At 51.6% G+C, this 230,686-nt stretch carries 176 protein-coding genes, 2 tRNA genes and 6 rRNA genes (2 of these 184 cut by a window edge); 29 read left to right on the forward strand and 155 right to left on the reverse strand.

The features are described from left to right. Together RAC89_RS26955 and RAC89_RS26960 are read right to left on the reverse strand one after the other, a co-directional pair. On the reverse strand, positions 1-322 hold the 5' portion of the coding sequence (locus RAC89_RS26955) for a winged helix-turn-helix transcriptional regulator (RefSeq protein WP_306616816.1). Its footprint begins 74 nt before the window's first position; the window shows 322 of its 396 coding nt (coding positions 1-322); its start codon is at positions 320-322; the stop codon falls past the left edge of the window. 45 nt (positions 323-367) lie between these two features. Then, positions 368-739 (reverse strand): winged helix-turn-helix transcriptional regulator, encoded by a 372-nt coding sequence (locus RAC89_RS26960; RefSeq protein ID WP_306616817.1) that lies wholly within the window; start codon positions 737-739, stop codon positions 368-370. Between the two features lie 255 nt (positions 740-994). Here RAC89_RS26960 and RAC89_RS26965 point away from each other — a divergent pair, with 255 nt between their 5' ends. After that, the gene (locus RAC89_RS26965; RefSeq protein WP_306616818.1) at positions 995-1,534 is read left to right on the forward strand and encodes an NAD(P)H-dependent oxidoreductase; all 540 of its coding nucleotides are present in this window, start codon (positions 995-997) and stop codon (positions 1,532-1,534) included. A gap of 88 nt (positions 1,535-1,622) precedes the next feature. Here the strand turns inward: RAC89_RS26965 and RAC89_RS26970 are convergent, their stop codons facing one another. Genes RAC89_RS26970 through RAC89_RS26980 form a run of 3 tightly spaced genes read right to left on the reverse strand, consistent with a single transcriptional unit; the run spans position 1,623 to position 4,707 of the window. Beyond that, a complete protein-coding gene (locus tag RAC89_RS26970; RefSeq protein ID WP_306616819.1) occupies positions 1,623-2,480 on the reverse strand; it encodes an endonuclease/exonuclease/phosphatase family protein in 858 nt (285 codons plus the stop codon). A gap of 22 nt (positions 2,481-2,502) precedes the next feature. Then, positions 2,503-3,303 carry an endonuclease/exonuclease/phosphatase family protein gene (locus RAC89_RS26975; protein WP_306616820.1) on the reverse strand — a complete coding sequence of 267 codons (801 nt, stop codon included), beginning with the start codon at positions 3,301-3,303 and terminating at the stop codon, positions 2,503-2,505. Between the two features lie 36 nt (positions 3,304-3,339). After that, the gene (locus RAC89_RS26980; RefSeq protein WP_306616821.1) at positions 3,340-4,707 is read right to left on the reverse strand and encodes an ABC transporter substrate-binding protein; all 1,368 of its coding nucleotides are present in this window, start codon (positions 4,705-4,707) and stop codon (positions 3,340-3,342) included. 232 nt (positions 4,708-4,939) lie between these two features. Here RAC89_RS26980 and RAC89_RS26985 point away from each other — a divergent pair, with 232 nt between their 5' ends. Beyond that, on the forward strand, positions 4,940-5,776 hold the full coding sequence (locus tag RAC89_RS26985; RefSeq protein ID WP_306616822.1) for an AraC family transcriptional regulator: 837 nt from the start codon (positions 4,940-4,942) through the stop codon (positions 5,774-5,776). Here RAC89_RS26985 and RAC89_RS26990 read toward each other — a convergent pair. The 11 genes from RAC89_RS26990 to RAC89_RS27040 form a co-directional block, all read right to left on the reverse strand. Further along, a complete protein-coding gene (locus tag RAC89_RS26990; protein ID WP_306616823.1) occupies positions 5,760-7,049 on the reverse strand; it encodes an endonuclease/exonuclease/phosphatase family protein in 1,290 nt (429 codons plus the stop codon). The genes RAC89_RS26985 and RAC89_RS26990 overlap by 17 nt on opposite strands. A gap of 243 nt (positions 7,050-7,292) precedes the next feature. Continuing rightward, positions 7,293-8,369, reverse strand: coding sequence for a GerAB/ArcD/ProY family transporter (locus RAC89_RS26995; RefSeq protein ID WP_306616824.1), 1,077 nt, complete (start codon positions 8,367-8,369; stop codon positions 7,293-7,295). Positions 8,370-8,422: 53 nt separating this feature from the next. Continuing rightward, a complete protein-coding gene (locus tag RAC89_RS27000; RefSeq protein WP_306616825.1) occupies positions 8,423-9,565 on the reverse strand; it encodes a Ger(x)C family spore germination protein in 1,143 nt (380 codons plus the stop codon). Positions 9,566-9,572: 7 nt separating this feature from the next. Further along, complete coding sequence (locus RAC89_RS27005) at positions 9,573-11,012, reverse strand: spore germination protein (RefSeq protein WP_306616826.1); 1,440 nt, start codon at positions 11,010-11,012, stop codon at positions 9,573-9,575. Positions 11,013-11,174: 162 nt separating this feature from the next. Further along, a complete protein-coding gene (locus RAC89_RS27010; protein WP_306616827.1) occupies positions 11,175-11,459 on the reverse strand; it encodes a VOC family protein in 285 nt (94 codons plus the stop codon). Between the two features lie 177 nt (positions 11,460-11,636). Beyond that, complete coding sequence (locus RAC89_RS27015; RefSeq protein WP_306616828.1) at positions 11,637-11,969, reverse strand: YxeA family protein; 333 nt, start codon at positions 11,967-11,969, stop codon at positions 11,637-11,639. Positions 11,970-12,011: 42 nt separating this feature from the next. Beyond that, positions 12,012-13,910 (reverse strand): ABC transporter permease, encoded by a 1,899-nt coding sequence (locus RAC89_RS27020; RefSeq protein WP_306616829.1) that lies wholly within the window; start codon positions 13,908-13,910, stop codon positions 12,012-12,014. 16 nt (positions 13,911-13,926) lie between these two features. After that, positions 13,927-14,712, reverse strand: coding sequence for an ABC transporter ATP-binding protein (locus RAC89_RS27025; protein ID WP_306616830.1), 786 nt, complete (start codon positions 14,710-14,712; stop codon positions 13,927-13,929). Positions 14,713-14,893: 181 nt separating this feature from the next. Continuing rightward, positions 14,894-15,781, reverse strand: coding sequence for a sensor histidine kinase (locus RAC89_RS27030; RefSeq protein ID WP_306616831.1), 888 nt, complete (start codon positions 15,779-15,781; stop codon positions 14,894-14,896). Positions 15,782-15,932: 151 nt separating this feature from the next. Next, positions 15,933-16,616 carry a response regulator transcription factor gene (locus RAC89_RS27035; protein WP_306616832.1) on the reverse strand — a complete coding sequence of 228 codons (684 nt, stop codon included), beginning with the start codon at positions 16,614-16,616 and terminating at the stop codon, positions 15,933-15,935. Between the two features lie 245 nt (positions 16,617-16,861). After that, a complete protein-coding gene (locus RAC89_RS27040) occupies positions 16,862-17,584 on the reverse strand; it encodes a hypothetical protein (protein WP_306616833.1) in 723 nt (240 codons plus the stop codon). A 189-nt stretch (positions 17,585-17,773) separates the two neighbouring features. On the opposite strand from RAC89_RS27040, the gene RAC89_RS27045 reads away from it, so the two are divergent. Beyond that, complete coding sequence (locus RAC89_RS27045) at positions 17,774-18,856, forward strand: stalk domain-containing protein (protein ID WP_306616834.1); 1,083 nt, start codon at positions 17,774-17,776, stop codon at positions 18,854-18,856. A 66-nt stretch (positions 18,857-18,922) separates the two neighbouring features. Here the strand turns inward: RAC89_RS27045 and paiA are convergent, their stop codons facing one another. The 10 genes from paiA to RAC89_RS27095 all read right to left on the reverse strand — a co-directional run bounded on the left by paiA (position 18,923) and on the right by RAC89_RS27095 (position 27,175). Next, on the reverse strand, positions 18,923-19,450 hold the full coding sequence (gene paiA / locus RAC89_RS27050) for a spermidine/spermine N(1)-acetyltransferase (RefSeq protein WP_306616835.1): 528 nt from the start codon (positions 19,448-19,450) through the stop codon (positions 18,923-18,925). Between the two features lie 24 nt (positions 19,451-19,474). After that, positions 19,475-19,927, reverse strand: coding sequence for a MarR family winged helix-turn-helix transcriptional regulator (locus RAC89_RS27055; RefSeq protein ID WP_306616836.1), 453 nt, complete (start codon positions 19,925-19,927; stop codon positions 19,475-19,477). A gap of 106 nt (positions 19,928-20,033) precedes the next feature. Then, the gene (locus RAC89_RS27060; RefSeq protein ID WP_306616837.1) at positions 20,034-20,579 is read right to left on the reverse strand and encodes a GrpB family protein; all 546 of its coding nucleotides are present in this window, start codon (positions 20,577-20,579) and stop codon (positions 20,034-20,036) included. 219 nt (positions 20,580-20,798) lie between these two features. After that, positions 20,799-21,098, reverse strand: a complete 300-nt coding sequence (locus RAC89_RS27065; RefSeq protein ID WP_306616838.1) for a YciI family protein — start codon at positions 21,096-21,098, stop codon at positions 20,799-20,801. Between the two features lie 98 nt (positions 21,099-21,196). Beyond that, positions 21,197-22,177 (reverse strand): ABC transporter permease, encoded by a 981-nt coding sequence (locus tag RAC89_RS27070; RefSeq protein WP_306616839.1) that lies wholly within the window; start codon positions 22,175-22,177, stop codon positions 21,197-21,199. Beyond that, entirely contained in the window at positions 22,170-23,081 is a 912-nt protein-coding gene (locus tag RAC89_RS27075; RefSeq protein WP_306616840.1) for an ABC transporter ATP-binding protein, read from the reverse strand. The genes RAC89_RS27070 and RAC89_RS27075 overlap by 8 nt, the downstream gene beginning before the upstream one ends. A gap of 1 nt (position 23,082) precedes the next feature. Continuing rightward, complete coding sequence (locus tag RAC89_RS27080) at positions 23,083-23,877, reverse strand: GDSL-type esterase/lipase family protein (RefSeq protein WP_306616841.1); 795 nt, start codon at positions 23,875-23,877, stop codon at positions 23,083-23,085. Positions 23,878-24,058: 181 nt separating this feature from the next. Further along, a complete protein-coding gene (locus tag RAC89_RS27085) occupies positions 24,059-24,913 on the reverse strand; it encodes an SDR family oxidoreductase (RefSeq protein ID WP_306616842.1) in 855 nt (284 codons plus the stop codon). Positions 24,914-24,922: 9 nt separating this feature from the next. Beyond that, entirely contained in the window at positions 24,923-25,999 is a 1,077-nt protein-coding gene (gene uxuA, locus RAC89_RS27090; protein WP_306617814.1) for a mannonate dehydratase, read from the reverse strand. A gap of 18 nt (positions 26,000-26,017) precedes the next feature. Next, entirely contained in the window at positions 26,018-27,175 is a 1,158-nt protein-coding gene (locus tag RAC89_RS27095; RefSeq protein ID WP_306616843.1) for a Gfo/Idh/MocA family protein, read from the reverse strand. Between the two features lie 144 nt (positions 27,176-27,319). On the opposite strand from RAC89_RS27095, the gene RAC89_RS27100 reads away from it, so the two are divergent. Next, positions 27,320-28,174: an AraC family transcriptional regulator gene (locus RAC89_RS27100; RefSeq protein WP_306616844.1), complete on the forward strand. Its 855-nt coding sequence runs from the start codon at positions 27,320-27,322 to the stop codon at positions 28,172-28,174. A 228-nt stretch (positions 28,175-28,402) separates the two neighbouring features. On the opposite strand, the gene RAC89_RS27105 is transcribed toward RAC89_RS27100, so the two are convergent. The 41 genes from RAC89_RS27105 to RAC89_RS27305 form a co-directional block, all read right to left on the reverse strand. Continuing rightward, the gene (locus RAC89_RS27105) at positions 28,403-28,771 is read right to left on the reverse strand and encodes a VOC family protein (protein ID WP_306616845.1); all 369 of its coding nucleotides are present in this window, start codon (positions 28,769-28,771) and stop codon (positions 28,403-28,405) included. Between the two features lie 3 nt (positions 28,772-28,774). Beyond that, positions 28,775-29,095, reverse strand: a complete 321-nt coding sequence (locus RAC89_RS27110) for a luciferase domain-containing protein (protein ID WP_306616846.1) — start codon at positions 29,093-29,095, stop codon at positions 28,775-28,777. A gap of 1 nt (position 29,096) precedes the next feature. Next, on the reverse strand, positions 29,097-29,606 hold the full coding sequence (locus RAC89_RS27115; protein ID WP_306616847.1) for a MarR family winged helix-turn-helix transcriptional regulator: 510 nt from the start codon (positions 29,604-29,606) through the stop codon (positions 29,097-29,099). Positions 29,607-29,712: 106 nt separating this feature from the next. Beyond that, on the reverse strand, positions 29,713-30,138 hold the full coding sequence (locus RAC89_RS27120; RefSeq protein ID WP_306617815.1) for an NUDIX hydrolase: 426 nt from the start codon (positions 30,136-30,138) through the stop codon (positions 29,713-29,715). Positions 30,139-30,278: 140 nt separating this feature from the next. Continuing rightward, positions 30,279-30,349, reverse strand: a tRNA-Gly gene (locus tag RAC89_RS27125). Between the two features lie 4 nt (positions 30,350-30,353). Next, a tRNA-Pro gene (locus RAC89_RS27130) sits at positions 30,354-30,430 on the reverse strand. 60 nt (positions 30,431-30,490) lie between these two features. Next, a 5S ribosomal RNA gene (rrf, locus tag RAC89_RS27135) occupies positions 30,491-30,607 on the reverse strand. Positions 30,608-30,703: 96 nt separating this feature from the next. After that, positions 30,704-33,653: ribosomal RNA gene (locus tag RAC89_RS27140) — 23S ribosomal RNA — on the reverse strand. 276 nt (positions 33,654-33,929) lie between these two features. Further along, positions 33,930-35,477 (reverse strand): 16S ribosomal RNA (locus RAC89_RS27145). A 329-nt stretch (positions 35,478-35,806) separates the two neighbouring features. Then, positions 35,807-35,923: ribosomal RNA gene (rrf, locus tag RAC89_RS27150) — 5S ribosomal RNA — on the reverse strand. Between the two features lie 83 nt (positions 35,924-36,006). After that, a 23S ribosomal RNA gene (locus tag RAC89_RS27155) occupies positions 36,007-38,957 on the reverse strand. Between the two features lie 639 nt (positions 38,958-39,596). Beyond that, a 16S ribosomal RNA gene (locus RAC89_RS27160) occupies positions 39,597-41,144 on the reverse strand. The 16S, 23S and 5S rRNA genes sit together here with 2 tRNA genes alongside, the layout of an rRNA operon. A gap of 439 nt (positions 41,145-41,583) precedes the next feature. Continuing rightward, entirely contained in the window at positions 41,584-43,038 is a 1,455-nt protein-coding gene (locus RAC89_RS27165; protein ID WP_306616848.1) for a carboxylesterase/lipase family protein, read from the reverse strand. A gap of 124 nt (positions 43,039-43,162) precedes the next feature. Continuing rightward, the gene (locus RAC89_RS27170) at positions 43,163-43,906 is read right to left on the reverse strand and encodes an amino acid ABC transporter ATP-binding protein (RefSeq protein ID WP_306616849.1); all 744 of its coding nucleotides are present in this window, start codon (positions 43,904-43,906) and stop codon (positions 43,163-43,165) included. Between the two features lie 14 nt (positions 43,907-43,920). Beyond that, positions 43,921-44,580: an amino acid ABC transporter permease gene (locus RAC89_RS27175; protein ID WP_306616850.1), complete on the reverse strand. Its 660-nt coding sequence runs from the start codon at positions 44,578-44,580 to the stop codon at positions 43,921-43,923. After that, a complete protein-coding gene (locus RAC89_RS27180) occupies positions 44,581-45,366 on the reverse strand; it encodes an amino acid ABC transporter substrate-binding protein (protein WP_306616851.1) in 786 nt (261 codons plus the stop codon). 115 nt (positions 45,367-45,481) lie between these two features. Continuing rightward, positions 45,482-46,570, reverse strand: a complete 1,089-nt coding sequence (gene bglB / locus RAC89_RS27185; RefSeq protein ID WP_306616852.1) for a beta-galactosidase BglB — start codon at positions 46,568-46,570, stop codon at positions 45,482-45,484. After that, complete coding sequence (locus RAC89_RS27190) at positions 46,567-49,119, reverse strand: hypothetical protein (RefSeq protein WP_306616853.1); 2,553 nt, start codon at positions 49,117-49,119, stop codon at positions 46,567-46,569. The genes bglB and RAC89_RS27190 overlap by 4 nt, the downstream gene beginning before the upstream one ends. A gap of 38 nt (positions 49,120-49,157) precedes the next feature. After that, complete coding sequence (locus RAC89_RS27195; protein ID WP_306616854.1) at positions 49,158-50,024, reverse strand: helix-turn-helix transcriptional regulator; 867 nt, start codon at positions 50,022-50,024, stop codon at positions 49,158-49,160. 202 nt (positions 50,025-50,226) lie between these two features. Then, positions 50,227-51,537 carry an ABC transporter substrate-binding protein gene (locus RAC89_RS27200; protein WP_306616855.1) on the reverse strand — a complete coding sequence of 437 codons (1,311 nt, stop codon included), beginning with the start codon at positions 51,535-51,537 and terminating at the stop codon, positions 50,227-50,229. Positions 51,538-51,726: 189 nt separating this feature from the next. Next, entirely contained in the window at positions 51,727-53,385 is a 1,659-nt protein-coding gene (locus tag RAC89_RS27205) for a glycerol-3-phosphate dehydrogenase/oxidase (protein ID WP_306616856.1), read from the reverse strand. Between the two features lie 27 nt (positions 53,386-53,412). Then, a complete protein-coding gene (locus RAC89_RS27210; RefSeq protein ID WP_306616857.1) occupies positions 53,413-55,899 on the reverse strand; it encodes a glycoside hydrolase family 31 protein in 2,487 nt (828 codons plus the stop codon). A 26-nt stretch (positions 55,900-55,925) separates the two neighbouring features. Continuing rightward, positions 55,926-57,413 carry a glycerol kinase GlpK gene (gene glpK, locus RAC89_RS27215; protein ID WP_306616858.1) on the reverse strand — a complete coding sequence of 496 codons (1,488 nt, stop codon included), beginning with the start codon at positions 57,411-57,413 and terminating at the stop codon, positions 55,926-55,928. Positions 57,414-57,488: 75 nt separating this feature from the next. Next, on the reverse strand, positions 57,489-58,310 hold the full coding sequence (locus tag RAC89_RS27220) for a carbohydrate ABC transporter permease (RefSeq protein WP_306616859.1): 822 nt from the start codon (positions 58,308-58,310) through the stop codon (positions 57,489-57,491). 1 nt (position 58,311) lies between these two features. Further along, on the reverse strand, positions 58,312-59,208 hold the full coding sequence (locus RAC89_RS27225) for a carbohydrate ABC transporter permease (RefSeq protein WP_373430113.1): 897 nt from the start codon (positions 59,206-59,208) through the stop codon (positions 58,312-58,314). Between the two features lie 91 nt (positions 59,209-59,299). Then, positions 59,300-60,595: an ABC transporter substrate-binding protein gene (locus RAC89_RS27230; protein WP_306616861.1), complete on the reverse strand. Its 1,296-nt coding sequence runs from the start codon at positions 60,593-60,595 to the stop codon at positions 59,300-59,302. A gap of 57 nt (positions 60,596-60,652) precedes the next feature. Beyond that, positions 60,653-61,516, reverse strand: a complete 864-nt coding sequence (locus RAC89_RS27235) for an AraC family transcriptional regulator (protein ID WP_306616862.1) — start codon at positions 61,514-61,516, stop codon at positions 60,653-60,655. Positions 61,517-61,921: 405 nt separating this feature from the next. Next, complete coding sequence (locus tag RAC89_RS27240; protein WP_306616863.1) at positions 61,922-63,247, reverse strand: FAD-binding oxidoreductase; 1,326 nt, start codon at positions 63,245-63,247, stop codon at positions 61,922-61,924. A 244-nt stretch (positions 63,248-63,491) separates the two neighbouring features. Further along, positions 63,492-65,180, reverse strand: coding sequence for a ribulokinase (locus RAC89_RS27245; RefSeq protein ID WP_306616864.1), 1,689 nt, complete (start codon positions 65,178-65,180; stop codon positions 63,492-63,494). Between the two features lie 12 nt (positions 65,181-65,192). Further along, a complete protein-coding gene (locus RAC89_RS27250) occupies positions 65,193-66,986 on the reverse strand; it encodes an L-fucose isomerase (protein ID WP_306616865.1) in 1,794 nt (597 codons plus the stop codon). A gap of 54 nt (positions 66,987-67,040) precedes the next feature. Next, positions 67,041-68,030 (reverse strand): LacI family DNA-binding transcriptional regulator, encoded by a 990-nt coding sequence (locus RAC89_RS27255; RefSeq protein WP_306616866.1) that lies wholly within the window; start codon positions 68,028-68,030, stop codon positions 67,041-67,043. A 164-nt stretch (positions 68,031-68,194) separates the two neighbouring features. After that, entirely contained in the window at positions 68,195-69,163 is a 969-nt protein-coding gene (locus RAC89_RS27260; protein WP_306616867.1) for an acetylxylan esterase, read from the reverse strand. A 23-nt stretch (positions 69,164-69,186) separates the two neighbouring features. Then, the gene (locus tag RAC89_RS27265) at positions 69,187-74,175 is read right to left on the reverse strand and encodes an Ig-like domain-containing protein (RefSeq protein WP_306616868.1); all 4,989 of its coding nucleotides are present in this window, start codon (positions 74,173-74,175) and stop codon (positions 69,187-69,189) included. A gap of 79 nt (positions 74,176-74,254) precedes the next feature. Continuing rightward, positions 74,255-75,526: an alpha-L-fucosidase gene (locus RAC89_RS27270; RefSeq protein ID WP_306616869.1), complete on the reverse strand. Its 1,272-nt coding sequence runs from the start codon at positions 75,524-75,526 to the stop codon at positions 74,255-74,257. Between the two features lie 63 nt (positions 75,527-75,589). Then, positions 75,590-77,227 carry an extracellular solute-binding protein gene (locus RAC89_RS27275; RefSeq protein WP_306616870.1) on the reverse strand — a complete coding sequence of 546 codons (1,638 nt, stop codon included), beginning with the start codon at positions 77,225-77,227 and terminating at the stop codon, positions 75,590-75,592. An 84-nt stretch (positions 77,228-77,311) separates the two neighbouring features. Beyond that, positions 77,312-78,187 carry a carbohydrate ABC transporter permease gene (locus RAC89_RS27280; RefSeq protein WP_284646055.1) on the reverse strand — a complete coding sequence of 292 codons (876 nt, stop codon included), beginning with the start codon at positions 78,185-78,187 and terminating at the stop codon, positions 77,312-77,314. Positions 78,188-78,206: 19 nt separating this feature from the next. Then, positions 78,207-79,169 carry an ABC transporter permease gene (locus RAC89_RS27285; RefSeq protein ID WP_306616871.1) on the reverse strand — a complete coding sequence of 321 codons (963 nt, stop codon included), beginning with the start codon at positions 79,167-79,169 and terminating at the stop codon, positions 78,207-78,209. Between the two features lie 180 nt (positions 79,170-79,349). After that, positions 79,350-81,608 (reverse strand): helix-turn-helix domain-containing protein, encoded by a 2,259-nt coding sequence (locus RAC89_RS27290; RefSeq protein WP_306616872.1) that lies wholly within the window; start codon positions 81,606-81,608, stop codon positions 79,350-79,352. Positions 81,609-81,671: 63 nt separating this feature from the next. Then, the gene (locus tag RAC89_RS27295; RefSeq protein ID WP_306616873.1) at positions 81,672-82,697 is read right to left on the reverse strand and encodes an SGNH/GDSL hydrolase family protein; all 1,026 of its coding nucleotides are present in this window, start codon (positions 82,695-82,697) and stop codon (positions 81,672-81,674) included. Between the two features lie 2 nt (positions 82,698-82,699). Further along, positions 82,700-83,782 carry a Gfo/Idh/MocA family protein gene (locus RAC89_RS27300; protein ID WP_306616874.1) on the reverse strand — a complete coding sequence of 361 codons (1,083 nt, stop codon included), beginning with the start codon at positions 83,780-83,782 and terminating at the stop codon, positions 82,700-82,702. 167 nt (positions 83,783-83,949) lie between these two features. Beyond that, positions 83,950-85,686 carry an ABC transporter ATP-binding protein gene (locus RAC89_RS27305; RefSeq protein ID WP_306616875.1) on the reverse strand — a complete coding sequence of 579 codons (1,737 nt, stop codon included), beginning with the start codon at positions 85,684-85,686 and terminating at the stop codon, positions 83,950-83,952. Positions 85,687-85,948: 262 nt separating this feature from the next. Here RAC89_RS27305 and RAC89_RS27310 point away from each other — a divergent pair, with 262 nt between their 5' ends. The 8 genes from RAC89_RS27310 (at position 85,949) to RAC89_RS27345 (ending at position 95,941) form a co-directional block, all read left to right on the forward strand. Further along, a complete protein-coding gene (locus RAC89_RS27310) occupies positions 85,949-87,313 on the forward strand; it encodes an ABC transporter permease (RefSeq protein WP_306617817.1) in 1,365 nt (454 codons plus the stop codon). 6 nt (positions 87,314-87,319) lie between these two features. Beyond that, a complete protein-coding gene (locus tag RAC89_RS27315; protein WP_306617819.1) occupies positions 87,320-88,840 on the forward strand; it encodes an ABC transporter permease in 1,521 nt (506 codons plus the stop codon). Positions 88,841-88,957: 117 nt separating this feature from the next. Then, complete coding sequence (locus RAC89_RS27320; protein ID WP_306616876.1) at positions 88,958-90,778, forward strand: ABC transporter substrate-binding protein; 1,821 nt, start codon at positions 88,958-88,960, stop codon at positions 90,776-90,778. Between the two features lie 79 nt (positions 90,779-90,857). Continuing rightward, on the forward strand, positions 90,858-91,313 hold the full coding sequence (locus tag RAC89_RS27325) for a hypothetical protein (protein ID WP_306616877.1): 456 nt from the start codon (positions 90,858-90,860) through the stop codon (positions 91,311-91,313). 249 nt (positions 91,314-91,562) lie between these two features. Further along, the gene (locus RAC89_RS27330; RefSeq protein ID WP_373430068.1) at positions 91,563-92,384 is read left to right on the forward strand and encodes a DUF6492 family protein; all 822 of its coding nucleotides are present in this window, start codon (positions 91,563-91,565) and stop codon (positions 92,382-92,384) included. Between the two features lie 13 nt (positions 92,385-92,397). Beyond that, positions 92,398-93,768: a sugar phosphate nucleotidyltransferase gene (locus tag RAC89_RS27335; RefSeq protein WP_306616879.1), complete on the forward strand. Its 1,371-nt coding sequence runs from the start codon at positions 92,398-92,400 to the stop codon at positions 93,766-93,768. A gap of 34 nt (positions 93,769-93,802) precedes the next feature. Then, positions 93,803-94,585 (forward strand): YheC/YheD family protein, encoded by a 783-nt coding sequence (locus tag RAC89_RS27340; RefSeq protein WP_306616880.1) that lies wholly within the window; start codon positions 93,803-93,805, stop codon positions 94,583-94,585. A gap of 207 nt (positions 94,586-94,792) precedes the next feature. Next, positions 94,793-95,941, forward strand: a complete 1,149-nt coding sequence (locus tag RAC89_RS27345; protein ID WP_306616881.1) for an asparaginase — start codon at positions 94,793-94,795, stop codon at positions 95,939-95,941. A gap of 96 nt (positions 95,942-96,037) precedes the next feature. On the opposite strand, the gene RAC89_RS27350 is transcribed toward RAC89_RS27345, so the two are convergent. Together RAC89_RS27350 and RAC89_RS27355 are read right to left on the reverse strand one after the other, a co-directional pair. Beyond that, positions 96,038-97,372 (reverse strand): ABC transporter substrate-binding protein, encoded by a 1,335-nt coding sequence (locus tag RAC89_RS27350; protein WP_306616882.1) that lies wholly within the window; start codon positions 97,370-97,372, stop codon positions 96,038-96,040. A gap of 23 nt (positions 97,373-97,395) precedes the next feature. Continuing rightward, entirely contained in the window at positions 97,396-99,801 is a 2,406-nt protein-coding gene (locus tag RAC89_RS27355; RefSeq protein WP_306616883.1) for a glycosyl hydrolase family 95 catalytic domain-containing protein, read from the reverse strand. 149 nt (positions 99,802-99,950) lie between these two features. On the opposite strand from RAC89_RS27355, the gene RAC89_RS27360 reads away from it, so the two are divergent. From RAC89_RS27360 to RAC89_RS27375, 4 genes are all read left to right on the forward strand, one after another. Further along, the gene (locus tag RAC89_RS27360; RefSeq protein ID WP_306616884.1) at positions 99,951-100,853 is read left to right on the forward strand and encodes an AraC family transcriptional regulator; all 903 of its coding nucleotides are present in this window, start codon (positions 99,951-99,953) and stop codon (positions 100,851-100,853) included. Between the two features lie 87 nt (positions 100,854-100,940). Beyond that, positions 100,941-101,804 (forward strand): sugar phosphate isomerase/epimerase family protein, encoded by an 864-nt coding sequence (locus RAC89_RS27365; protein WP_306616885.1) that lies wholly within the window; start codon positions 100,941-100,943, stop codon positions 101,802-101,804. A 24-nt stretch (positions 101,805-101,828) separates the two neighbouring features. Continuing rightward, positions 101,829-102,647, forward strand: coding sequence for an AraC family transcriptional regulator (locus tag RAC89_RS27370; RefSeq protein ID WP_306616886.1), 819 nt, complete (start codon positions 101,829-101,831; stop codon positions 102,645-102,647). A 130-nt stretch (positions 102,648-102,777) separates the two neighbouring features. Further along, positions 102,778-103,647 (forward strand): phytanoyl-CoA dioxygenase family protein, encoded by an 870-nt coding sequence (locus RAC89_RS27375; RefSeq protein ID WP_306616887.1) that lies wholly within the window; start codon positions 102,778-102,780, stop codon positions 103,645-103,647. 12 nt (positions 103,648-103,659) lie between these two features. On the opposite strand, the gene RAC89_RS27380 is transcribed toward RAC89_RS27375, so the two are convergent. Next, positions 103,660-103,899: a VOC family protein gene (locus RAC89_RS27380; protein ID WP_306616888.1), complete on the reverse strand. Its 240-nt coding sequence runs from the start codon at positions 103,897-103,899 to the stop codon at positions 103,660-103,662. Positions 103,900-104,520: 621 nt separating this feature from the next. Between RAC89_RS27380 and RAC89_RS27385 the strand changes: the two genes are divergently transcribed. Beyond that, entirely contained in the window at positions 104,521-105,366 is an 846-nt protein-coding gene (locus RAC89_RS27385) for a polysaccharide deacetylase family protein (protein WP_306616889.1), read from the forward strand. 150 nt (positions 105,367-105,516) lie between these two features. Here the strand turns inward: RAC89_RS27385 and RAC89_RS27390 are convergent, their stop codons facing one another. The 9 genes from RAC89_RS27390 to RAC89_RS27430 all read right to left on the reverse strand — a co-directional run bounded on the left by RAC89_RS27390 (position 105,517) and on the right by RAC89_RS27430 (position 117,952). After that, positions 105,517-107,802: a glycoside hydrolase family 2 protein gene (locus RAC89_RS27390; RefSeq protein WP_306616890.1), complete on the reverse strand. Its 2,286-nt coding sequence runs from the start codon at positions 107,800-107,802 to the stop codon at positions 105,517-105,519. Positions 107,803-107,831: 29 nt separating this feature from the next. Next, positions 107,832-109,097: a glycoside hydrolase family 1 protein gene (locus tag RAC89_RS27395; protein WP_306616891.1), complete on the reverse strand. Its 1,266-nt coding sequence runs from the start codon at positions 109,095-109,097 to the stop codon at positions 107,832-107,834. 86 nt (positions 109,098-109,183) lie between these two features. Then, on the reverse strand, positions 109,184-110,683 hold the full coding sequence (locus RAC89_RS27400) for an ABC transporter substrate-binding protein (protein ID WP_306616892.1): 1,500 nt from the start codon (positions 110,681-110,683) through the stop codon (positions 109,184-109,186). Between the two features lie 107 nt (positions 110,684-110,790). Further along, on the reverse strand, positions 110,791-112,365 hold the full coding sequence (locus tag RAC89_RS27405; RefSeq protein ID WP_306616893.1) for a response regulator transcription factor: 1,575 nt from the start codon (positions 112,363-112,365) through the stop codon (positions 110,791-110,793). A 19-nt stretch (positions 112,366-112,384) separates the two neighbouring features. Next, positions 112,385-114,097 carry a sensor histidine kinase gene (locus RAC89_RS27410; RefSeq protein WP_306616894.1) on the reverse strand — a complete coding sequence of 571 codons (1,713 nt, stop codon included), beginning with the start codon at positions 114,095-114,097 and terminating at the stop codon, positions 112,385-112,387. Between the two features lie 111 nt (positions 114,098-114,208). Beyond that, the gene (locus RAC89_RS27415) at positions 114,209-114,388 is read right to left on the reverse strand and encodes a hypothetical protein (protein WP_306616895.1); all 180 of its coding nucleotides are present in this window, start codon (positions 114,386-114,388) and stop codon (positions 114,209-114,211) included. Between the two features lie 29 nt (positions 114,389-114,417). Continuing rightward, a complete protein-coding gene (locus tag RAC89_RS27420; protein WP_306616896.1) occupies positions 114,418-115,302 on the reverse strand; it encodes a carbohydrate ABC transporter permease in 885 nt (294 codons plus the stop codon). 16 nt (positions 115,303-115,318) lie between these two features. Next, positions 115,319-116,284 carry an ABC transporter permease gene (locus tag RAC89_RS27425; RefSeq protein WP_373430069.1) on the reverse strand — a complete coding sequence of 322 codons (966 nt, stop codon included), beginning with the start codon at positions 116,282-116,284 and terminating at the stop codon, positions 115,319-115,321. A 348-nt stretch (positions 116,285-116,632) separates the two neighbouring features. Continuing rightward, entirely contained in the window at positions 116,633-117,952 is a 1,320-nt protein-coding gene (locus RAC89_RS27430; protein ID WP_306616897.1) for a purine/pyrimidine permease, read from the reverse strand. Between the two features lie 149 nt (positions 117,953-118,101). Here RAC89_RS27430 and RAC89_RS27435 point away from each other — a divergent pair, with 149 nt between their 5' ends. Together RAC89_RS27435 and RAC89_RS27440 are read left to right on the forward strand one after the other, a co-directional pair. Continuing rightward, on the forward strand, positions 118,102-119,103 hold the full coding sequence (locus RAC89_RS27435; protein ID WP_306616898.1) for an RCC1 domain-containing protein: 1,002 nt from the start codon (positions 118,102-118,104) through the stop codon (positions 119,101-119,103). A 13-nt stretch (positions 119,104-119,116) separates the two neighbouring features. Next, positions 119,117-119,707, forward strand: coding sequence for a hypothetical protein (locus RAC89_RS27440; RefSeq protein WP_306616899.1), 591 nt, complete (start codon positions 119,117-119,119; stop codon positions 119,705-119,707). Positions 119,708-119,929: 222 nt separating this feature from the next. Here the strand turns inward: RAC89_RS27440 and RAC89_RS27445 are convergent, their stop codons facing one another. The 12 genes from RAC89_RS27445 to RAC89_RS27500 all read right to left on the reverse strand — a co-directional run bounded on the left by RAC89_RS27445 (position 119,930) and on the right by RAC89_RS27500 (position 135,154). After that, the gene (locus RAC89_RS27445; RefSeq protein WP_306616900.1) at positions 119,930-120,586 is read right to left on the reverse strand and encodes a DNA-3-methyladenine glycosylase family protein; all 657 of its coding nucleotides are present in this window, start codon (positions 120,584-120,586) and stop codon (positions 119,930-119,932) included. A 79-nt stretch (positions 120,587-120,665) separates the two neighbouring features. Beyond that, the gene (locus RAC89_RS27450; protein ID WP_306616901.1) at positions 120,666-121,439 is read right to left on the reverse strand and encodes an alpha/beta fold hydrolase; all 774 of its coding nucleotides are present in this window, start codon (positions 121,437-121,439) and stop codon (positions 120,666-120,668) included. 55 nt (positions 121,440-121,494) lie between these two features. Continuing rightward, on the reverse strand, positions 121,495-123,810 hold the full coding sequence (locus RAC89_RS27455) for a helix-turn-helix domain-containing protein (protein ID WP_306616902.1): 2,316 nt from the start codon (positions 123,808-123,810) through the stop codon (positions 121,495-121,497). 86 nt (positions 123,811-123,896) lie between these two features. Then, positions 123,897-124,775, reverse strand: coding sequence for a carbohydrate ABC transporter permease (locus RAC89_RS27460; protein WP_284646077.1), 879 nt, complete (start codon positions 124,773-124,775; stop codon positions 123,897-123,899). Between the two features lie 15 nt (positions 124,776-124,790). Then, positions 124,791-125,741 (reverse strand): ABC transporter permease, encoded by a 951-nt coding sequence (locus RAC89_RS27465; protein ID WP_306617821.1) that lies wholly within the window; start codon positions 125,739-125,741, stop codon positions 124,791-124,793. Between the two features lie 96 nt (positions 125,742-125,837). Beyond that, positions 125,838-127,448, reverse strand: a complete 1,611-nt coding sequence (locus tag RAC89_RS27470) for an extracellular solute-binding protein (RefSeq protein WP_306616903.1) — start codon at positions 127,446-127,448, stop codon at positions 125,838-125,840. Between the two features lie 597 nt (positions 127,449-128,045). Then, positions 128,046-128,834: a sugar phosphate isomerase/epimerase family protein gene (locus RAC89_RS27475; protein ID WP_306616904.1), complete on the reverse strand. Its 789-nt coding sequence runs from the start codon at positions 128,832-128,834 to the stop codon at positions 128,046-128,048. Between the two features lie 36 nt (positions 128,835-128,870). Further along, complete coding sequence (locus RAC89_RS27480; RefSeq protein WP_306616905.1) at positions 128,871-129,749, reverse strand: carbohydrate ABC transporter permease; 879 nt, start codon at positions 129,747-129,749, stop codon at positions 128,871-128,873. Between the two features lie 13 nt (positions 129,750-129,762). After that, positions 129,763-130,662 (reverse strand): ABC transporter permease, encoded by a 900-nt coding sequence (locus RAC89_RS27485; RefSeq protein ID WP_306616906.1) that lies wholly within the window; start codon positions 130,660-130,662, stop codon positions 129,763-129,765. Between the two features lie 78 nt (positions 130,663-130,740). Next, positions 130,741-132,339 carry an extracellular solute-binding protein gene (locus tag RAC89_RS27490; RefSeq protein WP_306616907.1) on the reverse strand — a complete coding sequence of 533 codons (1,599 nt, stop codon included), beginning with the start codon at positions 132,337-132,339 and terminating at the stop codon, positions 130,741-130,743. 111 nt (positions 132,340-132,450) lie between these two features. Beyond that, positions 132,451-133,533 (reverse strand): response regulator transcription factor, encoded by a 1,083-nt coding sequence (locus tag RAC89_RS27495; RefSeq protein ID WP_306616908.1) that lies wholly within the window; start codon positions 133,531-133,533, stop codon positions 132,451-132,453. Continuing rightward, on the reverse strand, positions 133,508-135,154 hold the full coding sequence (locus RAC89_RS27500; protein WP_306616909.1) for a sensor histidine kinase: 1,647 nt from the start codon (positions 135,152-135,154) through the stop codon (positions 133,508-133,510). Before RAC89_RS27500 ends, RAC89_RS27495 begins: the two co-directional genes overlap by 26 nt. A 325-nt stretch (positions 135,155-135,479) precedes the next feature. Between RAC89_RS27500 and RAC89_RS27505 the strand changes: the two genes are divergently transcribed. Then, positions 135,480-137,309, forward strand: a complete 1,830-nt coding sequence (locus RAC89_RS27505) for a right-handed parallel beta-helix repeat-containing protein (protein WP_306616910.1) — start codon at positions 135,480-135,482, stop codon at positions 137,307-137,309. On the opposite strand, the gene RAC89_RS27510 is transcribed toward RAC89_RS27505, so the two are convergent. Next, on the reverse strand, positions 137,306-137,860 hold the full coding sequence (locus RAC89_RS27510) for a sugar O-acetyltransferase (protein WP_306616911.1): 555 nt from the start codon (positions 137,858-137,860) through the stop codon (positions 137,306-137,308). The two genes, RAC89_RS27505 and RAC89_RS27510, sit on opposite strands and share 4 nt — an antisense overlap. Before the next feature lie 103 nt (positions 137,861-137,963). Between RAC89_RS27510 and RAC89_RS27515 the strand changes: the two genes are divergently transcribed. Further along, a complete protein-coding gene (locus tag RAC89_RS27515; protein WP_306616912.1) occupies positions 137,964-138,437 on the forward strand; it encodes a CBO0543 family protein in 474 nt (157 codons plus the stop codon). A 48-nt stretch (positions 138,438-138,485) separates the two neighbouring features. Here RAC89_RS27515 and RAC89_RS27520 read toward each other — a convergent pair whose 3' ends face one another. From RAC89_RS27520 to RAC89_RS27530, 3 genes are read right to left on the reverse strand one after another with little or no spacing between them, the layout of a single operon-like run. Continuing rightward, a complete protein-coding gene (locus RAC89_RS27520) occupies positions 138,486-140,210 on the reverse strand; it encodes a hypothetical protein (protein WP_306616913.1) in 1,725 nt (574 codons plus the stop codon). Between the two features lie 29 nt (positions 140,211-140,239). Then, positions 140,240-141,487: an efflux RND transporter periplasmic adaptor subunit gene (locus RAC89_RS27525; RefSeq protein WP_306616914.1), complete on the reverse strand. Its 1,248-nt coding sequence runs from the start codon at positions 141,485-141,487 to the stop codon at positions 140,240-140,242. A gap of 18 nt (positions 141,488-141,505) precedes the next feature. Further along, the gene (locus RAC89_RS27530; protein WP_306616915.1) at positions 141,506-144,628 is read right to left on the reverse strand and encodes an efflux RND transporter permease subunit; all 3,123 of its coding nucleotides are present in this window, start codon (positions 144,626-144,628) and stop codon (positions 141,506-141,508) included. 270 nt (positions 144,629-144,898) lie between these two features. Between RAC89_RS27530 and RAC89_RS27535 the strand changes: the two genes are divergently transcribed. The 3 genes from RAC89_RS27535 (at position 144,899) to RAC89_RS27545 (ending at position 148,206) form a co-directional block, all read left to right on the forward strand. After that, entirely contained in the window at positions 144,899-145,765 is an 867-nt protein-coding gene (locus RAC89_RS27535) for a TetR/AcrR family transcriptional regulator (protein WP_306616916.1), read from the forward strand. Between the two features lie 217 nt (positions 145,766-145,982). Then, entirely contained in the window at positions 145,983-146,774 is a 792-nt protein-coding gene (locus RAC89_RS27540) for a helix-turn-helix transcriptional regulator (protein ID WP_306616917.1), read from the forward strand. Positions 146,775-147,078: 304 nt separating this feature from the next. Then, entirely contained in the window at positions 147,079-148,206 is a 1,128-nt protein-coding gene (locus tag RAC89_RS27545; protein WP_306612462.1) for an IS110 family RNA-guided transposase, read from the forward strand. Positions 148,207-149,034: 828 nt separating this feature from the next. On the opposite strand, the gene RAC89_RS27550 is transcribed toward RAC89_RS27545, so the two are convergent. Next, positions 149,035-150,495: a HEAT repeat domain-containing protein gene (locus RAC89_RS27550; RefSeq protein ID WP_306616918.1), complete on the reverse strand. Its 1,461-nt coding sequence runs from the start codon at positions 150,493-150,495 to the stop codon at positions 149,035-149,037. 136 nt (positions 150,496-150,631) lie between these two features. Continuing rightward, the gene (locus RAC89_RS27555) at positions 150,632-151,810 is read right to left on the reverse strand and encodes an MFS transporter (protein ID WP_306616919.1); all 1,179 of its coding nucleotides are present in this window, start codon (positions 151,808-151,810) and stop codon (positions 150,632-150,634) included. A 143-nt stretch (positions 151,811-151,953) separates the two neighbouring features. On the opposite strand from RAC89_RS27555, the gene RAC89_RS27560 reads away from it, so the two are divergent. Next, on the forward strand, positions 151,954-152,280 hold the full coding sequence (locus tag RAC89_RS27560; RefSeq protein ID WP_284646095.1) for a winged helix-turn-helix transcriptional regulator: 327 nt from the start codon (positions 151,954-151,956) through the stop codon (positions 152,278-152,280). A 128-nt stretch (positions 152,281-152,408) separates the two neighbouring features. Here RAC89_RS27560 and RAC89_RS27565 read toward each other — a convergent pair whose 3' ends face one another. From RAC89_RS27565 to RAC89_RS27695, 27 genes are all read right to left on the reverse strand, one after another. Beyond that, positions 152,409-153,206, reverse strand: a complete 798-nt coding sequence (locus RAC89_RS27565; RefSeq protein WP_306616920.1) for a polysaccharide deacetylase family protein — start codon at positions 153,204-153,206, stop codon at positions 152,409-152,411. A 116-nt stretch (positions 153,207-153,322) separates the two neighbouring features. Continuing rightward, a complete protein-coding gene (locus RAC89_RS27570; RefSeq protein WP_306616921.1) occupies positions 153,323-154,171 on the reverse strand; it encodes a sugar phosphate isomerase/epimerase family protein in 849 nt (282 codons plus the stop codon). After that, positions 154,164-155,144, reverse strand: a complete 981-nt coding sequence (locus tag RAC89_RS27575) for a DUF6005 family protein (protein WP_306616922.1) — start codon at positions 155,142-155,144, stop codon at positions 154,164-154,166. The genes RAC89_RS27570 and RAC89_RS27575 overlap by 8 nt, the downstream gene beginning before the upstream one ends. A gap of 12 nt (positions 155,145-155,156) precedes the next feature. After that, complete coding sequence (locus tag RAC89_RS27580) at positions 155,157-155,390, reverse strand: phosphopantetheine-binding protein (protein ID WP_373430114.1); 234 nt, start codon at positions 155,388-155,390, stop codon at positions 155,157-155,159. A gap of 35 nt (positions 155,391-155,425) precedes the next feature. Beyond that, positions 155,426-156,691: an AMP-binding protein gene (locus tag RAC89_RS27585; RefSeq protein WP_306616924.1), complete on the reverse strand. Its 1,266-nt coding sequence runs from the start codon at positions 156,689-156,691 to the stop codon at positions 155,426-155,428. Continuing rightward, positions 156,675-158,534 carry an IucA/IucC family protein gene (locus tag RAC89_RS27590; protein WP_306616925.1) on the reverse strand — a complete coding sequence of 620 codons (1,860 nt, stop codon included), beginning with the start codon at positions 158,532-158,534 and terminating at the stop codon, positions 156,675-156,677. The genes RAC89_RS27585 and RAC89_RS27590 overlap by 17 nt, the downstream gene beginning before the upstream one ends. Further along, a complete protein-coding gene (locus RAC89_RS27595; RefSeq protein ID WP_306616926.1) occupies positions 158,507-159,733 on the reverse strand; it encodes an MFS transporter in 1,227 nt (408 codons plus the stop codon). Before RAC89_RS27595 ends, RAC89_RS27590 begins: the two co-directional genes overlap by 28 nt. Further along, entirely contained in the window at positions 159,730-161,025 is a 1,296-nt protein-coding gene (locus tag RAC89_RS27600) for a lysine N(6)-hydroxylase/L-ornithine N(5)-oxygenase family protein (RefSeq protein ID WP_306617822.1), read from the reverse strand. The genes RAC89_RS27595 and RAC89_RS27600 overlap by 4 nt, the downstream gene beginning before the upstream one ends. Positions 161,026-161,056: 31 nt before the next feature. Further along, the gene (locus tag RAC89_RS27605) at positions 161,057-161,668 is read right to left on the reverse strand and encodes a GNAT family N-acetyltransferase (RefSeq protein WP_306616927.1); all 612 of its coding nucleotides are present in this window, start codon (positions 161,666-161,668) and stop codon (positions 161,057-161,059) included. Then, positions 161,661-163,475 (reverse strand): IucA/IucC family protein, encoded by a 1,815-nt coding sequence (locus RAC89_RS27610; RefSeq protein ID WP_306616928.1) that lies wholly within the window; start codon positions 163,473-163,475, stop codon positions 161,661-161,663. Before RAC89_RS27610 ends, RAC89_RS27605 begins: the two co-directional genes overlap by 8 nt. A 6-nt stretch (positions 163,476-163,481) precedes the next feature. Then, entirely contained in the window at positions 163,482-164,996 is a 1,515-nt protein-coding gene (locus tag RAC89_RS27615; RefSeq protein ID WP_306616929.1) for a pyridoxal phosphate-dependent decarboxylase family protein, read from the reverse strand. After that, positions 164,993-166,351: a diaminobutyrate--2-oxoglutarate transaminase gene (locus tag RAC89_RS27620; RefSeq protein ID WP_306616930.1), complete on the reverse strand. Its 1,359-nt coding sequence runs from the start codon at positions 166,349-166,351 to the stop codon at positions 164,993-164,995. The genes RAC89_RS27615 and RAC89_RS27620 overlap by 4 nt, the downstream gene beginning before the upstream one ends. 283 nt (positions 166,352-166,634) lie before the next feature. Then, entirely contained in the window at positions 166,635-168,005 is a 1,371-nt protein-coding gene (locus tag RAC89_RS27625; protein WP_306616931.1) for a sensor histidine kinase, read from the reverse strand. Continuing rightward, positions 167,978-168,682 (reverse strand): response regulator transcription factor, encoded by a 705-nt coding sequence (locus tag RAC89_RS27630; protein WP_306616932.1) that lies wholly within the window; start codon positions 168,680-168,682, stop codon positions 167,978-167,980. Before RAC89_RS27630 ends, RAC89_RS27625 begins: the two co-directional genes overlap by 28 nt. Before the next feature lie 109 nt (positions 168,683-168,791). Beyond that, positions 168,792-170,975, reverse strand: coding sequence for a hypothetical protein (locus tag RAC89_RS27635; protein WP_306616933.1), 2,184 nt, complete (start codon positions 170,973-170,975; stop codon positions 168,792-168,794). A gap of 10 nt (positions 170,976-170,985) precedes the next feature. Further along, the gene (locus RAC89_RS27640; RefSeq protein ID WP_306616934.1) at positions 170,986-172,407 is read right to left on the reverse strand and encodes an ABC transporter substrate-binding protein; all 1,422 of its coding nucleotides are present in this window, start codon (positions 172,405-172,407) and stop codon (positions 170,986-170,988) included. Next, a complete protein-coding gene (locus RAC89_RS27645; RefSeq protein WP_306616935.1) occupies positions 172,388-173,785 on the reverse strand; it encodes an ABC transporter permease in 1,398 nt (465 codons plus the stop codon). The genes RAC89_RS27640 and RAC89_RS27645 overlap by 20 nt, the downstream gene beginning before the upstream one ends. A gap of 25 nt (positions 173,786-173,810) precedes the next feature. Then, on the reverse strand, positions 173,811-174,944 hold the full coding sequence (locus tag RAC89_RS27650) for an efflux RND transporter periplasmic adaptor subunit (protein WP_306616936.1): 1,134 nt from the start codon (positions 174,942-174,944) through the stop codon (positions 173,811-173,813). A 25-nt stretch (positions 174,945-174,969) separates the two neighbouring features. After that, complete coding sequence (locus RAC89_RS27655) at positions 174,970-175,851, reverse strand: carbohydrate ABC transporter permease (RefSeq protein WP_306616937.1); 882 nt, start codon at positions 175,849-175,851, stop codon at positions 174,970-174,972. A gap of 27 nt (positions 175,852-175,878) precedes the next feature. Further along, positions 175,879-176,718 carry a carbohydrate ABC transporter permease gene (locus RAC89_RS27660; protein WP_306617824.1) on the reverse strand — a complete coding sequence of 280 codons (840 nt, stop codon included), beginning with the start codon at positions 176,716-176,718 and terminating at the stop codon, positions 175,879-175,881. A gap of 301 nt (positions 176,719-177,019) precedes the next feature. After that, the gene (locus RAC89_RS27665; RefSeq protein ID WP_306616938.1) at positions 177,020-178,033 is read right to left on the reverse strand and encodes a zinc-binding alcohol dehydrogenase family protein; all 1,014 of its coding nucleotides are present in this window, start codon (positions 178,031-178,033) and stop codon (positions 177,020-177,022) included. Positions 178,034-178,046: 13 nt separating this feature from the next. Then, on the reverse strand, positions 178,047-178,988 hold the full coding sequence (locus RAC89_RS27670; RefSeq protein WP_306616939.1) for an aldo/keto reductase: 942 nt from the start codon (positions 178,986-178,988) through the stop codon (positions 178,047-178,049). A gap of 172 nt (positions 178,989-179,160) precedes the next feature. Further along, the gene (locus RAC89_RS27675) at positions 179,161-180,051 is read right to left on the reverse strand and encodes a DUF6999 family protein (protein WP_306616940.1); all 891 of its coding nucleotides are present in this window, start codon (positions 180,049-180,051) and stop codon (positions 179,161-179,163) included. Then, complete coding sequence (locus RAC89_RS27680) at positions 180,048-181,916, reverse strand: 3-oxoacyl-[acyl-carrier-protein] synthase III C-terminal domain-containing protein (RefSeq protein ID WP_306616941.1); 1,869 nt, start codon at positions 181,914-181,916, stop codon at positions 180,048-180,050. The genes RAC89_RS27675 and RAC89_RS27680 overlap by 4 nt, the downstream gene beginning before the upstream one ends. Before the next feature lie 202 nt (positions 181,917-182,118). Then, positions 182,119-183,705, reverse strand: a complete 1,587-nt coding sequence (locus tag RAC89_RS27685; protein ID WP_306616942.1) for a hypothetical protein — start codon at positions 183,703-183,705, stop codon at positions 182,119-182,121. 43 nt (positions 183,706-183,748) lie between these two features. Next, complete coding sequence (locus tag RAC89_RS27690; RefSeq protein ID WP_306616943.1) at positions 183,749-185,590, reverse strand: cache domain-containing sensor histidine kinase; 1,842 nt, start codon at positions 185,588-185,590, stop codon at positions 183,749-183,751. Positions 185,591-185,616: 26 nt separating this feature from the next. Continuing rightward, entirely contained in the window at positions 185,617-187,137 is a 1,521-nt protein-coding gene (locus RAC89_RS27695; protein ID WP_306616944.1) for an extracellular solute-binding protein, read from the reverse strand. 221 nt (positions 187,138-187,358) lie between these two features. Here RAC89_RS27695 and RAC89_RS27700 point away from each other — a divergent pair, with 221 nt between their 5' ends. From RAC89_RS27700 to RAC89_RS27710, 3 genes are read left to right on the forward strand one after another with little or no spacing between them, the layout of a single operon-like run. Beyond that, positions 187,359-188,957, forward strand: a complete 1,599-nt coding sequence (locus RAC89_RS27700) for an FAD-dependent oxidoreductase (protein ID WP_306616945.1) — start codon at positions 187,359-187,361, stop codon at positions 188,955-188,957. Positions 188,958-188,985: 28 nt separating this feature from the next. Further along, positions 188,986-190,044: a Gfo/Idh/MocA family protein gene (locus tag RAC89_RS27705; protein WP_306616946.1), complete on the forward strand. Its 1,059-nt coding sequence runs from the start codon at positions 188,986-188,988 to the stop codon at positions 190,042-190,044. 13 nt (positions 190,045-190,057) lie between these two features. Further along, the gene (locus RAC89_RS27710) at positions 190,058-193,231 is read left to right on the forward strand and encodes a family 10 glycosylhydrolase (protein ID WP_306616947.1); all 3,174 of its coding nucleotides are present in this window, start codon (positions 190,058-190,060) and stop codon (positions 193,229-193,231) included. Positions 193,232-193,932: 701 nt separating this feature from the next. Here the strand turns inward: RAC89_RS27710 and RAC89_RS27715 are convergent. The 18 genes from RAC89_RS27715 to RAC89_RS27800 form a co-directional block, all read right to left on the reverse strand. Beyond that, entirely contained in the window at positions 193,933-194,778 is an 846-nt protein-coding gene (locus RAC89_RS27715; protein ID WP_306616948.1) for a Gfo/Idh/MocA family oxidoreductase, read from the reverse strand. A gap of 59 nt (positions 194,779-194,837) precedes the next feature. After that, positions 194,838-196,367, reverse strand: coding sequence for a type 2 periplasmic-binding domain-containing protein (locus RAC89_RS27720; RefSeq protein WP_306616949.1), 1,530 nt, complete (start codon positions 196,365-196,367; stop codon positions 194,838-194,840). A 106-nt stretch (positions 196,368-196,473) separates the two neighbouring features. Continuing rightward, a complete protein-coding gene (locus RAC89_RS27725; RefSeq protein ID WP_306616950.1) occupies positions 196,474-197,394 on the reverse strand; it encodes a carbohydrate ABC transporter permease in 921 nt (306 codons plus the stop codon). Between the two features lie 25 nt (positions 197,395-197,419). Beyond that, positions 197,420-198,343, reverse strand: coding sequence for an ABC transporter permease (locus RAC89_RS27730; RefSeq protein WP_306616951.1), 924 nt, complete (start codon positions 198,341-198,343; stop codon positions 197,420-197,422). A gap of 176 nt (positions 198,344-198,519) precedes the next feature. After that, positions 198,520-200,118, reverse strand: a complete 1,599-nt coding sequence (locus RAC89_RS27735) for a response regulator (protein ID WP_306616952.1) — start codon at positions 200,116-200,118, stop codon at positions 198,520-198,522. A 129-nt stretch (positions 200,119-200,247) separates the two neighbouring features. Further along, positions 200,248-201,060 (reverse strand): MBL fold metallo-hydrolase, encoded by an 813-nt coding sequence (locus tag RAC89_RS27740; protein WP_306616953.1) that lies wholly within the window; start codon positions 201,058-201,060, stop codon positions 200,248-200,250. Then, positions 201,057-201,788 (reverse strand): ThuA domain-containing protein, encoded by a 732-nt coding sequence (locus RAC89_RS27745; protein ID WP_306616954.1) that lies wholly within the window; start codon positions 201,786-201,788, stop codon positions 201,057-201,059. Before RAC89_RS27745 ends, RAC89_RS27740 begins: the two co-directional genes overlap by 4 nt. A 20-nt stretch (positions 201,789-201,808) precedes the next feature. Further along, positions 201,809-202,867: a Gfo/Idh/MocA family protein gene (locus tag RAC89_RS27750; protein WP_306616955.1), complete on the reverse strand. Its 1,059-nt coding sequence runs from the start codon at positions 202,865-202,867 to the stop codon at positions 201,809-201,811. Then, positions 202,857-203,420 carry an HAD family hydrolase gene (locus RAC89_RS27755; RefSeq protein WP_306616956.1) on the reverse strand — a complete coding sequence of 188 codons (564 nt, stop codon included), beginning with the start codon at positions 203,418-203,420 and terminating at the stop codon, positions 202,857-202,859. Before RAC89_RS27755 ends, RAC89_RS27750 begins: the two co-directional genes overlap by 11 nt. A 3-nt stretch (positions 203,421-203,423) precedes the next feature. Beyond that, on the reverse strand, positions 203,424-204,452 hold the full coding sequence (locus RAC89_RS27760; protein WP_306616957.1) for an ABC transporter ATP-binding protein: 1,029 nt from the start codon (positions 204,450-204,452) through the stop codon (positions 203,424-203,426). Next, on the reverse strand, positions 204,427-205,488 hold the full coding sequence (locus tag RAC89_RS27765; protein WP_306616958.1) for an ABC transporter ATP-binding protein: 1,062 nt from the start codon (positions 205,486-205,488) through the stop codon (positions 204,427-204,429). The genes RAC89_RS27760 and RAC89_RS27765 overlap by 26 nt, the downstream gene beginning before the upstream one ends. Before the next feature lie 20 nt (positions 205,489-205,508). Further along, positions 205,509-206,654 (reverse strand): ABC transporter permease, encoded by a 1,146-nt coding sequence (locus tag RAC89_RS27770; protein WP_306616959.1) that lies wholly within the window; start codon positions 206,652-206,654, stop codon positions 205,509-205,511. A 3-nt stretch (positions 206,655-206,657) separates the two neighbouring features. Continuing rightward, positions 206,658-207,656, reverse strand: a complete 999-nt coding sequence (locus RAC89_RS27775) for an ABC transporter permease (RefSeq protein ID WP_306616960.1) — start codon at positions 207,654-207,656, stop codon at positions 206,658-206,660. Positions 207,657-207,714: 58 nt separating this feature from the next. Next, the gene (locus RAC89_RS27780; protein WP_306616961.1) at positions 207,715-209,703 is read right to left on the reverse strand and encodes an ABC transporter substrate-binding protein; all 1,989 of its coding nucleotides are present in this window, start codon (positions 209,701-209,703) and stop codon (positions 207,715-207,717) included. A gap of 306 nt (positions 209,704-210,009) precedes the next feature. After that, the gene (locus RAC89_RS27785; protein ID WP_306616962.1) at positions 210,010-210,774 is read right to left on the reverse strand and encodes a glycerophosphodiester phosphodiesterase; all 765 of its coding nucleotides are present in this window, start codon (positions 210,772-210,774) and stop codon (positions 210,010-210,012) included. A gap of 94 nt (positions 210,775-210,868) precedes the next feature. Then, positions 210,869-211,264: a MerR family transcriptional regulator gene (locus RAC89_RS27790; protein ID WP_306616963.1), complete on the reverse strand. Its 396-nt coding sequence runs from the start codon at positions 211,262-211,264 to the stop codon at positions 210,869-210,871. 16 nt (positions 211,265-211,280) lie between these two features. Then, positions 211,281-212,291, reverse strand: a complete 1,011-nt coding sequence (locus RAC89_RS27795; protein ID WP_306616964.1) for a medium chain dehydrogenase/reductase family protein — start codon at positions 212,289-212,291, stop codon at positions 211,281-211,283. Between the two features lie 93 nt (positions 212,292-212,384). Beyond that, positions 212,385-213,419 carry a dienelactone hydrolase family protein gene (locus tag RAC89_RS27800; RefSeq protein ID WP_306616965.1) on the reverse strand — a complete coding sequence of 345 codons (1,035 nt, stop codon included), beginning with the start codon at positions 213,417-213,419 and terminating at the stop codon, positions 212,385-212,387. Between the two features lie 407 nt (positions 213,420-213,826). Between RAC89_RS27800 and RAC89_RS27805 the strand changes: the two genes are divergently transcribed. Continuing rightward, positions 213,827-214,819, forward strand: a complete 993-nt coding sequence (locus tag RAC89_RS27805) for a phage baseplate protein (protein WP_306616966.1) — start codon at positions 213,827-213,829, stop codon at positions 214,817-214,819. A 141-nt stretch (positions 214,820-214,960) separates the two neighbouring features. On the opposite strand, the gene RAC89_RS27810 is transcribed toward RAC89_RS27805, so the two are convergent. From RAC89_RS27810 to RAC89_RS27870, 13 genes are all read right to left on the reverse strand, one after another. After that, the gene (locus RAC89_RS27810) at positions 214,961-216,973 is read right to left on the reverse strand and encodes an ABC transporter ATP-binding protein (protein ID WP_306616967.1); all 2,013 of its coding nucleotides are present in this window, start codon (positions 216,971-216,973) and stop codon (positions 214,961-214,963) included. 21 nt (positions 216,974-216,994) lie between these two features. Then, positions 216,995-218,746: an ABC transporter ATP-binding protein gene (locus RAC89_RS27815; RefSeq protein WP_306616968.1), complete on the reverse strand. Its 1,752-nt coding sequence runs from the start codon at positions 218,744-218,746 to the stop codon at positions 216,995-216,997. Between the two features lie 480 nt (positions 218,747-219,226). Continuing rightward, on the reverse strand, positions 219,227-219,604 hold the full coding sequence (locus RAC89_RS27820; RefSeq protein ID WP_306616969.1) for a cbb3-type cytochrome c oxidase subunit I: 378 nt from the start codon (positions 219,602-219,604) through the stop codon (positions 219,227-219,229). A 28-nt stretch (positions 219,605-219,632) separates the two neighbouring features. Beyond that, positions 219,633-219,770, reverse strand: a complete 138-nt coding sequence (locus RAC89_RS27825) for a hypothetical protein (RefSeq protein ID WP_306616970.1) — start codon at positions 219,768-219,770, stop codon at positions 219,633-219,635. A 274-nt stretch (positions 219,771-220,044) separates the two neighbouring features. Continuing rightward, positions 220,045-221,982, reverse strand: a complete 1,938-nt coding sequence (locus RAC89_RS27830) for a YjhG/YagF family D-xylonate dehydratase (RefSeq protein WP_306617826.1) — start codon at positions 221,980-221,982, stop codon at positions 220,045-220,047. Positions 221,983-222,022: 40 nt separating this feature from the next. Continuing rightward, entirely contained in the window at positions 222,023-223,489 is a 1,467-nt protein-coding gene (gucD, locus tag RAC89_RS27835) for an alpha-ketoglutaric semialdehyde dehydrogenase GucD (RefSeq protein WP_306616971.1), read from the reverse strand. A 24-nt stretch (positions 223,490-223,513) separates the two neighbouring features. Beyond that, a complete protein-coding gene (locus RAC89_RS27840) occupies positions 223,514-224,680 on the reverse strand; it encodes a UxaA family hydrolase (RefSeq protein WP_306616972.1) in 1,167 nt (388 codons plus the stop codon). Continuing rightward, positions 224,677-224,973 carry a UxaA family hydrolase gene (locus RAC89_RS27845; protein WP_306616973.1) on the reverse strand — a complete coding sequence of 99 codons (297 nt, stop codon included), beginning with the start codon at positions 224,971-224,973 and terminating at the stop codon, positions 224,677-224,679. The genes RAC89_RS27840 and RAC89_RS27845 overlap by 4 nt, the downstream gene beginning before the upstream one ends. A 12-nt stretch (positions 224,974-224,985) precedes the next feature. Continuing rightward, on the reverse strand, positions 224,986-225,864 hold the full coding sequence (locus RAC89_RS27850; RefSeq protein ID WP_306616974.1) for a fumarylacetoacetate hydrolase family protein: 879 nt from the start codon (positions 225,862-225,864) through the stop codon (positions 224,986-224,988). Between the two features lie 94 nt (positions 225,865-225,958). Further along, positions 225,959-226,729: an IclR family transcriptional regulator gene (locus tag RAC89_RS27855; RefSeq protein ID WP_306617827.1), complete on the reverse strand. Its 771-nt coding sequence runs from the start codon at positions 226,727-226,729 to the stop codon at positions 225,959-225,961. Between the two features lie 339 nt (positions 226,730-227,068). Then, positions 227,069-227,617 (reverse strand): P-loop nucleotide/nucleoside kinase family protein, encoded by a 549-nt coding sequence (locus tag RAC89_RS27860; RefSeq protein WP_306616975.1) that lies wholly within the window; start codon positions 227,615-227,617, stop codon positions 227,069-227,071. A gap of 100 nt (positions 227,618-227,717) precedes the next feature. Next, positions 227,718-229,072 (reverse strand): IS3 family transposase gene (locus tag RAC89_RS27865; RefSeq protein WP_306615740.1). Its coding sequence is split into 2 segments (ribosomal slippage): positions 227,718-228,676 and positions 228,676-229,072, totalling 1,356 coding nucleotides; the frame shifts between segments, so codons are not numbered across the junction. A 1,571-nt stretch (positions 229,073-230,643) separates the two neighbouring features. After that, positions 230,644-230,686 carry the 3' end of an alkaline phosphatase family protein gene (locus tag RAC89_RS27870; protein WP_306616976.1) on the reverse strand. 518 nt of this gene lie beyond the right edge of the window, so 43 of the gene's 561 nt are visible here — the last part of the coding sequence; the start codon falls outside the window, past its right edge — the gene reads right to left on this strand; its stop codon occupies positions 230,644-230,646.

Here is a 230,686-nt window from a genome sequence, read left to right on the forward strand (position 1 = left end):
ACGCCCGTTCAACATACAAGTCTCCCCACCTGCACATTAGATGGAGAATATCTTTAAGACTCCATCCAAATTCCGTCAGCTCATATTCCACTTTCGGTGGGATTTCATTATAAACGGTACGTTTTATTATACCATCGTCTTCCAACTCCCGCAGCTGCTGTGTCAACACTTTTTGTGTTATGGCAGGCAATAACCTAAGAAATTCTCCATTTCGTTTTTTGCCAAACGTTAGATGAAATAAAATAACCGGCTTCCACTTTCCGCCGATTATCTCGAGTGTCACTTCCACTGCCGTATTAAATGTTTTCTCCGGTTTGAGCATTGGGAACCGTTTCGCCTCCTTGTCGTTGGGACATGATCATGTTTTCTAGTGCCGATCGTTTTCCGATTCGGCCTTCGATTGTTTCGTAAATTCGATATGCTTGAAGCCCCATCCGCACATATCGGTCAGCACCGAGCTTAGCGTCTTTCCGTGATCGGATAACGAGTATTCGACCTTCGGCGGGATTTCCTGATAAATCCGGCGCTCGATAAGTCCGTCCTTTTCCATCTCTCGGAGCTGGCTCGTAAGCATTCCTTGGGTAATGTTCGGGAGCAGCCGGCGCAATTCCCCGAATCTCTTAGTCCCATCGTGCAGCAAAATAAACAGGATCAGCGGCTTCCACTTTCCTCCGATCGCGTGCAGCGTCGCTATAATTCCTTGTGTACGATGATTCGGTTCGCGTATTCCGTCGTGCATGTTCCCGCCTCCACGTTACTGATTATGACTCTTCTAATGCCACTTTACCAGAGTATCCGGAAATCGAACAGTACGATCATTTCCCGTACATGGTACGGTTTTACGTACTATATGGCATATATCCCCACGGGATCCACTGTATGTTCGACAGAACCTAGTACGAAAAAAGAGCGTACTTTGCAAGATGCTCTTTCTCCCCAATAATAGGGAGTGCAGATCGCGATGCTGCTAAAATGCGAATAAAGGATGATCGTTTTGAACATTATGGTTATCGCCGCACACCCCGCATTACATCAGTCCCGAGCCAATAAGGCCTTGATCCAGGAGCTTAATAAACACGCTGATATTCATATTCGTGATCTATATCTGGAATACCCCACATGGCAGATCAACGTTGAAAAAGAGCAGCGGATGCTGCTTCAATGCGATCGGATTGTATTCCAGTTCCCATTCTATTGGTACAGCTGTCCCCCTTTGCTTAAGAAATGGTTTGACGATGTACTGACGTTTGGCTGGGCTTTTGGTCCCGGGGGAGAGAATCTGCTCGGCAAAGAGTTCATGATCGCCACTACGACCGGAGGCACGGAACCATGCTACAGGTCGGGGGGTGAAAACATGTATACAATTAGCGAGCTCCTGCGTCCAATCGAAAGAACACTGACAAAATGCAACGGTACCTTCCTTCCGGCATTCGTTGCCTACAGCGTAACGCAAGCTACGGACGCTGAATTGGCGCATGTAGCAGAAAAGTACGCGGAAATAATAAAGGCTCCCAGGGAATCACTCATCCATTGATTCCAAACCAAAGGGACAGCCTCGCAGAACTTTGAAATCTGCGGGACTGTCCCCCTATCGTGGTTACATCTGCGGCTGACGACCGTCGTCAAATTGCAATATCAACCATAACGGGATAATGATCGCTCGGGTACTGACCGTTAAGCTGGAAGGTAACCTTCTCGCTTCTTTTCACCTCGAGGTTACCCCGGTATAAAATCCAATCAATGTTCGTCCGTCCTCCGCCCCCCGCAAAATTGTGAAATGTAGCGATACCAAAGTTCACTTTATCCTTTGCTTCTTGGACCGCATCCTTCAGGCCGCCTGTCGTGACCAGATACTTGTAAGGCGGACTCCCGACGATCGCATTGAAATCTCCCGTAACGATAACCGGGATATCCGGATCCAGCTTGCCGATTTCCTGCGCCAGCTTCTCGGCGCTATGCTGACGTGCGTTCTCCGAAACGTTATCGAAATGCGTATTCAGCACATAGAGCCGGCCGCCGTTCTTCAAATCCTCAAACAGCACCCGCGTCACCATGCGGGGATATGCGCTCCCCCAACCCTTGGAGCCCGGAACATCGGGCGTTTCGGACAACCAGAAGGAATCATCTTTCACCGGCTTCAGCCGCTCCGTATGATAGAAGATGGCGGCGAATTCGCCTTGGTTTCCCTTCTCCCGGCCGACCCCGACCCACTTGTAGCCCGGAATGCCGAAGGCAAGCTCATCCAGCTGGCTGCGGATCCCCTCCTGCGTGCCGATGAGATCAGGCTTCTCCTTCAGGATCAGCTCTTTCGCTACCACCCAGCGCTTGTCCCAAGGATGATTATCCTTGGCGGCGGCCGTACGTAAATTGAACGTCATCACCCTCAGCGGAGACGGTTCCATCTGCACAGAGGAGACCGGCCCCTCCGAAGAACAGCCGGTGATCGTCAAGCCCATAAGGGACACTAGCAAACAGGTCATCCATAGGAGCCGCATAGCCGGATTAATCCTTCTTCCAAGCGATGTCGACGGTTACGGGATAATGGTCGCTCGGGTAGCAGCCGTCCAGCTGGAAGGTGATTTTCTCGCTTCGGCTCACGTCCACACCGCCTCTGTACAAAATCCAATCGATGCTGCTGCCCTGCTCGGTTCCCGAATAATTATGAAACGTGCAGCGTTCGTAGCCGATTCTCTCCTTCGCATCCTGTACCGCATCCTTGAATCGGCCATTCTCGATCAAAGTGAGGTATGGCTCGCTTCCAATATCGCAATTGAAATCACCGGTAACGAATACCGGAACATCCGAATCGAAGCCCGCCGTCTCGCGAACGAGAGCTTCGGAGCTTAAACGGCGTGCTTCCGCAACCTGATGGTCGTAATGCGTATTCACGACATAGAATGTGCGGGATGTAACCGTATCTTCAAAAAGAGCCCAGGTCACCATTCGGGTATATTGGTTTCCCCAAGTCCGGGAGCCATGCTCGTGCGGAGTATCGGACAGCCAAAAGTGCTGATGACGGAGCGGCTTGAATCTCAGCTTATTGTAGAAAATCGCCATGTGTTCGCCCAATCCGCCCGCATCCCGCCCCACACCTATCCATTCATAGTCGGGCAAACCTTTCCGAATATCTTCCAACTGGTGGAGATGGCCCTCCTGCGTGCCGATCATGTCAGGCCGTTCTTCCTCCAGAAGACGGACGACGGCAGGAAGCCTGCTCTCCCACGTATACGAATCTTTGGCGGTCGATGTCCGCAAATTAAAGGTCATGATTCTAAGTCCATTAGACTGTACGTTGTTGTTCATCCATTTCCCCTCATTCCCTATATTCCTTGCTTTTCGTTACTTTTTGGCCGCCTCTTCGGCAATGATCTTGTTCGCTTCCTCCTGCGCCGTTCGCAGCGCGGTGTTGACATCCGTTTTGTTGTTCGCGACATCGTATCCCGCCTTGTTCACAACGCCGGATATCGGTGCGTCAAAATCGGACGGCTTTACTCCTGCCGATTTGAACTTCAAAGCAGCCGCCAGGTTTTTCCCTTCCATGATTTTGAAGGCTTGAGCGTATTGCTTCTTGATCTCCTCATTGTTAAGTGCAGTCATTCTGGCATTCTTGGTCATATCCAGCTGAATCGTTTCGTTGGTCATGTATCTCATAATATCAAAAACCAGATCTTTATGCTTGCTCGTGGCCGACATCATCATCAGATGAAAGTCGACTCTTCTTCCGATGCCTTTCGCATCGCTAAAGCTCGGATAGGTCGTCATATCCCAGTTCATCGGCGTTCCATTATCGTTCAGCTTCGTCAGGTTGGCCAGCGCTGTGTCCGCCCAATTGGTGTACATGGCAGTGGACTGTTCCTCGAAAAAGGTTTTGTTATCCGTCGGAAGCTTGTCTCCCTCGATCATACCCGGAATCTCGTAAAACTGTTTATACAGACTGATTGCCTTTTTCCACTGGTCCGTCTCCAGCGTTGCCTTCTTTGTCGAGTTATCGGCATAAGACAATGCCATCTGATCGCCGAACTGCTTCGCAACAGGCGGAACGATTCCCCGGTACTGAACGCCCCCGTCATTCTTTACCAGCTTCTTATGCAGGGCAAGGATTTCGTCCCATGTAGACTGCTCCTTCGGATACTCCACCCCAAACCTGTCAAAAATATCTTTATTGTAAAAAAGAGCTGCCAGGTTATTGGAGAACGGGATCGCATAGATGCCGTCATCGTTGTATTTCTTCAGAGATTCCACAATGGCAGGATCAAAGCGGTTCAAGTCGAACTTCGTCTTCTCGAGGTAGCTGTTCAGGTTTTGATTCAACTTTAAGTTTTTGAAAATCGAGAACGAGTAATTGCTCGTAAAGATCAGGTCGGGCTCCACGCCCGCCAGGAGTATATTTTCCGGAGAGAGAGGTCCGGTTAACCCGCTGTTTACAAGCGTAAGCGTCACATTCGGATATTTCTTCTTCAGCGGCTGTACGAAGTATTGATCGAATTCTTTATCCGTCAGCCCGACATAAAACTTATAGAACGTAAGATTGATCGGATCCGTCATCACCGGCGTATCCGTAAGAGCCTCGTCTTTCAGCGGAGCCGGCGCTGGAGCCGTTCCTGCTCCCTTATCCGCCTCTTTCGTACCGCTCATGCACCCCGCCAGAAGTGAACCGAGTAGAGCCAAGGTTAATACCGATGCCCCTATTTTTTGTATCTTGTTCAAGCAAATCCCCTCCAAAAATGTATGGTGTGTGTATAGGTTTCATTGTAAGCCACCTCCCCGAAACCGGGAATAATCAATGCGGCATATAGATAAACTATTCTGCTATATTTTTTCGAAAATCCGGGCTGGCAGCTCCGATTAGGCGACTACATAGAAGACACATTTGCTTATGGAAGCGTTTACGGTTAGAATATTCATATTCACTTTTCTGCTATATAAAGTAGGTGATCCTTTGGAACAAGAAGATGACGTGCTGCTTTGCGGCTATTCGTATCATAAAGACCGGTATTATCAGGGAAGCCGAGAGGAACAGCTGACCAGCTATCTGATTCGGCTTCAAACCGAGGGAACTTGCGTGGCCATCGTTGATGGAAACCCGTATCGCATAGGCGCCGGCGATTTGCTTCTCGTAAGACCGGGAACCCCTTACGAACTTAGGGTCGAGGAGACGGATCCCGTCAATCCGGAGAAGGAAGCGAAAATATCGAGCGGAGATTACTTTTTATTTTGCCGGGGAAAGTGGATGGACGAATGGTGGTTTCGCACCTCCCGGCCCTTGCTGGTCCGGATCGAAGGGGACGAGACGCTTCTATCTATCTGGGAGCAGCTCATTACCGAGAAGTGCCGGTACAGAGATTATAACGCAGAAATCATATCTTACCTGCTTCGCCTGCTCTGTTTGCACCTGGACCGTTCTCTTTCGGACACTTCGAGTAAATACAGCAGTCCCTATACAGCATCCCGCATGAAGCGTTACATCGAAAGGCACGCGTACGAGACGTTCAAGGTGGAGGATGTAGCCAAATATGTCGGGCTCAGCGTATCGCGTACCGCTCATTTCTTCAAAGAGTGCTATGGGAAGTCCATGATTCAATACGCACTCGAGATTCGTCTAGGCGGTGCCGTCGAACGAATGAAATATACCTCCATGTCCCTCGAGCAAATTTCGGACAGCTGTGGCTTTAGGAGCTATACGTTCTTCCACCGGGCGTTTAAGGAGAAGTACGGTATGACTCCAGCCCTGTATAGAAGCCAGCTTACGAGTCTGACGTCTAGTTCCCCCAGGTAAACCTCTCCCATGAAGAGATGGAGTCAATCCTCGTCTCCAGAGGAGCGTCAGTCTCATTGGTACGTGCAGATACGTGTTTATTGTTGGCGATCGCCCGGAATGAAACGGTACCGTCTCCGTTCCCGATCCATATGAATTTTTCCCACGAGCCTATAGAAGCCGACTTGGCATGAAGAGGGATATCCGTTGTCGTGATTCTCGCGCTTACGTACAGATTGTTCGCTTTGGCAATTAAGGAAACGAAGCCGTTGCCGGCGTCCGCAACTTCATACTTCTCCCACGTATTGGCCGAGGATGCATAGGCCCAAAGCGGACTATCCGCCGTATTCGCCCTTGCGCTTACATAGTTGCCGTTCGCCGCCTTGAGCCAAATGGTTTGACCGATCGGGCGGGCGGCCGTATCCGTCGTTAATGGTATGGTCACACTCGCGTTAACCGGATAATGGTCGGAGGGGTAAAAACCGCCTTCATTGTAGCGGTTGATCTCTATCGAATTAACGGAGGTAACGTTTTTCCCGAATATCCAGTCGATGTGCGCTCTGTCAATATCACCCGTAAAAGCATAATAGGTCCCGTCATTCGCAAACGATTTACCTGCAGTACGCCACAGATCGTCAAAGGCGGAATTCTGAAGTATGGCGTATACCGGAGAAACCTCCGTTCTGTTCAGGTCCCCTCCAATAAACACGGGAGCATCGGATGCCTTGACATACTCCGCTACTTTGCTCAGCATGATATTGGCAGCCTGCTCTGCGGCTTCAAGCTCTAGTGAGAAGTGTGTATTGAAGTAGTAAAAGACAGCATTGGCATTGTCCTTCGCCTGCAGCTTTACCCAGGTGCTCATTCTTGGGTATTCTGTGTCCAAGGAGCTTTTGGAGCCCGGCACGTCCGGAGTTTCGCTAAGCCAGAACTCCCCCCAGTTGAGCAAGTTGAACTTATCCGACTTGTACATGATATTGCTAAATTCGCCGGTCGTCGTCGAGCCTTCGCGGGATGTTCCAATCGACTGGTAAGTTCCGCTGCTGTTTGCTATAAAGTAATCGATTTGAGCTTTATCCGCCTCCTGCAAGCCCATAACGTCAGGACCGAAGCTGTCAATTGCATGGACAGCTATGTTTTTCCGGTTGCTCCAGGAGTTCGAGGTACCGTCGTCCGCTGTCATTTTCCTTACGTTAAAGGTCATGAGCTTCAAACTGTAGCTGCCTGGCAGTACCGCCGCGCTTACACTCGTCGTCGCCGGCACACGAAAATGGAACATAATAGTCGCAACCATCAAGAAAAGAACGGAACACTTTTTCAACATCATTCATCCCACCCATCATCAAAATTGAACCGCTTACAACAAGCTCATTCTAGCATGATAGGAAGATATGAAACATAAACGATCCCCGTTTTCTTTTACACCATTCTGCAATTATATTAAGAAATATCAAACAGGATCCGGTTTCTTTCAACAGATGTCCCCGATTTTATCCGAGTTTTAAATCATCCAACTATGCTTCGCGATTCGCTCCAGTTATTGAACGGTTTTCTTTTGTACCGCTGTGATGATCCACAATAAAAGGGGGATTCCCACGCCGCAAAGGGGAATAACAAGGATTCTCCAGAGTTCATGCAAAAATTCAATGGTCGACTCGTTTGGAATGAAACAGGAAATGATAAAAATCATCGGTGCACCTACCCAAATGACCTTACGCCAATCTTTCACATGGATGCAATTTGCCAGTTCCGAGCTGGTAATACACAAGTAAAACGAGAGCTTGGCATAAACACCAAAAACCCAAATAAAAATGACGAAGATATCCAGGTTTTGTATGAAATTCAAAATATCAATCGATCTTACCAGCATAAAAAAAGGAAATCGGAGCTTAGCCGCTACATTGGGCCCGAAAACTAACAGTACCATGAAAGTGGCCGCAATAACCATGAATATGACAGCACCCATACTGTACATCGATCTTGAAAGGGCGTGTTTGGGATTTTGCATGTAAGAAACGATCACCAACAACATAAAGGATTCTGCGAAAAAGGAAGCGGGGGCATAGGATCCTTGTAAAATTTGACTCCAACCGGAATCGAAATAGATGGGAAATATTTGTTTCCATTCTACATTGCGTACATTTAATATGAAACTGATAACCAACGTTAATATAATAATTGGGCCTACGATTTCGCAAAATCGTGCAATTCCCTGAATTCCGCAGTAGTATGTTATATACGTCATTAAAATGGTCATGAGCAGCATAATCATCCATACCGGTGTTTTATCCAATAAAATCAAATGAACAAAGTCGCCAAACGTGCGCAGAACATTAGCGGCCAATAGATACCAAGCGGCAACATACGGTAAGACGATCAGCCTGCCTAACCATTTCCCGAGTAATTTTTGGCTGAAGATTGCTAAGCTTTGGCCTGGATGAAGCATGCTAACGCGAACGGCAAGAAAGGTTACACCTATACCCATGAAACCGCCGACAAGCATGGACAGCCATGCATCTTGTTTTGAAGTTGTAATCGCCGGCGCAATTCTTAACCAAACGGCCATTACAACTTCAATGGTAACAACGATCCAGAATATTTGTACTCCCGTCAACTTTAGCCTCACCCGTTTTATCTCTCCTAGCCGATGAAATCACGTAAATACCGTTATAGTATCGGTACATTCGTTTGACCCGGGTCCTTGATTTTCAGTTCAACTTTGACTGTAACTTGCAGGTCGGGAAAAACACGATTCCAGTTTCCCTGCATCGTTTTCCATTCCATAGGGTATTGCCGATGGATTTCTTCACCTAATTCCAAAATATCCGCTTTGTATCGCTTTTGCACCTTTTCAATGACTTGCTTTACCGATTGCTGCGTCGATTGGCTTAGCTGATCCTGTATGAGTTGAAGCTCGTTTTGCTTGGAGGGATCCATACTCGAATTGTTTTCTACTACCGTTCCGGTTCCTTTGAGATGAATGGCAATTTCCATGTTCTCGTTTTTTTTCGTTGCAAGGATATGGTTGTCCAGCTTCTGCAGTCGTAAACTAACGTTTCCATCTCCTTGATTGAGGTTAGAAGTGATGGTGAAGTCCGTTTGTCTTCCCACAATCCAATTAGCAAGAGAGGACTCTTCTGCGTTCAGATACCCCACCAATTTCAGCCCATCGTCTTTCCTGAGAATAGCGGAACCTGCATAAACATATTTTTTTGAGGGAGTAAGGCTAATCGCCGGGATCATCAGCTGAGACTCTGGGCTTAGAGCATCAATTAACAATTGTCTGTAATAATAGGGTTTGATCCCTACCACGCTTTGTCCCTGGACAAACGTTGTGCTGATAAAGGGGTCAAAATTAGGTTCTATGGAGAGTGCTTCTTTCGCTTGACCGTCCTTGACTACAATAATCGTTGAGCGTATTTCGGATTTGGGATTACGTACAAACATATCGACAAGATTGCCTATACCGTGCTCGGCCATTTGATGTCCTATGAGGATGGTTTGGCGATGACCGTAAAATAAGCTGCGCGAAAGCTGTACTTGCAATTTTTGTCCTGCGTCCATTATGTTCTTCCCCCTAGCGCTCACGACTAAAAATCTTTTTTTATCGTTACCGCTAGCGCCTTGCTCGCCGCCGATACTTGCGGGTATCGCTATTTGAGAACTGATTTCAAATTGACCGTCTTTCGTGTAATCCATCCCCGCTCCCATAATGTAAGCGAGTTGATCCGGCTCGCGAAGATTCCAACAGCCCGTGGTACCCAGGACGAAGAATAGTAGCACAAAACAGGTTACGGCTGTTTTCTTCATTGATCGTTCACTCGCCTTCCAACTCGTTATGTACAGCAAGCTTTCGCGGCCATCGAAAAAACACATTCCGAATTCTTCGAGTCATTCGCGGTGCAGCCGGAGCAAGATAAGGTTTACCGAATGGGTTAAGATGAATCAGGTGAATGAGAATCGCGATGATGCCCATCGCAATGCCGTAGAGCCCAAATAACCCTGACAGAATCAACACGGGAAATCGTAACATTCTCATCGGAATGCTGAATCGATACCGAGGAATGACAAAGGATGAAATACCGGCAGCCGATACGACAATGACTATAGGAGAGGAAATGATTCCGGCACGGACAGCAGCCTCACCAATGACAACGGCCCCAACAATACTCACGAGAGGTCCTATCTGTTTAGGCAAGCGAATTCCTGCTTCCCGCAAGCCCTCAAACATGACCTCCATCATTAATACTTCAATCACGGTAGGAAATGGTGACTTTTCCCGAAGCCCGGCAATGCTTAACATCAGTTTAGGGGGGACCATCTCCGGATGAAAATTGGTAAGGGCTACATATAACGATGGAAATAGGACAGAAAATGCGGCAAATATATATCGAATCCACCGATTCATGGAGATATACATGGCTCTCTCATAATAATCGTCAGGCGCTTGCAACCCATCCCAAAATGTCATTGGAATGATTAGTACATTGGGCGTGCCGCTGGTTAACACAGCCACTTTTCCTTCCAATAAGGCGGCGGAAACAACGTCAGGTCGCTCACTGCCCAGCATTTGCGGAAAAGGGGACAAATGAGTATCCTCAATTGATTCTTCGATGTATCCGGATTCAAGAATGCCATCGAGTTGAATCTTATGAATTCTTTCGCGAACTTGGGTAAGCACGGATGTAGAAACAATTCCATCGATATATGCGATGATTACATCGGTATTGGTCAATTTTCCGATTTGAAGCGACTCCATTTTGAGTTTTGGTGTAGTTAAGATCCTCCGCAGCATGGACGTATTCGTTCGCAAATGCTCAGTAAAGCTTTCTCGGGTACCCCGTAGGGTAGCCTCATTGGTAGACTCTTCTATGCCCCTCGTTTCAAACTTCGGACAATTTAAAAGAAGAGCTAATCTTTCCTCCTCAGCAAAAAGTGCCACGCTTCCCTTTAAAATGTTCTCGGCTATCTCATCAGAATTGGAGAGCTTCTTGTTTTGCAAAACGGAAACGAGTTCTTGCTCACACATCTGAGCAATACTGTCAATGGTCCCTAGACCTTGCGGCAATCCATTGTACAGCAACGGTTTTAGAACATTGTTCGTAATCATCTCGGTATTAATCATGCCGTCAACATAAATCAATAGGATTCTGGTTTTGCCGTGGATCGTAATTTCACGAAACACAATATCCGAGCAATTCTCGAATATGTTTTCAAACATATGGAGATTATCAGTGATTTTTTTACAAACCTCCATGGTTCTCCTCTCCCTTCAATGAGACACCTACTGGAATATGTTTCCCCAAGTTCTACAAATTACTCTCGTGTAAACAATCATTCACTAATAAAATGCCTTGCGCGGCACAATGTTAAAAAGGCTAAGCCATTGTATGGCCTAGCCTTATAACCGTGTTGTTTATTACTGAGGGTACGCGCCCATGTCCATGTAGGCGATTTCCCAGAGATGCCCGTCCAGGTCCTCGAAGCTTCTCACGTACATGAACCCATGCTCCTCCGGTTCTTTGGACTGTTTGCCTCCCGCAGACAGCGCCTTGTCCGCGAGCTCGTCCGCATGCGCTCTACTGTTGGCAGAGAGCGCGATAATCCCAATAGCGCCACTGGCAGCATCAACAAGCGGCTTGTTGACGAAAGTCTGAAAGTACGACCCCGCGAGCAACTGAACACATGTGTTGTCATTGATCACCAGGCATGCCGCGTTTTCACCGGAGAACTGGGGATTGAATTCAAAGCCGACACTGCTAAAAAATTACTTTGTCCGGTTCAAGTCTTTCACCGGCAGGTTTATGAACGTGTGAGTTGATTTATATGCCATTTTAGTCACCTCATATTATTTTATAAGAATCCGCTTATCCACAAAGCATCACCATTGGATTCCCTTAGGTACTTCTTCAGGCTTGATCTTTTCCCATTCTTGAGCATAAGACCCTTTTGCCAATACTTTTAGATAGGTTCCGTTTGGCAGCTCGGTGCTTGTTGTAAAATTGACTTTTTTCTCTTTGCTTTCCTCGTTGTATCCTGTAAGCTTGTATCTGAATCTTCCTTGATCGGGTTCCGCTGATTGATTAATTTGGACATAAACATACTCTTTTGTAATGAAAGGGTTGAAGCGATCCAGTACGTCTTTGAAATTCACAATAAATAGAGCTGCCAGAATTACAAGTACCAAGGCTGCAACTGCCCCGCCTTTTTTCATAAATAACCTCTCCTCTACATTTGCTGAAGAACTGATCAAGCCCTACATTGCATTCTTCACTATCTTCTTGTAATAACCAATCGCTAACATTGCAAATACGAAATAAATCAATGCGTACCCACTCATTGCTATCGCCGACGGTACGACAATAGTAGACAGCACCAATACGGAGGCTGCTTTGACGGCAAATATGGAATGTGAAAGCCCGATTAATAGAGGAATAGCGAAAACAAAAAGCTGCTTGCGTACAATGCCTCTCATGATGTCTTTCACCTCGAATCCGAGCTGCCTCAGCGTGACAAAGCTTCTCTTCTCCTGTTCAGCTTCTGTCATTTGCTTGAAATAGAGGATGCTGCCGGTCGAGATCAAAAAGACGAGTCCAAGAAATCCGGATATGAAGATAAACAAACCGAAAGTCTGGAGCGAAGCTTGGTATTGCTTATAAAAATCAGGCATATATTTTTTTTCCGGAATATATTTCGTATATAGGCCCGATGCTTGGGCGAGCTGATTCTTGTCGGGAACCCGATACGTATCAAATCGAATCGCTTCATACTGAGGAGAGGTATGCATCTTCTCCCTAAGCTCCTTTACGGTTGACTCGGATGTCACAAGCTGTAGACCATACACATTAAAATTCATAGCAAATTTATTGACGAGTCCCGCCACCCGAAGCTTATCCGTACCTCCGTTTTTTTCTAGTTCAATTTCCTTTGGAAATTTCATTTGCTCCTCATGGCTCGATCCCTTAAGATTTACCCGACCATCAAAAATAATCGCTTCCTCTTTTCCGGCTCCCTGCAAGTTATCCCCCGCTTCCGGAAGCTGTTCCGCCGGAAGAAAAAGCAGCCTTTGGACATCCCCTTTCGAGGTACTGTTTGCATCTCGGATTGTCCCCATAAACCTCACGGCTTCAACCGGTTTATGAACGAAGCTTATACCTTCCCTATTCAAATCCTCGCTGAACTTCCTTGAATCCGCCTCGTTATTTTCAAAAATAAAATCATAGGGCAGCAAGATACGGGTATCATTTTCAGCGGAGAAATATAACGAGTAGGCCATAGCGACCATCGTCAGGGTCATTGCCGAAAGCACGGTGATTAAGGTTAGCGAGTTGGCATTCGCTTTCATCCTGTGCATAAGGGGTGCGAGCGATAAGCCATTCCTCAATCCGAGGTGTCCATTTGCGCTTTTTCGATACAGAAAGAAAAGCCAGCCAATCGTGACGCGGAACAATAGATACGTACCTGCGACCGTCGACATAAGAACTCCAATCATGTTAAAGAACAGCATGTCGTTAACCATATGCCCTGAAAGCTGATAGCCAAATGAAATGAGGGCGATACCGAGCAGAGCAAGGATCGCTGCCACAATGGTTTTGGGCTTTGTAGGATGCTCGCCTTGTTTCTCAGCGTGAAAAAGCTCGAGCAGTGTATAGCGATAAACCGTTCGCAGCATCTGTATCGAAGTGAGTACGATTAGTGCAGCAAAAACGACGGCAGTTTGCATAATAGCAGGGAAAGAGAACTTCACCGAGATCAATCCCTCAAAACCTAAAAGCTTTATAAGAATGAGAAGAAATAGCCGGGATACAAGCGCGCCGCTGCCAATCCCAAGAAGAAGCGCCCCCGCACCAAGAAGGACATTTTCGATGATCAGAAATCGTGAAACCCCCTTCCTTGTCAAGCCGATCAACTGATATAACCCGATTTCCCTGCTTCGGCGTTTCAGAAAGATGCTGTTCGCATAAATTGTAAACACCGTCACAATCAGGAGCAGCAACATGCCGGCCACTTGAAAGGAAGCGGCGAAGTTAACATCCGAATTCATCATCCCTACAATGGAAGAATCATGCTGTAGGGTGGTAAAAACGAAATAGAGGCTGGTGCTGAAAATAAGTGCGAAAAAGTAGAGATAATAGTGCTTAATATTTTTTCGCATACTACGAATGACTAGCTCAAATAATGTCAACCGTATCACCCCCGAGGATCGCTTGTACATCGATAATATCTTTGAAGAAGGACTGCCTCGTTTTATCGCCGCGGTATAATTCCGAGTAGATCATTCCATCCTTTAAAAAAACAACACGGCTGCAATAGCTTGAGGCGACGGGATCATGAGTCACCATCACAATGGTAACCTTACGTTCTTTGTTGAGAACCGCTATGGTGCCTAACAAGGCAGAAGCCGATTTGGAGTCAAGTGCTCCCGTCGGTTCATCGGCAAAGACCAAGGAAGGTTTATGGATGAGGGCGCGGCCGGCAGAAGTCCGCTGTTTTTGTCCTCCTGATATTTCATGAGGGTATTTGTGCTCCAGCTCTTTTATACCGAGAATGTTCGCGATCGAATTGAATTCGTTTTCCGCTTCAGTTTTATTCATTTTCCCGAGGGACATGGGAAGAAGGATGTTTTCCTTAACTGTCAACGTATCCAGCAAATTATAATCTTGAAAGATAAACCCCAGTTTGCTGCGGCGGAAGGCGGATAGTTCGGCGTCTCTCATTTTGGAAACATCTGCATCCTCAATGAGAATCGTTCCTTCTGTCGGACGGTCAATCGTGGCAAGAACGTTCAGCAGGGTAGTCTTGCCTGACCCCGACGGCCCCATGATGCCTACAAATTCACCCTCCGTTACGCGAAGATCGATCCCTTTTAATACCTTCTGAACGCTGCCCTTGGACCCGTAGGATTTGTGCACATTCTGGGCATGCAGCATGGTTTTATGCGAATATATCGGATTCATATCTGACCTCCAAGTTGGCTATAGCTATATTGTATTATGCCCAGCTAACGGTGTCGCTCGATCTAGATGATATGTGTGAGCGGTAAGGTTACAATATTGTCATGTTGAGAACTTATATAAATAAAAAAAGCAGACAGGGAGAATCCCAAGCTGCTTTCATACGCTTCCTTAAAGCTAATCATCATTTTCGGGTAGCTTCAAAGTCATTCTTTGTTGTAAACATCATCCGTACGACGGTTCCTTTTGTTTGATCGGATTGCGCTTCTAGCGTAATTCCGATTTTGTCAGCAGCGTTCCTGGCAAGATATAGGCCAAGGCCGGTCGCTGCATTGTAAATTCTCCCGTTTCCCCCTGTAAACCCTTTGTCAAAAATGCGAGGCAGGTCATGTGCCTGAATTCCAGGACCCTCATCAGATACGCTCAGGATTACATTGCCGGCGTGATTAACCTCCGTCGAAATACGAATGGTTCCGCCTTCCGGGCTATATTTCACAGCATTCGTTACTAGCTGGCGGATAATAAACCGGCACCACTTGATATCAGTAATCACCTCCGCATCTTCCCCTTCGAATTCGACCGCAATGTTCTTCTCCATGCACCATGAGACCAAATCACGGACTTCTTTCGCTGCAAGCCGCTGAATGACGGTTTCCTCCAATACATAATCCGACTCTAGGGTAGGCAGTCGCGTAATATACAGCAGCCGATCTACCAGCAAATGGATTCGTAACCAATCGGCTTCCACTTTGCGCATAATCGGATCGCTTTGATTCGCATCGATGGTTAGCTTCATAGCAGTAAGGGGCGATTTTATTTCGTGCACCCATGAAGCTATATGGTCGTTCTCCATCCTGTGAGCCAATTTGAAATCCGTTAGCTTTCGTTTACTGAAGCGATCGGCTGCGTACAAAACTTCGCTCACCAGCTCGTCCCGCAAGTGATCAGGCTTTGGTAAGGTTTCAAGCCAATCGTCATTCATTTCTTTGGCGATGGCATCAAGTGCTCTGATGTATTTCATTTCTTTCATGCAGCGCCATACAAAGAAGACAGTAAACATGATTAGAAACATGGTATTCAAATAGACAAGAGAACTGGTTCTTAATGATATCCCTTTATCAAGAAAAATGAGTAAATCTGTGAATCCAAGCAGGATCAAAAACAAAAAAACCCAGCTTTTCATACTACCGGCATACCGTATAAACACTCTCTATTTCGCCTCCTTACAAAGAGGTCGCCATGTAGCCGAGCCCCTTCTTCGTAACGATAGCTTCTTCCAATCGAATGACGGCCAGCTTCTGGCGTAATCGTGTTATATTCGCTGTCAGCGTATTATCATTGACGAAGTGCTCATCCTCCCATAGCCTTCGTATCAGTTCATGACGCGGAATAATTTCGTTCTTCGCCTTGACGAGGATAGCGAGGATAAAAAACTCGTTTTTCGTCAATTCGACTTCTGTTCCATCCTTGCGGAGCGTGCCGCGATTCATATTCAATAATGCACCGTTCCATTCGATAATATCTGCCGGCTCTTCTCCATAGGCATAGGCACGGCGAAGAATGGCTTGAATTTTGGCAAGCAGCACATCCATGTTGAACGGTTTTTGGATATAGTCATCCGCTCCCATGTTCATGGCCATTACCATATCCATCGGGTGGTCTCTTGAAGATAAAAATAAAATGGGAACCTTCGATATGGCACGGATTTCCCGGCACCAGTGAAAGCCGTCATACCTTGGAAGTTGAATATCCATAATAACTAGATGAGGCTGTTCTTTAATAAATTCGCTCATGATGTCCTCAAAATTTTGGGGTCCTGTGACATGGAGAGACCATTTCTCCAGCCTTCCTTTTAGAGAATCAACTATGGAGGAATCGTCCTCGACAATGAAAATGTTCATATCCATTCGATGTGCACTCCATTCTCTCAAACCATGCTAAGCAGCCGACTAAGGACTCATTTTTATTTAGACGCTTCCATCGGTTGAAGAGGCTTCTTATTTAGAATGTTTTCCACTTCTTCATATCCCGTCGGGAAGGCAAAATTGTAACGCGCCGGGAGTGCAAAAACATATTGTGAATTGCGGCCCAGCTCGCTCGGCCCTATTGGAGCCGCTCCTATGTGAAATTTTCCTTGCTGCAGCGAGTTCCATTAGGCGTGCGTAAATATCATAATAGGAATGTCCTGCCTAGCGCTTTCCTTCTTCCATAGAGGATGTCTGATGCTGATGAAAGGCCCCTTTTCAACAACCTTTTCACCACCCGATCCCCCTGGCACTAAGCCGTTCCATTCGTCCGTCACAATCGCAAACCCTTTCCAGCTATCCGGCAATGGGAAATGAAATCCATATTCAGTATTCACATAATCAACGGATTTGTCTTCCTCATTAACGCCAAGCTCGACATTCGTAATGAGCCAGCGATTGTTTATCTTTTTCACCTCGGCAAGTATAGTCCGCTTAGAGGCAATCCCGTTGCTGCTGGTGATTTCAATGATTTGGCCTTTCACTCGATACATATCATTTGAAACCTTTTCATCGCTTTGCACTTCAATACGGTCTGGCCATGGACTGGATACTTGTCTGCCGGGGGCATGCACGGGATCACTCTGCCATTTGGTCAGAAGCTCTTGAGATACCAGATTTCCATAGTTCTCTTGCATATTCTTACTAATGAGTTCATTGGGAGCCGAAAGTGATACCATCTGAAGCTTACTACCGAAACTTTCCACCAAACCAATTATCGTTTCCTCATCCGTCTTTTCGGATTGCGGCAATTCAACAACCTTCACCGGTGGCTGAGCTTCTTCTATCGCACACCCGGACAGAGCAACACTGATCGATAATAGGACAACCTGCCACAAAGTACTTCTCATGGTGTTCTTCACTCCTTTTACTTCCTGACGAAAGAAACACCCGATTTGTTTTCACTGGATTGGCCTAAATTTCAGATCCACTAAATTCAAACATAATTTTGGACAACTGCAACCTATTCGAACTGACTTCCGTCTGGTGGATTGTCACTTGATTGACGCTAAAACTTGGAATCGGAAGGAGCTTATGTTATGAAAAAGAAACTATCTGTATTATTAGCTTTGACTGGGATACTCGGCACGACGGCCGCAGTCGGAGCGGAAGATTTGGTAGAAAAGGTCACAGGTTACTTACAAAAAGATGTAAAAGTGCTTGTTAACGGGCAAGACAGCACGCTTACGCCTGTCTATATCGATGGAAAAGCGTATATTCCGGTGCGCGATGCTGCGGCTAAGCTTGGATATACTGTAAATTACGATGAAGCGAACAAAGAAATCGAGCTCGACGAAGCGGTTGACCTGATGCGTGCATCCGGTGTGATCGTAAACGTGCAGGCTAACGAGGACGGGAAATATCGCATCGAACTACTAGGCAGCACATGGGTTATTTTGACTGTAGACCAATCGACAGATATGAAAAGCCTGGACGGCAAAACGTTAACCCCTGCCGATTTGAAAGCCGGAACACAAATCGATGCCGAGTTCGGACCCGCCATGGCGATGAGCTTCCCTGGCCAAGCGCAGGCTGTAAAAATTCATGTTCACGCAGATCGTGCTGTCAAAGAAGATACCATCAAAGAAGTTAAACGTACGGATGACGGCTGGCGAGTTCAATTAGGCGACGCTTTGGTACTGAACGCAGGTAAGGAAACTCGCGTCATGACATCCCAGGGCGAGTCTTTGAATTGGGAGGATTTGAAAGCCGGCATGAAAGTAAAAGCCTATTACGGTCCATTCGAGACGAGAAGCCTTCCTCCTCAAAGCCCTGTTTTCCTCTTAGTCGTTCAAGCTCAAGCGCCTGTTACAGGAGCGCTGAAAATGTCGCCGGAGACAGCGCAGGAATACCGCAACCTGGCATGGGCTCAAGTGAATGAGCAAGCCTCCCATATTACGACGAAGCAAGACGAGGCAGCCGTTCAGATTGTCTCCTCTAAAGAGGTTGGTGTCATAGCTGCTACAGACGAGCAGAGGAAATTGCTCGCGGATGTTCAAGCTGCAAACGGAAACTTTGTGACGGTAACTTACAACACGGACCAAGACGAGCTGCTTGGACCTTTGACCGTCGTGTTCGATTTCAACACCAAAGCTTTTATCGGCTTCAACGCTAGAAGATAAGCGATTTCCAAGCGTCCATGAAATTCAACCCTGCGTTGGATTTCATGGGCTTTTTATGATTCCCGATTATAGCTCAACCATCAGTGTTTTGGTCATTATCAAATCAATTTGTTCTTCATCACCCATATAAAAAGAATGAGCTCCCGTTCGTACAAAACCCTCCTTTTCATAAAAGTCAATTGCCTTCTCGTTCTTTTCCCAAACTCCCAACCAGATCATCTTTTTGTTTTCCTTTGTGGCTATTTCCCGCGCTTTGTTTATTAAATACTTCCCAAGCCCTTTTCTTTGATAATTGTGTCTTATATAAATCCTCTCAATTTCAAGCGACTCATCACCCATTTGTTCGGATTGGGCATCATTCCAATTTATCTTTAAATATCCAGCGAGTTCTTCCTTGTAATAGATGAAAAAGAATTCTGAAGAGCTATTGGACAATTCCTTTTCCAACTGCTTAGAGTTAAACGCTTTTTCCAAATAAGCTTTCATATTTTCAGGCGAATTCAGGTGCTTAAATGTTTCGTTGAATGTTTCAGTACTTATTTCTTGGAGGATTTGTAAATTTTCGAGGGTACACTTTTCTATGCTTATAGTCATGTAAATTATCGCTCCTTTATGCAATCAATAGTTTCGCTTGTTTCCCCTTTTTACAAATTCCCAGTCTTTTTCTATATTTTTTCTTATTCTTTGAAGAAGATTGAACACAGTGTCTATTTCTTTTTCGGAGAATCCCTCTAATGCAACGATATTGGAATACTCATGTTCTCTTTTTATAAAAGGATAAACATTGCTCCCTTTCTCTGTTGGAAACAGCTTTTTAATCTTTTTGTTATGTGGATCTTCTTTCTTCTCAATAAAGCCGTTAATTTCGAGTTTTTGGATAGCACGAGCTGCCGTTGTTCGGTCTACTTTGATCATCTCAGCTACCTTTTCTTGAATCATACCCGGGTTTTCACATATTCGCACAAGGTACAAATACTGCCCTTTGGTAAGGTCATAATCTTTAAACTCTACATTGCTTATAGAATCCAATGCCCTTGCTATCATTCCAATTTCACGAAGAATTTCCTTCATAACCTCACTCCTCGGCACATCATTTTATTGCAAATGCAACAAAAAAGCATGCATTTAATTTACCCTAATTTTATTGCATTTGCAATAAAAAATAATTTAGCAGCGGCTACATGTCGGTTATCTCTGGCCTCCAACCCACTTCTTGCGACCAACTATGAGCCTTCTGCAGAATATCCCATACAATCGGTCCTTTTCCTTCAACATATTTGGGCCGCTCATTCTTATAAAGTGCCATGAGTCGATGCTTTTCCTGGGCGTATCGAAAGCAGTCGGCAGGATGTGTCCGTAAATAATCTCGGAAAAGTAACGTTACTTGCTCTGAAAAGCTGCCGGCTTGCCGTACATGAATATGAGTTCTTCGGGTTCCCGGTATTTCCCGAAAATACTTTTTACTTTTATCCGGATTTTCTTCCCGTAATACAAAGCCTATTTTTTCAATAAGAGTCTTATAGCTTGATACATCATCGTAACACGAAACAGATACTTGAATATCAATAATTGGCTTTGCATCCAAACCAATAACCGATGTTGAACCAACATGATCTATACGAACCGCTATATCACCCAGCGAGTATCTTAATTTAATAGCTATATCCTCGAATAATATTTTCCATGCCGGATCGTATGGCGACACTCTCCATTGATTATCCATAAATGCCTCCTTCTATTTTTTGAAGAATCATGTGCTTCCCGATGATAAGAAAAGCTTCTATCGAAGCCCTCTCGGGGATGTACATTCGTGAGCAAAAGGAAGCTTTTCTTGAAACATTAGAATCCTTGAGCTCCGCTCAAAAATTATAAATTCTAATGTTATAAGAAAAGGGAGCTAACAATGTTTGCAACATTGGCTCCCTTTTTAACTGATTACCCTCTATACATGCAGAATATGTCCAACCCGGAAGGGGTGCAATTCGGTGTTCACGATTCCTGATTTGACAAGAGGATCATTGGAATACAGCTCAAACGCCGCTTCTTGGGATTCTGCCTGATACACAATAATCCCCATAGCTCCATCCAAGCAGGCTCCATCAAAGACTATTTTACCTTCTGAAAACAATTGATTCGCATAAGCAAAATGCTGAGCCATAATTGTCTTTTCTTCGTCGGTCATTGTTTGAAGCCAGCTTTCACGCTTAGGTTTTGCTGTCGCTAGAAACTGTAGTAGTTCCAAAACAAATGCACTCCTTTTTCATTGCCGTTATTGGTTTATCTACAACTTAACAAATAATTTTCTTCATGTAAAATTTTTCGAGACTTTCCTCTCTTCCCTTACTGCACATCTCTGCGCGTGAAAGAGACGAAGGCTACCAACAACGCGGCGGCTCCCCATGCGGCGAGTACCGACATAGAGAATCCGAGCGTCATGCCTTCTACCGGCGGCGCTGCGTCCACCAGGTAATCAATGAGTTCTAGATTGACCATGAACAAATACTTTGCCGATTCCCACGAGGCGACCATCGGCTGCAGGATCATGCCCGCGATTAAGCAGGCGAGCATTATCCCCATACCCGCGGCCGTACTGCGAATGAGCACAGACAGCATAAACGTAATGGTGGCGACCACCATGGCAACGAACCAGGCCAAACCGAATTCCATGAAGATAAACTGCCCTTGCGGGATCAGCTGCACCCCGGAGGTATCCAGCTTTCCATCCGTGATGCCGAAACCGGTCAGTACCGGAGCAGACCAGCCTTGGAAGCCGAACACAGCTCCGGCAATGACGGTGGACAATAACGCAAACAGCGTGATGATAAAGGAGACGGAGAGCAGCAGCGCTGCATACTTGCTCAGCAAGATCCGCCATCTTCGCTGCGGACGGGTCAGCAGCACCTTTACCGTCCCGCCGCTATGCTCAGAGGAGACTAGATCCGATGCAATGACCATCATCATCAGCGGCAGCAGAAGCTGAATGCTGTTTTCCACAAAGCCGCGAACAAAGGTCGGCGCTCCCGGCTCCGACGGATTGACATTGTGCTCCAAGTAATATCTCTGCTGAGCGATGCGCACCTCCAGCTCCTTGCGCTGCTCTTCACTGGTGCGGGCGCTGTTCAGCCGGTTCTCCCAGCCCGCGATACGCTGCTCCAGCGCAGTCCGCCAATCGATCTGGCCTACGCGCTTACGCAGATCCTCCGCTTGCCGATACTGGGCATAAGTGAATACCGAGATCAAAACGCCCAAGATCACTCCGACGATAAGCAGCCGGCGTTTGCCGAACAGCTTCACCAGCTCGTTGTAGACCAAATTAGTCAATGCTTTCCCCTCCTGTCAGCTCCAGGAACAAATCCTCGAGCGAGGGCATGCTTCGACTCATCTCCATCACGGTCACCCCCGCCTCCACTAGCTGCGCATTCCACCCGCCCACTTCCTCCTCCGCATACGTGGTCATCACGTAATCCCCCGATGCTTCCACCAGCGAAGTCAAGCGTCCTAACACTTCCCGTCCCTTCTCCCTAGGGACCAGCTTCCAACGAAGTCGCTCTTGGTTCCTAAGCAGACTCTCGACGGAGTCCGTCTTGACGATCCGCCCTTTGGAGATGATCGCAACCCTGTCGCACAGGAGCTGGATTTCGCTGAGGAGATGACTGGATACCAGGACGCTAAGACCTTCCTTCTCCGCCAAGTAACGGATGAATTCCCGCATTTCGCGAATCCCGGAAGGGTCCAGTCCGTTCGTCGGCTCATCGAGTATCAGCACCTTCGGTCTGCCCAGCAAAGCCTGAGCAATACCCAGCCGCTGCCGCATGCCTAGGGAGTACGTCTTCACCTTATCGTGAATCCGCGCGGATAAGCCGACCAGCTTCACGACCTCATGAATTCTGGCTTCATCTACATTTTTCAGCATTCTGGCAAAATAAAGCAGGTTATTCCAGCCGCTCAAATAGGAGTAAAGCTCCGGATTCTCTACAATGCAGCCAAGCTGACTCATCGCGTCAGGAAATTGCTTATCAATATCATAGCCGCAAATGTGAATGCTTCCTGCCGTCGGCTTCATGAGCCCGACCAGCATGCGGATGGTGGTTGTTTTCCCCGCACCGTTGGGTCCGAGAAATCCGAACACCTCGCCGCGATGAAGCTCGAAGTCCAATCCGCTGATGATTTCACGCCGACCGATCACTTTTCGCAGTCCGCGCACCGATAACGTAATCTCGCTCATCTTATCCCTCCCATACGACGATGGCGCCCAGCCGCTCACCGATTCTCTTATAGCCTTCCGCATTCGGATGGAACAGGTCCGCCGCCAAGTAATCCTGCACCCTCAATTGAAACAGATCATACGTTGGAACGATCACCGTTTTAGGGACATCCGCTGCCGTTACAGATAACTGATAATTCCAGTCTCTCACAATCCCATTGGTAATTTCGCTGTTCTTCTGTCCGTTAAACGGATTGTATAACCCGATAAGATACACATTCGCCGAAGGGTTGAGCTCTCTGATTTCCGTTAATAAAGACTTGAGCCGCTGATTGTATTCCGTCTCAAGCTCCTTCACCTTCGCAAGGTCCAGCTGAGCCAGTGTCTCTCCGCCGCGGAACAGGTCATTGCCGCCGATGCTGATCAGCAGCACATCGGCTTGTTGAATCGCCGCTTGGACATCGGCCCGCTTGATCTGCTCTGAAAGCTGACTTGAAGTAAAGCCATTGACCCCCAAATTCGTAACGCTTACCTCCCGTTCTCCGGCACGCGCTTTCATAAGCTCGGCAGCTACACCGACATAGCCCTTCCCTGTTGCGTCCCCTGTGCCTCTGGCAAGAGAATCCCCGAGCGATACCACCTGAAGCTTGCCGTCGTCCGCTGCCGCCGTGACAGGCTGCGGTTCGATTAGCGCTATCGCCGGGGATGACGGAGCAGGAGTCCCTCCCTGTACCAGTCCCATGTGATTCGCCATCGTCCAGCCTAGCGCAACCACCCACAGGGCACAGGATACCCCGGATACCCACATAAACCACATGATGCCTTTTCCCCTCACAATGTTCCCCCCTTACTCGTCCTATCTCATCGATCTCAGAACCTATCTTTAAATGTACCTTATGTAGCTGAAAATTTGCTGAAAATGCGCTTTGTAATCACAACAAAGAAGCAACCACCCAGAACTTGCCGCATGGGTAGTTGCTTCCGTTTTTTGTTATAGGTTATACTCCGGCATACGCCATAAATCCGCCGTCCACCGGCACCGTAATCCCGGTCACGAAACCCGAGGTTCGTTCATCCGCCAGCCACAGCAGCGTCCCCAGCAAATCCTCCGGAACGCCGAATCTTCGCATAGGCGTATGACTGATGATCTTGGTCGACCGTTCCGTCAAAGAGCCATCCTCGCGGGTCAGCAGCTTGCGGTTCTGTTCCGTCAGGAAGAAACCCGGTGCGATGGCGTTGACACGAATGCCGACATCCGCCATGTGCACGGCCAGCCATTGGGTGAAATTATCGATCGCAGCCTTAGCCGCACTGTAGGCCGGCACCTTTGTCATAGGAGACGGAGCGCTCATGGACGAGAGATTAATTACAACAGCCCCTGGACGCTGGATCATGCCGCGGCTGAAGATTTGGGTAGGAATCAAACTGCCCAGAAAATTCAAGTTAAATACGTAGCCGAACCCGTCCGGGTCCAAGTCATAGAAGCTTGTTATCTCCGGATTGGCCAGGTCCTCCGGCCGCAGCGTTTCGTTCGTGGTCGTCCCTTTCGGATGATTCCCACCTGCGCCATTGATAAGAATATCGCAGATGCCAAGAGACTCCCGAACGGCGAGCTCCGCCGCCTTCACGCTTTCCTTATCCAGCACGTCGCAGGCCAATGCGATAGCGGTTCCTCCTGCTTCCCTAATCTTCACCGCAACGGCTTCGCCTTTCTCTTGGTTGCGGTTCAGAATAGCGACCTTCACGCCTTGTCTTCCCAGCTCCAAGGCCATGGCAGAGCAAAGCACGCCGCTGCCTCCGGTAATGACGGCTACTCTTCCCCGCAGGTTTTCGTGATTCGGCAGCGTCAGCATTGCTGCAATTCACCCTTTCTTCCCTTTCTTTTCACGCTCGAGCGAGTCCCAAACGCCCCACAAATACATAATGCCAAGCGCTCTATCGTATAGCCCGTAGCCCGGGCGGCACTGCTCATCCCATATGTGTCTTCCGTGATCCGGCCTGACATAGCCCTGGAAGCCGTTCTCATGGTAGGCTTTCACGATATCGCAGATATCCAGACTTCCGTCGCTGGCCCGATGAGACGATTCGATAAAATCGCCGTTCTCGTAATGACGCACATTACGGATGTGGGCAAAAGGAATGCGGTGCGCGAACTCCCGGACCATTGCCGCGATATCATTATCCGGATTAGCGCCGAGGGAACCGCTGCATAAGGTTACCCCGTTAGACGGACTGTCCACCAGCTGTAGCAGCCTGCTGATGCTGTCCCGATTCGTCATAATTCTCGGCAGTCCGAAGATCGGCCAAGGCGGATCATCCGGGTGAAGGGCCATCCGGATCCCATTCGCTTCTGCAACAGGAACAATCCGCTCCAGGAAGTACTCAAGATGCTTCCATAAATCTTCCGTAGTCACCGACTTATAGGCTTCAAAAAGGGGGGCAAGCTGTCTCAGACGCTCCGGCTCCCAGCCCGCCATCGTAAAGTTCGAATTGCCTGCAATGAGCCGGACGAGTTCATCCGGATCCATCGCGTCGACCTTCGCTTTTTCATAAAATAACGCCGTTGCCCCGTCTTCCATCTCCCGGTAAAGATCGGTTCGAATCCAGTCGAACACCGGCATGAAATTATAACAGATGACCTTGACGCCTACCGTTGCCAGCTTCTCGATGGTTCGCTTATAGTTCTCGATGTATACATCTCTGGACGGCAAGCCCAGCTTAATGTCCTCGTGGATATTTACGCTTTCGACGACCTCCAGGTGGAAGCCGTACTCATCAGCCAGCTCTTTATACCGCCTAATCTTATCCAGCGGCCATTCTTCTCCGACGGGAACATCATGGAGTGCCCATACAATACCCTCCACGCCTGGAATTTGTTTGATTTGCCGAAGACTGACCGTGTCATTTCCTTCTCCGTACCAACGAAACACCATTTTCATTGATTGCATTCCCCCGGGTCAGCTCTTCAGATTCGTTCCTAATGTAATAGAGTCGGTATCGAAATTTTCAACAAACGCCTGCTTTTTATAAAAATAAACGGCATGCTCGCGTACACCCTCGCTCGTGTAGAACGGATCGCTTGGCAGCAGAGGAAACGTCACCTTCTCATTAGTACTTGCGGATTTATATATCCCCGTAATGAGTTCAAGCGTATTCTTGCCTGCGTATCCGTCAATTAAGACAGGGGCGCCCGTCTCCAAAGCCGTGAGCACATTATCAATTTGCCCTGCATGACCTTCGTGCTTAAGCTCCGGCAGACGATCGTACAAGTACTGAATCTGCTCCTCCAGCTCGGCATTCGGCTTCGGAAATCCGTTGCTCGTTGAGCTGCTGGCCTTCACCTTCCATGGGGCGGATACTCTTGCCTCTTTGCCTTGAAAAATAAGCTGCTGCTCCTCCCCGTGATGGACAACGGAGCTGGTAATTTGTCCGAGAGCCCCGGAGGAAAACCTCAGCATGGCGATGGAAAGGTCCTCTACCTCCGCGTTGTCGTGAGAGGTGTTGCTCATGAAGGCCTGAAGCTCCGTGGGCGCCCCCATCATCCAGAGCAATGCGTCGATATGATGGACGGCATGATTCAATGTACAGCCTCCGCCCTCTTTCTCCCAAGTCCCGCGCCACCAAAGATCGTAATAGCAGTGTCCGCGCCACCAGAAGGAATCGACCTGAGCGTGTACAATCGGCCCCATGAGACCGCTTTCCAGAACGGATTTCAGCTTCATCATAGGGGGAGTAAACCGGTTCTGGGCTACAATGGAAAGCAGCTTCCCGCTTTCCCTTGCCGCTTCATTCATCGCGTCGCACTCCTGCAAAGAGGAAGCCATCGGCTTCTCGACCAGCACGTTCTTGCCCGCCTTCAGAAAGTCGATCGCGATCGGGGCATGGGTATACGGTGGCGTACAAACCGATACGAGATCAATGTCCATAGTAAGCAGCTCTTTATAGTCCGCCACTACAACCGCCCCATCCAGCTTGTGCTGATCGATGCGGGACCGCGCCTTATCCGGGTATACATCACTAACCGCTACGATACGGCAGCGCTTAGGGAACTTCAGGTAAGCATTGATGTGGGCGCTGCTGATCGCGCCTGCTCCGATGATAGCCACATTGAGCATGGAGTTGTCTCCCCCTTTATTCGTGTTTCTCATTTTGAATTATAAGGGAACGACTGTCTGATTTATGAAGAAAAGTTGTTCAAAAATGTTCTTATCTTGCTATAATGAAACTATTCATCAGTTCGTATAAGAAGGTGACCGACTTTGGCGGAAGGCGCATCCAGCCCGTACTTTTTCGTTTATAGACGTACTTCTGATTTCGAGTTCAGAGAAGTGTTTCATTCCCATCCGGAAATGGAATTTACCTATGTTCATGAGGGATATGGAACCTTATTCGTCGATGGCCAGAGCTACGGGATCGAGCCGAATTCGCTTCTCGTCTTTCGGCCGTTCCAGCTGCATCGCGTACAGATCGATGTGAGCCCGGGACGACCCTTTATCCGGACCAACCTGCAATTCGATCCTGCTCTGCTGAAGCCTTACCTGGCCTTGTTTCCTGCCCTGAGGACGCTTATCCATCAACTGATGGAGGACAAGAAAAGCAGCATTCCCATCTATAAAACGGAGACCCTTCACCGGCTGACCGCTGTAGCCCAGCTCTTTCACCAGGCTAGCCGGCATGTAGCCCCAAGAGAAGCCTTCGAGGAATATATCCTCTTCCTGCTAAATTTCTTAAGAGAATTCAGCAAAATCTGGAGCAGACCGCATGCAGAGTCCCGCATCCAATCCGGACACCACGACCGGGCCGCTCAGATCATGCAGTGGGTCGAAGCCCGCTACCGTGAGCCAATCCGTCTAGAGCTAATGGCCAAGGAGCTCCACATGTCCCATTATTATCTCTCCCATTTGTTCAAAGAGACGACGGGGACCACAATCATGGCTTATATCCAAGCGACTCGGATCCGGCACGCTTGCATGCTCTTGATGCAGACCTCCCTCTCCATTCCGGAGATCGGGGCTCGTGTCGGATTACCCAATCCTTCTCACTTTTGCAAGGTATTCAAGGCTTCCATGAGCGTCAGCCCTCACCAGTTTCGCTTAAGAGCACGGCAGGAATAGGTAGGGGATCATGTATCAGACGCATACCCTGTTTTCACCCCCCTGTTCCGGCCAGCCCTCGGGATTACAGTTATACCTATAAGGCGAATAAAATATGTGCAATTGCTGCATTCGCAGACAAACCCGCATTGGGTTCGTGCGTGCGGGTTATCTGCTCCCATAGGTTCAGAAAAAAACAGCGCCGCTAAAGACACCATCTGTCTTAAACCTACGCTGCTGTTTTCGTTGTTACGTTCGATAATAAGATAGCACCCAGCATACACCATTACGGTCGGTAACAATGGCCAGAAGACCGTTAAATGGAGCTTCATACACTTCCGTATTAACGATACCGCCGACAGCAAATTGTCCGTAGATTCTTCTGAACGCGCTCTCTGTTTCGATTCTCAAGAAGACTCTCACGTAATCACCCTTGAGTGCAGGCTTTGCGGCTTTTGTATCGGCAAACTTCAGGGTTGCCCCCTCAACGTGCAGATCCGCATTAAGCACCTGCTCTCCTTGCCTGCGCAGTATCGCAATCTCGCCGCCAAACACGCTTTGATAATACTTGATCTCGTCTTTACAGTTCTCCACTACGATAAACGGATTCGCGATCATCTTCTATGGCCTCCTGAATAGTATTTGATTATACTTGGAACGCGCGATTTCAATGCCATAAACAACATCATCCTCGGTTTTCAAATAAACGGACAGCCAGCCCGATTCGGGATATATATGATGCGGCTTCGCTTTCCCTTCTTGAATCCACCGGTCCCTTTCAGATTTGGGAAGAAGCAGGTCAAACAAGCTGCTGCCGTGAAGATGCCCGATTTCATTGCCGTCCAGCTGAAATTCTGTGCCTCCGAACCGATGGGGGTGCATCGTAACGCCTCCCCAAGTCAATAGTTCATTTGTCAAAGCCGCCCCTCCGTTGAAGCTCATCCTACCTCTCCTCCTGCTCGATCAGATTGTAAAGCACGATTTTCAGCAGACCTATCAGCATTTCATATTCTTCATCTGAAATACCTTTTCGGGTTTTGTTCTTGACCCTGGCTAACGCTTCCCGCACTTTCGGCACCACCTCACGTCCCGATTCCGTCAAATAGAGCAGCTGATACCGGTTATCGACAGAATCGACTTCCCTTCGTACGTAGCCTTCCGCTTCCAATCTGGTTATCGCCTTGGCAGTCGTCGTCTTGTCAATAAGCAGCTTCTCGCTTAGCGCCTTCTGCGTAATGGGCTGCTGAGATGCAATCGCCATCAGAAAAATGTACTGGCCGCTTCCGATTCGATATGGCGCCAGCTCAGCAGCGATCAATACCTGCATATGGCGATATATAGCTGAGATGTATTGGCCGTGCGATTCCGTTGCGCCAGAATCATTTTGCCTCCATTGCTCATTCAATTTATTCACCTCATCGAAATAGGATGTCATTGCAACTAATTTCATCATATTCAATATAGGATGTTATTGCAACTATTTTTTGCTGTAACGAAAAAAAGAAGCAGTCGCCTTGGCAGCTGCTCCTTACCTGTTTCACTAACGATATCTTTATTTATCAAAATTCAACATAAAACGGATGAAGCTCCTCATTCAAACAAAACTCTATTCTCTGCCTGAAGTTTCTCCAAGTCACCATCTCTAATGCTTCTGCAATTGGAAAAAATCCAACTTCTAACGACTCAGGGGTCGTTGTTAACTCCCCACCTATCGCTCTTCCTAAGAATAAAGTGTTACAAATGCACTCGCTAACATTCTGAAATACACCGCAAAATTTGGTTACCTCAATATCTACACCGCTCTCTTCTTTTGTTTCCCTTACTGCCGCATCCTTCAACGATTCCCCTTCCTCGACCTGCCCGCCCGGCATTTCCCATCCCCGCCTGGGACCTTTAATTAATAATATTTCTTTACGTTCGTTAAGTACAATTGTTGCCGCAGACACAATATGTTTAGGAGCCACGTCATCATCCCCTTCGTTCATCACGATATCTGATGTAAGAGATTATTTCATATTCATGGGATTTAGACCAATGATAAGTGGCTGATAATTAGTGTACTTGAGGCTGCTGAGTATAACTCAAAAAAGCCGCTGGTCCGCGGCTATGTTAGTATGATATGTATTGGAACGGATGATGAAAATCGGACTCACACCAGCTTGGAAGGCTGGAGCTCTACCATTCAACTACATCCGCAAAATGGTCGGGACGACACGATTTGAACATGCGACCCCCTGGTCCCAAACCAGGTGCTCTACCAAGCTGAGCTACGTCCCGAATATAAGCAGCAAAACACCCGCTGTAAAACAAAAAACTCCCACTAACGTGGGAGCTCGTGCTTGGCGACGTTCTACTCTCCCAGGACCCTTCGGTCCAAGTACCATCGACGCTGGAAGGCTTAACGGTCGTGTTCGGTATGGGTACGCGTGGTTCCCTTCCGCCATCATCACCAAACGTGATGCTTCTGCCAAGAAACATCTAGGTTGTTGTTCAAAGCGACTTGCGCCTTGAAAACTGGATTCGAAACTTCAGCAAATGTCATATGCTTTATAGGATAAGCCCTCGACCGATTAGTATTCGTCAGCTCCACACGTTGCCGCGCTTCCACCCCGAACCTATCTACCTCGTCGTCTACAAGGGGTCTTACATACTGGGAAATCTCATCTTGAGGGGGGCTTCACGCTTAGATGCTTTCAGCGCTTATCCCTTCCGTACTTGGCTATCCAGCCGTGCCTCTGGCGAGACAACTGGTACACCAGCGGTACGTCCATCCCGGTCCTCTCGTACTAAGGACAGCTCCTCTCAAATTTCCTACGCCCGCGACAGATAGGGACCGAACTGTCTCACGACGTTCTGAACCCAGCTCGCGTACCGCTTTAATGGGCGAACAGCCCAACCCTTGGGACCTACTTCAGCCCCAGGATGCGATGAGCCGACATCGAGGTGCCAAACCTCCCCGTCGATGTGGACTCTTGGGGGAGATAAGCCTGTTATCCCCAGGGTAGCTTTTATCCGTTGAGCGATGGCCCTTCCATTCGGTACCACCGGATCACTAAGCCCGACTTTCGTCCCTGCTCGACCTGTATGTCTCGCAGTCAAGCTCCCTTATGCCTTTGCACTCTTCGAATGATTTCCAACCATTCTGAGGGAACCTTGGGGCGCCTCCGTTACTCTTTAGGAGGCGACCGCCCCAGTCAAACTGCCTACCTGACACTGTCCCCACACCGGCTAACGGTGCTAGGTTAGAACTCCGATACGATCAGGGTGGTATCCCAACGGCGCCTCCACCGAAGCTGGCGCTCCGGCTTCCTAGGCTCCCACCTATCCTGTACAGATCGTACCAAAGTCCAATATCAAGCTGCAGTAAAGCTCCATGGGGTCTTTCCGTCTTGTCGCGGGTAACCTGCATCTTCACAGGTATTAAAATTTCACCGGATCTCTCGTCGAGACAGCGCCCAAGTCGTTACGCCATTCGTGCGGGTCAGAATTTACCTGACAAGGAATTTCGCTACCTTAGGACCGTTATAGTTACGGCCGCCGTTTACTGGGGCTTCGGTTCACAGCTTCGGATTGCTCCTAACCGCTCCCCTTAACCTTCCAGCACCGGGCAGGCGTCAGCCCGTATACTTCGCCTTGCGGCTTCGCACAGACCTGTGTTTTTGCTAAACAGTCGCTTGGGCCTTTTCACTGCGGCCCCCTCGGGCTATTCACCCTACCGAGGCACCCCTTCTCCCGAAGTTACGGGGTCATTTTGCCGAGTTCCTTAACGAGAGTTCTTCCGAGCGCCTTAGCATGCTCTGCTCGCCTACCTGTGTCGGTTTGCGGTACGGGCACCTTCTCCCTGGCTAGAGGCTTTTCTTGGCAGCTTGAACTCATGACCTTCGCTACTATAATTTCGCTCCCCATCACAGCCCAGCCTTATCGGTTAGCGGATTTGCCTACTAACCAGCCTCGCTGCTTGGACGGACATCCATCAGTCCGCGTCACTATCCTTCTGCGTCACCCCATTGCTCATAACGGTTCACGGTGGTACAGGAATTTCAACCTGTTGTCCTTCGACTACGCCTTTCGGCCTCGCCTTAGGTCCCGACTTACCCTGAGCGGACGAACCTTCCTCAGGAACCCTTAGGCTTACGGCGGACAAGATTCTCACTTGTCTTTTCGTTACTCATACCGGCATTCTCACTTGTAACCGCTCCAGCTGTCCTCACGATCAACCTTCACTGCTGTTACAACGCTCCCCTACTGCCCATCATTGGACTCATAGCTTCGGTGGTGTGTTTAGCCCCGTTACATTTTCGGCGCAGAGTCACTCGACCAGTGAGCTATTACGCACTCTTTCAATGGTGGCTGCTTCTAAGCCAACATCCTGGTTGTCTTTGCAACTCCACATCCTTTCCCACTTAACACACACTTGGGGACCTTAGCTGATGATCTGGGCTGTTTCCCTCTTGACAATGGATCTTAGCACTCACTGTCTGACTCCCGGGTTAAAGTCTGCGGCATTCAGAGTTTGACTGGACTTGGTAACCCTTGGCGGGCCCCGCACCCAATCAGTGCTTTACCTCCGCGACTCATCACCCGAGGCTAGCCCTAAAGCTATTTCGGGGAGAACCAGCTATCTCCGAGTTCGATTGGAATTTCTCCGCTACCCCCACCTCATCCCCGAATTTTTCAACATTCGTGGGTTCGGGCCTCCAGTGCGTGTTACCGCACCTTCACCCTGGACAGGGGTAGATCACACGGTTTCGGGTCTACGTCTACGTACTTCCAAGCAATACGCAGTATTGCTACTTCGTAAGCATTGGCTTCGCCCTATTCAGACTCGCTTTCGCTGCGGCTCCGGCTTCTCACCTTAACCTTGCGCGTAAACGTAACTCGCCGGTTCATTCTACAAAAGGCACGCCATCACTCATTAACGAGCTCTGACTTCTTGTAAGCACACGGTTTCAGGTTCTTTTTCACTCCGCTCCCGCGGTTCTTTTCACCTTTCCCTCACGGTACTGCTTCACTATCGGTCACCAGGGAGTATTTAGCCTTGGCAGATGGTCCTGCCGGATTCCGACGGGGTTTCACGTGTCCCGCCGTACTCAGGATCCGTCTAGAGTCTCGGTTGCTTTCGGTTACGGGGCTGTTACCCACTTTGGCCGGCCTTTCCAGACCTGTTCGCCTACCAACCTGCACTCACATTGACGTCCTACAACCCCAAGGGGCAAGCCCCTTGGTTTGGGCTGTTCCGCTTTCGCTCGCCGCTACTGACGGAATCACTTTTGTTTTCTTTTCCTGAGGGTACTTAGATGTTTCAGTTCCCCTCGTCTGCCTCCTACACAGCTATGTATTCACTGTGTGGTACGTGAGTATTACCTCACGCGGGTTCCCCCATTCGGACATCCCCGGATCAAAGCCTGCTTACGGCTCCCCGAGGCATTTCGTCGTTCGCCACGTCCTTCTTCGGCTCCTGGTGCCTAGGCATCCTCCGTGTGCTCTTATTAGCTTTACCTGTCGCTTCATATGCTATTTCTTCGTTCCGTTGTGCTTCGCACAAAGTCACTCCTAAACAGCATATTTCGCTAGTAGCTATTGCAAGATCGGATGATCTTCGACATTTTGCTTTGTTTCGATATCCAGTTTTCAAGGAACAAAAGTTCTGAAAGGCATTGCACCTTTCAAAACTGAACAACGAGGAGAGTGAGTTCGCTGCAACTGTTACATCGTGGAACGATGTCAGTTGTCAGCTATTATGTCCGATGGCCTGCAGCCATCATGGACTCCATAGAAAGGAGGTGATCCAGCCGCACCTTCCGATACGGCTACCTTGTTACGACTTCACCCCAATCATCTACCCCACCTTCGGCGGCTGGCTCCTTGCGGTTACCCCACCGACTTCGGGTGTTGTAAACTCTCGTGGTGTGACGGGCGGTGTGTACAAGACCCGGGAACGTATTCACCGCGGCATGCTGATCCGCGATTACTAGCAATTCCGACTTCATGCAGGCGAGTTGCAGCCTGCAATCCGAACTGAGACCGGCTTCTAAGGATTCGCTCCGGATCGCTCCTTCGCTGCCCGTTGTACCGGCCATTGTAGTACGTGTGTAGCCCAGGTCATAAGGGGCATGATGATTTGACGTCATCCCCACCTTCCTCCGGTTTGTCACCGGCAGTCACTTCAGAGTGCCCAACTTAATGCTGGCAACTGAAATCAAGGGTTGCGCTCGTTGCGGGACTTAACCCAACATCTCACGACACGAGCTGACGACAACCATGCACCACCTGTCTCCTCTGTCCCGAAGGCCTGCCCTATCTCTAGGACATTCAGAGGGATGTCAAGACCTGGTAAGGTTCTTCGCGTTGCTTCGAATTAAACCACATACTCCACTGCTTGTGCGGGTCCCCGTCAATTCCTTTGAGTTTCACTCTTGCGAGCGTACTCCCCAGGCGGAGTGCTTACTGTGTTTACTTCGGCACCAAGGGTATCGAAACCCCTAACACCTAGCACTCATCGTTTACGGCGTGGACTACCAGGGTATCTAATCCTGTTTGCTCCCCACGCTTTCGCGCCTCAGCGTCAGTTACAGTCCAGAAAGTCGCCTTCGCCACTGGTGTTCCTCCACATCTCTACGCATTTCACCGCTACACGTGGAATTCCACTTTCCTCTCCTGCACTCAAGTCTCCCAGTTTTCAGTGCGAACCAGGGTTGAGCCCTGGGCTTAAACACCAAACTTAAAAGACCGCCTGCGCGCGCTTTACGCCCAATAATTCCGGACAACGCTTGCCCCCTACGTATTACCGCGGCTGCTGGCACGTAGTTAGCCGGGGCTTTCTTCTCAGGTACCGTCATTTCCAGGGCAGTTACTCCCCGGAACGTTCTTCCCTGGCAACAGAGCTTTACGATCCGAAAACCTTCATCACTCACGCGGCGTTGCTCCGTCAGACTTTCGTCCATTGCGGAAGATTCCCTACTGCTGCCTCCCGTAGGAGTCTGGGCCGTGTCTCAGTCCCAGTGTGGCCGATCACCCTCTCAGGTCGGCTACGCATCGTCGCCTTGGTGAGCCGTTACCTCACCAACTAGCTAATGCGCCGCAGGCCCATCTGTAAGCCACAGCCCTCGAATAAATTCGAAACCGTGTTTCCAAGCTCCTCCATGCGGAGAAGCCATCTATCCGGTCTTAGCTACCGTTTCCGGTAGTTATCCCAGTCTTACAGGCAGGTTGCCTACGTGTTACTCACCCGTCCGCCGCTAGGGTCCGAAGACCCTCGCTCGACTTGCATGTATTAGGCACGCCGCCAGCGTTCGTCCTGAGCCAGGATCAAACTCTCCAATAAAGTAGTTTGACTTGCTCATGTTCAAAGCTAGCACGAATCCGAAGATTCGTTTTATTTTCACTCTCTCGTTGTTCAGTTTTCAAAGGGCAATTTCACTGCTTAAGGAATGTAGCATATTTCATTATGTTTTGCAACTTTTTGTTTTTCCATCCAAGAGGTATTCCTGCGAGGTCAGATCCACGATGTTTGTTGCGTTCCGCTGCGCTCTCTCAAGCGGCGGAGTCATAATATATCATGTTGTCATTCTCTTTGCAAGTCCGAATTCTTCCATCCGGAGTCATTCGGGTAAGGCATAATAAAGAGTCCTCCGGTGTCCCAAAGGACTCTTTGCTTGGCGACGTTCTACTCTCCCAGGACCCTTCGGTCCAAGTACCATCGACGCTGGAAGGCTTAACGGTCGTGTTCGGTATGGGTACGCGTGGTTCCCTTCCGCCATCATCACCAAACCGGATTTTTCGTTTGAAAATATCCATCAAGGCTTGCGCCTTGAAAACTGGATTCGAAACTTCAGCAAATGTCATATGCTTTATAGGATAAGCCCTCGACCGATTAGTATTCGTCAGCTCCACACGTTGCCGCGCTTCCACCCCGAACCTATCTACCTCGTCGTCTACAAGGGGTCTTACATACTGGGAAATCTCATCTTGAGGGGGGCTTCACGCTTAGATGCTTTCAGCGCTTATCCCTTCCGTACTTGGCTATCCAGCCGTGCCTCTGGCGAGACAACTGGTACACCAGCGGTACGTCCATCCCGGTCCTCTCGTACTAAGGACAGCTCCTCTCAAATTTCCTACGCCCGCGACAGATAGGGACCGAACTGTCTCACGACGTTCTGAACCCAGCTCGCGTACCGCTTTAATGGGCGAACAGCCCAACCCTTGGGACCTACTTCAGCCCCAGGATGCGATGAGCCGACATCGAGGTGCCAAACCTCCCCGTCGATGTGGACTCTTGGGGGAGATAAGCCTGTTATCCCCAGGGTAGCTTTTATCCGTTGAGCGATGGCCCTTCCATTCGGTACCACCGGATCACTAAGCCCGACTTTCGTCCCTGCTCGACCTGTACGTCTCGCAGTCAAGCTCCCTTATGCCTTTGCACTCTTCGAATGATTTCCAACCATTCTGAGGGAACCTTGGGGCGCCTCCGTTACTCTTTAGGAGGCGACCGCCCCAGTCAAACTGCCTACCTGACACTGTCCCCGCACCCGATCAGGGTGCCAGGTTAGAACTCCGATACGATCAGGGTGGTATCCCAACGGCGCCTCCACCGAAGCTGGCGCTCCGGCTTCCTAGGCTCCCACCTATCCTGTACAGATCGTACCAAAGTCCAATATCAAGCTGCAGTAAAGCTCCATGGGGTCTTTCCGTCTTGTCGCGGGTAACCTGCATCTTCACAGGTATTAAAATTTCACCGGATCTCTCGTCGAGACAGCGCCCAAGTCGTTACGCCATTCGTGCGGGTCAGAATTTACCTGACAAGGAATTTCGCTACCTTAGGACCGTTATAGTTACGGCCGCCGTTTACTGGGGCTTCGGTTCACAGCTTCGGGTTTAACCCCTAACCGCTCCCCTTAACCTTCCAGCACCGGGCAGGCGTCAGCCCGTATACTTCGCCTTGCGGCTTCGCACAGACCTGTGTTTTTGCTAAACAGTCGCTTGGGCCTTTTCACTGCGGCCCCCTCGGGCTATTCACCCTACCGAGGCACCCCTTCTCCCGAAGTTACGGGGTCATTTTGCCGAGTTCCTTAACGAGAGTTCTTCCGAGCGCCTTAGCATGCTCTGCTCGCCTACCTGTGTCGGTTTGCGGTACGGGCACCTTCTCCCTGGCTAGAGGCTTTTCTTGGCAGCTTGAACTCATGACCTTCGCTACTATAATTTCGCTCCCCATCACAGCCCAGCCTTACGGTTAGCGGATTTGCCTACTAACCAGCCTCGCTGCTTGGACGGACATCCATCAGTCCGCGTCACTATCCTTCTGCGTCACCCCATTGCTCATAACGGTTCACGGTGGTACAGGAATTTCAACCTGTTGTCCTTCGACTACGCCTTTCGGCCTCGCCTTAGGTCCCGACTTACCCTGAGCGGACGAACCTTCCTCAGGAACCCTTAGGCTTACGGCGGACAAGATTCTCACTTGTCTTTTCGTTACTCATACCGGCATTCTCACTTGTAACCGCTCCAGCTGTCCTCACGATCAACCTTCACTGCTGTTACAACGCTCCCCTACTGCCCATCATTGGACTCATAGCTTCGGTGGTGTGTTTAGCCCCGTTACATTTTCGGCGCAGAGTCACTCGACCAGTGAGCTATTACGCACTCTTTCAATGGTGGCTGCTTCTAAGCCAACATCCTGGTTGTCTTTGCAACTCCACATCCTTTCCCACTTAACACACACTTGGGGACCTTAGCTGATGATCTGGGCTGTTTCCCTCTTGACAATGGATCTTAGCACTCACTGTCTGACTCCCGGGTTAAAGTCTGCGGCATTCAGAGTTTGACTGGACTTGGTAACCCTTGGCGGGCCCCGCACCCAATCAGTGCTTTACCTCCGCGACTCATCACCCGAGGCTAGCCCTAAAGCTATTTCGGGGAGAACCAGCTATCTCCGAGTTCGATTGGAATTTCTCCGCTACCCCCACCTCATCCCCGAATTTTTCAACATTCGTGGGTTCGGGCCTCCAGTGCGTGTTACCGCACCTTCACCCTGGACAGGGGTAGATCACACGGTTTCGGGTCTACGTCTACGTACTTCCAAGCAATACGCAGTATTGCTACTTCGTAAGCATTGGCTTCGCCCTATTCAGACTCGCTTTCGCTGCGGCTCCGGCTTCTCACCTTAACCTTGCGCGTAAACGTAACTCGCCGGTTCATTCTACAAAAGGCACGCCATCACTCATTAACGAGCTCTGACTTCTTGTAAGCACACGGTTTCAGGTTCTTTTTCACTCCGCTCCCGCGGTTCTTTTCACCTTTCCCTCACGGTACTGCTTCACTATCGGTCACCAGGGAGTATTTAGCCTTGGCAGATGGTCCTGCCGGATTCCGACGGGGTTTCACGTGTCCCGCCGTACTCAGGATCCGTCTAGAGTCTCGGTTGCTTTCGGTTACGGGGCTGTTACCCACTTTGGCCGGCCTTTCCAGACCTGTTCGCCTACCAACCTGCACTCACATTGACGTCCTACAACCCCAAGGGGCAAGCCCCTTGGTTTGGGCTGTTCCGCTTTCGCTCGCCGCTACTGACGGAATCACTTTTGTTTTCTTTTCCTGAGGGTACTTAGATGTTTCAGTTCCCCTCGTCTGCCTCCTACACAGCTATGTATTCACTGTGTGGTACGTGAGTATTACCTCACGCGGGTTCCCCCATTCGGACATCCCCGGATCAAAGCCTGCTTACGGCTCCCCGAGGCATTTCGTCGTTCGCCACGTCCTTCTTCGGCTCCTGGTGCCTAGGCATCCTCCGTGTGCTCTTATTAGCTTAACCAATCGTTCGAATGATCTTGGTTCTCCGTTCCGTTGCGCTACGCACAAAGTCACTCCAAACTCAAGACATTCTCACTAGCAGCTAAAAGATTGATGATCTCGCATGCGCTCAATCATCACATCGTATAGATGTTTCGACATTTTGCTTTGTTTCGATATCCAGTTTTCAAGGAACAAGGATTGTTCTTCGCTGCACGCATTACCGCGGCAGGAAGGTTATCTTAGCACACTCGCAATCTCTGATGCAAGCATCAAGATTTACCAGAGGTGCTCGCATAATAACGGACTTTGGGACCGTTATTTGCGGTTTTGGAATCGGTCAGAGGCAGATAACGGACTTTCGAACCGTTATTTTCTGCTGTAACGCGATTTTGGAGCGGTTTTGCCTTATTTTCGCCGAAATAGCGGTCTGAAAAACCGTTATTCCAGCTTCTCGCTGTTGTTTCATCAAAATAACGCCCTAAAAGTCCGTTATTCCTTCAGCCTTCAGCGAAGCAAAACATCCTATGTACAGAAAGGCATTGCACCTTTCAAAACTGAACAACGAGGAGAGTGAGTTCGCTGCAACTGTTACATCGTGGAACGATGTCAGTTGTCAGCTATTATGTCCGATGGCCTGCAGCCATCATGGACTCCATAGAAAGGAGGTGATCCAGCCGCACCTTCCGATACGGCTACCTTGTTACGACTTCACCCCAATCATCTACCCCACCTTCGGCGGCTGGCTCCTTGCGGTTACCCCACCGACTTCGGGTGTTGTAAACTCTCGTGGTGTGACGGGCGGTGTGTACAAGACCCGGGAACGTATTCACCGCGGCATGCTGATCCGCGATTACTAGCAATTCCGACTTCATGCAGGCGAGTTGCAGCCTGCAATCCGAACTGAGACCGGCTTCTAAGGATTCGCTCCGGATCGCTCCTTCGCTGCCCGTTGTACCGGCCATTGTAGTACGTGTGTAGCCCAGGTCATAAGGGGCATGATGATTTGACGTCATCCCCACCTTCCTCCGGTTTGTCACCGGCAGTCACTTCAGAGTGCCCAACTTAATGCTGGCAACTGAAATCAAGGGTTGCGCTCGTTGCGGGACTTAACCCAACATCTCACGACACGAGCTGACGACAACCATGCACCACCTGTCTCCTCTGTCCCGAAGGCCTGCCCTATCTCTAGGACATTCAGAGGGATGTCAAGACCTGGTAAGGTTCTTCGCGTTGCTTCGAATTAAACCACATACTCCACTGCTTGTGCGGGTCCCCGTCAATTCCTTTGAGTTTCACTCTTGCGAGCGTACTCCCCAGGCGGAGTGCTTACTGTGTTTACTTCGGCACCAAGGGTATCGAAACCCCTAACACCTAGCACTCATCGTTTACGGCGTGGACTACCAGGGTATCTAATCCTGTTTGCTCCCCACGCTTTCGCGCCTCAGCGTCAGTTACAGTCCAGAAAGTCGCCTTCGCCACTGGTGTTCCTCCACATCTCTACGCATTTCACCGCTACACGTGGAATTCCACTTTCCTCTCCTGCACTCAAGTCTCCCAGTTTTCAGTGCGAACCAGGGTTGAGCCCTGGGCTTAAACACCAAACTTAAAAGACCGCCTGCGCGCGCTTTACGCCCAATAATTCCGGACAACGCTTGCCCCCTACGTATTACCGCGGCTGCTGGCACGTAGTTAGCCGGGGCTTTCTTCTCAGGTACCGTCATTTCCAGGGCAGTTACTCCCCGGAACGTTCTTCCCTGGCAACAGAGCTTTACGATCCGAAAACCTTCATCACTCACGCGGCGTTGCTCCGTCAGACTTTCGTCCATTGCGGAAGATTCCCTACTGCTGCCTCCCGTAGGAGTCTGGGCCGTGTCTCAGTCCCAGTGTGGCCGATCACCCTCTCAGGTCGGCTACGCATCGTCGCCTTGGTGAGCCGTTACCTCACCAACTAGCTAATGCGCCGCAGGCCCATCTGTAAGCCACAGCCCTCGAATAAATTCGAAACCGTGTTTCCAAGCTCCTCCATGCGAAGAAGCCATCTATCCGGTCTTAGCTACCGTTTCCGGTAGTTATCCCGGTCTTACAGGCAGGTTGCCTACGTGTTACTCACCCGTCCGCCGCTAGGGTCCGAAGACCCTCGCTCGACTTGCATGTATTAGGCACGCCGCCAGCGTTCGTCCTGAGCCAGGATCAAACTCTCCAATAAAGGGTAAACTTTATATAGATGAGCTGATTGCTCAATTCGTTACTGACTTTTGAATCTCAAATGAGATTCTGCACAATCACTCGTTGTTCAGTTTTCAAAGGACAATGTTGTTAGTATTACCCGCCTGCTCAAGAAGCAGACAAGAAAACACTTTATCATGTTAATCACTTAATTGCAAGTGGTAATCTCTTACTGTTACTTGCAGCCATGTCGCTATCGCAACAGTGGAAGAGTAATATATCATGATTTGTTACATGATGCAAAGATTAAATTTTTCCATCTAAGAGCTTTCCTCTTCCATCTTGCGGCTCCCTCGGTATCGCAACAACGCAACAACGGGATAAGTAATATAGCATGTTTTTATTACCGCGTGCAAGAGTGTTGGTTTTCCATTTTTAGGACCCCCGATGCTGATCCTCCAGAACAGGGGTCCCTAACCTCAGATCGATGATAAAACCTCGCGCTTAACGGTATCCGGATCATCAAGCACCCTGCAGCTTCGGTCGAAGACCATAGTAGCTCGGCGTTCCGGCTCATATCGCGGCCAAGGAAGCTCGGCTCTCTCCGGTGTACCATGCACGGCAAAGGATACCCACGCATCCTGCATCAGCTGCGCCAAACGGATTGTTTCGGAATCAACAGGAAGATTCATATAGGAAAACATAAAAATATTGTTGAAGACGAATGCAATCTCGGCGGCATGAATCGCTTTGCCCAGCAAGGGATGCGACGGGAGTGTCCAATCGAAGCGATACATCCATACAGGTGCATACCGCGTCTGAGCTGTGGCAAGCTGCACCGAGGAGCGCCAGAAAACCAAGTCCGTTATCATCTGAGCCTGAGCCTCCGCGGTAGCCGGGTAGTGCTGCAAAAGCAGCTTGGCTGCCTCCGGCCCTACCATAGCTTGAAGCGCCTGATTGACCGCTTCCTCGCTGACCGGGGCATCCGGGCGAACGAACAGGACTCCCTCGTCGCGGTTGGTGCCGTTCAGCACCGGTATTCCGGCGGCTGCCCCGGCTTCGATCGCACGAATGGGCTCCTGTGGCAAGGTAGCCTCCTCCACAACCGGCTGGAATGTAAGAATCGAGCCGAGCCCCTCCCGCAGCTTGCCGGCGGCTTCCATGATCTCACTCGTCGAAGCGCCTAGCAGTCGGTTGACGGCGTCCTGTTCGGCGCCAAGCTCCTGAAGGAATCGGCGTGTTACTTCTGAGGCCTGTCCATCAGACATCACTTGCGAGGCACCGCTTTCCATGATGGCTTGCTGAAACAGTCCCTTCGCCGCAGGCATTGTCAGCAGAGCAGCGATACTCATGCTTCCGGCGGACTCCCCAAAAACGGTTACCCGATCCGGATCCCCTCCGAAGGCGGCTATATTATCGCGCACCCACTGCAGTGCAGCAACCTGGTCCTGTAGGCCAAGGTTTGACCCGAGGCTTCGGTCGAGTGGAGCTAGATGGAGAAAGCCAAACGGACCGAGCCGATAATTGAAGGTTACTACCATGACATCTCCGCTTCGCGCGAACTGGGTGCCGTCATAGATGGGTACACTTCCGTGTCCCGTCACAAAGGCTCCTCCGTGAATCCACACGAGCACCGGGCAGCCTCCCGGCTTGGGACCAGCAGGCGCCCATATATTAAGGTACAAGCAATCCTCTGACTGCTTCCGGGGAATGTCGATCATCCCAAGAATCGCACCGCCGCCCGGCTGCGGACAGATGGGGCCGAAGGTCGTCGCTTGCTTTATTCCTTCCCAAGCCTCCGCAGCTGCCGGAGGGCGAAAGCGCATGTCCCCCAAGGGAGGCTTGGCGTAAGGAATCCCTCTCCATATTCTCACACTGTTTTCGACGGTTCCTTGAAGCCTGCCGTACCGCGTTTCCACTAAGGTTTCATTCATCTGCGAGCATCCTCTCTAGGCGAACCTTCATCTCTCATAGGTTTACCTATTTATGGATGTGTAATACCCTGCAAACGTTTCAATGGAACGCTAAAGAGCCCCAGATTGCCTGAGGCTCCCACTATTAATAGCTGCGTTGTAAAAAAGCCCGGGTTCGTTCGTGCTGCGGCTGCCCGAACACCTGCTCCGGCGTACCCGTTTCGACGATCCGGCCGTTGTCCATGAACATAACACGGTTCGCCACCTCCCGGGCAAATCCCATCTCATGCGTAACCACAAGCATCGTCATGTGCTCCTCGGCCAGCCGCTTCATGACCTGCAGCACTTCGCCCGTAAGCTCGGGGTCCAAGGCCGACGTCGGTTCATCGAACAGCAAAATATCCGGATTCATCATCAGCGCACGGGCAATCGCCACCCGCTGCTTCTGGCCGCCCGACAGCTTCGCAGGGGAAGCGTCCGCCCGATTGGAAAGGCCCACCTTCTCCAGCAGCTCCAAGCTCCTAAGTCTGACAGCTTCCGACGATTCGCCCTTCACCAGCTTCGGTGCCAGCTCCAGATTCTCCCGGACGGTCAGGTGCGGGAACAAATGAAAATGCTGAAATACCATCCCCATCCGAGCCGTCATCTGCTTGATCTCCTTTGGCTTGGCATAGACTCCGTCGTTAACAAGGCCTGCTCCCGCTATCCGGATGCTTCCCCCGTTGACCTCCTCCAGATGAATCAAGCTGCGCAGCATCGTGCTCTTACCGGAACCCGAAGGACCGATGACCGCAACAACGTCGTTCTTATTCACTTCAAACGTGATCTGCTTCAGCACCTCTAGCGTGCCGTACGATTTGGATACGTTCGATACCTCGATGATAGCCACTCACGACATTCCTTTTAGTCAAATTTGAACCTGATCTCCAGCCACTTGAACAAGCCGGTAAGCGCCAGAGTCATGATCAGATAAATGATACCGGCAACGAAGAAGGGCACGATCGTAAAGTCTCGATTCACGACAGTTTGCGCGTAATGCAGCAGCTCTGGTACAGCTACCGCATACAGCAGGGCCGTATCCTTCACCAGCGTGATGGATTCGTTCGCTACAGCCGGCAGCGCCACACGGAACATTTGCGGCACAATAATGCGCCGCAGAGTCTGCGATCTGCTGAGACCAAGCACTTGAGCCGCCTCGTACTGGCCCTTATCAATCGCCAGCAGGCCGCCACGGAAAATCTCTGCAAAATAAGCGGCATAATTAAGAATAAAGCCGAGGCAGGCTGCCGTGAAACGCTCCAGTACGAGGTACTTGCCGATCACAGGCAGAAGCGGAAGCCCGAAGCAGATAAACAAAAGCTGCAGCAAGAGCGGCGTACCGCGCATCACGTGAATGTAGCCCTGTGCCAGCCAGGCGATCGGCCTTAGGCTGCTCTTGGCTGCCAGAGTAAGCAGGAAGCCAAGAGGAATGGACAAGGCGATGGCGATCAGAAACAGCAATACTGTCATCTGAGCGCCCTCCAGCATCGGCAGCAGCATGTTGCGAAGTTGCTCGGCTGACATTTACTTCAGCACCTTATCTTCGCCGAACCATTTTTGCGAAATTTTTGCCGCCGTTCCGTCCTGATTCAGTTCATCCAGCGCCTTCTGCAGCTTTTGAAGCAGCGCTTCGTTGCCCTTTTTCACGCCGATGCCGTATTCCTCGGGAGCCAGCGAATCGCTGAGCAGCTTGAAGGTGCCTTTCTCTTTGGACATGTAGTACTTAATGACGATTTCATCAATGACTACGGCATCCACCCGGCCGATTTTCAAATCGTTCAAGGCCAGAACATTATCCGCATACTCCGTCACCGACTTCAGCTTGGACTTCACCGGGCTGGCATTCAGGGCATCCGCTGCGGACGACAGGGATTGTAGACCCACCGTTTTGCCGGACAACTCATCCATCTTCACCAAATTCGATTTAGCCAAAGTAACGACCACTTGGGCATTTTTTAAATAAGGCTTGGTAAACAGCACCTTACCTTTACGCTCATCCGTGATCGTATAGCCGTTCCAGATCAGATCGATCCGGCCCGAATTCAATTCCGTTTCCTTTGTTTTCCAATCAATCGGCTGGAATTGAGCCTGCATGCCCATCTTCTCCGCTGCAGCCTTCGCATAATCGATATCGAAGCCAACAATCTCATTCTTCTCGTCACGGAAACCCATAGGCGCGAACTTGTCATCGATTCCGATCACAAGCTTCTTGCCGTCTCCGTTGGTACCGCCGTTTGTCGCGGAGCATGCGGTAACCAAGGCTAGGAAAAAGATCAAAATAAGACCGATTGCCACCTTTTGTTTCATCATCTGTTGTTGAACCACCTTTGCACTGTGTCGTTTGCTTTAGTACGTTACCATAGTAACAAGATCTACATGATAGCACAGATCGGCAAAAGGTGTCTATAATTGAACATTGGACATTTTATGAACGGATAGATGCAGGATGACTCTCGCGCAGGCCCTCCATCAGAATCAAAAGCGTAAGGGCTTGACCATACGTCATCGGTGAAATCGGGATGTCTTTATAAAATTGAGCGTCATTGCCCACCGGTGTACCATAGGAAACCTCTTGTACCACTCCGTTCTCGTCGATGCGGTCAAGCACGGCCTTAAGCGCCTTCTGTCCGACAGGCAAATAACTTTGCTCCAGATACCCTTTACGCACTGCTTTCATAATGCCGTAACCGAAAGCCGCCGTACAAGATGTCTCTTCATAGGAGGAGGGATCGTCCAAGACCGTATGCCACATGCCGTTATCCGTTTGAAGAGCTGCAAGTGCCTGCACCTGGCTGCGCATCGTGTCAAGCAAATATTGCTTGATTCCTTCCTCCAATTGGATCATATCCAGGAAATCTACGATGCCGCACGTATACCAGCCGTTGCCGCGCCCCCAGCGCACAGCTCCGTAGTTATGTCTTCCGTTAAAATCCCAGCCGTGAAAGAACAGCCCGGAATGGCGGTCATACAAATATTTGATATGAATCAAAAACTGCTTTTTCGCCTCCTCGACATAGTCCGGACGCTGAAAATAAACGCCCGCCTTCGTCAAGAAGAGAACGGTCATGAATAACGTGTCGATCAAAATTTGACCGTCATTCGGGTCACCGGTAATCATGTGCTGGAAGGCCTGGTCGCCGGTCCGGATCAAACCGTCCTTGCCGTCCATAATCCAACGGCTCCACTCGTCGCATACCCGAATATACTCCTCGTTGCCCGTCAGCCCGCATAGGGATATGAGCGTCAACAGCGGTGAGCAGGTATTGATATTTTTCTCGGGCAAGCCTTCCTGAATGCGGGCGTCAAACCAATCCAGCAAAAATTGCAAAGTCTCCGCATCTTTGGTTTCCTCGTAGTATTGATAAATTCCATATAGACCGACGCCTTGCGGCCATTCCCACAGATGAATATCGATGAGCCCAATTGGATAAATCTCGTCCATGCCTTCGTTTTTCATGGACTTCATCGCATGGGACACACGCTTGATTGCACTCAGAACCGTCTCTTTGCTCATTGAACAGCAGCCTCCCTTACCTTTCGCGTCAATCGGCCTTCTCCCGCACAGCTGCGGATTTGCACCGTCTCTCCGTTTACTGTGAGCGGTTCCTGCCAGCCAAAGCGCACATCTCCGTATCTTGGATCCTCCAGCCGAACCTGTAATGTCTCTGTCGATATTTCACACGGCATGCTTACCACGCTTTCGATGAACTGCTCGAAGGAACGGAATTCCCGATCATCGGAAGCGATCACAAGCCATACGTTTCGTCGACCTTTCGATGTAAGCTCTCGCCCGCGGTTAATGCCGGACGCAGTAAGCTCCAGTCCGCCCGCGGCATAGACGGCGGCATACGCCCCTTCCCTTTCGCCGAAAAACCACGATCCCCGGGATTCGACACGGGTAAACGCATACGTCGGGAAATAAGCATGCGTATAATCGGCGTCATGGTCCGGGTCAATATCAAACAGCAGCATTCCCAGCCCTTTATGCTGTCCTACCTTCGGCAAGCAGCCGTTCCCTGCCCAGAAGCACGGCCGGCCCGAGCCGTGGGAATAAATTTCCCCCGGATGATTTACCCAGACCTGGGCCACGGGAGAAAATGCAAGATGAAGCACATGCTCCTGATATCCCTTTAAACCGGCACGGAAATCGGAGATGCTTGACATGACAAAGGAATTCGTCCGGTAATGGATAAGCTTCGCATATCCGTCTTTGCCTTGCTCCAGCTCAAACTCCAGCTCCTCCTCCGCACCCAGCTTCGTCAGCTCACCCAGGTCCTGAGGCGGAGTATAGTCTGATAAATAGAACGACACGTTAAAGGACGTACTGTTCACATTGCCCATGCCGTATCCGACCCAAATCAGAGAGGTCGTCCCTGCTGCGTGGTTACCGATCAGCTCTTTCTCGTAGCTTCGACCGAACGTCGAGGTCAAATACCCTTGATGGGCCTCTGCCGTCATATAAACGTACAGAAGATCCATCGCTTTCTTGGCCTGCTCCCTCAGAATCGGCAGCTCCGCCAAGTCATACAGCTGGATCAGACCAAGGAAATCAATAGGGATGTAGGCGCTGGAATTCCATTCCGCCAAGCCTTCCTCCATGAAACGCTCGAACCAGCCGATCAGCTGCTGCTCCGCCTTCGCCCGTCTCTGCGCCCCGGTTTCTCCGCTGTTGGTAAACTTGTCATCAGGGAACAGCTGGCCTGCAAGGAGCTGACAGCTATGGAAGAGCAGCGCATGATTCTCGCTGAAGAACCACATCACATCGTCACCCGGTTCGTCGATCCAATAACGGAAGCCAAGCATCGTTTGCTTGACCTGCCCCCAGAAATCCTCTTCGAACAGCCCGCTATCCCGGTAATCTCGCCAAAAGCGGAATAAGGCGATCAAATAAAAGTCGGCGCAATCACGTCTTTCCTGAATGCCGGTCAGTCCGTTCAGAATCATCTCCCGGGACTGCTCGGGAGCTCCTCCGGTTTTTAGCTTCGCAATAGCCGTATGAATATTAGGGATACCGAGCGCAGCTACGCATTCCAGCGCGACTTGCTTCCGCTGCTCCACGGTCATAGCTAAGCTGTCTTGCGGCTGAAACCTGCTGTTGTGCAGCTCGATGCCGAACAGCTTACGTACGTTTATATTCCCGATGCGGGTACTGAGCTCAAAATATTTATAATCTATGCTGTAATCGGATGTATGCCCCAGGAGCAGCTCCTGCCGTCCGGCTTCTAGCTTCCGCTCCATGCTGTACCTGCCGCTAAAAAAACTGCTGTAGCTCACACCAAACGTGATCTCGCTGCTGAACGGCTGCTCGAACACAATACGGATCTCATCATCCTGCACGCTGTCCTGTGGAAAATACGCCAGCTCCAATGCAGCCTCGACGCCCGATAACGCTTCAACCTCTTCCGATTCCGTAAGTGGCAGTCGGATTTCCAGTAATTCAGCGCCCATATATTCGAGCGTATAATGATAAAGGGTATCGCGCTCCGCCAAATCCTCATGACAGATAAAGAACTCGTTTTCCCCCGCTTGAAGCTCGATCTCCACCTGCGTTTTCTGCTCGATGTTTCTTGTGAAAGGCGTGAAGTCACATACCGGACGACCATTCACCCACAGTGCCACTCCACCGCACGTTTTCAAGGTGAACACCGCTTTATGAGCCGCCGGACTAACAATGACCGTGTAAGCATATCTCAGCATGTGCGTAGGCACATAGTAAAACCCGGATTCCTCCACTCGTGAGTTCCCCCATGGGAAATACATATCCCATTTCGTTTCCGAATCCCAACGTGCCACGACGTCTCCAAGGGAAGGAGGACCGGATAACGGAAGCTCCGGCTTGGTAACCCGTCTCGCCTCTACGAATTCTTTACGGCAAGGGTTTTCATGAATGGAAAAGCCTTTGATCAGCCAATCGTTGATATCCCCTTCCATCGTCATCGGCTCGAATCGGACGGTTTGGGTGAGTATGCCGCTGACAAGCCACCGGTTAATGACCTGATTCTGAAGCTTAAGTGGGGAATACGCTTTATAGCTGCTGCCTGTTGTCATCTTCATTTTCATCATGTTCCCTTCATGTCTGGTGTGGCGCCTTCTTCATCGATTTAAGTCTGATGCAACTTTCGGTAGGTCTGTGGAGCGACGCCCGCGTATTGCTTAAACATACGACTGAAATGTACGGGATTGCTGAAGCCCAGCTGCTCGGACATAAATCCCACCGGTTCATCCGATAATCGCAGCAATTTCTTGGCTTCGTCGATCCGCTTCCTCGTGATATAGTTATTAATGGAAAGCCCGGTGATCTCCTTGAAGGAATGACACATGTAATATTTGTTCAAATGCATTTCCTTGGAAAGAGCCTCAAGTGAGATCGCGTTTCTGTAATGCTGATTCAGATACACTAAAATGCGGCGCACATTCGTTTCTTTCTGCGATTGCGGCGGAGCCGTCAGCAGTGCGTACATTTCTTTCGATTTGCGGTAAATTTTAAGAAGGAGCTGTACGAGCAGGCTTTGGATCATAAATTCATTCCCGATCGCCTCCTTCTCCCTTTCGTGAAACAGGCTTGCATAATGGCTGTCCATGTCGTTCACGCCGTGCTCATCCCATCGGATCAGCAAGCCGTTCGGTTGAAGAAACAGGCCAAGAAGCTTTTCGGCCATATCCGCACCGGCCATTTCCTGAACGTAGTCCGCCGTAAAATTAATATAGCTCCGGATATACGGCGTATCTTTCGCAGGGTTCGGCCTATGAAGCACATCACCGCTAAACAGAAACATATCGCCAGGCTGCAGCATATAAATTTCATTGCCGATAATCAAATGGGCATTGCCATGAAGAAAAAAATAAATTTCATAGCCGTCATGCGTATGAAGCGGCCAGCTGTCCTGCCATTCGGATACTTGATGGCGAATATAGATACGTTCCCGCTTCAATGCCTTATTCGTGGGAAAATGGGCTTGATACGCCATATACCGCTACCCTCCCTAGTACATTGATTGGATGAATCTGGAGTTATATGAAGGAAACGCTTTACTAAAAGCGTACCACACCTGCCGAACGTGAATAACACGGAAATTGTCTTCTACCCAACATATGTTGCTGTTCTTTACCCATGGAATGAGAAGGAGCTACCGTTAGGTAGCCCTTTTCCTTTCCCGTATTGTAACAGGCCTATTTTGCTTGCTCCCCGATGGCCTTATCAATTAATTTCGCCGTTTTGTCGAGCGCATCCTTCGCCGTTACCTTGCCCGAAATCGCCTCAACAATGTTGTTCCTCAGGTCGGTAGAAAACTTCGGAACGATGTCTTGCCGGGACCAATCGTTAGCCGCAAGCGGGGTCGTATTGGCCAATTCGTCCGCAAACACCTCGAACATTTCTTTGCCGAAGGCATAGTCCAGCTTGGCACTGTCCTTTCGCGGGCTGATGAAGAGCGAATCCTTGTTGTATCTTGCATTGACTTCTTTCGAGGATAAATATTTGATAAACTCCGCCGTTTCTTTTTCTACGCCTGTACCTTTAAAGGCCATGACATATTTACCGCCGGGCACGGAGGAGCGTATTTTTTGCTTCGGCATGTACGTGACGCCCCACTCGAAGGTGTTGATGTCCTTGTAATTGCTCAGCATCCAGTTGCCCGCCCAATGCACGGCTACCGTTCCGGAGCGGAACAGGTTGTTCGGGTTCTCGGAGCCTAACCATACGGATTGAGGAATGATGCCGTCCTTATGAAGCTTCACGAAATACTCCAAGGCCTGTACGCCTTCCGGGCTGTTGATGGCTGCCTTTTTCCCATCCGCACTGATCATGCTGCCGCCAAACTGATACAGCATTGTAGACCATCTGTGCGGCGTGAAATCCCACACCAGACCGGATTTGGCTCCGCCCTTATCCATCACTTGCTTCAAGGAGGCGGCAAACTCATCCCATGACCAGATGTTGTCCTTAGAGGTAGGCACCTTGACTCCCGCTTTGTCGAAAAGCGTTTTATTGTAGATGATCCCATTAGCCGTAACGTCCATCGGAGCGGCAATAATTTTGTTGTCTACGACATAATAAGGCTTGATGGAATCGATAAATTGAGAAGTAAAGCTATCCGCGCTGCCGACATACGGCGTTAAATCCAACGCTTGATTGGCGAACTGTCCCGTATCGGTCATGCGAGCAAGTGCAGGCGGTTTTCCCCCCGATATCATCGTCTTCAGCTTTGTTCCCAAGTCTTTAAAGGGGACCTCGATCAGATTGATCTTCACGTGGGGATTTTGCTTCTGATAGTCGGCGGTAATCGCTTTCATTACTTCGCCTTCTATACCGTCGGTAAACCAAAGATAATCGAGGGTTACATCTTTTTTTGCGGCGGACCCGGTAGTACCCGCATCTTTACCGCCGGATTGTGTGCTGCCCCCGTTTGAACATGCAACTGTCCCGAATGTAAGCACCGCCGCAAGAGAAAGCAGCATCGCCGACTTCGCGCTTTTCATCATTTTCCCATTCCCCCATACCTATATTTGATAGCGGTTACATTAAAAATCTTATCACAGATACATCATCCCGTTATATCGATTATTGCTCACAATTTATCATATCTTGCTTGATTCCCCCGCCATCCGCAGGTCAAAAAAAAAGGCCTCCCGGAACTAAGTCCAAGAGGCTCTTTACGAACAAGCTATGATTTAGGAAGCAGGGACAACCGCCTCGTGAATGTATCTCTCCAGCTCTTCCCTATACTGCTGTGTTTGATCTTCGCTCCATTGGAAATACTGTGCCATAAAAGCAATAACAGGAGCCTTATATTGATGAACCCATGCAATATCGAACAGCAGCGCGCCCGTACGCCGGTTAAAGAAGTCGATCGGTCTTACCGCCATCTCTTCTTCCAAGGCATAGGCGATCATGGCCAGCACGTCGTCAGGAAGCCCATGTGAGGATGCATCCTGTTGATGCTTAGCTGCCAGCTCGTAAATTCGATCGATATTGGAGCCGTATTTACGGACAAGCTTCACCGCTTGTTCCCTGCTGAAGCCGCGTTTCACGCCTTCTTCCGCTTTGCGTTCGATAAAGGAAGGGAATTGCTCCGGACCGCCGACGTTACCACCCGAGATCGGCATGTTTTTTGTAATGCACGGAGTAAAGCGATCGATGCCTTGCTTTTCGAACAATTCGGTCAAACGGTCGACAACCATTTCCGCCATTTTGCGGTAACCGGTTAGCTTGCCCCCGGCTATCGTAATTAATCCGGACGGAGACTCCCAGATCTCATCCTTGCGGGAAATTTCCGACGCACTTTTGCCCTCCTCGAAAATCAGCGGCCGAAGCCCGGCCCAGCTGGACTCAACGTCCTCGGGGACGATATTCAATGTAGGGAACATGTAGTTGATGGCATCGATGATATACTTCCGGTCCTCCTCGGTCATCCTCGGATGAGCGGGATCTCCCTTGTAGACGGTATCGGTGGTGCCGACGTACGCTTTACCGTCCCGCGGAATAGCGAAAACCATCCGCCCGTCCGGCGTATCGAAATAAACGGCCTGCTGCAGCGGGAACCGGGATTGGTCGATGACCAAATGAACCCCCTTGGTGAGCTGCAGATGCTTCCTCGTTTTCGATTGATCCTTCTCACGAAGCGAATCCACCCATGGCCCCGTCGCATTCACAATTTTCCGGGCGTAGATATCATACTGCCCGCCTTGAACCGTATCGGTCACCTGAACTCCGACGACTTTGCCGTCGTTATCATAAATAAACCGCTCCACCTTAGCGTAATTGACGGCCTTGGCTCCTTGGGAGACCGCTTCTTTCATGACCTCAATGGTGAGTCGCGCATCATCGGTTCTGTATTCCACATACACGCCGCTGCCCTTCAGTCCTTCGCGTTTAACGAGAGGAGCCCGGCGGATCGTCTCTTGTACATCCAGCATGGTCCTCCATTCACTGCGCTTGACCCCGGCGAGAAAATCGTACAGTCTTAATCCGAGAGAGGTACTGAATTTCCCGAATGTTCCCCCCTGATGGAACGGGAGAAGCATCCATTCCGGCGTGGTGACATGCGGACCGTTCTCGTACACAACCGCGCGCTCTTTGCCGACCTCGGCAACCATTTTCACTTCGAACTGCTTCAAATACCGGAGCCCGCCATGGACCAGCTTGGTCGATCGGCTGGAGGTGCCTGCCGCGAAATCCTGCATTTCCACAAGCACCGTGCTCATCCCCCGGGTCGTTGCATCCAGTGCAATTCCCGCTCCAGTAATACCGCCGCCAATCACAAGCAAATCAAACTTTTGATTGTGTATGCCTTGTAATATTTCCGTTCTTTGGCTGCTTGAAAAGCCCATCTTGCATTCCTCCGTACAAAACGATAGTTATATGGAAATCAGGTCCTTGACATCGAAGTTTACGACCAGCTCATAATCGCCCTCAACGTTGTCGTACTTGATTTTCGCCGCTTTAAGTTCAAGATCGTAATACCAGCCCTCATTCTTCGCTTCCCACTCGGCAGGATCCAGGAACATCGGCAGCTTGCGGCCCTGCAGCGTCACGCGAACCGGAGCTACTGTTCTCGCGATCATGTCGATCACCATACGCTTCACGCTGCTGGAGTGAGCCCCTTCTTTCTTGAAGGAAATCCTCGTTTCCCGCTTGGTTTCGATATCGATCGTCGTTTTCAAATAATCCCCGTTCTTATACTGATTCGTTACCCCGTCGTCTTCGTACAGCACAAAGCTTGAATTCTGCGACGGCTCTACGAGCAAATGCAGCTCTTCCGTCTTTTCCTTATGAATGTTCTGCAAATGCGGCGACATCGGAATAATCGCTCCGCTCCGGATAAACATCGGAATCGAACCCAGCGTTACCCCCAGTTCGACAGTCTGACCGCCGGTATAGCGCTCTCTCGTATCCCAGTGAATCCAATCGCTTCCTTGCGGCAAATAGACCTTCCTCGTTTCCGAGCCCTTTTCCAGTACATTGGCCACCAGGATCGAACGTCCTAGCATGAAATCGAAGCTTTCCTCCCAAGTAGCAGGGTCTTGCTGGAATTCGTACACCATCGGCCGCATCACTGGAGAGCCTAGCTCAGAGGCTTCATGCAGCAAGGAATAAAAGTAAGGAACAAGACGGTAACGAAGCTGGATTGCTTCCCGAATATACGACGTATAGGACGGATACATCCACGGCTCGGTTACAGTATTATCGGTGTTGCAGGAATGAATGGAGAATCTCGGCTGAAAAATCCCGTTCTGCACCCAACGGACGAACAGCTCAGGCTCCGGCGCCGGTCCGAAGAAGCCGCCGATATCGCAGCCCTGATTCGCTACGCCGGACAGCCCCATTCCCAATATCACAGGAATATTAAACTTCAGACTGTGCCAGCTCGTATTGTTATCTCCCGCCCAGGTTTGAGCAAAGCGCTGGATACCGGCAAAGCCCGCCCGATTGACGATATACGGTCTCGTATTCGGGTTCGCCTCAGCGATCGCTTCTTTGGCCATTTGGGCCATCAGGTTGGGCAGGATCGGCCGCAATGCGCTGATTTCCTTTTTGTCTCCCTCAAACTCACAGAGTGCATCCGGATTATTAATTTCATACTCATTATTATCATTCCAAATCGATGTAACACCCAGATTGATAAACGATTCCTTCAGGTGCTTCTTCCACAGCTCTCTGCCCTTCGGGTTCGTGAAATCCACGAAGGAAGCCTGCCCGCCCCAGTAACGGTCGGTTTGGGACTTGTCCCCTTGCTCGTCTTTAATATAAGCACCTGCCTCGTCGAACTCCTTATAGTGCGGGTGGGTCAGCAGCATGCCCGGCTTGATATTGGGGGCAAGCGCAGCTCCCTTGCTATGCATCTGCTCGATGAAGCTTTGCGGATCGGGGAATCGATCATAATTCCAGTTAAACACATACCTTTTCCCGTCATTGCCTGTCGTGTAGCCCGAAGACATGAAGAAGCCATCGCAGGGAATGCCTTCCGACTTACATTTGTCCAGAAAGCCCAATATCGCTTGATCCGAATTCTGATCGAGCTCGGTATAATACATCGTTGAGCCCATGTAACCTAGAGAATATTGGGTCGGCATGATCGTCTTGCCTGTCAGGTCCGTATAATGCCGGACAACATCCTTGACCTCGGGACCGTACATAAAGAAGATGTCGAGCTCCCCGCCGTCCGCGCAAAAATAACTGTATTTGTTCCAGTAGCCGCTTCGTTCACAGCCCATATCAAATGTGGATTCATAGCTGTTATGATAGAACAGTCCCGTTGCAGCCTGCGTCGATCCATTGAATTTAATATAGAAGGGAATATGCTTATACAGCGGATCCGTATGCTCGGAATCGTAACCGATCGTATCCACATTGTGCATCCGCAGCCTTCTCTTCTTTTTGTTCAAATACCCGCTTTTCTCACCAAAGCCGTAGTAATGATCTTCATCCTTCATACACGAATAGTGATACAGGCGTCCTTGTTTATCCTTCACATAGGAGCGCTCCTTCAGATCCTCATGGAGTACGCGCCCTTCCGCATCCGTAATTTCGATGGCAAACGGCTCCCGGTGAATTATAACACGAAGCTGTTTCGTGGTAAGCAGCAGGTGAGTTCCCAAATCCTCATACCGAGCCGGCAGGGCCTCTATTCTCTTGCGGTCCTCCACCATCGCATCCAGCTTGTCGTCCCATGCTGTCATCGTCAGCGCATAAGAGGCTTCTTCGGCAAATTGATCGTCAAAGGTGCAACGAATCCGGACAATGTTATCATTCATTAAATAGATCCGGTACCTTGCTGCATCGGTGACCAGGTCTACATATTGATTGGCCCCGGTGATCTGCAATAGCTTATTGCTTACTCTCATGGTTTTCCCTCCAGCTTTCCTATCCGTTATTTAAAAGCCCTTGCTGCATAAACGGCTTTTTTCCATCCTTCATACAGGTCACGGCGCCTTGCATCGTCCATTTCCGGCACAAAGGTTCTATTTATTTTCCATTGATTCGCAATTTCCGACGGGTCCTTCCAATAACCTATGGCGAGTCCGGCCAAGTAGGCCGCTCCGAGCGCTGTAGTTTCGCCCACCACAGGGCGGTCGACAGACACATTTAGGAGATCGCTTTGGAACTGCATCAGGAAGTTATTCTTAACCGCTCCGCCATCAACACGTAAGGAGTGCAATGAAATGCCTGAGTCTTCCTCCATCACAGAGAGCACGTCCTTCGTCTGATAAGCGAGCGACTCTAGTGTTGCCCGGACAAAATGCTCTTTGGTCGTCCCGCGCGTAAGCCCGAATACGGCTCCCCTGACATCGCTATCCCAGTAAGGGGTACCGAGCCCGACAAGCGCAGGCACGACGTACACGCCTTCAGTTGATTCCACGCTCGCGGCTAATGGCTCGCTTTCCTCCGCGCTTTCTATCATCCTAAGTCCGTCACGCAGCCATTGAATCGCCGACCCCGCCACAAAAATGCTGCCCTCCAGCGCGTAATCCACCCGGCCGCCAATGCCCCAAGCAATGGTCGTCAGCAGCCCGTGCTTGGAGAATACCGCCTTGCTGCCTGTATTCATCAGCATAAAGCAGCCGGTGCCATAGGTGTTTTTGACGGCGCCTTCCTCGAAGCACGCCTGCCCGAATAAAGCTGCCTGCTGGTCTCCGGCTGCCCCAGCAATCGGAATTTCCTCACCGAACAGGCTCATATCCGTCACCCCGTACAGGCTGGAGGAAGGCCTTACCTCAGGAAGCATCGAGTCCGGGATGTTCAGCAGCTCCAGCAGCTGCCGATCCCATTGCAGTTTCCTGATATCGAACATCATGGTGCGGGAGGCGTTGGAATAATCGGTCACATGAGCCTTTCCACCGGTCAGCTTCCAAATCAGCCATGTATCGATGGTGCCGAAGAGCAATTCTCCCCGCTCCGCGCGAGCTCTCGCTCCCGGCACCTCATCGAGAATCCAGGCGGCTTTGGTCCCGGAGAAATAAGCATCGATCAAGAGACCGGTTTTCTCTTGGACTACATCCTGCCAGCCCTCCGTAATCAGCTGCTCACAGAGCGGAACGGTTTGTCTGGACTGCCATACAATCGCGTTATATACCGGCTTGCCGGTTATTTTGTCCCATACAACCGTCGTTTCACGTTGGTTGGCAATCCCGATGGCCGCAATTTGCCCCGGATTGACACCGGCCCCCGACAAGCACGAGGAGATAACGGAGAACATCGATTCCCAAATTTCCTCGGCATCGTGCTCAACCCAACCGGGATGCGGATAAATCTGTGTAAACTCCTGTTGCGAAGTATACAGGATCTCGCTGTCGCGATTGAACAATATCGCTCTGCTGCTGGTCGTTCCTTGATCTAGTGACAATATAAAGCGTTCCATGGTTCAAATCCCCTTAAAAAATCCCTTCACAGGCAGAGACATCCGTCACTGTATGGAAGGGAGTGTACATTTACATTATTTCATTCCCGATGTCACCATACCGCTTACGAACTGGCGTTGGAATATGATGAAAACCACAAGCACCGGAATCATGGTAATGACGGACATGGCCAGCAGACTGCCCCAATCCACATTAAATTCCCCAATAAAGTTAGACAAGGCTAACTGAATCGTATATAAGGACGGATCGCTTATACCGATGAGCGGCCATAAGAAATCGTCCCACCGCCACATGAAGGAGAAAATCGCGAGCACGGCCAAAATGGGCTTACAGAGCGGCAGGATGATTTGCGAATAAATGCGCCACTCGGTTGCTCCGTCCATCCGTGCCGCCTCCAGCAACTCATCCGGTACACTAAGCAAATACTGCCTGATCAGGAACACCCCTGTCGGTGTAGCCGCCGGCGGAATAATAAGCGCAAGCAGCGTGTTGAACATCCCCAGAAAGCTAAGCACCTTGAAGATCGGGATCATAATGACCTCAAGCGGGATCATCAAGGTAGAGATGAAGCCGACAAGCAGGATGGTATCGCCTTTAAACTTGTATTTCGCAAGCGCGAAGCCCGCCATCGAGTTGATCAGCAGCAGCAAAATCGTCGAGCTGATCGTCACGATCGTACTGTTCATGAAATAACGGCCGAAATTCCCTTTCTCAAAGGCAGCCGTAAAATGCTCCATCGTAAACGGCGAAGGCCAAAATTTCGGCGGAAAGCTGTACAAATCATTGTTCGTCTTAAAGGAAGAGATGACAATCCATAGGACAGGAAACAGCCAAAATGCCGCCATAACAAAAAGAGCAATATATAAGGCAGCTTTAGCGGAAGATTTCAATTCCACGTTAATTCGAGCCTCCTTTAGACAATCGGTTCTGCAGCGCCGTAAACACCACAATAAGAAGGAACAATACCACAGACATGGCACTGGCCATACCCAGCTCCTGCTTGGCAAAGCCGGTTTCATAAATGTACTGAACGATAAAGGTCGTTTCCTTACCCGGTCCGCCGCCCGTCAGCGCAAACATTAAAGGATACGCCTTGAACGCCTCGATCATCGAAAGCATGATGACAAGCACGGTAGTAGGCTTAAGCAACGGCAGCGTAATGCTCCAGAACACTCGGGGCTTGGAGGCGCCGTCCAGCTTTGCGGCTTCGTACATATCTGTCGGAATGGCTTGCAGGCCAGCTATGAAAATAACCATATAAAATCCTAGACGCGACCAAACCGTTGCGATAACGACAGATACGTTCGCATAAAACGAATCCGACAAGAAATGAACGGGATCGACTCCGAACAACGTCAGAAAATAATTCAGTACCCCGAAATCGCCGAATATCCATTTCCACGTTAGACCGACTATGATATAGGAAATCATCGTAGGCCAATAAAACACGGAGCGGAACACTCCTTTGAACCGGAGCGGCTGAATCAGCATCATGGCCACGGCCAGGGCCAAGCAATAGATGAGCGGCACTACAATGATCGCATACAAACCGGTTTTCCCTAAGGCTGACCAGAAATCTGCGTTCGTAAATATTTCTTTATAATTATCGAAGCCTACAAATTCCATCGGGTTCAAGCCGTCGTATTCGTGAAACGAATACACGAAACCGATAATGGTAGGGATGACAATAAAGGTAGTAAAGATCAGCAGGTTAGGCAGTACGAATAAATACGGGATCCAGCCCAAGGATTGATATGGACGCCGCGTTTTAACCGATTTTGCCGCTTGGGCCATTGCAGACATCAAGCATACTCCTTTCCATTGAAAAAAGGTCTCAAAACATCGACCGCTGCCGGTATCACCCGGCAGCAGCCCTTTTTAAAATTTATTTCTTTTCATCGCTGATGGCCTTATCAATTAAGCCTGCAACCTTATCCAGACCTGCCTTGGCCGGTGTTTTACCGGCAACAATCTCCGATATCGTCGTTTTCAAATCATTGCTGAATTTCGGTACAATCGTTTGCTTGGACCAGTCTTCCGCTGCAGCTGGAACGGTGTTGCTCAATTCATTCGAGAACAGCTCCATCATTTCTTTACCGAAGGCGTAATCCAGCTTGGCATTATCTTTACGCGGGCTGAGGAACAACGCCTCCTGAGTATATTTCGCATTCACTTCTTTGGTTGTAATATAGTTAATGAAATCTGTGGCTTCCTTTTCCACACCGGACTTTTTGAATGCCATGGCGAATTTACCGCCCGGTACCGACGAACGCACCTTGGCCTTCGGCATGTACGTAACGCCCCACTCAAAGTTCGTGATATCCTTATAGTTGCTGATCATCCAGTTTCCTGCGAAATGCGCTGCAACCGTACCGGTACGGAACAGGTTGTTCGGATTTTCCCCGCCGAACCATACGGATGTTGGAGCTATACCGTCCGTATGCAGCTTTTTGAAGTATTCGGCTGCTTGTACGCCTGCATCATTATTGATCGTTGCTTTCGTTCCATCCGGACTCATCATGCTGCCCCCGAATTGATACAGAAGTGTCGACCAGCGCTGCGGTGTAAAGTCCCAAACCAAGCCGTACTTAGCCCCGCCTTTCTCCATGACCTGTTTCAGAGCAGCGGAGAATTCGTCCCACGTCCATACCTGATCAGGCGATGTCGGCACCTTGACTCCAGCTTTGTCAAACAACGTCTTATTATAAATCAACCCGTTAGCCGTTACGTCCATCGGAGCGGCCACCGCTTTGTTATTCACCACATAGAACGGCTTCAGGGAATCAACAAACTGTGCAGTGTACTTGTCTAAACCGCCGTTGCTCTCGCTCAGCTCCACCGCCTGGTTCGCAAATCCGCCAAGCTCTGTCGTGCTGATTCGGGCTAAAGCGGGCGGCTGTCCGCCGGAGATCATCGTTTTCAATTTCGTAGAAAGGTCTTTATAGGGAACCTCGATCATATTCACTTTTACGTTCGTGTTTTTAGCCTCGTAATCTTTAATAATACCTTTCATAATTTCGCCTTCATTGCCGTCCGAGAACCATACAAAGTCCAGGGTTACATTTTTGCCGCCCCCTGCAGAGGCACCCTTTCCGGATTGGTTGTTGCCGCATGCAACCGCCATCAACGTCACCAGAGCTAAAATCATAGCAATAGACACCGTTTTCAAAACTTTCTGCATTGTTTCTTCTCCCTCTTTCTTATAATGAAACATTTATGTTTACCGGAGTTCAAAGCATTACGTTCCTTCACCTTGTTTGCGGTAATACTGTGGTGAAATTCCAGCAAACTTCTTGAAGGAGCGGCTAAAGTGAACTGCGGTGTTAAACCCCAGTTTTTCCGATATGAGTGCGATCGGCTCATCTGTCGTTCGAAGCATTTTCTTCGCTTCCTCGATCCGTTTACTGATTACATAGTTGTTGATTGTAGAACCTGTAACCTCTTTAAAGCAATGACACATGTAATATTTGTTCAAATGAAGCTCTTTCGACAGCTCCTGCAGCGAGAAATTCTCCGTGTAACGCTGGTTAATGTATTGCAGGATGCGACGGACATTTTCCTGAGTATGCGATTGCTGTCCCGCAGGGACTAATTCATGCAATCGCTTGGCTTTGCGGTAGGCTGCAATTAACAACTGTGTCAAGTGCGTTTTCAATATGATCTCGTAACCGAACGATTCATGTTCGTTTTCCCGGTGAATGGAGCGGAAATACATCGCCACCTCATCCCGTTCCTCCGCCGACCAACGAATCAGCATACCATTGGGCGCTTCGAACAGCGACATCAGCTTTTCGAACATATCCTCCGGCATTTGCTCCTGTAAGAAGGATTCTGTAAAATTGACATAGCTGCGGATATAGGGAACATCCTTCGACGGATTTACTCTGTGAATCGTACTCCCTCGAAATAAAAGCATATCGCCTGGAGATAAATCGTATATATTTTCCCCGATAATGTAATTTGCATTCCCACGTTGAAAATAATAAATCTCTAGCCCTTCATGCGTATGAACAGGCCAGTTATACTGCCAATCATCCGCGTCTGCCCTGACGTAAATGCCTAGTTTCTGGAGAGCAAGATTAGTGGGCGTATGAATTACCAAGATAGCCCTCCCTTCGGAAGTAAGCGATGAATTATGTTACTAGCATTTACAGATAACAATATATCATACGGAAATTGCGCTCATTTAACATATATTGCTCTCTATTTGATGTAGATTGTTGTAAACTGTCGTGAAAATTTGAAAGGAAATATTAGGAGTGTCCATGGAAACACCAGGTCTATGGGGCCATAACCCCTACATGGCGCTATTAACGGCTTTTCCTTATTGGTGTTCTATAAAAAATTTATAGCAATTTCTCATCATTATATGAAAACCTTTTATTTAACATCGCTTCATGTAAGCGTTTCCAATTTTACGGGAAATAAAATGCAGTGATGTCCGGGGGGGACATCAATCTGCACTCTTAGCCCTTTACAAGGTTTGCATATGAGCAGCTAACCGGATTTACAATCGTATGCTTTGTTCATAGGTAAACACATTTTCCGGATCATACAGCCGCTTTACACGCTGCAGCCTCGCCAGATTATCCCCAAAATAGGCCAAAGGCCAATCGGGAATCATAACATCACAATAATCACGATAGGCACCGCGGGTATAAGGCAGCATCAACTGCCGAAACCGCTCTACCCAATTGATATTTGGGGCCGCATCGGCTTCCTGCTCCCAGTAAGCTTGATATTGAAGCACGAATAGTGCTGTCCGATGTACGAAAGCCGTGTCTTGCGGGGCAACACCGGCAATAGCTCCTCCATAAGCATCTAGGGATACCATATTCGTTGAGCCGCCCGGCGCTTTAGTCAGTTGGTCGACGATCGTATCGATCGCAGCATCGGACAAGGGCTCGTAGGCATAAGCGGAGGAGTTTTTGAAGGTGGCCTGCTTCACAGCTCTTCCGGCAAAGTGACGGGCCGCTTCAATCCACGTTGCCGAACGAACGGTGATTGTTTTAGGAGGGACATGTTGAAGTAAAGGCCGAAGGAGATCTCTGAGCTCTGACTGGGTTCCTATATAAAGTCCGGTTGACAAAATGTCTCCTTGCTTAGGTGCGGACAAATTGAGCAGCGGCGTCAGACGAGTATCCGTAAAGGGAGCCCATTGCTGCCAGTAGCGGACGACCTTTGGAAGGTCGGTAAAGTCCCACTGTATCGTATAATAAGCGACCTCCCCGATCGGATGGATTCGGAAGGTGAACGACGTGATCGCGCCAAAGCTGCCGTCGCCGGCTCCCCGGCAAGCCCAGAACAGCTCACGATGCTGCCTATCATTCGCGTAGATCACCATGCCGCGAGAATTCACCATCTCCAGCTCCAGAAGACTGTCACAGGTCATGCCGAAATGTCTGGACAAAAGCCCGAAGCCGCCGCCGAGCGTCAGCCCGGATATACCGACGGTTGGACAGGTCCCGCCTGGGATAGCGACTCGATATTTCCATAAGGCTTCATAGAGAGAAAGTAAGCGATACCCTGCCCCAAGCTTAGCCGTGCCTGCCTTCAGATCCACCTTCAGCTGCAGCATCTCGCTGACATCGATGACTAACCCCTCATCTATGGTTGAAAAGGCCTCATAGCTATGTCCGCCGCATCGCACCCGAAACGGTATTCGATGGTACTTGGCCCAGCGAACGGCATTGGCTACATCCTCCGTAAGCTGACAAAACACGATGAGCTTGGGACGTTTGGAAAAACGCGCATTAAAGCTGTGCCTCGCAGCCTCATAATCGGAGGAACCCTCGGTAACGACACGCCCTGTCAGCCCATAAATCGAAACCATCGTACGTCCCCTTTCCTACTCTGTCCCCTCAACATCGAGCCTACTTCAGTCACGCCCGAATTCGAAAAGTACACACACGAGTTAAGTATATGTCGAGACCATACGCATCCATCCCTATTTATGGAAATGTTTCACCAAACTAGTAGACAAACCGAAAGCTTTTGAGATCAAACTACCTTCCTCACCGTCCCCTAAAAAAGAAGATACACCGCATGAACTCCGGTTACCCTATCCACCGGACAGGTTACCGCGGCAATCCTTCTGACCGCAGCCGCTTCAGATCTTCCATCAGCCCGAAGAGCTTGCCTTGCGGAGTGCCGTAAGCATCCTGCAGCGCGCGATAGTGCCCGTACAATCGGTCGTAAGCTGCCTTCGTCCGTTCGGTCGGCTTGTAGCTATGCTCCTGGAGTCTGCCCATCGCCTGAATCGCCTCGCGAAGGCTGCCATATCCCCCCGCAGCCGCTCCGGCAGCCGCTGCCCCGCAGATGGCTGCACCCAGCGCTACCGGCTGGCTGGACTTGGCAATCTTGATCTCCATTCCGAGCACGTCTGCAAAAATCTGCATCAGCAGCCGGTTTTTCTGCGGAAGACCACCACAGGCATACAAGGCTTCGATATGGACGCCGCCTACACGAAAGCGGTCGACAATGCTTCGGGTTCCGAACGCCGCTGCTTCCAGCAGCGCGCGGTACATTTCCGCTTGCGTTGTGCCGAGCGTTAACCCGACCATCAGGCCGGACAGCCCGGCGTTCATGATCGGGGCACGGCCGCCGTTCCACCAATCGATGGCCAATAGGCCCGATTCTCCAGCCTGCAGCTTGGCGGCTTGTTTTTCCAGCCATTCATGCACACTGCAGCCCGCCTTCTCGGCTTCACTCTTCGTATCGGCGGATACACAAGCGTTCACGAACCAGGCGAACATATCCCCTACGGCAGGCTGTCCTGCCTCATAACCGAAGAGCCCCGGTACGATTCCGTCCTCGACCACACCGCTTACGCCATCTATATGCCGCTCCTCCCCGCTCAGCACCATATGGCAAAGCGAGGTCCCCATCGCCAGCACCATGCTGCCCGGTTCGGTAACTCCGCACCCAAGCACCGCCGCATGGGCGTCGATAATGGCCGTAGCCACCGGCGTTCCGGGAAGCAATCCGAGCTGCTCCGCCTGCTCCTGCCGCAGCGTGCCGGCTCGAACGCCTGCCGGCTGCACCGCACCCGCCAGCTTGGAGGAGTACAACCCCTCCAGCTTCGGATGCAGCTCCTTCAAGAAATCATCGGACACGTATCCTTCCGTTTTATGCCACATTCCTTTATAACCTGCGCAGCAGCTATTACGGGTCAGCTCACCGCATAGCTGCCAGACAACCCAATCGGCTGCTTCTACGAAACGGTCCGCCGCCTCGAACACCGCCGGTGACAGCTCGGCCGTTTCCAGCACCTTCGGCAGCAGCCACTCGGAGGATATGCTGCCGCCATAGCGCGATAGGAAGCTCTCGTCTCTTGTCCGCGCCAGCTCAGTAAGCCGCTTCGCCTGCGGTTCCGCCGCGTGGTGCTTCCAAAGCTTCACCCAAGCATGCGGATCCTCCCGGAATTCCTCAAGGAAGCAAAGAGGCATTCCATGCTCATTCACGGGGAGCACCGTGCAAGCTGTAAAGTCAACGCCTATGCCGATGACCTGCTCCGGCTGAATCCCCGCCTGCTGCATGACGGCCGGAATGGACCGACGGAGTACTTCAAGGTAATCAGCCGGGTGCTGAAGCGCCCAATCCTGCGGCAGCCGGTTCGGCGAGCCGGGCAGCGCTGCATCGATCACTCCATGAGGGTAAGGCGTCACGTGAACGGCGAGTTCCTCGCCATGGAGCACATCCACCAGAATCGCCCGACCGCTTTCGGTCCCGAAATCTACGCCAACGACATAATTCCGCTTTTTCATCCAGTTGGCCTCCTACTTGTACAAGGGGCCGAACTGGGTACACGCTCGGAAATCCGCCGATTCCAAATCTGCTGTGCCGAAAGCTGACCATGCGCTGGGACGGAAGATCCGCTCCTCCGCCACATTATGCATACTGACAGGGATTCGGAGCATGGAGGCCAAGGTAATCAATTGGGATCCGATATGCCCGTAGCTCACCGCGCAATGATTGGAGCCCCAGGCACTCATGACAGAGTACACGTCCCTGAATACGCCTTTCCCCGTAAGCTCGGGTACGAACCAGGTCGTCGGCCAAGTCGAATTCGTCCGCTCATCCAACACGTCATGTATCTCCTGAGGAATGTCAACGGTGTAGCCTTCGGCTAATTGCAGTACCGGACCCAGACCTTGGATTAGATTGAGCCTTGCCATCGTTACAGGCATGCCCCCAGCCGTCTGATAATCCGTCGAGAAGCCGCCGCCTCGGAAGAAATCAACCGCAGGACACCATGCTGTCGCTTCCAGACAAGCCTTGACTTCTTGCTCCGTGATTTCCCAGAACGGCTTCATCGCCGCTTTGCCATCCTTCCTTTGGCGGCCCGTTCCGTCAAGCGCGGCGGGTCCCGAGTTGATCAGATGGATCATCCCGTGCCGTGCTAAGCCGGTAAGCTCATGACCCGTTACGCGCTTCACCGCGTCCGGACTCCAATACGTTCTCACATCCGCGAAAATTTGAGCCGCATCCGTCAGAAGATGCCCGAAGAGCATTGTAACTGCGTTCAAGGTATCATTTTCCGTAGACAGGATGTACGCTTCCCGAATGCCGTTCCAGTCAAAGGAGGAGGTCAGAATCGCTTCCATAAAATCACCGTTAGGATAATAGTCCGTCCACATGCGCTGACCTTGGAAGCCCGCAGCAATTGCATTACGTCCAAGCGCTTCCTCGCCGTAGCCCATTTTTGCCAGCTTCGGATTGCCCACCATGAGATCACGGGCAATCAGCGTCATCCGCACGACCGTCTCCCAATCCGCTTTCTTCTGTTCCTCCGTCCGCTTCAGATGGGCGGGATTCACATCCTTGCCTTCACGGCAATGCTCCTTTGTCCATTGCAGCGCACGCTTATACTCTTCCTGGTCATAAATGCCAAGCTCCATACGCCGCACAAACTCCGTCATATCTACATACTCGTTACGCATGCCCAGATACTGCTGGAAGAAGCCTTCATCCGCTATGCAGCCTGCGATGCCCATCGATACCGAGCCAAGCGACAGGTACGATTTTCCCCTCATTGTCGCTACGGCAATGCCTGCCTTGGCAAAGCTCAGCAGCTTTTCCCGCACATCGGCCGGAATAGTGCCGTCGCCCATGTCCTGCACATCCCGGCCATAAATGCTGAATACCGGCAAGCCCTTCTGGTTATGAGCGGAATTGGCAGCCGCCAAATACACGGCCCCGGGGCGCTCCGTCCCGTTAAAGCCCCAGATTGCCTTCGGCATGTCTCTGTGCGTATCGATGGTCTCCAGAGGGTAACACCAGGAAGGGGTGACTGTTATCGATACGCCGACGCCCTCCTTTTCGAACTTCGATGCCGCCTGCGCCGCTTCGGCCACGCCGCCGATACATGTATCCGCTATCACGCATTCCACCGGCAATCCGTTGGAGTGGCGCAATTGGCTTCCGAGCAGCTCGGCAACCGCCTTGGCCATGTTCATGGTGACATCCTCCAGGGACTCCCGGATCCCGCCCCGGCGTCCGTCGATGGCCGGACGGATTCCAATCTTCGGCATTGCCCCTACAAGTCGATTTCCTGCTACACTGTGATTCATCTTATGATACCCTCCCTTTATGTGTTAACGTTTACACACTGTTTATGAAAAGCGTCAAGAGAATCGCTTCTCAAAACGCGGTGTAAATATTCGTTTCTCCCGTTCCCGGCTTTTCTGTTCTATCCGCTTCAGTGTCAGCTCCGCCACAGCCTCACCAATCCGGTCAGGGCTCTGGTAGATCACGGACAGACGTTGGCTGAACAAGTCCGCCGCGGGCACTTCCCCGAAGGAAACGACTTCGACCGAATCCAGCGCTATGCATCTTTGCCTCAAGCCCTGGTAAAAGCCGAAGGTCATCTCATTGTTCGCCGAGAACACAGCAGCGGGCGGCTTATTCTGACTCATGAAAAAGTCGCTGGCCCTGATGCCGGAAGCTCTCGTATAATCTCCGTTGAACACCAGGATTGAGGCCAGATCAAGCTCCCTGCGCCGTAACGCCTTCTGCACACCTTCCAGCCTTTCCCTCGCTGTACTAATACCGGTCGGGCCCAGTAACAGTCCAATATCCGCGCCGTATTTCTCAAGCAAATAATCCGTTGCCTCCTCGGCGGCAGCCGCATTATCCTCAACGACAAGATCCGTATTCACGCCGTCCACGATGCGGTCCAGCAGCACCACATAGGTGCCGGCCCCGACCAGATGCTGCAGAATGTCCGCATTTTTCCCTGTTCCGGCAATAATCAGCGCTTCAATCCGCATCCCTTGGAGCAGTTGAATCGCCTCCAGCTCCTTCGCCGCATCCTCGCCGGAATCCATATAAATCAGATGATAGCCTTTCTCCAGCAGATGCTGCTGCACGCGTCTTGCGACCGTCATAAAATAAGAGTTCGTCATATCCGGCAAAATAATGCCGACGGTTCTTGTACGCTCCTGCTTTAAACTCCTTGCGAGCACATTCGGCTGATAGTTCATGCTCTTCATAACTTCCTCGACATGCAGCCGTACCTCCTGGCTGACATATCCACTGTTGTTCAGTACACGAGATACGGTCGCCGTCGATACCCCTGCGGCCCGTGCCACGTCTTTAATTGTAATCGAGCTCACTGCAGTACGCCTCTATCCTGGATTTCATAGTATAACGTTTACACATTCAATTTAGCATATCATGACAGCCTTTACAATCCTGATTTTTTATTGAAAAAAAGAAAGGGACGCCATCACAGCTCTGTTAGGCGTCCCATTTACTCGTTACTGCGGTAAGTTGTCTATCAGCTATTGTCCTTGCCTGTATCACACTGGGCCAGTGTGAATTCCAGAATCTTGCGCAAGTGCTTATCTCCGGTGGAATGACCCCGGAACGGGTAGATGTGCAGCTGCTTCTCCGAGGTAATCCGGTTGTAGGCCGCGAATACGGTTTCCGGCATACATACGGTATCCTTCAAGCTGACTGAGACGAGGATCGGGATCCGAATCCGGTGGGCCAGGTTCATGTTATCGAAGTAGCTGAGCGTCTTCGTCACAGCCTCCCACTTGTCGGGGAAACGGGACACATAATCGGCTGCTTCGGTAAGGGAGCCCGTCGAGTTAAAGATCCCCCAATCCATATGACACATATTCGGGATGTCCGCAATGGCAAAAGCAAGCTTGTCGCTAAGCGCGCTCATCAGCATGGCCAGCCCTCCTCCCTGGCTGCCCCCGGCCACGCCGATTCGGGCGGTATCCACCTCCGGCTGCTCGGCAACCCAGTCAATGGCCCGCAAGCAGTCGACGGATATTGCCTTGTAGTAACAAGTGTCTTTATCATCAATACCCTTGGTGATCCAGCCCTTGGCCATACCGGTCTCTTGCGGCAGCAGGTCTCCCGTGCCTCCCGCTTGACCGCGGATATCAATGGCAAAGACGGCGATACCCGCCAGCAGCCAAGGGGCATAATGCTCCGGCAGCAGACTGCTTCCGGTGTAGCCGTGAAGCTGAATAACGCAGGGAAAGCGCTCCTCGTTCCATAACGACGGCACGAGGAAGCTGCCGTTGACCGGCGTATCTGCGTAGCCTTGATACGTTACCTGATACGCCTGGACTCCGCGCATAGGGGTGGAGATGAGCTGCCGCTTGGCGGGCACAGTGACTTGGCCTGCCTGCTCCAGCGTGCGATTCCAGAAGGAATCGAGATCCTCCGGAGCGGTAAGCTCCGGAGTATACTGATATAAATCTTTCACTTTTCGGTCTAGAAAACCCATGTGGAAGGAAACCCTTTCTTAACCTATTTTTTCCCGGAGGACGAATGCGGAACGGTGACAATAGCAGAAGCAGTGGTGTGATTTCCTGCTTCATCCGATGCGAGGTAGGTTACCGTATACATTCTACCTGGACCCTTGCCACTCCTTTCCGCACGAAGCAAAAATTCCAAATCAGCCGTGCCTGCTTCCGCTCCTTGAATATCGCCCGCCGTATCGCCATCACCGAGACCTTCATCCGGCTCATTGCTGACGACCGAAAGAAGAGTTACCTTCACATCGCTTGTGAACCGGTCTTGTGCATAGGTAGAGGCTGTTACGGAAACCATCCGATGATTAGCCGGGAACAGCACCGATTCGGACAGCGTTACCTGCAGCGTCGGGGCCGTTTTGTCAATACGTACGAGTTTGGTATGCACGGTTTCTTGATTGCCTGCCTTGTCAACGCTCCAGTAGCGAAGCGTATGGATGCCCTCCTCGGTCAGCTTCACGGCCGTTCCCGCGACAGGCTGACCGTCATTCACCGTGTAATAGGTAGCCGCCACACCGGATTCCTCATCCGTTGCCTGCAGCTGTACCGTTACATCCGAAGCCGACCAGCTCTCCGGCGCATTGTCCGTAGTTACTGGAGCCTTCCGGTCGGGGGACGGCAGCACCGTTACCGGATACGTGCCTTGAACCGCGCCATAAGAAGCACTAAGGATCGCCGATCCCGGACGCAGTGCCGTTACGACGCCGCCGGGGTCAACGGATAACGTCTCAGGCTGGCTGCTGATCCATACCACATTATGGACCAAGCCACTGAAGCCATTGTCATAAACAGCCTTCGCCACCGACGTACGCACTTCGCCGGCCTTCAATTCACCGCTGAGTCCCTCTATTGCGATTCCTACGACAGGTGCCGGACCTTGAACACTAGGTCCAAGCGTCATGCTTCCCGTGCGGGAAACAAGACCGAAATAACCGGGGCCCTTCAGTGCCTTAGCGGTCGTATCCAGGAAGTTAAAGACCTCGTTGCCGTCCACCTTCATAATTAGACGAACGCCGCCCGCTTCCTCGAAGGAGCCCAGCTGGACCCTGTGCTCCTCACCCAGCGGAAGCATCGTGTTCGGAACGGCATCGCCGCCGATGCTGGTATGTCCGGCGATATTGCCGTAGATGACCGTCCGCGCGCCTTCATTAAACCGCTGCAGCTCCAGAGCGCCGGAGCTGATGGTTACCAGATAAGAGCTGCCGTTGCTGTATCCCTTCTCCTTATCCTGATTGCCGAACATCAGGGCGTACCAGCTGCCGGTTCCATTGATCTTAAGGTTAAAATCAAGCAACTCGTTCCGATACGTTCTGCCTTGGTAGATCGCATGACCGCCGGGTGTGCCCACGGTGATCTGCCCCCCGGTCGCTTGCTTGGTGCCGTTGCCGGTAGAGCTAACATACCAGTTGTCCGCATCGTCAAACTCATAACGCATAGCGTAACCGGAAGAGCTCTCGTGATTCCATACTTTGAGGAGTACATGGCTTACGGTTCTGTTGCCAAGGAAATCGGCCTCCATGGTAAGCACCGTCGAGCCCGCTTGATGCGCTGTCAGTATACCCCCCTCCGCCACGGAAGCAATCGACGGCTCACTGGACCGATAAGTAATCGAGTCTAATCCGATCTTGTTCCCGAAGGCGGTGCTCCCGTACCCGGAGAGCGACACGGAAGTGCCCTCCTCTACGTAGACTACCTTCCCTACCTGATCGTCCAAGCGTATTTCAGCAAGCGTATCGCCGACAAATACATCCGCTTCCACCGTCCTCAGCAGGGATCCGTTCACAATATGCGCCCGTACCTTGGTGCTGCCGACAGAAACACCCTTCACGGCACCCTGCTCATCCACTACAGCAATTGACGGATTGGCCGTGGAGTAATAGATACGGCTTTGCTCCTGCGTTACCGTCTGATCCTTGCCGTTCTTGGAGAACAGCTTCATGGCGGCGCTTCCGCCGACGGCGATGTTCACCGCCTCGGACGACCAGCGGCTTACCTTGCCCTCCGCCAGGAAGCGATACTCCGGCTGCAATCCCGCATTGTCAATAATGGCTCGCGCCTCACCCGGCCAGTTCGCGTCCGGATACGAATGCGTATTTTCGAAGGTCACATTGACACCGGAATTCGTATAAGCCTCGCCGGTCGTATAGTTATTATAAAAGTCCAAATCATGGATCGTTTGTGTCCATACCAGCGCCCAGCGCTTAGGCGAATGCCATGGCGGCGACTCCTTCAGATCAATGACGTTATTCTCGTAACGCCAGTAAGCTGAGGCTTCATCGGCGTACAAGGCACCGTTGGCATCCATCTGGTTGCGGATATAGTTGCCCGACACCAGGTTCTTATTCTCCGGTGTCGCACCGGTTACCCCCAGGCTGTAGATCGCTCCGCCGTCACGAAGTCCCATACCCATCAGGTCATAAATCAGGTTATTTTGAATTTTGACATTGCGGGTGATCGGATCGAATGCCTTAGCCCATCCGTAGCCGATATGCGTTCCGCTGTAGGGAATGTTGTAAATCTCATTATGGCTGATGTCCATATCCTCGGGATAGCCGGCGGAGATGGCCGCGGCGGACTTATAGTCCACTCCGATATCATGGATCAGATTATTCACAATATCGTTGTTCTTCATCACTTTACGGTGATCGGCCGGATTGAATACCTCGCGATCATTCGAATTCGGTGAGCCTACATTGATCGCGCCTCCGGAAATATCATAGAACTCATTCCCGCGGACAAGGCTGTTCTGCACGCCGTTATCCATGCGAAGCGCCGTAATCCCCAGCTTGGCAAAATGATTTCGTTCGAAGTTCACGGAATTCGCCAGCTGAATCATAATCGCCGCGTCCGCCAGCTCATCCGGAGTACCCGGGTAACGAAGGTAGTTATTCTGGGCATCGGCATGGCCCAGGCTTGTGCTCGGACGCATCCAGGTCGTGTACATGAAATGCAGCCCTTCGAATTGCACGTTGCGGACCGGCTGATCGGCGGAAATCCCTTGTATCGTGATCAGCTTCTCAAGTACAGGAGCAATGACAGCAGCATTAGATAGCTGCTCCCATGCACGCGGCTTGTAGTACAGCATCCCCTCGGCGGAATCCAAATACCATTCTCCCGCTTGGTCCAGCAATTCATAAGCATTCTCGTAATGAACAGGAACCGTGGCGGACGTCATCCCTTTATTGGCGACGGCGGTCCAGCCGGGCTCCTCCATTGTGATGACGGCTTTGCCGTCCGCAGCCGAGATCGAAGCGACGCCCGCCCGCGGATTCGTCCAAATCTCGTTAAATACGAACTCCAAATCGGCAGGGTTCCGCCATCCGGCCAAAAACGTATCGTCGGAGGTATAACCGTTGGCCGTCTTGACCGGGTTGGTCAATCCCCCTTCGCTTCGCGCCCGTATGGCGCGAACCCCGTCTACAAAGAGCTGTCTTGTCTGGAAGCCCGGCCCCACAGCCGCCTTGTAGATCCCTTTAGCCGGATCATGCTCTACCCATCCGGTTACAGCGCGTCCTCCACTGATCACCGCTTGCTCGCCCGGATAGCTGCGGTAGGTGACAAAGTGCCCGTTCTTCCCGGAATCGTTCGGATCGAATTGAAGCGTATCCTGCAGCGTGTACGTTCCCTCGCGCAGATTGACGACAATATCGCCGGTCATTGCGGCATTCAGCCCACGTACCGCCGTTTTGGCTCTGGAGATCGTACGGAACGGTGCTTCGATCGTTCCCGGATTTGTATCCTGGCCGTTTAGCGATACATAAAGCTGATGCTGAATGCTGCGCGCTGTGACGGTGACGGTCGTCTCCCCGCGGACCGAACCGTCCGCGCTTAGTGCATACACCTTAGTCGTGCCGGCACCGACACCCGTCAATTCGCCGTATTGATCTACGGCTGCCACCTGCGGATCATAGGTTCCCCATGTCAGCTTTTTGTTCGTACTGTTGTCCGGAGCCACGGTCGCCTGAAGGAACACGCGGGACCCTGCCGGAACACTGGAGGTCACCGGAGCAAGAGAGATACCGGTTACCGGAACCTCGTAGACCGTCACGGTGGTGCTGACCGGCGGAAGATCCTCGACCGGCACAGCCGTGATGACAGCGGTTCCCGGTTTGATACCGGTAACCACACCGCTCGAGTTAACGGTCGCTACAGCCGGGTTATCCGAGGTCCATGCGGCCGTTTGGTTCGTCGCATCAACGGGATTATAAACAAGCGTCAACGGCAGACTGGCTCCTGCAGCCACCGAGTAGCCCGCTTCCTGGAACGAGGCGCCAAGAGCAGGCTTATACGAATAAGCATGGAGCTCATCAAAGTAGACGCGGCCAATGCTGTCCTTATAGATACCGAGATAGAAGGACGTCAGCGCTTCTCCCTCCGCCATCGGTTCTTGCGCCAGCTTAAGCTCGCCGTTAATGTACAGATCGAAGGTGTCGGTCTCGGCATTCAAAGCAAGCTTCACATCATACCATACTCCGCCGCTGTAGGGCGTAATGTTGGTCCAGGCCGAAGCGCCCTTCTTCATATAGGCAAAATGCCCGTTGTTGAAGGCGAATTTGGCCAATACCACCGTTCCGCTCTTAGGCGACGGCAGATAGATGACGGCGTCTCCTTGCTCCGGCCGCACCTGATACGTGAGAACGCTCTTGGCCGTTGCAGACGTAGCCAGCTTACGCTCGATTTGGTACGTGGATACGGACTTCGCGTTCTTCTGCATATGCAGCAGCCGGCCCGGGTGTCCCTGAAGCTCCTCGACGACCGCCTTGGCGACGTAAGGATTCGGTGCCGGTTCGACCGCAGCCGGCGGATTGCCGGACCAACCCGTGGGCCTCTGGCCAAGTGTAGCCGTATCGAAGGTGTCGGCCAACAGATCGCCTCCTGCCGAGGCGAAGACGGAAGACGCCGCGAAAGGCATCAGCGAGCCTAGCATTAACGTAAAAACCAAGAAAACGCATACAAACCTTGACTTGGTAAACAATGAATACATGATTTCACCCCTTTCAATTTGTGCCCAGCATAAGGCTCGAAATCCGGCAAATTCAATATCCAATTTTCCTGTATATCGCTTATTCCGCGATGGAATCGTCAAATTCCAGCCGGATGACCATTACGGTTCCGGTCATTTCATTAACGGGCACCCGTTTGATGCGAAGATACGGCTTCTCCTTCCAGTACCAAGGCAGAAGCTCCACACTCGTCTCCAGCTCCTGCCCGTTGTTCAGCAGCACCGCTCGTTTCGGCTGCCGGTCCAGCGGCCTTAGTACGATACAGTCACCCTGCAAATCTTTATATGCATGCACGTAAAGATGATTGCCCTTTCGGGTAAGCAGTACATGATCCCGGGCTACGACACTATGTACCTCATCGGAGCCGATAATTTCGTCTCTTCCCCCCATATAGGAGGCCGGCTGGGCATCCGTGAAAGCCTCCTTCACCGACCGGTACCAGGAGCCCAGCGCACGCAGCGTCTCCACATGAGCCGGATCGAGCGTACCGTCCGCCCGCGGGCCGACATTCAGCAAATAGTTGCCGCCCATTGCAAAAATTTTGTCCATGCTCTGCATCAGAAACTTGTGGCTGTAATAGTCCTCCCCCTCGCGATATCCCCAGCTCTCACGACCCAGTGACTGGCAGGCCTCCGTCGGCGTACGAAAGATGCCTCCCTCCGGGACATGCCGCTCCGGTGTGCTGTAATCGCCCTCGCCGGGACCCCGATTGTTGATGAGAATGCCCGGCTGCAGCGAACGGATCAGCTCATTGATCGCGGGATTGTGATACTCGGCCACATTGACATCCCAGAACCATTGATAGATCGGACCGTAACCCGTCAGCAGCTCCCGAATCTGCTCCGCAACATATTCATAGTACCGTTCCAGATTTGGCTCGTCCCCCGGCCGCGGACCGAACATCTCATGATGCCTGCCAAGGTTCGGATAATTCGGATGATGCCAATCCGGGCAGGAATAATACAAGCTTAACGGCATGCCTCTCTTGCGGCACGCTTCCGCAAGCATTGCCAGCGTATCCTTCCCGTAGGGTGTATTCATGACGTTGTAATCGGTCTGCTTCGTATCCCACATACAGAAGCCGTCATGATGCTTTGTCGTGAAGCAGATGTACTGCATTCCGGCCTCTTGCGCCGCATCCAGCCATTCCTCCGGGTCAAACCGCTGCGGATCGAACTGATGAATCAGCTGCTCGTATTCCGCGCGTGTCGTCCGGCCGCGCCAGAGCAATTGTTCGTGCCATGCGGGGATGGCATAAAGTCCCCAGTGGATAAACATCCCGAACCGGAGGTCGAAGAACCGGTCGCGGGCATCGTGAAATCGGCGAATCATAGTGTACTCTCCCTTCGTTAGTAAGCGGAAAGCGCCCCGTGCAAGAGGCGCTTTCCTACGGAATTATTTGCCGCCCATCTGATACAGATCCTTCATCAGGATGGCTTTGTCTTTGTTCTCGTCGTACCACTTGCCGTAGAAGTCGTCTACCTTCGCTCCGCCGGCCTTCTCCCAGGTTGCCTTCGCCTCCTGCACGAACTGATCGACCGTATAGGACTTTCCGCTCACGATCGCCTTGACCGCCAGGTCAATGATCGTTTTGTTGGCGTTGGCGTTGATCGGGGCGAGCTCCTGCGGCAGGTTCGGCAAATAGCTGCTGTGAGTAATGCCGGCCATAGGCTTCGCCGGGTCCATATAAGCCTTCTTGGCCATATCGATGATCTGAACCATATCCTTCTCCGCCGGAGTAGGGTTCACTTTGTTCTCCAAGCCGAAGCACTTGCCAAGCAAAGGCGCGAGCATATTCATATCCCCTGCATAGCCGAGCTCCTTCTTGTTCTTCTCCGCATCGATCGGTTCAGGACAGCCGTTGGCGCTTAGCTTATGGTGGACGCCCTCGAGCCCGTTTTGAATCGTATTGTAATACTTCTCGCTGGACATGAAGTCGATCATCTTGATGACCGACACCGGATCCTTCGCCGCTGCGTTAACCATTCCGGTCATTTGGATCGGCGTCGACAGAAGCGGGCTGTAATGGCCGAAGGAGGTTTTCGGAAGCTCAATCGGGATGATTTCGGCCTCCGGCACGTTTTTCTTCAGCGCTTCATAAATCTTCACATCCGCCCCGTTACCGCCGTAGATGCCGAGCTTGCCCGTAATCCAGGCTTGCTTCTGCTTCTCACCGTTCTTGTCCGTCACGAAATCCTTATCCGCAATACCGGCGTCATAGATTTGCTTCTGGAATTCGAGTGCCGCCTTCAAGCGGTCCCAATCATGCACGACCTTGCCGTTCTCGACGATCCAAGGGTACTGGCCTGTGCCGAACAGCGTGAAGTTGGTCCCGAACATATTGTTCAAAATAATGCCGGATACAAAGCTAAGCCCGATCCCCTGCGTATCCGCCTTTCCGTTGCCGTCTGGATCCTTCGCCGCGAACGCCTTAGCGACCTCCAGCAGCTCCTCCGGCGTCGTAGGTGCTTTCAGGTTCAGCTTCTTAAGCCAGTCGGCGCGGATGAACAAGTAATGCTGGGGTCCGAAGTTCATCGGGCGACCAAGCAAATACATTTTGCCGTCCGGCATCGTACCCGCTTTTTTAATAGCCGGATATTTCTCCAGCATTTGCTTATATTCCTTGCTGTGCTTGGCAATCAAATCGTCCAGCGGCATCAGCTGCTTCTGACTGTATAATTGTCCCTGATAGGCCGTATCGAACTCGAGAATCAGGTCGGGGGCTGATCCCGACGCGAACATCACGTTGAATTTCTGCAGCGATTCGAAGCGCGGCACCGTCACATACTTCACATCGGCAGGGCCGTTCTCGTTAACCCACTTCGTCCAGCGGTTGTTATCCATCGTTCCTTCATCCGCAGGAACCGTTCCGCGATCGTACAGCGATACCGTAATCGAACCGCGCTTCGCAGGCTCCTCCGCCGCATTCTTCGTATCCTCGGTTTTGCCTGCTCCATTACCGCCGCAGCCTGCCGCAATAAGCGAAAGCGCTAGTATCGCGCTGGAAGAGCGCTTCCAGTTTCTTTTTGTCATGAAATTTCGACCTCCCTATTCATTGTACATGATGGATCGACCCGCTTGCACTTTCCGAACTTGCTTCGGCCCTTCTGAAGGCAGCTACCCTTTCACCGCGCCGATCATCACCCCTTTAACGAAATACTTTTGCAGCAGCGGATAAACGACGAGCATAGGAAGAATGATGACCATAATACCCGCCGCCTTCATGCCCTCCGGTGTAATATTCGGAATTTCCTGCTGATTCATGGCGTTGATCTCCTGCAGAATCGACTGGCTTCGAACCATCTGCTGAATGAGCACGGTCAAGTTATACTTCTCCGGGCTGTTCAAGTAGATGAGCACGTTGAAGAACGAATTCCAATATTGCACGCCGTAAAATAAGGCAATGGTCGCGAGCATCGGCAGCGACAGCGGGAGAATGATCCGCAGCAGCAGTCTCCACTCGCCGCAGCCGTCCATGCGTGCCGCTTCATCGAGCTCCTCGGGGATATTCTCGAAGAAGCTTCGCATGATCAGCATATTGAAGGTGCTGACAAGGCCGGGGAACCACAAAGCGCCGTAGGAATCGATCAGCCCGAGCTGCTTAATCACAAGGTACGTCGGGATGAGACCCCCTTGGAACAGCATGGTGAATACTATGGCCAAAGTGATGAAGCGGCGGCCGTAAAATGCCTTGCGGGATAACGGATGAGCCGCGAAAATCGTGAAAATCATGCTGAGCACGACGCCGACAACAGTGATAATGACGTTATTGGTAAAGGCGCGGACAACCGGAGTGCCTTTGAACAGCATCTCATATGACTCTAATGTGAACTCCAAGGGCCACAAGGTCACGTAACCGGACATGACCGGGTCCTTGCCGCTAAGCGACAGGGAAGCCAAGTGAAGGAGCGGCAGGAAGCATACTAGACCGGCAACGGCCAGCAGGAAGTAGTTCACGCCGTAAAATATTTTTTCGGAAAATGAAGTGCGCATGCGTTTGTTTGCCCTCCTCTCACCACAGCTCTTTGTTAAAGCGTCTGGCAATGGCATTGGTAATCACAACCAGCACCAGCCCGACGACGGATTCGAACAAGCCGAGTGCAGCGGTCAGACTAAATTGTCCTCCCTGCAAGCCCGCCTGATAAATGAAGGTGCTGATGACCTCCGAAATGTTCGCGACAATCGAGTTCTGCAGCACGTAGACTTGATCGAAGCCAACCTCCATCACCCGGCCCATGGCCAGGATGAGCATGACGATAATCGTCGGACTGAGGCCCGGCAGCGTGACGTGCCACATCTGCTTCCATTTGCCGGCGCCGTCGATGCTCGCCGCTTCGTATAAGCTCGGGTCGATGACCGTCAGCGCTGCCAAGTAGATGATCGCGCTGAAGCCCGCTTCCTTCCAAATGCCCGAACCGAGGAAGATCGAGATCCAGGACCACTCATGGAACAGGAAGGCATAAGGCTCGCCGAGCAGCTTCGCTACGAGCTCATTCAGCATGCCGCCTTGGGAGAAGAGCGTGAGCACAATCCCTCCGACGACAACCCAGGAGAAGAAGTGAGGCAAGTAGACGAGCGTTTGCACCGTGCGTTTGAACCAGGTCTTTCGGACCTCGTTCATCATAATCGCCAGCGCGATCGGAAACGGAAACCCGACAAACACCGATAAGATACTGAGCACCAGCGTATTTCGGATGATTTGGACCGATTGTGCCTGAGTGAACAAATTGGTGAAATTATCGAACCCGACCCACTGGCTGCCCCAGATGCCCTCATAGAAGGTGTAGTTCTTAAACGCAATCACCAGTCCCAGCATCGGGGTGTACTTGAACAAAATATAGAACACGGCAACGGGCAAAAACATCAGCCAGAGCGGTACGTTCTGACGGAATCGTCTGTTGTTCCAAAGGGACCGGCGCTGCGTCGAGAGCTTCTTCTCTTGAAGACCCGCGTCCCATGCTTGTTGGTTATTCATGTGTGTACCTCCTTCCGGCTGTTTAGTATCGGCGACCGATTCGGTTCGCCTTGCTGAACTCACCTTATCCTCCGAAGCCGCTATCCGGCAATATTCATCTTTCTCGTATACCTCCTGCCGCTTCGAATAAAACAAAAAAACGCCCGGCAGCAAGGCTTTTCGCCTCGGCCGGACGTGATTTCATTCAGGGCTGTGCTCCTTCCGGTAATCCCCCGGAGTCGTGCCCTCCACCTTCTTGAATACCCGGATAAACGACATCGGATACAAATATCCAACTTTCTCGGCGATCGCCTGTACCGGCTCCGACGTCTCAAGCAGCAGCCGTTTGGCTTGCTCCACCCGTACCTTGGCCAGGTAATCGACAAATTTCTCGCCGAACTCCTCTTTAAAAATACGGCTTAACGTCTTCTGATTCATGTCGAAGGTATCGCTGATCTGGGCAAGGGACAGCTCGCTGTCGGCGTAATGCTCCATAATATATTCACGCACCTGAGCGGCGAGAGTATACTGCTCCCGGCCCATTCGAAGCCCGCGGAGCTGCCGGTCGACCTCGCCCAGCGCCTCGTACAGGTAGCTTCGGGTCTCCTCCACCCATTCCGGATCCTCAGGCAAATCCTGGATGCGCTGGAGTCCGTCAGCCCTCCATACCTCCTGCAGCTCCTGCGGCAGCTCCTGCATCTCCCGCTTCAGCTGCGCCTTGAACAGGCGAATCAGGCCGGTGACGTCCTCGCGGGAGTAAATGCCCGTGGATAAGGCTTGAAATGCCTGCCGCAGCAGAAGCTCCCAATCCGGGTTGCCGAGACGGAACAGCTGGGCCGCCTCCTGCAGCTCCTGCATTAAGGTATCCACGCCGGAGCCTTCGGCTAACGAGCCCCACTGCGGGTCATAAACGATGACCCTATTCGGGCCCAGCGAGATTTTGCGCTCCAGAGCCTTCTCCGCCTGCCGATAGGACAGATGGACTTGATGCGGTTCCCTGACGGTTCCCCCGATGCCGAACGTGATCGTAAACTTCAGGTACTGTTCCACCCAAGCTCGCGCCCGCTCCGCCATCTCGGTGATCTTCACGATCATCCGTCTCTCGCCGCCGCTGCCTGCCTTCCGGTAGAACAATCCGAGCCGGCTCGGAGTGACCCACTCCGTCCAGAGGAACTCCTCCTCTTCCCCGGCGATTTCCTGAATCGCGCTGCGCAGGGTAAACTTGAAAAGCAGCTGATCCCGAGCTGAATATTCGGAGATGAACCGGGCATACGCATCCATCTCTACAATAGCGGTGGCTGCGTAATCGAATGGCGCCTCGATCCCGAGCAAAGCGGACTCCCTGTGAAGCTCCTCTTTGGAGATCGGCCGCGTCCCCTCCATCAGCTCCTTGAAAAGCTGCGATCTGCGATAGATCATTCCTTCGGCCTGCTGCTCCTCGAACCGGTTTGATTGCTCGATCAGATTCACCAGGGCATGGTCGATGAAGGCAAATTCGTCCTTGACATCCGTTCGGTCGACATACCCCTTCTTTTGCTCCGTGAAGGACTGAATCCGGCTGACGACCTGATCGATCGGACGATACTGCCGGTGGCTGATATACGTCATCGCTCCGACCCCGCCGACAATCGCTATGAGTCCGAGGACGAACCATATGTACGAGAAGGTGGAGAGAAAAGCGAATACGCTGTGATGCTGCATACTCATATACAGCTTCCAGCCGGAATACGGAGAAGCCAGCACCACGCTGCCCTTCTCCGCCGCCGGCGCCTGCGGGCCGCATGGCCGCGCCGCCCCTTCGAAGCTGCTGCCGCCGGCATCCATCAGACAAGCGGTCCCGGTGCCGTTGTCGTACATCTCCTTCACGAGCGCCTGGAGCGAGCTGGAGCGCACGTTGATGACAATCAGGCCTTGAGCGCCGGAATAATAGGGCATTTTTTTAACTAAAGAAACAACCGACTTCTGGCGGTCATCGGAATCGTACAACGACAAATTTCTAACACCGCTCCACAGCATAGGCTTCGATGATTTCATAGCCTGCTCAATGAAGTCGCGGTCCCCGAAATCCTTAATTTCCGATGAGAAATGCTGCAGCAGCACCTTGCCGTCCGTTGCACGGTACAAATAAACGGAATCGATCATCGGCAGCGGTGCCACGAAGTCGAGCAGCACCTCGGTAACCCCATAATACGAATAGGGGGATTGCTCCCCCGTTTGTTCGAAATAGGCTGCAATCTTAGGATGCAGCAGTAAATTTTTGCTGGCGAGCGTATCGATATTCTGCAGCGTGGAGTCGACAATATGCATGACCTGCTGGGAGTACACCTCATACGTCTTCAGGGATTGCTTCTTCGTCAGCTCGCTGACACCAAGAAAGAACAACAGCATCAAGCAGAAGATGACCGCAAAAAAAATCGGAAGGTAGGATAAAATAAAACGATACAACCACTTTTTTTGCAAAACGCATCTCTCCTATAGCGTGTTGTGAGGTTCTTTCATTGTAAAGGATTCGCTCGGAAAAGCCTACCCTTCCCTCAAGCAATAATGTTCCAGCACCGGTTTCATCAAGGCGGCCAGCCGCTCTCCCATCCGCATGTGGCCGTAGGAGCCCGGATGGATCATATCGGCGGAGAGACTCGAATAGTCCATCATCACGGACGCGCCGTCCAGCAGGTACACATGCGGGTGCTGCAAAGCCTTCACTTGCTCCTGCAATATGTCATTATAACGTCTCTCCCGTTCTCCCGCGACCGTATCCGCTTGCGTAGCGAAGTTAGGATAAACCGTAATGACGAAAATCGGCTTCTTCGGATGCCGCGTGACAACTTGCTTCAAGAGATACTCCGTCCGTTCGGCAAACGCCTCCGGTGTGAATTGATCCCGCATATTCACTCCAAGCTCCAGTGTGATCACGTCCCAGTCCTGACGCTCGGCGAGGAAATCCGCCATCTCCTTCTCGCACAGACACGAGCCGCTCATTCCTTTGTTGGAAACGTCCGCCTGCAGGCGGCGGGCCGCTTGATCCACGTAGGAGAGCGGATACGTCATCAGGCCGTGCGTGATGGAGGAGCCGTAGGCCAGCCAGCGCAGGCGAGGCATCTCCTCGGGCTTCGGCGGCCGTACGGGATGCCCGAACGTGTTCAGACGCAGCAGCACGGCATTCGCCCGGCCGAAGATGATGCGCCATACCTCCGGTGCGAAGCCGCTCTCCAGCAGCTGCTCCCGCGGAATCATGCTCAAGCGCGGGGGCTCCTCCAGGTGGAGCGTAGTGGGTAAGCCCGCCTGCAGGCGATGCATGGAATGAAGAATGCCTCCCTTATACACCGCGACTTCCCCTTCGTTATTAGGGAGCTGCAGGGTGATCCGGACATTCGGGGCCGGGGTGACGAACCGGATCTCACAGCCGGTCGATTCCTCGGCAATGAATCGGCCCCGTTCTCCCAGCGCGTGCCTTACCTCCTGAGGAAAGCGGAACAGATGATAGCCACCCGCGTACTCCTCCAGCGCGGCGACATTGTGAAAGTGAAGCTCATCGATCTTTAGGCTCATCCTTATTCTCCCTGCGGACTCAGCTTGACCTCAGAGCCCGTTCTAGCAGATTCGTACAAGGCCGAAAGAATATTGATCATATCTACGCCGTCCTGCGGCGTATTCACCGGTACGGCTCTGCCTTGAATGCAGTCGATAAAATGGTGCAGATGCGGCGTATGTCCGACGTTATCCTTCGGCAGCCGCGGAAGCAGATCAACCAGCGTTCCCGCCACCTCGGTGAAGACTTTGGCTTCGCCGCGGCGGTAGCTGAGTCCGGCCCCCGTGCCGCGAAGCTCAACGAAGTTCATTTCCTCCTCGACATTGGAGGCCCAGCTGAACTCAATCTGCAGCGTTGCTCCGTTGTCGAAGCGGATAAAACCGGTGGCCAGGTCCTCCACATCGAAGGTGCCTTCATCCTTGCTTTCTCCAAATTGACTATGCTCCGAGTCGCTGATCGAGGAACCGGCAAACTTGGTATAGGCAGCGCCCGTAACCGAGACAGGGCGAGGACCGCCCATCAGCCAAATGGCAACGTCGATAAAATGTACGCCCAAATCAATGAGCGGACCGCCTCCCGATAACGACTTCGTGGTAAACCAGCCGCCCTTGCCGGGAATGCCGCGGCGGCGAACCCAGCCGCATCGTCCCGTATAAATTTCTCCGGCATGTCCTTCGGATATATAGTTCTTTAGGAACTGAACCGCCGGACGGAACCGGTTGTTCCGCATCGCCATTAGAATTTTACCGCTGCGCTCGGCAGCCGCAGCCATCTTGGCGGCTTCCTGCGGCGTTACGGCATCCGGCTTTTCACAGAAAACATGGATGCCCCGCTCCAGCGCCGCTACGGAAATTTCGCTGTGGTAGGCGTTCGGCGTACAAATATCGACGAAATCAAGATCCGGATGCGCCTCCAGAAGCTCGTTGTAATCGCTATATACGTGCTGAATCCCAAGCTCTGCAGCCCGCTGCCGCGCCCGCTCCGAATTCGTGTCGCAAAGAGCCGTCAGCTCCACCTCCGGGTGATTCTCCAGTGCCGGGGCGTGGGCCGATCTGAATATATTCCCTGCTCCAATAATACCTGCTTTCAATTTTTTGCCGCTCATCGTTGTTCGTCCCCTCCGCTTCATGAATGCTGTACAGCCGTACAGATAGCTATACCATAGGGAAGCGAGAGGGCTTGAGGCAATATTCACTTTTCTCGTATATGGCAAAAAAAGCGGTAAGGAGCGGGGGTGGACCGCCTTCCGCCTATTTCATAATCGTGTTTGATTTAATCACCGGCTACGGCAAGCCAGTGGCCGGAGTGTACCTCAACGAACCGGGATCGCTCCAGCCCGTACGGATCCGCCGCATTCGGATCTGCGGGAGGCACGAATGCTTTGCGGGATTCCGCGACCGGATCGGGCACGGGGATCGACGACAGCAGCGTCTTGGTATACGGATGCAGCGGGTTTGCGTACAGCTCCTCGCTCTCCGCCAGCTCGACAATCTTGCCCTTGTACATAACCGCTACACGATCGCTGATATGCTTCACCATTGACAGATCATGAGCGATAAACAAATACGTCAGCCCGAGCCGCTGCTGCAGCTCCTCCAGCAGCCGGACGATCTGGGCTTGAATAGATACGTCCAAAGCCGAAAGCGGCTCGTCACATACGATAAACTCCGGCTCGACTGCCAGCGCCCGTGCAATGCCTATCCGCTGCCGCTGTCCTCCCGAGAATTCGTGAGGATAGCGGCTCGCATGCGATGCGCTGAGCCCGACCAGCTCGAGCAGCTCCTCCACTCGCCGCTGCCGCTCAAGCTTGCTGCTCGTCATCTTGTGAAGATCGAGCGCCTCGCCGATGATGTCGACAATCCTCAGCCGGGGATTGAGCGAGGCGTACGGATCCTGGAAGATCATCTGGATATGGCGGCGCATGATCTTCATCTCGCTGCGGTTCAGCCGATTCAGCGGAATCCCCTTAAACAGCACTTCGCCTCCCGTCGCTTCGTTGAGCCGCAGAATGGTCCTTCCCGTCGTAGATTTGCCGCAGCCCGACTCCCCTACCATGCCTAACGTCTCCCCAGCGCGAATGCTGAAGCTGATATCGTTGACGGCTTTGAGCATTTGCCCTTTACCTAAGCTGAAATGCTGCTTGAGCGAGCGCACCTCCAGCAGAGGATGGACATCCGGTGAACGGGGGACGGCCGCAGCGGGCTTCGGCTTCTTCTTCTCGTCTAGCCGCGGCAGAGCATTCAATAGGCATACCGTATAAGGATGCTTCGGAGCGTAGAAGATATCCTCCGTCGTACCCGTTTCCACGACCTCGCCGTCCTTCATGACCACGACTCTGTCGCACATCCCTGCCACAACCCCCAGATCATGCGTGATCAGGACGATGGAGGTACCCAGCTTACGCTGAATTTCCTTCAATTGATGGAGAATCTGAGCCTGAATGGTGACATCCAGCGAGGTCGTCGGCTCATCGGCAATCAGCAAGGAAGGCCGGCACGCGAGTGCGATGGCGATCATCACCCTTTGGCGCATCCCCCCGGAAAATTCGTGCGGATATTGGTCGTAGCGGGCTTCGCCATTCGGAATGCCGACCAGCTTCAGCAGCTCGATCGCCTCCTCGCGCGCTTCCTCTCCGCTCATCCTGCGATGCTTGATCAGGCTCTCCTCAATCTGCCGCCCGATTCGCATCGTCGGGTTCAGAGAGGACATCGGGTCCTGGAAAATCATGCCGATCTCCCGTCCCCGAATCTGCTCCATCTCCCTGTCCGTCTTATCCGCCAGGTTCTGCCCATGGAACAGCACCCTTCCTCCTTTCACCACCGATGGAGGCGTCGGGAGCAGCCTCATAATCGTGCGCGCGGTCACGCTCTTGCCGCTTCCCGACTCTCCGACAATGCCTAACGTCTCTCCCTTGCGGACAGCAAAGCTGACATTGCGAACCGCTTCCACCTCCTTATCTCGAGAGTAGAAGGATACCGACAGCTGCTCTACTTCCAATATGTTTGTCATCCTGCTCACCTGTTCTATAAATTTTTGGGAGATTAAGCGGCCACATAGTGCTTGCACACTAAAATAATGTTTCACTAGTTTCAAATCGTAGCGAAAAATTGTTTTGACCAACTATTGACATCAAGGTACACGCCTAATAAAATCTACTATATCTATCGGAATAATACAATATAAAGTATGAGAGGTAAAGGGGTATACGAATGTGACTGGACATACCATACAATCCCAGCTCCTTCAACGGCTCGGGGACACGTATTCGAAGATGCTGCAGCATCCCTCGTATCGCTACTTGCTCTTGCTCACAGGGACGCCGGTGAACCTGGCCGTCTATTTCGCCTTTCTGCGCAGCAAGAGGAAGGGGAAACCGAACGAGATGCTGTATAAGCTCGAGCAGGAATGGATCGCGGCCGGCTATCGGGAACGACTGCTGATGGAAACGAAGGAGCAGCTTGAGCGCAAGCATCGGTTTTTCGGTCAACCCGTTGAATGGTCAAAGCTGAATCAGGAAGCGGAAAGACTCACAGAGGTCAAGTGGAGAGAGAAGCTGCACAATCACGCGAATGATCGGCAGGAAGACCGAATCACCTATGCGGATACGTTCGCACAGCTGGTCAAGCATCCGCTTTTTCTGGTGCTTTCGCTGCTCCCGGGGTGCTGCATGTATCTGCTAATGCTCCTGTTTGCCAATCCTTATCTCAAATACATCGGGGAGCGGCTGATCATGACGATCTTCGTCATCCTCGGCGTCGCCTTTCTGGTATTTACCATTCTTTATTTATCGCCTATGAATCCGGCAGCCAACATCATCGGCGAAACGGCAACACCGGAGCAGATTGCAGCATTCAACAAGCTCTATGGATTGGATCAGCCTTATCTCGTACAGCTGTGGGATATGTTTCGGGATATCGTGACCTTTGACCTCGGAAAATCGTTTGCAGGAAACGAGGATGTCACGGCATCCATCGCCAAAAAATTTCCGGTGACGCTGACGCTGGCGGTCATCTCCACCGTCGTCGCCGTACTGATCGCTCTGCCGATCGGGCTGATCTCAGCCACTCGGCCTCATTCCTTCTGGGATTACACCTTCATGCTGCTGGCACTGATCGGCTTGTCGATCCCGAATTTTTGGCAGGGCTTGATATTGATCCTGAATTTCTCGATCAAGCTGCAGTGGCTGCCCGCCACCTATAACCCGCAGAATGCTCTCACGATGATCCTGCCTGTAGTCGTTCTGGGTACGGGCCTAATGGCGACGGTCGCCAGAATGACGCGTTCTTCTACCCTGGAAGTGATCAACGAGGATTATATTACGACAGCCCGGGCCAAAGGTTTATCGCGGTCGCAAATCTTATGGAAGCATGCTGTGGGTAATGCTCTGATTCCGATAATTACGGTAATCGGCTTGCAGTTCGGTGCCATGCTCGGAGGGGCGGCGGTAACGGAGAAGGTTTTCAATATTAACGGAATTGGAAGCTACATCGTGGACAAGCAGTTCATTCCCGATATTCCCAGCATTATGGGCGGGGTTGTGTACACCGCCATCACCATCTCCATCGTTAACGTCATCATCGACATTTGTTATGCCTTTATCGATCCAAGAATTCGCTCGCGAATGAAACAATACTAGCAGGTGATGCATGTGACCCAATCCATTACGCTTTCCAGACAGGATCAACACTTTCGATTCAAAACCAGCATCGACTATTCGCAGGCGGGATTTGCCGCAGCCGCTACTCTGGCTCTCTCGCTAGTGCTGCTGCTAAGCAGCTTCACCTGGCCGGATCTGGCGATCAAGCCCGCTGTATTCATCGCCTTCCTGACTTATTCGGCCTTCGGTCTACTTCAGATGGGTGTCCTGATGCAGATCCGCCGGGATTTGATCCGTCACGGTGCGATAAACCAAAAGACCCGGCGTTTAGGCTATGTACTGCTCCTTAGCCTACTGACCGCTAATATATTCATGGTCAGTGCCGCATTGCAGTTGGTGAAGAAGAAAAAGAGCCCTGCATATACACTTGCCGTTTATTCATTACTAACGACGGTGTTTGTTTTCGCCGTATCCTCTTTGAATGTTTTTAAGCCGTATGTTTCGAACGGATTTCTTACCGGCATGACAGCCCTGCTTGTGGCAGCGGTCATCCAGCTGTTTTCCCTTCTTGGGATAGCACGGTTTTACGACGATGAGCGCCCCTTGCCTCAATGGTTATACGGGGTCGCCGCTTTGCTGCTGATCACCTCGGTTACGGGGAATGTATTCGCATTGGCGCTAAGTATTTTGCTTATTTCCAAGCTCCGGAATCGGGAAGGACTGGCCGGCGCGAAGCTTCAGGAGACGATGGATCGGCTGTCTCGCAGCGCCACCTCCATGCTGGGACTATTCTTTATCGGTTTTCTGCTCTCGATATCCCTGTGCAGCTATTTCACATTCGATTATGGTATGGCCATAGATAACAATTACGGAGCCATCCTGCAGCCGCCAAGCATGGCCTACCCGCTCGGCACGGACAACTTCGGCCGCTGCCTGTTCTCGCGAATTGTGTTCGGCGCCCGCATCTCGCTCTTCGTGGGAATCGTATCCACTCTGATTCCAGTGGTGATCGGAGGCGCACTAGGAACCCTATCCGGCTATTACGGACGAAGCACGGATAATCTGATTATGCGGGCCCTCGATATTCTTTACGCCATTCCGGGAATTTTGCTGGCCATTGCGATTATCGCCGCCTTCGGCGCCAATACGTTTAATCTGATTCTGGCGCTGAGCATAGGGGCTATTCCGACCTATGCACGCACGATGAGAGCGAATGTCCTGCTCGTCTCGACGCTGGAATATGTGCAGGCGGCACGCGCCTTCGGCGCAGGGGATGTTCAAATTTTACTAAAGCATATCGTGCCGAACTCGCTCGCTCCCATGATCGTCAAGTCCACGCTGACCTTAGGCGCCGCCGTCATCTCAACCAGCAGCCTGAGCTACCTCGGACTAGGCGTCGAACCGCACATTCCGGAGTGGGGCAACATTCTGAAGGTAGGAAGCGCCTATCTCGAGACCCATGCTTACACGGCAATTTATCCCGGCCTTGCGATCATCGCTCTCGTTCTCTCTTTCAACTTTCTGGGAGACGGCTTGCGGGATGCCCTAGATCCGAAGCTGGACTAGCTCTAACTTACGGAATCCTCATTCATATTCCATAGCCTCTACGTTTCGTAACATGCAGGAATGAGGAATGAATGTGCGTTCATAGATACTACTGCTATATTGGGAGGAAAGAAATCCATGATGATCAAAAACAAACTCGTCATTCCTTTAGTCCTCGGCGCCTCGCTGCTGCTGAACGGCTGCAATCTGACAACCAAAGACGAATCCACGGCGAAGCCCGCTGGAACGGAAGCCGTCTCCAGCGCCCCTGTCGATATCGAGCTGCTGGGCATGAGCTCGAACGAGACGGATCTTAACATCGTTCGCGACCAGCTGACGAAGAACGGCTTTAACGTCAAGCTCAATCTGCAGCCTGACTACGGCACGTTCAAAGCGCAGCAGGATGCGGGCAACTTTGACATTGCCTTATCAAGCTGGACTACAGTAACGGGCAATCCGGATTATGCCGTACGTTCCCTCTTCAAAACAGGCGGTGACTACAGCATCCTGGCCGATGCCGAAATCGATAAGCTGATTGACCAGGCCTCCACACAGACGCAAGAGCAATTCACAGAGACGTACAAGAAATTCGAGCAGCAGCTGGTATTTGACAAGGCCTATATTGCTCCACTATATAGTTCGCTCAAGGCGCAAGCCTTTAATCAAGACATATTGAAGAAGGAATCTGTAAGGCTGTCCAAGTCACGCTCCCTTCCTTGGGAAGAGCTGGATTTCAAGGACGCGTCCAAACGCGCCAAGGAACCGATCATTCTGCAGTCCACATCTCCTTCGTTAACATCGCTTGACCCGATCAAGGGTAATGACGGCTCGATCAACATCATCAACACAAACCAGTACGTACGCCTGCTTAACCTGACGGACGACGATAAGCTGACAGCCGAAGGCTCCTTATCGTATAACTTCGCTATTGCCGAGGGCAACTCGGACTACTATTTCGTCCTTAGGGACGATATCCGCTTCGCCCGGATTAAGGACAAGCTGGCTGCAGACTCCGGTGAGCGCGTCGGTGCGGAGGATGTCATTTTCTCGCTGAACCGGGCCAAGAATAAGGATTCCGTTCCGAATCACCGCACCTTCACCTTGCATGAGCATATCCAAAAGGTGGAGCTGGTGACGGACCCTGCCGTTCTGGAATCGGCGAAGCTGTCGGGCAGCTCCGATACCGTAAAGTCCAGTTTGGATAAAGGACTTGCATCCAAAATCTCCACCCTCGTGGCGGACAAGTCGCAGGCTAGCAACAAGGATGGAAAATATCAGGTCGTCAAGCTGACGACAACGAAGCCGTTCCCGCAAGTGTTGAACTACTTGGCCCACCAGTCCGCAGGGATTGTGTCCAAAAAGCAAGTAGAAAGCATCAACACCTATGATGTAGCCAAATATGATGTAAACAAGGACATTGCTTACGGCGACCAATCGGCAGTGACGGAAGGGCCGAAATATAACAACACCCTGTTCACCAGCGGTCCCTACATTCTCGCGTATAAAAATGATTATGAGGCCGTTTTCTATAAAAACCCCGGCTACATGCCTGGCACAAAGTATGAGCCGAAGGTAAACTCCATCAAGGTTCGATTCATTAAGGACGCCGAAAGCTCGCTCTCCGCGCTCCGCAGCGGTGAAATCCACCTGTTCTACGGGGTATCGGAAACGAAATTCGATGTGGTTAAGGCAGACAGCAAGCTTTCCCTGCAATCCATACCGAGCAACGCCGTCTCGTACCTGCTCTTCAATACCAAAAACCGCGATATCGCCAAGAGCGCCGATTTGAGAAAAGCAGTTCTGTATTCCATCAATCAGGATGAGTTCCTCGCCTACTATAAAAATAACAAGTTCAAAGCAGTATCGACCTTAAGTCCGATCGTGAAAACGGGATTGGAGGTCAAAGCAGACCCGGCCAAAGCGAAGGAATTCCTCGCCAAATATACATCCGGCAAGTAATGAAGAAAGACTGCCCCGTTGTCCTGAATAGGATCGGGGCAGTCATTTTCAATCCATGCATCGTTAGGAGTGAAAAGATATGATTGCTCACAATAAGGAACCCGTTACATTGTCCCAATGGGATGCTCTCCTGCTGGAATCGCTCAGGAATTTGGGGTGGTCGGAGGATGAGCTGCTTCGCCGGGTGCACGCAGGCGAGCTCCCCGCGGATGATAGCCAGTTCCAGTTTGATTACTCTCGCTTAACGGAGCTGGCAGGCAGCCATCCGTCCGATTTCGAGCAGGCCGTGCGTCAAGGCTACCGGATCAAATACAATACGCTGCGAGGCATCGCGAGCTGGATACGGCTCGCCTTGGGTCAAGAGCCTCAGCTGCTGCTGGAGCCTGGGCGCGAATCGGTTATCTGCGCGTTTCATGCGGAGGAACATGCTCGTCTTGCTTCAGTTCTCTCTTACGGATGGGTCGTTCGCAAAGACAGCTCTGCCTCAACTGAGGAGAAGACGGTTTATTTGATCGAACCTCTTATACGAGGCTGATTCAGATAATGACTTTTCAGTACTTCCATATCGAATCGTTTCTACTTCGTTTTCTACGAAACGATTTCCGCGATCCGCTACAGCACCAATTCCTCGGAACAATGCCAAAGGCTGCCGCATATTCCTCTCCCTCCTTCTGCAAGATTCCACTCCTGGCGGGTGTCTTCTGTCATGCACATTCTCATAGAATCCTCATACGATAGTGGAGAGCTTATAGTACAACCCCTAGGCTGAAGGGAGAGGATTGTGTTGGATTCGCGCTGTAGCGTGCATTCCGGGGGCAAGGCGGCGATTGATGTATTCATTCCCGCTATTGACAAGGATTTGCCGACATTGCCTTATGTTATCGATGCCGTCCGCAAATATGTCAGGCATCCTATAGGCAAGATTCATATTGTAGCCCCGATGAGTAAGCAAATTCGCGCTCTTTGTGCCAAAAAAGGGTGTAAGTTCGTTCACGAGCATAGGGTGCTGCCCATTCGAAAGAGCTACATTGATTATCGATCCCGGACATGGGACCGCTCCGGCTGGCTTTACCAACAGCTCCTGAAATTAAACGGAGATACGATTTGCAAACGCGATTTCCTTGTAGTCGATGCAGATACCGTTTTTATTCGTCCGCACCGATTCCGCATTGGAGGTAAGGCGGTATTTTATTGCCGGGATTGGAGCCAGCCTGAATATTTCACCACCTACCAAAAATTACTAGGCCGTAAGAAAGCAGCTCCACGCTCCTTCGTAACGCACTATATGCTGTTTGAAAGAGAGAAGCTGCGGGAGCTGAAAAGGAAAATCGAGAGTCGCCACGGCCAGGTTTGGTACAAGGCAATTATCCAAAGCATCAACCGAAGGAAGCAATTCGGCTTTTCCGAGTTTGAAACCTATGGAAACTATGTTTACGAGAAGAACCCTTCTCAATGCGTTCTAAAGTCTGCACGAAATAAGTCCCTTTCTACTAGCGCAGCGGGACTCTCCGATAAACGGAGGAAGCGTTTGGCCGCAACTTATCGGTCCTTATCTTTTCATCAGCGCAAAATCTATCGGCGAGCCTCCAAATCGCCCGGTACCTAAGGGGGGCTGAAGTTTGCACATCATACTATTGTCGGGGGGCTCGGGCAAACGGCTATGGCCCCTCTCCCATGGCACTCGCACCAAAGTATTCTTAAAGCTGCTCACTTCGCCGGACGGCGGCAAGGAATCAATGATTCAGCGAGTCGTTCGTCAGCTGGGGGATGCTGATTTATTGAAATCCGCCTTAGTCGTCTCTCACCATACCCAGACCGAAATCACCCGCAATCACATCGGCGATCGTATACCTATCATCAGTGAGCGCCACAGACGCGGGACCTTCCCTGCCGTTGCTCTTGCCACGACCTACTTCTATTCTAAGCTCCACGCCGATGAGAAGGATATCGTCTGCTTTCTCCCGGCAGATCAATTCGTGGAATCAAGCTTTTTCGACATGATCAAACGCCTGCCCGACATCCTGGATCGCTCAGGCGCGGAGCTGTCCTTGATCGGTACGGCCCCCACCCATCCTTCCAGCCAATTTGGGTATATTGTCCCGGCATCTGAGAGCAAAACCGATTATCATAGAATCGAACGTTTTGTGGAGAAGCCGGATGAACAGCTGGCGAAGCAGCTGATTGCGCAGAAGGCAATGTGGAATTGCGGAGTGTATGCGTTCCGACTTGGCTTCTTACTTACGATTCTGAAGAAGGCAAACCTGCCGGTACTTTTTGATCATTTGCTTGAGCACATGCCACAGTCATCGGAGCTCAGCTTCGATCGGGAAGTTGCGGAACGCACAACGAACTCCATTATGGTTCCCTACCCTGGGACTTGGTTGGATCTGGGCAGCTGGGACAGCCTGTCGGCTCGGCTCGGCAGTCCGGTGACGGGCACGGGCACCGTTTCGGGTCAGGCCATTGATACTCATCTGGTCAATGAACTCGATATCCCGATTCATGTGATTGGCGGACACAGCCTCATTGTTGCTGCCGGACCCGATGGCATTCTCGTGGCCAACAAGCAGGAGAGCCATCAGATTAAGGAGATTCTCACGGATGCGGAGAATCATTCTCAAATCATGTATGAGGAGAAGCGGTGGGGAACAAAGAAACTGCTCGACTATACGGCAGCCGGCCAGACCGGGTGCAGAACATCTAGGGTCCGGATTGCGGCCGGAAAGCACACGAGCTATCACCTTCACCAAAGGACCGGTGAAAAGCTGCTTGTGCTGGAGGGAGACGGCGAAATCATCAAAGATGGAGCTCTCATTCCGGTAGCTGCCGGCCAGCTGCTCGAATTCCCTCCCGGCTGCAAGCACGGACTAAGGGCAACTACTTCCCTCACTTATCTTGAAATTCATATCGGACCTCACAACGTCAGTAGCGATCACATCCAATTGGATATGGATTGGCCGGGGGAAGCAGTTCATTCGCCGAATGACTAAGAAGATACGACTTTATAGAGAAGGGGAAATGAAGTTGAAACAAGAGCGCAAGGGACGAACCCTAACAAGCAAATGGATCAAAACGAAGGCGCTGTTGAAAAACAAAGAGATGCGAAACTATATCCCCGAGACGCGCCTGTATAGTCGTTCTTCGCTGCGGACGATGATCAGGAAGCACAACATGGTCTATGTCAAACCGATTAACGGCACCGCCGGAAATGGCGTGATTCAGGCATCCAAAATGGCAAACCGCAGATTCTCGGGCTATCGTTATCAGTTGGGCACAATGAAACGAGTCTTCCGCAGCTTCGACGAATTTTATACTTCAATGAACCGAAATAAATTAAAGAGGCCGTATCTTGTTCAACAAGGTATCCGCCTCCTCACCTTCAATGGGCTTCGCTTCGATGTACGTGTTATGGTTCAGCGCACAGCCAAGCTTGACTGGAGAACAACAGGATATGTCGGCAGAGTCAGCCATCCGAAGAAAATTGTGACCAACTATCACAGCCAAGGTAAACCGCTCCCCCTGGAACAGCTGCTGGATCCGTATTTGAAAGGGAAGCAAAAGCACCGATACTTGGCCCAGCTTCAGCGGCTCGGGGTTCGTATCGCCAAGCAGCTGCAGAGGACTTATCCGAACTTCCGGGAAATCGGCGTTGATATTGCATTGGATTCGAATTTGCATCCGTGGGTGCTTGAGGTGAATACCGCTCCGGATGTGCACATTTTTAATGCTATTAGGGATAAACGGATGTTTCGCACTGTGCTTCGTTATTCGAAGGCCAATGGAAGATATAAAAAAGTAAAGGGATAGTTTTAAAAGGGGGCAGCTGCGCTACGACTGCTCCCTTTTTTATAATTATGTTATATTTTCTAACATATAATTGGCATTTTGTAACAACTCCTTCATATTTATTAAAAATATATCCTCAATAAGTGTTATATTTATTGACATAAATGTTGTTAAATGATAACTTTATGTTAGTTTTAATTACATAAAATACGAACTAGGAGGACTTTCATGAAAAAAATCGGAAGAACCATCGTAGGTGCCTTACTCGCGGCAGCTGTTGCTTTAACCCCAGTCATTCCATCATCAGTTATTACAGGGTTAGCTATTGCCGAAACTCCCAAGAAGCTGCCGCATGTAGTCATCGTCGGCATGGGCGGCACCATCACAAGCACCGCCATCGGTCGTGAAATGTTCCAGTCCTACGGAACGGAGAAGGTTTCGATTTCCGACATCCTCTCCAGACTGAAGCCGGAAATTTCGAAGGTTGCGGACGTAACCGTCCATGAGGTATACAATATCAGTTCTTCTGCCACAACAACGAAGCACTTATATGATATGAGTCTTGCGATCGACGAACAATTAGCGAAGGAAGACGTTGATGCCGTCGTCGTGAACGCCGGTACGAATATTATGGAAGAGCTTGCCTATTTCGCCGACCTGACGGTCCAAAGCGATAAGCCTGTTGTCTTTACAGGCTCCATGAGACAATCGAATACATTCTCGTTCGACGGCGAAGCCAACCTCTTTAACGCCATCCGATTGGCGGCAAGCGGTGAAACAGCTTGCTACGGAAGTGTACTCATGCTTAATGATGAATTTTTCGCGGCAAGGGAAGTTACCAAAACCGATGCTCTTCGCCTGGATACCTTCGACGGCGGTCGGTACGGGGCACTAGGAACGGTGGATGAGGATCGCATTCGCAGCGTGAGAGCGCCGGGCCGGGTGAAGGCCTGCGGACAGGATTCCTGGAAAACGCCGTTTGATCTGAAGAAGGTGAAGCCGGAGGATATCGCGAAGGTAGAAATTGTCTACAGCTATGCGGAAGCTAGCGGACTCCCGATCACGGCACTTGCCGATGCGGGCGTGAAGGGGATCGTTACGGCGGGTCACGGTGCCGGCGGCATCTCCACGGAGCAGCAGACTGCCCGCAAGGAAGCCATTGAAAAAGGTGTCCTGTTCGTTAGCACAACACGCGCGGGCTCCGGCGCCGTATATGACACGAATACGCCCGGCATTATCGGCGGAGCCGATTTGCTCCCGCAAAAAGCAAGAATCCTGCTGCAAATGGGATTAACCTTCTCCGACGATCAGGAGCAAATTCGCCAATGGTTCGCATCCATAGGGCTGCCTGAGTTCAACATGTCGGACTACAAATAAGAATTGAAGATTAGCTAAGAAGCTCAATACCTCTAGGGGTTGAGCTTCTTTTTTAGCCTATACACCCGGGCTCCTTATGATCCCCTCCTCCTTACTCTACTTCTTCTTGGCCTCCTCTATACGCTTCTCAGCCAACTCGGATGCTTCTCGCAGTGCGGTATTGATATCCTTCGTTCCCTTTTCGACATTTGTGAACGCCTTATTATACTCACTCGAGACGATGGAATCATATTTATGCATAGCGCCCTTCGGTGCCGGTTTCGACTCCAGGACAGGACTTACATTTTTTCCTTTGAACACCGGCATGGCTTCCCCAAAGTGCTTATTAAGCTCCTTGTTATTGGAGGAGGTCAGGAACCCGTGCTTTACAAGCTCCAGCTGCGGCTGCTCCGAGAGCAGATACAGGATGATCTGAAATGCGGCTTCCCTGTTCTTGCTGCTGCTGGTGACGTGAAGGTTGTGCGAATCGACGGCCTGCGACACGCCGGGAGCTTCCTTGAAGCTCGGGATTTGTACCATGTCCCAGTTGAACGCCTCCCCCTTGGCCTCCAATTCGGCGATCCAGGACGGAACATCCGCGTACATCGGCCACATCGCGAGGTTTTTGTCCTTAAGAAACGCATCCTTCGGAGCCTTCCTTTCCTGATTGCCCGGGATGCTGTACAAGCTAAGCAGCAATTCGTATGAACGCTTGAAGCCCTCATTCTGCAGCAGCGCCGGTTTTTCGGTCTGGGCATCCACATAGCTTAGGGACAGCTGTCCGGTGAAGCTGTTCAGCGAATGGTCCAGACCGCGATAGCTGATGCCGTTATCCGAACGAGTCAGGCGCTTCGAGAGGTCGATCACTTCCTCCCAGGTCATACCGTCCTTCGGGTAAGGCTCGCCAAACTTATCGAACAGGTCTTTGTTATAATACAAGGCGGACCAGTTGACCCAGAACGGTAATCCGACGATTTGCCCCTTTTCGCCCAGTTGACGTATCGTATCCATGGCCGGCTGATTCAACTTGCTCAAATCGACGTTGTACTTCTTAATCAAGTCGCTCATATCGGATAAGAGCCCGAGCTCCTTGTAAGAGTTCAGTCTGGGCGGACTGTTATATAAGATATCCGGGAAGCTGCCCGTTACCACGAGTTCATCCGGATTCGTCCCTTTTCCTCTTCGGACAAGGTCCAGCTTCACGTTAGGAAACTTTCGGGTTACCGGATCGATAACAAATTTCTTATACCACTCGTCGGGCAGGCTGATGTCGACATACATAGAGAGGTTCGCCGTCAAGCTGGTATCAAATGGCTCTGTCGCCTCTTTCGGAGGGACCACCACCTGTTCGTTGATTTCCTTCCCTCCTGAGCAGCCTGCTGCGAGCGCCAGCACTAATGTTGAAGAAACCGCCAGTCTAAGCCTTCCTCCCCAAGCCTTCGCTGTGTCCATAGCCTACGCCTCCTAAGGTTTGATTACTCCTTTATACCTGTAATGGTTACGGTTTCCCCCGCCTTAAGCTTCAATTCGTAGTAGCCCTTCCCCCAAACAGCCGGCGCTTCCGTGATGTCTTGGCCGTCCGCATCGTAACGATCCATCCATTCCGGAAGCTTCAACGTGATGGCTGTATCCCTGCTTGCGCTAAGACAGGCACTCAGCTTGCCTTCCGCCCGGTCCCAAGCGACGGTTACCGTACCTGTGCAGAAACGCAAGCCCGCATACTCGCCTCTCACCCATTTGTCCGGCACGGCCGGGAGCAGCTTCACAAGCGTCGGGGACACGTACAGAAGCATCTCCTGCACTGCGCTGATTACGCCCATTGCGGCATCCAGCTGAATGGGAGCCTCATTCATATTCATACAAATCCCCATGTTTCTCCAATCGTTATGCAGCGTAAACAAATTGCTCAACAGGCAAGATCGAGCCAGGATATCCAAACACTCCAACGCACGGTTTCCATCCCCCAGGCGGGCATAAATATTGGACATGGTAGCAAGCGACCAGCCGCTCTGGGCCCCTATGAGCCTTCGCTTGACAGCCGTTTCGAATGCCTTGAATAAGTCCGGCTCTGTCTCTCTGGTACATTCCTGACCAGGGAACACCGGATAAATGTGCGATAAGTGCCGGTGCTCATAGCGGTCATCGAAATCCGAATGCATCCACTCACGAATAGCTCCGTCCTCATTAACCCGATAGGCCGGGATCCGCTGCAGCATAGCCGTCCACTTGGGAATTTCCTCAAGATATAGGCCCGCTTCCCGGCTACCTTCAATGAGGTATGTCAGCAGCTCCTTCAGAATTGCCAGGTCCATGGTTGCGTTAATGGTCGTAGGCATCGGGTGAGCAAGAGGCCTCCCGTCCGTCGGCATAAAGTTAAGCGGCGTATTCTCAGGCGATACGGAAGGGTAGTACAAGACAGAGCCGTCCTCATCCAGATGTATGAAATCCTCATAGAACAGCGCTACCTCCTTCATAAAGGGCAGCACCTTCCCTACCAAAAATTCGCGATCCCCGGTATACAAATAATAATCGTAATAATGCCGGGCAAGCCAGCCAGCCGCCCCCGTCCAGTTCATGATGACAGGTACGATCTGGTTAGGAACGCCGGTTCCGGGAGTCGTTCCCGCAGGAATATAGATACCCCGGCACCCGTACAGCTTGCGGGCATTATCCCGGAAATCGTCCATCATGCCTTCATAGTAGCGCACGAGAGCAGGCATCAACTCCTCCAGCCCGCCAACCAGCGCATGCCAATACATCATCTGAACATTCTGGTTCGCCATATTATGGCACCACACCAAGCGGTAATCCCCGGGCCAGAGCCCATACATGCCGAAGGGCTGCCCTTCCGGCGCCGTGCCGGAAATAAACAAGTACCGCCCGTAAGCCCACATTTTCTCAATCAAGCTGACTGGCGCTTCCCCATCATAAGCTTGAAGCAGGAGCTCTTCATTGTAGCTGTGATCCTGATCGCCGAATAAATTCAAGGAAGCCGAGTGAAACAGTCTTTGGTGCTCCTTGACGTGTTCATCAAGCAATTGCGTATAGGTTTTCCCGATCCGAGACAGCTCCTCGTACAGCCGGGGCCATTCCGTGCTGCGGTCGCTTTGAACAAACACCTTCGCCAGCGCCATAACCCGGTTAGATCCTGCAAATTGCAGCTTATCGCCTTCCTGCCTGATCGTTCCTCCATCCGACACGAGCCGAAGTACGATACCAAAATCTTTGCCTTCATCGCTGGTGGCCGCATAGTACAAATACGACCCTTCCGCCTTCACCTCTACCGTACTCTCCAGCTCCTTGTATTTATCGGAGGTAGTGGAACCGTCCGTTCTATGAAGCCTTAACAGGAACTCGCCTTCTACCGCGTTGTCTGCACTGCTGATTTCATAAACGACCATCTGATCGGTGCGTGAAACAAACAGCTTTCGCGCTAACGCAGCTCCCCCGTCCTGCCATGCCACTTGAACCTCCCCTGTCTCCATATCAACGCTTCTTCGATATTTGCGGAACGCTTGCGTGCAGGGCATGTTGAGCGAGATATCCCCCAGCGGCAGCTTGGATGCCAGTCGCGTAGCATAGCCCGTTTCCTTCACGGCATTGGTTAAGTTCCAGCTGGCATCGAAGTACTTTCCTTCCGACATCAGCTTGCGCGTTTCCTCCAAGGTATGGCTCACGTCAGGTAAGGCATCCTTTCGTCCCCAATGCCACAGATCTTTGTGATTCAGAAGGATGGTCTCCTCCTTGATGGCACCATAAACGGAAGCACCGATAGTGCCGTTTCCGGAAGGCAGCGCTTCTCTCCACATGTTTTTCCACCAGGATGCGGGATATTTTAAGAAAAGCTTGTTTTTGAAGGCATTGGTTTTCATCTTCGGCATTTTGTCACTCCCTGATCGTCTACTCTCTTCCATACTAAAGGGAGAATCTGCCGTTGTCTTTGTGGAAAACGCTTTCCTTTTGTCTTATTTTCCGGTACGATTTAGTAAAAATGGACTTTGCTTTTTGGGGGCGAGGAGGTGCCGGCTTGATGAGAATCCCGGTGTATAGGCTGAAGGTTGACTATCTTACGCGCTATTCCGATTTCAATCCGCTCTTATTGTTTGCGCAAAAATACGAGTTCACCCCACAGGAGCAATGCCCCCTAAGGGTGTGCTATGCCAATGCGATTATTCTCGTGGAGCAGGGTCGTGGCTCGATTCTCCTTGGCGATGCCGAGCATGCGCTTCAGCCGGGCTCCCTGGTGTATATCGCGGCCGGAATGCCCCATCAGTGGGTTTCCGATCAGGAGGATCTGATGATCCACCGCTGCGCTTATTTCGATTGGGCCTATGTCGAGCGGCCGGACTTTCATTACCAAAGGGATTATTTTCGAGGAATGAATCGGCCTTTCGTGAAGGAATGGGCAAGCAGCCTGCCGGGAATGCAGCTGCATGAGGTGATGCGGATCAGCCATCTCGCTATGTGGCTGTCCTACTTCAATGCGTTTACACAGCCCCCCTCCTTGTTAGGCGTGCGGAGTCCCGTCGAGTCGTTGCAATATAATGCCGCCTTCCAAACGTTCCTGCATCAATACCTGACGATAGCCGTGCGAAGCGAGGCCTGGTGCGATCCGCGGATTACCCAGCTGCTTGGCCGAATCGATAACAACCCTTTGGAGGAAGCAGAGACGGAGCTGTACCGCTGGGCCAAGGAATTGGGTCTGGGGAAAAGCCGCTTTCATGAACTGTTCAAAAAAGAGACCGGTCTTACGCCGTACGAGTATATTCAGAGGCGGCGGGTATATCAAGCGGCGGATGAGCTTTGCGCCACGAACTTGACGGTCACAGAGATTGCCCGCAAGTACAGCTACTCCTCGATCCATTATTTTTCCAAAGCGTTCCATAAGGTCATGGGCGTCTCACCTACTCAATACAGGATGAAGCATCAATGAGTATTCGTCATTTTTTAAGTGGAAACTCATCAGTTGAGTTTGTAAAATAAATTCATAAAATACGAGAAACGTTCGGGAGGCGAGATCATGAAACGGCTTACACTGAATGTCCAGCAATCCTGGTGGTCGATGGGAGGTCTTGGATCGAAGGGAAAGGAATGGTCAACGGAGGAACGGTTTGAAAAAATTGCCGAAGCCGGTTATTCCGGTATAGCAGCACGATTGCCCGACCCGCAGGAGAAGGAGAGCTGGCAGCGACTGCTGGAGAAATACCGCTTCAGCTTCGGAGTCATGACACAGCCCCGTTCGACCAAGGAGATTGTGGATACGCTGCATGCGGCCGCCGGCTTTGGCCCCGTCTCCTACGTCAACGCACAGGTCATGGATGCCTTCCTCATCGGGGACGAAGCGATTCGCCTACTCGAGGAAATCCTGGAGGCATCCGAGCGCGCCCGCATTCCGGTGTACATTGAAACCCACCGCGGCACCGTAACACAGGACTTGCAGCGGACCGTCGATTATTGCAGCGCCCTACGGCGTCTGCCGCTCACTATCGATCTGTCCCATTATGTCGTCGCAGGTGAGCTGAACGGCACCTCCGAACGTGCCGAGGCTTATTTCGATCAGCTGCTAGGGCACACAGCCTGCATTCATGCGAGGGTATCCGATGGCGAGAAGATTCAGGTGGATGTTGGTCCGGACGGCGACCATCCGATGGTGAAGCACTTTCAGCGATGGTGGCGAAAGGCGATGACACATTGGGCAGCACAGGCAAAGCCCGGTGATGCGCTGCCCTTCGTAACCGAGCTGGGGCCGCCCGGCGGCTACGCCATTACACGCCGGGATGAAGCCGGAAACGTCGTTGAGATCTCGGACCGCTGGCAGCAGACTCAGCTGTTCAAGCGTATGGCGGAAGCGCTGTGGGCCGAAGTCACAGCAGACATGAAATAACGTCAGCCTGGGAGGTGAGGCGTTTTGAACTATCAGCTTATAGATGCCCGCAACAGTGGAAAAGCCCATTGCGAGGTGGGCTGGAATTGGCGGCCGGCCCCGCTCCCCGATTATGATTTATGGTGTGTGCTTGGCGGATCAGGGACGATGAAGCTGAACGGACTAACATACCCGATCCGCAAAGGAGCCTGCTTTCTCGTGCATCCCGGCGATACGCCGATAGCCGAGCAGAACCCGGACGACCGGTTAACCGTCATTTATATTCACTTCACCCTGCAGTATGACTCCGTACCTTCCTGCGAAGTGGCGCTTCTGCCTGAGCGTGTCGTATATCTGCAGGAAACCTATGAGCTGGAACGCCTTCTTCATCAGGTGCTGGACACGCGGTTCAAACAGGATGATTGGACGATGCAGGAATTCGACTGCCTGATGAAGCAGCTTCTCATCAAGCTGTACCGGGGACGCCGCCATAACTCGGAGGATATGAGCGCCACCCTGTCCAGAAAGCAGCGGCAGGCCGTCATTCAGGTTATGCGGCGCATTCAGGAGGACGGCTGGAAAGGCAGGCCCTATGAGGAGTTAGCGGCTCAGGTCGGCTTGACGCCAAGCTATCTGGCAAAGCTCTTCAAGCGTCATGCCGGCATGTCAATGAAGAAATATATGACACAAGCGCGTTTGGAGCGGGCTAGACATCTGCTCTCGGAGACAACGATGAATGTGTCGCAGGTCTCCGACGCGCTGGGATACTCATCCATTTTCCTATTCAGCAAGCAGTTCAAAAAGCAATTCGGTCAGCCTCCCTCAGCCTTCCAGCACGAAGGGATACAGGCGAAGCCTCATTAAACTGAGGCTTCCGCCACAATATCCGGTTAAGTACAAATCATGACGGACTCGCTCCATGTTCCGTTCCCCCTGTTGGAGGTATGATGAATGCAGAAGTAAGTTACTACCACCATCCGTAGGGGGGCTGCTTATGGAAGCGAACCAGAAAACCTTATACGCCTATCAGAATGAGGAGGAACTTCAGCTTGCCCATTCGATTGCCGCAAGCTTATACCGTTATGACCAGGTGGAGAACGATCGAATTCCGACACTGCACGATTTGACAGAGGAGCATGTGAAGCAGTTTTGGACACGGGGATATCTCGTGGTGGAGCAGGCGCTTTCCTCCGAGGAGGTGAATCGCTCCGCCGAAGCGATCATGGACATTCTCTCCGGTACGTCCACCGGCTCCAAGATCCAATTCGTCAAGCCTCGCAGTGAGCTGAAGACGCCCGAGGAGATCGAGCTGGCTGCCCGCAAAATCAGCGAGTTTGTCGATCACGAGCCGCGGCTTCGGGCGGTTGCCTACCAGCCGGATGTGATGGAGGCGCTGCGCAAGCTGTTCGGCGAAGAGGCTATCGTGGCGCAGGATCAGGCGATTCTGAAGCCGCCTGCCGGAGGAGCCGAGAAGCCGTGGCATCAAGATATGGCCTACGGACCCCTCGCTTACGACAAAGCCGTCATCGGCATGTGGTTCGCACTGGATCCGGCTGAGCTCGATAATGGCTGCATGCACGTGATTCCGTACTCGCACCGCGAGGGCGGAGCGCCGCATTACGCCGTTCGCGACTGGCAGCTATGTGACCGGGCTGTACAGGTGGAGCATGATATTGCCGTCCCGCTGAAGCCGGGCGGCGTGCTCATCTTTCATGGCCTCCTTCACCACGGGACACCGCCGAATTTCTCGGCCAAACGCCGCCGCTCGGTACAGATACATTACGCCCCGCAATCGGCAAACAAGCTAAGTCCGAAAGAGTATAAGCGTATGTTCACCAATGAGATGACAAACGCGGAGTGTTAATTCATCGATGGTTCAAACTCTGAATACCTCAATCAGATTGAAATCCGGGTCCCGAAAATATACGGAGAGGATCGGTCCGAGTGCCCCTTTACGCTGCACCGGACCGAGCTCAACCGGCACGCTGCTTGCTTCCAAATGAAGAAGCACCTGCTCCATCGGGGTTCGGTTATAAAACATACATCGGCTGATCCGGGTACGGGATTTGATGCCTTTGAATTGTTGTGTCCAAACGCAAAGTACGTTGTGACTCACTGGTATACATACTCCATTGCGGCAAACCTTCACCGTTCGGATCACCGGTTCTGGCGAAATTCGCCCATTAACCTGTCATTACAGTCGATAGGATGCGGTCGGGCTTCTTAGAATGATCTATCAGCAAAAGCCGTTATCCCTGGATCCACACACTGTTCAACACCGATTCGTTCTGCATCTTCAAGGGACAAGCTGCTATTCAAGGCGTTGATACCGCAACCGCTTTGCATAATGGCTATGCGGATCATTCCTCGGGTCATTCCCAACAGGTGGCGCAATGTATAGGATTCCTATGAAAATGACCGCACTAGGCTCCCTCCCCGTTACCCCTGAGATTAACCCACCTTCGACCTCCACAATCCCCAGTGCCATTCCATCGTGCCCCTTAACTGTGATTACTTGGTATGGTAATCATCATACCACACCACGCGAACGCGAGAACCAACCGCTCGAAGTTCGACCACGGGCACAGAATGGCGATTCCCTTTCCTTTCAGCTGTCCGTATTCGTTAGGGTTAGGCAAGAAATAGTCGAGATTATTCTTAAGAGAAGTCGACCTAGGAGCGGCGTGAATGCAAGTAGAAGTATACGATAAAAGAAAATCAAAGGAGAGTGAATATATTGAGAGAAAAGGAGCGCTGTTTGATTATTAATGCGGACGATTTCGGCATGTGCCACACAACCAACCAGGCGATAGCCTCATTGCTGAATCAAAGATGGATTACGTCGGCCAGCCTGATGATGAACTGTGCCTGGACGATCGAAGCGGTTGAAATTCTTCGGCAGCATCCGGAATGGGATGTAGGCATTCACCTAACTCATACGAGCCAATGGAAGCATTACAAATGGGGTCCCCTCAGTAAAGATTCGCACACGCTCGTTGACGAGAACGGTTATTTCCACTCCATTACACCGACAGTCGTGAAGGAAACGGACCCTGACCAGTTATACAGGGAAGCTGTTGCTCAGATGGAAATGGCACTTAAAATGGGAATCGATCCGACGAATATTGATAACCACATGGGCAGCATGGGTCACAGAATGGATATGCTGCTTGAGCTTTGCGAAACGTACCGCCTTCCGTTACGTTATCCGAAACGAACGCTCCCGTTATTCACAGATGCCGCTGATCACGAGCGGGTCGTGAAGGAAGCGGAAAAGAGAGGAGTTGTGCTTCCCGATGAGGTGAAGATGCTGCCCTTCTATCCTGACACCGGCGTAGAGCCGGTATACAGTGACACGAAAGAGGCTGCAAAGCAAATCATCCGCGATTTGAAACCGGGCGTCACCGAGTTAGTTCTCCATCCTTCCTTGGATACCGATGAACTGAAAGCTATTACGCCTACGTGGCCAGTCCGCCGCTTCGAATTTGATGTGTTTCTAGATGAGGAAATCAAGGCGTTATTGCAAGAGCAAGAAATCAAGCTGATCTATTGGAGGGATCTCAAGGAGTTGCAGCGTTCTTGATAGCAATAGGAGAAGTGAGCGCGGCAGCGCTCTTCGTCGATTTCTTAGCTTTATGCTTGTAGGAAAAGCCCGTCCTCGTCGAGGCGGGCTTTTCCTTACGATGGAAGATAAGATTTCTTACTTCTAATCCGGTGATCTTCATTACTCTTGTTAGAAAGGCTTAGGAATCGCATTCAGTTCTTTGTCAATGACTTTCAGCAGTTCCGGGGGTATTTGGTAAAAAACAAGCTGGGCCATCTTCTGAATGGACATAATATCCATTGATGATTCAAAGCGCGGGCCCTGAGTTACATGTTCAAAGTACTTAAGAAAGACTGCCTTGGCCGCTTCACTGTGGTACAAGTCTTCGATTGTGTCGTAGGTCGAATAGTAACCGTCCTTCAAATCGACGACTTCCGGATTCGATAAATCGAATTTATCGAACCAGTTCACCGCGTACACGTTATGTTCCTTCTTCGCATAGATGTACTCCGGATCCGCCTCCGTTACATAACTCAGCTGGATCTCATCGGTATAAACAGTTCCCTGCTCATCCATCCCCTCGACTTTTACCACATTGTCTCCTGGCGATAACGCGACGTCCTTTACAGTTTTTACCCTTGCATAGCTCTTCATATCCGCAAGAAGAACTTGATTCACATACACTCGGATATGATGCAGGTTCGTTAGGACCACGATGTCATTCTGTTCACGGTGTCGGTTTGCGAATCGCCGGCCGGCCAGGTGGACGAAGGGCTCCTTGGACCAATAGGCTTTATGAAGATAGAAGGCGTCCTTTTTGAGGGTACGGTCCATCGAAACCAGTCCCTTTTGATTGATGCCGACCACGCCGCCTTCATTGCGGATGGCGCTGCCGAAGTCAAACATATTCCATACATAACCGCCAATGACGAACGGTCGAGCTTCAATCGCATCAAGAGCATTCTGTTGAAACACAAGTTGGAATTCTTCCGTAAAGCCTTGATTGTCCGGCGAGTAGGTATGGAATTTAGGGTTCGTGTCCGCCCCATATTCGGATAAGATCAATGGCGTGTTCGGGTTGACCGCATGGAACGAATCAAACCGTTTCGCCATATCCGCCAACTCACCGTAATACCAACCGTAATACAAATTATAGCCGACGAGATCCGTATACGTATTGATGACGCTGTCGTCTTCCACCCCGTTGATGTTCGCTTGCGTGGTAAAACGGCTAGGGTCCAACCGTTTGGCCAACTCCACCAGCTTTTGTATTGATCGATGAGTGTGTTCGGTCTCTACGGCAATCGTGATTTCATTTTGTACGCCCCAGCAATAGATCGAGCAATGATTATAGCTTTGTTTAATCAGCTTTTCCAGCTGTTCGACGGCATTTTGGTTTTCCGGATCTTGGGTAGATGGTCTGCTAATAAACGGAATTTCGGCCCATACCAAGATTCCATTCCGGTCGCATAAGCTATAGAAATAGTCGTCATGCTGATAATGTGCGAGACGAACGCTATTTGCCCCGACCTCCCGAATCAAAGCCATATCCCGATCCATGTGCTCTCTCGTAATGGCATTGCCAACCCCCCCGAAATCCTGGTGGCGGCATACGCCGTTCAGCTTGACCGGCTTCCCGTTTAAGAGCAATCCCTTGTCAGTCGAGACCTCTATCGTTCTGAATCCGATCTCGATCTCACGTGAATCCCGAATTTGTCCGTCGATGGCGATGGTTACAGTCGCAGTATAGAGGTACGGCCGCTCGACTCCGTCCCACAGGATCGGATTTCCAATCTCGTTTCGAAAGCTGAATTTCGTTACGTCCTTTATGGTCAGCTGCGAGGCCGCCTCTAGAACGAGGGTTCCGTCTTGATCGTTGAGACGCAGCTGAACGGTCCCCTTGACTGGCGCAGTGGATTCGTTAATGACCTGACCTTCCACCGCCATTTCGAACGTTTGAGGTCCGATCTGGGCTTGCGTTATATAGACTCCGTCCCGTCCGTTATCCATAACATCGAAATGAACGTCTTCCATGACATGAAGCTTTACTTCCCTATACAAGCCACCGTAGAACGTAAAGTCGGCCATAATAGGAAATACGTCTTTGTGGAAGCGGTTATCTACCATAATGGAGATAAGATTGTCCCCGGCCTTGATATGAGGGGTCAGGGGTGCACGAAACATCGCATATCCGCACCGGCTTTCCCCAACCAGGTTGCCGTTGATATAAACAGCTCCGCTATTTCCGGCAGCCCCAATTTCGAGGTAAAAGCGTTTTGTTACCTCCTCGGGGGAGACCTTCAGTGTTTTCTGATACCAGCATTGCCCACGAAAATAACCTGCACTATAATCGGCGGCATTCCAAGTATGCGGCAGCGTGAGCGATTGCCCCTCTTGTATGAGCTCGCTCGCATAGATAGGGTCATGATTTCTGGTAAACGTCCAATTATCGTTGAATGGAATTGTAGATGTCATCCTGCTTCCCCCTTTTAATTATCATGAGTTTATTCGCGGCCTACTGACTGAGCGATGGAGCCCAGCACACGAGCACTTTCCTTCGGCTTCCTCTCCTGCGTCGCACGATCGACCGCGATGAGCCCGAACGTCATGCCGTACCCTGCCTGCCATTCGAAATTGTCGAAAGCAGTCCAATGCATGTACCCACGGACATCGATCCCCTCGTCGAGACACGATTGAAGCCCATACAATCCCCTGCGGATAAATTCGCTTCTCCGCTCGTCGTCATCCGTCGCGACTCCGTGCTCCGTGACAATGATCGGCATGGTCGGCAACGCCTTCGCCACTTTCCGAATCACATAACCTAGCGCTTCGGGATAATATTCATATTTCATCTGCGTCAGTTCGGCTCCCTCGGCGGGACGAAGCGCCCCCTCCGGCCCATACACTTCCCTCGAGTAATTTTGCAGCCCGAAGAAATCGTCGCCTTCCATCGCATCTACAAATTGCTCGAAGACCAGCTTCCACCTTGCCTCGGCTTCCGCTTCCCCGCCCGGAACGGATTGAATATCGGACAACGCCATCGACCAGCCGACCTGGGTTTGCGGCGAAATCCGCTTAATGGTTTCCCTCGCTTTCCGGTGCGCTTCCTTGAGCAATTCAATCTTCGCTTCATCCGAGATCATGTGGAATGTCACGTAGTTGTTCACGGTTGTACCGCATAAGCGGGCGGCGTCTACCCTCCACTCGGGCGCCGACCACGAGGCTACGTCGATGCCCACCGGAGGCACCATGCCGATCTTCGTGAAGATGCCGCGCAGCATCGTAGGAAGGTTGATCTCGTTGAAAGTTAGCGCGTAAGGAATGAGCGTTCCCAATTCGGTGAAGACGAATTCGCAATACCGGGCGAACCGCTCCGGGACGTCTGGGCTTACCCAGCCGCCGCAGCGCATCAGCCATTGCGGCGACGAGAAGTGATGTAGGCAGACGATCGGCACCAAGCCGTGCTCACGGCAAGCCAGGATCATTCCGCGGTAGTGCTCGATTGCCGAACGCGAATACAATCCGGGTGCCGGTTCGATCCGTGCCCACTCGATCGAGAAGCGGTATGCCTTCAACCCGAGACTGGCCATGAGTGCAATGTCTTCGCGGTACAGCCGATAGTGATCGATCGCGTCGCCGGATTTGTCAGCGTATGGGGAACCCTCCGCATGCTCCTCCGCCCAGAAATCGCTGTTTGTATTATTGCCTTCCACTTGATAAGCCGCCGTAGACGATCCGATCAGAAAGCCGTTAGGAAAAGAGTACGTCATTCATCAACACTCCCATAATTGTTTCACTGTGAGAAAGGAAGAACCGATCCATGAAACGATCGGCTCTTCAACAGTTTCAGATTTCCTTACTTTTGGGCCAGCCACGCATCCAGCTGCTTCTGCTTCTCGGCAATGATGGTGTCGATTCCGGCTGCTTTTAATTTTTTAACAAAATCCGGATGGACCTTCACTGGGTCTACGCTGCCCGTCTCTAGAGCTTTTCTGTACTGGTCCAATACGTTTTTGACCGCAACGACTTCCGTAGATACCGCCTCCGTGCTCGGCAGGAAGCCTGCCGCCGGAGACTTTTGGAAGGAAGCAGTAAATTTCGTGTACTCTTGGCGCAGCGCCGGGTCTTCGCCTTCCAGCACATATGTTAACATCCGATTACCAAACATGAATGGTTGATTCATACTGTACCCGCTGTCATTGATACGGGAAATCACCTCGCCGGACACTTTCTTGTAATGCTTGCCCTCAATACCGTAGTTAATCAAATTGATGATTTCTTTGTCTGTGTACAACAGATTGAGTAGTTCCATCGCCTTCTGCGAGTTTTTCACATTATTTCGGGGAATTGCCCACATGAGACCTAATTCCTCTTTCGTCGTAATCACCGGCTTTTGCAAATCAACTTTCACCAGCTGTCTGCCTGTGATAGAAGATAGCGAGTCTTGCAGAAATACACTATTGGATTGGAAGATCGAGAAGACTTCCCCATTCTTCATGAGATCGGGCGGTGCCGTCTTCGCATTCACCGCATCCTTCGGCAAGTAGCCGGCCTGGTACCAGCTTCTTGTCTTTTTCAGCGCTTCCACGTATTCAGGCATCTCGTACAGGTTCACGACCTTCATGTCTTTGGAATTCAGCGGCAGAACGCCCAAGCTGTCTACCAGCGGGTCGTAATTGAGCCAGTCAATAGCGTACGTCATCGGCATCTGGCCGTTTGGCGCAGCAACCCCTAGTAGATTTTCCTTCTGCTTCATGGTCTCGAACACCGCATCCAGGTCATTCGTCCCCTTGATCTTCGATACGTCGATGCCGTGCCTATCCAGCAAATCCTTCCTTAGCAGAATCCCTGTGCCCGCTTCGATGAAGTTATGCGTAGGTATCGCATAGATATGGCCTTTGATTTTCGCTGCTTTAAGTTTATCTCCCAGCACTACCGCGATATCCTTTCCTTCTTTCGTGAGCAGCTCATCAAGCTCCAGCAATTGATTTTTCGAAGCGTGCCGCTCGTAATCTTCAAAGCTGGTCACGAACAAATCCATATGCTCATTTCCCGCTAATATCAAGTTTCTTTGCTGAGCCCACTGGCTGACCGAGGTTCGGGACAGCTTCACCTTCGCGTTGATCTTTCTTAGCGTAATTTTGTTGATTTCCGCTTCTACCGAGCCGATATCCGCCGGAACCTCGCCCAATACCGGATACCCCAGTACGAGTTCGACCGGCTCGCCGGCCGCTAGCGACGACGAAGGCGTCTGCGCCTGCTGATTGCCCGTTCCCGCACCGGAACTGCAAGCGGATACCAATGCCATGGATACGGCCAAACCAGCACCCAAGAAAGCCCTTCCCATCTTCTTCATGCCTTAACCCCCCGCAATATTTGATCGTTGTACTGTATTCATCATACCGCCTCGCGCGTCTTCCGACCGCCCGAACTTCGACCACGGGGCAACACAATCTCGACTTTTTACCGTTTCAGCTGCCTATATTCGTTCGGATTGTTTCCGTATTGCTTCTTGAACGATTTCGCAAAATGCGACGTGTTGGCGTATCCCACGTTGAGCGCGATCTTCGTCACCGGCATGTCCGTCTTCGTCAGCATTTCCTCCGCTGCGCGCATCCGTTCGTTCAACAGAAACTCCGTCATGGACTGTCCCGTTTCTTTCTTAAATATGCGATTTAAATAATCCGGGTGAAGAAAGAACGAGCTCGCAATCGTTTCGCGGTTGATATCCTCATGCAACTGCTTTACAATGTAGGCCTTGACCTTACCGACGACCGATTCAGCCTTCTCAATCTCCTCCGCATAACCCAGCGCTTTGTCGACCAAGTGAATGGCCCATTCTCTCAATTGCATCACCGAGTCGGCCGAGCGATTGGAAAGCTCTACCGATACGTGATCCTGAAACAGGCTGTGCGCCTGAATCCCCTTCTCGGCAAGTAAGGCATAAACGATTTGGATAAAATCTTGATAAAACTGATGGAGCGTCAGCTCCTTCAATCCGGGAACGGTCTGCAGCTGCTTCAGAAATTGGTTCAGCTCCTTCAGCAGCCGATCCTTCGAACCTTCTTGCAGCATGATCAGCCAGAGCTTCATATCCGGCCATGGTACCGTGCCGCCATCTACTTGCGGCTTTTCATCCAAAAACAATACCTGATTCTCACTTGCAACGTTATTGCGCATCAGCATCTCCAAGCGAGAATGCGCTTCGGGCAGTTCGTGAACAGTCGTAGGCTCTCCCACATAGAGGGAGAGGTCGCAATAGAAGAATTTCCTACAGTTCTCGATGTACATCTGAAGCGTCCTCTTCATTCTGACTTTATCGACCGTAATGTGTGCCAGCATCGCAACGAGACAGTGGCGCTCAGGAGCAATGATGCCGTGCATTTCCCCGATGTCGACGCTTATCTCTTGGAATGCGTTGAATAGAGCATATTCCATTAACTTTTCGTCCCGAGGGGTCAGCTCCTTATGCCACCTACGAACCTGAATCCTCACCGGCATCACGGCCAGGTCAGCCGGAAGACGGATATTGCGTTCGAGCGCCGCCGTTCGGACGGCCTCCGGGGAAGACGAAATCGTTCGGCTGATGATATCCATCCAGAACCACTCAATAAATAAAGGATGATGCTTAACCCACGATTCGCTAAGGCGCTTCAGCTCATGTTCGGCCTTCCATTGCTCGATCGCCTTACGTATGGCCGCTTCGAGCTCGTCCGGCGGAGTTGGCTTCAGCAGATAGTCCAGGCTGCCCAGCCTGATCGCTTCCTTCGCGTAGCGGAAATCGGCATGGCAGGTCAGGAAGAGGGAAACCGTCGATGGATGATGCTCCCGCACCCATGCGAGCAGCTCCAATCCGCTCTCCTTCGGCATCTCGATATCGCAAAGCATAATTCCGATCCGATGCTCCGCGAATCGATCCTTCGCCTGCTTAACGCTGTTCGCATCATATACATGTTCGATACCCAGCTTGCTCCAATCGATCGCATTCATCACACTGCGAATGGCAAGAGGTTCGTCATCTACAATGATAAGATTCATGGGGGTTTCCTCCGATCCTTTAGGTCAATGAACTCACATAGAACGGCAGCCGAATCACGACTTTTGCACCGTGAGGTGAACGGTTGGAGTATTGGATACGCGACCGCTCTCCATACAAAAGCCTGAGACGATGCCAAGCATTCCAAGCGCCGATATGTTCACCCTGTTCATCCACAATCCGCTCCCCCGCGTTTAACAACGGGAGAAGCCGTTCTTCGAAGCCATCGCCTTCGTCCTCTATCGTAATCACCATGGCGGGATCATCATCCGCATTGTCCAAGTGGACCGTGACGTCCAATGCCAAGGGATGATCCACGGAAGAGGCATACTTGAGGGAATTTTCTACGAAGGTTTGAATGATCAGCGGCGGAACCATCGCCTGATACAGCGATTCGGAAGCCTGAATTCGGCAAACGAACTGCTGCTGAAACCTAAGCTCGTGGATGGCCAAATAGTTTCGGACATGCTCCAGCTCTTCCTTGAGCGGCACGAACGTTAGATTGCTTCCAAACATATATCTGAAATGCTTTACGAGGCGAAGCGTCATGTCTTTGATCAGTTCATAATCCTTGTCGAGCGCCAGGCTATATATCAAGTTTAGGGTGTTCATGAAGAAATGCGGATTGATCTGTAGCTGCAGATGCTGCAGCTCGGCCTTTTGCTTACTCAGCTGCTCCTCGTACACAGATATTTTCAAATCTCGGATTTGCTCGATCATGTTGTTAAAGCTGTGATTGACGGTGGCAAATTCGTCTGATGTCTTGAACGGCTCGATGCGCGTCTCCAGGCTCCCGACCCCGATCCGGTTCATCGCGTAGACGATCCGGTTCAGCGGAACGAGCACCAATCGCCGTAAATATAAAAAATACAGTGGGATTAGCAGGATGCCAATCAGGGCAATGCCGATCACAATGCGATTGAGATACGGCAGCTTCTGAAGCACCGCCTCCTTCGCTACGACAGCGGCCAGACCGAATTCGCCCTTCGTCGAGGTTTCGGCAATGGCATAGTACTCGTCTTCCGGTCCCGTGGTATAGGCAGGCTCCTGAAGCTGATGCAGCTGTAGCTGGTGTGACGCCACGTAGCCCCTGTTCGTCAACGGTGTTCCGTCTTCCGCAATAAACAGCGAGCTGCCGTTATCCCCGAAGTCAATGAGAGAGAGCGGCTTCTGCAGCGAATTCAGGTTCACCCATGCCCCAAGCCACAGCCGACCCGCCGGCTGTAGCCGGAACAGATAATAGTCATTGCCTATGTTTCTGACGAACCACTGGATCGGAACGCTGCCCTTCTCGAAGGACGCAAACAGTTTCGTTTGAATGTAGTTGTTGAGCAAGGTATATTCTCTGCTTCCCACCCCTATCAACGTCGCTGCGATGGTTTCCCATTCCTGTGAGTAAACAAAGATGGAATTGACCGCGGTGGAGTACATTAAAGCGTCATTATCCAGCTTGTTAATGATTCTCATCTTGGCGAGTACAAATTCTTCTTCGCTGCGCGCTTGGTTCAGGACATGAATATCATACTCGGAGGAGGTCAAGTTCAGCAGATATTGATCTACGCCGTTCAGTCCCGCATCGATCTGCTTCATATACAGGGACATGATACTCTTATTGGAACTGGCGACTTGGGTATGAACGACGTGCACAGCGTAGTAGTTGTAATAAAATAACAGTCCCTTAACGCCAGCTTGGTCCGAATGGAGTTGTTTAGCACCCAAATTCGACTGAGCCATTTCATAGAGAGAGATCCACCACCTACGAAAGGACCGCCCGAAAGGCGGTCCTAGTATTGTAAACATATTATACATCATCGACGGGGGTTATAATAATCGGCCAGTTCTTGGTCAAGCGCTTAATTTCATGGCGAAAACGGCTCCTTTCTTCTGATCGATGTCAGGAATGTATTTGCGCACGGTCTCGGCAATGCGCTCATCCACCAGAAATTCGCGCAAAACGCTGTACGAGTAGTAATGCGGTAGATAGGAGACAGTCAGTGCGTGTAAGGATTGGCATATCCACTTCAACGTCTCCTGTCTTCTGTACAGCCTATGGATCAACCTTTCACTGCGCCGAGCGCGATGCCCTTGACGAAGTACTTCTGAAAGAACGGATAGGCGATCAAAATCGGGAGAATGCCGACAACCGCGATCGCCATCCGCACGGTTTCACTTGGAAGCTCCATAGATGTGGATTCGAGCCCGTACGCGACGCTGGCCGTCTTGATGGCCTCGACGTTTTGAATCATTTGGTTCAGTAAATTCTGGATGCTGAACAACCTCGGATCGGACAAATAGATCAGCCCGTTGTTCCAGTCATTCCAGTACGCGATCCCGCTGAACAAACCGATCGTCGCCATAATGGGCAAGGACAGCGGCAGCACGATCTGGAAGAAGGTGCGCACCTCTCCGGCTCCGTCCATCCTCGCCGACTCCAACACCGGCGCCGGAACGGTGGTCCGGAAGAACGTGCTTGCCAAGAAGACGTTAAAGCCGTTCAATAATAATCCTGGGATGAGCAATGCCCAGATCGTATTCTTGATGGCGAACACTTGCGTGTAGACCAAGTACGTCGGGACGAGGCCTCCGTTAAACAATAACGTGAGGACGACGAAGGCCGTAAGAAACTTGTTCAGCGGCATGTCCTTCTTGGACAATCCGTACCCCAGCATCACGGTCATCACCAAGCTCGCAGCCGTACCACCAACGGTTACAAGGATCGTGATCCCGTAAGCGCGGGCGATCACGGTGGAGCTTGTCAGTAAATACCGGTATGCGTCCATGCTGAACGTCTCCGGGATAAACCGGTATCCGTTCCGGATAATTTCCTGTTCGCTCGTTATCGACGACGCGATCAACAAGAAGAACGGCACGATACACAAAATGCAGAAGACGGCCAAGCATACATGGGAAATCCATTGCCACAATCGATTATCATCCATACTCTTTTTCACCCCGTTAGAATAGTGCGTTATCTCTGCTGAATTTCCGGACAGACCAGTTGGCCAACAGTACCAATACGAAGCCGACGACCGATTGGTAGAATCCTGCAGCCGATGACATGCCGACATCTCCATTCTGCAGTAGGCCTCGGAAAACATAAGTATCGATGACGTTCGTCGTGTCATACAGCATGCCCGAATTCATCGGCACTTGGTAGAACAGACCGAAGTCGGAGTAGAAGATCCGGCCGATTTGGAGCAGCGTCAATATAATGATGACCGGCATGATCAGCGGAACCGTAATCATCCGGATTTGCTGCCATTTATTAGCGCCGTCCAGCGTGGCTGCCTCGTAATATTCCGGATCGATGCCGATAATCGCAGCCAAGTAGATGATGCACGTGAAGCCGATCGTCTTCCATAGATGCACAAGCGTTAAAATGTAAGGCCAATATTGCGGCTCCATGTACCACGAGATCGGCTCCTGCCCAAGCGCCGGGAGAATCGTATTGTTCATATAACCCTGGTCGTTGCCAAAGAAAGCGAACCCGAGGTAGCCCACGATGACCATAGAAATCAGGAACGGCAGCAAAATAATGCTTTGATACAGTCTAGCCATAAACTTCTTCTGAATCTCATTAAGCAAAATAGCGACAGCGATGGAAAGAAGCATCGTCACAATAATAAAAACGCCGTTGTACAATAACGTGTTCCGGGTAATAATATAGGCGTCCGACGTCTTAAAGAGAAACTTGAAGTTGTCGAAGCCGACCCACGGACTGCCTAAGATACCTTTCGCATAATCGAGTTTCTTAAACGCGATGATGAGACCAAACATCGGCAAATAGTTGTTAATCGCCAAATAAATCAGCCCCGGCAGCATCATCAGCATGATAGGCCAATATTGCAGCATACGTTTCGTTCCGGTTTTTCTAAGTAACGACGGTTCCGTTCGTTTGGAGGTGGAAAGTTTTGCTTCCATCGTTCTGCCCCTTCCTAGTTACGCGTATTCTCTGTGAAATCTGATATGTTCTTATCATAAGCAATCGCAGCAACCGCTACTACCGAGTTTTCGACCTCTGAACAACATTATCTCGACTTATTTACTGTTAGCAGTGTTACATAAAAAAAATGACTTTCTGGGACACAGAAGTCATTTTTTTGTGTATTCAACTTTCCTTGCTTTGTTATAGCTGATAAACGAACTATCACCGATCTCAACGGGGCGCGGATAATTGATTATGCAGACTATATCTAAATTTAATGGTTACAATAACGAATATACGTTCCCCTTTCAAAAAAAGCTGATAGTATGCAAAAAAGCCCCAAGCTAATGGGGCTTCGAGGCTGCCGCGGCCGCCTTGGCGGGACGCCATAGCTGCTCGAGCAGGATGGAAAGCATCATGCTGACTAACAATCCGTTGCCGAGAATCGGCTGCAGCACCGGCGGCAGCACCCGAAACATCGGCGGCGGCAGGAACAGGACGGCCGCTCCCATCGAAAGCGTAATGCCAAGAATAGACATTCGCCGTTGATCCAGGGACTGCCTTAGCACAGTGGACAGGCCTATACCGAACATCTGGGCGAAGGTCGATAGCAGCGCAGCGTACGCCACCGGACCGGGAAGCTGGGATAAGACGGATGCAACCGCCGGGAAGATGGCGATGACGCACAGGCTTACACAAGCGATAAGGAACGGGCGCAGCCGTGTCTGACCAGTCATCCTGACGAAGCCTGCGGACACGGACAAAGGCACGGTCCCCACCGTGGAGAGCAGAGCGGAAAGCACCGTATTGCCTCCGGCCCACAACCCGCCCCGGCTCAGACTTCGGGAGTCCTCCGCGCCTTTGCGATCAGGCAGTGCCTGATTCATCGCTTCGTAGCTGGCCACGAGATTGGACAGCAGCACCAGCGCAACCAGTACGGAGGACAGGGAGGTTCCCGCGTTAAAGCTTGGCATCCCCCATACCAATAGTTCCGGCAGACGGACAATTCCTTGCAGCGGCAGCGGTTCTCTGATCCAACCGGAAAGGGCAAATACGAGCCAGCCCGTTACGATGCCGATGAGCACGGCATAGCTTTTCCACCAGCCTTTGCCCCATAGCGACAAGGATAGGACTAGAACGAAAATGCAAAGCCCGGTTAAGGCCGGTCCTGCTTGCAGCCCGGAGCCGTCGTCGGATAGACCGAGCGTCCCCTTCAGGAAGACTCCGCTAAGCTGAAGCGACAGCAGCATGAGGAAGGAGCCTGTGACCAGCGGTGTAAACAGAAACATGATGCGCCGGAACAGGCCAAGCGCACTTAGAGCAATGAGCAGAATGCCGGCCAGAAGCATGCTTCCCTCCAAGCTGCGCAGCGTTTCAAAAGCATCCGTCCCCTGTGAACGCGCCAATCCCCCCAGGATGACAAACACTCCAAGCCAAATCCCCGCAGGTCCGTCTGCGAGGGGCAGCCGGTGGCCCAGCCAACCCTGAAGCAAAGAAGCCAAACCGACCACGAAAAAGGTGCGCTGCATTAAGCCTGCTACCTCATCCGGCGTAAACCCGTATAGATCCCCTATGACAATGGGCAGCGCGAGCGCATTGGCCAGCAGGAAAACAAGCCATTGAAGAGAGGCCAGCGAATCTTCGGCTAGCGATGTGGTTTTCATGCTAATGATCTCCTATACATTTGTAGATATAACTTACGATAAATCAATTACTTGTATTTTGCAAGTGATCGCCTTTTCGCGTGGACTCTCGTTTTACGCTGTAATATACTAATGCTACCATTCCTTAAGGAAACGAGTTGAGCCATGCCATGACCAAAGCCATTCTCACCGGCTTGTTGATAGTCATTCTTCATACCGGCTGTATGGGAGGTAATCTCCCCGATTCTAGTCCCCATCCCGTGGGGGAAGTCAAGGAAAGACCTGAAGCTTCCGCATCGGCGGGGCACACAGAGCACAATATAGTGGTTCCCCTTAAACCGCTGGGTGCTGCAGGTGAGGTCGCCTCTTATTATAACCGTCATCTGGTCATTTCAGAAGGTCGGGTATACGGCTGGACCGGGGACAACAAACCTCAGCTCCTGCTGGAGGATGCAGTACAAGTAGGCGTCGGAGACGCGACAAGCTATGCCCTTTCCAGGGACGGCCGCCTGCTCGCTTGGTCGGAAGATCCCAAAGCCGCGGTTGCCATAGCCGGAAGCATAGTCAGCTTCGCGGCAGGACGCACTGGGGTGTTTGCCATAGATCAAGGCGGTACGTTGTTCCGATGGGAGTCACCGGATCAGTCTGCCAAGAAAATAGCTGATAACGTTGCTTATTCAAGTATTGGTGACGGCACCGATTACTATATTACGCAGCAGGGAGAGTTGTATGCATTCGGACGTAACCACAGAGGGCAATACGGCAACGGCGGCTTGAAAGAAAGCGATGAGTTCATCCAAGTGGCAAGCGACGTTGTTCAGGTGAAGGGCCACACGGGGCACGCGATTGTTCTGAAGCGCAATGGAGACGTTCAGGGATCCGGCGGAAACCTCTACGGGCCGCTAAGCACACACGGTCTAGGCGACAAGGCGGTGACCTGGGGCACCCTGTTCCAAGGCGCCTCGCTTATCGCAACCGGCTCTTCCCACACGGTAGCCGTGAAAGAGGATCGAACGCTGTGGATCTGGGGGGGCAAGGAAGGCACTACGCCGCGTCACGTACTGGACGACGTAGTTGCTACGGCAGCGGGGGTGGATGTTACGATCGCCAAGAAGCAAGACGGAAGCATCTACTTCTGGCGAACGGGTGAGGTTCCGGTCAAGCTGTTGTGAAGCGATTATACTTTTGGTAACCATTTATCACTACGGAGGTATTATGTTCGAATTTCAAACGGTCTTGAGGAAGCCACCTAAGCTCATGGAATTAGAATATGGACCGAACGTGCCCGAATACCAAGATTTTTTCATTGATATTAACGATGCGGAGAAAATGAAAGCTCTTGTGGAACAAGGCGGCGTGGATCCAATGTATGCGCCAATGAAAATCATGATTGAATATGGCGGGGCATCTATAGTTGACTATAGTAAACCACCTGCCGGTGGTGGTGGACTTTGGCTCGACTATTTGAGGTGTATAGAACAGTTAATTGGAAATCAAAAAGCAAGAACTCTTTACGGAACAGACTATTTTACAATGAGCATGGAATCGATAAATTGCAGTGAAGTCAAATTTACTGTTTATCTGGATCCTACGAATGAAGAGGTCATTTCCATCATACTCCCCAAAAAAGCGTTTATTCTTGCATTGCTCAAGGAGCTAAAGAAGATTTGGCATATCTTTGACCTTCACCATGTCTTTAGCAGAATGCCCGACAAGACATTCAGGGATGAGACCATTCACCGCATTGAACGATGCGAAACGTTTTTTAGAAGCTGATCTTCCCGGGCAACGAAAGTATACCGGTATTGAAGCATACGATAAGCGATTTGTGCGAAAATACAACAATTGACCGCCGCATAATCCTGTTTTCAATTCATTTGTGCGAATGTACAACAATTTCCAATGATACTAGCCGTTGCTCCCATTTACGCCTCCGAATTGCTGCACCATCGCACAAATCTTACAATAACGCTGCTTTACCATGGCTTTTTGTGCCGATTAGCACAAATCCGTGGTCGGCAACGGCCCGGCATCGACAAGTCCGACATTGATCGCTTCCCATAAATATAAGGACGCTATGCTCCGATAAGGCTTCCATTTCTCACCCTTGAGCTCCAATAGTTCAGGGCCGGACAGCGTCTCCTCCTCGTACAGCCATCGCGCCGCGCGACGTAAGCCGGCATCTCCCAGGGAAAGCACATCCTCCCGCCCCAGATAAAAGATCAAGAACATTTCGGCCGTCCAACGTCCGACGCCTTTCACCTTCGTCAGCAAAGCAAGGACTTCCTCATTGCTGCATCCATGCAGTGAATCGAGATCAAGCTCCTGAAGCCGGATCAGCTCGGCCAGACCTTTGATGTAGCGGATTTTGGGGCCGGAGACTCCGGCTGCACGCAGTACTTCTTCCGAAACGGAGAGCATGCGATCTACCGTGAAGTCACCGCACTGCTCCCTCACACGCCGACAGATGGTATCTGCGGCTTTGACCGAGAGCTGCTGAGAGATGAGCGATTGAGCCAAATAAGCAAACGCATCCCCCTTCGCGGATATGTTAATGATTCCGATTCGCTGTGCCAACTCGGCGAACCTTCGATCGGTTTGACATAATTCCTGTACCCGCGGCTCCCCAGGATGTAATTGAAATACAACACTCATCGGCTGCCCCTCCGCACCAATTATGGTGAACCTAACTAATAATTACATTTTAAACCATGTCTTCGTGAGATTGAAGCTATCAGCTGCCGCCGCGTGTAATAAACTGCCCGATTCGGTCATTCAAGATATCCGGGAACTTCGTCGGAATACGATGGTCGGCATGCTTCACGTAAAACAACTCACTCTTAGGCAATCGCTGATGCAGCAGCCGGGCATAGGGATGAAAATGCTTGTCCTTCTCTCCGTAAACAAGCAGTACAGGGTGCTCAACAGCCTGAAGCCGGGAGGTACAGTTATAAGTGAGACTTGACCGGTAATACTGCTCCACGTTCCGGGGATTCCCTTTCTTAGCGTCGTTATATAGCCTCCATAGGAACGCAAGACGATTCGTCTGGCTCCAGGCATCGGCGAGTGCAATTGCACCGACGGCCCCCATTTTAGAGAAAAAAATCGCCCTGAGAATTCTGTTTCTCAGCCACTTATCGCTGACTTCCGGCATGCCGCTGACCACGATTCCTCCCCGCGCCCGCTCCGGGTAGGTCAAAAGAAACTCCAGCACTAAAGAGCCTCCCGTTGAGTAGCCGCATAAGAAGCATTTTTCAATACCGAGCCAGTCCATCATTCCCTTGATATCTTCAACGACCAAAGGATACGTTAAGGGCTCTGCGGAGGGTTCGCTCTGTCCGTGACCCCTAACGTCAAATGCAATGGTGCGGTAATGCGAAGAAAGTCCTTCCAGCTGGTACGTGAAGGTTAGCCCGGTAAGGACCGGGGGATGGATGAAGATGATGGCCGTGCCCGTGCCCCGTTCTTCATAATGCATTGTAAAGCCATCCATATTCATGGTACTCAATACTCTAGTCACTCTCCATGTGAAATTGATTGCTAGGAAGTAGTGTACCCATAAATTACAAAGATTCACGGTACTTGCCCGGTGTCGTTCCTTCGTACTTTTTAAATACGCGAATGAACCCGATATCGTTCGCGTAACCGACCTTATTCGCAATCTGAGTAAAGGTCAGCTTCTTGTCCTGCATCAGCTTCTTAGCCTGATCAATTCGCACTCTAGTCAAGTAATCCATAAGGTTCATACCCGTCTGCTTCTTGAAGAACGTGGACAAATAGGGCGGCGTTAGCCCAAAATGCTCGGCGATTGTTGTCAGGCTGAGCATTTCGTCATCATAATGCTGCTCGATGTAGCGGGTTATCCGTTCGGCCTGCTGACGGCCGTGACTGCTGCGGTTCGCGTTCACATAATGACACAGCGCGAGAAACCAATCGCGAATTTTGACTTGCATCTCCCCGACCGTCGGACAAGCAGACAGCTCCTTAAGCGGGTCGAAGCCTTCCCCGAACACCTCACGGTACAACGGGTCCATCGGGTTCATGATTTTCCACAAGGTGCTGACCATGTTAGTAAACAGGCTTCTTCCAAGCTCAGGCGTAATCCGCCGCTGATTGAAATGCGCATGAAACAAATTGCCGATAAGCTTGTCAACACCCGCCACATCGCCGCTTTTGCTAGAGTTGATCAGTTGGATTTCCGTCTCGATCGGGTAATAGTAATGACGGTCCGCATCCGCGATTTCTCTGTAACAAATGATGGAGCTGTGGCCTCTGTATATTTTATAATCCAGCGCGCTAAGCGCTTCAAAATACGATTGCCCTATCCGGTCCATCCCCTTATGCACTTCGCCGATCGCAAGGGTAATATACGTTTGGAACCGTTCCTCGATCACCTGCTTGAGCCGGACGGCGATGGTATCCAGCTCCAGCTCCGCTTCCGCGAACCGTTCTTGGGAAAAGTTAACCAGCAAGGCTACGCGGTGCTGGTCGAGCTCTACCGAATACCCCCATTCCCGTTCTCGAATCAAATCATTGCCGATATTGGATATAATGAATCGAATCAATGCCCACTGGCGTTCCGACTGATCGGTGCTGAACCGGCTGAAATCGGCAATGTCAATCAGGACCACGGCAAACCAATCGGAAATCAGTCGAATATCCATAAATTGCAGCGATTCTTCGGTCATTCGGGTAACGTCCACATGGCCTCGAACGAAGCGCGACAGGAAGCTTGCCTGGATGACCGGTGTCTGGCGGGACAATATATTCCGAAGCTCCCGTTCTTCATGCATGGTCATTTGAATCGTTTCCCGGATAAACTCGTATTCGTTGGAAGGCTGCTTCTTGCGAGGCGGCTTTTCCTTTTGCAGCACACGCACCAATCCGTGCAAAGGGGCATAATTACGGTGCATCCAGAAGCTGATCGCCGCTCCGCCGCCGATCAGGCAAATCAGGAGCAGCGTGATCATCCAATTTTTCAGCGTATAGACCCTTTCCAGGTACACATGCTCGGGCATCACGAGAACATACTTCCAGCCGTTTTGTTCGGATTCCGTGTATGACAGCATCCTATCGGCATCTTGATCCTCGTACACGTAGGGTACGCCTCTCGTCTGAAGCTCATGCCGGATTTGCTCCCAGGGGAGCGATTCGTTGTTTTTCCCGACGATCAGGCGGTCTTGGCGGTCAAGGATGAAAACCGAGCTTTGGGAGGCAGATTCAATCTTAGACAGCATGCTGCGAATTTGATCCACGTCAAGCAGAATGACGAGCGCTCCCCGAATCTCGGTCTGCTCCCCGAGCGGCAGCGTCTGAACGTACGTAATGGTATCCAGCTTGCCGTTCGGCGTTTCATAAGCGGCTGCATAATAATCGCGATAGCGCGGACCGTCTACCAGCTTGCTGCGCCACTCGGCAAAGCTGCTGCCCGCAGGTTTATATAGACTTTGATACAGCATTTCCGCCGTTGTCTTGGCTGTGGGCAGCAAAACCGTATCGCTGTCTTTAAGATAAACATAATAACCATTGATGATACCGCTTACATTTTGATAACGCATCATATGCTCCGACACGAATTCCACAAATTTATAGGCATCCGTCGAATCGGAAGTGTCTACGTTATTCATAAGCAGCTGTAGCCGCGGATTGAAAGCGATTTGTTGAGACATCCTCTCAACATCCTTGAGTCTGGAATCCATCACTTGGCGAAGCTGCTCCAGCATCGCGACGTTCGCCCGGTTCGCATTATCCGTCATAATGGAGACGGTCTTCGTGTAAAGAATCGATCCAAGGGTTAGAGGAAGCAGGAAAACGGCCAGATAGGACAATAAGAGGGTCATGAAGACGCTTCCGCGAAGCTTGGTATTGATCCGCACCATGAGATACCTCTCTCTCCAATCAATCTTACTTAATATATATTCAAAAAATGCCGCCTTTTTCCTGCCCCCTTCGTTTACTCAGTAAGCTATTCCTTGAGCGCCCCGATCATGACCCCCTTCACAAAATACTTTTGCAGAAAAGGATAAAGCACCAGGATCGGAACGGTTGCTACCATAATCGTCGCGTATTTGATCGCTTCACCGATCGGCATCTTATCCGCGCCGGAAGCGTCGGTCATCATGCTGTCCGTGCTGTTGGTGATAAGAATTTCCCTTAAAATGAGCTGCAGCGGGTACAGCTCGCGGTCGCGCAAATAAATCATCGCATTGAACCATGCATTCCAATGGCCTACAGCGTAGAACAGAACCATAACGGCCATGACAGGAAGCGATAAGGGAAGAATAATTCGCCACATCACGGTCCATTCGCTCGCACCGTCCATTTTGGCCGATTCCTCCAAACTGACCGGCACCGCCTGAAACGAAGTGCGCATGATGATTAAATTCCAGGTATTGATGGCTCCCGGAATGATCATGGCCCATGGCGTATCGACAAGCCCCAAACCATCTACCAGAAGGTAGGTGGGAATGAGCCCGCCTTGAAAGAACATCGTGACGACGATCATAAACATAACCGCATTTTTAAAAAATACATTTCTCCGTGAAAGGAAATACGCTCCGAGGGAAGTCATGAACAGATTAAAGAGCGTCCCGACAATGACATAAAATATCGTGTTGCTATAACCGTTTAATATGTTCGGGTTGGCAAAGACGGCCTTATAAGCGTCCAGACTAAACCCATAGGGCTTCCATAACAAACCGCGGTGCTGCGATAGCAACCCCGGGTCGCTGAAGGAGGAGAAGGTGACATACAAAAACGGATATAACGTCAAGAAACAAAGCACAAGCATGAAGACGACGTTCAGCACATCAAACATTTTCTCACCGAAAGTCAACCGGTTCATCCTGTCCCCTCCCCGTTACCATAATTTCGTCTCGCTTACCCGTTTGCTGATGCTATTGGAAAGGATAAGCAGGGTAAAAGCAATAACTGCGTTAAATAATCCGACTGCCGTCGTGTAGCTGTAGCTCGCTTCCAAAATCCCTTTGCGATACACGAAGGTAGAGATGACATCAGCCGTATCGTAGGTCAGCGGATTGTACATGAGCAGGATTTTCTCGCTGCCGACGGACATCATCGAGCCCATTTTCAAAATCAGCAAAATAATAACCGTAGGCATAATTCCCGGAATGGTAATATGAACCATTTGCTTCCACCGGCCGGCCCCGTCCACTCGTGCCGCTTCGTACAATGTAGGGTCGATAGTGGACAGCGCAGCCAAATAAATAATGGAGCCCCACCCAACCTGCTGCCATATGCCGGAGGATACATAAAGGAAACGAAACCATTCCGGCTCGGACAAATACGATTTGGCCGCGAAGCCAAGCATAGACAGCAGCTGGTTCACAAGCCCGTCCCGGGCCAGGAAATCGACCAGCATTCCGACTACGACGACAATCGAAATAAAATGCGGTAAATAGGTGATCGTCTGGACAATTCTCTTGAAATATTGCCTGCGCAATTCATTAAACAACAAAGCGAGGATGATCGGCGCAGGGAAGCCGAAAATCAGCTCATACACATTGATTAACAACGTGTTACGGATTAATCTCCAAAAATAATAGCTATTAAAAAATTCAACGAAATGGTTGAATCCAACCCAAGGGCTGCTCCAGATCCCGTCGCCGGGACTATAATCCTTAAACGCGATCTGCAGGCCGTACATGGGACCGTAATCGAAGATCAGATAATAGGCGATTACCGGCAAAACCATCAGGTACAAGAGCTTATTTCTCTTTAGATCCCGGCCCATGGTAATCCAGAGGCTCTGCCGCGCGGCCTTCGTCCTTGCTCCAACAGCCGTTTTCATCGTATCCATAATATGTCCCTCCCTCGCTTCGAAAAAGACAGGGAGATGAACGGATCATCTCCCTGATGAATACGGAGCTCTCTACTCAGACCCGTATTATCTTTTGTTATACCTTTCCAAAGCAGCCTGTTGGATTTTGATCGCATCCTGGATACCCATGCCTTCAATCGTTTTCACGTACTTGTCGAAATTGTCCAAAGGCTCCGCTCCCATAATGAACTTATTGAACATCTCGTCCTTGAAGGTGTTCACATCGTTCATAATCGAAGCGAATTTGCTGCTCTCATCCGAAGTAGGCGTCACCTGCGGAAGCTTTCTTTCATTGGTCGGCTCCGACCATATTTTGATCGAATCCTTTTGCTCCGGCATGCTGGCATACTGCTCCATATACCGCTTATCTTGTACGAAGGGACCGTTGAAGTTGGCGCGTACATGACGGGCCATCGCATAAGCCACCGACGTGTCCTTGGGATTCAATACCTCATCCGTATAGACAGGGTTCCCGTTGACCATCTTGTAGGAAACGCCTTCCACCCCGAAATTAAACAGCATCTTCCCTTCCTCACTGTAGGCGAAATCGAGCCATTTGACCGTGGCCTCCGGGTTTTTATTGGAGGTCGAGATGGCGGCGGCAAGCCCGCCGGAGAAGTTGTAGGTCTTCGCGCTCCAGAGCTTCTTATCTCCCTTGTTAACCACCGGGAACGGAGCAGCGACCAGCTTGAAACCGGCAATTTTATCCTTGACGAGCGTGGTGTAGTTGCCGATCCCCGAGCCTGTGCTCATCACGGTGGCAAACAGCTGATTTCCCGTTATCTTCGCGTCTTTGAGCTTGCTGTCGGTGACGGCGAAATCCGGATCCAGCAGCCCTTCTTTATACCATTTATTCATCGTAGTCAGAAACTGCTTATATTCCGGCTGGATCGGCCCATAGCTTACTTTTCCATTGATATGGTAGAAGTCGTAGTTCACACCAAATGTCCCTAAAAACGCAACCGAACCACCCATATCGTTCTTGCTGATCAGCAGCGGAATTTCATCCGGTTTCCCGTTGCCGTTCAAATCGCTTTTCTTGATCGCAGTCAGTGTGGTGTACCATTCATCAATGGTTTCCGGCATCTTCAGATTCAGCTTATCCAGCCAGTCTTTGCGAAGAGCGATGCCGTTGCTCACAAGCAAGTAATCGTCTCCCCGCAGGAACGGAAACCCGTAGATGCTGCCTTCATCCGTCACGACTTGCTTTTTCCACTCCGGATTGGCGTCCAGAACCTTCTTCAAATTCGGCGCGTGCTTGTCTATAAGCTCGTTCAGCTTAATTATCTTTTTATCCTTAATCGCTTTTTCCGGACCGCCGGGATACCCCGTCCAGCCGTATTCAATAACATCAGGCAGGTTTTTTCCCGTGATCATCAAGTTAAATTGATCCTTCTCCTGTCCTACCGGGGGATGCTGGAATTCCACTTTTGTTCCTGTTCGTTTCTCCAGCTCCTTGTACACCGTCATATCGCCAAAGCTTTTTAATGTAGCGGCGACATTGCTTGCGAGCCCCACCCAATACGTAAGCGTTTGCAATTTAGGCGGCTCTTGAGCAGCCGGCTTTCCATCGGGCTGTTTTGCCGGGGCCGGGCTGTTGCAGCCTGCAACAACCGAGACGGACAGCAGTACCGAGACTCCTGCGGTCGCCCATTTTTTCCGGTTTCGATGATTCATATCCCATTCCTCCCTTAAAGTTAGGTTCAGCTTGCGAAGCGGCTGTTATCCAATCGGGGCCAAGATATGGCTGATCTCTCAGGTGCAAGATATGATACGATAGTTACTATTACATTTTTACAAATCCTCCGCATGATGGAAATCATGAAATTTACGGATTGATAAGCAGGGGTTAAGATTGGCGGCTATCCGATGTTAAGATCGGCTATCCGTTATTAAGGCGGGAGTCCGAGGAAGCCTTGTATTATCTACCTTATTGGGCGGCTGGTCATGTTATGAGCGTCTCGTTCGGACCAAATTGCAATTCCGATCGGAGATGGGAGCTTGCTCTTCTTTGATCAACGTATTTGTGCAAATAGGCAGCTTTTTTCCATGATTTCGATCAAAGGAATGAAGATTTCTGCGAATGTATTTCATTCCAGGACCATTTGCCTCGTATCCGGCCATTGTGCTCCTCAAAAGATGCCTATTCTCACAAATCTCGTTCTGGACTTCGCTTCGGATCGTGGATTTCTGCACTAGGCAATACCAATCCACTCATATTAAAAAACCCGGCCAGAGGCCAGGTCCGTTTGATTCTTTATTCCGGTAACACCTTCACTTCAAAAGCTCTCTCTCCACCATAGCCGCATGCTCCAGCACCGTCTCGACTGGCGTATCCCATTGGTACTCGAGGATGGAACGATACGGATGTCGAAGCCCCCGCAAAGCGCTCCAGATCGGCTCCCACTCCATAGCACCTTCCCCAACCGGCTGATGCAAATCATCCACACCGTCATTATCGTGGAGATGGACAGCGCTGAGCCGCGTACCGAGCGTCCTGATCAGCTCCGCCGTATCCCAGCCGTTAATGAACGAATGCCCTACATCTACTAGAGCGGATACGGAAGGAATGTCTTCGAACAGGCGGACAAATTCCTCTTGGTCAAATAAAGCCGTCTCGCGAAACCCGACATTCTCCACTGCCAGATCAATGCCCAGCTTCTGTGCCTCGTCCCCTAGACGCTTGAGATTATCGATCGCTCTTAGCTGCGATGCCTTCCGCAGGAACAGCGGCGTAGAATACAAGCTCGGATGGATCACCATCTGCTCGGCGCCTATATGGGCCGACCACGCCAGGCATTCCTTGTACACCTCATACGAATATTCGGCCACCATAGGGAACCGGGCGGAGGCCAGATTCAGCTCCCAGATCGGAGAATGGACGCTCAGCGGACCGGGGTGATTCTGAAACCTCCGAAATTCCGTTTGCCAATTCACCGGCTCAAGCCAATTCGGCCCGTCCATGGAAATCTCCAGCCCCCCGGACCAGCGGTCCAGAAGCTCCTTGCAATCGTCGACACGGTGCATATACGGCAGCAGATTGATGAACACGTTCACATTCATAGGGTTGACCTTCTTTCATCTATTATATGGGTGGAACTACTCTTTCAAGGAGCCGAGCATGGCGCCCTTAACGAAGTATTTCTGCAGGAAAGGGTACACGATAAGAATCGGCAGCGTAGTGAAAAGAATGGCGGCGGCCTTAATCGTTTCCGGACTGCTGAAGATCCCCGAGTCGACGGCGATGGAATCCAAGCCGGAATCAGTGGCGCTGCTCGCGACCATGTTCTTGAGCTTCAGCTGAAGCGGGAACAAATCCTTGGAACGGATGTAAATAAGCGCCCCAAAATAGGCGTTCCACGTACCAACGGAATGAAACAGCGCAATGGTGGCCAGCACGGGGGCCGACAAGGGCAGCACCAAGCGCGCATAAACGCCGAACTCCCCGCTCCCGTCGATTTTCATAGCCTCCACCAGCTCATTGGAGATGCCTTGGAAGAAGGTCTTCATAATGAACACATTGTAAGCTCCGAGTGCTCCCGGGATAATTAACGCCCACAGCGTGTTGATCATGCCAAGTGACTTTACGACCAGATAGCTCGGAATGAGCGGTACGGGAAAAATAAAGGTAAACAGGATGAGTCTGGTAATCAGCTTTCTCCCCGGCATCATCGGACGAGTCAATGCATAGGCCAAGGTCGATGTAAAAATAAGGCAAAGCAGCGTACCCATCAGAGTGATGTAGACACTCACTCCCATCGCTCTCCACATGTCCTTCATCCCGAATAGCGCCTCATACACATTAAGCTGAAAGCCCTTCGGCCACAAGACAACCATTTTGCTATTGGCATAGATCGGACTGCTGAACGAGACGGCCGCCAGGTGGATCATGGGAGCAATCATGGTGAAGCACAGTACGGTGAAAAAAACGCCGTTCACCCACTGGAACGCCCGTTCCGATCGCGGCATGATGTTCATGGTTTACATCCTCCTAATAAATGCTCTCACCGGTCGTGCGGCGGCTCAGTTTATTCAAACCGACGACGAGGATGACCCCTACCAGCGCCTTGAAAATACCGATCGCCGTCGTATAGCTGTACTGACCGCCCATGAGTCCCACCCGATATACATAAGTATCGAACACTTCGCCGACCTCTCGGACAAGCGGGTTCAAGAAGAACAGCACCTGCTCGACATTGGCATCCAGCAAGTGGCCGATGCGGAGCAGCAGTAGAACGATAATCGCCGGAAGCAGGGAAGGCAGCGTAATGTGCCAGGCTTGGCGAAAACGGGAAGCTCCGTCAACCATGGCCGCCTCATACAAATTCGGATTTATCCCCGTGATGGCAGCTAAATAAATGATCATGGACCAGCCGACCTCCTTCCAGATGCCTAAGCTGATGACCATGCCAAGGAAATACTTAGGCTCGGTCAGGAAGGAAACGGTTTCCCCGCCAAGGTAATGGATAAGCTGGTTGACCAGTCCGTCCTTGGACAGCAGCTCAGTGAAGATTCCCCCGACAATGACCCAGGAGAGAAAATGCGGTAAATAAAGAAGCGTCTGGGTCGTCCTTTTGAACAAGCTGACCCGAATCTCATTCAGCAGGAGGGCCAGGAGCAACGGGGCCGGGAAGCCGAACAAAATGGAATAAAGACCGAATTTCAGCGAGTTCTTAAGCACCAGCATGAACTCGGCATAGTCAAACATAAATTGAAAATGCTTCAAGCCTACCCACTCGCTGTGCAGAATGCCGGCGAATAAATTGTACTCCTGAAAGGCAATGATATTGCCCGCAAGCGGGATATATTTAAAGATGAGGAAGTGGGCCAGACCCGGCAATGCGATCAACAAGAGAACCCACGAATCGATTCTTACGGATTTTCCGAACAAGGACTTTCACTCCTTTCCAGCGAAGACAAAGGGACCCTCAAGCAAACCGTGCTCCGGAGAGGGTCCCTATGAAGTTTGTTATTTCTTGTTGAAGGTGTTATGCCATTCGGTAGCTTCTTTCATAGCTGCGTCCCCGCCGCGCTTCTTCCATTCCGCAACGAAGGCGTCAAAGCCTTTATCCAAATCCTCCTTGCCCACAACCAGCTTGACGAAGGCATCATAGAAGAGGCTGCCGGCGACAAAGCCGACATTCAGCTCCGGACGACCTTCCAGCGACTTGAGTGCCGGCATATAGACGGCATCGTTCTTCATGATCGTTGTTTTGGAATCCTCATAGCCCTTCAGAATGACATCGCTATTCGGCAGCACCTTAAGCGCCATCGGGTTATTCAGGCCATTCTCCCGTACGTTGATGGAAAGCTGGAAAAACTCCTTCTCGTTGAGCTCGCCAGCATTGTTCGGATTTTTTGGGTCGAATTTGACTTGCCCGCCCTCTTCTGTGTAGTTATGGTCCTTGATGCCGTAGGCGAAAAATTTATCCGCATCCGGACTGCTCCAAGCCCATTCGAGGAATTTGACGATCTCCTCCGGATTCTTGACACTCGCCGGAATCACCCAAACGAAGTACACCTGATCCGTGCCGATCTGCAGGAAGTTCTCACCCCGCGGTCCCTTCGGTGGAACGGCCATGGTAATCGCCGCTTTCGGCTGATTCGGATACTGCTGCGTCGAGACGGCAGGGTATTGATAGGTAGCTGCACCCCAGGCCGCAACCAGGCCCTTCGCAATGTCCGTTCCCCGGTCGCCCTGCTTCTTGGTAATAAAATCTTTCTCAATGTAACCGTTGTCATAGAGCTTCTTGTAGAAAGCGATCGCTTCCTTCATCTGCGGCTGAATGATATCCGGTTCCATTACTCCATTCCGTAGATGCCAGGTGCCCGGTCTGACGCCAAAGGAGCCGGTGAACACATCATTCCAGGACATGCCGTCGGTTAACGAGAGCGCCCATTCGTTATTCGGATCTCCATCGCCGTTGACATCCTGCACCTTCACCGCTTCGGCGAATTTCAGGAAATCGTCCAGTGTTTTGGGAACCTGCATCTTCAGCTGATCGAGCATGTCTTGACGATAGAAGATCACCCGATCGGCGGCGGTCCCGGTTAATACCGGAATGCCGTAGATTTTGCCGTTTCGGCTTACCTTCGGACTGTTCCATGCCACCTCGGGAATTTTCTTTTTGAGGTTCGGAGCATACTTATCGATCAAGGGACCCAGTTCATGGAAGACGCCTCGATCCACGGCTCCCTTGTGTACCTCCCAATCGATGCCTCCGGTCCGCACCAGATCGGCAAGCTCTCCCGACGCGAAGCGAAGCGCCAGCTGCTGCCGGAAATCGATGTCGTGTCCAAGGAATTCATAATTCACGTTGTAGCCGGACAGCCTGCTAAGCTCCTTAAAGTACTTGTCCTTCTTCTCATCCGGTCCCTTCGAGGCGAAGCCCGAGTTGTTGTGGGACAGCAGCACCTTAATGTTCTTGCCGGCGGCCGCTTTCGTTCCCGAATCGCCGCTTACCGGCGCCGTTCCGCCCGATTCGCCTCCGCAGGCGGCCAGCATCGTTCCTGCCAGCACAATGCAGGCCGTCGATGCGATGAATGTTTTTTTCGACTTGAATGCCATCTCGCGATCCCCTCCGAATGTTCATCCTGATCCATTAGCCTTTCCAATATCCATTATAGGATGGGCTTCCGAAGGTCACTATGGAATTATCAACGAAAACTTGTATAAAGCTTATATCGAATCAGGGACCTCGATGCTTTCATACTTTCGGTAGTCCGAGGGGGAGAAGCCGGTATATTTCTTGAAGGTTTTGGAGAAGTACGCATAATCCTCGTAGCCGACCGCTTCCCCCGCTTCATACACTTTGACGAACGGATTTTGAAGGAACGCCTTGGCTTTTTCCATTCGAAACTGGGTTACATACTGGTTGAACGACACGCCCGTTTCCTTCTTGAACATATTGCCGAAGTAATTCGGAGACAACGCAAAGTGCGCGGCAGCATCCTTGAGGCTGAGATCCGCCTTCTTATAGTGCTCCTCGATATACTCCTTCGCGCTTTTGACCATCCGATTGTAGCTCCACCAGTTGCGGCTGAGCCGGATGTGCTCGATCAAACCCATCAAACAGGCATGTAGGGAGTCGTACAGTCGTTCGGCAGTAGCCAAGCTTGCATTGTCAGGGAGCTGCGCCTTCGGAAGAGGCAAGCCGTTCTGGCTAACCTCCTGAAGAGTCCCGTTCAATACAATCAAATAGTACGTCAGCTGCTCCAGCTGCTCCGGCTTCACCGGCACGGGGCCAGGCTTCATCGTGCTGCGAATGCGTTCCAGTTCTGCTGCGAGCTCTCCTTCGTTCATGTGCCATATCGATTTGGCCGCGCGCTCGGCATGAACCTTCCAGGACCAAAGCCAATCCTTGGATAAGTCTTGCTTGCTTGTTCGGGACTGAAGCTTCCCGTGGATCTTCGTAAGCACGGATAAGAAGTAGGAAGGGTCAATCGGTTTCAATAGATAATCCGCTACCCCGAAGCGCAGGGCGCTCTGGGCATATTCGAAGTCTCCGTAGCCGGAAACCACCACATATTCACTCGTCAGCTGCTTGTCGGTCAAGCTGCGAATGAGTTCAAGGCCGGTCAAACCCGGCATCCTGACATCCGTTACGATCAAATCCGGTTTCAGCTCAAGCGACCTTTGCAGCGCCTGCTCCCCATCCTTCGCCTCCTCAATGACGACGAAGTTCTCGGCATCACGTTCGATGATCGTTCTTAACGTTAAACGAACCATTCTTTCATCATCCGCAATCAGCACTTTGAACATCCTGAAGGACTCCTTTCCGGTAAGGAAGCTTTACTTGGATCCGCGTACCATTTTCATTCGAATCGCATATCCGAAGACCATAGGGCTCTCCAAAGGCAAGGCGCAAACGGCTATGTACATTCCATAATCCGATCCCGTGGAAAGGGCTCATACTCGCACGAACCAGCTTCACTTCGGTCATCGATTCAAAGGCCTGATTATATTTCCGGTGAAGCTCCGGCGGCATCCCCCTTCCCTCGTCTTCAATATACAGCGAATAACAGGCCTCTTCAGCACTGCCGATGATCGATATGCTTCCGGGCGTAAGCCCGTGCTTTTCGTAGGCATGCTGAAATGCATTCTCTATAAGCGGCTGAAGGGTTAGGCGGAACAAATAAACTTGATCCAGCATCTCCTCGTTCACATTCATAATAAAGCTGAAGCACTCGAAGCGCTCCTCCTGGATGCGGATGTAACTCATGATATGTTCGAGCTCTTTGCGCAGACTCACGACCTGTTCAGGGTTCCCTATACTGTAACGGAACAGGTTGGAGAGGTGAACCGTCATTTGACTGATCGGTTTGATATTGAACACCACCGCATGGGCGTTGATGATTTCCAATGTGTTATATAGAAAATGGGGATTGATCCGCGACTGCATCGCGGAGACCAGCGATTCCCTATGCTTCAGTTCGAGCTCCTTCTCGCTCATTCGGGTTCTGTGAATTTCTCCAAGCAGCTTCTTGATTTCCCTGAACATTCGATAGAAGACAGCGAAGCCTAGAATGAGAATACCGGCACCGATAAAGAGTGTAAGCACTTGCAGGCGCAGCAGGCCGCCAAGCAGTTCCGTTTGGGAGGTTTCGGATATAATTCGAAACCCGGTTTGTTCGGAGATTTGATAGACCATCAACCTTTTGCCGCCGCTTCCCTCCAGCTCGAACCTCCCCTTGTCCCCGTTCATGCGATCGGACCATGAGGAAGGAAGGAAAGCTCCGACTCTTTCCCTATCCGTATGGAAGAAGATTTGGCCCGATTCGTTCGCTACGACCATAGAGCCGTTCTTCCCATAGGGCTTCAGATCGGAGATTTTGAGCAGCTGCTTTAGGGATAGAGACATGATGATGGCCCCAAGCGGCTCGTAGGTTTCATTATCAATAATTTTTCTGTACACCGTAATGACAGATACGCCGGCCCTCTCCTCGATCCCCAAAATTTTGAAGGATTCTTGAAAAAGAGGCATAACGGCCGTCGAATAATCGCCGAAGCTTGCTCCTTTTTTGGAAAGGAGGGAGAAGCCGTACATGTCTTTTCGCATGTTGGGGAGAAGCTCGTTCGATATCCGTCCTTTAAGGCGATACATTTCGTAGGTGTTATACGGATCCGCTTTAATAAATTCCTGAATCAGCGGATGACCGGGAAGCGCCATGGAATCGGCTTTGATTCCCGCGAAATACTCGTCCAGCTGGGCATGAACCCTGCCGATCAGCTGCTCGTTATAATAAATGCCGCTATCCTCGATAGTTTCGGCCGACTTCGCATACCATAGCAGGCTGAACAACAAAAAAGGGAGACAGAACAGGACAATAAAGTACAGAAGCATTTTCCTTTTGATAGATAAAGGCTGACCCCATCTCTTCATGGTACGCTCCTCTCCTGCAGCGCAGCGGCGGTGGTCTGGCGATGCTTCACCGATTCATTTGTGCTTATTTATGTTCATTTTCGCGCAGCCATTCTCTTCAAGATTATGCCAAGGGAAAGCGCATTGTCAACAGATAATCTTCGTATTCCAAACCTTTACGATATCTTCATATAGACGTTTTATTATCGTAGATATTTACATAAAAACGTTGGTTTTTCCAAAGACGAAACGCAGTCAACGAACTACAGTGAAGGTAGACCCCATGCATCAACAGGCATATGTATTCGAGCATAATTGCGCAATCCATAAAGGAGGTATTCCGCCCGTGACAACCGATTTTACGTCAGAACAACCGGATTCCGTGAAGGGAGAGCGAATGATAAGTCGAAGGAAGCTTCTGGCTTCCTTAGGTATGGCCGGCGCCGCCGCTCTGGTAACCGCATATGGTACAAGCGCAACTGCGCAGTCGGTAACGGAGGCCACTTATGGCAAGCCGGAGCTGCTGCCGCGCGAGCTGATGAACTTAAGCTATGTGGTATCGACAACGATTGCCGAGCTTCGAAGCAATGCCCAAATTCAAAATAACCTTGTATATTACGTTACAGATCGCGGGCAGGAAGGCATTTTCTTCTATGACCCGTCTGACGTCAGCTCCGAGGACAATACCGGAACGATATTGGTGAACGCTTCCGGGGCAAGGTTCAAGCGGGTTGTGGAGAATTATACGGTGAACGCCAAATGGTACGGCGCGAAGGGGGATGCTTCCGCAGATGATACCGCAGCCATCCAGAACGCGTTAAGCGAAGCGCTCCGATGGCCGAGTGTGAAGGTCATCGTGCCGGCAGGGACCTACCGCACGACGAAGGAGCTGTATTTGTTTAAAAACACACATCTGGTGATGAACGAGCAAACGACGATTCTTCGCAGCCACGACGGTAACGTGTTCCGTAACTATAGGACAACGGACGTGTTCTACCGATACGAGGGCAACGGCAACATTATCATTGAGGGTGGCGTGGTCGATTGCAACGGGGTGAAATTCACCCGGGTTTGCAACGGAATGGCCCTCGCTCACGCTGAGCATATCACGCTGCGTAAAGTGACCATCAAGGATACCCAGAGCGGCCATGGCATTGAATTGACGGGTGTTCGGCATGTGCTTTTCGATCAATGCCGCTTCGTAGGGTTTCTGTTTACCACCCAGAACTATTCCGAAGCCATTCAACTGGAGCCCGCCTTGAAGGCAGGCTTCGTCGGGCAGGCCGCCGATCATACGCCTACCCATCATGTGACCGTACAGCATTGCTATTTCGGTCCGAGCGGTACACCGGGAACGGTCCCTTGGCCATGCGGTGTCGGGGCGCATGGGGCTTATCCCGGAGCGTATTTCGACCATATTATTGTTCGCGACAATGTTATGGAGAACTCTACTTATTGGGCGATCCGTCCCTTTAAGTGGCGCAATTCCGTCATCGCCGGCAATCATATGAAGAAGGTGAACGGCGGCATCTTCATCTCCACCCCATCCGCAACCTCAGCTTCCTCGAAGGATGATCAAGGTGTCGTCCATCCGGTGCAGCCTGCAAGCACGATCATCGTGGAGCACAATATCATAGATACCGGGACGAATAACGGGATTTACGTCGAGGGCTTTGCTGAAGGAAGCGGGGAAAAGGTTATTATTGCTAATAATATTATTAAGCAAATGGACGGACAGGGGATCAGCCTTCGCAGCAATCACTGCGTGATTACCGGCAATATCCTGGAGGGAGTCAAGAAAAACGGCATCTATATGACAGATTGCACGAACATCGTCGTTGCCGACAACCTCATCCGCGACGTTACCTTCCATGGAGTGCAAATCAACAATTCTAAGGGCATCGCCGTAACTAATAATTCAATTACGAACGCCGGTCAGAACGGGGAAGGGACGTATGACGGAATTGCTCTTACGGGTACGTCAAAAGAAACGCGAGTCGTTGGAAACACTGTAAGAACGGAGCAAGGACGGAAGCGGCTACGCTATGGCTTGAATGCCGCCTCCTCCGTTACCTTGCTGACCCGTCTGCAGAATGACCTTCGCTGCGGTGCCGTAAACGGCAACCTGCTGGACGCATCCGCTGCTCCGAATACGTCCTATGAAGACTTATCCTAGACGGACTTGATGATCTTTGCCGGGTTTCCGCCTACAACTACGTTATCAGGAACATCCTTCGTTACGATAGCACCGGAGGCAATGACCACATTGTTTCTAATCGTCACTCCTGGGTTGATGACCGCTCTGCCTCCAATCCAGACGTTATGACCTATAGTGACAGGAATACCGTATTCCGCTCCGGTGATTCGTTCCGGGGCATGGATCGGGTGGGTTGCGGTATAAATATGAACTCCAGGGGCTATGAAACAGTTATCCCCTATCCGGATTTCGCATACGTCCAAGAAAACGCAATCGAAGTTCGCGAAAAAATTATCGCCTACATGAATGTTATAGCCGTAGTCGCATCGAAAAGTCGGTTCCACATATAGGCTTTCACCTGTGGAGCCGAATAGCTCCTTTAAGAGCTCGATTCTTTCCTTATCATCGGTTTCAACAGTTTGATTGAACAATCTGGTAAGCCTTCGAGCATGCTGTCTCTCTTTCACTAATTCGGGGTCTCCGGCAAAATAAAGCTCGCCGCTGAGCATTTTCTGTTTTTCGGTTTTCAATTTTTTTCGCTCCTTTCGAGCTATTCTGCGTTTTTTAAGTATAGAAATCATATTGTAGGATAAAGCTGGTACTAATCCACTCAGGCTAGGAGCAGCTCATCCCATGCTAGCATTAGGAATCACTATAGCGGTAATGATCATGATCATTTTAGGTATGCCCAAACGCTTGACCCTTGCGGAGTATTATATCACTTCCCTGTTTGCCTTCCTATTGAATGCTACTGCCGACTTCTCCTTGAATTTGCAGCATGACTATTACGGCTATTTTAAGGAAGGAGTCGATATCGAAGGGTATCTTATTGTTTATGTTATTGGACCTTGCATTAATATTCTCTATCTTAATTTCTTTCCGCGAACGCGCGGTATAGGTACCCAGGTGCTTTATCTGCTGGTGTGGTGCCTATTCTCCATCGCATACGAAGTATATGTAGCGCTCCCGAACGGAATGATCTATTACAATAAATGGAAATGGTGGTACTCCGCAATAACCTATCCCCTCTTGTTCTTCATCCTTGCGGCGCATTGGAGCTGGGTACGAACGAAGCTGCTTAAGCTGCAAAAAGCGCAAGACAAATAAGGGCTGTCCTCCACGTCATGGAAGGAACAGCCCTCTTTGGATATGCCCTTAATTATCGATAAAATCGGCAACCAGCCTTCTGCATTCACCGCCGTCGGTAGTAAAGACCTCGTATATTTTGACGTGCAGCGGCGAGGTGAACTGCTCTGACGTCCCATTGAAGGTGAAGTTATTCTCCCCATTCACGAGCCTGTTCGCTCCGGTTAGGGGCCTCGTGGCCATCGCCATGACTCTTCCGTTCTGATCCGAAAGCTCGAATTGAAGGGAAGGGAAGCTGGCATCGACCTGTACGTTCGGCATCCGTTCCAGCTCCAGGAAGAACTTGGCTTTATAGGAATATAAAAGTGCGGTAGCGCTGAACTGGAACGATACGTCCCAACTTTCCACCTTCGCTTTGAACGGATATACAGTGAACTGCGCTTCCGTGTCCTGCGGCTGCACCGCAACCCCATAGCTTGCGATGGTTGTGCTGTAAGGAGCTGCCGATGTCGCGTCAAGCACCTGAAGAGCCAGTCCCTCTCCCGTTTCTGTCACAGGCAACCGGTAGGCGTAGCTGAGCGTGATGCTTGAATGAGGCACGAGCGACTTCGTGGCCAGAATCTGCCGCTGTCCGCTGTACTGCTCACCTGTACCGCTAAGCAGCCGTGTTTGGAAGACCGGAATCTCCAGCGGCTGATCGCCTTCGTTGGTCAGCTGGAACTTCGCTGTAGCCAATTTATTGCCCTCATCCTCGTTGTCTGTCAAGTGCAGCTCCTGCAGCGACACCTTCATATCCGGATGAATCAACGTGCTGAGCGGATCGAAGCTCATGGCTGTCCCCGGCTCGTACGCCGGATAAGCAGGTGCGGCTGAAGCCGGTGCCGGGAGGGAAATGTTTAGACGCCCTACCTGATAGGAAACAGGACCTGCAGCCCCCGTAAATTGTTCGGTTGTCAGCACATTCAAGCTGCGAAGCTCGGTATCCGGGTCGACAGGGATCGCATAATGAATGTACTTTCTCTCGCCCGCATTTAATACCAGAGGAGCTTGTTCCACACGTTTACCCGGATATACCTTCGAATCCGATTTCCCATCGATTTGGAAATCCGTTACCGTTTCGCTCAGTGAAGATGGGTTATGAGCCTCCAGCTGCAGCATATACGCCGTCCCTTGCGCGGTGGATTCCTTGCGGAGCTCCACCGGCGTATATTGGATCGGCGATACGGCAGAAGGAATGACGAACGGTTCCGCCCACTGCCGCAGCATGGCAGGATCCGTCACAACCATGTCACTGCCGGTCCATGGTTGTGCAGTAATCGGCGTGGTTGCAGCAAGTGTCTCCTGCTTCGGATACACGTAGTAATCGACTTCCGTCCAATTGAGCTCTTTCAGCTGTACCGTATCCGTACGCTCCAGCACCGTCATGTAGCTGAGCTCCGCATTCGTCAGCGGCTGAATCGCCTTAGGATTCGAAGCGCTAGGCTGCAGCGTGTAAATTACGCCATCGGTTGTTACGACACGCAGCTCATACTCGGGCACCCGCTTCATGGTAGTCGTATTGTTTTTCATTTTCACCACAACACCGATTCGCGTCCCTTCGGCTACCTTCTCATTCAGCAAGCTTTTCACTTCTACATTCAAATCGGAAGTGAGGGGATACGCCTGCGCGGCGGGCTGTTGTATCGCCGATGGCGACGATACAGCCGCTTCCTCTGCAAAAGCCTGACTCCCATAGCCAAGTATGGAAACAGACAGGACAACGGTTGCCAGTGAAACAGTCCATGTTTTATTCAAAGGTTTCTCCTCCTGATGTCATTCCGTGATTATTGCGAAACCTGTACTTTTTCTTTATCCTTCAATTGATGCTGTCCCGAGATGACGAGCTGCTCGCCCTCGGACACCCCGCTCCGCACCTCCTGGAACGTTTCGTTCAGTCTGCCAAGCTCGACCTTACGTTTCTCTACCATATCTCCCGCAAGGACGAATACGAAGGTATCTCCACCTTCGCGCACGACACTAAGCGTCGGCACAGTTGGAACCAGCTGATCCTGCTCCTCAGTAAGCAGCACCTGAACCTTCATCCCGGGCTTCAGCTTCCGGTCTGCGTTAGGGACCTCCAGCTCAAGCGAATAAGATTTGGTTTGAGTGCTCATCACATCCGCTAGGTAGCTGACGTTACCTTTCGTCCGCTCCGTGGAGCCGGGTACGTAAAACTCAAGCTGCTGCTTGCCTCTGACAAGCTTGGCGGCCTCTTCCGTAAGCTCAGCCTTAATCTTGATCGGGTCAAGCTGCTGAATTTGTGCCGCGCGGAAGCCCGGGGAAAGCGTCATGCCCACCTCTACCGGCAGCTCCGTGATGACTCCGTTCACCGATGCTTTCACCTCCAAATTCTCCAAGGTGCGATTGGCTTCACGGATGGATACCTCCGCTGTCTGCAGCCCTTGCTCCAGCTGGGCGAGCGAATTGGTAGATTCAAGCGTCTCCAGCTTCTGCTTGCTGCTATCCAAATCGAGCTTCAGGTTGTTCAGCTGCGTTTCCATCTGCTCCACTTGAAATTTCGTGACTAAGCCCATGTCATAGTCATTGCGGAGCTTGTTGTAATTTTTCTCCGTTTCGCGGATGGTCGATTCCAGCTTGGCAATGCCGTTCCGCAGATCCTGTTTGCTGTTAGCAAGATCCTCTTGCGCTTTGGCAAGCTGCTGACGGGTTCCGTTCATGCCGATCTTGGCTTTCTCGATCCCAAGCAGCACGTCCGTCGGGTCGAGCTTCAGAATGACCTCGCCTTTCTGAACCATATCCCCCCGCTGCTTCAACACCTGAACTACATCTCCCCCTGTTTTAATCGGTACATCCAATTGGATGGAGGAGACAACGTCTGCTACCTGCTCCAGGGGCTCGCTGATTTTTTTCTTCTCAATCGGGGCTACCTTCACCTGCTTGAGCTGGGACGTTTGACTTTGCGCCGCAGGCCCCTGCGGCTTGGTGCAGCCGGCCAGCAAAGCTGCCGTGAGAACAAGAGAGCCGACGATCTTTGCGCTTTTGTATAACGTATTGTGATTATTGGGATTCATGGATGCTTCTCCTTTAGCTTAGTGGACTGCGGTTACGGACTGGGCGGATGCGGCATCGTTCTTTTTGTTCTTCTTTTTGAATAAACGGGATACTCTTTGGTTCATCCTATCAATAACCTCATACACGACCGGAACGACTACCAGGGTCAGCGCCGTAGATGTGGTCAAGCCGCCGATCACGACAACAGCAAGCCCTTTGGAAATGATGGTACCCTCCGAGAAGCCTAAGCCCAGCGGTAGCAAGGAAAGCACAGTAGCTCCCGCCGTCATGATGATCGGACGCAGCCTCGTCAGTCCAGCCTTCACCAACGCGTCCCGGGCGCTAAAGCCTTCCTCCCGCAGCTGCTGCACACGGTCGATCAGTACAATCGCGTTCGTTACCACGACGCCAATCAGCATCAAGAAACCGATCAGAGACGTAATGTTAATGGATTCCCCGGAAACGAACAGTCCCAGGAAGCCTCCGATGGCGGCAAGCGGCAGTGAGAACAGGATGACGAAAGGCGCACTGGCGTTTCCGAAGGCGATAACCATGACGAGGTACACAATGCAGATTGCTGCGACCATGGCTACAGCCATCTGTCCGAAGCTTTCCTGGATGTCTTCGTTGACCCCTTGGACCTCGGTGCGAACGCCGGAAGGCAGCTCGACCTGCTTAAGCGCTTCGGTTACGCGTGTGCTCACGCCGCCCTTATCCTTACTGTCGATTTTGGCGGATATTTTTACATATTGCTCCTGCGATTCCCTTGTAATGGACGCTGGAGCATCAACCTGACGCAGCTTAGCGATTTCATCGAGACGAATCGTCACTCCTGTCGGAGTCTTCAATTGAATACTGCCAAGCTTCTCCATGGAGTTTTTAAATTCGTCTTGTATCATAATCTGCGTGGTAAAGGTGACATTATCGAATTTCAAATCTCCGATATTGGTCTTAGCCAGCCAGATCCGGACAGCTTCCGTCACTTGAGCGGAGGAAAGTCCGTACAGCCTTGCTTTATTTTGATCGACGCCGACGACCACCTGCAGCTTTTTCTCGCTTAAGCTGTCTTCGATTTCTTTAAGCTCCGGGAACTCCTGCAGTTTTTTCTTGACGGCTTCAGCCCCGGCAATTAGCTGGTTCTGATCCTCACCCTTTAGCAGGTAGGCAAAGTCCTCTCCAGTGCCCCCCATGTTGCCTTGGAGCAGCGAGCCCTCGACCTCCGAGCCTTTGGGAACCATTCCAAGCAAAATTTCTTTATATTCTTTGGCTGTATCTTCCGCATCCAGCCCTTTGGCAACGGAAGCCATGATGCTTGCCCGATAAGGAACCCGTTCTCCACTGGTATCCTGCATATCATAGCCTACCATCGCCTCATAATAATCAAAGACAGGTGTACCGGCAGAGCTCTTCGCATCAGCCATCAGGCTCTCGATTTCTTTCATCTTCAAATCCATGGATTCGAAAGAAGTCTCCCGCGGCAGCTTGAAGGTAAACTGTACTTGTCGGTTCGATTCGCTTTCCGGCATAAAGGCCGCAGGGAGGAACGGTACAGTTCCGCCGACCCCAATGACAAACACAAGTACGGATACCAGAATGGTCTTCTTCGGATTGTTCAAGGACCAAACAAGCACTTGCTTATATTTACCCGCCATCTTGCCCACTTGCTCTTCATCGTGATGCTGGATCTTATCGCTGTGAAGTACAAGCAGCTTCGCCAGCATCGGGATCACGGTAAGTGCCACGATCAAGGAAGACATCAGTGCAACCACGAGCGTAATGGCGAACGGACGGAAAATGTCTCCGAGAATCCCGCCGACAAAAGCAATCGGCAAAAATACTCCGGCGGTAGTAATGGTAGATGAAGTAATCGCGGAAGCCACGCGGGCCGTAGCCAGCTTGATGACCGAATCTTCACGTTCCTTCGCCTGCTGAAGCTCGCTATAAATATTTTCAATAACGACAATCGAATCGTCTACGACACGTCCGACAGCGATAGTCAAACCGCCTAACGTCATAATGTTCAAGGTGATATCGAGAGACGCCATGACGCATAAGGTGATGAGAATGGATAATGGAATGGAAACCAGGACGATCAGGGTCATTCGCACATTACGTAAGAACAGCAAAATCATAATGGATGCCAGGAGGGCCCCCAGCATACCTTCCTTCAACATTCCATTGATGGATTTCTTCACTTCGTCGGCAGCATTATAAACCTTCGTGAACTGAAGATTCGGGAATTCTTGTTCCCAGCCGGAGAATAAACTGTCCACATTATCGGAGAATTGAACCGTATTGGCATCCTTGCTCTTGAACAGGGTAATCCCGATCGCCGGCTGCCCGTTCAAACGAGTAATGAACTTTGAATCCGATACGGCCTCGATTGTGGAAATGTCCTTAAGCAGCACAGTCGCCCCTTGGGCTGTGGTCAGCTTCATATTCTCCAGACCGTAAATCGTCGTTAAGTCGCTTTCCACACGGACCGATTGGGAGGTTCCGTTCAGCTCCACCGTTCCTGCGGGCGACGTCATGATGGCCGCTTGAATGCCTTGTTGTACTTGCTGCGGCGTTAAGCCATAGTTATTCATGGCATTGATATTCAGCTTCAGCTTCAAGGTAGCTTCGTATTGACCCACGGAATCCACATGATCGATTCCATCCATGGCGCTGAGCGTAGGCTCCATGACATCCTTATAGATGCGGTTGAGCTCCTCTTGATTCATTCCTTCCTTCCCGTGCACCGCGGCGAAATATACCGGGAAATCGGCCGAGCCGAACTTGGAAACCTTCGGTTCACTGGCTCCGACGGGCAGCTTGATGTCCTTAATCGCCGCTTCGATATCCCGTTTGGCATCATCCGGACTGCGACCGTTAACCAGCTCTACCGTAATGGCCGAAAAATTATCATTGGACGTAGAGCTGAGCTGCTTCATCCCCTCGATTCCGACAATCCGCTTCTCCAGTACCTTCGTGACGTTCTCCATGACATCCTTCGGCGGCGCCGGGTACATGGTGCTTACAAAAACAAGCGGAAGCGAAATGTCCGGCATGCTTTCCTGCTTCAAGGTAGTAGCTGAATAGCCGCCAGCCATAAACAGCAGAGCGCTGATAATAATGATGGCCGCAACATTTTTTAATGAAAAATCGGTCATTTTGTTCATTTGCATACTCCTTCTTCAAAATACGCTCTTTGGGGGCGTGCTCAATTTCCCGACCGACTGGTCATATCATTTATTAATATAAAGTCATATCACATGAAAATCAATAGAAAAGCTGCTTGTCTATCTTAGTTAATATACCCAAACTGACCAGTCAGTCACATCATTGACACGTTTTCAGATAGAATATACAATGACACTACACGGCATGACTGAGCCTTCCCCATAGGAAGAATACATGAACGAGGGAAGTGGATTATGAACGACAAGAAAATGCAAATACTTAAAGCCGCTGTCCGTTTATTCGGGGAACGCGATTATCATACAACCTCCGTTCAGGACATCGTGAGTCTCGTCGGTGTTTCCAAGGGGGCGTTTTATCAGCACTATTCCTCCAAGGAAGAGCTGCTGATCTCCATTTTTCAGTATTATATGGATTCGATTCGTACCCGCTTGCAGGAGACGGAGGCCGACGCTGGATTGTCCGCGAGGGATAAGCTATTGAAATCCATTGAGCTTCAAATTTCGCTGGTGGTAGAGGACGAGGATTTTCTTTCTCTTCATATGAAGGGAACGGCATTCTTAGTTCAAGGGGTGAAGGAGCTGCTTGTCGAGCAGTCCGTGTACACGATTCGCTGGGTAGAGAAGCATATCGCCGAGCTGTACGGGTCTGCCATTGAACCGCATGCCTACGATTGTGCTAACATGCTGAACGGGATGCTGAAGGAATACTTATTCCATTACATCTTGTATCAAGCGCCGCTAAATCCGCCCGAGCTGGCTTCCTATCTCTTGAACCGACTTGATGACATCGCAGAAGGGCTAATGCGCGAGCAGCCGGAGCCGTTGGTCTCGGCCGGATTCATGTTACACCGAATCTTTGCAGCGGATAGTGCACAATCATCGCAGTCGCATATTCGTACGATGAAGGAGTGGTTTTGCTCCTTAGCGCTGCCGCCCGAATCGGCGAGTGCGATTCAACAAGCGTTGGAAGCCGTCATCGAAGAGACAGGCAAGGAGCTGCCGAACCCGGTTATTATTAGGGGGATGCATTCATATTTGGCTACGCTGACTCGGGAGCTTCCTGGTGCGGCTGCGAAGCTGGACGCTTTATTTGCTTGTATACAGAAGGAAGCATAACAACGCTGAATTCGTAATATTATTAAAAATATCAAAATTTTCAATGTTATAAATGTATCATTTTTCATAAGGTTATCAAGTTTGTTAAGTATCATAATCGTAATACAGTTATGAAGGCTGTTGAGATGAGACGGAGTGGATTCCTATGGATTTCGCCGCACTACATCCTTATGTGCAGTACGCAACTCGGTATCCTTTCTCTAAAGGGCAACGAAGTATGGCAAGAATTTGCTACTCTTCCTCCCTCATCTTAATCAGCGAGGGCAAAGGGGTTGTGGCTGTACAGGATCGCCGTTACGAAGCGGCACCGGGATCGCTCCTCTACATTCCGGCCGGACAGCAGCATGATTTTATCGCGGATAAGATGGATCCTATGGTGCATGTCTGCTGTTATTTCGATTGGTCTCCGGTCGATCGGAGAGAGGTTTTCGAACATCCCAGCTTCATCTGTTATAACGAAGCCCCCGCTATGCCCTCCCTGATCGGTCCGGCTTTCCCATTTGCCATTCCGGAGTATACGATCGTTGACAAGCTTTGGGTTTGGATCGAGTATTTCGAGAAGTTTTACACGCCCAACGAGTACCCCAATGCAAGAACGTATATGCGAAGTCTGAAGGTGCAGAGCCATTTTCAAAAATTCATTGAGTTCTTTCTTTCGTATGCGCTAAAAGCTGAACACATTCCCGACCCGCGCATGAGCAAGCTGCTGGAGCAGTTGGACCAGGACTTGCTTCGCGGTAGCCTGCTGCCGCTCGAGTCCTACTACGGGAAGCTTCGGATCAGCCGCGGATACTTCTTCGAGCTGTTCAAGCGGGAAACCGGCATGTCGCCCGTACAGTACATCAACGGGTTTCGAGTGAACCGTGCGAAGGAGGACCTTCAGTTCTCCAGCCTCAGTATTACGGAGATAGCGGAGAAGCACCGTTTTTCCTCGATTCATTATTTTTCCAAGCTGTTTCGGCAGCATACCGGAAGAACCCCCTCGGAATTCAGAGACGAATTGAAGTAAAAAAACCGTCCGATCCCGGACGGTTTTTTGTACATCTATGCGTGTTATACATATTAGAACACAAGTCCACCTCACATCCATTTTACCCATGGAAGCGTTACCGGCCCGATATAACCGCCGGACGCCTGTAACGCGATTTTTTCATCTTACGGTGGCAGATGAACGCATATTGGGTACAGTAAGTTAAAATGAACGAAACCGACTACCATTTTGCATTACGTAGGGTGAATTTGGAAATCAATTGATTGAGCAATCAAATCAATATTCCAAAACAGAGCTACAAACAAAAGGAGTCGGTTTAGTAATGAGTATAACCATAAAATATGTTGGTCTAGACGTATCCAAAGAAAAAATAGCTGTAGCCATCGCCCCCGAAAATAGAAATGAACCCGTCAGGTTCCATGGTGTCATCTCGCATACGAAGGAGGCTGTTCGTAAACTAGTTAATCAGTTAATGAAAGATGATGACGTAAAGTTAAGTATATGCTATGAGGCTGGCCCTACGGGGTTCGTCTTGTATCGATGGCTTTTGGAGATGTATGTGGAATGCAGCGTCATCGCACCAACAGACTTAGAGGGGAATACTCGAATAAAAACAGATAAGAGAGATGCTGTACGTCTAGCGCAGCTCTGGAGAGCAAATGAATTGACAGAGATCTATGTACCACGTCCCGAGGATGAAGCCTTGCGAGATTTGGTTCGGGCCAGGGAAGATGCCGTACAAGACAGGAATCGGCATAAACAGCGTTTAACCAAATTTCTGCTTCGCCATCAGATCCACCCGCCCAAGGGCGTTCGAGTGTGGACTCAGCCATATGAAAATTGGTTAGATACTTTACGGTTTTCTCGGTGTTGTGAGGATATGGTATTCCAAGAATACCGAAACAGCATCCAAGAAGCTACGAACCGGATCCGAAGATATGAAGCGGAGATGGAGAAGCAAACGAGTGAAGGATGCCAAGCGACCATGATCCAAGCATTGCAGGGGCTCCATGGCGTTGCCCTAATTACAGCCGTTACTGTAGCTTCGGAACTTGGCCACATTGCAGGAAGATTCGCATCCCCTCAGCAGCTCATGAGTTATGTGGGGCTGGTGCCATCAGAACGTTCTAGCGGGGGGAGTCGTTGGCAAGGTGGGATAACGAAAGCTGGAAATGCCCATATACGTAGGGTATTGGTTGAAGCCGCCTGGAGCTATCGGAGCTCACCTGCCATACGGAAAACGCTGCGAGATAGGCAAAAAGGACTGAGTTCGGAAATTGTCAATATCTCCTGGAAAGCACAAAAGCGATTACACCACAAATACAAGAAGCTCCTTTTCAAAGGAAAGCACAAAGGAACCATCATCGCCGCAGTAGCCCGAGAGCTTATAGGTTTCATATGGGCCATAGCCAAGGAAGTAGATAAGCAAAAAAACAGCATCACAGCATAAAAAATAAGGGTATGATTGAATGAAAAAGGAAGTGATTCCGGCTTAGTGAGTTAGGCAATGCGTTACGTTACATTCTTTGGCTCGAGGGCAAAGTACTAAAGCAAGGCAGAGAGTAATAATCCGCGGAAATCACCTGCGCAAAGTCAATCTTTCAGGTAGTGCGGCTTCATGCGCGTCGTAAGTTTAGCAGGTAAGCTCTCTGGTCGTATACAATTCACTTGTGATAACCCACGAATATCAGGTTGCCAACCGGCGCAAAGAACCATTTTGCCCTCGTGCCAAGGAATGAAACTCATTCGAACCACAAGCTCAAATTAAAGAAAGACAGCAGGGAGCACGCCCCCTGCACCCCGTTACTCGCCGTAGGGCAGGGTCTGGCTTGATCAGCCAGACCGAAGTAAAAAAGTATGGGCAGAGTGAACCGCCTGTCAAAAAAGGCATTTGACAGGCTTACTTTAGAGCACTCCAAATCAAGGGTAAGTGCTGAGCACTTGACGGTTTCGTTCATATCAGGTGATTTCATAACGTTACAGGGAGCATTACCGGGCCGATATAAGCGCAAGACGCCTGTAACGCCATCTATCTGCCACAGGTAACCAATTATGAACTGTACATTTAGTTCGAGATCGACAAAGGCTCGATTTTTTTCGCCTTCGTGTTGCCCATGCCATTTGGTAACCTTATTCACAAGGGCTTTCTAATTGTGAAATTGACTTCTATAGCAGCATTACATCCCTTGCCTGGCATGTACGGCCTTCTCACAGGCGATACCAAAGAGGGGATTCGATTCGCAGAAGTGCATTCATGTCTAAGAGGATATCTTACCTGTCAAAAGGTACTCGCTTTACTTGTATCGGAGCACCACCGCGAGGTACGGCAGTAACGAACCAGAACGTCTATGGCCTCTTCCGTACGCAAATGACTGAGTGCCTCGGCCGCGTAAGCCCGAACATACCTGTCCCCGCTGGAAAGGGCCTGTTCAAGAGCCTGGACTACCTGCTTCGGATCGCCGTCCTTGCCGGTACGCAGCAAGGATAGCGCTGCTGTATAGCCGATTTTATTCTTGATATAGCTCTGTTGGCTCACGTACATCGAACCCGCTTGCGGCGCGTCGTTCGTTTCCTCTTGAAGCGAATTCAGCAGCGCTTCGGTTAACGCCGGCACAACCTGCTCAACCGGTTCCCGAATCATACCTAAGGCTTCGACGGCGTTGCGGCGAACCCAGCTGCTCCCATCTTGCAGCCGCTCAATCAGCTGCTGCACTGACAACGAGGCGCCCGGTCCGATCATGCCGAGCACAAACGCCGCCAGGCCTCGTCTTCTCTCATCCTGATGCGCAAGCAGCTCCAGCAGGGCCGGTACGGCTTCCGATCCGGCCGCTTGAAGTCCATAGGCGGCACGCTCCGCCGTCAGATGGGTCCCTGCCGATAAAAGAGCGGCAAGCTCCGCGATTCCTTCCTTTCCCATACGCCCTAGCGTATAGCTTGCATTCAAGGCGTCGGTTTCGGATGCTTCACTTACCAGCTCGCCAAGCTCTTGCGGGCTTTGAACCGGCTGCTCCTTCTTCGCGGATTCCGGAACCGCCGCACGAAGCCACTCCCATACGTCCTGCCACAAATTCGGGTGCTGGGCCGGGAGACCATCGGGCACGGGAAAATCAGGACTTTGGTGGTTCCAGCTAGCATTTTCCGGCTCCCGTAGACGGGTGAACTGGAATTTCAACATATAGCGGTCAAATTCGGAAACATTGAGCGAGGCCTTATGCCATAGGTCAAAATGCACCAAGACCATCGTCCCCGCCTTGCCGGTCGGTAGCAGCGTTTCTCCCCTGTCCCCCAGAAACTTCTCGTAGTATTGCGTCCCCGGCATGATAGCCGTCGGTCCCATCTCCTCCGTAATGTCCTGAGTATAGTAGAATATCATCGCCCACCACGGCCGATGGCTGCGCATAGAGGACCAATACCCGTCCTTATGCCATTGCCCGCCTCCCGGCGTTTGGCTCCCCGGGCGGTTGTAATGACAATGCCTATGGGGGTGCATGTAGTAGTCCGGGCCAAGAACGCTGGTAAGAGCCCCTTTCACGGTAGGCGTGTCGAAGAACTGCTGAATCTCCGGCACTCGCGGAAGGATGTTATTGCCCGGGTTTCCTTCTTCATGGAGGACGTAATAAATCTTATCCATGACTCGCCGATGCAGCTGCTCCGGCAGATCGTTGGTGAGCACAAGGTACCCTTTGGTGATAAAATGAATCATTTGTTCATCCGTCAACAAATACTTGGTGTCCAACATGCGCTACCACCCCTTGTATTCGGTGCTTACATGCTTATTGTACCTACAACGAGGCCCCCTGTATTTGGAAAATTGAAAATGATTTGTACGATAGTCAACCAATTTGCAGTAATTTCACTCTGACAGTACACACACGTTATGGGATCGAATACGCACCCTGCTTTCCCTGGCCCTTTTTTGAGGAAAAGCTGATGATGGCGAAGGTCAGGCTAAGCGCTATGATGAAACATGACAATATCGGGTTATAGAAGGTCGTAGAACTGGAGCTAATCATCACTCCGCCGGCCCCTGCCCCTGCAGCTAAGCCTAAGTGAACCATGGATGTATTAAGGCTTAGCACGAGGCTTGCCGATTGAGGCGCCTGCTGAATAAAATAGGTTTGGATGGCCGGCCCCGCCAAGAACATGGAGGCTACGATTAGTGTGACAAGTGTCAAAGCGCCCCACAAGGAGGCAGCGGCAAGAGGCAGCAGCGCAAGCGCCCCCATATGAATGATGATGCTGAGCATAACGATTCGAGAGGCCCCCCACCGATCAACGCCGTAACCGCCGAGACGCGAGAAGATGGCTCCAAAAATGCCGATCACCAGCAAAATCAAGCTAATGCGAGAAGAATCCACATGCAAAATGTCGGTTAAATAAGGGGTCAAGTAAGTAAATAAGACGGAATTCCCCGATTCGCGAAAAAGTGTAATCATGAGTCCCGTCACAATGACCGAGCTTCCCAAAACCTTGAATTGCTCTCTAAACGGAACCGGCGAATCTCCTTCCAGTCTTGGAAAAAAACGAAACACGAAGAAGGCAATGATCGCGCTGAGGAATGCTAACGATAAGAAAATGGCTTGCCAATGAAACCAGCCGGACATCATAATGCCAAGCGGCACTCCTAGGATCATCGCGCTGCTAAATCCAAGAACGATGGTACCGATGGCGCTTCCCAGCTTCTCAGGAGCAACGAGTTTAGCAACCGCCCCTAAAGCTACTACAAGATAAACACCCGCGCTGACCCCCAGAATCATTCGAGAGACCATCATCTGAAGAATGGTCGTGCTGGCGGCGGAAGTTAAGCACCCGAATATAAAGACCAATAATGCGCCGACCAGCACTTTTCTTCGATCAATCCGAGAAGTAATCGTTACTACGACGGGCGTCCCAATGGCAAAAGCGATGGAATACGCTGAAATCAGCTGTCCGGCCAAAGCGATCGACGTGTGTAATTCTTGGGCCAGGATGTGAAGGATGCCGGAGACAACTAATTCGGAGGTTCCTGTAAGAAATACTCCCAGGGTGAGAATATAAATCATTCCTTTAACCATCGTGTTATCCTTCCTTTCATTCACTTTAATTGTTCTTTAGAGTGAATTATAATGAGCTTATGAATTTTATGTAAGAAGGCAAATTATTTGGACATAATCCAAATATTATGACCTACTAACTTTTAATAAGCTGGAGGACGACGATGAACCAACCTCAGGAAGAAGGGCAAACTAGTGCCACCATCTGCTCTGTGCTACAAATTTTAGGGGCCAAATGGGCTTTCCTCATCATTGCAGAGCTTTCTAAAGGACCAAAACGTTTCAATCAGCTACACAGGGATGTTGCCATTGTCAAACGTCAATCCTTGACCGATGCGCTGCGTCATTTGGAGCAGAGCGGCATTGTTGAACGTAAGGTGTATCCAACCGTACCGGTGTCTGTGGAATATTCATTGACCGAGAAGGGGATTGACTTTCAGTCGTCTTTGAAGGAAATGGAGAAATGGGCCTTGCGATGGGGGAATAAGTAATATTGAAAGCGGGGCCCGAGGGGCGGATGTTTCAGCAAACCGGACACTATGCATAATGAATGTTGCACGGATATTCGGAAAGCTTACCCTTCCCGAATATCCGCAACCGTTAGGGAATTCTCGGATAGCTACAGCCGAACGACCTGCCCGGCCGGAATTTCCACACAATCGCCCTCCGCGCTGACCCAAACCGAACTCGCCGACGGGTTGTGGATGAGACGCCCGTCAACAGAAAAGCGAAGACGCCCGATCGCATGCGCGTACTCGACGATTTGCGCGTTCGTGGCATACCATATATCGTCGCGGGAACCGACCCGCTCTCCAAAGCGATCGATCAGATCCCAGTTGCCGTCGTTCTCGAATTCGTAGCTGTGGCCCCAGACGTAGAGCAGCGCCATCTTCGAGTGGCGAGGCTGGTGGGCAACGAATACGTCGGCAAGCTCCACCATTTGCTTGTGATGGCAGGTAGGATGCCAGCGCAGCCAATCTGAAGGCATATCAAACTTGCCGTGGCTTGCTGTCGTTCTCGCATATTCAATTCCGAGCGCCGGCAGAAGCAGGGCGACGCGATCGTTATAAGTGCCGAACGGATAGCTCATCCCCCGCACCGGATACCCGGTCAGCGCCTCCAAGGCTTTGCGGTCCTCAGTGATTTCCCGTACGATCTGATCGGGCGGAGACTGCTCCAGGAACGGATGATCGACGGTGTGCGCCGAAACCTCGTGCCCCGCGTATAACGAAGCGATCTCTTCCTTGGTTATGTACCCTTCTTTGCCCAAAAAGCCGGAATTCAGGTGAAACGTTCCCTTCAAGCCGTACTCGTTCAGCTTGCTAACGAACCGGCGGTCATGGTCGCGCCCGTCGTCGAAGCTGAGGGTCAACGCCTTCGTTTTGCCTCCCGGATAACGGTCATACCGAATTCTCATTTCCTCTCCTCCAATCGTACATTTACCCATTAGTTACAAGCTGCCTTTAGTTTACTTCATTTTCCACATCTTAGAAAGCTGGAATATCAGGCGATTTCCAACCGGATTACGTTCATTCACCCTATTTCCGCAGTCGCTTGGTTCAGCTGTTGACGCAGCCATTGCAGGTCCGTACTAAGCCTGGTAAACGGGGAGGCTCCAAACCATTCCAAGGAGGCAAATTTCCCGCTTTGTCCTACATGACGAAGGATTTCGCGATAATTGACGGCACCGTCTCCCAACGCCGCCATCCCTTCCCGCTTGCCGCTGGGGGAATATACTTCCTGGGGTTCGAAGACGTGGCAATAGCTTCTGGTGGCAACATTTTTAAAATGAAAATGTCCCACCCAAGGTTCAAGCTGCCGGTAGCTTTCCACAGGTTGGTCACCCGCCTCCCACAGGTGGAGAAAATCAAGATTAAGCCCTACCGCTTCATGATCCACCATCTGCATTAATTGGAGCGAGAACTGCGTATCGTCGGCAAGCGTCCCAGGATGGGTCTCGACTAAGAGGGTAACCCCCTGCGCCAAGCACAAATCGCCAAGAATACGCAGCTGCCCGACAATACATTCCAGCTCCTTGGTATTGACAAGCTTGCTCGGCTTCCTCCCTGCGAAGGTACGGATATGCTTCGCGTCCGCCCACTCCGCGACCTTAAGCAATTCGCAGCATCTTGTGATCGTAGCAGCCATATCCGCGTCTGAGCCGATGTCCAAATAATCGCTGATCATCGACACATGGAGCCGTCCTAGCGACAAGCGCTCCTGCTGACGCTGCTCATACAGCTGACGTGCATGGACTCCCCATAGCTCCACACCGTCAAAGCCGTGCCGGTCGGCATACTGCAGGATCTGGTCGAAAGAGATGAGAGCGTGACGAAACGAAATCGTACATAGCGAGCAAAGCAATGCCCCTGAATCAGACATGGGCAGCCCTCCTCATCGCTGACCAGAGCGAGACCTCTCGCTCCAGCTCCTTCTTCAGCCGCTGCTCCAGGTCATCCGCTCGATCCAAAGCCTCCATAACGGAGGGCAGCTGGTTCGTCCGGCCCGTCAGGGCCATTTTGACGGCAATATATTGCACGGTATTGTAGGCTTGAACCGCATCCCGGATTTGCTGCGCCCAATGTTCATAATGCTCCCGCCCGAGCCCCAGCTCATCGTGCAAGAACATCAGTGCGTAATCGTAGCTGTACTTCCGTATGACAATGACGTGCAGATGCTTGAGCGCATCCGCCAGCTGAGGCAGCTTCACAGAATCGGAAGCATAAGAGGTAATCATCGCCCGAAGACTTGAAGCAAGCGGACTGGATGAAGCAGGACAGCTATCATAGAAAAACGAGCTTACATCCGCCTCATCCGGAGAGCGCAGGTGCTGGGTCTCGATAACAAATCCGTCCGGATACGGATTCCCGACAAATGCCTGAACCACCCAGTCACGGTCCACCCGGCCCTCCCACTTCATATCCGCGTCCAGCAGGTACCATTCCTCGTTCTTCTCTGTTGCCGATACCAACACATAATGAGGAAACGGGGACAGCTGAAACTTGTTCTCCCGCTCCGGGAGCAGGGACATGTCGATCTGAACGACAACGTGAAAGTGATCGTTCGTATCGGCAACGAGCTCAATAAGTCGCTGCGCGTTGCGTTCCGCCCCGAGGTGCGCATCATGCCAGCGGGACACACGGGAGCCGAACAGGTGCTCGTGCCACCGCAGCATCCGCTCATGCTTAAAATCAGGCGAAAAATACGAAAGCCCGTTCTCGTTCACCGCGAAGGGTTCATCCCACACCCCGAAGTAAAAGGGACGGTAATCGATCTCACTATAACGCTTCACAACCTCGCACAAGCAGCTGGCCACACAGTGAACCTTGATGCGCTGCTCCTTCCATCCAAACATGAGACTCCCCCCCTAGCATGGTGTGTTGTTTCGGCAGCCCTGCAGGCTCTCCATAAATTGCAAAAGGGAGCCTACGGTGTCAAATATCCTCGGATCGACTTCCTCCTCCGGAATCGGGAGACCCAGCTCCACCTCCATCCATACCAAAAGCTGAAGCAGCATCACCGAATCGATGCCGAGATCTTCATTTAACCGATGCTGCTCCTGCAGCGCCGGAATGTCCTTTCGTCCCAGCCTTGTTTTCATCCATTGCTCCAAATAAAAAATCCATTGACCCTGCTTCATTGATTACGCTCCGCCTCCTCCAGCTGTTTCCGGCTGATCTTGCCGGTCGCATTCCTCGGCAGCTTTTCGACAAGCTGAATTTGTGAGGGGATTTTGTAAGGGGCCAGCCGCCCCACGCACCGGCTTCGGATGGCATCCGACGTAACCCTTGGCTCTGCAGCCGCCATACATAGGACCTGCTCGCCCATAACGGGATGCTTTCCGCGGTAAACCACGCATTCCCGTACGCCTTCCAGACCAAGAATCACGTTCTCTACTTCGGCAGGGTATACCTTAAGCCCCGATACATTAATGACATCATCCAGCCGGGACATCCAATGGAGGCTCCCTTTCTCTACGTAAACAAGGTCACCCGTGCGGATGAGTTGTTGTCCGTTTACCCGGACAACAAGCTCAGCCGGCCTCCCTGCATCCTCCCCGGCACCCGTTACCTCCATATGCTCAAGCGGCCTTCCGACCTCATGACACACTTCCATCGCCTTGACGGCACTGATACAGCCGGCCTCCGAGCAGCCGTACTGCTGGCCAACCCCTTCCACTGTGACCGAGGATAAAAGCTCAAGCAAGCTTTGAGGCATCGGGGCTCCCGAGCTCATCAGCTGATAGAAGCGCTGCTTCGGAGCGAGAGAATGCAGCGTATGCAAGGTTACAGGCACGCCATAGAGGATATGCCTTGTTTCTTCCTGCAGCAGGTTGATCGTAAGCTTAGGATTCGTATACGTCGCAATGTGGGGTTCGGCTCCCCTTGCCAATGCCGATAAGACACCGCTGATCAGGCCGTACGCATGATTCACCGGTGAAATGACCACAGGGGTGATCTCGGGATCCAGTGTCAGCGCTTGGTTGTATGCTGCAATTTCCAGGTCAATGTCCGTCCAGCTGCGGCCGATCAGCTTCGGAAGGCCCGTCGTTCCGGAACTGTACATTAACAGTCCTCCCGACTGCAGCGGCACTTCCGTACTTTTCGGCTCAGTGTCAAGCTGGAGTAAGCCGTCGCCGATTCCGCAGAGCAGCCTGGTGCAGCCGGCATCCCCGGCGAGCCTCCTTGCCGTCACGAACGGTGTTCCTCCATGCAGCAGGAGAACGGAGCAGCCGAACTCTCTGGTATAAAGAACCATTTGCAACAGCTCTGCGGCATCAGCCAGGCATAGAGCTACCCGCGTTCCTTCCAGCTCCCGCAGCGGTATTTGACGGCTCCACGCCCGCCACTGCTTTCGAATATCAGAAATATCATAGCTCACATGATTAACCCGAAATCGCATGATTCTCCTCCCTTTCTGTCCATCCGGCCTTGTAAGGGGCAAGCGGATTGACTACCTCGTGCATTCGCCCGACCTGCGAAGAAGTCAGCCGTTTATAGGTAAGCCGCTCGACGCAGGTAGTCGGTGTGAATAGGTTCAGCTCCTCCAATCGGGCTTTCCATTGCGGGCTTCTCTCCCCGTGCCGATGGATCCGCTCCGCCGTAAGCTCCCAGAAGCGCTGCTCCTGATACCCATACCGGTCGGCAAGCAGCATGGCTAGCTCAGCCAGGTTCACGAAGAACAACGCGCCTAAAGTCAAGTACCGAAGAGGCTCGATACGTTCCGCCTCGAAGTTGGCCCTGACGGCTGGGTCCGAGTACCTCTTGTGGACTTCCTTCCAGTCGGGACAAAGCTCCGGCTGAGGCAAGAAAGAAGGATAATACAGCACATCCTCGTGAAAATCCTTGAGCGCAACCCTTGCAGGAAGCCCGTCTTCGTGAATCAAAATCATATTTTGCGCGTGGGATTCGGTCGCAATGCCATGCACTGCCGCCAGGTGAAGCACTGGGATCGCGCACCGGTCGATCAGCCGGATCAGCCAAGGCTCGATCCCGTACTTCCGCAGCCACGGCTCGATGAGAGGAATCCCGCTTCCGTCTTGCTCCGTGGCAAACAGAGCGAAGAAAGGTGCTGAAGCCTCGCCCGGCCGGAGATAGCGGGTAAGGCTTTCCCGCCATATGCAGCCGATAGCCCCATACAGAGGGTCACCTGCCGTCCCGCCGAAACCTTCGTAGGCTGCAGCAGCAACCTCTCGCAGTACGACGGCTCTTGCCTCTTCCCGAAGGTAACGATCCGAAGCGACAACGTTTTGCAGCCAGTACGAAATGACCGGCGCAGTTACCGTCAGATGCGGCAGTAGCTGCCGGGAGCTTGACGTATTTACGAGATTCATCGACAGCTTAATGGAAGCCTTCATCGGAGAAGTTCGATTCGATAAGGTTCGAATGGACTGTTGGGCTCGATAACGGTCCTCTGCAACCCCTAGCATAACGATGTGTTTTGTCTGCAGCTCCCCTGACAATCGAGACATGATGCTGCCCCACTGCCACGGATGCACAGGGACATAGGTATACTCCGACGGCTCACAGTCCAAACTACTTAGCTTTAATTGAAAATCATAGAGAACGGCCGTACCCAGCTCCTCCTCCAAGAGACAATCCCAGGAAAGCTCCGGATGCAGCGTTAGAGGAACACCTTCTTTCCGTATGGCAAACCATAGGGGCGTGATATCCTCCCCGAATTCCGGACCGTAGTGCATTTGATCCGCAAAGGTAAAGCCAATTCTGGACTTATAACAGGGATGGTAACGATGGCCGTCCATGACGCTCGCTTCCAGCGCTTCCCCGTGCTGCGAAGACAATAAAGGCGCTTCCTTGCGGCAGACATATTGGGCAAGGGTGTCCTTCAGCAGCGTTTGCTCAAGCTCCTCTGCGAAGGTACTCAACTTATCGGAAGCGGCGCCCTGCACCTGCAGTATTTCTTCCACGAAGAGCCTCAAAGAGTAAGCTTCCGCCTCTTCCTTGCCGGCTTCTCTGATCAAGAACGTGTCCGGCAGCAGCAGTATGCGGCCGAAGGAGAGACGAGTCTGGCCTACACAGCGGTAGCTTACCGCTTGCCCCTTCGAATCCGTCCCCTTCATAATAAAGGCCGTATTCTCACCGCAGGCATAGGTTTCCACACTGACGATTCCTTCGTAGATGACGGATTCCGCCAGCTGCCGGAAAATTCTTCTGCGTACCTCCCGATAAGCTTCGGATTGCAATGCTTCTGCAGCCACTATACTTTGGTGCCATGGCTGTTCCATGCGTGCTCCCCCTTTCTTCTTGCAGATGATCCTGTTCCGGCGAAGATTGCGATATTGCAAATACATAAAACGGCGGCAGCCACGAGCGGCACATGCAAGTCAAAAAGCTGAACCAAAGTCGACGACAGCAAGGGAGCGGCAAGCTCACCGGTCGTCTGGAACGACACGATCATGCTGAACGCCATGACCGCCCCTGTACTCCGCTGACGCTCAAACAGCAAAATATCCAGTACAGCCATGGTTACCGCCAAAAACAAGCCGTACAGCATTCGACCGATGATCAGCAGGGCCAAACCCGATGCGACGGATTGCAGTATAAGACCGACGGCCATCGCCGATAAGCCGAGACCATAGAGCAGCCCCAGCCTTCCTGAGCTGCTTAGAATCCGCAGGAACGGCAGCAGAAGCAGGGCAAGCGCATGGGGCAGTAAAAACAGCATGCCCGCAGCAGTCGTACTCATTCCGAACGCCATCTCCACATACGGTGTAAAATAAGGGCGTACGATTTGATTCGCCATCACCAGTATCAGAAACAAAAGCCCGATTCGCAGCACATGACGATTGTGCAGGAGCTGTCTAAGCGGAAGCCGATCGGACTTCTCCGCTTGCCGAGGGAGCAAGGCGTTCCACCCTCGAAGCGCCCATACACAAATCAACAGCTGCACTACGTCCGCTGCTGCCGCCACATAGAACAAGCTAAGGGGCTCCTCCAAACGGAGCATGTGCGCACCGCCTAAGGCAGCAAGCAGCATGGCGGCATGATGGACGGCGTGAAACCTCGCTGCCGACGCCGCCTGACCTCCCGCGCCCCCGAGCTCCATGAGCATGGGGTACATAAGCATGTAGCTGCTCTTGAACATCAGCAGAAGAATCGTCAGCAGCAGGAAGGTTTCCGGCTGCCCGGCCGTCGAAAGAAGAGCTGTAGCCGCTGCCGTGCCGAGCTGTCCTGCGAACAGGAGACGCTTGACCTCTACTTTCCGCGACAGCCATCCCCATAGAGGCGAGAACAAAAGCACAGTCACCCGGCACATGAATAAGTAGAGGCCGGTAAAGCCGTAGTTCTCAATTCCAAAGACTTGACGGAAAAACTGCGGATAATAAGGCGACAGCAGCACCTCCGTGAACAGCCCCAGAAAGATACAGCCCAGCAGGGAAAACTGGGCGGCGGCTCTGCCCGGGTACAAAGCACTTTCCTTCATTCGTCGACTCCGAACTGCTGGAACACATGCCGTTCCCTCTGCGGATACACCTCGCGTGCAGCCAGCCGGTTGACAATTATGCTGCTGCGATAAGCGCCGAGTCCAAGGTCCGGTGCGCCGACACCGTGGGTATGCAGCTCACCATTTTGGACAAAAATGCGGCTGCTTGTATTGCCTCTCAGACGTATTGAGTAGTCCTCATTAATGACGAGCCGCCCTTGATCGTCCCGCACAAGTATTCCTTCAAGCTCCCGCAGACAAGCGGGCTCTGCATGCTCATAGCCGGTTGCTAGGATGACAATATCACTTTGATGCTCAAAGCTCCGCTCCTGCTCACACTGCCTACACAGCAAACGATAGCCGTCTCCGTCGGCGGGTTGCAGCTTAAGCACCTCCGTGTTCGCCAGCAGCCGAACCTTCGGACCCGACCCTCCTGCAGCCCCCGCCTCATACAACGCATCATAGATATCCGCAATGGTTCGGGCGCTGATTCCCTTATAGAGAAGACTTTGCCGCTTGCGCAGCTCATCCTTGTAGACTGCCGGCAGACGGTAGAAATACCGGGTATATTCCGGAGAGAAGTGCTCCAGACCCAGCTTGGAATATTCCATGGGCAAAAATCCGGACGACCGGGTAAACCAATCTAGCCGAAAGCCCGGTTCCGACCGGGTGCCAAGCAGATCAAGCACAATTTCTCCCGCGCTCTGACCGGAGCCGATCACGGTAACGGATCGTGCGCTTCTGCAGCGTTCCCGGTGCCGGAGATACTCTGCCGAGTGAAAAACGCCGGACCCGGCATGTACACGAAGCGGCATTGGAATGAAGGGAACGCTTCCTACTCCCAGCACCAGATGCTTCGTATAGTATGTGCTTTCCCCCATCGTACTTAAGTCGGCAGCAGTCACCTGAAAGCCCCCTCGGGCTTCCTCCAACCGCACCTCCCGAACCTCATGCCCGAACCGGCAGGAAGCAAGCTGTCCGGCAGCCCAGCGGCAATAATGGTTGTACTCCTTGCGGGAGATATGAAACTTTTCGAGAAAGTAGAAGTGATACAGCCGCCCTTGATCGTGCAAATAGCTGAGGAAGCTGAGCGGGTGCGCCGGATCGGCCATCGTGACCAGATCTGCAAAGAAGGGCACCTGCAGTGTAGTCCCCTCGATCATCATGCCGGAATGCCAGTCGAATTCCGGTTTGCGGTCAAGGAAGGCGCAGCGAAGCTCCGGAGCTCGCTGAAGCAAAGCAGCCAAGCCCAGGTTGAAGGGGCCGATGCCGACACCGATGACGTCGTACATTTCCCTCGCGTTTCGTTTATGGTCCACGCTTCTATCCCTCCGTGCCGTACAGCTTCTCGAAAACGCTCCGCTCAAGGATCATGAGCGATGCCCGTTTCTCCGGGAGCTGAAGCTCCCGAACCAAGCGAAAGCCGCACTTCTCGAAAATATGCCGCATCCGGCTGTTGCGGGCATCCGGCTCGGCAATGATCCGTTCTGTGCCCGGATGCCGCAGCTGCAGCCGCACTAAAGCTCGCAGCAACGGCAGCGCATACCCCCGGCCGACAAAGGCCGGGGGGCCGATGAGCAGGTGCACCCCTTGGTCGTCCTGCTCCGCTTCATAGTAGGCGCCGATGCGGTCATGCGCCGCCCAATACGATTCGAAGTAGCTGACGGGCACTCCGTTCAGCTGCCCGATGCAAAGCGTCTGATGGGGCGTCGATAAGAAGCCCTCCAAATGCCGACGGTACTCCGGCAGCGGGAGATTCAGCTGCCAGTAAGGGATGACATGCTCCTGATGCTGCCAGTTATGCAGTCGGTCCAGATCCTCCTCGAGCAGAACCCTGCGAAAGGATATCTCCTCCCTAAGGCTATGGTCCCCGACCTGGACAGGCTCATCATGATCCCAAAGCGGAGACAGATTCGGAATAACGGCACTATTCATCGCACGATACCTCCGTAACCAGAGGATTCTCAACGAGCACATAGACCGATTGATTCTCCAGCGTTCCCACTAATTCATCCATGTCGTACAGCCGTGTCAGCAGATTCGCTTTGCAAGGAAGCTGCGGCTCGGTCAGCAAGCTGGGCAAGAACCGGGAAGAAGGCCGATTGATCGGCTCGAACTCCTTTAACGCCTCGCGAAGCTGCCGCAGCAGCTGTTTTTCATCCGCCAAACCCGCCGTTCCGAAGCCATTGATGATGCCGAACAAATGATTGAAAATTAAGTAATAACGGAAGCGTTCGTCGGCAACGGCGTCCTCGCAGAAAGTAAAGCTCTTCTCCCCGATGTCCGGCAGCTGCTGCCGCAGAAGCTCCTTCGTCGACTCGCAGAAATAGTAGCCTTGGTTATCTCGATAATAGTACTTTGAAGGGTATCCGCCGCAAAGCTGAACGATGCTGTTCTGCTGATGCGCCTCCAGCGCGATGCCATAGGTCATAAACAGCCAGAGCATCGGCTTCAGTGACAGCTGCAGATAAAGGCGGAACCAGTCCAAGCTGACCTCCTCTGTACTGCGGCCCTCTTGTTCCGCTAAGGTACGGATGATCGTGCCAAGCCGGGATTCCGCTCCCGGGAGCGGGTCCTGCAGCAGGGAAGCCACAACGGCGGCATGCCGTCTATCGTCCCCGTAGAACGGGTTTTCTCTTAGAACGACTTCAAAGCCCGATTCCTCTTCCCCTTCCAGTGTTATGGATACATATGCGGGATCTCTGATCACTTCGAAGCCGGGATATCGCTCGGATACTTGACCGACGGCGGTTTGCAGCAGCCGGGCCACCTCGACCCCCCTCTCCAGCTCCTTCCATCGATTGCTTCGCACGGAATTGGTTATCCGCACCGGAATAGAGCCTTTAGCCATCCAGCGTGATTGCGGGTGGTATACCGTCCGCAGCGAGGAGGTTGCGGCAAATTCTCTTCCCAAAGGCCCGACATCCTGCAGCAGACCCTCCTGAAGAAGCATCTGTACAGGCGGCTTCGCCAGCAGTACCTGTGCTTGCAGAGGATGAAGGGGTATATACGCATACTCGTTCAGTTCTAACAGCTTCTCTGCAAACTCCCCGTCGCTTGACAAGGCCGTCCGGAGCTCGGAAGCAATCCATTCGGTTGCCGTTAAGTCCTTCCGTGCGGAGTCTTCTCTCACAATCGAACGGTGAGCCCGGAAGTAATGCAGCTTAAACCTGCCCTTCAGCTCCGGAGAATAATCGGCCAGCTGCTCCTCCGAAATACCTGAGCGGGACTTCGGCGTCGGATGCAGCTGATGTCCGAAGACAAGCGCTTGCTCTGCCGTCAGGAAGTCCCCCTCCCAGCCATACAGCTCCTGAATATCCTCAGCCCGTGCTGCTACAATGCGCTCGGTCAAGGCGCAGCTCTCTTCTATGCTTTCGATCAGTTCCTCCGCAAGCCTGGAACTTGCACCCGGAGCCTTCAGCTGCAGCTCCTGAATGAGACGACGGATCAAAAGCGGCTCCTCCGCCGTTTGAAGCTCCCTCTGGGCATTCAGCCAATGTACGGGAAACTGGATCAAATGCCTTCCGGTAGAGGATTTGTAAGCAACGGACGCATGAATCGAGCCCTTCTGGCTAGGGAGATCGATTCGCAGATTGATGTTTCCGTCTTGTTCAACCCAAGCAGCCATATCCGTTTCTCTAAGGATGCAGTTGATCAGACTTTGCAAAGCAGCCCGATTGGCAATCCTGCGTGCATCCAGCGTTCCTCCCCCTGCCGGGGTCTTCGTCTGCAGTATACTCATCCTGAATTACCTCCCGATATGGTATGGAACATTTCCTATGGTTCCTTGTGACTCCGATTCCAGCATCGTTCCGATGCGAACAATCTGCTGCAGTACTTCACCCGTGTCCTGAAGCTCCGCGAGGGGATTGATCAGGGTTAGCTTAAGCCATGCCTTTCCCCTTACCCTCGTACGGGCAACGACCGCAAGCCCTTCCCGGAGTAGCCTGCTTCGGATTCGCTCTTGAACCCCGTCTTGATCATGGCACGAATCCGAAACAAAACGAAACACTACCGTGCTGATCGCCGGCTCCGCCAGCAGCTCCAAGCGAGGCTCCTGCCTGATCAGCTGTGCCGTTTGCCGGGCCAGAAGAACATTATGATCGATCATCGCCGCCAGTCCCGCCCTTCCGTGATGCCGCAGCGTGGTGTACAGCTTCAAGGCATCGAAACGGCGCGTCGTCTGAATCGAATGGTCGACCAAATTCGGGACGCCTGCCTCCTCGTCCTGCTGAGGGTTTAGATAATCGGCTTTCATCCGAATATAGCGGTAATGGGTCTTGTCTTTCACCAGAAAGGCACCGCAGCTGATCGGCTGATAAAACATCTTGTGAAAATCGATAGTGATGGAGTCCGATCGTTCGATCCCCGTGAGCTTGGCAGCGTGATTCCCGCTAAGCATCAGGGCTCCGCCGTAAGCGGCATCGGTATGCAGCCACAGCCCCTCTCTCTGTGCGATCTCCGCAAGCTCGGTCAGCGGATCGATGCCTCCCAGGTCCGTCGTGCCTGCCGTTGCCACAAGCGCAAAGGGCAGGAATCCTTCGCTTTTCAGACGCACGACGGTTTGCTCCAGCAGCTTCGGCTGCATTCGACCTGCTTCATCCGTGGGAATATGGACGACCGACTCATGCCCCAGTCCGAGCAAAGCAGCGGATTGCTTCACGGTAAAATGCGCCGAATCGGAGCACAGCACCCGCATGCGTCCCGCTTCCGCCGGAAGTCCCTTCTGCTGGATCCTCCAGCCCCAGCGGGTATACGCATAGTGATCCCTTGCCAGCAGCAGCCCCATCAGATTGGACTGCGTTCCACCCCCGGTAAACACCCCGTCGCCTTTCGCCAGCCCCATCATCCCGGCCAACCAGCGGATCACATCTTGCTCTAGTATGGTTGCCGACATGCTCTGATCCCATGAATCCATCGATGCGTTAGCCGCTGAGATCAATACCTCGGCAGCAAGCGCGGACTGAAGAGGCGGACAATGCAGATGAGCCATGCAGGCGGGGTGCGTTACGACGGCTGAATGCTCAAGCACTTGTTCGCCGATAAACTGCAGCACCTCCGGCAAGGGCACACCCTCCTCGGGGCATACCGGATGCTCCCTCAGCCGGACTGCAAGCTCCTGCGGACTTAGGCCGCTGTAGGGCCGTGCCGAGCCTGCAAAATGAGAAAGCAGGATGTTCGTCGCATCGTTCATATGCCGACGGTAGCTTGCTTGACTCGTTTCATTGGGAGTCACGAAATGCGCTGCAAAGTCCCGGTTCACGTCAATGCCTCCTCACCTGCATAACAAATGATCTCCGCACTCAGTACGGCGTCGTGGAATAGTTCGGCAATGCGGTCGATCTCCTCCTCAGTGATGATAAGCGGCGGCAGAAAACGCACCACACTTCCGTGCCGTCCCCCCAGCTCCAATATAAGTCCCCGATGCAAGCATTGCCTTTGAATCTCCCTTGCCAGCACCGGATGAGCCGGATAGCTTCCCAGAAGATCTGCAGGTCGTTCGTGATCGACCATTTCCACACCAAGCATCAGACCTCTCCCCCGGATATCGCCGATCGACCGGACCGATCCGCGAATACGCCTAAGGTGTCCTAGCAAGCGTTCCCCCATGCCTGCGGCATGCTCCGCAAGCCTCTCCTCCCGAATGACCCGCAGTGTAGCCAATCCCGCCGCCATAGCAAGCTGATTGCCCCGGAACGTTCCCGCGTGCGCCCCCGGCTCCCAAAGATCCAGCTCCTCCTTGTACACAAGGACCGAAAGCGGCAAGCTGCCTCCAATCGCTTTGGAAATTATGACCACATCGGGTACAACACCTGCGTGCTCCATCGCGAACATGCGTCCCGTGCGTCCAAGCCCCGTCTGAACCTCATCGACGATCAGCGGGATATCGCGCTGCTTCGTCATTCGTCTTACCTGATGCACCCATTCGTCAGGGGCCGGGATCACGCCGCCTTCTCCCTGCACGAGCTCCATGATCATTCCCGCGGGCGAGGTAACGCCGCTTTCGGGATCGTCGAGCAGGCGCTCGATATACCGGCTGCCGATTCGATGTCCTTCCTCTCCGCCGACACCGAACGGGCACCGGTATTCATACGGGTAGGGCAGGAATTGCACCCCCGGCATGAGGCCGGATACACGGCGCTTCGGCTGAAGATTCCCGGTAACACTAAGCGCCCCGTTCGTCATTCCGTGATAGCCGCCTTGGAAGGACAGCATCGTGCTTCGCCCGGTCGCTGTCTTTACGAGCTTCATAGCAGCTTCAACGGCATCCGCACCCGAGGGCCCGCAGAACTGGATCCGCCCCCTGCGTGCCAGCTCGTCCGGAAGCACCTGAAAGAGCTCGTCCACGAAGCGTTCCTTGACCGGGGTTGTCAAATCCAGTGTATGAAGCGGCAGGCCGGAGCTGATGGCATCTTGAATCGCGCCTAGAACAGCGGGATGATTATGACCTAGAGCAAGTGTGCCGGCTCCGGATAAACAATCCAAATACTGCTTCCCGTCAGCGTCCTTAAGATACGCGCCCCTTCCCTCGACAACAGCTATGGGGAGCTTACGCGGGTACGTTCGGGCATTGGATTCGCGTCGTTCCTGGCTGCTGAGATACGTCGCATTGCTCATACTCTTCGTGCATCCTCCTTTTGGGAATAAGTTACAAATCGCTAACGTGGCTCATTGTAAATGATAATCATTATCAATGCAACAGTTTTTTCTTGGAGCTTTGTCAGCGGTCATAAGATACATTTTTTCCAAAAAAAACAATTGACAGCTTATTCCTTTCGCAATAAAATGGGCTTGTGATGATATTGATTATCATTTTCAACAAGTTGCCGAAACACAACAAAAAGAGCTGCCCCTGCCGTTAAACGGCGTTGGAAACAGCTCCTTTAAACGATGGGACTTCCTACCCTTGAGGCAGATGAATCTTCATCGTGGTGCCCTGCGTAAGCATACTTTCTGCAGTGATCTCTCCTCCGTGCTTCTTGACAATCCATTGTGCAATCGCAAGTCCGAGTCCGGTGCCTCCGCCATGGCGGCTGCGCGTTTTGTCGCCTCTGTAGAACCGGTTGAATATATGCGGCAAGTCTTCAGGGGAGATCCCGGGACCCGTATCTCTGACGACAATCTCCACCTGCTGTCCTCTGCGGGCTGACACCTTGATGGTCCCATGCTCCGGCGTAAACTTCATGCTGTTGTCCAGCAAAATGATAAGCAGCTGGTGCAATCGCTCGCGATCCCCCATGATTTCAAGTTCGCTATCCAGGTCCATTTCAAGCGACTGGCCCTTCAGCTCGGCAATCGGATCAAATTTTTGCACGACTTCGCGTATCACTTCCTCGATCCGTACACGCTTTAGCACAAGCTCCTCCTGGTCGGAGTCGGCTCTTGCCAGGGTGAGGAGCTGATCCGTCAGCTTCCCCATCCTCTTGGACTCCTCCAGCACCATCGACAGCGATTCGCTCATCTCCAGGATCGTTCGATGCGGATGGCGAAATACAAGCTCCGCGTTGGCCCTGATGATCGACAGAGGCATTCGTAGCTCATGCGACGCGTCGGCGACGAACTGCTGCTGCGTCTCCCAAGACTTCCTAATCGGCTTCATCGCCTTATTGGCTAAGTAAAATCCCGCCAGGATCGTCACGGCTCCTCCCCCAAGAATACCGAGCATCATAAGCTCAAGCAGCCTCTTCAGCATATTTTCCTCGGAATCGATAATGCTGATCGCCTGTACGGACACAATTTGGGCGGTGGTCAATCCTTGGGTCGTCATCGAAGGAAAGGCGGATTCCTTATCCTGTATGCGCAAGAAATCAGCAGGCACCTGTAAGTTGGCGGAAACCGCCGGATCAATATCCGTTGCAATTATTCGGTACGTATGCCCATCCGCTTTCACGGTTTGAGGCGTTCGGATTGAACGATACGGCTTGAAGGCTTCCAGTGTCTTGAGGTTCTCTTCCCCGGCCAAGAGCGGCATCGGTGTCCCGTCTGCATCCCAGAGCACCATGAACACCCGGGGGTCGATTCCTTGTACCTGAATTAACATTTTCTTGAGTGATCCTTCGTTACGCATAGGCGGCTCATCCGGCATCGAAACCAGCGTTCTGCTTAGATGGATCTGCGGAATCTGCTGGATTCTCATCCGTAAGGACTCGTCTACATTCGCATATAGCTGGTGACGCAGCTCCGTATATACGATTCCGCCCAAACAAGCGATAATAATGAAAAACACGGCCGCATTCAGCGTGGTTAGACGGATTCGCGTTTTGCCGAACATACCGCATTCTCCTTTAGCATGTAGCCGACATTACGAACGGTATGGATGATGTGCTCATAATCGAAGGCCTTTAATTTTTTGCGCAAGTAATATACATACACATCGACTACATTCGATCCTACATCGGAATCAAGGCCCCATACCCGCATACAGATCTGATCGCGAGTCAAAATTTGTTCCCGATTTCGCAGGAGGTATTCGAGCAGCTCAAATTCCTTCTGGGTCAGCTCCACTCTCTCCCCTCCGATAGAGGCTTCCTTCGTTCTCACGTTTAGAACAAGCCGATGATACTCAAGTCCCGCCTCATTGTCGAGAGGCCCCCGTCTTCGCAGCAATGCCCGCACTCTGGCCAGCAGCTCGGGGACGGCAAACGGCTTGGTCAAGTAATCATCGGCGCCCGAATCAAGACCTCTGACCATATCCTCAACGCTGTCTCTCGCCGTCAGAAACAAGATCGGGGTGAAGACCTGCTTCGCGCGTACCTTCCGTACAATCTGAAGACCATCCATTCCCGGAAGCATTTTGTCGAGAACCAGCAGATCGTAAATGCCTTGCTCTGCCATATAACATCCTTCTTCACCGCATTCCGCAAGGTCTACCGTATACCCTTCCTCGATGAGCAAAGCTTTTATCGTTCTAAGCAGATGAACATCGTCTTCCACAACGAGTATTTTCATGTTTTGCCTCCCTATAGTTGCACCGTACGCTCCGTTCCCTCCGTCGGATTCAGTATAAAGAGAGAAAATGAAAATCAGATTAAAATCAGCTTATCTTTTCTTAAACCTTTTAATCACTATAAACAAACCAGTCCAGCTCCTTGCTTGCCAGCAGCTTCTTATGTCCGTCCTGAAATTGGTGGTAAATATTCAGCTCGTAGGTTTTAAGGTATTGGACGGCAAAAACCTTGTCTTTATCGGTATAAGACATTTGCGCATCATGCTGACCGGGCAGCAAGGATTGGCTTGCATCCGCACCGTCAAGTCCGAACGCTTTGGAGAAAATGATATCCTTCCCGTTATTCGCCAGCTCGTCGCGGAGCTCTACGATAATTTTATGATCCTTCATATCCGCCTCCACCAAGAAGTTCTTCTTGAGTTCATAGTCGAAATCAAGCAGCAAGGTTCCCGCAATGAAGTTTGCCTGCGTGCCGAATCTGCTGAAGGATACGGTGTACGGGAAAACCTCAAGATTAGAAAAATCACCCTTGGGTTCTTTCTTCTCCGCCGGCAGCGCGAAGGATGCTGCATTCACATATCCTTCCGGCATGGCCTGAGCCGCAGCCGCATCTTTCGATGGCGTCGGCGTACCCGGTATCTCGTCACCAAGAATAAGCTGCATCCCCTCGGTAGCGTACCCTTTCGGAAGCTTCGCCCACAAATAGAGAAGAGCCTTTCCCCCAGGGATCAGTTTACTCTTGCTTTCCGACACGGTAGCAGGGAACAAGGTGCCATCGGCAGCCCTAAGCTGGGCGACCTGCTTCCGGAGCAGGGCAAGTCTCTTCTCCCGGTTCTCCACCTCCAGCTGAACGGCATACAGCTCGGAGACATCTCCCTCGAAGATGTGGACGCCCCGAACCGTGTAGACCGCACTTTGTCCCCAGTCCGTCAGCTTCCTTGACTCGCCTGCCGGAATGACCGTGATATTCATTAGCTCCTTGTTATGATAGAACGTCACCAAGTCTTTACTCTTCTCCGTCGTCTCCTTCTCCTGCAGAATCAGTTTGATCTCCTGGAAATCGTACGTATACGGAATGTTGGCTGCCATTTGTATCGTGATCTCTTTTCCCGGCTGAAGGCTGGCCACGTGATCATTCTCCAGCCTCGCGGCGTCTATACGAATCATGTCGTCCAATAAGTAATACCCTTGAAGCTCTGGAATCAGAAGCGCCTTGATCCCCTTATTCATGACGGTAATCGCTGCCGTTAGTACATCCTTCTCCTCCCATGGCAATCGCTGCAGGGAAGTCAGCCGCGCCGTATAGGTGCCGTCGGCATTGGTGAAATCGTACTCGTTGCCGATCGATACTTTCTCCGCCGCAGCGAACGGCACTTCGAAGGAGGCGACAGGCAGCTGAATGCTGCCGCCGGTATCGCCGCCTGCCACGGTTTGAGCAATGACCAGCTCCCAGCCTTCGGTACCCGCTTCCTTCGGGATGGACCCGCTAAGCAATCCCTCCTTTTTATCAAAAGGCTGAATAGAGGAATCCTTCAACAATTCGGAGGTCTGCAGAGGATAGGCCGCTCCGCCTTTTGTTCGTAAATAATAAGACAGCTCAGGAAGCTTCGCGCCGCTCCTGCCGACATTTTCCATCTCAAAAGAAATCGCAGGCAAATAATATTCGTCATTTTGACTCACGGACACACGGGTAACGAAGTGGTGAAAAGGAACACCACCGACGTTTAAGGAACGTTTCCACCCTGTTGGGGTCACGTAGCTGTAATCCTCGGGTAGATCGATCTGCCCGAGGACTTTCTCGAAGCCCGGAACAGAAAAATCCATTTGAATGAGCTGGAAAACCAAATCCTGAAGCCGTGTGTCCGCATTCAGCTTCGCATAGAAGCTGAAGGTCTCGCTGCTTTGGGGCGGGATTCGATTCTTATTCTTATCCTGAGGCAGCAGGCGGACCTGAAAGCTGTTGCCGCCCTCGGACAGCAAACGGATCCAATATGGGTTGAATTCAAGGTCAGCGTTGCTGCCGTTATAGACGTTTAATGTAAAAGCGGTCGTTCCGCATACATCGCCTGGCAGCAGCATGACATCCTTCAATTCCATAAAACCTGTTTCACCGATGTCAACCCTTCCCAGTGACGCAGAGCCGAGGGTCTGAGCACCGGATGCAAGCTCTACGGAAGATTGGGCATCTACGGAGCTTGCAGCGACCGGAGCCGAAGCAGCCGGGCTTAGGCTGGAGAGTATCAACAGCATGACTAGACTGACTAGACTTATGATCGATCTACGATGGAATTTCATTCCGTACCTCTTATTCATACAAATAGGTACTTACCTTGTTCTGAACGACCTTGGCTACCTCTTCCGCCGATTTCTTTCCTTGGAAGTATGGAGCCGTTTCTTCCGTAACAATGGTATTAATTTTCGGATCGCTTTCGGCGTATACCTTGACGTTGCCAATGACTTTCTCGATCGCTGCGATGTCTTGTTCTGTGGCCGCTTGAACCGTTGCGGACTTGCCGTTAATATTCATTCGCAGCCCTTTACCGGCACCCCCTTCTCCCGCACCCAGCGTTTTCAAGCCTTCGAGCTGCGCCTTCGCACCATTTTTGTTAATGGCGAATCCATTCAATTCCCGGGCCGATTGCATTTCATCCGACAGCAGAAACTTTACGAATTCCCATGCTTCCTTCTTGTTGGCCGATTTACTGTTGATGGAGATCGGCATGGAAGTAGTGAACATCGTTCCTCTCGTCTCATTCTCGGTAGGCAGATCGTAGTAGGCCGATTTTCCGTCAAAACTCATTTTCGGCAGCATGTACATATCCATATATCCCAAGACGTTTGCTCTCGATTGAAAAACCACGTTGTTATTATCGGCGTCATCGGCAGCAATGATCTTGTCATCATATAACGATTTCGCCAGCTTCAGCATTTGGATGAACTCAGGGGAATCCAGCTTTGCCTTCTTGCCGCCCATATCGACGAATTTGGTGAAGCTGCTGTTTAACATGAGTGCAATTAACTGTTCAGGCTGAATTCGGCCCAGGGGATACACATCCGGCTTTCCGTCGCTATTTTTGTCCGTTACCCATTGGCTGGCGGTTTTCTTGAAATCAGCCCACGTCCAATTGCTGTCGTCGACGGTTACACCGTTCAATACGGCTTCATTCCCGATCCATGTATTCAAACCTATCTTTACCGGGATCGTGTATAGGGATCCGTTATACTTCATTGCATCGAGGATTGCCGTATAGTAATTGTCCGTCCGGTAGGAAGCATCTTTGCCCATCAGCTCACTGATGTTTTCCAGCAGCTTCTTGTCCGCGTATTTTTTATAAGGCAGCTCGTTCATAACAATCAGATCCGATGCCTTGCCGCTCATCAGCTCCGCTCCCACGGTCGTGACGTACTTTTCGGTATTTTTCGGGTCCGGCCGGTTCATGACCATCATATTTTGCCCTTTCGCCCCTGTATCCGGAGCTGCAACATATTCCTTAATGTCGATTTTGATGTCCGGATGCTTCTCTTCAAACTTCTGCTTGGCGAGCTCAAGAAAACGATCTGACGTCATAACGGACAGCGTGACGGTTTTGGTTCCCGAGGAAGAGGCCGGGCTGCTGCCGTCATTGCCTGCAGTGATTCCTGCACCGCCTCCCGAACAAGCGGACAGGACGAGCATGGATAGAGCGGAACAAGCGATTACCGATGTTTTAGCTGACATTTTTACCATGTGAAGGTGTCACTCCTTTATTAAAATGAAGAATAGAAACGAGAAACAAGGCAATTGCAACCGTATATTCCAGCGGTTCGATTCGGTAAGCCATCCCCGCCGAGCGTGCCGCACTGAATGCGGCGACCGCTGATAACACCACATAAATACACAAGCGCTGCAGTTGGATGGATAAGGCAATCCGCTCCAATGCCCAGAGCCGGAGGCCAAGCAGGAATAGAGGCAACCCGATCATGGCTCCCGCGATAAAAAGCTTCACCGTCAGCTGCCCCGCAGCATCCGCAATAAGCTCATGCGGCGGTGGGAGATACCCTATCTGCGATGCCTGCTCTTGCCATAAGCTCCGAAGTTTATCCATATAGAACGAAATGTCGATGATTTGCTCCGGAATCCACTCCGGGGGGACATCGAATCGAAATATAGTGAGCTTCCACAATCCCACGGCGCCCCCCGCCATAATGATCACTGCAAGTAAATGCCTCGTAAGCCGGGAACGTTCGTTGCGAAGCGCATCAGTCCAGTTATCGGTGATAAGCCTGCTTCGCAGCAAATCGTAGATTACTCTGATGTGCCGAACGATGAAACGAGCAAGAAGGACCACCGTTATCCACATGCAGATAGTAAGCAGCAGAAATCTTAGCTGGGTTAACCGCGCAAACGTAAGCGAATCGTGAATGAAATTGAACTCGGCCGGATTACGGCCGATGGCTCTAAGGGCCTCGCTCGCCTTATTCTCCACACCGAAGGCGGCGTCCGATTTCACCGCCAGCTGGATGGTTTCGATTCGAGCGCCTGGATATACGTCGAACATTGTGGTGATGGGGATAAGCACATCCGGGACGCCGTCGTCGGACATCGTCCGGAGCAAGGAGCCTTCGTCGTCGAATACGCCGATGACCGTAAAGGCGACGCCGAACAGCTCGATGGTTTTGCCTGCGACCGATGTAGAGCGAAACAAGCTATCGGCAACACGAGCTCCTATGACGGCTACACGGCTATGTTCATCGACGGGCTTTTGCGTGATGGACGAACCGTTCACCATGGGGATGGCGGTAAAATCCCGAAAGCTTCCGCTCACCCCGAAGACGTCGGTATGGGCGGCATTGCTGCCGGAGGACGCTGCGGTTTGTGTTCTGGCCGAATAGGCCATAGGAAGCGGGCTCCACCTCTGGGCCAATCGCTCTGCGTCTTTCCAATGAAGTCCCGGCGTGCTCCCTGCTGCCTCGGAACGACCGGCATTCACTGTAATCTTCTGCTGGAGTAGGGGACCGTTCGCTTGCTCCCAGTCGTCCGCGACGGACTTTAAGAGTCCGATGCTCGCTAGCACCAGGAGAATCCCGGTAAACACCATCCATCCGGCTAGTCGGGAGCTCTGCATAGGTTTTTGCCTCCTTTCTGTCCCATCATCTGCTGCGGTTCAGCACCCGGTCTCCTTCTGCAACAGGCTTGCTGCTGGAGACAACCACCTTATCCAGCGGTGTGATGCCGTTATCGATGGAGGTTTTGCCGTCATCTGCGTCTCCTGTCTGAACCGAAGCCCGTTGTAGAACATATTCGCTGCCAAGCGGCCCTTTTTTCTCCTTAAGCACCAGGACATACGTCCCCTTATCATCTTGACGAACGGCTTCATTGGGCAGCAAAGCTCGAAGCGTTGCTGATTTTTTGGTGATAGTAAACTCGCCGCTCTCCCCTCCGTTCAAGCGGTCATCCCGAAGCGTGAACGTCATTTCCTTTTGCTCCTTGTGTGACGCAGCGGAAGCGCCGTCTGCCGCATCGCGGATCTCGGTAATTTTAGCCCTAATCCGTGCATTATTTAATGCGGCAAAGAGAATCTCCGTCTCGTCCCCGACGGCAACATAGGGAGCCTTTGCGATATCAATCGTCGCTTTCAGCTGCTGACCCTTGGACCAGTCGGCGATACGCAAGGCGGGTTTCCCGCTTGGAACGGCCGCACCCTTCACCGCGTTCAGCTCGGTAACTACACCGGTAACAGGGGCTCTTAGCTGCGAAGACTCGGACAGCTGACGCTGCAGATTGGCGATTTGCCGCTCAAGAATCTGCATATCCAGTTGGATGCTTTCGATATCCCGGGATAAGCTACGCGTTTGCTTCTCATCCCCGCTGCGGACGGAATCCTGGTAGTTCTCCTGCAGCTTCAATAGGCTGAGCCGCTTCTGCTCATATCTGGCTTGGTTGTCCTTCAGCGAATCCTCCGTGTCTCTTGTTTTAAAAACAACCAGCTCCTGTCCGGCCTCCACCTTGTCTCCGACTTTGACCCTGACGTCACTCACCGGCCAATTGGTCTCCGCATAGAGATCCGCCGTTTCCGCCGCCTCTACGATTCCCGAGCCTGTGACCACATGAGATAAAGGGCCGGCTGCCGCCTGTTCAACCGTTACCTCCGCCAGGGAAAGAGTAAGCAGCGTATTTGAGAAAAAAGTTAACGCAACCATGGTAAGGATAAGGGCTAGGATGGCCCGCCCTATTGCTTTTTTCCTGCTGCGTTCTTCGTCGCCTGCGGCCAGCCTTATGTCCATATTTCGTATACCTCCTTCATGCTTATTAGCCCTTGATGCCGGAAAGCTGGATGCCTTCGACCAAATATTGCTCCGCATACCATGCCGTCAAGAGAAGCGGCAGCATGTAAATCGCTGAGGCAGCGAATGCGATCCCGCGTTCCCCTTCCCCTATAACGGTCAAATAGACGGAAAGCGGCTGTTTGACTGCGTCCTTCAGAAAGATGAGCGGCTGCTCCACCATGTTCCAGCTGTCTATGAATACGAGAATGGAAAGGGCCGCAACCCCCGTACTGCACATCGGCAGTACGATCCGCAAAAATATGTACAGGTGGCTCGCCCCGTCTACACGAGCCGCTTCAATATAGCTTCCGGGCACGAACATCATGAACTGCCGCAGCAAAAAGACGCCGAAAGCGCTGAATATGCCGGGAAAAATGATCGCTCCGTACGAGCCCAGCAGTCCAAGCTTATCCGCTATAATGAAATTGGGCACAAGCGTCACTTGAAACGGCATCAGCATCGTAACTATGTACATGAAGAAGAGCGGCTCGCGAAATCGAAAGCGCAAGTGGGCGAACGCATAGGCGGCAAGGGAAGCTACCGCGATTTGTCCTGTAATGATGGGTAAGGTAATCTTGACGGAATTCCAAAACATGAACAGAAACTGCGGTTTGCCGATTAACACATCGTAATATTGCGATAACGTGACACGCTCCGGAATCCACTTCAGATTGACGAACTTGCTTTCGCCAGAAAGATCCCGTTGATTCTCCTCGGTTCCGGCAAGTACGCCATATATGGCCGTAATTTCGTCCTCCGTCATGAAGGAATTGGCAAATGTCAGCGCCATCGGGAACAAGAATATAGCCGTAAGCACCACGAGAGCGGCTACCAGAGTAAATTGCCCGATCCTTTTTAGCTTCATTCGATCCTCCCCTGCTTCAAATCTCCGCTAACCGAGCGACCTGCCGATTCGCCGCTCTGCCGCAAAAAGAATCCAGACAAGCGCCACAATCACCAGTGCCATCATAAATGCCGCCGACGTCAGCTTCTGATAGTCAAGCGAAGTAAACATGTTGTTCATGTAGTGCTGAAGCATGTAGATACTTGGATCGGGATATTCCCCTGCAATTAGGTAGGTTTCCCGGAACACCTTGAACGAATTGATAATCGACATAATGAACACGAAAAACGCAGTCGGCGTCAAATAAACGAGCGTGATGGATCTCCACTGTCTGAGTTTTCCGGCGCCGTCGATCGAAGCGGCCTCGTAGTAATCGGCGGGAATGTTCTGAAGTCCGGCGAGAAACAATACCATGTTGTAGCCGATGTTTTTCCAGAGATACACAAGGATTACCACGAACAGCGCGGTGCCGCTTTCCATCCAATCCTTCGAGCCGAATCCCCATCGGGCTATCCACCCGTTCACCGCACCCTGCAAGTCGAACAAGGCATGCCAAACCAGCACAACGGAGGCTACCGGCACAACAAGCGGGCATAAAAATGAAAGCCGAAACGATTGCCGATAAGGCAGCTTAAGGTTAAGCAGCATGGCCAATCCCAGCGATAACAGCATGTTCAGCGGAACGCAAACCGCCGTGAACAAGAATGTGTTTGCCGCCGCCTGCAGAAAAACCGGATTGCCAAGCAGCTCGCGGTAATTCGCAGCTCCGGCGAACCTGCCGTCAATGGGGCTATCCATAAGCGAGTAGTAAAAGCCCATCCCGAAGGGAATCAGGAAAAACACGGCAAACCCCGCGAGGCTGGGCAGCAGAAACAAGAACGCCGTCATTCCCTCTCTGAACGGAAAGCGTCTTAGCACAAATCGATGACCTCCTTTCCTCTGAACTCATTTTCTCATGGGAAAATTAGAATTTTCTTAGAAGGGAAAACCGCTCATCAAACCCGACATTTCAAGAGAGCCTGAGCTACAAAAAAAATGTGCAACCAATAAAAAAACCGATTTCTCTGTTATCAGAAAAATCGGCCCCATTCGTGATTCAGCAGCGCCCTTTATGTACCCGTTCTTCCAAAACTCGCTTTAACTCTGCAAAAAGGCGTTCGGAAATGTTCCGGTCGCCCTTGTTTAAGTATTACAGCTCAACCATCGCCTTAATAACTTTGGACTCCGGCAGCAGCCAGCTGTCGAAGCAGCTGATCAACTCCTCGAAGGAGGCGCGATGAGTTATATAACGGTCGACGTCGATATAGCCTGCTTCTATCGCTCGAATGACCTGAACGAAGTCCTCCGGTGTTGCGTTACGACTGCCCAACAAGGTCATTTCCCGCTTGTGGAACTCCGGGTCATGGAAGGCAATGTCGGATTTCACAAGGCCCACATAGACGAGCGTTCCCCCGTGCGCAACCAGCTGAAAGGAATCCGTCATCGACTTTGCATTCCCCGTCGCATCAAAGACTACCGTAGGAAAATCTCCATCGGTAATTTCGGCAAGCCGTTCCTGCGGCTGCTGCAGGGCATTGATCAGATGATCGACCTTCGCCCAGGATCGGCTGAAGGCGAGTCGTTCCTCATTGATATCCATGGCGATGACCTGCGCTCCGGCTGCCTTGGCCAAGGCCATCACACCGAGCCCGATAGGGCCTCCGCCGATCACGAGCACCGTATCGCCGCGCCGCAGACCGGACCTGCGAACGGCATGAGCACCGATCGCAAGCGGCTCCAGCACGGCAGCCTGATCCAGCGTCATCCCTTCCGTCTTGATCAGATGTGTTACCGGAACGGAGATTCGCTCTCTCATACCCCCATCCGTGTGAACACCGAGCACTTTCAACTCCATACAGCAGTTCGTTTTGCCTTTCCTGCAGGCGATGCAGCTTCCGCAATGCATATAAGGAATGATCGCTACCGGATCACCTTCACGCAGACCGGCATCATTGTCCCCGATTCGCTCGATCACGCCGGAGAGCTCGTGTCCCAGAACGCGGGGGTAGGAAAGAAAGGGCTGTCTGCCCCTGTAAGCATGCATATCCGTGCCGCAGATCCCGACGCGGCGAATCCTCACAATAGCTTCTCCCTGGACAAAGTCCGGCTCGGCCATATCGATCATCGCCAGCTTATCCGGCTGTTCACAAATGACGCCTTTCATCGGTCGTTCCTCCTTAGAGCTTAATGGTTGCATTGTATTCCGGCTGACCGCTGGGCCAGGTTTTGTTGCGAATCGGCTCAAGTATCGCAAGAACCTCCTGCAGCAATGCCTGATCCATCGGCTCATTGGCCCATTCGATATTTTTCTTGATATTCTCCGGGTTCGCTGTGCTGACCAGCGTAGTCGGGATCCGTTCGTTAGAGACGGAAAATTGTATCGCCAGCTTCGTCAGATCCGCCCCCTGCTCCGCGCAAAAAACAGCTGCCTGCTTGCAAACGGTCCGGATTTCCTCTCCGGCGGGATGCCAGTCCGGGACGGGTCGTGTGCTCAGCAGACCCATCGATAGCGGAGAAGCATTAATCAATCCGATGTTATGGCTTTCCAGCAAAGGAAGCAGCTCCAGCAAGCTCGTGTCATTTAAGGAATAATGACAATAGGAGAGGATCGCATCCAGCCCCGTATAGCCGATCGCCTTCTCGAACAACGAGAGCGGGAGCCCCGATACGCCGTAATAGCGTATTTTGCCGGCCTCCTTCAGACGCCGAAGCGCTGTGAACGCACCCTCTGCCTGTTCGAACGGCACAAATTCCAGATCATGCAGGAACAGGATATCAATATAATCCGTCCGGAGCCGGCGCAGGCTCTCCTCGACACTGTCCATCATACGCTGCGCGGAAAAATCAAACACATCCGCCCCGTAACGCCCTGCCTTCGTCGTCAGAATGAAGCGGTCGCGCGCAACCTGCGAGATGGCCTTGCCAAGCACGGTCTCCGCCTTGGATGAGCCGGAATAGGGAGATACGTCCATCAAATTGATGCCAAGGTCCAGCGCCGTATGGACCGTACGAATACTTTCCCGCTCATCCGTATCCCGGAAGACGGAGCCAAGCGATGAGGCCCCAAAGCTTAGTGCGGACACCTCCAGACCCGTTTTGCCCAGCTTGCGATAATTCACGTTGGTTTCCTTCCTTCTTTAATAGCCTATGTGGGTAGCCATGCTCCTAGTTCCTGAAAGTTAATTGTTTATGAAAGCGCTATTACCTTATTTTATCAAGCATAAATCAGAGATATAATAACTGATTTTTGCATAAATATACTGAATTTTGATATTTTATAATCATGCTATGCTAAAACCCTTCCTGCCTCTGTTTCAGCTTCAGCTCCACTAAGAGGGCATGCAGCTGCTCCGTCGCAAGTCCATGCAGCACCAAGCGAAAACCGGCGCGAAGCGTCGTGAGCGGAACCATCGGGTGCTTATTGTTGATCAGTGCGAGCCGCTCGTTATTGCCGACGATCTTGGACGCAAGAATGCCGATCGTTTCGTCCAGCTGCAGCGAGTTGGTCGCCCGCCAAAAATCGTTATCCGTAAGAAACAGCTGATAGACCGGCGTGAAGCATTCGATGGCGGTGGTCAAATCCATAAAATTGGTCCAGCGATTCGGCATCGGCTCGATCGGGATGGGCGTTTCCGTAATGCCTTCAAAATTCAGCTTCTCCTGCTTCGTCACTTCAATACCCTTCTCCAGAAGCTCGCGGTTCAGGTTGATCACGAAATTATATAGGTTCAGGTCATGGATCAAGAACAGGTCGTCCTTCACCGGGTCCAGATTTGTCGGCTTTAGCGGATTAAGGGGAACCTCTACCCCTGGCACGTTATCCCGAATAAAGCGGAGCACCTCCGAGCCCAGATAAAAATGCCGCAAAATCATGTAGTTCGCCTCAGGACTGATGAATGTTTTCATGCCCCAATATAGCACCCGGTGTAAAGCCTTAGAAGAGGTGAACGCGGTAGGCACGACGATTTTGTACAGTTGAAAAAGAATGATCAGCAGGCGCGACAGAGGCCGAATCAGCGGAAGCAGGAACTGCCTCGATTTGCTGGAGCAATCCTTCAAATACGCGGCTTTAGCCTCCTTGTTGAAAGGGATGCTCTGATCCAAATAGACCGCGAGGAACGGGTTCGGGTCATTCTTGTCATGCGGCATCCCCTCAAAGGGATTCGTTACTTGCATTCTCATACGTTCCCCAGCTCCTCCAATTGCAGTAGATACAAGCGGGCCGTTGTTTTGGCTGTCTTGATAATCCGTTCCACCACTTCTTCGGTCAGCATCGGATGCCTTATTCCCGTTTCCAGCCGCTCGAAGTGCTTCTCATCGGAATCGCTGTGATAGAGCAGGAAGGACACCTGTTCATCCGTCAGCCCCAGCTGATCGCGGATCATCTCGCCCCAGTAACGCGCCATCCGGCAGCCTAGGCCCTCGATAATCCACATTGCGCCCATCAAATCGACCGGATTGTCGCGGCTCGCCCGCTGAAACAGGTAGGCTGACAGCGCTTCGCTGCCGATATTTTTCTCCCCGGCTTGAATGTCCTCCAGCCTTCCCCCCACCGCAACATAGTTACGCTCGAGAATTTGGAAATCCCGGTGCTCGTCACGTGCATGGGCGATGAACAGCGACCGAAGGTCAATATGCTCAATGGCAATATAAGAGGCTGCCCGGGCGATCCACTGGGAGCCGTCGATGACCTGCTGGCGAAGGTTCTCCATCAGCAGCATGTAGTCAGCCAACGTGAATTTCCCTGAATACAGCTTACGAATGACCGGCACCTGTGCCAGCCGCTGCTCGAAGTCAATCCAGATGTTCACCAGCTGTCTAACCAGGTGTGCCTGCAGCGGGTTGTGCCCATCGTAGTCGAGCTTCGGAGCCTCGGGCTGGCGCATCGAGTAAAAGCCGTTTTGCATGCTCTCCGCCTGAGAGCCGACCACGGTTAACAGCATATAGGAGGTTTGGAAGCGTCCGCTTTCCGGCACCATGCACAGAATTGTTTCCCCCGGCTTCAGCCGTCCTTCATGCAGCAGCTCCTCCAGCATGATATAGATGGACGCCGCACCCGTATTCCCCTTGGTGTAAAGATTCGTAAACCATTTATCCTCAGGAATCGTCAGACCCCCGAGCTGCAGAAGCCGGAAGATCTCGTCACGGAAAAAATGCGAGGAGTAATGGCAGACCATCCAGTCGATCCGATCCGGCTGCACCTTCCCCTCCTCCACCAGCTCGAAGAAACGCTTCACACCGACCTTGGGCATTTCATTCACCAGCCGGATGTCCTGCTTAAGATTGATAGCCCCTTCGTTGGCCGCGGCATGAAGGGAAGGGTAATCCAGCCATCCGCTGCGCTCCGGATTCTCCTTGTTTGTGCCCGCAAACATGCATATATCGTAAAGATGGGCATACGATTGGTTGTCGATCCATTCGATCCGCAGCGAAAGCCCCTTCGCATTGGGTATGGGCTGAAGTACAGCGGCTCCGGCACCATCGGAGAGCATGAAGCGAAGAAAATCAGTATCGAACGGAATCGGCTGATCCATGAATTTCGTCTGCTCCTCGAAGCGTGTGTGCTTGAAGGCCCGGCTCGGAAACTCGCTCGCACAGGCGACGGCAGCCGCCTTTTCCCCGGACTGCACCTGAAGGAACGCATTCTTCATCGCCTGCATGCCGCTTCCGCATACGCCGTGGTGCGTGGCAATCTCGAGCGTTGGGAGCCCCGTTTCCGCATGAACCATACTGGCAAAGCCGGGCACAAGCAGATCTCCTTGCGTCGTACCCGCGGCTAGGAAATCGATCCGCTGCGACAGGTCCTCCTCTCCCAGGCGAAGCGCGTGTTGAATGGCCAGGGCAGCCATTTCCGCATTCGTGTATAGGCTTCTCTGCGTTTTATCAATGGCATAATGCCGATATCGAATGCGGTTTTGCTCGAGAATCCGGCGCATCGTTCTGGACGACTTGCCTCCGATGCGGCCAAGATACTCCTCGATCTCGTCATTTCCGACAGGTGGTCCCGGGAGAAAGCTTCCCATACTTGTAATGTAAACCTCGTTCACGGTTATCCCTCCAAGCTGCTTCGGTGTACCCTTGATTTACCAACAACCCCATCATATATGCAGGCATGAAGTCGTTGTAGTACTAACTTTTACTAGTACCGACGTGAACGGAGGAACCGACGAGTAATCGCCCATAACGCAAAAAAAGAAGTAGTTCCCATAAAACGGAAACTACTTCCTTACCAGCAGCCCCTGCGACAGGCTAGCGAAGCAGCTGGTGATCGTACCATTGCATAGAGGTGTTGTCTGTATAATTGGCCAAATCGTTGTTCTTACGGATGAGATACAGCTTACCGTCGATCCCGCGATACACCGGCCAGTCATAGGTATATGTCGGTAGATAGGGCGTTTCCTGAGCGAGCGGGTCCAGATCCTCTACCTTAGTCGTACGGAGGTCCGTATCGATCCGATAATACCCACGGTTAGGAGATTGCTGCGGGTCAAAATTAAGCTCATGAGCGTAAATCAAGAGTCTCCCCTCGGAGTCCAATGGATGTAACCCCGGATTCGTAACTCCCGGCACCGTAACATCGTAAGTGCCGAGCGCCTGGTTGGCTAACCGGATCTCTCCCTGCGCGGTCACTAGAGCCAGCTTACGCGTTCCGGGCACAATCCGGCCGCGCATCATGCTTGTGCCGTTAGAGGCCATCCAAAAGCTGCCGTCCGGATTCGGAATGATTCGGGCGGGATTTTGAAACGTGTCGGAGACGTCCTTAGCATTACCCTTCTCTAGGAGAAAGGAATAATGATCCGTCATCGAATTTCCATAGTTATAAGCCGTGACTTTGGTTACGTCCAGAAAGGAACGATCTGACCCTAACGGGTACAAGGTCCCGGTGATTTCCCGAATGAAGGGGTTGCCTGCCTCTTTAGAGTCCACCGTTATTTGTTCCTTCGGCAGCAGCTTCATGCCCTCGTAATAGAGGCCGTCATCCTTAGACGTCAATGTTACCGGGCTTCCTCCGAGATGCTTGCTCTCCTCTTCGATTCGCTTCCTCAACGCATCGGTTTCCTCGACCGTCATCCACACGGGGGTTTCGTCCATCGACTTCTTTACCTTCAGACTGCCCTGCCACTTCTCAGTAACGAACGTGGGGTAAATATAGAGATACTCTGCATCATCATAGTAGATACGTTCAAGCACCTGAAGCTGCCCTCCGATAATATCGAGGGTCGAGTCGCCTTTCCACCGAAGCTGGAGCCCCAGGTAATCATGGGCATTGGTCCATGTAAGAGGCATATAGGTCACATCATTCCACAACAGAAAAGGATACGTTTCGTTTCCGTTATCCATATACATATCGTTGATTACCAGCCCAAAGCCCGGCATAGCTGCCGTATACTTCTTATTCGCATCGTGAGAGCCGGATAGATCGAGCGGATACTGCTCCTTTTTCCAGCCGAACCAGCCCCCGCCCATTTGGCCTCCTCCCCTCAGGATCGTCAAGCCGCCTTCGGAATAGTGGAGCTGAACCCCTAAGGTGCTGGTGACCTCCCACGTTAACGGCATGTAGGTAATATCCTTGTAAATGAAGAAAGGATATTTCAAGTGAAGGTTATCCACCGGTTTCCCGTTCAATTCAATGGAAAACGCAGGGAGCTTCATCTGCATATCTCCCTCTGCCGCCTGTACCGGCATGGTAAGAAAGCATGCAAACAACAGGAAGATCAAGGAGAAACCGATAAACCCTCGTTTTAACGCCACCGAAAGCACATCCTTGCTAATGGATTTACTTGTGTAGACGCGACGCTTCTTCCGTTTGTTGCGGATCCTAAGCAATCTTAACATTTTTTACATTCCCGGCCGGAGCAGGGTTCCGTCACCGGTGCCCTCAGCTTGCCTGCTCGGACGTTACTAAGCATTTATCCAGCGGCAGGCAGAGCATGACCCGGGTACCCACACCGTGGACACTCTCGAACACAAATTCCGATTCCTGATCGTAATACATTTTCATACGGGTGACTACATTCCGCAGGCCGAACAGATCCTGCCCTTTCTTCCGGTCCGTCATCAGAAGTCCTTCCGATGCCAGCCGCGAAACCTCCTCCAGCTCGCCTTGAATATAGGCCAGCCTAGCTTCGTCGAGCCCGATTCCGTTGTCTCTTACCTCCAGTATAAGACGATTCCCCTCAACAAAAGAGGTAACGATAAGCTCTCCTCCCGCGCCTCTCTTCTCCAGGCCGTGAAGCACGGCATTCTCAACTATCGGCTGTAAGAGTAGCTTCAGCACATGATAGGATCGGCTGTCCTCGGCTATATCGTACCGGACGGTAAAATGGTCCATAAACCGTATTTGCTGCACCTTTATATAATATTTCAAATGCTCGATCGTCTCCCCTACGGAGAACGTCTCATTTCCCTTGTTCAAGCTAAGCCGGAAAAATTTGGACAAATGGAGAACCATGTCGCTGATTTCATCGGCGTCATAGTTTTTCGCCATCCAATAGATAGAATCCAACGTATTATATAAAAAATGCGGGTTGATTTGCGATTGTAGAAATTTCAGCTCCATCTTGGACAGCAGAAGCTGCTTTTCATAGTGGTCGCGAATGAGGAGCTTCTGGTTTTCCGCCAGCCGGTTAAAGGATTCAATGACGTAACCAAGCTCATCGACCCGCCTGTCCTCCAGCTGGATCGTAAAATTGCCTGTGCGCAGCTGCTTCATTCCGTAGGCCAGCTTGCGAAGCGGAGCAGAAATGCCTCTATAGACAATCCAGGAGATTAGCAAAGCAAGCAGTAAACTGACAGCCAGGATGGCGTAAGTAAAAATTTTCAAGGAGTCCGTGTGACTGCGAAGCTCCTGCAGGGGCTGCTCCAGCTTAAGGGACCAGCCGGAAAATTTCGTTTTCACGCTGATCGACACCAGCTCCGCCCCTGTATCCGGTGACTTTAGGATCGACCGGCTCTCGCCGCCTTTATCCCACCTGAGCAGATCAACGGTCGCCCCGGCCCCGGCGATCGGGCTGCCGTCACTGTCGAATAAGTAAATGTTCGCCTTCTTCGAAGGAAGAAGCGGTTCGGCCAGTCCGATCAGCGCGCTTTTCTTGACGGAGAGCACGAGCAGATTGGGATTGATCAATGTCCGGTTATACGGATCCATCGTTCGGATCAGGTGTACGCTATCCGCTGCAAAGTACGACTCTCCCTCCGGCGGCGTATAGAAGATGGTCCCCCCGTTCGCTTCCATTAAACGCCGGTACCACTCTTGCTTCTCCGCTCCCTCCGGCAGCTTGCGCCCCCCCAGCTTGGTGGAGATGACCGTACGTGAAGGCATATGAATGATGGAGATTTGATCCACCATTAAATTGACCGTTGTCATATTGGCAATCTGATCCATGACTTGCGCAAAGAGCACAAACGATTGCTTTGCGGGCTCTTGTCCGACCGATTGCAGTGTCGTGTTGATGTTCGTGTCGAACGCAATGAGAGAGGACAGCTGCTCAATATTTTGCAGGGTCAAGTCAATGTAGTCCGCCATCGTGTGAAGGGCCCCCTGGGTTCGCTCTCCCGTCTGTTCCTCGAGAATCGTCTGCGACTGGGCTATGGCAAACAGACTGACCCCGGCAAGCGGAACAAGAATAAGCAAAAAATAACAGATCAGCCGAACCTGAATATAGCCTGCAAGCAGCTTATGCAGCTTACGCAGCTTGGGCAGCATTTCCTTCTTCATCATATTTGCCCGTTCCTCCCTTTCCCCCGTCACTTCACGATGCCCTGCCGGTTGTCCCGCCACCAGTCGTTCACTTCCCCGGTAATTTCGTCACCGCCGGAATCCTTCCACCTCTTGACAAACTCATCGAATTCCTCCAGAGGGCTGAGTCCCGCAACGATCCGGGTAAAGGTCTCTTCTTGAAGCTTGGACAGCTTCACTTGATGCTTCCCCATGGCCGGGGTAGGCGCACCGTCGAAACGATTCGTCATGAGGTTGCTTTCTACCCGCTGCACATTATCGTACAGCCGGTACTGCTCGCCTAGTCCCTCAAGCCGGTCCCGCGTCACTTCCCGCTCCACGGTATCTGCGAGCGCTCCGTAGATGCCCCGGTAGCCGTGCTTGATGTGCTCTTCAAAACGTATGGACAGCTTCCCGTTCACTCGGGTCCACACTTTATCCTCGAACCCGAGCTTTAAACTTTTGTGACCGGGTCCTGCGATAAAATCAAGGAACTTCACGACGGCCTCGGCATTCCGGCTTTGGATAGGAACAACATTGTAAGAACGGACGCTGGACGTACTGTAGACGCCATGCTTGCCATCCGGTCCTACGGGATAATCGAGCGGAATCCACTCCGCCTTCGGATCCTTCTCGCGGCTGGCCGCAATGTGGGTCCTCGTATCGGACCATGCGGCGGAATAAAGCCCTACCCGTCCGGAGGCTACCTTCTCTCCGAGAACATCGATTTTATTGAGCGGAAATTCGGGGTCGAGCAGATCCTTTTCATACAAAGTGCGCAGATAGGCAAGCGCCTGCTTCATCTCCGGTAGTATTCCGGAATATACAAGCTTGCCGTCCCTCTCGTACCAGGCATTCATCTGTGCGCCGAATGCGCCGAGGAACGGCGACGTTCTCCCGAGACGTTCCATGATCGACAGTCCGAAGGTATCCTTCTTTCCGTTGCCGTCCGGATCACGCCGGGCAAATGCCTCCATTACCTCCGTATATTCTTCTACGGTTCGCGGAGGCTGCAGCCCGAGCTTGTCCAGCCAGTCTTTACGGGCATAGACGATTTCCGTTCCTTTTACTTCGTTCAAGCTGGGGATGGCATAGATGTTCCCGTTGACCGTGACGTGTTCCCACACGTCCTTGGGAATTTTGGCCTTCAGGTTCTCTCCGTACTTCTCGATGTAGTCGTTTAGAGGGGTGAGCGCCTTTTGGTTCACATAGCTCATAAACCAGGATGCGCTGGTGGTGTTCAGGAGATCCGGCGGCTCCCCCGAGGTCATAATCACATTAAGCTTTTCATCGTACCCGTTCAGCGGGGGAAGAGTTACATTCACTTCTACTCCGGTATTGTTTTCAATATAGTCAAGGTAGGGGTTGCTGTTCGGATCCATTCCGTCCGGGAAGGTCATGCCGAGGCTATTCACTACGATCTTAATGACCGGCTTGCGGATCGTCTCGGATGTTTCTCCGCTATACTTCTCATTCAGGGGAAAGCTGCACCCGGCAATACCGATGACACCGAGCACGGCGAATACGGCCGATTGTTTTCCAAGCTTCATTCATCCCACCCCTTCAGCCAGATGTTTCAGGAAGTTATCGCGTTCATTCTATGAATATTCGTCCCCCGTCCCAGAAATCCCTTTATTTCCCACTTACGATAGTTATTAAAGTACCAAAAGAAGTCATCGTCCTCCGCTGTAGCCTGGTTTCCGCTGTAATACAATGAGGGTAGCCTGGATATATCGCAGGCAAGTATCGAAAACGGGGGGGGATCACCTCATTGACCAATAGGGGTAGCAAGCACTATTTTCAAGAATACCATGCCGATATCGCCGTGATCGGCGGCGGTACCGGCGGCTGCGCCGCCGCGCTCGCCGCGGCCAAGTCGGGTAAGACCGTGATCATGACCGAGGAGACGGAATGGATCGGCGGTCAATTCACAAGCCAAGCCGTTCCGCCGGATGAACACCCGTGGATTGAGCAGTTCGGCTGCACCCGTACGTACCGGCAGTTTCGGGACGGGGTGCGTGATTATTACCGGCAGCACTTTCCGCTTAGTGCCGAGGCGCGGTCGAGCCTTTATCTCAATCCCGGCAACGGAGGCGTATCGAGGCTATGTCACGAGCCGCGGGCCGCTTTAGCGGTGCTGCAAGCGATGCTGGCTCCTTATGTGCACAGCGGGAGACTGCGCATCTTGACACGCCACCGCGTAGAATCAGCCTCCGTCGACGGCGATGATATTCGATCGGTAACGTTACGTAACACGGCAACGGGAGAACTCGCGGAAATAACCGCCTCTTACTTCCTGGACGCAACGGAATGCGGAGATCTGCTTCCGCTCGCAGGGGCCGAGTATGTGACCGGTGCGGAATCCGTAAGCCAAACCGGAGAGCCCCACGCCGTGGATGGCGACCCGCTGCCGCAGGATATGCAAAGCTTCACGTACTGCTTCGCTATGGATTACATCGAAGATCAGGATCACACGATTGCACGTCCGGAACAATACAGCTTCTGGCGGCAGTATCAAGCCGATTTCTGGCCCGACCGGCTGCTGAGCTGGTCCGGTGTCCGCCCTCATACGCTGGAGCCGATATCCTACGAGCTCTTCGAAGGGACGAACCGGTATCCCCTGTTCTACTATCGTCGCATCATCGACAGCCGGAACTTCGAGAAAGGCGTTTATCCGAGCAGCATTACCCTGGTGAATTGGCCGCAGAACGATTACTGGCTCGGCTCCATCATCGACGTAAGCGAAGAGGACAGAGAGCGCCATCTTCGGGATGCCAAACAGCTCAGTCTCTCGCTGCTCTACTGGCTGCAGACGGAAGCCCCCCGGCCGGACGGAGGTCAAGGCTACCCCGGACTTCGGCTGCGCAAAGACGTCGTAGGGACCGAGGACGGGCTGGCCATGTATCCGTACATACGAGAATCACGGCGGATCAAGGCCGAATACACGGTACTGGAGCAGCATGTGAGCACCGCTTGCAGGCCCGACGGCAAGGCGGAGCCGTTCGACGATTCCGTCGGGATCGGCTGCTATCGCATTGACCTGCACCCGAGCACAGGCAACCGCCATTATATTGATATTTCTTCTTTGCCGTTCCAAATACCGCTGGGCAGCCTCATTCCGATCCGGATGAACAATCTGCTCCCAGCCTGCAAAAATCTTGGTGTTACCCACATTACCAATGGCTGCTACCGGCTTCATCCGGTCGAGTGGAACATCGGCGAGGCGGCGGGCCATCTGGCAAGCTACTGTGTCGACCGCGGTCTGCGGCCCCGCGAGGTGCGCAACCGGGAAGCCGAGCTCCGCGATTTCCAGCGGTTGCTGTCCGGGAGTGGTATTGAGCTAACTTGGCCTGCCGTACATCCGGTATAACCAAACCAATAAAATGAGGTGTATTGATATGAGCAAGGTGAACATTGCGGTAATCGGAGCCGGCTCCATTTCCGAAATGCATTTGAGATCGTACCATAATAATCCACAAGTGGAGCTTTACGCTATTTGCGACCTGAACGAGGAACGTGCCCGAACGAAGGCGGAGAAATACGGCATTCCTCGTATCTATACCGATTATCGTGAGCTGCTGGCTGATTCGGAGATCGATGCCGTCAGCATCTGCACGTGGAACAACAGCCACGCGCCGATCTCCATCGCAGCTCTGGAGGCTGGAAAGCATGTGCTCGTCGAGAAGCCGCTTTGCAAAACGGTAGACGAGGCCCTTCGCGTCGAAGCGGCGGTTCGAAATTCCGGCAAAACGCTGCAGGTCGGCTTCGTCCGAAGGTACGCTTCGAATACCGGCATCGTGAAGTCCTTTCTGGACAACGGCGAGCTCGGCGATATTTATTATGCCAAGGCCTCTTGTATCCGCCGTCTGGGGAACCCGGGGGGCTGGTTCTCGGATATCGAGCGCTCGGGCGGCGGCCCGCTGATCGATCTGGGCGTTCATGTCATTGATTTATGCTGGTACCTGATGGGCCGGCCGAAAGTGAAATCGGTTTCGGGCAACACGTACAGGAAGCTCGGCAACCGCGCCAACGTGCGCAATCTTTCCTATTACAAAGCTTCGGATTATGATGCGTCCCACAATGATGTGGAGGATCTGGCCAATGCGATGATTCGCTTCGAGAACGGCGCCTCCCTGCTCGTGGACGTCAGCTTCACGCTTCATGCGAAGGAAGACGAGATCACCGTCAAGCTGTACGGCGACAAAGGCGGCGCCGAGCTGGAGCCCAAGCTCGCTATCGTCACGGAGAAGTACGACACCATCTTGAATCTGACGCCTCAGGTCAATAACCTGTCGTTCGATTTTGTCGCCGGATTTCAGGATGAAATCAATTACTTTATCGAGGTGTGCCAAGGGAAGAAAGAAACGCTGTCCCCCGTAGAGGATGGGGTCGAAATGATGAAAATACTGTGCGGCATCTACGAATCCAGCGAACGAGGAGAAGAAATTCGATTCTAAGGAGGAAACGCCGTTGAAAACGTCCAAATGGTTGAGCTCCGCCCTATTGCTGACATTGATCGCCTCCCTATGGCCGATGGCCGCCTTTGCGGCGGATACCGGAGCAGGCTCCTACGCTGCCACGGCTCCGGGTGCCGCCGATTACATTGAGGTGGAAGCCGCTCCGGTTGATATTACCATCGATCCGGAAGGCCCCCGCAAGCAAATCAACTTCGTGGATAAAGACGTAAGCGCAGTAACGGATTACCTGGCTTTATTTACTGGGGAATATGCGCCGCAAATTACGGTAAGCAAAACCTCCGTCGCTGTTGTCGTTGACATCGCCAGCCAAGTGACGCGAGTGGTGAATCCGTCCATAAACGGCGGGGTTCCGAACTGGACGGGACCTACCGACCTAGTCATCCCCCAAGGAGGCTACATCCTTGTCGCTAACGATGATAGCTGGGCCAACAAGACCTACAAGCAGTATCTCGCGAAAAATTTCAAGGTCGGGGATCGGATTAAGCTGCGAAAAAACGGCGAAGTGGTCCCGATAACGGAATTCATGACGGGACAGGGATTGAAAGCCCGGCTTCGACTGACCAACGATGAATGGTATACGGTAACAAGCCCGAACACGACGGTCTCCGGAAAGGTGGAAAATAGGGAGTCAGGCGCTTCGTATACGGTACGGGTAAACCAAACGGCCGTGCCTCTGCAGGCCGACGGCAGCTTCCAGCTTGCGTTAGGGCTTGCGGAGGGCATCAATTACCTGGACGTCGTCGTGGCCAAGAACGGAACGGAAAACGATCGCATGACGCTTGTCGCGTTCTATAAGAAGCCGAGCGGCAGCGCAAAGGAAGTCGTCCTTTGGGTTGATCAAGGAACGAATATTTTCAAGCTGCAGACTCCTGAGAACGTTCGCGATATGCTTACGAAAGCCAAGGACGCCGGTGTTACGGCTATAGCGCTGGATGTCAAAGGTGTAGAAGGCTTCGCCAATTACAAGAAAAACGATTTGACGGGCCGTCCGCACATCTCTCAGATGACGGCGCCTACCCGAGCCGGGGCGAATCCAAACCTTGATATGCTGGAGGTGTTCGTCAAATACGGGCACCAGCTTGGCCTCAAAATTCACGCAGCGTTCAACGTCTTCGCCGAGGGCTCGCCTGCCCATAACGAATACGGGCTGCTGAATCAGCATCTGGAGTGGGAAGAACGCGTATTCCGTCCTGAGGACGGAGGACAAATCCTGCGGCTTCGCGAGAGCAATTATTATAAGACAGGCAAATCCCTTGTCGCTTTCGTTAATCCTGCGAACGATGAGGTACGAGCGTTCCAGCTGAAGAATATGGAGGAAGTTATCAAGAACTACGACGTCGACGGCATTGTTCTCGACCGGACTCGTTACGACAACGAAACGGCCGATTTCAGCCCTCAGACCCGTGCAAAGTTCGAGGCCTTCCTTGCCGCACGAGGGAAACAGCTGACGAACTGGCCCGCCGACATTTTTACCTATGTGAATAATACCCGGCAGTTCGGTCCCCTCATCAACGACTGGTGGGAATTCCGCTCGCTGACGATCAAGACGTTTACAGATGAAGTCCGTTCGCTTACGAACCGCTATACAACACTGAAAGGAAAGAAGATCCATACCTCGGCCTATGTCGGCTCCTGGTTCGAGACGTACTACCTGAACGGAGTCCATTGGGGCAGTCCGAACTTCCGATACGACAGCCGCTTGAAGTTCCCGGCGGACAGCCTGTACACCGATACTTACGCGCAGACCGGCTATACCGATAATCTTGATTTTCTTATGATCGGCACGTATCAGACGACGCAAAAAGAAATCGAGCGCCACATTACCCTCGGCAATATCGTTACCAATGGGGAAGTTCCGATGTATGCGAGTATTGCCTTGGCCAATATACAGGATCCGCCTTTGCAGCGGTCTGTATTTCAAGCCGGCTTGTCGCAATCGAACGGGCTGATGCTTTTCGACCTCGCGATGGTCAATTGGCCGGTAGTCAAAGCCTCTCTTCAGAACGTGGAGTACGTGAAGGATTATCAGCTGGGTATGAGCGTACCCGCCAACCAAGATGCATATCTTGAAGGGGATTTGTACAATGTAAGCCGTAATGAGAACAATTTGAACGTTTACACGGAAGCGTTCGGTCTGACGACCGCTACCAGCACCTTCGGAGTGGAAGCAATCGTTGACGGGACCGGCAAGGTGACCAAGGTCGTCAATCAGCAGCAGGCGCTTACCTGGAACTGGGTCAATACTGCTCCCAACAACAGTCCTATACCGGCGGGTGGTTTCGTGATCTCCGCGCTGGACGCCTCCGGCGTGCGAACGAAGCGGCAGCTTGTGGCCCGGACCTACAAGGTCGGGGACAACGTAAGAGCAGCTGTGCTGCGAGGCTACCTGCCTTATGAAAACCTCGAAACGCCGCTGAAATCGCTTGAACTGAAGGGCAACGTCGAGGTACTTTGTACGGGCACGCCGGAGGTGCGTCTGAACGGGGCACCGGCTGCGCTGCTGGGCAGCGGAGATTTCAGCGGGACGGTTCCGCTGAACCTTGGCACCAATACCGTTACGTTCACCGTTTATGTCGACGGCCTCAAGACGAACGAGAAGAGTGTAACCATCACGCGTACCGCTCCGGTTCTTACTGCCATCGAGCTGGATCGTCCCGCATACCGTCTTGTGGCTGGGGATACGCTGAAGACCGTCACTACGGCTGTTTATTCGGACGAATCGAGGATGGTGGTGGCGGGCGCGCAGTTCAGCTCCAGCCATCCCGAGGTAGCAACCGTTGCAGCGGATGGAACCGTAACCGCACAGAAGGCAGGTACTACGGTCATCACCGCTATCTATGAAGGGAAGAGCGCTACTTCGACGATTACTGTCGTTGAAATGACAGGGCTCTCTTATGAGGAGAAGAAGCTCCGCTTAGTCGAGGGGCAAGTGCTGCAGGGACAGCTCAGGGCTGCCTACTCGGACGGAACGACGGAGTATATCACCGTTGGACCGGTGTACACTTCTTCGCTCGACAAGGTCGCTTCCGCTGCTTCGAATGGCAGTATTACCGCCGTTAAACCAGGCTCCGCTACGGTATCCGCATCCTACCGGGGCAAGCAGGCGGAAACCAAGGTCAAGGTGTTCAATAGCCATAAGGAGCTTATGCAGGATAAAGAGGAGTAGTTGCGGGAAAAGTGCAGGGGGCCTAATGGCAAATGTGCCACTATACGCACATCTGCCATTAGACGGGCCCTGCTGCGTGGAAAACCGGCCGGCACTTCCGCCTAATCGCACATTTGCCACTACTCGCACCATTCCCGGCCTTTTGATCACCTGAAATCGCAAATCTGCCATTAGACGGGCCCTGCTGCATTGAAAACCCGCCAGCACTTCAGCCTATCGCACATTTGCCACTACTCCCACCATTCCCGGCCTTTTGATTACCTGTAATTGCAAATCTGCCATTAGACAGGCCCTGCCGCATCGAAAACCCGCCGGCACTATCGCCTATCGCACATTTGCCACTACTCGCACCATTCCCGGCCTTTTGATACCTGTAATCACAAATTTGCCATTAGACGGGCCCTGCTTCACCGAAAACCTGCCGGCACTTCCGCCTAATCGCACATTTGCCACTACTCGCACCATTCCCGGCCTTTTGATCACCTGAAATCGCAAATCTGCCATTAGACGGGCCTTGCTGCATTGAAAACCCGCCGGTACTTCCGCCTAATCGCACATTTGCAACTACTCACACCATACTCGGCCTTTTGACCATCCGTAATCGCACTTCCGCCATTAGCCGGGCCCCTCCGATGAACCCCCCGGCTCATAAGGCAAAAAAGCATCCGGAACCTTCCTAAGGAAGACTCCGGATGCTTTTCCTACTTACTCGCCGGCAGCGTCAACCATTGCTGCGGCGTCCCCATTGCTTTTAAGCCATACTCCAGAATCGCAGCAATGGCTATCGTCTCTGCTTGTGGAACCACGGGCTCCCCCGAATCGAAGAACCCAACAAGGCTGCGGATGAAAGCACTGAAAAAATCCGACTCCACCGTCAACTCCTTGGTTGCCCCCGATTCATAGCTAAGCGCCATTCGAAACGGGCAATCATCTCCGGGCAGAGTAACTGCCGCTTGGCGGCCGTCCGCATACCCGATCAGCAGCTCCGATGCATTCTCAGTACCCATCCACATCACCCTGCTCACCTCCGTTCCCATGAGCGAAACGATCGGTTCAACCTGGTGGATCGCATAGTTGTTAAATTTGCCGGGACCTGCACTATAGATCGACTCAATCCCAAGTCTATCCGCCTCGGTAAACTCCGAAGCAAACCGCAGCGCCGAGCTCGAGTACATCGGTGTTCCGTGCTTGCCGGCCAGCTCGAACATCCGTACAGCCGCCGCCCGGTCGGGCGCGAACGTTTTATCGATGTAAGTCGGTTTGCCCGATTGAAGCGGGAGCTGCGACAGCTCCTCATGATACTCTGGATGATCCGGAGACAGAACGATCAAATAGTCGCTCTGCTCCACGACGGCCGCGATCGAATCCAGAAGCCGGATGCCCTTCCGCTTACACCACTCTTCGTTACTGAGCTTTCCTTCCGTATCGGCCCGCCCGTAGGCATAAGCCACCTTCATCCGGCCCTCCGTAGCCTGCTCTATCCAACCCGGATATTTCTCCGCGTGCCATTCGTCCAAATAATTGTCGATAAATCCGATCTTCTTCACCAAGCTCCCTCTCCCTCCGAAAGATAAAACACCCTGCGGTGAAGCCGCAGGGAACAAACTTATTTCTTATTAGCGGCATACCACTCGTTAGCAGACTTCGTCATCTCATCTCCGCCCTCCGCTTTCCACTGAGCCAAAAACTTATCATAGTTTTCGAGCGGCTCCGAGCCGGTAATGAACTTCAGGAACGTATCCTCCATCAGCTTCTGCAGCTTCTGATTGTATTTGCCGATCGCTTCCAGCGGAGGCGCAAAAGCAAGCGGGTCGACGACAACATTGCCCTTAGCGGCTTCCTGGTTTTTGTTGAAGGCATCCGTCAGGATCGGATCCTTCCGAACGCGCGCCTGCCAGTAAATCGGATAGTTTTTCTCATCCACGCCGGTGAGGAAGGTGGAAGCGTTGTTATACTGATCGTTAAAGATCGGAAGAATAGGGAAGTAATTGCCGTTCTCCACCTTGTGGTGCACACCTTCCTTACCGATGGTCGCTTCCTTGTGAATTTCCTTATCCAGCTTCAAGTCCAGGTATTTAATAATCTCTTCTTTGTTCTCGGCCCATTTCGGAATGCCTACGTAATAGCTGATGCCTGCGGTTCCCATCACCTGCACCTTGCCGTCATCGCCCTTCAGGTAAGGCAGGCTGGCGATTTTGGCGTTCGGCGTATTTTTCAAAAGCGCATTCTGCACCGTAGGCGCATTGAAGTAACCGTTCGAGATGATGGCTGCCTTGCCGCTCGTAAAGTTTTCAATCACCTTGTTGGCTTGATTGAGGGACCACTCCTGGTCGATCAGCTTCTCGGTGTAAAGCTTCTTCATGAACTCCAAATACTTCCTCATGTTCGGGTTCTCAACAGCATTCACCAGCTTGCCGTTCACGTCCTGCCAGCCTGTCGTTGCGGTCGACTGCACCATTGTGAGTCCGAAGGTCGGCAAAATTTCAGGAACGAGCGGACTTTTGCCGCCCGATAGCGCCATGACGTTCTTCTTCTCCTTCAGCGTTTTCATCACGTTATACAACTCATCACGGGTAGTCGGTGGCTTCAGTCCAAGCTCATCCATCCAATCCTGGCGAACGATCAGCGCGGTATTCACGACGGTACCCGACCCGGTCTGCGGGATGCCGAATATTTTGCCGTTCAGCTTCGCGCCGTTCCAAGAGTTTTGGGAAATCACATTCTTCATGTTCGTCCCGTACTTGTTGACTAGCTCATCAATCGGCTCCAACGCACCGGATGCGGCCAGCTTGGAGTATTGAGGGGCGGAGAGCAGCATAAAGGCGTATTTTTCCTTATTGGCCATCAGCAGGTTCAGCTTATCGTCCGGGTTCTCGACCGGCAGCATGTCGTAGGTGACCTTGTAGCCGGTTTTTTCGTTCAACAGCTTCGCGACCACCTCATTATTCGGGTCGAATCGACCGTACTGCAGCAGCGCCTTGAATTCCGGTTTGGGTTTATTCGCGTCTCCCTGTGCCGTAGGTGCCGGAGTCGTTCCTTGCGGCTTCGTATTGTCGACCTTCTCGCCCCCGTTGCAGGCAGCAGCCAACGCCGCCAAAGTCGTGATGGAGAGAACCGTTAATCCTTTTTTGAGCATGGATGAACCTCCCTTTTCATTCTCATTTGAAGAATTGGAAACCCTTTTACACGAACCCGCCTCAACTCCGTACACCACCACCCTTCAAGATCCCCAATAGAACCCTTCAGCCTTTAACAGAGCCGACCAGTACGCCTTTCACGAAATATTTTTGCAGAAACGGATATACGAGGATGATCGGCAGCGTCGCCAAAATGATGGATGCCGCCTGAATCGACTGGGGCGAAACATTAAGCGAAGCGTCGACATTGGTCCGCAGAAAGGCGTCGGTCGATGTGACGAACAGCTCCTTAAGGTACAGCTGCAGCGGCTTCAGCTCGGCTGAATTGATATAGATGAGCGACGTAAAATAATCGTTCCAGAACGTAACGGCGTAAAATAAAGCGATGGTCGCCAGCACCGGCAGCGATAATGGCAAAATGATGCGTGCCAGAATGGTCATGTTTCCGGCTCCGTCGATTTTGGCCGATTCCTCCAGACTGTCGGGCAGCTCCTCGAAATAGCTTTTAATGATTAGCATATTGTAAACATTGATCATAAACGGAAGGAACAGCACGGGCAGCTTGTCGATCAAGGCAAGCTTATGCATTAGCAGGTAAGTCGGGATCAATCCGCCGCTGAACAGCATCGTGAACAAGTACATCAGGATGAAAAGCTTTCGCCCGCGCAGTCTTGGCTTTGAAAGCGGATAGGCGGCCAAGGTCGTCATGAACAGCGAGAGCAGCGAACCGACCAGCGTCACCGTTACGGATACCATAAAGGCATTCAGAAAGAGCGAGTTGCTCGCCACATAACGATAGGTCCCGAGCTGAAAGTCGATCGGATATAACGTGACCATGCCCGAGACAACCGCCGCTTCGCTGCTGAGCGATTTGGCAATCAGATTGATAAACGGGAAGATGGTGGAAAGCCCTAACAGGATAAAAAACAAATGATTCACAATAGCGAATACGGTTTCGCCGGGGGACGCTTTAATAGCTCTTGATCCTCTGACGGCTGCGGCTCTCACGGTGCTGCTTGTCTTCATGTCGGTTTCTCCTTCCCTTCCCGTTCTACCAGATTCCTCTGCCGAAAAATTTCCGGGCCAAGCGGTTGCCCGAAATGATCAGAAGGAACGCAACGACGGATTCGAACACCCCTACCGCGGTAGAAAAGCTGTAATCCTGCTCGCCTAGACCGATCCGGTATACATAGGTGCCGATCACATCGGCTACGTTGTAAACACTGGGGTTGTACATGACAAGAATTTGTTCCGTGCCCGCCTCCAGCACGTAGCCGAGGCGAAGGATGAACATAAGCAGAATAACCGGGGTCAAGCCGGGCAGTGTGATATGCACCACCTGCTTCCATTTGCTTGCGCCGTCGATCTTAGCCGCCTCATACAGTCCCGGATCGATGCTTGCCAATGCCGCCAGATAGATGATCGTATTCCATCCGACCTCCTTCCAGCCTGCCGATGCGACGAGAACGGAACGAAAGATGTCGCTGTCCAGGAAAAAGCGGATCGGTTCACCGCCCATGGCGACGATCATTTTGTTAACTATGCCGCCGTTTGTGGACAACAGGTCGATGAATAAACCGCTGACAATAACCCAAGACAGAAAGTGAGGCAAATAAATGACGGTTTGCACGCTTCGCTTGAACGCCATATGCTTCAGCTCATTCAGCAGGATCGCGATCATGATCGGGAGGGGAAAAAGAAAGACGATTTTGTACACGGAAATAAGTAAGGTGTTCTGAAATACCTGCAAAAAGCTGGCGGACGCGAACAGCTTCTCAAAATGCTTCCAACCCACCCATGGGCTTGCAGCCATGCCGTCGAAAATATTGAAATCCTTAAAAGCAATAATAATTCCGTACATCGGCGTATATTTGAACAGCAGCAGGAACGCAATGCCCGGTATGAGCGCCAGATACAAATCCCAATCCTTCCGGATATCGATCCACAGCCTTCTTGTATAGCTTCTACCTCCCATGGGTCCCCTCTCCTTCCTGATTGTTTATGGTTACATCCAGTGTATCATCCTGCGTTTCCTTGCGAATTAGAGGACGATTACTTGTTTTGGTACTTTCATAACTTCTCGCCACCCGTAATGCCAAAAGAGCCTTCCCCGCGGTTATGCAGGAAAAGGCTCTTAGCAGGCTTGGGAAATCATTGGCGCATTTCCCCAGGCGTAACGCCCCAATATTTACGAAAAACTCTGGTAAAATAACTGACGTCACTGTATCCGACGGCCGCTGCGACATCATTGATTCGTGCTCCTTCCTGCAGGAGCGCCTTGGCTTTTTCCATCTTGCGTTCAAGCACATAGGAGGAAAAGGCCTTGCCCGTTTCCTGCTTGAAGAGGCGGCTGAGGTAGGAGGAGTTGACATACAGCCGATCTGCCACAGAGTATAGCGAAATCTCCTGATCGATTTCGTTCTCCACAAGAGTCAGAATCGTCTTGACCGTTTCATGGCTCGTTGATTTTCTCCGCTGTCCGGCATAATGGAGATACGCTCTGATGATCCGCTGAAGCCAGGAAAGCACCTGTTCCTTGGCTGTCAGCTCACGGTGATTATGGAAGTAGACGCAGTCCTCCCCCGCCACCTCCTGCACGGTCCAGCCTTGCTTATGAATCATCCGAATAAATAAACTGGAAAAATACAGGATGCGTTCATGCATCTCTTGGGCGGTTTCCGCTTGCGCCATCCCGCTATTCCAGAGGGTGTGAAGCGTCTCAAGCGCCTTGCCGCCGTCCCCTGTCTCCAGTGCGATCTCCAGCGCTTTCTCCAGATTCGGCTGCCATGATAGCTCCTTCTTTGTCCCCTTCTCCCCGCGGTAAGGAATTGCCAGGTTATGGCCGAGAACAAGACGATTCTGCAGGGCGCGAACGGCCTGTACATAAAGCTTACCCATCTCTGTTCCGGTGCCCGTCGTTCCGCTGATCCCCGCACTGGCAGTCAGCTTGAGGCTGCTTTTCACGGTAAACAGCAGCTTCTCGGCAACCGCATTGATCTTCTGAAGTACGACGTTCGGCTCTTCCTCGTGCCCGGACGGAAATACAACCACCGTACAGCCCGCATCGTTCGTCGATACCCAGCAGCGTATACCGTGCAGCATCTCCTTTACAATACTGAGGAGCGAAAATTGAAGCAGCGGACCGTCCTTCCTCGTAAACCGGGTTTCTGTCTCGGGCAGCGGATCCATATCAAAGACCGCTACTGCGTACCGGGCATCCATGGGCAAGCCCAACTGAAGATCCCTGCTTTTTTGTTCGATCTCCCAAAGCTCGTATTTCCCCGTGAGCCAGCTTTGGAAAAATTCATTGACCAATTGGGGGAGATGCAGCTTCCATTTTTGTCTGAGCTCGTCCTCATTATGCCGCTGCTCCAGCTCGCGTCGGAGCCGCTCCGCCGCCTTGAGCATCGCCTCCAGAATCTCCTGGTCCCCCGCCGGCTTCAATAAATAGCTCACGACTCCAAGCTCCAATGCCGCTTGCGCGTAGGCAAAATCGTCATGACCGCTTAGGATGACGATTTTCATCAGCGGATCCTCTTCGCGAAGCCGCCTTGCCAAGCTGAGTCCGTCCATCTCCGGCATCTGCAGATCCAGCAGAAGAAGATCCGGCTTCTTGCGGTCGATGAGCTCCAACGCCGCTTTGCCGTTCGCGGCCTTGCCGACAACCTCGATGCCGTGCTTCTCCCATGGAATGTTATTGGCAAGCGCATTTCTCAGCCGAACCTCATCTTCGACTATTAATAAATTCACGTGCCGCATCTCCTTCCATACTCAATAAATCATATTCGTATATTTCTCCATACGCTGAAAAAGCTCCTCTTTTGCCAAAAAAACAGAAGCAGTCCACCGTGCCGTTGATGGTGGACTGCTTCTGTTAATTCATAATTTGATCATCATACCGTCATAGGCAACATGAATGCCATGCGGCTCAAAGATCTCCAGCCATTCCTCATGAAGCAAGCCTGCATTGTGCGAAAAATGAGTAACGACGATCAACCCATCCGCTTTCAGCACTTGATTGGCTTCCAACCAAAGCTTCGTATCAATCACAGCCTCAATGTTCATATGGTTCGTCCGGTGGGGAGACCTCCCCACCGTGCATTCCAATATCGCCAGATCCAGCTGCCGAGTCTTCAACCAGGACCAGGTTTCCTCCGGAAACCACCCGCTGTCATGTCCATACAGAATCGCCTTCCCGTCTTTCTCAATATAATAAATTAAACAGGTCTCCATCGGATCGTGAGAAGCCGGTAAAGGGGTGATCGTCGCGGTTTCTGTGTTATACGTATCGAACAGGCGAACCCGGTGAAATACATAGTGATGGCGCAGGCCGGCCAAATGCTTGGAGCATAGCCGCAGTGTAAGATCGTTTCCGTATACATGAATCGGAGTATTCGCCGACTTCGCGTACCCCTCCGCTCGAATGGCCATATCTTCGGCGTACAGATGATCCGAATGGGAGTGAGTGAGAAGCAGATCTTGAATACGATCCAGCTCCAGGCCGAAACGCAACGAATGGTACCAAGTATCCGGAGGAAAATCGATCTTAAGCACCTCATCGATCAGGACGGATGCGCGGGTACGCAGGTTTTTGCCCCCGAGCAAGCGGGCTTGCCGGCACGTTTCGCACCCGCAGAACAGGGACGGAATGCCTTCATAGGCAGCCGTTCCAAGGAATTGGATTTTCATCATTCACCGGTATCCGTCTTTAACGCTTCAAGCGGCTCCGCAAAGCCGTAATACGGCCTTGGCCGTTCCGCCGGATTCGCCCACTTGACGGCATTAGCGATAACACGAAGTACATCCCTATGATGGTAAGTCGGGTACGTTTCATGGCCCGGCCTGAAATAAAAGATTTTCCCTTGGCCCCGGCGGTAGGTGCAGCCGCTGCGAAACACCTCTCCCCCTTGAAACCAGCTTACGAAGACGAGTTCATCGGGGATCGGAATGTCAAAGTGCTCCCCGTACATCTCCTCCTGCTCCAGCTCAATGTAAGGACCGATCCCTTCCGCAATGGGATGCGACGGATTCACAACCCATAGCCTCTCCTTCTCATCGGCCTCCCTCCAGAGCAAATCGCAGGTCGTTCCCATTAGCTTACGGAACAATTTGGAGTGGTGGCCGGAATGCAGGATAACCAGACCCATGCCTTGAAGTATTTTCTTGTGCACCCGGTCCACAATCTCGTCGTTGAATTGGGCGTGAGCTTTATGGCCCCAATAAACAAGCACATCCGTCTCCGCCAGCACCCCCTCCGTAAGACCATGCTCCGGTTCGTCGAAGGTCGCCGTTCGAATCCGGAAGCCATCCTGCTGAATGCCTTCCGCTATGGTGGTGTGAATGCCCTGCGGATATACGGCGGCGGTACGCTCGCTCACCTTCTCCGCAATAAATTCGTTCCATATCGTCACGTTGATCATAAGAACACTCCTTCTGCGTTCTAGTCGTGCTTCGCAACGCCCTCGGCAGCCGACTCCAGGATGAGCTGCAGCACCTTTTGATTGCGGTATCCGTCCATAAAGGTAGGAATTTGTACCATGGCCGGATCCTCCATATAGGTAAGAAAATCCTCGAGCATCAACCGGTTGCGCTCCTGAGGAAGCTGGATCGTTTGATCGAACAGCGGCTCTCCGGGACCCCGGCGGACACACAAGCGGACCGTTTGGGGCTGCTCTACACACGCTTCGATGGTTCCGTTATCCCCATAAATCGTCAGCTTGAATTCATTTCGGGTACCGACAGCATTTTTGTGCGTATAGAAGGTTCCCATAACCCCTCCCTCAAGCACACCCTGGAAGCTGGTGAAGTCATCGACATCCACCTTCGCCGGCTGGTTCGTGAGGGGATCGATGCGTTCATCGACAAAAGTGGCCATCATCGCCGATACCGTCTGAAACTCACCGACAAAGTATCGGGCCGCATCAATCATGTGAGAGCCTATGTCGGCCAATACGCCCGACCCTGCCGCTTCCTTGCTGAATCGCCAAGCATATGGCTGGTTATGCATCGGAACGTTCTCTTCCTGCAAATAGTAAGCGGCAAAATGCCGGATCCGGCCGATCTCCTGCCGCTCAAGCAAGCCTTTGATATATCGGAATGCCGGTACATAGCGGTAGGAGAACCCGATCATGCACGGTATGGGACGCTCGCGGTATAATGCAAGAAGCTCCTCCGCCTCCTCCATCGTACGGGTGAACGGCTTTTCCGACAGGACCGGCTTTCCCGCTTCGATGCATTTTTTCAAGATATCATAATGAAACTGGTTCGACACCACCGAAATGACGAAGTCCACCTCCGGATCGTCTATGAGCTCCGCGTAATTCCGATACCGTTTATGCTCCGGCAGACCGAGCTCCTCTCCTTTGCTCTTTACCGCCGATTCATTCACGTCACAGATAGCCGTAATCGCTGTCCCCTCCAGGCTTAGCAAATTCCGAATGTGACCGTTGGCCATTCTCCCCAAGCCGATGATACCCGCTCTCCGAGGTTTACCGCTCAATGCTCTCCCTCCCCTGCTCGGCTTCCACATATTCCTTATTTAATCGTTCGACGAGATCGATCAAATCCATCGGCATATGGATGGTGTAATCAGGCTGCTCGCTCTCATCCGCAGGCTGCTTCGGATATCTCGGCGTCCAATCCAGGAACACGCTCGTGAACCCCATTTGGTTGGCGCCCTTGATGTCACGGCTAAGGTTGTTCCCCACCATGACGATCCGGGACCGGTCGCTCTCCTGCAGATCGAGTGCCCCCATGGCAGCCTTGAACATTCTCGGGCTCGGTTTGGAGGCTTTAATCGTTTCCGAATAAATCATCGCCGTGAAATCATCATAGATCCCATTCTGGATAAACATGTTCTTAAACGACTGAGCCAGCCCGTCCGCCACCAGGGCTAAGGTATACCCGCGTTCAACAAGCGTTCGGACCATGAGATCCGCCCCCGGGATCACGTTCGCCCGGATCACAACGTCATGTTCATCCCGGATTTCCGTGCCCTCGTCAATGATCGTGTCTCCGCTGTCGAGAAATACAATGATTCTTTTTGGCTCCATGTTCTAATCCACCTTCTCGTAAGTATTTACGCCTTTCAATGTTAGCTCTCCCGCATAATGGCAGGAGACATAGTGCTGATCCGCAATCTCACGTACGGCCGGTTCGTCGGTGATGCATTTCTCCGTTTTGTAAGGACATCTCGGGTGAAAATGGCAGCCGCTCGGCGGTTTGGCCGGGTTCGGCACTTCTCCCTCCAGAATAATCCGCTCCTTGCGGATGTTCGGATCCGGTAGCGGGACAGCGGATAATAAAGCCTCCGTATACGGATGCCCCGGGCTTGCGAAGATCGAATTCGCCGGTGCCAGCTCGACGATTTTCCCCAGATGCATGACGGCGACGCGGTCTGAAATATGCTCCACAACACTGAGGTCGTGGGAAATAAAGATGTAAGTAATTTTGTATTGCTCCTGCAAGTCCTTAAGCAGGTTAATGATTTGCGCTTGGATGGACACGTCGAGTGCCGATACTGCTTCATCGCATACGATAAGCCTAGGCCGGCTGGCGAGTGCCCGGGCAATAGCGATCCGCTGCCGCTGTCCTCCGGAGAACGCATGGGGATAACGTTCCAGGTAGCTGACGTTTAAGCCTGTTTTTTCCGCGATTTCCGTGACCCGTTCCCTTACCTCCGCCTTGCTCAGCTTCCCGTCGGCCGTCAATGGCTCGCTGATAATATTAAAAACACTCATTCTCGGACTTAACGAGGAGTACGGGTCCTGAAAAATCATCTGAATGTCCTTGCGGTAGTTATTGTATTCCTCGCCTCTCAGCTTAAGGAAGTCGCGCTTCGCTCCTTGCTCGGGATAATAGATCACCTCACCGGACGTCGCATCGATGCCGCGGACGATACATCGGCCCAGCGTCGTTTTGCCGCAGCCGGATTCGCCGACGATGCTGAACGTCTCGCCTTCCCGAAGCTCGAACGAAATATCCGACACGACGCGTACGGGGGCATGCTTGCGAAAGCCGAACAAGCTCTTTTTCCCTTCAAAATGCTTCGTGAGCCGGTTAACCTGCAGTATCGTCTTGGGCATAGCGTACCTCCTCCCCTTGCTCGTTATAAAGGAAACAACGGACCGTATGATCCGAATCGATTTGGGTTAACGGTACAGCCTTCTTGTCGCATAACCCGGGTATCCGATCCTTGCACCGGTCATAAAATCCGCACATCGGCGGCATATTCAGGGCAAGCGGCACCGTTCCTTCTATCGATTCCAGCCGCTTATTCTTGCGTCCAAGCTTCGGCATGGAATGAAGCAGTCCTTTGGTATACGGATGCTTCGGATTATTGAAAATTTCCTTGACCGGGGCCTGCTCCACGATTTTGCCTAAATACATGACCGCCACCTCGTCACACATCTCTGCGATGATCCCTAGATCATGGGTAACGAGCAGAATCGCCATGCCGAATTCCTTCTGCAGCTCCTTCATTAATTCAAGTACTTGGGCTTGGATCGTGACGTCGAGCGCCGTTGTAGGCTCGTCGGCGATGAGCAGCTCAGGATTGCAGGACAGCGACATCGCAATCATTGCACGCTGCCGCATACCACCTGAGAATTCATGGGGAAACTGCTCGAAGCGCTTTTCCTCATCGGAAATGCCGACCTTGCGCAGCATCTCGAGCGCAATCTGCCTGGCCTCACGCTTATTCTTCGTACGGTGCGTCAGAATGGCCTCCATAATCTGATTGCCGATGGTGTACATCGGAGAGAAGGCGGTCATCGGCTCCTGAAAAATCATAGAAATCCGCTTGCCGCGTATCGCTCGAATTTGCCGTCCCTTCGGATCCATCTGCAGCAGATCGGCCGGCTTCGCTGAAGCAGCAGCATTCCCGTGGAACACAATGCTGCCGGAGGTTTCGCACTCCTTCGGATTGATAGCAATAATCGCCCTGCTGGTCAAGCTCTTGCCGCAGCCCGACTCTCCGACCAAGCCTAAGGTTTTCCCCTTCTTGATTTCAAAGTCCACACCGTCAACAGCAGCCAGCGTGCCGGCATCCATACGGATGTGAATCTTCAGATCTTGAACGGTGAGCAGAGGCGACCCAGGGTCCGTCTGATGTGCCGTCATAGGTTTTTCCCTCACTTCCATTATTTCTTGTAAGGATCGGCGGCATCGCGCAAGCCGTCGCCCACGAAATTGTAGGCAAGCACCGTAAGGATGACCGTGCCCAGCGGGATGAGCTTCCAAGGATATAAGGCGACATTCTCGATTTGCTGCGCCTCTTGCAGCAGCACGCCCCAGCTTGTGGCCGGAGAACGGATGCCGAGACCCAGAAAGCTCATCGCGGTTTCACCCAGAATCATGGACGGGATCGCTAATGTTGCGGCTACGACCAGATAACTGATGAACCCCGGCACCAGGTGCACCCGGATAATTTTCATATTGCGTACCCCGGAGATTTTGGCCGCCATGACGTAATCTTCATTCTTTAAGGAAATGAATTTGCTTCGCACAACCCGGGCTAACCCCGTCCAGTCGATAAAAGCAAGGATGATCGTGATATAAAAATACATTTGCACGACCGGGATTCTAGGCGGAATGGCGGCAGAGAGCGCCATCCAGAGCGGAAGCGTCGGAAAGGAGCGGATAATCTCGATCAGTCTCTGGATGACGGAATCGATGAGGCCGCCGAAATAACCGGATATGCCGCCGATCACAATGCCCAGGATGAAGCTGATGGTTACGCCGACCAGCGGAATGCTTAATGAAATTTGGCTGCCGAGCACAATTCTGGAGAACAGGTCACGGCCCATGCCGTCCGTACCGAACAGGAACAGCTTTCCGGGCGGATCCACTCCGAACAGATGCTTATTCGTGGGAATGATCCCCCACAGCTTGTAGCTCTCTCCCTCGACGAACAGCTTGACGGGGTATTTGACTTGCGTATCATCTACATACATTTTGCGGAGGGTGACCGGATCCCTGCTGGATTTAAGCCCGTACACGAACGGCTGCAGATGAAACTTTCCTTCCGCATCAATCCACCGTATCGCCATAGGTGCCGTATTGATATACTGGCTGTCATAGCTCAGCAGCCCCTGCGGGGCGATAAATGGGGCGAATAGAGCGACGACGTATAATACCAGCAGGAAGATCAAGCTCACGCGAGCCAGCTTATGCTTCTTGAATTTCTTATACATTAAGCGCCACTGCGAGCTGTAATATTCCTCGGTCGCGGCCTTCGACTTGCGTCTGCCGAAAAGCTGGGTCGGATGTTTCAGTATCGTTTTCATTCGCTACGCACCTCGATATTCCGTCCGGATTTTCGGGTCAAGCCAAGCAAGCAGAATATCCGAAATCAACGTTCCGAGCACGGTCAAAATCGCCATAAAAAACAGCCACGTCCCTGCCAAATACATGTCTTGTGCAAGCAGGGCGTTGTACATGACGGGTCCCTGCAGCGGGAGGTTGAGCACAATCGCGGTAATGGTCGATCCGGTAAAAATATGGGTGAGCGACCAGCCGATGGTGCTGATAATGGGATTGATCGCGGCGCGGGTCGGATATTTCAGGATGATCTTCATTTCCGACAAGCCTTTGGCGCGGGCCGTTACCACGTTGGGCTTATTGATCTCCTCCAGCATCTGTCCCCGCATGACACGCATTAGCTCGGCGGTGCTCGCCATGCCGATGACGATGATCGGGATGATCATATGCTTGAGCAAATCGAGCACCTTCGCAACCGACCAGGCGCTGTTGGCATGCTCTTCGGAGAAGAGTCCGAGCAGCGGGTCGCCTAGATACACATAGGAAAGGTACATCAAAATAACCGCCAGCAGGAAGTGAGGCGTTGCCATGCCCAGAAACCCAATGGCCGTGAAGATATAATCTCCTACGGTATACTGTTTGATAGCGCTGTAAATACCTACCGGGATCGCGATTAAATACGTGAAGGCCATGGTGACCAACGACACGATCAACGTTAAAGGCAAGAATTGTCCGATGACAGCCGTCACCGGCTTGTTGAAGTTGTAGGAGTACCCGAAGTCAAAGTGCAGAAGTATATTTTTGGCCCAATAAAAGTACTGAATAAACCAAGGCTGGTCCAGTCCGTACTGCTCCCTCATCCGCGCCATATCCTCCGTGGTCATGACATCCCCGGCCGCCGCCATCTTGGCGGCGTAAGTCGAGACGAAGTCGCCCGGCGGAAGCTGAATGATGTAGAAAACAATTACGGAGATCACAAATACGACAGGAATCATAAGCAGGCATCTTCTAACAATATATCGCAGCATCCGTTCTCCCTCTTTTCTTAAGAAAGGGGGAAGTCACTCCCCCTTGGGTCACTGACGATTACTTAAAAAAGAACTGCGCTGGATGCGCATGGCCCAGATTTCGGAATTCATCGATATCCACCAGCTCCTTCGGAACGTTCCGCAGGTTATTCTTCACAACGGTCAGCGACGGTGTAGGGCCTGTATAACCGATCACCCACTGATTTTTCTGATGCAGCTTGATGATTTCATTGCTGTATTTCAAAATTTCCTCCTGATTTTTGGCTGCCTTCACTTTATCCCAGTTCTCCAGAATTTTGGCTACGTCGCCTTCCGGCTTCACGCCTTCCTTGCCCTGCGATTGGGTATACAGTCCGTAATGACCGAGCCACGGGGTCAGTACCCGGAGCGGAACCAATTCGTCCGGACGATACGCTACGTTCACTAGGTTTACTGTATTCGGGAAAGCCGGCACCTTGTTGCCGTATTTGAGATCCTGCAATGTGCCTTGATCTACGATTTTCAGATCGGTTTTAATGCCTACCGCCTCATAATACTTCTTGATCAGCTCCATAAACGGAGCGTTCGTGGTCGTATCCGTGTAGAAGGTAAGCGCCAGGTCGGAGCCGTCTGCGAACAATCGGAACTTCTGGTTATCCCGCTTGGTTAAGCCGATCTCATCGAGCAGCTTGTTAGCCCTGGCTACGTCATAGGCAGCCCACTGATTTTCCCAGCCCTCCTGATAACCGACCAGCCCTTTCGGTACGGATGCCTGCTGAGGCTTACCTAGCCCGCTGGTAATAATCTCGGATATTTCTTTGCGGTCAACGGCGACGGACAGCGCTTCCCGGAATCGGATATCCTGGAACAAGGTGCGGTACTTCGGATCCTCCGTTGTCTGATTCAATTGAATGCCCGTGCTCGACCAAGCGGTATTCGTCCACTGCAATACGCGGTAATCGCCGCGCTTCTCATTTTCCTTCAGTACCGTGAAATCTTTAAACGTAAATTGGTTCAAATCGTAATTGCCCGCCAAAGAGTCGAGCAGGGATTGGTTAGGGTCCTGTATTTTTTTCAGGTTGATCCTGTCGATATAAGGAAGCTGCTTGCCTTGCTCGTCAACCTTCCAATAATACGGATTCCGCTCCATGACGAACACGTCGCTGTTCGGGTCGTTCTTGGCATGCCATGCTCTCAAGGTTGGAATCTGCGGATAGATCCAGAAATAATAGCCTGTTTCAACAAGGAACGATTTGACGTCCTTAAAGCCCCACTGCTTCGCAATTTCAAGGGCCTTCTCCTCGCCTACAAACTCGGGAAGAATCGTCTTATGGAAGTGAGCGGGGGCAAAAAACCACTTATTGTCTATGGCTACCCGTTCCAAGAATAGTACGCTCGGATACTTATGTTTCACCTTAAAGGTGTAATCATCGACCTTCGTCACTTCCGCCAGGGCTTTCTCCCCTGTGGCCGGGTCAACCGAATAATAGGCATCATAAATTTTCTTGCCGAACGTTTCTTTCTTCAGCATGTGCTCCCAGTAGAAAATAACGTCGTCTGCGGTAAAGGGAGCTCCATCCGACCACTTCATGCCTTTACGCAGATGAATTGTAAATTCCGTCGAATCTGCATTGACCTCATAGCTCTTGGCTACGTTCGGTTCGACGCCGCTGCCGTCCGATTTAAACCGGAACAGCGCCTCCTCCGTCGGCTTGCCGATAGCCCATCGGTCGTTCGGTCCCTTCCACGGCATGCGCCATTCCCCGCCGTATTTGCCGATTTCCTCTACGACGCCTTCCACCATGACGTCTTCCTTTGCAGGAATTCGTTTGTCGAGCGAAGGCAGGCTGCCGGATTTCACGGCTTGAGCCAGCACCGGAGACTCAGTTAAAGCGCTTACAGAAAGAACTGGCGTTTTCGCCGGTGCTGATTTTTCTCCCGCCTTAGCCGGTTCTGTGACCTGCGGTTTGTCGGCCGGCGCCTTCGCCGCGTCATTGCTGTCTTCACAGGCTGCGGCAAAAAGTACAAAGAGCAGCATAAGGACATTCACAGATAATCGCTTCAGCATGCAAATACCCCCTTCAAAGGATAAAAACCTAATGGGCCTTGCTTCTTCATGAAAGCTTGCATGACTTACGTAACGTTACTTCCGTGTCCCCTCCTCTCCTTTTCCATTAAACCGGTTTATTAAACCGGTTTAATGGATGACAAACCTTCACCTTTTTTTGTGCAGAAGCACGTTCTTTTCATAATGCGCTTTAATTGGCAATATATACCGCGTAAGCGCTTACCCAAATCCTATCACATCATTGCTTGTACTTTCAATTACTATATTCTTCTCTTGTAAAAAAAATGCCCTAGTCTTGAAAAGATATCATGTCTCGCTCGAACGCTGCCGTTTGTTTTTGAGCTCCACCAGCGCCCGTACATCGCGAGTCGTAATGGAGAATACGCCCATATCGATAAATTCCTCCATTATCAAAGGATCGTTCACCGTCCAAACATAAAGCGGCAGCCCTAAAGACGCTGCATATTCAAAAAGCTGCTGTCGTACAAGCCCATAATGGATATTGACCCCGACGCATTCCGCTTTCAGAGCATCAAGGCAGGTTTGGCGCATGGCAGCCTCGTAGGGTACCTTCGCAAATAAGCTCTGATCCGCATTCAGCAGCTTCGGCAGCCCGGGGCACAGCCGCTGAACCATTAGCGCGCGATCCCTTTCGCAGCCGGAAAAGTATACGGATTGAGATAATCCGTATCGATGGATCAAGTCCGCTGTCGGCTCAATGCTTTCATCCGCTTTCAGGTCAAGATTCATCTTTACGCCCGACGAAGCAATAAGCGGCATGATGTCTTCCAGCCGAAGAAGCTTCATGGTTTGCACTGTCCCGTTATGCTCTACAGCCACAGTTAATGCTTGAGCTTCCGCATACGTTATCTGGGAGAGGCTGTACCATGTGCCGTCAACCGAACGTACATGATCATCATGAGCAAGCACAGGCACTCCGTCCCGCGTAACTCGGATGTCCTCCTCCACGACGTCCGCCCCGAGCCGAATGCCAGCCTCCACCGATTCCATTGTATTGTCTAATGTCCCCATGCAACCGCTATGTGCGGTTATCATCGGAAATGCTACCATTTTTATGTCTCCTTTCGCCATTTGGATATGGTTGCCCCCCTCTTCCAAGGTTAAGCGCTTAATCCCTTGCTTGAAAATGGTTGCCATTTGTGCGTCAGGCATCTTCCCTCCGGTTCAAAACCGCAGCATAGTAGGCGCTTTTTTCCTCCGCTATCCGTTTAACGCTTTGGAGCTGCTCGATCTTCTGGTTCAGCTTCTCCATATGCTGTGCGAGAAATTGAATGCGTTTCTTAAGCAGCTCATTGATCTCCGTATCTTCCTCGCGCAAAGCCAGCAGACATCCCGACTCGGTGAAAGCCGCAATGTCCTCCAGGCTCATACCCGTCTGCTTCAGCTCATGAATGAATCGAATATATTGCAAATCCTGCTCCTGATAGCTCCGCTGGCCCTGGTAGCGGCTGGGCTTAGGAAGAATTCCTATTTTCTCGTAATATCGCAGTGTGAATGCACTGATTCCCGTTAGTTTCGCCATTTCCCCAATGGAATACAAAATCCGTCCTCCTCCCTTATAAACCGGTTAAGACAATTTTCCCTACGGTGCCGGTGTTCTGTAACATCTGCTGCGCCCGGGCTGCCTCGGCAAGAGGTACCCGGTGCGAAATAATCGGCTGCAGAGTTCTTTTCTCCAGTAGAGAAAGAAGTCGTGCCGCGTCTTCATGATACCAGCTTGGCCGTTTCTGCTTCAAGGTGGTGATGCTGTACATAAACACCTCGGGGCCGTCACTTATATGCTGCCGGTTCGAGAGCAGCTTCCAATCGCGAATCCAATCCTCCTGTGTCGCCTCCCCCAAAGACGAGGTATACCCGTAACCTACGAAACGCCCCCCTCTCTTGAGCGTTTGCATCGACCTTTGCCAGTTGTTTCCCCCAATCGGGTCAAAGACTGCATCTACTCCTCCTGGCACCTTACTTTGGACCAACTCTACGAAATTCTCCGTACGGTAGTCGATCGGACTGGCTCCATACGCGGCAATAACAGGATGCTTCGCCGCTGATGCCGTACCGTACATGGTCAGCTTCGCCAATCTCCCAAGCTCCAGCAATGCCGAACCTACGCCGCCCGCCGCGCCATGGATCAGAATATGATCCCCTTGGGAGACCTTTGCGACGCGATGCAGCATCTGATACGCTGTGACATAATTAAGCAAGACCGCTGCCGCTTGAGCGGGATCGACCGATTCCGGCACCTTCACTGCCTCTTCCGCGGGAGCGTATACATAAGCCGCATAGCCTCCCGTCCCCGAAAACAGAAGCCCGACACGCTCACCCTCGGCCACCTGCTCCACCCCTTCACCGCAAGCATCGACGATCCCCACCACATCATAGCCCGGTGTAAAGGGGGGTTCCGGCGAAGCCGGGTAAACGCCCTCTCTTCGCATTACATCGGCAAGGGCGACACCCGCACTCAGCATCCTCACCCTTATCTCCCCCGGCCCCGGAAGCCGCAGCGGTTCCTCGATCAGCTTTATTACTTCCGGACCCCCGTATTCACTGACAATGATTCGACGGTTTTCCATTTCCCATCTCTCCTATCCCTTTGATGTCACTAGTGAGTTTATTGTAGGGCTTAGAGTTAACTCTAAGTCAAGGGGGATAGGAGATCGACGGTTTTACGCCTGAAGCGTCTGTGCGAGCCAGTCGAAGGACAATCGTCCGCTAACCTCATGCTTGCCTTCAAATAGATCATAACGGAACCGAGCGCCTTCCCCGAGCTCGTCATAAATGACACGCAGGTATTCGATAGCCGTCTTCGTGGTTTCTACCGGAAAAATCGGGTCGTCGATTCCTGCTTCCACAAACAACGGACGGGGAGCCATCAGTGCAAGAACGTCCGGCATCTCCGCATGGGCGAGAATTCCAGGAATGTAATTGCATAAACAATGCCGCATGGCCAAAATACTTCCCCGATACGTGTTGGGGTAGATGCCTACCACCGAAGCCTGAATTCGCGGGTCGAGAGCAGCGGATAGGGAAGCGACGATTCCGCCGCCGGAATGCCCCATGGTTCCAAGACGATCAACCGAAACCTCCGGCCTGCCGGACAAATAATCGGCGGCACGCAGTGCTTCCGCAGCACGTAAGCCGGCGGTCGTTTTTCCGCTCATCATTAAAGAGACGGACAAGTTGTAGCAGGAATTGCCTAATGTCGGATCTTGCCGTTCATCTCGTTCCAGCATACGGTCCCCGAAGCCTACGATCTCGGGTGCCAGCACCACAAGACCTCGGCGGGCCAACTCCAGGGCGATGTTATCCGATGGCTTACCGGTTTCGGGCCTCGGATTTCCGTCCTTGTCCAGACCGACCAATGACCGGCTTCCATACCCGTGCCCGTGCCAAAGCAGCACACCGGGTCTGCGCTCACCGGGCTTCATTGCCTTTGGAATCACGACATAAGCAGGCATACGCAAGCCACCTAGTGTGCTGAATTCTACGCGCTCCCTTACTACTTCCTCCAATTCTACCCGTTCCAGCAGAACCGGGTCTAATCCTTCATTCCCTCGATGAGGCAGGTCAAAATCCCCCAGCGACGTTTGAAGCTCGGAAAGCAACCGATTCCTTTTTGCCCCCCACGGTTCGTTCAGTTCCTCACGCCGTTTCTCCAATTCATCAAACAACTGCATCAAATAAGCGTCGGGCTTTCGCACGGTCGAACCCTCCCATAGCGGTTTTATTGTACATGTTCATAGTATAAACCAACCGTTCATTCCTTGTGCAATCAAGGGGCAAATTTAATTTTACATTATATACCTACTCGAAAAGGCTTCGAAACTTTCCTTGACTTTTTGGAAATAAACGGATAGCATGAAACATGTGAGCGCTTTGAAAGCGTTTACCGAAGGATGCTTATTTGAATACAAATGTGACGGTTGGAGTCCACGAGAAAACCCGAACAATTGGATGCGTTCGCTTGCGAGCCTATCTTATTGTTGGGGTTTTTGTTTTTGTTCGAGGGCTCACCCGACAAGGAGGAGGTGCGTTTCGCGGCTTACGGCTAAGCGGCATGAGGCCTTGGATCAAGTTATAAAAAATGCACAAACAAGGAGGTATCAGGATGTTTCAAGTTCAAGTATTAAGCCTTATTCGAAAGAAATTACTACCTCTCACAATGGTTGTCGTCTCCATTCTTCTTTGGGGAATGTCTGTTTTGCCCGCATTTGCGGCAACTCCCCAGAAGACGGTCAACGCTTCGGCAACTCTTGCTTATAACCTCAAAGGACTTAAACACAACGTGGCTGTACAGAAGGCTTACATCGCTTCAACGTATGTTTATGTGACCCAGCGGTCCGGAGGAACATGCTATCTCTCCAGATTGCTCATCAACGGAAGCGATGCCACCTACGTGGATGAAATGACCATTACGAACAGCGGGCATTGCCAAACGCTAGACATGTATACCTATAACGGAATCAATTACTTTTATTTTAGCTCAAAAGCAGATCCTACTACATCCTATTACTGGTCGCTTCAGGTAGCAAGACTGCAATACTCACCCGGCACGACAGTGGATTATACGGATCTTCGACGGTTCACTTATATGAATTACGCTAATGAAACCGGTTCGAGATTAGGTGAAACGTACCGTGTTGATGGCGGCGGCAACAGTACCCATACGATTTTCCGTGTTCAGACGAAAGAAGGAACCGTAACTTGGACGATTTACGATACGGTAGCCTTGAACCAGCTTCTTGACAGCAATGAACAGGTACGATTGGACAGTGCTGCGGCGGTAGATGCCTGCATTACCAGCTTTACACAGTCGGGCAGCGATATTATCAGACCGAACGGATCCTTCCAGGGTCTTGATATGCTCGGTAGTACGGAAATATATACATCGGGCGGTGCGGAAGGAGACACTCCGCAGATCGCTATGATGTCAAACACAGGAGCCTACAAATCCCTTGTGAAAATTACCAATGTGGGAACTCATGAAATTGAAGGAGTACAGACGAAAAACGGCAACGTTTATTTCACTATCGTTACAGATCCCGTAAATAAAACGAATACGCAGAAAATTTATTACGTTGCCGATAGCGTATTTGAATAAAGCCACCAAACCAATACGAGCTTGCCCGCTTTCGCGGGCAAGCTGCGTTTTTTTATTTGGAATTATAAGCCGCATAACTAACTTACACAGCAACAAGGAGCAGCTCCTTGACGCTGTGTAAGTTATGGATTAAGTACATCTCTATATGACAGCAACAGCTTTCCCATTTCCCTGTTGCAACTCGTACATTTGATAATATTGGCCTTGCTGCGCCATGAGCTGATTGTGTGTGCCTCGTTCAATAATTTCCCCGCGGTCCAGCACGAGAATAAGATCCGCGGCTTTAACCGTAGATAGCCGATGCGCTATGACGAACGTTGTACGACCCTTTTTTACAACGTCCAGCGCCTTCTGTATGATCGCTTCCGTTTCGGAATCAATGTTCGAGGTCGCTTCGTCGAGGATAAGAATCGCCGGATCGAAAGCAAGCGCCCTCGCAAACGAAATCAACTGCCTCTGTCCCGCAGAAAGAGTGCTCCCCTTCTCGATAACAGGCTCATTAATTCCAAGTGGCAGCTGTGTGAGCAATTCAGCCGCGCCCACATCATGCAGCGCCTTCACGATTTGTTCGGTCGAAATGGACGGATTATCAAGTGACACATTGGAGGCAATTGTCCCTGTAAATAAAAATGGATCCTGCAGCACAATACCCATATGCTTACGAAGCGTTTGGCGAGGTAAACTTTCGATTGGGTAACCATCAATCGTAATACTTCCCTTATCTACATCGTAGAACCGGAAAAGCAAATTCAGAATCGAGCTCTTACCTGAACCCGTATGCCCGACAAGAGCAATCGTTTGGCCTTGCTTTGCTTCGAACGAGATTCCCTTCAGTATAGGTTCACCCTTGGCATAAGAGAACCAAACCTTGTCAAACGAAACATTCCCTCGGTATCGCGGTATGTTTCTGTCGGATACGTCCTCTCCCTCCTCATTCATGAGGACAAATACACGATCGGCGCTGACAAGCGCCTGCTCCAGGTTGGGCAGCTGATTCACAATATTGACGACAGGCTGAAACATTCGATTCAAGAGATCAACAAACGCATAGAGTACGCCCAGCGAAATACCGCCTGTTACCGTGCCGAGTGAAACTCCGGAGAAATACCAGATCATTGCGACAAATGCCATATTTCGTAGGGCCCCAACAAGGTTATGGGAGGTTAAGGAGTTCAGATGCAGCAGCTTATTTCGAAACTGATAATACCGCTGATTAAACGCTTCGAACTCCTCTTCCTGCTTCTTTTCCTTGCGGAAAGCCTGTATGATCGGCATCCCCTGGATAGATTCGTTGATCATGCCGTTCATTTCGGAAAGGGTAGAACGTATGACGCGATTGTAATGCGAAGCAAACTTGCGGTAGATAACGATCCATAATGCGAGTACAGGAATGACAAGCAGGCAAATCAGAGCCAACCGATAATCGAGTAAAAGCATCGCCCCTAGTATAGCGACAATATACAATATCCCTGAGAAAAAGTTGGCCAAGACGGTCACGTACAAATCCTTGATGGCGTCCGTATCGTTTGTGATACGGGACACCACTTTTCCCGCCGGTAAATTATCAAAGAACCGAATCGGCAGGCGATTGATATGAGCGAACACATCATCACGCATCCTACGTATAATCCGGTTGGCCGAGGTTTGCAGCCAGTATCGTTGCCCGTAGCTAAAGAGTGCTGAAATGACCGTCATCGCTCCAAAAATCAAAACCAGACGATAAATGCTTGTAAACTCCGGTTTATAGAAATCAAACAATTGTTCCTTTGATAGAGGCTGCTCCTTCTCCTGCATATCCGAATTCATTCGGGCAAAATAAAATGTACCCCCCTCCTGCCGTACCCGACCTTCGCCTCCTCGTTCATGCTCCGGAACCCGGTCGCCTCGCTTCCAATAGACACCGTCATAAAAAACCGCGGCCGCCGTACCCTCTTTCACCTGATACCACGGCTTCTCAATACCCGCTATATGCTCATCAATTATCCTCTTCGCGATAAAAGGTCCCGTGAGTTCCGCTGTAATAGCAATGACCAGCATGACGAGAGCCATAATGATCGTCTTTTTGTATAATAGAGCATAGGTAAACAATCGCTTGATCGGGCGGGCTCTCCGCACCGCTTCGCGGTCTATCTCCCATTCGAAATCCTCACTCATCCGCTGTTTTCCACACCTTTCCTAAGTCTTCATTTCTTCTGCAGCCTGCTGCCGCTCCCATTGTTCCCAATACCATCCTCCAGCCGCAAGAAGCTCCTCGTGTGTACCCATCTCTACGATTCGTCCGTTTTCCAGTACAATGATCTGCTCTGCATGCTGAACAGCCGATAAACGATGCGTGACGATCAGTGTTGTTTTACCGGCACGCGATCGCCGAATGTTCGCGATGATTTCGGCCTCTGTCTTGGCATCCACGGCAGATAATGCATCATCCAGTATCAAAATCTGCGGATTACCGATCAACGCCCGTGCAATGGATACGCGTTGTTTTTGCCCGCCGGAGAGGGCAACGCCTTTCTCGCCCACAAGCGTATCCAAGCCTTTCGGTAGAAATTCCAGATCCTTTTTTAAAGCGGACAGCTCAATGACTTCTCCCAACTGGTCATGGTTTTTACCCAGTACCTTCTGGCCGAATAAAATATTGTCCCGAACCGTTCGCGAGAATAAGAAAGGACTTTGCTGCACATAGCCCAGCCACCCCTTCAAATCATCGAACGCAATTTGCTCCAGCGGCTTTTCCGAGACCGTCAGTTGACCTTGCCCTTTTGGGTACTCGCGAAGCAACTGCCTGATCAGGGTCGTTTTTCCGCTCCCCGTTCGACCAACGATGCCTAATGTTTGGCCCTGTTCTATCCGAAACTTCAATTCATGAAGATTGGTTTCGGCCGACATAGGATATTGGAACGATACTCCTTTAAATTCAATGGCATCTGGTTCTTTTATCCTGATCGCATGAGGTGATTCCACAACATCCGCAGGATAGGACAAGGTTTCGTTCACCCGATCCAACGATGCATTTCCACGCTGCATAATATTAATGAGCTCCCCGATGGCGAACATAGGCCAGATCAGCATCCCAAGATACACGTTAAATGTAACCAGCGTGCCGACGGTCAGCTCGCTATGGAACACAAGATTTGCTCCGTAAACAAGACCAACGATATAGCTGGCCCCGACGATGATCTTAATCGTGGGATCGAATAAAGCATCGATTTTCGCTACGGCGATGTTTTTTTCTAATACGTCTGCCGTAACGCTGCTGAATTTAGCTTCGGCCGCGCGTTCCTGGACGAATGCACGGATCACACGAGTTCCCGATATCGTCTCAAGCACTCCGTCGTTCATTACGCCAAATGCGTCTTGTGCTTCTTTAAACCGTACATGAATCCACTTTCCAAAAAACTGAATAGTGAGAGCAAGAACCGGCAGAGGAACAATCGCGGCCAGCGTTAACTTCCAAGAGATAAAAAACATCATGGCGCCGATTAACGTCATCATCCACACCGTTGCGTCAATAAGAGTTAATATCCCAAAGCCTGCTGTCATAGAAACATCCTTTAGATCGTTTGTTGCCCTTGCCATTAAATCGCCCGTACGATGCTTCTCATAGAAGGATGGGGTCATCTTAAGCAAATGCCGCATGAGCTTTGATCTCAGCAGCCGTTCTACGACAAAAGCACCTCCGAACAGTTGGTACATCCAAATGTAAGTAATCGCATAAATGATTACCGCCAGACCACCCAGCAAAAGTACCGTCTGTGTCACCAAACCCCAATGAAGGCTTCCTTGCTGCATGTGATCAATCATATCTCCCACCAATTTCGGCGGAATAATTTCAATCAACCCAGCTACAATGAGCAGAGGAATCGCGATGCTGTACCTTTTCCACTCTAAACGAAAAAACCAACCCAATTTCCCTAATACCGACAGCAAGTCATCCAACTCTCCCTTCTACATTAACAAAAGCGCATGCCACGAATGAATCGCAACCTGCGCTTTTTGGGCTCGTTATTCATAAGACGCATGATATGGTATTAATGCGCCCTACCACTGAAGCAGGAAGTGATCTTATGTATACTGTTGTAAGACATAGTAAGATGGTTTATTTGTCTAGCAGTGAACATCATACATCGCTCCCTCCGAATGTTTTCAACCTCTTCATTATTTTCCATTTTTTAGTTTCGAGCAAGGGGAAAGTCTGTTTTAGTTGATTTTTACAAATTCAAAAAAGAAACGGCCCCGGTCCTAAGGAACCCAGGACTAAGGCCGCATAAACGATCTATTTTTTTATTGACCGTACTTTTATCTTTCAATGCTTTGGGAGAAACTCAACCATTACGAGCGTTTTGGCCCTTGCGGTATTGACGCTTGGAGCCGTAGGCAGAGGGCTACGAAAAACAAGCAACCTATGAATTACTGTCGGGGCTGCAGTTGACTGAACAAATTAATGGCAAAGAGAAGCACACTAATGACTACTAATAAGGAACTGACAATCGTTATCGGCAGGAACACGGGGACTGTCGGTACGGTGATTTGCATAGCGATCCCAAGCTGCATAACGGGGAATCCGATATTGTATAACCAAAAATGAGTCTTAGCTAATTGGGTTCCGGATGCTTCCGGGTAGAAGTGGTAGATAAGTCCGAACAACGCCATGGACACCCAGCCTAAGAGGTTAATGTGGGCATGCACCGAGGTTAAACTAAAGTTGTGCAGAATGCCCATCGTTATGCCTAAGATAACGCCTACACAAAAATACACTGCAGCGAGCTTAAGAAAAATCTTCTCCATAACGCAGCTCTCCTTCGTTACATGTTGTTTACTTCTTGACAATCGCTTCTAACGATCCGCTGCCATCGTAGTAGGATGGCTTTTTCGTGATGTCCGTAATTACCGGTGGCTGAGTTTCGTTCGGTTTTATTACAATGTCCTTCCCCAGGTTTCGAGCCTGCGGCAAGAATCTACCACTCCCATCGTAATAACTTGGTTTTCCCTGCAAATCTCCCATGTCCTCACTGACTTCGCCTATATTGTCTTCATTAAGATCACCTATGTTCACTACTATACATATACGCACCGCTTTTCTTTAGAATCGCCCCCTACTGAAAAACATGTCGAATGTACTAAAAATAGGATAAATTATAACCGATAGTAGGAATTCATCTTCAGAATCGGCTCGATAATAAAAAAACCGGTTCGTCTCCCAAGTATGGGCCGCGAACCGGTAGGATTCAGTTGTTCCTCCCTTGAAGCGCTTCAATGATTCGGTCGACATCATACACGCTTCCTCGCCAGGTTCCGCCGCTGGCAGCTTGAAGCGCAGCCCAAAGCCTCGTGTCGTCCGGAAGAGACGGATCCGGCGCAACATCCGGGTGAAGCTTTCGGCCGGCAAGCACCTGTGCGCCCTCCTCCGGCGTATAGTTCCGGTCCGCCTCTCCAACGAAATGCAGGCTGCCGCTAAGGTTGACCGGATCTATGATCACTTCAATCCAATCGCCATTCCTCAGCTTGCCGATCGGTCCGCCTGCCAGCGCCTCCGGGCCCACATGGCCGATACAGGCCCCCGTGGATACGCCCGAGAATCTGGCATCCGTGATCAGCGTTACCCGCTTGCCGAAGGACAGATGCTTCAAGGCCGACGTCAACTGATACGTCTCCTCCATCCCCGTGCCGGAAGGGCCTCTTCCGATTAGTACCAGGATGTCTCCGGCTTCGATTCCGCCGGTCTTGATAGCCCGGATGGCATCGCGCTCCGAGACATAGACCTTTGCTCGTCCACGATGCCGAAATACTCCGTCCGCATCGATGACCGATGGATCAATCGAGGTTGACTTGATCACCGACCCTTCGGGAGCTAAATTACCCGTAGGGAACGTAACCGTGGATGTCAATCCCCGTGCTCTTGCCTGCTCCGGGCTCATAATCACCTGATCCGCCTCTACTCCGTCGCACCTCAGGAGTGCTTCCCTTACTTTAGTCCGTCGCTCCGAATGTTCCCACCAGTCTAGCACAGCGCCCAGCTTTTCCCCTGTTACTGTGACTACAGACTCATCCAATAGCCTCATACGACGAAGGTGGAGCATCACCTCGGGAACCCCGCCTGCCAGGTAGGCACGAACCGTCGGATGCGGCTCGGGTCCGTTCGGGAGAACACTGACAAGCCGTGGTACGCTTCGATTGACTTCAATCCAGTCCGACACATCGGGGATCTTTAAGCCCGCTGCATGGGCAATCGCCGGGATGTGCAGCAGCAGGTTCGTCGACCCGCCAAAGGCCGCATGCACGACCATAGCGTTACGGATGGCCCCGTCTGTGAGAATATCGCGTAGCCGAATTCCTTTCTCAATCAGCGTCATGACGGCTCGGGCGGACTGACGGGCCGTCTCTTGCCAGATCGTCTGCCCGGAGGGGGACAAAGCCGCATGCGGTACCGTTAAGCCCAGCGCCTCCGCCACCACCTGCGATGTGGCGGCGGTGCCAAGAAACTGGCAGCCGCCCCCGGGGGTCGCACATGCCCTGCATCCGAGATCGGAGGCATCCTGAAGGGAAAGCTCCCCATTCGCATAACGTGCCCCGATCGTCTGGATTTTGCCGGCGTCCTCTCCGTGGACCGGAGGCAGGGTGACGCCTCCCGGAACGATGATGCCCGGCAAATCACCGGAGCCGGCTACGGCCATCAGCATTGCCGGCATCCCCTTATCGCAGGTGGCGACACCAATCACTGCAGCGCGCGTAGGCAAGGACCGGATGAGGCGGCGGAACACCATGGCTGCATCATTGCGGTAAGGCAATGAATCGAACATCCCTGTCGTCCCCTGACTTCGGCCGTCGCACGGATCGCTGACATAGCCCGCGAACGGAATGCCCCCCATAGCTGTGATTTCCTTCGCTGCGGCTTGCATCAGGAGGCCCACCTCCCAATGCCCTGTATGATAACCTAGAGCAATCGGCGATCCATCCTCAGCCCTTATGCCTCCTTGGGTGCTGAGGAGCAAAACCTGTTTTCCATTCAATCGGGAGGGCGCCCAGCCCATCCCAACGTTCTGAGTCAATCCGAACAGTTCTCCGCTTGGCGCGTTCAATAACATCTCATGTGTCAGAGGGAGCGAGCCTGCCGGACCTTGCGCTGCCGTCTGAAAGGAATACAAGTCTTCCTCCTGACTCTCCATGATGAGCCGGATCACATTAGTCAAGACATCGCCTCCTAGATTATGCTTTTATGAAAACGGTTTTTACGGCTGTAAAAAACTCCATGGCCGCTTGACCCTGCTCTCTGGAATGGGAGCTGGATTGCTTCATACCGCCGAATGGCGCCTGCAGCTCCACACCGGCTGTTTCAGCGTTTACGCGAACCAAGCCTGCATCCATTTCGTTGATAAAAGACAGCATGCTGCCGATATCCTTGGTGAATATCGAGGCGCTGAGCCCCAAATGGATGTCGTTCGCTTTGTCCAAAGCTTCTTGCAGGCTTCCTACTTCGATCAGCGCCAGTACTGGTCCGAAGATCTCCTCCTGTGCAATCGTTGAGGCCGGATCCACCTTGTCAAAAATCGTCGGTTCGACATAGAAGCCATCGGCTAATCCGTCCTCCGCCGGGCGCTTGCCGCCGCATAAGAGCTCGGCCCCTTCCGCAACCCCTTTGTCAATATAGGACAAGACGGTATCGAGCTGCCTCTCGCTCGAGCATGGCCCCATCCAAACTCCCGGCTCAAGGCCATTTCCCAGCTTAAGCTGCATCGTTTTCTCTACCAGAAGCGCCTTGAACTGCTCGTAGATCCCCTTATGTACGAAAACCCGGCTCGTAGCCGTACACTTCTGTCCGGTAGAGCGCAGGCCTCCGCTGATCGTAGCTTCCACAGCCAGCTGAAGGTCCGCGTCCGGAAGAACGATCACCGGATTTTTGCCGCCCATCTCCAATTGATATTTAGCGCCGCGTTCCAGCGCCTTCCGTCCGATCAGCTTGCCAACCTCATTGGAGCCGGTGAAGGTGATCGCCTGGACATCGGGATGGTCCGTCAAAGCGGGACCGATTAAGGAGCCCCTTCCCGTTACAAGGTTGACAACACCGGCCGGAAACCCCGCCTCGGCGAAGCACTCCACAACTAACGCTGCTGTGATCGAGGTTTCTTGAGCAGGCTTAAGCACCACGGTGTTACCGTACACTAAGGCCGGCGCCATTTTCCAAATCGGGATGGCAACAGGAAAGTTCCACGGAGTAATCACGCCTACGACACCAAGGGGGACTCTAGTCGTATACATCAGTGCTTCACCATCGGTGGAAGGGATCACATCGCCCACCTTCCGCATCCCTTCGCCTGCGTAGTAGCGAAGCAGTGCAACGCCGCGGGCCGTCTCGCCCTTAGCCTCGGGCAGTGTCTTCCCCATTTCCCGGGTCATAGTCAATGCAATCTCGTCCAACCGGCGCTCGATAGCATTCGCAGCCTTGTACAAAAACTCCCCTCGCGCGGGCGCCGGCAGTCTCCTCCAAGCCTGCTGCGCCGCTTTGGCAGCCGCTACGGCAAGGTCTACATCCCGAGCGTCCGAGCTCTGGAACCTTCCGACCACCTCGTTGCGATTGGCAGGATTGATACTGGACTCGGTCTGTCCCGTAGCGGATGCCGTCCATTCTCCTCGAATATAATTAAGATACGTAGCTGCTTTCTCCAAAGCTTGCATCCGTTCACTTCCTCCTCATGATTCTTAGAATGTCGGCCCGATTCGCCATAGGCCAAAGTCATACTGCTTCAGAATCTCCGCCTTGGTCAGCTTGCCGGAGCAAACCTCCAGCAGCTCGTCATACAAGCGCTCGCCCACGGCCTCAATGGATTCTGTTCCCTCAATAATGGTTCCCGCGTTGAAGTCGATATTGTCGTTCATCCGTTCAAAGATAGGGGTATTGGTTGCAATCTTGATCACAGGAGCAATAGGCGAGCCGGTAGGAGTCCCTCTTCCGGTGGTGAACAATACGATCTGGGCGCCGCCGGCTGTCATTCCCGTCATTTGCTCGATATCGTGCCCCGGGGTATCCATCCATACCAAGCCCTTCTTGGAAGGCTTCTCCGCGTATTGGATCAGCTCTTCGAGCGGACGGCTGCCGGCCTTGTTCGCCGCCCCCAACGACTTCTCCTCGAGCGAGCTGAGTCCACCCTTGATATTCCCCGGACTCGGATTGCCCGTACGAATGTCGATTCCCATGGCATATGCCCGCTTCTCCATCGCTTCGATGACTTCGTAGACCCTCTTCGCAACCTGCTCATTCACAGCCCTCCGAGCCAGCAGGTGCTCCGCGCCGATAAGCTCCGTTGTCTCGGCCAGAATGGAGGTGCCCCCCTCGTCGACGATTTTATCGCTGACAACGCCGACTGCCGGATTGGCCGATAATCCGGAGCAGGCATCCGACCCGCCGCACTCGGTGCCGACAATCAGCTCGCTAAGGGAGCAAAGCTCGCGGCGAAGCCTGCTCGCCTCCTGTACCATGCGTGCCGCTACCTTGGCTCCCTCGGCGATAGCCATAAGCGTTCCGCCGTGATCCTGAATGGACACAACCTCCACCGGCTTGCCGCTCTTCGCGATCTCACCGGCAACACTCCTCGCTTGATGCGTCTCGCATCCCAGCCCAAGCACCACCACGCCATAGACATTGGGGTTAAGCCCCATTCCGACATAGGTACGAAAGGTTTGATCGTAATCGATTCCTACTTGAGCGCAGCCGTGCTGATGAATGAAGGATACCGTTCCCTGCACAAGCTCGGTGATTTGCTTTGCCGCTTGGGCTGCACAGGTGATCGTCGGCAGGATCAGAATATGATTGCGGATCCCCACGGTCCCGTCATGTCTGCGAAACCCCCAGAATTGTCCCCTTGTCATTGCCGGTCACCCCTTCCCCTCTTTCCCTCCAGATTGTGGACATGAACATGTGCCCCGGAAGGAATGTTACATAACGCCGTGCCGATAACCTCGCCATATTTCAGGATATCCTCGCCTTGCGCAATATCTCTCACAGCAAACTTGTGTCCAAACTCGATGCCTTCCTTCACGGTGACAGTGAAGCTTTGATCTTGGCACGTAATGGCCAGCGTCTCGCCCGGTTCAAGGTTCACCAGGGATATCGCAACGTGATCCTGAGGCTTAATCATCACTACCTTCGCACGCGTTACCATGCTTACCGCCTCCTAAGCCGTCCTCATGGTATTGAGAAGTGTACCGATTCCTGAAATTTCGATCTCAACCACATCTCCATCCTGTAAGGTAAACTCGTTAGGAGGTACGATGCAGGTTCCCGTCAGCAGTACGGTGCCATCGAACACTTCGTTATCTCTCGTTAGAAAAGAGACAAGCTCCTCCAGCTTTCGCTTAAGCTGGGATGTACTGGCCGTTCCCTCAGTAACCAAGCTGCCGTTTCTATAGATCCTGCAAGCGATTGCAAATTGATACGGGTTTTCCACAACATCGGCCAACAGGACGGAAGGCCCTAAGGAACATGAGCGTCTCCACATCTTGGCCTGCGGCAAGTAGAGCGGGTTCTCCCCCTCAATATCCCGACAGCTGAGATCGTTGCCTGCGGTATATCCGATGATTCGCCCTTTGCTGTCGAGCACCAGCCCTAGCTCCGGTTCGGGTATCTGCCACGTCGAGTCACTCCGAAGACACATCTCATCCCCAGGCCCTACGGTACGTGCCGCTGTTGATTTCATGAATAACTCCGGCCTCACGGCATCATAGACCTTGTCATAGAAGGTGGTTGCATCGAGTTTGCCTCCGGTTGCTTCATAATTGCGGGCTTCCCGGCTTCGCTCATAGGTTACGCCCGCAGCCCAAACCTCAGGAGCTACCACGGGGACCGTAAGCCTCAAACTCTCTACACTTTCCTCAATAGGTTCTGTTTCTTCCATCCATGATTTCACCCACGTAAGCGGACTTTGTCCTTCGTCCTCCGCTTGTCGGATCAGCTCCTGCAGATGCTTCTGCGGCAGCGGATAGACGCGGCCTTCCTCCGTGCATGCCGCAAGTACCGGCTCCTTCTCGACGGGCACATAACGAATGATTCTCATATTTCCCCTCCGCGTTTGTTTTATATTATAAAACGATGTTTTATAATTGATTCAAGTAAGAAGGACTTACCTTATAAGTCCTCTTCAAGCAGCTCTATCTTCTGTTCGTCCATCCATTCCCAAGCTGATGTGATAATAATTCTCCGGTTTCCAGCAGCAGCTTCGTATAGCTGTCACGTTCTTGTTCCGTTACCCTCGACACAAGCATGGAGATGCTCATTGCCGCAACGACATCCCCCGTATGGTTCATTAGAGGGACTGCGATACAATAAACACCCGGCTCGTTTTCTTGATTATCCACGGCGTAGCCCTTATCCCGAACCTTAGCCAGTTCTTCAAGAAAACGCTCCTCTGATGCTATCGTATGCTCCGTATGAGAAACGTAGGAATAATTTTTTAATATGGATTGCAGCTTCTCCGACGGTGCAAAAGCGATCAGCGCTTTACCAACCGCACTGCAATGCAAGGGAATCCTTCTACCGATTCGGGAGTAACGGATGACCGCCTTGGGGCCGTCTACTTTATCGATATATACCCCTTCCTTACCGTCCAGCACCACAAGATGTACAGTCTGCCCGGTAGTATGGCATAGCTGTTCGAGTTCTCTTTTGGCCACTTGGCGAATGTCAAGACTATCCGTTAATTGGCCGCTTCGCTCGAGCAGCTTCAAACCTAAACGATACTTCCCGTTGTCCGGATTTTGTTGAATGTAGTTGTAAGCCTGAAGCGTCTTCAGCAGTGAGTGCACGGTGCTCTTGTGAAGATCCATCCGGGTGCTGATCTCAGAAATCTTGAGCTCAGGATGAAACTCGTCAAACAAATCAAGAATTTGCAATGCTCTTTCTACGGATTGAATGATAGGAATTGCCCTACCCTCCCTTTGTTTTACATTATAAAACCATATTTTGCTATTACAACCATACTATACTACAGCCTTCAACTTCTGTGAAGCGTCGTCATTACAAAATGATGGGCGATGGATGATCCGTACACCGTACAATCATTTTTGACGACAAGCTGCCCTTCCTCCAGACAAATTTCTCCCTTGTATTCATAAAAGCCATTGACTTTGGGACAAATCATAGAGCCTGTCCTGTTTTAGTTCAGTAAAGGATTTAAAGATTCTTATCTGTTAAGAAAACCGCCTTGGTGAAAAGGCGGCTTATTGAGCTATCGTAACTTTTTGTTTAACTTTTGTATCACATCAAATAGTGAGTAAAGAAGATTTCTTTTCAATCACAGCTTTTATTGTTGAAACACTTTGTTCGATTGATTGATTTGTTGTGTCAATAATATTGGATTCATAGTGACCCAAATTGTTAAATTGCTCCCACATTTTTTCTACCAACTCAATGTTGGCATCTTCGTCCAATTTGGAACGATTGATTGCTCGTTTCATTGTTTCTTCTTTAGTTGCTCTTAAGATAATGTAATGTACTTCATAATTATCTTGTACGGCTTTTAGCCACGGCTCTAAGAACCAAGGACCAACAATTCCATCTATAATCACATCGAACCCACCACGTGCAAAACGTTTTGCAGCTTCCAAAAAGGCTTCAATAACAATTAAGTTTTGTTCTTGCGATTCCGGTAAAAATGGAGGTATTGCTCCCTTATGAATATAGTGATAGAAATCATCAGTGTGCATATGTACCGACTTTGATAAATTAGACTCTTCAGCAACAATTGATGCCGTTGTACTTTTACCAGTCCCTGGTGAACCGGTAATTATAATAATTCTCCCTGGTTTCATAAATATTCTCCTTAATTAAATTATGGCTAAAAACAACACCCTTCAACCTACCTTGAACTGTAACCCTGTTTGTGGACATTGAAATAAACACCTAGCATAACTATGCTGCTACTAGATGGCTCCTGTACTCGTCAGGGGTCATCTTTTTTAATTCCCATTGAAAACGTTCCGAATTGTAAAAGTGGATGTATTCCTCTATTCGGGCTTGTAGTTCTTCAAAAGTTAAAGAGGTGGTGTCATCCAGATCATCCTTCATATGCCCGAAAAAAGACTCCATAGGGGCATTGTCCCAACAATTTCCCTTACGGGACATGGACTGCTTAAGGCCTGCTCGTTGTATACGCTTTTGAAAGCTAGGATGTGTGTAGTGCATCCCTTGGTCCGAATGTATCATTGCCTCCGGGTGGATGGTGCCGTGCAAACGTTCAAAAAGCTTGTCCAGGGTTCGATCTACTATAGACATTTCTAACGATTTCGAAAGGTGATGAGCCAAGATTTGTTTGGTTGCTCCGTCCTTTACACATGAAAAATAAGCCATGAGGCCCTTTTCGTAAGGGATGTAAGTAATGTCCGTCAGCAACACCTTTTCGGGTTCGCCTTGATCAAACTGACGATTAAGTAGGTTCGGGCAAGTCTTATGCTCTTGAGTTGCCTTAGCCATCTTTCGGTAGGGGTTTGGTCTGCGAATCTTTGCCACAAGACCATACTTACGCATAATCCTCCGGATCTTCTTATGATTCATTGTCACATGATCATGTTGCTCTAGATGCATTTTAATCACTAGAGCCCCGGCTTTGCCCTTTAACTTGTTGAACTGGCGTTTAATGATCTCTAAATCCTTCTCGTCAGCAAGTTCCTTAGCCTGACGTTTCTCTTCACCTTGTAACCAGCGATAATATCCACTTCTACTCACTCCAGCAAGCTCACAAAGGAAACGTATCGTGCCCTCAAGCGAGTACAGTCGAATGGTTTGGTTAATGAGTTCAAAGTACTCGGAGGCGGTTAGGGATTCTTGCGCTTCACCTTCCCCTCTAGTACCTCGAGCTTTTTTAGGAAGTCATTCTCCGCTTCAAGTAATTTGATCCTCGCTTCAGCACGTTTTAATTGTTCTTCCACAGACAAACCTTCAACTGGCTTTCGGCCTGTAGCACCTTTACCGCGGCGTTCTTCTAGAAGTCCGTCCTCTCCACATGCTGAGTGAGCTGCTCTCCAACGTTTCAAGCACTCATTGGGCTTACGATTACCTATGATCGATAACTGAAATCCGGCTTCTATAAATATTTGCTGTGGCGGTTTGCCTTGTTGGTATGCCTTGAGAGCATTTATTTTAAACTCTGGTGAATACGTGATCGCCTTTTCTGATACGTGTAGTACATTAGGATTCTGTTCTAACTGTCTGATTTCAAGCGCCGTAAAGCGACGTCTGTTTACTGGGGACTTATTGCTATCTGTCATTTTAGACTTCGCTCCTCTCTGATAACATCCATTATAAACGTAAATAACCCGGAAGGTGGGCACTTTTTTCAAAGTGTCCACCTTCCGGGTCACAGTTCACCTGTTAGCTTAACAAGAATAAGCAGAAAGTCGAAGTTTGGTGTTCGTGTCGGTCACAGTAAACAGGCACGATTTAACCTTTGGCTTTTCCGCCACGTTTACGTGGCTTACGTTTGGCAATATTCCGCTTACCTTTTTCCGAGTTTATTTATGCCGGCATAGGTGTTTCCATCGGTATGGCGTATCCTTTTTTTTGTAGGTATATCAATAAAAGTTCTTCTTACTCTCTTTAGGGACTTTTTTTGTTGGTACAGCCTATACAGCATTAATGTTAGGGATTCAGTTAGGCTGCTCTCACGAGGCCATCGCACCTTTATGTCGTAGTGAAAAAATGTACGCATAATGTTGTCGTAATCTTGCGACAATATTATGCGTCTTTTGGTTATAGAACCTAGATATACCAATAGATCGGCAGACTTTGGGATATCCCACGAAAAGTGAAGTTTTCGTATATTCCAAGTATTTGCATAATGCTCTGTAGTAAATTGGCAGCTCATTTTCATTCTTGTTGGTTATCTGGACTTGTAAAAATAAACCCAAAACAACGATCCCCACTAACATCGATTAGTGGGGTCGTTGTTTTGGGTTACAATTAGAAACGACTCACTGACTCGTTCAGCTCGTTGGCCATTTTTGACAGTGCATTGGTTGAAGCAGTTACCTCTTAAATAGAAGCGATTTGTTTCTGTGGCTGCCGATACGGACTGCGTTTCTAAGTTATTTGCTGCGGCGATATAGATTTGATCATCTTAAGACGTTCGCTGTCACTTGTGAACGGTCTTATCACGATGAATTGAATAGATCAGCGAAAAGTTCAGCAGGGCTAAGCGGCCCATTATAGGAACGAGCAGCCTACATAGTAGCTGAGCCACGAACTAGACGGCGTCCCTAATGAGTGTTTGGTATTATGCTGAAATCTTGTTACTACACGAAGTCTGTTGTGGTTGATCAACAAGACAGTAGCCGGCATTGTAAGAAACCTGATTTAAAACGACGAAACCTGAAATTAACACAATTTCTTTTTCAGAAGTTCCTTTTTCATGAAGTTCTTTGCAATCCAAGCAATAGTAGTTCACGGCACTTCTCTCCTTTGTCTCCGAGTAACCGCTTTCCAAAATTGTACTATTAATAGGAACTGCTCGTCTATAGCGTTATTTTGACATCGCGCTTACGGAAATAAAAAGCGTAGAAGACCGTTATCCGTCTAGGATACGGTCTTTCCAAGTTTGTTTATTTTTACGAGAATGTTCTTAGTTACTACCTTAAGTAACTTTCAACGGAAGTGTTGCCTTATTGCTGGGATTATAATGATTCTGTAAATGACGATATCATATTTCTAAGGATCAATATATCATCGACGAAAAGCTTGAGCCTCCTGTTTTGGACAATCTTAAAGGAGAGAGTTAATTAGCCAGTCGTAGAAAAAAAGCAAGCAGTTCGAGATCGACTGCCTGCCGGTTTGATCCTTATACCTAACTCACAAATTCATTGGGGTGTCGCTTCATTAACTCTTCG

The sequence above is a fragment of the Paenibacillus sp. GD4 genome (genome assembly GCF_030846225.1).
Taxonomy (GTDB): Bacteria; Bacillota; Bacilli; order Paenibacillales; family NBRC-103111; genus Paenibacillus_G; species Paenibacillus_G silviterrae.

What these genes read in the sequence shown, in the direction of transcription:
- RAC89_RS27200 (WP_306616855.1), bottom strand. Translation starts at nt 51,537, where the DNA reads ATGATGAAAAGCGCGAAGTCGGCGATGCTGCTTTCTCTTGCGGCGGTG.
- RAC89_RS27350 (WP_306616882.1), bottom strand. Translation starts at nt 97,372, where the DNA reads ATGGACACAGCGAAGGCTTGGGGAGGAAGGCTTAGACTGGCGGTTTCT.
- RAC89_RS27000 (WP_306616825.1), bottom strand. Translation starts at nt 9,565, where the DNA reads ATGAAGAAAACAGCCGTAACCTGTTTTGTGCTACTATTCTTCGTCCTG.
- RAC89_RS27455 (WP_306616902.1), bottom strand. Translation starts at nt 123,810, where the DNA reads ATGGTGCGGATCAATACCAAGCTTCGCGGAAGCGTCTTCATGACCCTC.
- RAC89_RS27085 (WP_306616842.1), bottom strand. Translation starts at nt 24,913, where the DNA reads ATGCTGACGCTGCCGAATCACGAAAACCTGCGGGGAAGAGTAGCCGTC.
- RAC89_RS27470 (WP_306616903.1), bottom strand. Translation starts at nt 127,448, where the DNA reads ATGAATCATCGAAACCGGAAAAAATGGGCGACCGCAGGAGTCTCGGTA.
- RAC89_RS27795 (WP_306616964.1), bottom strand. Translation starts at nt 212,291, where the DNA reads ATGGAAAACCGTCGAATCATTGTCAGTGAATACGGGGGTCCGGAAGTA.
- RAC89_RS27775 (WP_306616960.1), bottom strand. Translation starts at nt 207,656, where the DNA reads ATGCTGCGATATATTGTTAGAAGATGCCTGCTTATGATTCCTGTCGTA.
- RAC89_RS27460 (WP_284646077.1), bottom strand. Translation starts at nt 124,775, where the DNA reads ATGAACCGGTTGACTTTCGGTGAGAAAATGTTTGATGTGCTGAACGTC.
- RAC89_RS26970 (WP_306616819.1), bottom strand. Translation starts at nt 2,480, where the DNA reads ATGACCTGTTTGCTAGTGTCCCTTATGGGCTTGACGATCACCGGCTGT.
- RAC89_RS27705 (WP_306616946.1), top strand. Translation starts at nt 188,986, where the DNA reads ATGAGCAAGGTGAACATTGCGGTAATCGGAGCCGGCTCCATTTCCGAA.
- RAC89_RS27260 (WP_306616867.1), bottom strand. Translation starts at nt 69,163, where the DNA reads ATGGGTTTTCTAGACCGAAAAGTGAAAGATTTATATCAGTATACTCCG.
- RAC89_RS27490 (WP_306616907.1), bottom strand. Translation starts at nt 132,339, where the DNA reads ATGGCATTCAAGTCGAAAAAAACATTCATCGCATCGACGGCCTGCATT.
- RAC89_RS27245 (WP_306616864.1), bottom strand. Translation starts at nt 65,180, where the DNA reads ATGAAAAAGCGGAATTATGTCGTTGGCGTAGATTTCGGGACCGAAAGC.
- RAC89_RS27605 (WP_306616927.1), bottom strand. Translation starts at nt 161,668, where the DNA reads ATGAATAGTGCCGTTATTCCGAATCTGTCTCCGCTTTGGGATCATGAT.
- bglB (WP_306616852.1), bottom strand. Translation starts at nt 46,570, where the DNA reads ATGAGCAAAGAGACGGTTCTGAGTGCAATCAAGCGTGTGTCCCATGCG.
- RAC89_RS27465 (WP_306617821.1), bottom strand. Translation starts at nt 125,741, where the DNA reads ATGAAAACGGCTGTTGGAGCAAGGACGAAGGCCGCGCGGCAGAGCCTC.
- RAC89_RS27365 (WP_306616885.1), top strand. Translation starts at nt 100,941, where the DNA reads ATGAAACGGCTTACACTGAATGTCCAGCAATCCTGGTGGTCGATGGGA.
- RAC89_RS27190 (WP_306616853.1), bottom strand. Translation starts at nt 49,119, where the DNA reads ATGATGAAAATGAAGATGACAACAGGCAGCAGCTATAAAGCGTATTCC.
- RAC89_RS27165 (WP_306616848.1), bottom strand. Translation starts at nt 43,038, where the DNA reads ATGAATGAAACCTTAGTGGAAACGCGGTACGGCAGGCTTCAAGGAACC.
- RAC89_RS27325 (WP_306616877.1), top strand. Translation starts at nt 90,858, where the DNA reads ATGATTGCTCACAATAAGGAACCCGTTACATTGTCCCAATGGGATGCT.
- RAC89_RS27420 (WP_306616896.1), bottom strand. Translation starts at nt 115,302, where the DNA reads ATGGATGATAATCGATTGTGGCAATGGATTTCCCATGTATGCTTGGCC.
- RAC89_RS27575 (WP_306616922.1), bottom strand. Translation starts at nt 155,144, where the DNA reads ATGTTTGGATGGAAGGAGCAGCGCATCAAGGTTCACTGTGTGGCCAGC.
- RAC89_RS27300 (WP_306616874.1), bottom strand. Translation starts at nt 83,782, where the DNA reads ATGAGCGGCAAAAAATTGAAAGCAGGTATTATTGGAGCAGGGAATATA.
- RAC89_RS27445 (WP_306616900.1), bottom strand. Translation starts at nt 120,586, where the DNA reads ATGAGTGTTGTATTTCAATTACATCCTGGGGAGCCGCGGGTACAGGAA.
- RAC89_RS27270 (WP_306616869.1), bottom strand. Translation starts at nt 75,526, where the DNA reads ATGATTCGCCGATTTCACGATGCCCGCGACCGGTTCTTCGACCTCCGG.
- RAC89_RS27780 (WP_306616961.1), bottom strand. Translation starts at nt 209,703, where the DNA reads ATGCTGAAGCGATTATCTGTGAATGTCCTTATGCTGCTCTTTGTACTT.
- RAC89_RS27755 (WP_306616956.1), bottom strand. Translation starts at nt 203,420, where the DNA reads ATGGAGCCAAAAAGAATCATTGTATTTCTCGACAGCGGAGACACGATC.
- RAC89_RS27055 (WP_306616836.1), bottom strand. Translation starts at nt 19,927, where the DNA reads ATGAAGGAAATTCTTCGTGAAATTGGAATGATAGCAAGGGCATTGGAT.
- RAC89_RS27315 (WP_306617819.1), top strand. Translation starts at nt 87,320, where the DNA reads ATGCATGTGACCCAATCCATTACGCTTTCCAGACAGGATCAACACTTT.
- RAC89_RS27600 (WP_306617822.1), bottom strand. Translation starts at nt 161,025, where the DNA reads ATGTACGACGTCATCGGTGTCGGCATCGGCCCCTTCAACCTGGGCTTG.
- RAC89_RS27195 (WP_306616854.1), bottom strand. Translation starts at nt 50,024, where the DNA reads ATGGCGTATCAAGCCCATTTTCCCACGAATAAGGCATTGAAGCGGGAA.
- RAC89_RS27685 (WP_306616942.1), bottom strand. Translation starts at nt 183,705, where the DNA reads ATGTTAAGATTGCTTAGGATCCGCAACAAACGGAAGAAGCGTCGCGTC.
- RAC89_RS27650 (WP_306616936.1), bottom strand. Translation starts at nt 174,944, where the DNA reads ATGGACATAAGGCTGGCCGCAGGCGACGAAGAACGCAGCAGGAAAAAA.
- RAC89_RS27580 (WP_373430114.1), bottom strand. Translation starts at nt 155,390, where the DNA reads ATGAAAACAAGGCTGGGACGAAAGGACATTCCGGCGCTGCAGGAGCAG.
- RAC89_RS27805 (WP_306616966.1), top strand. Translation starts at nt 213,827, where the DNA reads ATGTTTCAAGTTCAAGTATTAAGCCTTATTCGAAAGAAATTACTACCT.
- RAC89_RS27030 (WP_306616831.1), bottom strand. Translation starts at nt 15,781, where the DNA reads ATGTTTCTAATCATGTTTACTGTCTTCTTTGTATGGCGCTGCATGAAA.
- RAC89_RS27550 (WP_306616918.1), bottom strand. Translation starts at nt 150,495, where the DNA reads ATGTTGGACACCAAGTATTTGTTGACGGATGAACAAATGATTCATTTT.
- RAC89_RS27535 (WP_306616916.1), top strand. Translation starts at nt 144,899, where the DNA reads ATGCAAATACTTAAAGCCGCTGTCCGTTTATTCGGGGAACGCGATTAT.
- RAC89_RS27695 (WP_306616944.1), bottom strand. Translation starts at nt 187,137, where the DNA reads ATGAAGCTTGGAAAACAATCGGCCGTATTCGCCGTGCTCGGTGTCATC.
- RAC89_RS27540 (WP_306616917.1), top strand. Translation starts at nt 145,983, where the DNA reads ATGGCAAGAATTTGCTACTCTTCCTCCCTCATCTTAATCAGCGAGGGC.
- RAC89_RS27105 (WP_306616845.1), bottom strand. Translation starts at nt 28,771, where the DNA reads ATGATCGCGAATCCGTTTATCGTAGTGGAGAACTGTAAAGACGAGATC.
- RAC89_RS27675 (WP_306616940.1), bottom strand. Translation starts at nt 180,051, where the DNA reads ATGAGAATGCAAGTAACGAATCCCTTTGAGGGGATGCCGCATGACAAG.
- RAC89_RS27080 (WP_306616841.1), bottom strand. Translation starts at nt 23,877, where the DNA reads ATGTGGTTTATGTGGGTATCCGGGGTATCCTGTGCCCTGTGGGTGGTT.
- RAC89_RS27035 (WP_306616832.1), bottom strand. Translation starts at nt 16,616, where the DNA reads ATGGATATGAACATTTTCATTGTCGAGGACGATTCCTCCATAGTTGAT.
- RAC89_RS27275 (WP_306616870.1), bottom strand. Translation starts at nt 77,227, where the DNA reads ATGACAAAAAGAAACTGGAAGCGCTCTTCCAGCGCGATACTAGCGCTT.
- RAC89_RS27515 (WP_306616912.1), top strand. Translation starts at nt 137,964, where the DNA reads ATGCTAGCATTAGGAATCACTATAGCGGTAATGATCATGATCATTTTA.
- RAC89_RS27425 (WP_373430069.1), bottom strand. Translation starts at nt 116,284, where the DNA reads ATGGAAGCAAAACTTTCCACCTCCAAACGAACGGAACCGTCGTTACTT.
- RAC89_RS27265 (WP_306616868.1), bottom strand. Translation starts at nt 74,175, where the DNA reads ATGTATTCATTGTTTACCAAGTCAAGGTTTGTATGCGTTTTCTTGGTT.
- RAC89_RS27745 (WP_306616954.1), bottom strand. Translation starts at nt 201,788, where the DNA reads ATGATCAACGTGACGATATGGAACGAATTTATTGCGGAGAAGGTGAGC.
- RAC89_RS27060 (WP_306616837.1), bottom strand. Translation starts at nt 20,579, where the DNA reads ATGGATAATCAATGGAGAGTGTCGCCATACGATCCGGCATGGAAAATA.
- RAC89_RS27475 (WP_306616904.1), bottom strand. Translation starts at nt 128,834, where the DNA reads ATGAATGTGAACGTGTTCATCAATCTGCTGCCGTATATGCACCGTGTC.
- RAC89_RS27025 (WP_306616830.1), bottom strand. Translation starts at nt 14,712, where the DNA reads ATGAATCCGATATATTCGCATAAAACCATGCTGCATGCCCAGAATGTG.
- RAC89_RS27115 (WP_306616847.1), bottom strand. Translation starts at nt 29,606, where the DNA reads ATGATGAAATTAGTTGCAATGACATCCTATTTCGATGAGGTGAATAAA.
- RAC89_RS27305 (WP_306616875.1), bottom strand. Translation starts at nt 85,686, where the DNA reads ATGACAAACATATTGGAAGTAGAGCAGCTGTCGGTATCCTTCTACTCT.
- RAC89_RS27375 (WP_306616887.1), top strand. Translation starts at nt 102,778, where the DNA reads ATGGAAGCGAACCAGAAAACCTTATACGCCTATCAGAATGAGGAGGAA.
- RAC89_RS27310 (WP_306617817.1), top strand. Translation starts at nt 85,949, where the DNA reads ATGCTGCAGCATCCCTCGTATCGCTACTTGCTCTTGCTCACAGGGACG.
- RAC89_RS27355 (WP_306616883.1), bottom strand. Translation starts at nt 99,801, where the DNA reads ATGCCGAAGATGAAAACCAATGCCTTCAAAAACAAGCTTTTCTTAAAA.
- uxuA (WP_306617814.1), bottom strand. Translation starts at nt 25,999, where the DNA reads ATGAAAATGGTGTTTCGTTGGTACGGAGAAGGAAATGACACGGTCAGT.
- RAC89_RS26960 (WP_306616817.1), bottom strand. Translation starts at nt 739, where the DNA reads ATGCACGACGGAATACGCGAACCGAATCATCGTACACAAGGAATTATA.
- RAC89_RS27040 (WP_306616833.1), bottom strand. Translation starts at nt 17,584, where the DNA reads ATGAGAAGTACTTTGTGGCAGGTTGTCCTATTATCGATCAGTGTTGCT.
- RAC89_RS27840 (WP_306616972.1), bottom strand. Translation starts at nt 224,680, where the DNA reads ATGACAAGGGGACAATTCTGGGGGTTTCGCAGACATGACGGGACCGTG.
- RAC89_RS27500 (WP_306616909.1), bottom strand. Translation starts at nt 135,154, where the DNA reads ATGAAGAGATGGGGTCAGCCTTTATCTATCAAAAGGAAAATGCTTCTG.
- RAC89_RS27175 (WP_306616850.1), bottom strand. Translation starts at nt 44,580, where the DNA reads ATGTCAGCCGAGCAACTTCGCAACATGCTGCTGCCGATGCTGGAGGGC.
- RAC89_RS27590 (WP_306616925.1), bottom strand. Translation starts at nt 158,534, where the DNA reads ATGGAACAGCCATGGCACCAAAGTATAGTGGCTGCAGAAGCATTGCAA.
- RAC89_RS27295 (WP_306616873.1), bottom strand. Translation starts at nt 82,697, where the DNA reads ATGAGCCTAAAGATCGATGAGCTTCACTTTCACAATGTCGCCGCGCTG.
- RAC89_RS27390 (WP_306616890.1), bottom strand. Translation starts at nt 107,802, where the DNA reads ATGACATCTACAATTCCATTCAACGATAATTGGACGTTTACCAGAAAT.
- RAC89_RS27345 (WP_306616881.1), top strand. Translation starts at nt 94,793, where the DNA reads ATGAAAAAAATCGGAAGAACCATCGTAGGTGCCTTACTCGCGGCAGCT.
- RAC89_RS27495 (WP_306616908.1), bottom strand. Translation starts at nt 133,533, where the DNA reads ATGTTCAAAGTGCTGATTGCGGATGATGAAAGAATGGTTCGTTTAACG.
- RAC89_RS27665 (WP_306616938.1), bottom strand. Translation starts at nt 178,033, where the DNA reads ATGAAAGGCGTCATTTGTGAACAGCCGGATAAGCTGGCGATGATCGAT.
- RAC89_RS27020 (WP_306616829.1), bottom strand. Translation starts at nt 13,910, where the DNA reads ATGCGAAAAAATATTAAGCACTATTATCTCTACTTTTTCGCACTTATT.
- RAC89_RS27005 (WP_306616826.1), bottom strand. Translation starts at nt 11,012, where the DNA reads ATGGAGGTTTGTAAAAAAATCACTGATAATCTCCATATGTTTGAAAAC.
- RAC89_RS27645 (WP_306616935.1), bottom strand. Translation starts at nt 173,785, where the DNA reads ATGCAGAGCTCCCGACTAGCCGGATGGATGGTGTTTACCGGGATTCTC.
- RAC89_RS27095 (WP_306616843.1), bottom strand. Translation starts at nt 27,175, where the DNA reads ATGCTCAATGTGGCTATCATCGGAGCAGGCGCGATCAGCAGCGCCCAC.
- RAC89_RS27285 (WP_306616871.1), bottom strand. Translation starts at nt 79,169, where the DNA reads ATGAATAACCAACAAGCATGGGACGCGGGTCTTCAAGAGAAGAAGCTC.
- RAC89_RS27015 (WP_306616828.1), bottom strand. Translation starts at nt 11,969, where the DNA reads ATGAAAAAAGGCGGGGCAGTTGCAGCCTTGGTACTTGTAATTCTGGCA.
- RAC89_RS26975 (WP_306616820.1), bottom strand. Translation starts at nt 3,303, where the DNA reads ATGAACAACAACGTACAGTCTAATGGACTTAGAATCATGACCTTTAAT.
- RAC89_RS27045 (WP_306616834.1), top strand. Translation starts at nt 17,774, where the DNA reads ATGAAAAAGAAACTATCTGTATTATTAGCTTTGACTGGGATACTCGGC.
- RAC89_RS27400 (WP_306616892.1), bottom strand. Translation starts at nt 110,683, where the DNA reads ATGAAGAAGATGGGAAGGGCTTTCTTGGGTGCTGGTTTGGCCGTATCC.
- glpK (WP_306616858.1), bottom strand. Translation starts at nt 57,413, where the DNA reads ATGGAACGCTTTATATTGTCACTAGATCAAGGAACGACCAGCAGCAGA.
- RAC89_RS27610 (WP_306616928.1), bottom strand. Translation starts at nt 163,475, where the DNA reads ATGAGTATACTGCAGACGAAGACCCCGGCAGGGGGAGGAACGCTGGAT.
- gucD (WP_306616971.1), bottom strand. Translation starts at nt 223,489, where the DNA reads ATGCAAGCTTTGGAGAAAGCAGCTACGTATCTTAATTATATTCGAGGA.
- RAC89_RS27655 (WP_306616937.1), bottom strand. Translation starts at nt 175,851, where the DNA reads ATGAAGCTAAAAAGGATCGGGCAATTTACTCTGGTAGCCGCTCTCGTG.
- RAC89_RS27660 (WP_306617824.1), bottom strand. Translation starts at nt 176,718, where the DNA reads ATGACGGCGTTCTTGTTTCTGCTGCCCAGCCTCGCGGGGTTTGCCGTG.
- RAC89_RS27525 (WP_306616914.1), bottom strand. Translation starts at nt 141,487, where the DNA reads ATGAATCCCAATAATCACAATACGTTATACAAAAGCGCAAAGATCGTC.
- RAC89_RS27620 (WP_306616930.1), bottom strand. Translation starts at nt 166,351, where the DNA reads ATGAGCAATGCGACGTATCTCAGCAGCCAGGAACGACGCGAATCCAAT.
- RAC89_RS27635 (WP_306616933.1), bottom strand. Translation starts at nt 170,975, where the DNA reads ATGAAATTCCATCGTAGATCGATCATAAGTCTAGTCAGTCTAGTCATG.
- RAC89_RS27360 (WP_306616884.1), top strand. Translation starts at nt 99,951, where the DNA reads ATGAGAATCCCGGTGTATAGGCTGAAGGTTGACTATCTTACGCGCTAT.
- RAC89_RS27845 (WP_306616973.1), bottom strand. Translation starts at nt 224,973, where the DNA reads ATGGTAACGCGTGCGAAGGTAGTGATGATTAAGCCTCAGGATCACGTT.
- RAC89_RS27725 (WP_306616950.1), bottom strand. Translation starts at nt 197,394, where the DNA reads ATGAAGACAAGCAGCACCGTGAGAGCCGCAGCCGTCAGAGGATCAAGA.
- RAC89_RS27730 (WP_306616951.1), bottom strand. Translation starts at nt 198,343, where the DNA reads ATGGGAGGTAGAAGCTATACAAGAAGGCTGTGGATCGATATCCGGAAG.
- RAC89_RS27595 (WP_306616926.1), bottom strand. Translation starts at nt 159,733, where the DNA reads ATGAAGGAAAGTGCTTTGTACCCGGGCAGAGCCGCCGCCCAGTTTTCC.
- RAC89_RS27860 (WP_306616975.1), bottom strand. Translation starts at nt 227,617, where the DNA reads ATGAAACCAGGGAGAATTATTATAATTACCGGTTCACCAGGGACTGGT.
- RAC89_RS27820 (WP_306616969.1), bottom strand. Translation starts at nt 219,604, where the DNA reads ATGGAGAAGATTTTTCTTAAGCTCGCTGCAGTGTATTTTTGTGTAGGC.
- RAC89_RS27110 (WP_306616846.1), bottom strand. Translation starts at nt 29,095, where the DNA reads ATGAGCTTCAACGGAGGGGCGGCTTTGACAAATGAACTATTGACTTGG.
- RAC89_RS27075 (WP_306616840.1), bottom strand. Translation starts at nt 23,081, where the DNA reads ATGAGCGAGATTACGTTATCGGTGCGCGGACTGCGAAAAGTGATCGGT.
- RAC89_RS27760 (WP_306616957.1), bottom strand. Translation starts at nt 204,452, where the DNA reads ATGCCCAAGACGATACTGCAGGTTAACCGGCTCACGAAGCATTTTGAA.
- RAC89_RS27770 (WP_306616959.1), bottom strand. Translation starts at nt 206,654, where the DNA reads ATGAAAACGATACTGAAACATCCGACCCAGCTTTTCGGCAGACGCAAG.
- RAC89_RS27320 (WP_306616876.1), top strand. Translation starts at nt 88,958, where the DNA reads ATGATGATCAAAAACAAACTCGTCATTCCTTTAGTCCTCGGCGCCTCG.
- RAC89_RS27240 (WP_306616863.1), bottom strand. Translation starts at nt 63,247, where the DNA reads ATGGTTTCGATTTATGGGCTGACAGGGCGTGTCGTTACCGAGGGTTCC.
- RAC89_RS27410 (WP_306616894.1), bottom strand. Translation starts at nt 114,097, where the DNA reads ATGGCTCAGTCGAATTTGGGTGCTAAACAACTCCATTCGGACCAAGCT.
- RAC89_RS27230 (WP_306616861.1), bottom strand. Translation starts at nt 60,595, where the DNA reads ATGCAGAAAGTTTTGAAAACGGTGTCTATTGCTATGATTTTAGCTCTG.
- RAC89_RS27395 (WP_306616891.1), bottom strand. Translation starts at nt 109,097, where the DNA reads ATGACGTACTCTTTTCCTAACGGCTTTCTGATCGGATCGTCTACGGCG.
- RAC89_RS27210 (WP_306616857.1), bottom strand. Translation starts at nt 55,899, where the DNA reads ATGAGAGTAAGCAATAAGCTATTGCAGATCACCGGGGCCAATCAATAT.
- RAC89_RS27280 (WP_284646055.1), bottom strand. Translation starts at nt 78,187, where the DNA reads ATGCGCACTTCATTTTCCGAAAAAATATTTTACGGCGTGAACTACTTC.
- RAC89_RS27720 (WP_306616949.1), bottom strand. Translation starts at nt 196,367, where the DNA reads ATGCTCAAAAAAGGATTAACGGTTCTCTCCATCACGACTTTGGCGGCG.
- RAC89_RS27430 (WP_306616897.1), bottom strand. Translation starts at nt 117,952, where the DNA reads ATGAAAACCACATCGCTAGCCGAAGATTCGCTGGCCTCTCTTCAATGG.
- RAC89_RS27765 (WP_306616958.1), bottom strand. Translation starts at nt 205,488, where the DNA reads ATGACGGCACATCAGACGGACCCTGGGTCGCCTCTGCTCACCGTTCAA.
- RAC89_RS27850 (WP_306616974.1), bottom strand. Translation starts at nt 225,864, where the DNA reads ATGAGAATCATTCGTTATGTGCCCGTCGAGAAGGAGCCGGTACTTGCG.
- RAC89_RS27180 (WP_306616851.1), bottom strand. Translation starts at nt 45,366, where the DNA reads ATGATGAAACAAAAGGTGGCAATCGGTCTTATTTTGATCTTTTTCCTA.
- RAC89_RS27435 (WP_306616898.1), top strand. Translation starts at nt 118,102, where the DNA reads ATGACCAAAGCCATTCTCACCGGCTTGTTGATAGTCATTCTTCATACC.
- RAC89_RS26990 (WP_306616823.1), bottom strand. Translation starts at nt 7,049, where the DNA reads ATGGTTGCGACTATTATGTTCCATTTTCGTGTGCCGGCGACGACGAGT.
- RAC89_RS27555 (WP_306616919.1), bottom strand. Translation starts at nt 151,810, where the DNA reads ATGGTTAAAGGAATGATTTATATTCTCACCCTGGGAGTATTTCTTACA.
- RAC89_RS27205 (WP_306616856.1), bottom strand. Translation starts at nt 53,385, where the DNA reads ATGGGCTTTTCAAGCAGCCAAAGAACGGAAATATTACAAGGCATACAC.
- RAC89_RS27560 (WP_284646095.1), top strand. Translation starts at nt 151,954, where the DNA reads ATGAACCAACCTCAGGAAGAAGGGCAAACTAGTGCCACCATCTGCTCT.
- RAC89_RS27810 (WP_306616967.1), bottom strand. Translation starts at nt 216,973, where the DNA reads ATGAGTGAGGATTTCGAATGGGAGATAGACCGCGAAGCGGTGCGGAGA.
- RAC89_RS27405 (WP_306616893.1), bottom strand. Translation starts at nt 112,365, where the DNA reads ATGAATCTTATCATTGTAGATGACGAACCTCTTGCCATTCGCAGTGTG.
- RAC89_RS27785 (WP_306616962.1), bottom strand. Translation starts at nt 210,774, where the DNA reads ATGGTAGCATTTCCGATGATAACCGCACATAGCGGTTGCATGGGGACA.
- RAC89_RS27120 (WP_306617815.1), bottom strand. Translation starts at nt 30,138, where the DNA reads ATGAACGAAGGGGATGATGACGTGGCTCCTAAACATATTGTGTCTGCG.
- RAC89_RS27545 (WP_306612462.1), top strand. Translation starts at nt 147,079, where the DNA reads ATGAGTATAACCATAAAATATGTTGGTCTAGACGTATCCAAAGAAAAA.
- paiA (WP_306616835.1), bottom strand. Translation starts at nt 19,450, where the DNA reads ATGACTATAAGCATAGAAAAGTGTACCCTCGAAAATTTACAAATCCTC.
- RAC89_RS27565 (WP_306616920.1), bottom strand. Translation starts at nt 153,206, where the DNA reads ATGAGAATTCGGTATGACCGTTATCCGGGAGGCAAAACGAAGGCGTTG.
- RAC89_RS27625 (WP_306616931.1), bottom strand. Translation starts at nt 168,005, where the DNA reads ATGTTCGGCAAAACGCGAATCCGTCTAACCACGCTGAATGCGGCCGTG.
- RAC89_RS27640 (WP_306616934.1), bottom strand. Translation starts at nt 172,407, where the DNA reads ATGGTAAAAATGTCAGCTAAAACATCGGTAATCGCTTGTTCCGCTCTA.
- RAC89_RS27480 (WP_306616905.1), bottom strand. Translation starts at nt 129,749, where the DNA reads ATGAACATCATGCCGCGATCGGAACGGGCGTTCCAGTGGGTGAACGGC.
- RAC89_RS27250 (WP_306616865.1), bottom strand. Translation starts at nt 66,986, where the DNA reads ATGAATCACAGTGTAGCAGGAAATCGACTTGTAGGGGCAATGCCGAAG.
- RAC89_RS27530 (WP_306616915.1), bottom strand. Translation starts at nt 144,628, where the DNA reads ATGAACAAAATGACCGATTTTTCATTAAAAAATGTTGCGGCCATCATT.
- RAC89_RS27630 (WP_306616932.1), bottom strand. Translation starts at nt 168,682, where the DNA reads ATGAAAATACTCGTTGTGGAAGACGATGTTCATCTGCTTAGAACGATA.
- RAC89_RS27570 (WP_306616921.1), bottom strand. Translation starts at nt 154,171, where the DNA reads ATGTCTGATTCAGGGGCATTGCTTTGCTCGCTATGTACGATTTCGTTT.
- RAC89_RS27740 (WP_306616953.1), bottom strand. Translation starts at nt 201,060, where the DNA reads ATGATGAAAATCCAATTCCTTGGAACGGCTGCCTATGAAGGCATTCCG.
- RAC89_RS27830 (WP_306617826.1), bottom strand. Translation starts at nt 221,982, where the DNA reads ATGGAGAGTCAGGAGGAAGACTTGTATTCCTTTCAGACGGCAGCGCAA.
- RAC89_RS27225 (WP_373430113.1), bottom strand. Translation starts at nt 59,208, where the DNA reads ATGGCCCAAGCGGCAAAATCGGTTAAAACGCGGCGTCCATATCAATCC.
- RAC89_RS27690 (WP_306616943.1), bottom strand. Translation starts at nt 185,590, where the DNA reads ATGATGAAGAAGGAAATGCTGCCCAAGCTGCGTAAGCTGCATAAGCTG.
- RAC89_RS27585 (WP_306616924.1), bottom strand. Translation starts at nt 156,691, where the DNA reads ATGCGATTTCGGGTTAATCATGTGAGCTATGATATTTCTGATATTCGA.